Genomic DNA, 228,402 nt, shown 5'->3' with positions numbered 1-228,402 from the left:
AGACAGGCCCCTGATAATAGGGATTTCGCGCGGGCATCGGTTACGCCTCTCTTCAGCGGGTCAGCTTCTGATATGGTTGCCGAAGAGCTTCCGGCAAGGGAATTTCGCGCGCGCGCCGTGCGCAAGAAATGTCAAAACCCGTTGCAAGCCCGGCTAAAGCCAAAGCAGGGTACGATCCCTAGTTTTCTCCCGATGGAGGCTCGCAGAAGCCTTGGTATCGGGAGAAGGATGATGGCAGGCATGTCATTTGCACGCGCATTTCTTGCGGCACTGGCCGTTTCGACGTCGACGATGGCGCTGGCGCAGGAGGCGCCGCCCGCAGACGGGAGCAGCGCAAGCGACGGCGATATCGTCGTCACCGCGCAGCGCCGCGAACAATCCTTGCTCGACGTGCCGCTCGCGGTCACCGCGCTCGGCGGGGACACGCTGGCGGAACGCGGGATCACCAATTCGGCGCAGCTCGGCGATGCGGTGCCCAATCTTCAGATCAACAGCCCCTATGGCGATACGCAGCCGAACTTCTCGCTGCGCGGTATCGGGGTCGCGAACGAATATAACAGCAACCAGGCCTCGCCGGTCGGAGTCTATCTCGACGACGTCTATCTGGCGCCGCGTACCAGTCACGGCATGGGGCTCTTCGACCTCGACCGCATCGAGGTGCTGCGCGGTCCGCAGGGGACACTGTTCGGGCGCAACACCACTGGCGGTGCGATCAACTTCATCACCAAAAAGCCCGACCTGTCGGGAACGAACGGCTATCTGCAGCTCGGCTACGCCAATTTCGATACGGTCACCGCACAAGGCGCGGCCGAAGCGACCCTCGCCGAGGATGTCGCGGGGCTCCGTCTCGCGGTGAATTACGCCAAGGGCGACGGGCAGATAAGGAATGTCTTCCCCGGCGGCCGCGACGCCGCCTCGGTTGACACGCTGCAGGGTCGCGCCTCGCTGCGCGTCAAGCCGACCGAAACGCTCGATATCACCCTACGCGCCTATGGCGGGCGTGACCGCGGGACGCAGGCGGCGGTGCACGGCCTCGATGCCTTCCGCACCGGGCTCGGCTTTTTCGAGACCAACGAGAACCGGATCGGCGAGAACCGCACCGACGCGTGGGGCTTTTCGGGCAATATCGGCCTCGAACTGTCGGACACGCTCAGCCTGACCTCGATCACCAGCTACGACGGCGGCAAGCAGAACCTCCAGCAGGCAGCCGACGGCGCGCCGATCGACATCCTCGATATCAACTGGCGCTCGAAATATCGCCAGTTCAGCCAGGAGCTGCGCGCCAACTATGACGGCGACGGCATCACCTTTGTCGGTGGCCTCTTCTATGGCTGGGACCGCAATATCACCGACAATACCTTCAACCTTCCGCTTCCCCCGGCGGGCGGCTTCTTCCAGCATTACCGGCAGGTTCGCAAAAGCTACGCCGTCTTCGGGCAGGCCGACATCGACCTGACCGAGAAGCTCGTGCTGACGCTGGGCGCGCGCTATACCAAGGACAAGTCGCGCTACGACGACGCCTTCGCTTACCTGTTCGTCGGCGGGGTCGACGACCCGCAGACGCCGATCGCGACGACGGTTCCGTGCGCCGGTGTCGCGGGTACCTGTGCCTATGATCCGGATGCGCGCTTTGCGCTCGCCGATACCAACAATGCGCTGACCGGGCGCATCGCGCTCAGCTACGCCTTCGATGACGGTCCGCTGGTCTATGCGAGCTATAACCGCGGCTACCGCGCGGGCGCGGTCAACGGTGGCGGCTACACCTCATCGAGCGGCATCGGCTATATCGAGCCCGAGCGCGTCAATGCCTATGAGGTCGGAATCAAGGGCCGCGCGGGCGGGCGCCTGCTCACTTACGCGGCCTCGGCCTTCTATTACGATTATTCGAACCAGCAGCTTCAGGACACGCGCGCGGGACCGGTTTCCTTCCTCATCAATGCGCCGTCGTCGGAGGTTTACGGGCTGGAGGTCGAGACGACGTTGCGTCCGACCGACGGATTCCGCGTCAACGCCTCGCTCGGCTGGCTGCATTCGAAGTACAAGGAATTGACGCTGCAGGGGGCGGACCTGTCGGGGAACGAACTGCCCTTCGCGCCGAAACTGACGGCGCAGCTCGGCTTCGACTGGGATGTGGTCGAGGTCGCGGGCGGCACGATCACCTTCGCGCCGAACATGGCCTATTCGAGCCGCCAATATTTCTCGCCCTTCAACACGATCAACGCGCCGGGCTCGCCGCAGGTGAACAGCGAGTTGCAGCAGGGCGCGAACGCCAAGGTCAATGCCTCGCTCAGCTGGTCGAACGACGCGCTGACGATCCGCGCCTTCGCGAACAACCTCTTCGACCGCAAGACCTATGGCTATGGACTCGACCTTCGCGGTGCGGGATTCCCATACAACTTCCTCGTGCCGTCGGCGCCGCGCACCTACGGCGTCAGCCTCCGCTACAGCTTCTGACATGACCGATCTCAAGGACCCCGACCTCTATGTCGGCGGCATGCCCCATGCCGAGCTCGCGGCGCTGCGCGCTGCGGGTTCGGTCCACTGGAACCCCGAGAGTGATGGCGCGGGTTTCTGGGCGGTGCTGGGGTTCGACGATATCATCACGGTGTCGCGGCAGGCCGATCTCTTCTCCTCGGCGCACGAAAATGGCGGGCACCGCATTTTCAACGAGAATGAGGTCGGGCTGACCGGGGCGGGGGAATCGGCGATCGGCATCCCCTTCATCTCGCGCGACCCGCCGACGCACACCCAATATCGCAAGTTCGTGATGCCCGCGCTGTCGCCCGCGCGACTCGAAGGGATCGAGGCGCGTATCGCCGGGCGGGTCGAGCGGCTGTTCGCCGACGTGCCGCTGAACGAGACGGTCGACATTCTCCCGCTGCTCACCGTCCCGCTTCCCTTGCTCACGCTCGCCGAGTTGCTCGGCGTGCCGACCGAGATGTGGCACGATCTCCATCGCTGGACCGATGCCTTCGTCGGTGAGGACGACCCCGATTTCCGTCAGTCGCCCGAAGCGATGGCGGCGGTGATGGGCGAGTTTATCGGCTTCGCCTCGGCGCTGTTCGAGGAGCGGCGCGCGAACCCCGGTCCCGACATCGCCTCGCTGCTCGCCAACACCGAGATTCATGGACAGCCCGTCCCGCTCGGCGATTTCGTCGGCAACCTGATCCTCGCGCTCGTCGGCGGGAACGAGACGACGCGCAATTCGATCAACCACAGCCTGATCGCCTTTGCGGGCAATCCCGATCAATGGGATGCGATCCGTGCCGATCCGGGCCTCCTGCCGAACGCGGTCAAGGAAATGGTCCGCCATGCGAGCCCCGTCATCCACATGCGCCGCACCGCCACGCGCGATACCGAGCTGGGCGGTCGGCAGATCCGCAAGGGGGACAAGGTCGTCGTCTTCTATCCGGCCGGCAACCGCGACCCTTCGATCTTCGAAAATCCCGACGCTTTCGACATCGCGCGCCCGATCCGCCAGCATCTGGCCTTCGGCGCGGGTGTGCATGTCTGCGTCGGATCGCGACTCGCCGAGATGCAATTGCGACTCGCCTTTGCCGAAATGGCGCGCCATGTTCGGCGGATCGAGATCATCGGAGAGCCGAGGCGCGTGCGGTCGAACTTCATCAACGGCTTCAAGCGGCTCGAGGTCAGGCTGGTGGCCTGAGGGACCGGAAATGCAACAAGCGAGCGTCTGGGATAACAAGGAGATCATCTGCGACGTGCTCGGCCGCGCGCCCGATGTCGAGATGGGATCGATCGGCGACGGCTGGTCGCTCTGCCGCTGGCGCCAGTTCGTCGGCAGCTATACCTTGCCCGCGCTGCCGCAACCGATCTTCACCGTCCATGTCGCGGGCAAGCCGCAGGTCAAGACCTGGGATCGCGATGGCTGGACCGAGACCAGTTCGATCCCCGGCTGCGCGACGATCGTCCCCGCGGGGATGCCGACCGGCTGGCTCGTCGACGGCGAACTCGACGTCGTGACGCTGTCGATGTCGTCGGACGTTCTCGCGGGACAACCGCATGCCGACCAGTTCAGCAAGATGCGCTTCGCCTTCGCCGACCCGCTCGGCGTCGCGCTGACGCGCCAGATTCTCTCCGAACTCTATGCGCCGCAGGCGGAGGAACGGACGGCTTACGTCGCCGCGATGGTGGGTGCGCTGAAGGCGCATATCCTCTCGGGCCCGCCCGCCCACGGCAATCCGACCGAGATTCCGGTCTCGGACTTCTCGGCCTACCGGCTCCACAAGATCATGAACGCCGTGCTCGCCAACCCGGCCGAAGAGCACAGCCTTGAGGCGATGGCGGCGGTCGCGGGGGTCACGCCCTCGCACTTCTGCCGCCTGTTCAAGAAGGCGACGGGCATTTCGCCGCATCAATATGTGATGAAGGCGCGGCTCGACCGCGCGCAACAGATGCTCGTCCAGACCGACCTCAGCCTCGCCGCGCTGTCGGAGGCGGCGGGCTTCACCAGCCAGAGCCATTTCAGCCGCGCCTTCCGCGCCTGGTTCGGCATGGCGCCGAGCGACTATCGTCAGCAGGAACGGCGCGGACTTCACTGAACGGAGAAGAGTATGACCGAAGCAACGGCGGCCGTGGTGCGCCAGCCCGGGGGCGAGTTCACGATCGAGGCGATCGAGGTGGAGGCGCCGCGTGCCGGCGAGGTGCGCGTCCGGATCGCCGGCGTCGGCCTCTGTCACACCGACCTGATCTTCCGCGACCAGTTCGCGCCCTTCGCGCTGCCCGGTGTGCTCGGCCATGAAGGGTCGGGGGTGGTCGAGGCGATCGGCGAAGGCGTCGAGGGCCTCGGCATCGGCGACGAGGTCGTCGTCGGTTTCTCGAGCTGCGGCGCCTGCCCGCGCTGCGACGAACATTTGCCGAGCTATTGCCAGAGCTTCGTGCCGCTGAACTATGCCGGAATGCGCCTCGACGACGGCTCGACCGCCTATGCGAAGGACGGCGAGCGGGTCACGTCGCATTTCTTCGGCCAGTCCTCCTTTTCGGCGCTCACCGTCACCCGCGCGCGCAACGTGGTGAAGGTCGACACGTCGAAGGTCGCGCTCGAACTGCTCGGGCCGCTCGGTTGCGGCTTCCAGACCGGCGCCGGCGGGGTGATGAACTCGCTCGCCTGTCCCGCCGGATCGAGCATCGCGATCTTCGGTGGCGGCCCGGTCGGGCTCGCGGCGGTGATGGGCGCGGTCATTCAGGGCTGTGCAACGATCATTCTCGTCGAGCCGATCGCGGCGCGGCGCGAAATCGCGACGAAGCTTGGCGCAACGCATGTGATCGACCCTGCCGCCGAAGGCGACCTTGCCGAAGCGTTGCGCGCGATCGTGCCCACCGGTGTCGACTTCGCCTTTGACACGAGCGGCGTCGTCCCGGTGATCGAGGCGGGGCTCGCTGCGCTCGGCAGCCATGGCGCGATCGGCCTCGTCGGCGTGCCGGCCAAGGCCGATGCTGCGCTCAGCGTCCGGATCGCCGGGCTGATGACCCCAGGGCACCGCATCATCGGGATCATCGAGGGCGACAGCGACCCGCAAATCTTCATTCCCGAACTGATCGCGCATCACGCCGCGGGGCGCTTCCCCTTCGATCAGCTCATCAAGACCTTCCCGCTCAACCGCATCAACGAAGCCGTCGCGGCACAGGCGCGCGGCGAGTGCATCAAGGTCGTTCTGATACCCTGAAACGACTCCCCTCTTTTTGGGAGTTGTGAAAACATGGTGTGCGGACAATCGCACACCGACAGATCAAGAAGCTGACGCCGTCCCGGGGCGAACCGAAGGAGAGAGACGATGGATTTCGACCGTGACTATGCGATGCTGATCGGCGGCAAGCTCGACGGCGGCAGCGCCCGCTTCGACGTACTCAACCCCGCGACCGAACAGGTGATCGGCAGCGTCCCCGATGCGACCCCTGATGACCTTGACCGCGCGATTACCGCGGCACGCGCCGCCTTTCCGGGCTGGGCCGCGACCCCGATCGAAGAGCGAAAGGCGGCGCTGAACGCGATGGGGCAGGCGGTGTTCGCCAATGCCGACGCCTTCAAGCGCCTGCTGACCGCCGAACAGGGCAAACCGCACGCCGAGGCCGAGGGCGAGATCATGGGGGCGGGTTACTGGTTGATGGGCGCGTCGAGCCTCGACCTGCCGGTGACGGTCAACGAGGACAGCGACGAGCGGTACAGCGAGACGCGTCACGTCCCGATCGGCGTCGTCGGGGCGATCGCGCCGTGGAATTTCCCGATGATCCTGGCGATGTTCAAGGTCGGTCCCGCGCTGCTCGCGGGCAACACGATGGTGCTGAAACCCTCGCCTTTCACCCCGCTCGCGACGCTCAAATTCGGCGAGTTGGTGAAGGATATCCTCCCGCCCGGCGTGCTCAACATCATCACCGGCGGTGACGCGCTCGGCCCGTGGATGACGAGCCATAAAGGCTTCGACAAGATCAGCTTCACTGGCTCGACCGCAACCGGACGGCGCGTGATGGAATCGGCCGCGCCGACGCTGAAGCGCGTCACGCTCGAACTCGGCGGCAACGACGCCGCGATCGTCATGCCCGACATCGACGTCGAAAAGGTTGCCGAGGAACTGTTCTGGGCTGCGTTCCGCAACAATGGCCAGATCTGCATCGCGACCAAGCGCATGTATGTGCACAAGGACATTTACGAGCCGCTGAAGGACGCGCTCGTCGCCTATGCGAAAACGGTGAAGGTCGGCGACGGATCCGAACAGGGAACCCAGATCGGCCCGATCAACAACGAGGCGCAGTATCGCCGCGTCCTCGAGTTGATTCAGGATGCGAAGGACAAGGGCTACAAGTTCCTCGTCGGTGGCGAGGCGGCCGATGTGCCGGGCTATTTCATCCCGGTCACCATTCTCGACAACCCGCCCGAGGACAGCCGCATCGTGCAGGAGGAGCAGTTCGGCCCCGTACTGCCGCTGATCAGGTTTGACGATTATGACGATGTCATCACGCGCGCCAACGCCACCGACTACGGCCTCGGCGGATCGGTCTGGGGCCGCGACGAGAACAAGGCGTTCGAGATCGCGCAACGCATCGCGAGCGGCACCGTCTGGGTCAACGAGACCCAGCATCTCTCGCCCACCGCGGCGTTCGGCGGCATGAAACAATCGGGCGTCGGCGTCGAGGGCGGGCTCGACGGCCTGCTCGAATATACCAACGCCCAGACGATCGTCCGGAAGAAGCAGCCCGTCTAGCTCTTGGCCCACCGCCCGCCAAGCGCGCGGAATACGTCGACCTGCGCATCGGCGATGCGCGCGTCGGCCAGCGCAAGCGAGGCTTCGGCTTCGGCGAAGGTGCGTTCGGCGTCGAGCGCGACGAGCCCGTCGATCTGCCCCTCGCGCTGCTGCGCGCGGGTGATCTTCACGGCAATCTCGGCCTGATCGCGCGCCGATTGCAGCGCGGTGCGGCGATCGAGCATATGCGCATAGGAGGATAGTGCCGTCTCGGTTTCCTCGAGCGCGCGCAGCACGGTGCCGTCGAACGTGGCGAGCGACGCCTGCGTATCGGCCTCCGCCCCCGCGATGCGCGCGCGCGCACCTTCCTGATTGAGGAAGTTCCAGTTGATCAGCGGGCCGAGCAGCCAGCGCAGCGGCCCGCCACCGAACAGATCGCCGAGGCCGCCGCTCGTCTGGCCGACCGAGCCGCCGAGCGTGATCTTCGGATAGAGATCGGACGTCGCGACGCCGATGCGCGCGGTCGACGCGGCGAGGCGGCGTTCGGCCGCAGCCACATCGGGACGGCGTGCGAGCAGCGCGGCGCCGTCGCCGACCGGGATCGGCTGGTCGAGGCGCAGCGTCGTCGTCCGCGCCGCCGCGATCGGCGGCAGTTCGGCGGGGGCGCGGCCGGTCAGTGTCGCGAGGCGGAACAGCGCGGCATCGCGCTCGGCGGCGATCGCCGGGATGTCGGCGGCGCGCTGGTCGCGCAGCGCCGCGACGCGTGCGGTGTCGAGCTTCGTCGTCAGGCCCACCTCGGCACGGCGCGCGGTCAGCGCGACCGATTTGTCGAGCAGTGCGACGATCCGCTCGGCGACACCGAGCCGTTCGGCCGCCGATGCGGCGTCGGCATAGGCGCGCGCGGTTTCGGCGGCGACGGTGACGCGTACCGCGTCGGCATCCGCCTCGGCGGCGGCGACATCGCCGCGCGCCGCCTCGATCCCACGCGACACGCGGCCGAACAGGTCAACCTCATATCCGACGGTAAGCCCGGCATCGACCTGCCAGCCGGTCCGGTCGGCGCCGGGGGGCACCTGCCCCTCGCTGACGCGGCCATAGGTCGCGCCTGCACTGAGGTTGGTTGAGGGCAGGCGGTCGCCGCGGACTTCGCGCAGGCTCGCGCGCGCCTTGGCGATCCGCGCGACCGCGACGCGGACGTCGGTGTTCGCGGCGAGGGCGTCGGTGACGAGGCCGTCGAGCACCGGATCCTTGTAGAGCCGCCACCATTCGGCATCAGCCGGGGCGGTGTTCGTCACGCCGTCACGCGTCGAGAGGAACGGGCCGGACGACGCCACAGGGGGAGTAGGGCGGGCGTAGTCCGGCCCGACCGCGCACGCGGCAAGCGTGAACGCGGATACGGTTGCGATCAGAAAATTGCGCATTGCAATGCTCCTTATTCGGCCGGCTGCAGCGCGGGTTCGGCAGCGCCGCCGCGGCCACGCAGGGTCGCGATACGGTCGCCGAGCGCGCGGCAGACGACATAGAAGGTGGGGGTGAAGAGGAGGCCGAACGCCGTCACGCCGATCATGCCGAAGAAGACCGCGGTGCCGAGCGCCTGACGGAGCTCCGCGCCTGCACCGCTCGCGATCAGCAACGGCACCGCGCCGAGGATGAAGGCAAAGCTGGTCATCAGGATCGGGCGCAGGCGGTCGCGTGCGGCGCGAACGGCGGCTTCGACCGGCGACAGACCATCCTGTTCTTCGGCCTGCTTGGCGAATTCGACGATCAGGATCGCATTCTTTGCCGCGAGCGCGATGAGGACGACGAGCCCGATCTGCGTCAGGACATTATTGTCCATCCCGCGCAGATTGACGCCGACCATCGCCGCGAACAGACACATCGGCACGATCAGGATGATCGACAGCGGCAGCGTCAGGCTCTCATACTGTGCTGCCAGCACGAGGAAGACGAACACGACCGCCAGCGCGAAGACGAGCGCCGCCGTGCTGCCCGCCGCCTTCTGCTGATAGGCGATGCCGGTCCATTCGGTGCCATAGCCTGCGGGCAGATTGTCCGCCGCCAGCTTCTCCATCGTTGTCAGCGACGCGCCCGACGAATATCCCGGCGCGGTGTCGCCATCGACCTCGACCGCGGGGTAGAGGTTGTAACGGACGACGCGGTACGGACCGGTCTTGTCCTTGAAGGTCGCGACCGAACCGATCGGTACCATCTCGCCGGTGTTCGAACGCGTCTGGAGGTTCGCGATGTCGGCGACCGACTGGCGGAAGGGCGCGTCGGCCTGCGCGGTCACACGATAGGTGCGGCCGAGCAGGTTGAAGTCGTTGACGAACGCCGACCCCAGATAGACCTGCAGCGTCTCGAACACGCGTTCGGGGGGGACGCCGAGCAGATTGGCCTTGGCGCGGTCGATGTCGGCATAGACGCGCGGGCTTCCGGTGTCGAAGAAGGTGAAGACCTGCGCCAGACCCTGCGTTTCGTTCGCCTTGCCGATCAGCTTGCCCGATTCCTCGGCCAGCTTCTGGTATCCGTGGCCGCCGCGATCCTGCACCATCATCCGGTAGCCGCCGGCCGAGCCGATGCCCTGGATCAGCGGCGGCGGGATCACGATCACGCGCGCTTCGGTGATGTCGGCGACGTCGGCGCGCGCTTCGTTCATGATCTCGTCGAAGCTGACGCCGAGTTTCTGGCGCTCCTCGAAACTCTTGAGCGGGAAGTAAGCCGCGGCCGCGTTCGGGGCGAGCGTCTGCGACGGTCCGTCGAAGCCCGCGAGCATCACCGAACCGAGGATACCCTTGTTGGGCAGGATCCGCTCGGCGACCTTGCGGAGCGCCGCGTCGGTGCGTTCGACCGAGGCGCCGGGGGGCAGCTGGACGACGGCGAGGAAATAGCCCTGATCCTGCGCCGGGATGAAGCCCGTCGGCGTCGCCCAGAACAGGCCCGCCGTGGCGGCGATCAGGCCGCCATAGGTGATCATCATCCGCTTCGGCCGCCGGACGAGCCGGTCGGTGAGCGACGCATAGGCATTGCTCATCTTCTCGAACGCCTCGTTGAAGGCGTCGCCGGCGCGCTGGGCCAGTTCGCGGATGCGCGAGGGCCTGGCGGGCGCCGCGTGCGGCTTCAGCAGGATCGCGGCGAGCGCGGGCGACAGCGTCAGCGAGACGATCAGCGAGATGATCGTCGCGGTCGAGATCGTCACCGCGAACTGCTGGTAGAAGGCGCCCGACAGGCCGGTCAGGAACAGGGTCGGCACGAACACCGCGCAGAGCACGAGGACGATCGCGACGAGTGCGCCCGACACCTCGTCCATCGAGGTCTGCGCGGCCTTCAGCGACGACAGCCCGCGTTCGAGGTTGCGCTCGACATTCTCGACCACGACGATCGCGTCGTCGACGACGATGCCGATCGCGAGCACGAGTCCGAAGAGCGAGAGGTTGTTGAGGCTGTAGCCGAACGCCGCGAGCACGGTGAAGGTGCCGACGAGCGATATGGGAATGGCGACGATCGGGATCACCGCGGCGCGCCATTTCTGCAGGAACACCAGGATCACGATGACCACGAGGACCATCGCCTCGATCAGCGTGTCCTTCACCGCGTCGATCGACTGCTCGATGAACTTGGTGGGGTTATAGATGACGCGATACTCGAGGCCCTTGGGGAAGTTCTTCGACGCAGCCTCCATCTCGGTCTCGATCGCCTTCGCGGCTTCGAGCGCGTTCGATCCCGGGCGCTGGAACGCCGCGAGGATCACCGTCGGGTCGCCCGAGAGATAGGTGTTGCTGTTATAGTCCGACGCGCCGAGCTCGACGCGCGCCACGTCGGCGACGCGCACCTGCCGCCCGTCGGCGTCGGTGCGGATCACGACATCGGCGAATTGCTGCGGGTCGGCAAGGCGGCCCTGCGTCTCGACGTTGAGCTGATAGGCGTTGCCGCTGGCGTAGGGCGGCTGGCCGAGCGAGCCCGCCGCGACCTGCACATTCTGCGCGCGCAGCGCCGCCACGATCTCGCCCGCGGTCAGGTTCAGCGCAGCAGCGCGCGTGGGATCGATCCACACGCGCATCGCATAGTCGCGCGCGCCGAACAGGCGAACGTCGCCGACCCCGTCGATACGGCTGAGGCGGTCCTTGAGCTGGGTCAGCGCATAGTTGGAAAGGTACGAGCGATCGAGCGACTTGTCGGGCGAGACGAGGTTCACGACCATCAGGAAGTCGGGCGAGGTCTTGCGCGTCACGACGCCGAGCCGCTGCACCTCTTCGGGCAAGCGCGGCACCGCGATCGCGACGCGGTTCTGCACCAGCACCTGCGCGGCGTCGAGGTCGGTGCCGATCTTGAAGGTCACGGTGATCGTCACCGTGCCGTCGCCGGTCGACTGGCTCGACTGGTAGAGCATGTTGTCGACGCCGTTGATTTCCTGCTCGATCGGCGTCGCCACCGTCTCGGCGACGGTCTCGGCCGACGCGCCGGGATAGTTGGCGGTGACCGTGACCGTTGGCGGAACGATGTCGGGATATTGCGAGACAGGCAGCGACCAATAGGCGATCGCGCCGACGAGGGTGATGATCACCGCGATGACCGCGGCAAAGATCGGGCGCATGATGAAAAAGCGCGAAAGACGCATGACGGGCTCCCCGGATTGGAGGATCGTTGAAAAATCGGGTCGAAAATCAGCCCTTCCGTCGGGAAGGGATGCGGCGGACGGGAGCCGCCGGCGCAACGTGAAACCGCCGGCTCCCGCCCCCACCCCTCCCGCTTGCGGGAGGGGCTAACTCAAATCAGCGCGCGCCAGATCAGCGTGCGAAGGTCGCTTCGCCGACGAGCGCGGTGCTCGGGGGTGCGGCGGTCTCGGCAACCGGCGCGATCTTGCCGGCGCGTGTCTGGACCTTGCTGCCGGGCTGCGCGAGCTGGGTGCCGACGATCACGATGCGGTCGGTCGGCGTGACGCCGCCGCGCACGACGCGCAGGCCGTCGACGACGGGGCCGAGCTGGACCTCGCGCACCGCGACCTGGCCGTCCTTGCCGACCACCAGCAGCGTCTTGCGCGCCTGGTCGGTTTGGATTGCCGCATCGGGGACGAGCAGCGCGCGTTCCTTTGCGCCGCTCGACAGGCGCATGTTGCCGAACATGCCGGGCGACAGGAACAGGTCGGGGTTCGCAATCACCGCGCGGCCGCGGATCGTGCCCGAGCGCGGGTCGATGCCGTTGTCGGTGAAGTCGAGCTTGCCGGTGCGGCTGTAGTTCGCCTCGTCCTGCAGCTTGACCTGCACCTCGGATCCCTTGGCGCCTTCTTCCTGCGCGCGCTTGGCCTTCAGGAACAGGCCTTCGGAGCCGTTGAAGCTGAAATAGATGGGGTCGAGCGCGTTGATCGTCGTCAGCAGGCTGCCGGCGCTGCCTTCGCCCGCGGCGACGAGATTGCCAGCGTCGACACGGCGGTCGGAGATGCGCCCGCTGATCGGCGCGCGGACCTGCGTGAACTCCATGTCGAGCGAGCGCGACCGGACGCGCGCATCGGCGGCGGCGAGGCTCGCCGAGGCCGCGCGCACCCGGGCGTTGAGCTGGTCGAGATCGCTTTGCGACACCGCATCGTCGGCGACAAGGCGGTTGGCGCGGGCGAGGTTGGTCTGCGCGAGCGCAAGGTCGCTGCGTGCACTCGCCGCTTCGGCGCGCGCCTCGGCGAGCGCGGCGGCAAACGGACGCTGGTCGATCGTGAAGAGCAGCTGGCCCTTGCGGACGATCTGGCCGTCGGTGAAGTGGACGCCGGTGAGCTGGCCCGACACGCGCGGGCGCACCTCGACCGAATTCACGGCTTCGAAGCGGCCGACATAATCGTCCCATTCGTTGATGTCGCGCACCAGCGGCGCGGCGACGGTGACAACCGGAACCGGCGGAGCGGCATTCGCCGGCGCCTCGCGGTGGGTGATGCCCCAGCCGGCGGCGAACAGCAGCACGACGGGGAGGCCGTATTTCAGGCCGCGATTGCGCCAGCCGCGCTTGGCATTGTCATCGGTATTGGGAACGAGGGCGGCTTCGGCCGTCTCCTCGCCCCGGATCGGGGAGAGCATGTTCATTGTTCTTACTTTCGGAAGAGGCGGGTGATGTGCACTTCGGCGACGCGCTTGCCGAGCAGTTCGTAATGGTCGGCACTGAAGCCGGCTTCGAAGAAGGACTGCAGCTCGTGTTTCGGTACCGAATAGCTGTGGTGCCAGGTCAGCACCGCCATACGGCGCAGCGCCTCGAGCTTCGGGTCGGCAAGGCGGCGGTTGAAGCCGTGGCCGAGCAGGTTGCCGAGGAATTTCTGGAAGCGCCCCGGTTCGCGCAGGCTCGAAGGCCGGTCGTGACGCGCGAGCATCACGACCGACCACTCGAGCGCGGAAAAGCCGGCGGGAATATCGGCTTTCGGCGCCACGGGGGGAAGCGCGGGGGCGAAGTGCTTGGGGCTCGCGGCGGCGATGGCGCTGGCGAACCCGTCGTTCAGTGCAAGATAGGCCATGGTTCGATCCTCCTGGGGAAGGTTTTGTCGGGAGTGCCGGGCGCAAGGGGGCGCTAACCCCGGGGACACTTGCGCCCGGCGAGGGGAGATTCTGGATGAGGGAAACCGCCCGCCGCCCGGCGGGCGTCAGCGCGAAATTCCGGAAGATGTCAGGTTTGGGCTAGCGGACTAGTCCCGGGTGCAGTCGCAGTGGCACATCGGCGTTTCCCTTCGCTTCTGGCGGCGGGGCGGGAGCGCCCTGACCATCTGTACTAAGCGGTATATAAACCCGCCGTTCATCTTGTCAAGGAGTTTTGTACCGGCTGTTATAGAATATTTTAGACAGCGGAAAGCAGGGCTTGGCTCAGGCGCTCGGCCACAGCGCAAGGCTGGTGTCGACGAGCTTTTCCAGCTCGGCGCGCGTGGCGCCGGCACCGGCCTGGACGGTGATGCCCTGCAGGATCGCATAGAGAAAGCTGGTGAGCCCCGCGGCATCGATATGCGCGGGCAGATCGCCATCGCGCTTTGCCTGCTCGAAGCGCTCGACGAGCGCACGCTGCGACGAGGCACGGCGGCTGATCACATCGGCCTTGATCGACTCGGCTTCGGGGCTGCACGCAAGCGAGCTCATCAGGCCCATGCAGCCCTGCGGCTCGCCTTCGGCGGCATGGGTATCAACCCCGCCGCGCAGATAATATTCGGCGACCTTGCGTGCCGTCGGCTGCTGCAACGCGGCGCGGGTATATTCGAGTTTCTCGGACTCATAGAGGTCCAGTGCCTTGTGAAACAGGGCTTCCTTGTTGCCGAACGCCGCATAGAGGCTCGGCTTGGTGATCCCCATCGCCTCGGTCAGGTCGGCCATCGACGCGCCGTCATAGCCCTTCGCCCAAAAGACGTGCAGAGCTTCGGCAAGCGCCTTGTCGACACAGAATTCGCGCGGGCGCCCTTTGACAGGGGTGGCAGTCTCGATTTCCATAACGGACGGTATATAATGGGCCGTCCGCGAAAGTCCAGACCCTAGAACAGCCCCGGCAGCTCGCGTTGCGCGGCGCGCGGCGCTTCGGGGGTCAGCATTTCGGGTTCGGCGAGGACGCGGACGTTGCGGCTTTGCGGCGACAGCCCCGATCCGGCATCCGCGATCCGCGTCGTGCAGGCACGCCCGGCGAGGAAGTCGATCGCCGCGCGTACGGAGGCTTCGCGAACGTCGCCGAGCGGGAAGCTCAGGTCGTCACCCGCGGCGCAGCTGTTCGCGATCTTGGGCGCCAGACCGTTGAAATAATCGCCCGAACTGCTCGCATTCCCTGTCGAGAAGGCAATCACACGCATCCGGTCGTCGCATTCGGCCTTGTCGAGCGCGATCTGCCCGACCGGCTTGCCATAGGTATTGCCGCCCACCAGCGTCATGTTCGTGCCGAGATAGGGCAGCATCCCGTTGATCACGAGTTCGCTGGCCGACGCGGTCGATCCGGTGCCGATGAAGGCGATCCGCGTCGGCGCGATCGATTCGGGCTGCGTCGCGAAGAAGTGGCGTTCGTTCTCGGCCGATTTCGACGGCCGGAAATTGGTCTGCGAGAAAAGTTCGGACGAGGTCCGGTTGCGTCCCAGCAGATCGCCGAACAGTTCGGCGGTGGAGACGAGCCCGCCACCGTTATAGCGCAGGTCGATCACCACGTCGGTGATGCCCTGGTTGCGGAAATTCAGGAAGGCGGCGCGGAGCTGCGGGTTGGCCGAGGAAATGAAGGTCCGCAGGTTCAGATAGCCATAATTGCGGCCACCCTCGCTGATGATCTTCGCGCCGTAGCGGTCGGACACCGGGTCGAGATCGTAGTTCGCCTTGGTCACCGTCACGTCGCGTGTTCCGCCGGCGTCGGTGATGCGCAGCACGCGCGCCACGCCCGGGTCGCTGGGGCCGAGCGCGTTCGTGATCCCGTTCGTCCCTTCGGCCGCGACGATCGCCGAAATCGTTCGCAGATTGCCCGTACTCGTCCCGATCGCGGTGATCCGGGTCCCGCGGTCGATACCCGCGCCAAAGGCAGGGGCGTTCTCATAAGCTTCGGCGATGACGACGCTCTGGCTTCCGGCGTCATAGACCAGCCGTACGCCGAACCCTGCGCTCGATCCGCTGTTGAAGAAGGCATTCTCCTCGGCGATCGAGGTGATGTAGGTGAAATAGCGGTCCTTGCTGAGCGCGCGTGCGGGCGCGACCAGCGCGTCGATATAGGTCTGCACGTCGGCATAGCCGGCGGGATTGACCCCGTTCGCGACGTCGCCCGGGAACAGGTACCATTCGTCGATCACCGCCTTGGCAAAGGCCTGGCGCGCCGCGAGGCCGCAGGTTGCGGTCGGTGCGGGGGTCGGCGTCGGGGTCACCGTCACGGGGCCGCCGCCGCTTCCACCGCTACCCCCGCCGCCTCCGCCGCACGAGGCGAGCAACAGCGCGGCAAGCGTCACGACAGCTACCGATTGCTTCGGCTTACGCATCAAATCCAACCCCCCGGATATCGGCCGCCTGTGCCCCCGCACAGAAAAAAATAAAGAATCAATCGCCCGCCGTCATATCCGCGTCGCGGCGACCCTTGAAGCCCTGTGCGATCACATAAAGTTCCGGCGAGCCCTTGCGGCTGGCAGGGGGTTTCGCGTGCTTCACGGTCGTGAAATTCTGCTTGAGCACGGTCAGCAACTCGCGATCTGCACCGCCCGCGAACACCTTGGCGACAAAGGCGCCGCCCGGCAGCAGGTTCTGCACGGCGAAATCGGCGGCCGTCTCGGCCAGCCCGATGGTGCGGAGGTGATCGGTCTGCGGATGGCCGACGGTATTCGCCGCCATGTCGGAGATCACCAGATCGGGGGCGCTGCCCAGCGCCTCGATCAGCCTGTTGGGAGCGGCATCGTCCATAAAATCCATTTCGAGGATTTCGACCCCCTCGATCGGCTCGCAATGGAGCAGGTCGATCCCCGCGACACGCGCGCGGGGGTTTGCCTGACGCACGACCTGCGACCAGCCGCCGGGGGTAATTCCAAGATCGACGACGGCACGGGCCTTTTTCAGGAAACCGAATTTCTCGTCGAGCTCGATCAGCTTGTACGCTGCGCGCGAGCGATAGCCTTCGGCCTGCGCGCGCCGGACATAGGGATCGTTCAGCTGGCGCTGCAGCCAGCGCGTCGACGATGTGCTGCGCTTGCGCGCCGTCTTGACGCGGACGTGCAGGCCGCCCCTGCCGCCGCCGCCCGGCTTCTTTCCACCGCCGGTCACTTGCGATACTCGCGCCGGGTAACCGGAACGTCGCGGCCCTGCATGGCGAGTGTGCGAAGGATGCCCTCGCGGATACCGCGATCGGCAACGCCGACGCGGGCGGCGGGCCACAGGTCGATGATGCTCTCGAGGATTGCGCAGCCCGCGACGACCAGGTCGGCGCGCTCGCGGCCGATGCACGCGATCTCCGCGCGGTCTTCCAGGCTGGCCTCGGCAAGGCGGCGGCTGATATCGCGCATCGCGTCGCAGGGGACGACCAGCCCGTCGACCGCGCGCCGGTCGTAGCGCGGCAGGTCGAGGAAGACGCTGGCGAGCGTCGTCACCGTTCCGCTGGTGCCGAGCAGGCGCAGCGGCTGGCCGGCAAACCGTTCGGCACGGGCCGAGAAGGCGGCGAACGCCTCGCGCGTCACGTCGCGCATGCGCGCATAGCTCGCCTGACGCGCACCCAGGCTGTCGCCGTCGCACGGCGCATGTTCGGTCAGCGATACAACGCCCCAGGGGACGCTGATCCAGTCGTGGATCTTCACGTCATGGTCGGAGACATCGACGTGCATCAGTTCGGTCGATCCGCCGCCGATGTCGAAGATCAGCGCCGGGCCGTCGCCGGGCTCCATAAGGTTGTGACAGCCGAGCGCCGCGAGTCGCGCCTCTTCGGCCGCCGAGATGATGTCGAGGACGATGCCGGTTTCCTGTTTCACCCGCGCGGCGAGATCGCGGCCGTTCGAGGCGCGTCGGCACGCCTCGGTCGCGACGGCGCGCGACAGGGTGACGTGGCGGCGGCGCAGCTTGTCGGCGCAGATCGCAAGCGCGGCGACGGTGCGGTCCATCGCGGCCTCGCTGATCCTGCCCGTCGCGTGAAGCCCTTCACCAAGGCGGACAATCCGCGAAAAAGCGTCGATCACGACAAGTTCGCCGTCCTGCGGACGCGCGATCAGCAGCCGGCAATTGTTCGTACCGAGATCGATGGCGGCGTAGCTCCGCGGCCGGACGACCGGACCGGGTCGGGGCGGAGCATCCCCCTTGTTTCGTCGCTTCGCCGGCGGGCCCATATTCGAACCTGGCCGCGGCGATCGCCCTGATGGCGCTGCCATTTGCCGCATGGCTATCGTAACCTGTCTTTTGTCTCACGCGCCCGCGGATGCGCGGACGTGCACTTGGGGCCGAGACTAGGCCCCCCGGCCCGTGATGGCAACCCCGCCACCCGGACAGCAAAAGCCCCGCCCGGCAGGGCCGGACGGGGGCGAAGGAGGGAAGAGACTTTATTGGGGTTCGGGTCTGGCCTTAGCGGCAGCCGTCATTACCCTTGTCGATTGCGCGGCCCGCGATGGCGCCGACGGCGCCGCCGATGATCGTGCCGACCGTGCGGTCGCCGCGACCCGCGATTTCATGGCCCGCAAGGCCGCCCGCGATCGCGCCGATCACGGTGCCGCCGGTGCCGTTGTCGCACTGGCGATAGTTGCGACGGTCGTTGCGATAGTTGCGACGATCGTTCCGGTAATCGCGGCGGTCGTAGCGGTCGTAACGATTGTCATAGCGACGGTCGTTGCGGTCGTAGCGGACATAGCTCGTGTCGTATCCGCCGTTGTAATAGCCCGGCTGCGCCGCGGCGGGAGCTGCCACGCCCAGCGTCGCGGTGGACATCAGGGCGGCGAGCGAGAGAGTCACCATCTTTTTCATAATCTTTCTCCTTGTTCGTCGTTCTGCCCGTGGGGGCGTGGGTGGGTCGATGAAGCCCTTATGGATGATTCGCTTTGAGCCGAGCCTGAACATCGCTGTTGGCTGGCGTTCAGCTTCGGTGCGCTTCCTGCTTGCGGAGACACGCCCCGCCGCCCTATCGCCGCGCCGATGCGCCGCTATCTCCCCGCTGCCCTGATTTTCCTCGCGATCGGCCCCGCCCCCTGGACCGACCAGCGCCTGCCGAGGATCGACAAGAGCTCGCAGCTGATCGTCGCACGCGCGCTCGCCTATCCGGCCGGGCAGGAGGGCACGCTCCGCTTTGTCCGCGGCTGGCGGCTGACAAGCCCCAACCGCATCTTCGGCGGCTTTTCGGCGCTTGCGATCACCGGTCCCGATCGCTTCCGGCTCGTCGGCGACGGGGGCTATGGCGCGCAGCTGACCCTGCATCTGGACGGGCGGGTCGAGGATGCGCGCATCGCGCTGCTCCCGTCACCCAGCGGCAAGGCGCGCCGCAAGTCGCAGAGCGATTTCGAGGCGATGGCCTTCGATCCGGCGAGCGGAAAGATATGGGTCGCGCTTGAGGGGCTGAACGAGGTCTGGCGGATCGACGCGAAGCTCACGCATATCGAATCGCGCGCGAAGCTGCCGAAACCCTATTGGCCGGCGAATCGCGGGCCCGAGGCGATGGTGCGGCTCGCCGACGGACGGACGCTGATCCTTTCCGAGGACGCCGACGACGATCCGCGCGGCCGTGCGGCATGGCTGTTCGCGGGCGATCCGGCGGTGCCGGGCACAAAGGCGGTGCGCTTCTTTTATGATTCGCAAGGCAAGGGACTGGTCAGCGACGCGGCTGCGCTTCCCGACGGACGCATCCTGCTCGTCCACCGCAAGCTCGGCCTGAACCCCGTCTTCACCACCACGCTTGCGATCGCCGACCCCGCCGATATTCGTCCCGGCGCCGCGATCCGTTCGCGCCCGATCGGCCGCGTTCCCGTTCCGCTCGCCGAGAATTACGAAGGCGCGGCGGTCGAGGTGCGCGGCGGTCGCACCTTCCTCTGGCTCGCCTCGGACGATAATTTCAACAGCTGGCAGCGCAGCCTGCTTGTCGAATTCGAACTGGTCGATCTGCCGGACAGCAAAAAGGCCGCTCGGTAACCCGGCGGCCTCCTGCGATTCGAAAGGCTCGGGAAGCTCAGGCGGTCTTTTCGGCCAGCTTCTTCGCGACTTCCTTCTTCACCTTGCGCGCGCCAGCCGACAGCTGGTCGTCGCCGGCCTTCAGCAGCCAGTTGTCGAGGCCGCCATTATGCTCGACCGTGCGCAGGCCGTGGGTCGAAACGCGCAGCTTGACGCCCTTGCCGAGCGCGTCCGACAGCAGCGTCACATTCTGCAGGTTGGGCAGAAAGGTGCGCTTGGTCTTGTTGTTGGCGTGGCTGACATTGTGGCCAACCTGGCGGCCCTTACCGGTCAGTTCGCAAATGCGCGACATGGTCTTCTTCCTCGAATCAATGGGCGGCGTCCGGGGTGGGCCGTAAGGCACCGAAAGGACCGGATGGGCCGGGAAAGGCGCGCGCTTATCGGCTTGCCGGAGATTCGTCAAGCGATTAGCGGGGAGAAATGGCCAGTTTCCCTCTTCCCGAACCGATGCGCCGCGCGCTCGATCTGGCGCGTATCGCCGCCGAATGGGGCGAAGTGCCCGTCGGCGCGGTGATCGTCAAGGACGGTGCGATTATCGCCGAGGGCTACAACCGCCCGCGCGAATCGCACGATCCGACCGCGCATGCCGAAATCGTCGCGATTCGCGCCGCGGCGGCGAAGCTCGGCAACGAACGCCTCGACGCCTGCGACCTCTATGTGACGCTCGAACCCTGCGCGATGTGCGCCGGCGCGATCGCACACGCCCGGATCGCACGCCTCTATTATGGCGCCGACGACCCGAAGGGCGGGGCGGTCGTCCACGGCCCGCGTATCTTCGCGCAGCCGACGATCCACCACCGGCCGGAGATTTACGACGGGATCGGTTCGGGCGAGGCGGCGAAGCTGCTCCGCGATTTCTTCGCGGCGCGGCGCTAACCCAGCATCTCGTCGACCCACGCCGGCACCAATTCGGTCGCCGGCCCGTGGCGCGCCTCGTCGAACCAGTAGCTGCCCTGGCTCGGCTCCATATTGAGCTCGAGCGTCCGCGCTCCCGACGCGCGCGCCTCGCGAACGAAGCCTGCGGCGGGATAGACCGCGCCCGAGGTGCCGATCGACACGAACAGGTCGGCGCGGTTCAGCGCGTAATAGATATCCTCCATCCGGTACGGCATCTCGCCGAACCAGACGATGTCGGGGCGCAGCGACCCCGCCGCGCCGCAGCCCGGGCAAGCGGGGCGGTCGAGCAGGGGGCCGGTCCACGGCATCCGCGCGTCGCACACGGTGCACCACGCGTTCAGATGCTCGCCATGCATATGGATCAGCCGCGTCGCCCCCGCGCGTTCGTGGAGGTCGTCGACGTTCTGCGTCACGATCAGCAATTCGCCGCGCCATTCGGCATCGAGCCGTGCCAGCGCAACATGCGCCGCATTGGGCTCCCTGGTCTGGATCGCCTCGCGCCGCATGTCGTAGAAGCGGAGGACAAGGTCGGGATCGCGGGCAAAGGCTTCGGGCGTCGCGACATCCTCGACGCGGTGCTGTTCCCAGAGGCCGCCGCCATCGCGAAAGGTGTCGATGCCGCTCTCGGCCGAAACCCCGGCGCCGGTCAGGATCACGATATTCCGGATGTCGCTCATGCATCCTCTCTAACCGTTCGCATCGAGCGAAGTCGAGATGCCCATCGACGTTGCGCGACTGTGCGGGGTGTCTCGACTTCGCTCGACACGAACGGCTAAGGGGGAAACCGGATAAGGGGACGCGTCATGACCAGCATCGGCATTATCGGCAGCGAAGGGCGGATGGGCGTCGCGCTTGCCGCGGCGATTTCCGAGGCGGGCCAGCAGGGTTGCGGCGTCGACAAGGGCGGCAATGTCGTGCGCCTCGCGTCCGACGCCGACGTGCTGGTCGATTTCTCCTCGCCCGCCGCGCTCGAGGCGACGCTCGACGCCTGCGTCGCGGCCAAGACCCCCATCGTCATCGGCACCACCGGGCTCGAGGAACGCCACCATTATCTGATCGACGATGCCGCGCAGGACATCGCAGTACTCCAGACCGGCAACACCTCGCTCGGCGTCACCTTGTTGGCGCATCTGGTGCGTGAGGCCGCGTCGCGGCTCGACCCCGAATGGGATATCGAGATTCTGGAGATGCATCATAATCGCAAGGTCGACGCGCCGAGCGGTACGGCGCTGCTCCTCGGACAGGCCGCCGCCGCGGGGCGCGGCATCGATCTCGGGACCAGCTCCGAACGCGGCCGCGACGGCCTGACCGGCGCGCGCGGGCACGGCAAGATCGGGTTCGCCAGCCTGCGCGGCGGAACCGTCGCGGGCGATCACGACGTGATCTTCGCCGGACCCGAGGAGATGATCACGCTGTCGCACCGCGCCGAGAACCGCATGATCTTCGCACGCGGCGCCGTCCGCGCGGCGCTCTGGCTGATCGGGCAGAAGCCCGGCCGCTATACGATGCCGCAGGTGCTGGGGCTCTGATGCCCGCTTGCCTGCACGCTCTCCCTGTGTATTATAAATACAATACAGCTGGAGGACTGCCATGAGTTTCGACCCCGCCGCCGCGACCAAAGCCTATATCGACGGGCTCGGCCCCGAAGCGCTCGAAAAGGCCGCTTCCTACACCGTCGGCAGCGAATGGCTGAGCCTCTGGGGCGTCGTCGTCGCGGGGCTCGTGACCCTGATCTTCGTCCGCCTGCGTATCCTCGACCGGCTCGAGGCGAAGCTCGCGAAGCGCGGCTGGGCGGTTCGCACCTTCCTGCTCTGCGCCATATTCCTCCTGCTTTCGGCGATCGTCACGCTGCCATGGGATCTTTACACCGGCTGGTGGCGCGAGGCGGCGTACGGCCGCACCAGCCAGCCGCTTGGCGACTGGCTCGGACAATCGGCGATGTCGACAGTCATTGCCGCCATTTTCGGCGGGCTCTTCTTCCTCGGCATCTATGCGCTGATCCGGCGCGCCGGAAAGCGCTGGTGGATCTGGTCGGGCGGGCTTGCCGCTTTCGCGATTTCGGCCGTTCTTCTGCTCTCGCCGATCCTCGTCGAACCGCTGTTCAACGAGTATAAGCCCGTGCCTGCCGGACCGGTGCGCGATGCGCTCGTGGTCCAGGCGAAGGAAGCGGGGATCGAGCCCGATCGCATCTTCATGTATGACGGCTCGCGCCAGTCGAACAATTTCACCGCCAATGTCTCGGGCATCGGCCATTCGGCGCGTATCGCGATTTCGGACGTCGCGCTGAAGGGCGCCTCGCTCGACGAGGTGAAAGCGGTGACCGGGCACGAGATCGGCCACTATGTCCTCGGCCATGTCTGGATCATCGTCGTTACCTTTTCGCTGCTTGCGATCCTGCTCTTCTTCCTTGCCGACCGGCTCTTCGGGCCCATCGCCCGCGCATTCGGCAGCGATGCGGGGGTCGGCGATCCGCGTGGTTTCCCGGTGATGATGTTCCTGCTCTCGCTTTTCACCTTCCTTGCGCAGCCGGTTCTGAACACGCTGTCGCGCACCGACGAGAGCGCGGCCGACGCCTATTCGCTGAAGACGGTGAATCTGCCCGACGCGCTCTCCACCGCACTGGTCAAGACCGCCGAATACCGCAGCCCGCGCCCGAACGCGGTCGAGGAGTTCGTCTTCTATTCGCATCCCTCGGTCGAACGCCGCGTGCGCGCCGCGATGGAGTGGAAGGCGGCGCACCCGCCGGCTGAAACGCCCGCGCCCGAATGAAGAAAGCCGACATCTTCGAGTTCTACCGCCGTCTCGCCGAGCTCAATCCCAGCCCCGAGACCGAGCTTGAATTCGGCAACACTTACCAATTGCTCGTTGCCGTCGTGCTCTCGGCGCAGGCGACCGATGTCGGGGTGAACAAGGCGACGCGGCGGCTGTTTCAGGATGTGAAGACGCCTCAGCAAATGGTCGACCTCGGCGAGGACGGCCTCAAGCAGCACATCAAGACGATCGGGCTTTTCAACGCCAAGGCGAAGAATGTCATCGCGCTCAGCGAAATCCTCGTCCGCGATTTCGGCGGCGAGGTGCCCGCCGACCGCGACACGCTCGTCGAGTTGCCGGGGGTCGGGCGCAAGACCGCCAATGTCGTGATGAACTGCGCCTTCGGGGCGGAGACCTTCGCGGTCGACACGCACATCTTCCGCGTCGGCAACCGCACCGGCCTCGCGCCCGGCAAGACGGTGCTCGCGGTCGAGAAGAAACTCGACAAGGAAACGCCGGGCCCCTTCCGCGTCGGCGCGCATCACTGGCTGATCCTCCATGGCCGCTATATCTGCAAGGCGCGCACGCCCGAATGCTGGCGCTGCCCGGTCGACGACCTCTGCCGCTACAAGCCGAAGACCCCCGCGCCGAAGGCAAAACGGGCAGCGGCGTAAAATTCCCTTCATCCCGGGATTGTCGAAGGGCCATTCTTCGGCCAGCATGGCAACGCTGGACAGGGCGTGGACCAGATCGGCCCGAAAGCATTGAAACCAGAATATTCAAAGGGGTCGACGATATGCGTTTTGCTTCCGCCTTGCTTGTTTCCGCCGCCATGCTGGCCGCCGCGCCCGTCCACGCGAAGCCCGCCGACACCGACGCGGCGAAGAAGATCCTGAAGGACAGCATCGCGATCCCGACCGTGATGGGCCGTGGCAAGGTTCCCGAGCTCGCCGCCTATTATGCGAGCGTGCTGAAGGAGGCGGGCTATAGCGACGCCGATATCGAAATTACCCCGATGGGCGAGACCGCGACCTTTACCGCGACGCTGCAGGGCACGACCAAGCAAAAGCCGATCGTGCTGCTCGGTCATATGGATGTCGTCGAGGCCGATCCGAAGGACTGGACGCGCGATCCCTTCGTGCCGGTCGAGGAGAATGGCTATATCTTCGGCCGCGGGTCGGAGGACAACAAGTTCGACGTCTCGATGATGGTCGCCACCATGGCGCAGCTCAAGAAGGACGGTTTCAAGCCGAAGCGCTCGATCATCCTCCTGCTTTCGGGCGACGAGGAAACCTCGATGACCACGACGCGGGCGCTCGCGGCCAAATATAAGGGCGCCGAGTTCGCGCTGAACGGCGACGGCGGCGGCGGTCTGATCGGCGAGGACGGCAAGCCCAAATATTACGGGTTGCAGGCGGGTGAGAAGACCTATGCCGACTTCACGCTGGAGGTGACCAATCCCGGCGGCCACAGCTCGCGCCCCGGCGCGGTCAATGCGATCGCCGAGCTGTCCGAAGCGCTCGCGAAGATCGGCGCGTATCGCTTTACGCCGCAGCAGAACGAGCTGACCAAGGTCGGCATGCCGATCGTCGCCGATCAGGTCGGCGGCGACATCGGCGCGGCGCTGAAGGCTTTTGCCGCCGACCCGACCGACGCCAAGGCGATCGCCGCGATCCGCGCCGACCCCGAATATGTCGGCCAGATCGGCACCACCTGCGTCCCGACGCTGGTGAAGGGCGGTCATGCCGAAAATGCGCTGCCCCAGCGGGCGACCGCGAACATCAACTGCCGCATCTTCCCCGGTGTGCCGGTCGAGACCGTGCGCGCCGAGCTCGTGAAAGTCATCGGCGATCCGGGCGTGAAGGTGAACCCCGATCCCGACGCGAGCGCCAGCGACGCCTCGCCGCTGCGTCCCGACGTGATGGCGGCGGTGGCGAAGGCCGTCCACGCCCGCGCGCCGGGCCTGCCGATCATTCCGTCGATGAGCGCGGGCGCGACCGACAGCTATCATTTCCGCATTCAGGGCGTGCCGAGTTACGGCGTCGCGGGCCTCTTCTCGAAAGCCAGCGACAGCTATGCCCACGGCCTCAACGAACGCGTCCCCGTCGACGCGATCGCCCCGGCGCTCGCGCATTGGGACAGCCTGCTGCGCGATCTGTCGAAATAGGCGGCCTCTCCCGCATCCAGCCCCTTTTGAGAATCATTCTCATTTGATAGGCTGGGTGCGGGGAGAGTCGCTATGTCTGTTGTCCTGCGCCGCGCTGCGGTTCGCGTCGTCACCGCCGCGACAGGCTTGGGCCGCGCCTTGTTGCGCCGCAAGGGCCTGCCGGCGCAACCGCTGTTCCGCAGCTTTGGCCTCTATCGCGGCATCTATATCGGCGGGATCGCGATGCAAAAGAGCACGGGGTGGGAAATGCCCCCCGACGGCGACGAGGTGCTGACGCTCATTTCTGGCCAGTTCGACATCGTCCTCGACGAGGACGGCGCCGAACGGACGATCTCGCTGACGCCCGGACAGGGTGCGCTTGTTCCGCGCGGCGTCTGGCACCGCATGGTCATCAATGTTCCCGGCGAACTGCTTTTCCTGCCCCCGGGCGATACCACCGAGCATCGCCCGCTTTAGGCAGGAAGCAGCGCCGCAACCGCGCGTTCGACCATCTGGACTGCCGCGTCGGCGCCGAAGCTCGCGGCGTCGAGCGACAGTTCCAGCCATAGCCCGTCGACCATCGCGGTCAGCATGATCGCCAGCCGGTCGGCGCCGTATGCACCGCAGGCGGCGAGCAGTTCGCCCAGCCGCTCGCGATAGCCGGCGTAACTTTCCGCGTGGATCGCGGCCATCCGCGCGTCGCTCCGCGCGAGCGCCCAGAAGGCGGTCCACGCACCGAGCAGCTCGGGATCGGTGACCGGCGCGCGGAAGCTTGCGGTGAGATAGGCGGTCAGCCGAGCGCGCGGATCGTCGCCCGCGCCGTCGACGGCCGCCGCGAAAATTGCGTCCATCCGGTCGCTCGTCGCTTCGTACGTCGCGGCGACGAGATCGTCGATGCCGTCGAAATAATGGCGCAGCAATCCCGGCGACACCCCCGCCTTCGCGCAGATCGCGCGGACGTTCGTTCCCGCCAGCCCCGCTTCGGCGAGCACCGCCGCGGTCGCCTCGATCAGGCCCGTCCGGCGGGCATCGGCGCTTTCGCGCGTAAAGGCTTGGCGAGCGATGGTCATCTTGTTATACATATGTACAACAAGGATCGACTCATGGCAACGCTGCGCGACACTTTCGACAACATCGACCTGCTCGACGGCTGGTCGCTCCCCGCGTGGACGTATAGCGACCCCGACTTCTACGCCGCCGAAATGGAGCGCATCTTCCGTCCGAGCTGGCAGGTCGTCTGCCACGACAGCGACATCCCGAACGTCGGGGACTGGCACAGCATCGACTATTGCGGCGAGAGCGTGATTCTGGTGCGCGGCACCGACCGCCATGTGCGCGCCTTTACCAATGTCTGCCGTCATCGCGGCTCGCGCCTTGTCGATGGCGCCGTCGGCTGCGCGAAGAAGCTCGTCTGCCCCTATCACGCGTGGACCTATGAACTCGACGGCCGGCTGACCGGCGTGCCCGACAGCGCGAGCTATCCGACGCTAAACAAGGGCAGGGCGGGGCTGGTGCCCGTCGGCCTTGAGCAATGGCGCGGCTTCTGGTTCGTGCGGCTCGACGATGACGGCGGCCCGTCGGTCGCGTCGATGATGGCGCCCTATGAGGCGATGGTCGCGCCGTACCGCTTCGAGGAACTCGGCGCGCTCGGCCGCGTCACGCTGCGCCCGCGCGAGGTGAACTGGAAGAATGTCGGCGACAATTATTCGGACGGCCTCCACATCCCTGTCGCGCATCCCGGGCTGACGCGCCTGTTCGGCAAAAGCTATGGCGTCGAGGCCGAGGAACGCGTCGACCGCATGTGGGGCGACCTGATCGACCGGCCTTCGGTCAACTGGTCCGAACGCATGTACCAGCGGCTGCTGCCGCCGGTGCCGCACCTGCCCGAAGACCGTCAACGCCACTGGCTCTATTTCAAGCTGTGGCCGAATGTCGCCTTCGACATCTATCCCGATCAGGTCGACTTCATGCAATGGCTACCGACCGGCCCGACGACGTGCTTGATCCGCGAAATCAGCTATGTGCTTCCCGATGAGCGCCGGGAGATGAAGGCCGCGCGCTACCTCAACTGGCGCATCAATCGCCAAGTCAATGCCGAGGATACCGAGCTGATCACGCGCGTCCAGCAGGGGATGCAGTCGAAAAGCTTCACCATGGGGCCGCTCAGCGACAAGGAAGTCTGCCTCAAGCATTTCTGCTCGCGGATGCGCGACATCATTCCCGAAGCGCGGCTCGAGCAGGCGCCCGCCGCAGGCTGGAGCCGCCGTTGAGCGCCGATGCGCCCGTGGTGATCGTCGGCGGCGGGCCCGCCGGGATGGTCGCGGGGCTGCTCCTCGCGCGCGCCGGGGTGCGCGTGACGGTGCTCGAAAAGCACGCCGACTTCCTCCGCGATTTCCGCGGCGACACGGTGCATCCCTCGACGCTCGAACTGTTCAACGAAATCGGTCTGCTCGAAGAGCTGCTGAAAGAGCCGCACGCGGCGATCGACACGATGACGCTCAATCTGATGGGCGAACAGTTCACGATCGCGACGATGAAGCATCTGCCCGTCGCGGCGCGCTTCGTGGCGATGATGCCGCAATGGGATCTGCTCGATTTCATCGCGGGGCAGGGCAAGCGCTATCCGACCTTCGGCCTGCGCATGTCGACCGAGGCAACCGGGCTTACCTATGACGATGCCAGCCGTGTGAGCGGCGTGACGCTTGCGAGCGGAGAGGCCTTTCCAGCGCGGCTCGTCATCGCCGCCGACGGCCGCCGTTCGGTGCTGCGCGATGCCGCCGAGCTGCCGCTCGAAGAGCTCGGCGCGCCGATGGATGTGCTCTGGTTCCGCGTGCCCGTGCCCGCAGGCATGGACATGTCCGAAGTCGCGCTCGGCACGATCGACAAGGGCGGGATGGTCGTCGCGATCCCGCGCGGCGATTATTGGCAATGCGCGCAGATCATCGAAAAGGGCGGCTTTGCGCCGATCGAGGCGCAGGGGATCGCGGCCTTTCGGAACAAGATCGTCGAAATTGCGCCCGGCCTCGCCGCCGGGATCGACGCGATCAAAAGCTTTGACGATGTGAAGTTGCTTTCGGTCGCGCTCGACCGGCTCACCCGCTGGTCACGCCCCGGGCTGCTTGCGATCGGCGATGCGGCACATGCGATGTCGCCCGTCGGCGGTGTCGGCATCAACCTCGCGGTGCAGGATGCGGTCGCGGCCGCGAACATTCTCGCCGCCCCGCTCGCGGCGGGCGCCGATCCCGACCCGCTGCTCGAGAAGGTGCAGGAGCGCCGCTGGACCCCGACCACGCGGATGCAGGCGATCCAGCGTTTCGCGCACCGGCGTGTCATCGAACCGATGCTGCGCGGCGAGATCACGCGGGTTCCCTTCGCGGTGCGCCTGCTCGATGCCATCCCGCTGCTACGCCGCATTCCCGGCCGTGTTCTCGGCCTCGGCTTCGGCCGCCAACATGTCCAGTCCCCGCTTGCGAAAGAGTTTTCATGACCAAAGCCTATGACGCCCTGATTATCGGCGCCGGCCACAACGGCCTCGTCTGCGCCTTCTATCTCGCCAAGGCGGGGCTGAAGGTTCGCATCGTCGAGGCGCGCGACGTCGTCGGCGGTGCCGCGGTGACCGAAGAATTCGCGCCGGGGTTCCGCAATTCGGTCGCGAGCTATACCGTCAGCCTGCTCCAGCCCAAGGTGATCGCCGACATGAAGCTCGCCGATCATGGCTATCGCGTCATCGAGCGGCCGATCAGCAATTTCCTGCCGCAGGAAGATGGCGGCTATCTGAAGCTCGGCGGCGGGCTCGAACGCACGCAGGCCGAGTTCCGCAAATTCTCGAACCACGACGCCGACGTGCTGCCGCACTATTATGATGCGCTCGAAAATGTCGCCGAACTGCTCCGCGACCTCGCGCTCCGCGTCCCGCCGAACGTGGGCGAGGGGATGCGCACCTTGCTCGACGGCGCGCGGCAGGGGCGCCGTTTCGCCACCCTCAGCCTCGAACAGCAGCGCGACGTGCTCGACCTCTTCACCAAATCGGCGCGCACGATGCTCGACAGCTGGTTCGAGAGCGAGGCGGTCAAGGCGGCCTTCGGTTTCGACGCGGTCGTCGGCAATTATGCCAGCCCCGACACGCCGGGCAGCGCTTACGTCCTGCTCCACCACGTCTTCGGCGAGGTAAACGGCAAGAAGGGCGCGTGGGGCCACAGCGTTGGAGGCATGGGCAAGATCACCGAGATCATGGCGAAGGTCTGCCGCGACATGGGCGTCGAGATCAGCCTCGAAAGTCCGGTCGAGAAAGTTCTCGTCGACGGCGGCAAGGCGGTCGGCGTCAAACTCGCCGGCGGGGAAGAGATTGCGGCGGCGCGTGTGATCGCCAATGTCGGACCGAAGCTGCTCTATGAGCGGATGATGGATGCGAGCGACCTGCCTGAGGGCTTCGAGCGCCGGATCAAGGGCTTCAAGGCGGGCAGCGGAACCTTCCGCATGAACGTCGCGCTCAGCGAACTGCCGAAGTTTACCTGCCTGCCCGAACCCGGCGAGCATCACCAGTCGGGGATCATTCTTGCCCCGACGCTCGACTATATGGACCGCGCCTTCCTCGATGCGAAGCAGCACGGCTGGTCAAAGGCCCCGATCGTCGAGATGCTGATCCCCTCGACCGTCGACGACAGCCTCGCGCCCGAGGGTTGCCACGTCGCGAGTCTCTTCTGCCAGCAATTCGCGCCCGAACTGCCGAACGGTCGCGACTGGGACGATGAGGAAGAGGCAGCCGCCGATGCGATCCTCGACACGGTCGAAAGGCACGCCCCCGGCTTCCGCGCGAGCATCGTCGGCCAGACGCGCTTGTCGCCCAAGGGCCTCGAACGCAAGTTTGGCCTCGTCGGCGGTGACATCATGCACGGCAACATGAGCCTCGACCAGCTGTGGGCCGCGCGCCCCGTGCTCGGCAACGGGGGTTATCGCGGTGCGGTGAAAGGCCTCTATATCTGCGGCGCGGGCACGCATCCGGGCGGCGGCGTGACCGGCGCTCCGGGACACAATGCTGCGCAGGTGATCCTGCGCGATCGCGGCCTATTCGCACCGCGCTGGCGCTGACCCGAAACCGAGCGGCTGTGGCATGGCCGGACGCGCCGTCTGCTCGCGCCGTAGCCGTTCGACCAGCATCGCATCGTCCTGCGCTTCCAGAAATCGCATCTGGCGCGCGACGACCGCAAAGTCACCGAGCGTCAGCCCGCCGACCCGGTCGAGCAGGGCTGGGGCCTCGCGCGCGAAGAAATGCCCGAACGCTCGCCGCGCTCGCCCTGCGTCGAGCGGGCGCATCTCGACCTTGAAGACGAAACGCCGCGCCGATGCGGGGTCGAGCTTCGCCGCATGGTTTGTCGCCGCGGCAAAGGGCAGGGGGTGCTCCTCCATCCAGGTCAGCAGTTCGTTGACCTGACTGACCTCCCAGCTGGCCGACGCGCCCTGCCGGTCGGCGAGCAACGAATCGACCTCATCGAAGAACAGCATTGCCCCCTGCCGCTTTGCCTCGGCAAAGGCACCGGCGATCCGTTTCTCGGTCTCGCCGACCCATTTCGAAATCAGGTCCGACGCGCGCTTCACATGGAGCGGCCGCCCCAGCCGCCGCGCCAGCGCCTGCACTGCCTCGGTCTTGCCGGTCCCCGGCGGCCCGGTGAGCAGCAGCGAGAAATCGGCGGGGGCTCCCGCACGCGTGATCTGCGCGAACAGCGCCGGCAGATCGGCGTCGGCGGCGAGAAGGCTCTCGTCGAAGGGGCGGGGTGCGTGGGGTTCGATGTCGTGTCCGTGCATCGCGCCGAGCACCGATCCTGCAAAGCGGCTCGCGCTGGCCGGGTCGCTGGCCAGCCCCGCCGCGCGCGCGGCAACGCGGAACAGCGACGCCGCCTCGGGCGCCTGTGTCGCCAGCGCCTGCAACGCGGGGTCGACCGCGACCGCCTCTTCGGCGCTCACCCGCTCCAGCATCGCCGGACTATACGCGGCGCCGGGAAAATCCATGCGGATCGACAGGCTGAACCGGCGCAGGATGGCGGGATCGACATCGACGATCGAGTTGGACGTCCAGATGACCGGGACGACATTTTCCTCGAGCAGACGGTTGACGAACAGCTTCGACCCCGACCGGTTCCGGATGCGGCCGTCCTGTTCGGCTTGCGCATTGCCCAGCAGATCCTCCATCTCATCGAACAGCAACAGGGCCCGACCGCGCTTTTCCAGCGTGCGCAGCGCCAGCCGGAGTGCGGCGACGCGGTCGAAGCGGCTCGGCTCGTCGCCGTCACTGTCGGCTTCGCCGACCGCGTGCAGCGGTTCGCCTGCTGCTGCGGCGAGCGTCCGGGCGAGCTCCGTCTTCCCGGTTCCCGGCGGACCGTGGATCAGGATGTTGATCCCTCGCGCACCGCCGTCCAGCGCACCGCGCAGCAGTGCGATCGCCAGATCGGCCTCGCGCTGCTGCGCGGGGAAATCCTCGATCGCATGCCGTGCGGCCTGTCGGCGGCCGAGCAGGCCATCGATCAGACTTTCATGCTGGCCCGGGCGGGCGTCGAGCAGGCGCTCGAACGCCCAGCACAGGCCGAATTCGACCTTGCCTTCCTTGCTGGTCCAGCGCGCGACCAGGTCGAGCCGCACGACCTCGGCGGTCCGGATCGCGTGCGGCGCGAGTCCCGTGAGTGTTCCGGCCAGCGCTTCCATGTCGAGCGCTTCGGCTTCGACGAGCTTGGCGAGGCTGCGCGTCAGCGGCCCGCGCTCCATCGCGGTGGCTAGTAGAAGCAGCGCACGCTCTTCTGTGGCGAGGTCGAGCGCATCGGCCAGCCGGGCTGCCTTCACGAGGCTGTCGTCGTCGCTCATGCCTTCGCCTGCGGCCTGCGTACCCGCGAGCAGCATGGTGCGGTCGATCGCCTTCTCGGCCAGCCCGAACTTGCTCGCGCGCGTGCGGGCCCAGCCGAGCAGGGCGCGTCCGGCCTTGCTCCTGCCCGGGTGATCAAGGGCAATGGCGCGCGCGAGGGCGCGCGCCCAATGACTGTCGTTCAACATAAATCTACCTGCGGCCGACGCGCAGACGCACTGCGTCTGTCGGCTGAATTCTATGGGGTGGATTTTGAAATCGCGGCGCCGCCAGCGGGCGCACCGCGTCAGGAAAAACGCGCTACGACAGCGGGCGGAAGCCGCGGGATTTCAATCCCGGAATAATCTGGCGGTCCGACACTTTACGTCTCCAAGCTGCCCGGGTCCGGGCGGGTGGTTGAGGCCGATAGGCGATTTTGCGCAATTTCGCAAGGCGTCAGGCCGGGGCCGGATTTCGCTGGCGCATCACGAGATAGATGGGGAGTCCCGCCGCGGTCATCGCAAGGCTCCACAGGCTCGCCTCGACCCCCGCACCGTAGAAGGCCCAGCAGCTATAGGCGAAGCCGATGACGGTGGCGGCGGCGAAACCGGCCGAGACCTTGATCGTCCCCTGCCGTTCGAGCACCAGCGCGGACGCGGCGCCGACGATATAGAGGATGATCGCCGTCGAGGTGGTCACCTTGACCATGAAGGCGAACAGGTCGGCGAGGCCGCGCGAGTAGTTTGCGTAAACGATGACGCTTGCGAGTCCGCTCGACACGAGCTGGGTGATCCACGGCGAGGCGAACTTGTTGTCGCGGGCGAAGGCCGGCGGAAGCAGGCGACGGTGGGCAAGATCGCGAGGAATATCGCCTTGCAGCAGAACGAAGCCGTTGAGCGCGCCGAGCGCGGCGATGGCTGCAAAAAGCGCGACGATGTCGCCGGCCGCCGGGCTGACGAGACGCCCGAAGAAGGTTGCATAGGCGGCATTCGACTGATCCAGCACGTCGAGCGGCACCATCAGCGTCACCGTCGTGCATGACAGAAGGTAGAGGAGGCCGACCGCTGCCGCCGCTATGACCGTCGCGCGCGGGATCGTGCGTTCCGGATCCTTGACGCGGTCGCTGACGACACAGGCGCTTTCGAAGCCGAGCAAGGCGAACAGCGTCAGCGTTGCCGCCGTGCTCACGCCCGACAGGCTGACCGGTTCGGTACCCGCCATCGTCGGGGGCGGTGCGACGCCGGTACCGAGCGCCCAGATGCCGACGAGCACCGCGCCGATCACCGGGATCAGCTTGAGCCCGAGCGTCAGGAGCTGCGCTCCGCCCGCGCGCCGGACGCCGAACAGGTTGACGAGCGTGAAGAACCAGATGCAGCCGATCGCGATCCACGCGGGCAAGGCGCCGGCATCGGCGAGCCAGGGCATCAGGATCGACATGTTGCTGATCGCGGCAACCGCGAGCGTCGCGACCACGGTCCAGCAACTGATCCAGTAACTCCATGCGACGATGAAGCCCGTGCCCGGACCGAAAGCCGCGGCGCCATAGGTGAAGGCGGCGCATCCCTCGGGCAGGCGCTTGGCGAGGCGCGCGAAGACGACCGCGAGGCACAGGGTTCCGGCGATCGATACCAGCCAGCCGATGATGGCGTTCCAGCCGAGCGGTGCAAGGGTACGCGGGAGCAGGAACACCCCCGACCCGATCATATTGCCCATGCCGAGTGCGATGCACATCAAAAGGCCGAGCTTTTGGCCCGGCCTTTCGGTGTTGGTTGCGATGTCGGTCACCCGGTCAGAATTCCTTGCTGACCTTGAGCCCGATCAGGCGCGGCTTGATCGGCGTATCGTAAAAGACGCCGCCCGTGCTGCTGATCCCGTCCGGATCGCCGCACGTGGTTTCAAGGCACTGGACGCCCGTGTTGATGATGCCGCGGCTGTCGAACAGGTTGGTTGCGAACAGCTCGGCCTTCCAGCTCTCCGCCTTCACGCCGATGCTGAAATCGACGGTCGTGTATGATTTGAGCGTGCCCTTCAGTTCGTTTTCGAAGGTGCGCAGGTCGCTGCGGCGCTTGCCGATATGATTGACCGCGAACTGGACATGGCCGCCCAGATCGCCGACCGGGAATTCATACCGCGTCACGACATTGCCCTTGAACTTCGGCGTTACCGGCAGGCCCGTCCCGGCCGGCGCGAGCAGCGAGTTTCCGGCCGTCGTGCAATCGAAAGCCGCGTTGGCGATGCGACAGAAATCGCGGCGGATTTCGGCGTCGTTATAGCTCATGCCGGCGTTGATCGAGAAGCCGTTCTGGCGATAGCCGAGGTCGAGTTCGATGCCCCGGATGCGCGCGATGCCTGCGTTGCGGATCTCGCTCAGCCCGTTCAGGCCCAGGAAGGACAGCTGGATATTGTTCCAGTCCTCCTGATACACTGCGCCGTTGAAGCGTACCGGTCCCCAGCTCGTCTTCCAGCCGAACTCATAATTGTCGAGCGTGTCGGAGCCATAGGGCGGCAACGACCCGCGGCGATTGATGCCGCCGGGACGATAGCCGCGCGACCAGGTCGCATAGACGAGCGCATCCGGCGTGAACTTGTAGGTCAGGTTCAGCTTGTGGATGAAGTCGGTATCCTTGGTGCGCTTGTCGAGGTTGGTGCAGGGCGATCCGGCGACCACCGCGGGACCTTGGCAAGCGTAGACGGGGTTCGAACTGAAGCCCGGGTTGTTGTAGCCGAAGAAGCCGACGAGGCTGTTGTCGAACTTGTACACGCGGCCGCCACCTGTCAGCGTCAGCTTGTCGGTAATGTCGAAGCTGAGTTCGCCGAAGGCGGCGTAGTCGCGGTCGACACGCAGCTGCTTGGTCAGCCAGATATTGTCGACGGTGCCGGGGACCTGGATCGAATCGGCAATGTCGTCGACGACATAATGCTGTTCGATATTATGCGCCTGCCGCTGCCAGAAGACGCCACCGATGAAGCGGACGCGGGCGTCGGCGGGCGACGCGATACGCGCTTCGAAGAAGCTTTTCTTGTAGCGGTCGATGCCCAGAATATACTGGTTCGGGCTGACGAGGTCGCCGTTGTTGTCATAGAAGGATGCGCCCGAGCCGTAGAGCGCATCATAGAAATAGGCATAGTCCGAATAGTCGCTTTCGACGTCGGTCTTGCGGCGCAGATGGCCGCCGGTGACGGTTGCGTCCCAGCTGCCGATCTTGCCTTCGATCGTCAGTGCGGCCTGCAGCCATTTGTCGGTCGACGATTCAGGATTGTACTGGACGGTTTGCAGCGAGCGGGTGACCGCACCCGAACGCTCCTGCGCATAGCTGCCGTGCGTCTTCTGGATCTGGCTCATGATCGTCGGCCGGATCGTCCAGTCGTCGTCGAGTTCGATCCCGAGCGCAAGGCGCGCGCCATAGGTGTCGGCGTCGTTGTAATTCTTCTCGACCAGCGCCGCATTATCCTGGGTGATGCCGCTGGTGGGATAGGTGCGGCTGCCCGGAATATTGTCGATATAGCCGCCGTCATGGCGGTACCAGGCGACGAGGCGCAGCGCGGCGCGGTCGCTGAGAGCTGCGTTGACGAAGCCTTCGGCAACGCCGCCGAAATCGCCGTGTGCGACGCTGTTGATCTCGGCGCCGATCTCGCCATAGGTGCCGCTCGTATCGGGGCGGTTGGTGACCAGCTTGATCGTGCCCGCCATCGAGCTTGCGCCATAAAGCGTGCCCTGCGGACCTGCGAGCGCCTCGACGCGGGCGAGGTCATAGGCGTGGATGTCGAGCGCGCCCTGGATCGTCGTCACGGGCATTTCGTCGAGATAGGTGCCGACGGTCGGCAGCGAGGCCGAGTGGTTCGCATTCTCGCCGGAAGCCACGCCGCGGAAATAGACCTGGGCAAAGCCCGGAGCGGCAGTCTGGATGGTCACGGACGGCAGGAATTTGACGACGTCCTGGAATTCCTTGACCTGCAGTTCGTCGAGCCGTTCGGTTCCGATCGCGCTGATCGCCATCGGCACGTCCTGCAGATTTTCCTCACGCTTCGAGGCGGTCACCACGATATCGTCGTCGTTGCCGCTGTTGGCTTGCTGCGCGAGCGCCGTACCCGACGTGCACAGGATGGTGCTGCCGAGCAGCATCGCGCCGCTCCGTGCCAGCACTGCCGAAATTTTCCGCATCAGACCCCCCTTGTTGACATCTATGTGACAGGAGAATGCCGCGGGCGCGCGCAAGCGCAAGCATTGTTGTCGAAGCGCCGCGCCTGCTTGTCGAAAATGTCGCCTGCTGTTGCCGAAAGGCAACGAATTTGCCGGCGGCTAGCGCTAGAAATCCGCCGGAATCGCCGGATAACTGTCGAGGACGGGTCCGAGCGCGGCCTTGAGCGGCTGGAGCCAGCTTTCGTAGGGCCGCCACTGGTCGACCCCGTCGCGATTGAGCGGGCGCCGTACCTGCTCGCTCGATGCGGTACGCACCGCGCGCGTGTTCGTGTGGAAGGCCATGCACTCCTCCTCGAACGGCTGATCGATATAGGCCAGCATCGCGCGCACTTCGGCCTCGGGATCGTCGAGCAGCGCCTCATGGACGACGCGATGCACCTTGCCGGGCTGGACCGCATCGATATGCGCGATCAGCCGGACATAGTCGCGATAATAGGTGCCGATATCGGCGAGGCCGTAGCTGAACGCCTGGCCCTTCGCGAAATGCTGACGAAAGTTCGAGAAGCAGCAGTCCAGCGGATGGCGCCGCGCGTCGATGATTTTCGCGTTGGGGAGGATCAGGCGGATGAAGGGAATATAGAGCCAGTTGTTCGGCAGCTTGTCGATATAGAAGGGCTTGGCGCTCTTGCGCTGTACCGCGGTGCGGCGAAGAAATTCTGCACCGAGGTCGGTGAGCTGGTCGGGGGAGGCCTCGGCCAGCGCTTCGATCCAGCGCCGCGCATCGCCCTTCATGTCGCGGCCTAGCGCGAGCGCGAGTGCCGGGATGTCGGGCAACTCCATCGTCCCCTCGACCGCCGAATGGCTTGCGAGAATCTGCTCGATCAGGGTCGATCCCGCTCTCGGAAGACCCAGGATGAAGATCGGGTCGGCGGCCGGGTCACCGGACGTTGCCCGCTCCGCGAAGAAGCCGATCGTGAAGGTTTCGATCGCCGCATCGACCGTCGCGGTCGTTTCGGCAGCATCATAGCCGAGCTGCTCCGCCCGGATCGCATTGCCGGCTGCATAATGACGGAAAGCAGGTTCGGGCTCGCCCGCATCGTCATAGGCCTTGCCGAGCGCGAAATGGAGATGCAGCCGGTCGTCCGCGCGCGCGGCATCGTCTGCGGGAGCTGCCGTCAGCGCGGCCTCCATTGCCGCGCGATCGGTTGTGCCGAACCGGATCGTCTTCAGGTTGGCGAGGCTCCACCAGATTTCGCCCAGCCCCGGGTCGGCCTCGAGCCCGCGCCGATAGGCGGCGATGCTGTCGTCCTGCCGCCCGACGGTCTTGAGCATATGGCCGTAGCTCATCCAGAGCTTGGCGTGGCCGGGGAAGCGACCGGTCAGCTCCTGATAAAGCGCGATCGCTTCATCATAGCCGCCGACGCGGCCGAGCGCGGCGGCTTTCAGATTTGCGTAGGCGGGATTGTCGACATCGTCGCCGATAACCCGGTTCAGCGCTTCGACCGCCTCGGCGAAGCGGTTCTGCTTGTAGTAGACGGTGGCGAGGTTGGCCCGCGCTGCGCCGAATCCCGGTGCGAGATCGAGCGCGCGCGTGAGCAGTTTCTCGGCATCGCCATAACGGCCGAGCCGTCCCGCGAGCTCGGCGAGCATGCGGATCGCGGCCACGTCGGTTGCATCCTGCCGGAGCCGCCCGCGCAGCGCGGCTTCGGCATCCGGCAAACGATTCTCGGCCAGCGCAAGGGCGGCCGATACCATCTCGGGATCGTGGATCGTCGCGGCCACCGCCGCGAGCGAAGCATCCTGTGCCTCGGGCTCGCGCCCGAGTGCGCGCAAGGCATGCGCCGCAAGCCGGTGTGCTTCGGCCGACGTGGGAACGGCTTCGAGGATCGCCTGCACCTGCGCCAGCGCGGCGGCGGGCTGGCCGTTCAGGAGCTGGCGGGCGTTGGCGATTGCTGCGTCGTGCGTGACCGTCGTTGCCAAGCGTCAGCTCTTCTTCCGGGCCTTGGCGATCGCCTGCTTGAGCGCATCATAGCCGACCTGGCCCTGAAAGAGCTGATCGCCGACAACCCAGGTCGGCGTGGCATTGAGCTGAAGTTGCGTCGCGAGCGCGAGGTTCGATTCGAGTTCGCGCTGAAACAGCGCTTCGTTCGCGGTCGCATCGGCGCTGCCGTCGGTGACGACCCCCGCGCGTTCGGCCGCGGCCGCGATCGCCGACGGATCGAGCGACGAAGCCGCGAACATCGCGTGATGGAAGGCATCATATTTGCCCTGCCGTGCTGCGGCGAGCGCCATGATTGCGGCGTCGCGGCTTTGCGGCGAAATGATCGGCAATTCGCGGAACACGACTTTCAGCCGCTTGTCCTCGCGAATGAGGCGGTCGACGTCGGGAACGCTCGCGCGGCAGAAGCCGCAAGCGTAATCGGTGAAGACGACAAGTGTGACGTCGCCGTCGGCGTTGCCGGCCCACGCCCCGGCATAGGGCTTTTCGAGCGCCGGGCGTACCGCATCGACGGCCTTCGCCATCTCCTTGTTGCGCTGCGCCTCGAAGGCTTCGGGAATGATTTCGGGGTTGGCGCGGATATAATCGGCAACGATCGTCTCGACCTCGCCCTTGCTCATGCCGCCGCCGAAGCGGCCGCCGAGCCAGAAAGTCGCGCCGAGCAGCGCAATGACACCGAGGGCGGCCGCCCATAGCGGTACCGGAAGCGCGCTTGCCGTGGCGGCAGCGCGCGGGGCGGGCGCCGGACGCAGCGGCATGCGATCGTCATCGGCGGGTCCCGAAACCGACGGCGGTGGAGTAGCGCTTGCCGCTTTGGCCTTGGGCGGCCTGGCGGTGGGGGCAGCCGCGGGCTCGCTTGCAAACAGTGGCAGATCGGGCGTCGCCGCGGCCAGATCCGCCGTTTCCGCTGCCTTCTCCTCGCGGGCGAGGAGCTGTTCGAGGCCCGACGCGGGGGGCGTCAGTTCGGGGCGCGGGGAAGGGCGTAACCTGGTTGCCGCTTCGCCGATGCTGTCGCGCAGGCTCTCGGATCCCGCCTTGGCGGCGTTGCCGAGACCGTTCTTCGTCTTTCCCGCGATTTCGCCGAGTCCGCGTCCGGCGTCGCCCGACAGTTTCGAAACCTTCTCGCCCAGCGCCATCTTGTCCCATGCCTCGCCGCTCGCCTTCGCGGCCGCGCGGCTGGCCTTGGCGGAGCTGCGGCCGACCGAGCGCGCCGCGCGGGCTGTCAGCGCTCCGCCTTTCGCAACGGCTTCACGCGACCGTCGCGGAATTTCCATCGCCTCGACGCGTGCGGGAATGTCGGCGCGTTCGCCGACATCGATCGTCCAGTCGGCAAAGGCTGCCGCACCGTCGCGTATTCGGTCCCAAAGGCTGGCCGCGCCGGCCTTGATCGCCTCGGGCCTGACGAGCGGATCGCGCGATTTCTCGGCCGTCTTGTAGCGCGCCAGGTCGATTCCGACCGGCGGCTCCTCCTTCGGCTTCGCGAGGCCCTCATCATGCGCCGGCGCTGCGGCGCCCTGCGTCGGGGCCGGGTCGCGCAGCCACGGCTGGTAATAATCGTCTTTCCTGTCAGTCACTTGTTGCCCTTAAACGCCGCTCGTGGCGATGCGTCCCCATTATCATTCGCGCGAATCTAGCGCCGTTTGCGCTCGCGTTCCACCTCGGCGCGAGCCACCAGCGCAATATCCTGTGCACGAATCCAGTCGGGCGAGCCTTCCGGCAGGCCCTGCATCGCCGTTTCGGCATTACGCAGCGCGAGTCCGGACTGTCCACCCTCGAGCTGATAGCGTTCCGCCGAAGCGAGCGACGCGCGCGCCTGATCGCCCTTGTTCGCATAGACGATGCCGAGCTGATACCAGGCAAAGGGATTCTGGTTGTCCAGCGCCACCGCAGTCTTCAGGACCTTTTCGGCCTCGGCGAAATTGGCTTGGTCCTCGGTAGCGATCAGCGCATGGCCCAGCGTTGCGGCGATCAGGGGCTGCGAACGCGAATTGGTCACCGCTTCGCGCAACGGCGGGATCGCCTCCTTCGGCCGCCCCGATTCAAGCAGCACCTGGCCCTCCAGCTCAAGGAAATAAGGGTCGTGGGGATTGGTCTTGAGCAAGCCCTCGACTTCGCCGAGCGCCTTTTCCGGATAGGCGCTCTTGTGCCAGGCATAGGCGCGGGCGTAGCGCGCAGGGATGCTCGTATCGCTCTCGGGATATTTGCGCAGGGTGCGCGCGGGATCGGCGATATAACCCGACAGCTTGGCCTTGATGCGCTGGAATCGGGCTTCGATCGCAGGGTCGGCGGGCTTGCTCCATGCGGGATCGACCACATAGACTTCGCGTAATGCCTGGATCCGGTCCCCCGACATCGGGTGCGTGCGGCCATAGGCCTGATCGTCGTCCTGGCTGACGCCGTAGCGGAACTCGAGATTCTGCAATTTCTTGAAGAAGGCAAGGCTGCCGCGGCCGCTGATGCCAGCTTTCGAAAGATATTGTGCGCCGGCCGCGTCGGCGGTCGATTCCTGGACGCGGCTGAAGGCCAGATATTTGCCCAGCGCGGCCTGCTGGCCCGCCATCAATATCCCCATTCCCGCGTCGCCGCCGCCGGCCGCGATGGCCGCAGCGCCCAGCAACAGGCTGAGCAGCGAGATTCCGGTCGCGGCCTTGGCTCCCTCGCTGGCGCGGATCGCGTGGCCGCCCATGACGTGACCGAGTTCGTGCGCGAGCACGCCCTGCACCTCTTCGGCGCTGTCGGCGGCCTCGATCAGGCCACTGAAGACATAGATGTCCTGACTGCCGGCAACGAAGGCATTGATGCTGCGGTCGCCAAGCAGGTGGACGCGCACCTGTCCGGGCTGAAGGCCCGCTGCGACGAGCAGCGGATCCATCATGTCCTGGAACAAGGCCTCGGTCTCCGCATCGCGCAGGATCGACTGCGCCATGACGGGGCGCGTCGTCACCGTGATCATGACGAGGAAAGTCAGCAGGATACGGAAGAGCGCGCGCAAGCCTTGCGCACGGAACCGGGGGCGCGGCGGGAAAGCGGTCATCGCCGCCTGTCTTGCGCCGCGCGCCTGAACCTCGGGTGAAGCCATGGACGGCTTATTGGGGTTCGTTGCGCGCGGACGCAAGGTCGGCGTGTCGTTTCTGCGGTCAGTTGCCGAAGGTGCGCTGCCACCAGCCACGGCGCGGTTCGCCGTCGTCACCCTCGCTCCCGGCTTCCGCCGCGACCGGCTCCGCGTCACCCGCGGTCGCAGGCTCGGCTGCCGCTTCGGCGGCGACGGCCTTCTTCGCCCGGCTCGCGCGCTTCTTCGGCGCCGGCTTGGCGGCTTCGGGTTCGGCTTCGACCGGAGCCTCGACCGCCGGCGCTTCGACAGCGTCCTCCGTGGCGGCCTCGGCGGCCGCGGCGGCCTTGGTCTTGCGCGGAGCGCGCTTGCGCTTCGGCTTTTCTTCGGTGGCGGGCGCCTCGTCGGCTGCGGGCTCGGGCGTCGCTTCGGCTGGAGCAGCTTCTTCCGTCACGGCTTCCGCCTCGGCTTCGTCGACCTTCTTGCGACCGCGACCGCCACGGCGGCGCTTGGGCTTGGCCTCTGCCTCTTCGGCTTCCGCAGCTACGGCCTCTTCGACCGGCGCTTCGTCGGCAGCCTCGTCACTGTCATCCGAAGCCGGTGCATCGCCCTCGGACGCATCGCCACCTTCTTCATCGCGGCGACCACGACGACCACGGCGACGCCGGCGACGGCGCTTGCGGCCTTCGCCGTCCTCGCCTTCCTGACGCTCCTGCCGTTCACGGCGTGCGGGGCGCTCTTCGGCCTCCTCTTCTTCGCCTTCTTCTTCCTCGTCCTCTTCGACGAAGTCGTCTTCCTCTTCCTCGATCTCGACGATCGGGGCAAAGCTGCGGCGCGCGATCGGCGGCGGACCGCTGACTTCAACCGCCATGCGCGCGCCTTCGGTCTCGCCGTCGGGCAGGATCTCGACCGTAACGCCGTACAACTCCTCGATCTCGCGCAGTTCGCGGCGCTTTTCGTTAAGGAGGTAGAAGGTGGCTTCCTGGCTCGCGCGCAGCGTGATCCGGCTGCCCTTGCCGCGCGCGGCTTCCTCTTCGATCAGGCGCAGCGCGCTGAGGCCCGCCGAGCTGGCGGTGCGGACGAGACCGGTGCCTTCGCAATGCGGGCAGGGGCGCGTCGATGCTTCGAGCACGCCGGTCCGCAGGCGCTGGCGGCTCATCTCCATCAGGCCGAAGCCCGAGATACGGCCGACCTGGATGCGGGCACGGTCGTTCTTGAGCGCATCCTTCATCGCGCGCTCGACCTTGCGGACGTTCGAGCCATGATCCATGTCGATGAAGTCGATCACGACAAGGCCGGCCATGTCGCGCAGACGCAGCTGGCGCGCGATTTCGTGCGCGGCCTCGAGGTTGGTGTTGAGCGCGGTCTGCTCGATATTATGCTCGCGCGTCGAGCGGCCCGAGTTGATGTCGATCGACACCAGCGCCTCGGTCGGGTTGATTACGAGATAACCGCCCGATTTCAGCTGGACGACGGGATTCAGCATCCCCGCGAGCTGATCCTCGACGCCATAGCGCTGATAGAGCGAGACGGGGTCGGCATATTGCTTCACGCGTCGCGCGTGGCTGGGCATCAGCAGCTTCATGAACTGCTTGGCGGCCTTGTACCCCTCGTCGCCCTCGACGAGGACTTCCTCGATATCCTTGTGATAGATGTCGCGGATCGCGCGCTTCACAAGGTCGCTGTCCGAATGGACCAGCGCGGGTGCGCTCGATTCGAGCGTTTTTTGACGAATCTCGTCCCACAGGCGGGCGAGGTAATCGAAGTCGCGCTTGATCTCGACCTTGGTGCGGCTCATCCCAGCGGTGCGGACGATGCAGCCCATCGTCGGCGGCAGTGCGAGTTCGTCGATCATCGCCTTCAGCTTGCGGCGATCGGCGCCGTTCGAAATCTTGCGGCTGATCCCGCCGCCATGCATCGTGTTCGGCATCAGCACGCAATAGCGGCCGGCGAGCGACAGATAGGTGGTGAGCGCAGCGCCCTTGTTGCCGCGTTCTTCCTTGACGACCTGCACCAGCATCACCTGACGGCGACGGATGACGTCCTGGATCTTGTAGCGGCGACGCAGGGACATGCGGTTTTCGCCGCCGTCCTCTTCGTCGTTCCGGCGCCCGCGGCCGCCCTTGCGACCGTTGCGCCCGCCCTTGCCGCGGCCGCGGCGGCGATCACCGCGCCCTTCGCGCGATTCTTCAGAGCCCTCCTCGCCGCCTTCTTCGGCCTCGCCGTCGCCATTGTCTTCGGCGTCGTCATGCTCTTCGCCATCGTCTTCACCGACGGTTTCGGGCGCGGGCGGGGCGTCGCCATTGTCGTCGTCATGATATTCGACGTCGGCAACATCGCCCTCGAGCTCGTCGAGGTCATCCTCGGCGCGCTGCGCCGCGGCGGCGGCATGTTCGGCTTCCTCGCGGAGCAGGGCTTCGCGATCTTCTTTCGGGATCTGGTAATAGTCGGGATGGATTTCGCTGAAGGCCAGGAAGCCGTGGCGATTGCCGCCATATTCGACGAACGCCGCCTGCAGGGACGGTTCGACGCGGGTAACCTTGGCCAGATAGATATTGCCTTTGAGCTGCTTGTGCTCGGCAGACTCGAAATCAAACTCCTCGATGCGGTTTCCCTTGGTGACGGCGACCCGGGTCTCTTCCCGGTGCCGCGCGTCGATCAACATGCGCGTGGTCATTATTATTACTCCAGGCGCGCCGCAGCGCGCCAAACAAAAAGGCCGCGCCTGTCCCTTGGGAAAGGCTGCGGTCGATACGGTTCAAAGAAAAGATGACGTTATTGCCGCGCGTGGCCCGCGTCCGATTGTGGACGCGCATGCGGTCCTTCGCCGCGACATGCGCCGGGGCGAAAGCCCCTGCGTCGCGATCGAAAGAGGGCATGGCAAGCCTCATGCAGCATCAACCTGTTTCGGGATGCGCGGGGAGGGCAGGGAAGCATTTTTCTGAAAACGCCGCGCCGGCCGCCCGATCATCCGGGTGGACTGACGGCAATGCGCCCTTCCCTGCATGTCCGGCGCCGGGGCGGCCTTGATCCGCGATTCGCGCGGGCCAGGCCTTTCCCCTCAAAAGGCCGGACGGCGCCGGGTCGGACACCGTCAGTGGGGGGGTGCTAGCATCGGCATGGGCCGACGGCAACCTCCGCCGTCCCGCAAAGATGGGAAGCGTTGCCAGTGTTGCAATAATATCGTCGCAGGAAATTCATGTTGAATCACCTGTTAACCGTGCCGGTTGACCCCGATTTGACGGCCCTTGGCTAACGCATGGTTCATCTTGTTGTGCGGCCGGGGTGCTCATGATTTTGAATAAGCGCTGGACCATCGAACGGCTGCGGCGGCATAAAAGCGCCATGGGCTTCGTCCTCGTCCTTTTCGCGATGATCCTCAATCCGGCGACTGCGCTGGCGGGGACGATTCGCGCGGTCGAGATCGGCAAGGACGAGGTGACGCTACGTTTCGACGACCTTGTCGCCGGCGCGTCGACCTTCATTCTGGCGGGACCCGACCGGATCGCGCTCGACATTTCGGGCGCAGAGGCTGGCGCCGCCCGCGAGGGGGCAGGGGTGATCCGTTCGGTCCGGCAGGGCCAGCCGAACGCCGATACGGCGCGCGTCGTCCTGGACCTTGTCCAACCGGCCATTGTGTCGGACGCGCGCTTCGGCGCCGATGGACGCAGCCTCAGCTTTCGCCTTCGTCCCGTATCGGCCAGCGAGTTCGAACGGGCGTCGCGCGGGCCGCGCACCGAATTGCAGCCGCCTGCCGAATTTCGGGCGAAGCCGCCCGGAAAGCGCTACAGCGTCACCGTTCCGATCGGCAAGCCGAAGCCCGCGCTGCCGCTTCCGGCAATCCAGGGACCGAACAATCCGCGCCTGCCGCTCGTCGTGATCGACGCTGGGCATGGGGGGCACGACCCCGGTGCGCTCTCGCCGCACAGTGGAAAGCGCGAGAAGGATATCACGCTCGCGCTCGCCAAGGCCGTTCGCGACGATCTGGTCGCCTCGGGCCGGGTCCGCGTCGCGCTCACCCGTTCGGACGACCGCTTTCTCGTGCTCGAGGAGCGATACGGCATCGCACGGCGGCTGAAGGCCGATCTTTTCATCTCGATCCACGCCGACGCGGCGGAAAATGAAAGCGCCAGCGGCGCGTCGGTCTATACGCTGTCCGAGGTGGCTTCCGACCGCGAAGCGGCGCGACTCGCCGCGCGCGAGAACAAGGCGAATATCATCAACGGCATCGACCTCGGCGCGCACAGCAGCGACGTCTCGTCAATTCTGCTCGACCTGACGCAGCGCGAGACGATGAACGTCGCGTCGGATTTCGCCCGTCTGCTTCAGCGCGAGGCGGCGAACGACGTCAAATTCCGTACTACGGCGCATCGTTTCGCTTCGTTTGTGGTGCTCAAGGCGCCCGATACGCCCTCGGTCCTGTTCGAAACGGGCTTCATCTCGAACAAGAGCGATGCCGAGTTTCTCGCCTCGGCGGCGGGACAGAAGAAGGTCGCGCGCGGCGTGCGCGATGCGGTGCAGATCCACTTTGCCCGCCAGATCGCTGCGGTCGGACGCTAAATCGCCTTGACCATCCCCCGGCGCGCCGACAGCGTGTCGCGACGGGAGAGGTGCATGGCGTGGAGCAACTGGTCGGGCAGCGTCACCGCGTCGGCGGATGTCACAAGACCGCAAGGCGAGGATGAACTGGCGGCGCTGGTCCGCGGTGCATCGAAAGTCCGCGCGACGGGTGCGGGACACAGCTTCATGCCGCTCTGTCACTCGGACGAACTGATCCTCGGGCTCGACCGGCTCGCCGGCGAAATGGCAGTTGCGGCCGATCGCAAAACCGCGCGCATTCCCGCTGGCTGGAGTATCAGGCGATTGACCGCGGCGCTCTGGGAAGAGGGGCTGGCGCTTGCCAACCAGGGCGACGTCAATCCGCAGTCGCTGGCCGGCGCGATGGCGACGGGGACGCATGGCACCGGGGTCGATCTCGGCTCGCTGGCGACAATGGCGCGAGGATTCCGGCTGATCGGTGCCGATGGCGAGGCGCGCTGGTGCGATGCGGCGACCGAACCCGATCTCTATCAGGCGCAGCGGCTTTCGCTCGGGCTGTTCGGTATCGCGACCGAGATCGAGGTTGCGGTCGTTCCCGCCTTCCATCTCGCTGAACGGATCGAGAAACGCCGCTGGGACGAGGTACGCGAAAGCTATGACGACCTTGCCGGGGCGCATCGCCACATCGAATTCTGGTTCTTTCCGCACGCCGACGATGTGATCCTGAAAACGCTGGAGCCCTGCGATCCCTGCGTTCCGCCGCCGTCGACGACCGACATGGAGGAGACGGCATTCCGCCGCGTGCTCGATGTCGCCGCGAAACTGCCCTTTCTGACCCCTTGGCTTCAGAAGGCGATGATGCGAACGCGTTTCGATGGCCATCGCCGCGGACCCGCGCACGCGATTTTTCCTTCGGATCGCACGATCCGATTCGAGGAAATGGAATATGAAATGCCGCGCGCGGTCGGGCTCGATGCGTTGAGTGAGGTCGTCGGCTGGATTCGCAGGAAGCGCCTGCCGGTGACCTTTCCGTTCGAATATCGCACCGTCGCTGCCGACGATATCTGGATGAGCCCGATGAACGCCGGGCCGGTCGCCGCGATCTCGATGCACCAATATGCCAAAATGCCCTGGGCCGATCATTTCGCGGCCGCCGAGGCTATTTTCCGTGGCTTCGGCGGTCGTCCGCACTGGGCCAAGCGTCACAAGCTGACGCGCGACGACGTCGACGCGCTCTATCCGATGGCCGAACGCTATCGCACCGTGCGCCGCGCCGCGGATCCGCAAGGCAAATTCCTCAACCCGCATCTGGAGAATCTGTTTTCATGAGCGATGATCTGACCCTGCATGGGCATCTGGTCGGCCGGCAGGGCTCGCGCGTTGATCTCAACACACCGGTACTGGTGCTCGATCAGGGCACGCTGGACCGCAATATCGCGACAATGGCCGCACTGACCGCGCAGCGCGGTACGGGGCTCCGACCGCACGCGAAAACCCACAAGAGTGTCGATATTGCGAAACGCCAGCTCGCCGCAGGTGCACTGGGCGTCTGCTGTGCGAAGATCGGCGAGGCCGAGGCGCTCGCCGATGGCGGTATCAGGGGCATCCTGATCACCTCGCCGGTCGCCGCGCCTCGTGCGATCGAGCGGCTGGCGGCGCTGGCGAAGACCGCCTCCGGGCTGATGGCAACGGTCGACCATCCTGCGGTCGCCGAAAGGATCGATGCCGCGCTGGCCGAGGCGGGCGCGTCGCTCGACGTCATCATCGACATCGACCCGGGCATCGCCCGGACGGGTGTGAAGTCCCCCGATGCCGCGGTCGAACTGGCTCAAAGGATCGCCGCGCTGCCGCGGCTAACGCTGCGCGGGGTCCAATATTATTGCGGGTCGCAGCAGCATATCGAAAGCTATGCCGAGCGCCGCGCCGCTATTATCGAGCGTACCGACTATCTGAAGAGCGTGATTGCAGCGCTGACCGACGCGGGCTTCGCGCTTGAAATCGTTACCGGATCGGGGACAGGCACCCACCGCATCGACCTTGATCTTGGTGTCTTCACCGAATTGCAGGCGGGGAGCTATGTCTTCATGGACAAGCAATATCTCGATTGCGACCTGACCGGCGATGGCTCGATCCCTTTCGAGACCGCACTCGGGGTCGATGCACGCGTCGTCAGCGCCAATCATTCGGGACTCGTCACGATCGACGCCGGGTTCAAGTCGCTCTCGACCGACGGCGGCGTCGCGGTCGTCCGTCGCGGCGCACCCGAAACCGCCTTCTTCGCCTTCATGGGCGACGAACATTCGGCGCTGATCGCACCCGACATCGGCAAACAGCTCGCGCCGGGCGATCCAGTGACGCTGACGGTGCCGCACTGCGACCCGACGGTGAACCTCTACGACCATTATCATGTCGTCGACGGCGATACGCTGGTCGCCATATGGCCGGTGAGCGCGCGGGGCCGGGCACGCTGATCCGTTCCGCCGCAACCATGCTTCCCTTTCCGCTGCGCAGGCTTTAGAGGCTTCGCCATATGGCTTCCGACACTATGTCCCATTTCCGCCTGCGCCTGCGCCGCGACAGCAATGCCGTCATCGCCTGGTTCCGCGAGATGTGGGCGCGGCGCTGGTTTCGCTGGCTCGGCTATCTGGCGCTGGCCGGGCTGCTTGGCCTCATCCTGATTTGGGTGATTTTCGCGCGTAACCTGCCGTCGGTCGATCAGCTTCGCGACTATCAGCCGCCGCTGCCGACGATGGTCCGCGATGCCGAGGGCAAGCCGGTGCACAGCTATGCGCGCGAACGCCGCGTCCAGCTGGAATATGCGGAATATCCGCAGCTGCTCGTCCGCGCCTATCTGGCCGCCGAGGACCGCACCTTCTTCGAACATGGCGGGATCGACTATCCCGGCATTGCGACCGCTATCGTCACCAATATGACGAACAGTGGCCGCCCGGTCGGGGCCTCGACGATCACGCAGCAGGTCGCGAAGAACCTGCTGCTCACCAACGAGGTTAGCTACACGCGCAAGATACGCGAACTGATCCTTGCCAAGCGCATCGAGGGTGCGCTGACCAAGGAACAGATTCTCGAACTCTACCTCAACGAAATCCCGCTCGGCCGCCGCAGCTTCGGAGTGCAGGCTGCAGCACGCGCCTATTTCGACAAGGATGTCGATCAGCTCGCGCTCCACGAGATGGCGTTCCTCGCGATCCTCCCGAAGGCGCCCGAGACGTACGGACGCGCCCGCAACGCCGACAAGGCGATCACGCGCCGCAATTTCGTGCTGTCCGAAATGTTCCGCAACGGCTGGATCACGGCCGCGCAGCGCGATGCCGCGCAGGCGATGCCGCTCGGCCTCACCAACAGCGGCAACACCGCGATCGCGCAGGTCGGCGGCTATTATATGGAAGAGGTGCGGCGCCAGCTGATCGACCAGTTTGGCGAGACCCCCGACGATGGTCCGCTTTCGGTCTACGGTGGCGGTCTCTGGGTGCGGACCGCCTATGACGGCGTCAAGCAGGCGGCGACCACCAAGGCGCTTCGCAACGGCCTCATTCGCTACGACGCAGGCAAGGGCTGGTCAGGACCGATCGCGACGATCGAGGCCGACGACCAGTGGCAGAGCCGCCTTGCGTCGAGCTTCATCGGTATCGATTACGACAATTGGCGGATCGCCGCGGTGCTGTCGAAGTCGGCGGCCGCTGCACGGATCGGCTTCGCGAACGGCGACACCGGCAGCCTGCCCGCGAGTGCCGCGACGCAGGGCTATCGCAAGACCGGCGGCAGCGCCTTTTCGGCGATGCGCCCGGGCGACCTGATCGCGGTCAAGGCGACCGCGCCCGGCGTCTATCAGCTGCGGAACATTCCCGAGGTGTCTGGCGGCATGATTGTCGAAAGCCCGCATTCGGGCCGCATCTATGCGATGCAGGGCGGGTTCGATGTACGCCTGTCGCCGTTCAACCGCGCGACGCAGGCTGAGCGCCAGCCCGGCTCGACGATCAAGCCCTTCGTCTATGCCACCGCGCTCGACAACGGCATGACCCCGGCGACGATGATCGTCGACGGGCCCTTCTGCGTCTATCAGGGCGCGCGCTTCGGCAACAAATGCTTCCGCAACTTCGGCGGTGGCGGCGGGTCGGGCGAGCATACGATGCGCTGGGGCCTCGAGCAGTCGCGCAACCTGATGACCGTCCGTACAGCGAGCCAGATCGGTATGGAGCCGATCGTCGATACGATCGAGACGATGGGGATCGGCAAGCACGAACCCTATCTCTCGACCGCGCTCGGTGCGGGGACGACGACGGTCGAAAAGATCACCAACGCCTATGCGATGCTCGCGAACCACGGCCGCGAACTGAAGCCGCGCCTGATCGACTATGCGCAGGATCGCCGCGGCAAGGTGATCTTTCCGAAGAACTGGCGCCCGTGCGACGGCTGCAACATGAAGGATTGGGACGGCAAGCCGATGCCGCGCTTCGCCAGGACCGGCCGGCAGCTGATGGATCCGATGACCGCCTATCAGGTCGTCCACATGCTCGAAGGCGTTGTTCAGCGCGGTACCGCGGTTCGCCTGCGCGATCTTGGCGTGCCGCTGTTCGGCAAGACCGGCACGACGTCGGGTCCGAAGGATGTCTGGTTCGTCGGCGGCAGCCCCGACGTGATCGCGGGCGTCTATATCGGTTTTGACCAGCCGCGCGACATGGGCGGCTATGTCCAGGGCGGCAGCTTCGCAGCGCCGATCTTCAAGGATTTCTTCCAGGGCTCACTGATGGACGCGCCGCCGGTGCCGTTCACCGCGCCCAAGGGGATCCGCATGGTCCGGATCGACCGCCAGTCGGGGCGCCGCGTCTATGGCAGCTGGCCGGGGAGCGATCCGAAGGCGGCGATCATCTGGGAGGCCTTCAAGCCCGAAAGCGAACCGCGCCGCACGATCCGCGAAGAGGAAATCAAGCCGATCAAGACGCAGAAGCGAACGACCGGCCCCGCGCAAAAGGGTTCGACCGGACGCAGCGACAGCGACTTCCTCGACGACCGCGGCGGGATTATCTGACGCTTGTCTATGGCGGCCGAGCCTCTATGGCCGGTCGCACCGAATTTCAGGAGCTAAGAACATGCGCGCCGAAGCGCAGGATCATGTCGATACCATCAACGCCGCGCTGGCGCTTCTCCGCCGCTTCCTCGATTGGGACCGCGCGGTGCGCCGTCTCGACGAGCTGAACGCGAAGGTCGAGGACCCGACGCTGTGGGACAACCCGCGGGCAGCGCAGGAGGTCATGCGCGAACGCCGTCGTCTCGACGAAGCGATCACCGCGACGCGCGCGATCGAAAAGGAGCGTGATGATACGGTCGAGCTGATCGAACTTGCCGAAATGGAAGGCGACGAGGCGCTGATCGACGATGCGGTGGTGTCGCTTGCCGCGCTTGCGGCACGCTCCGACGAAGACAAGATCAAGGCGCTGCTTGCGGGCGAGGCCGATGCCAACGATGCCTATATCGAGGTTCACGCCGGTGCGGGCGGCACGGAAAGCCAGGACTGGGCCGAGATGCTCCAGCGCATGTACAGCCGCTGGGCCGAAAAGCGCGGCATGAAGGTCGAGCTGGTCGAATATCAGGCCGGCGAGCAGGCGGGCATCAAGTCGGCGACGATGCTGGTCAAGGGCGAGAATGCCTATGGCTATGCGAAGACCGAGAGCGGCGTCCACCGCCTCGTCCGCATTTCGCCATATGACAGCTCGGCGCGGCGTCACACCAGCTTCTCGTCGGTGTGGGTCTATCCGGTGATCGACGACAATATCGAGATCGAGATCAACGAGGGCGACCTCAAGATCGACACCTATCGCGCCTCGGGCGCGGGCGGGCAGCACGTCAACACGACCGACTCGGCGGTACGCATCACGCACATCCCAACCGGGATCGTCGTCGCCAGCCAGAACGACCGTTCGCAGCACAAGAACCGCGCGACCGCGATGGGGATGCTGAAGGCGCGCATGTACGAAGCCGAGCTCCAGAAGCGCGAGGCAGCGGCCTCGGGCGAATATCAGGCGAAGACCGAGATTGGCTGGGGTCACCAGATCCGCTCGTACGTCCTGCAACCGTATCAGCTGGTGAAGGATCTGCGCACCGGTGTGACCTCGACTGCACCCAGCGACGTGCTCGACGGCGCGCTCGACCCCTTCATGGCGGCGGCGCTGTCGCAGAAGGTGACGGGCGAAAAGGTCGACGTGGAAGATATCGACTGATGATGCGCGGCGTCCTCGCGGCGCTGGCCCTCGTGCCGCTGCTCGGCGGCTGCGACGGCCCGTGGAACGAGGACAGCGACCGCATCGAGACCGCACGCGAATTCCCGCCCGCCGACCGCCCCGTCGCGCCGATCACCTCGACCAAATGGTCGACCGAGGAAGCGCGCGACCGCGTCAACGAGGCCGACGATGTGATGGATTCGGCCGATGTCCGCCCGGGCATGACCGTCGCCGACATCGGTGCGGGCGACGGCTATTATACAGTACGCCTTGCACCGCGGGTCGGGGCAACGGGCCGCGTTCTCGCGCAGGACATCCAGCCCGAAGTGATCGAGCGTCTCGCCGACCGCGTCGCCCGCGAGCGGCTCGACAATGTCTCGCTGAAACTGGGCGCGGTCGACGACCCGCGGCTGCCCGCGAACAGCTTCGACCGCGTGTTCATGGTGCATATGTATCATGAGATCGGCGAGCCCTACGCCTTCCTCTGGCGGCTGCGCCCGGCGCTCCGCGCGGGCGGACAGGTGATCGTCGTCGACGGCGACCGGCCGATCGCACAGCACGGCACGCCGTTCCGCCTGCTCGTCTGCGAGTTCGAGGCGGTGGGCTACAAGCTTGTCTCCTATGACGACAAGGCGCACGCTGGCGGTTATCTCGCGCGCTTCGTGCCCGAGGGCAAGCGCCCCGCGCCCGATGCAATCACGGTCTGCAAGAACCCCTAAAAGGCGAGCAGCTGGTCGTCTGCACCGGCTTCGGAGAGGAAACTGACGAGGCCTCCGGTGCGGACCTGCGGAACGAGTTCGCTGGCGGTCATGCCGACCAGCGCCATTCCCGACTGGCAGACGATCAGCCGCACATCCATCGCCATCGCTTCGGCGATCAAGGACACGAGATCGGGCTGTCCCGCGGCGCGGCGGTCGGTGTCGCCGCCGAAGGCGACCGGGGTGCGGAGCAATGCTGCGGCTTCGCCCTGGAGGAAGATGCGGGCCGGCCGGCCGAGCGCCGCTGCGGCCGCTGCGGTTTCGAGCGCGGCGTAGAAGCGCTGGCCGTCGGCCGATGCGACGATGATGCTCAGCCCCGGCATATCGGACACTCCGGATCCTTGGCGACCGCGACTTCGCGCCAGCGCCGGTCGAGCATGTCGACGATCGCGAGCTTGCCGGTCAGCGGCTGGCCCCAGCCGGTGAGTGCGCGAACGGCTTCGAGAGCGGCCATCGCCCCGATCATTCCTGCGAGCGCGCCCATGACGCCCTGCTCGGCGCAGTTGGTACCGGGGCGATCGGGATCGTCGCCGACGAGGCAGGCATAGCAGGGACTGCCGGCGCGCCAGCCCTCGTAGAGCGCGACCTGTCCCTCGAACGCTCCGATCGCCGCCGAGAGCAGCGGAATCCGGAGCGCGACCGCAGTGCGGTTGACGGCAAGCCGGGTTTCGAAATTGTCGCAGCCGTCGAGGATCAGCGTCGCGCCCGCGAGCAGCGCTTCGGCATTGTCCGCATCAAGGCGCTGTGCGATGTTGACAGCCTCGACATGCGGATTGATCCGCCGCGCCGCATCGGCCGCGACCTTGGCCTTGGGCGATCCGACATCTGCATCGGTGAAGAGCGGCTGGCGTTGCAGGTTCGACAGTTCAACATGATCATGGTCGACGATCGTAAGCTTGCTGACGCCCGCGGCCGCCAGATAGGTGATCGCCGGGCAGCCGATCCCCCCAGCGCCGATGATCGCGACATGCGCGGCCTTCAGTCTCGCCTGTCCCGCGCCGCCAAAGGCTGGCAGGATGATCTGGCGCGCATAGCGGTCAAGTTCGGCGTCGCTGAGCATCATCGGGGAAGCCGCATGACGACACGAAACCGATACCACGTCGCTTGACGCACGGGTTTGAAAGTGGATTGCGGCGCCGCTTCGAGCCATTTCCTGACGTAGGCGATGCGCTCCCAAGCGCAATCGGGGGCCTCTATCCGGATATCGCGCGGAGGCCTCGCGGGGAGCAGTGTCATGCTGATCCGCATGTCATAATCGCCGCAGCGCTGGTCCTCATGCAGGCTCAATGGATCGGTCAGGCGGGCCGTGAATTTTTGCTCCGCCAATGGATTTCCGAATGGCCGCTCCGCCTTTATGGGAAGCGTCGCGGCAAGCAACAGAACGGCTATCGCAACCGGCATCATTCGCCCGGCTGGCGGATCTTCATCGCCGACAGCGAGCCGACGTTCTCGGGAATATTGTCGTCCTCGATGGCTTCATCGCTGCCGCCGCTCGCTACGCCGGTCGAGCCGAAGCCGCCGACGCCGCGCGCGGTTTCGTCGAGCGTTTCAACCTCGGCAAAGGCGGCGCGCTGGACAGGGGCGGGGACGAGCTGGGCGATGCGGTCGCCGCGTTTGATCTCGAAGGCCTCGTCACCGAGATTGGCGAGGATCACCTTCACTTCGCCGCGATAATCGCTGTCGATCGTGCCCGGCGTGTTGAGACAGGTGACACCATGCTTCAGCGCGAGGCCCGAGCGCGGGCGTACCTGCACTTCATAGCCAGCCGGAATCGCCATCGCGAAGCCGGTCGCGACCGCATGGCGCGTGCCGGGGCGCAAGGTCAGCGTCTCGGCCGCGACGACGTCCATCCCCGCAGCGCCGTCGCTCGCATAGGCGGGCAGGGGCAGGCCGCCGCCGTTCGGCAGGCGCTGGATCGCGATTTCAATCGCTTTGAACGGGTGCACGGACTTCGAGCTCATCGGCGATCTTTTCCATCAGTTTGCGGGCAACGGCGTTTTTGGGCAGCCGGTCCCAGCTGTCTACGCCCGCTTTGCTAACGATATGTACGCGGTTCGTCTCGCCTCCCATCGGGTCGGCCGAGACATCGTTGGCGACGATCCAGTCGCAGCCCTTGCGCGCGAGCTTCGCCTCGGCGTGGGCGATGACGTCGTTTGTCTCGGCGGCGAAGCCTATCAGTAGCGGCGGGCGTTGCGCGCTTTTCGCGACGCTGGCGAGGATGTCGGGGTTTTCGGCGAGAGCGAGCGGCGGGACCGCGCCGCTGCCGTCCTTCTTGATCTTCTGGGTTGCCGTGTCGGCGGCGCGCCAGTCCGCGACCGCGGCGACCATGATCGCGGCATCCACGGGCAGGCCAGCCTCAACCTCGGCGGCCATTTCGCGCGCGGTCTCGACATCGATACGGATCACGCCCGGCGGGGTAGGCAGCGGCACGGGGCCGGCGACCAGCAGCACCTCGGCGCCGGCCTCGGCGGCGGCGGCGGCGATCGCGAAGCCCTGCTTCCCGCTCGAGCGATTGGCAATATAGCGTACCGGATCGATCGGCTCGTGGGTCGGGCCCGCGGTGATCAGAATACGTCGGCCGAACAGCGGGCGGTGGTTCGCGGGGGCGAAATCGGGCTGACCGGTCAGCGGGATCGGGGGCGGAGCCTCCTTCAGCGCCTTGTCGATCGCGTCCTTGACCGCCGCCGGTTCGGGCAGGCGGCCGGGGCCATATTCGCCGCATGCCATTTCGCCCTCGTCGGGCTCCATCACGGTGACGCCGTCGCCGCGCAGCGTCACGACATTGCGGCGGGTTGCGGGGTGCAGCCACATGCGGACGTTCATCGCGGGCGCCGCGAGCACCGGCTTGTCGGTCGCGAGCAAAAGCGTCGTCGCCATATCGTCGGCGATGCCCGCCGCCATCTTCGCGAGCAGGTCGGCGGTCGCGGGCGCGACGACGACAAGGTCGGCCTCGCGGCTGAGCTGGATATGCCCCATTTCGACCTCGTCCTTCAGGTCGAAAAGATTTGTATATACTTTATTCTCGGACAGCGCGGCGAGAGTGAGCGGGGTCACGAACTGCTCGGCGGCGCGGGTCAGCACACAGCGGACGACATATCCCGATTTCCGGAGCAGGCGGACGAGTTCGATCGCCTTGTAGGCCGCGATCCCGCCCCCGATGATCAGCAATATGCGCGGAGCGGCCATGCGGGTCCATTCTGTTCGCGAAACCGGACGCCCGATTCCTTCGCCTGCTAGTTATGCCGAGCGGGGCGCCGGTTCAAGCCGAGGCGGTTTCAGCGCGCGGACGAGCGACGCCAGCGCGGCGGGCGCGAAGACGAGCCCGATGAACAAGGTCGGGACGACGAGCATGCCCCAATAATCATTGTCGGGCCGCGCGAAGAGCATGAAAGCGGCGGCATAGCCCGCCTGAACGATCAGGCCGAGCGTACCGAGGCGCGAGCGCCATGCGAGCCAGCCGAGCAGCGCGAGCGGCGTCAGGATGGCTGCGATCCATTGCGGCGCGCCAAAACGAAGCGCCGAGCTGTTCTGGACGAAGCCGATGTAGTTATTCCAGCCGTTGAGGCCCATCCAGCCGGCTCCGCCGATATCGCCGGGGCGCACAACCCCGGCAACCGCCGATGCATGGAGGGCGAGCCCGGCGGCAAAGGCGACGACGACCGCGACCCATGCCGCGGCAAGTTTCCAGTTGCGGTCGATCAGGGCGAGAAGGCCGAACAGCAGCGCGACCGGCAGGACCGTCTCGCGGATCGCGAGGGCGGCAGCGACCGCGACCAATGTGCCCCAAGGCCTTTCGGGGCGATAGAGAGCGAGCGCGATGGCGATCAGCACCCCCGCGATCACTTCGTGGATCAGGACCCACTGGCCCGACATGACCTGGCCGAGGTTTATCGCCATCAGCAAGACGCCGAAGCGGGCGTAGGAAGGGAGGCCCGGCTCGCCGGCCAGGCGCTTCCGCCAGAGAAACAGCGCGGCGAGGCCGAGGATGCTGGTGATGACGGTGCCGAGGGGAAGTCCGATCTTGCTCAGGGCGACCTCGAGGGCCGGCAGCCGCACCGCGATAAAGGGGCGGAGCGGATAGCCATAGATGCGATGCTCTTCGGCAACCGCGGAATAATAGGGCTGTCCGGCCTCCATCTTGCGCAGGACCTTGAGGTAGAGGGCGTGATCGCCGATCATCCCCTCTTCCTTCGCAAGCACGGGCGAACTCATGTTGATCTGGCGCGGCGCGTGGCGCTGGACCGTCCCGAGGATGATCAGCGCCGCGAGCAGCGCGAGGATCAGCGCCGCGACGGGGCGGGAAACACCCGCGAGGCGGTTCCAGCCGGTCATTTTCGCCCCGGTCATTTTCGCCCCGGTCATTTTCGCCAGGTGAGAGCCGACGACATCGCGAAGTTCCAGACGGCGCCGACGAGGACACCGGCAACGCCCGCGACCCACCAGCGCTCGTCATGCCCCGCCATCCAGGTGCCGATGCCGATATTCGCAACCGCGCCGAGCGCCGAGATCGCATAGAAGCTCGCGAGGCCGCCCAGCAGCTTCCACCCCTTGAGCTTGCGGTCGGCGTAGGTGAAGCTGTTGTTGAGGAAGAAGTTGAACGCGATCGCGACCATGACGGCGCCGGTCTGCGCGGTCAGGAAGCTGTCGCCGAAGCCGAGCAGCGCGCGCAGCACCGCAAGGTGCACAAAGACGCCCAGCCCGCCGACCATCAGGAATTTGAGCAGGCGGACGGGGACGAAGCGGCCGATCGTCTTGTCGGCGATCAGCTCGGCATATTCGGCGATCACGCGAACGCCGATCTTGCTTTCGCCTGCTTCGCGGGTGCGGAAGGTATAAGGAACTTCGGCGACCTTCAGGGCGGTGGGGCTCGACGCGAGAATGTCGAGCAGGATCTTGAAACCGATCGCCGACAGCCGCGGAAGCGCGCGTTCGAACGCGTCGCGGCGGACGGCGAAAAAGCCGCTCATCGGATCGCTGACGTCGGTGCCAAGCGCGATCTGGCCGGCGCGGGTGGCGAGGCGGCTCATCGCGACGCGGCTCTTGTCCCAGTCGCCGGTGCCGCCGCCATCGACATAGCGCGTGCCGACGGCGATTTCGGCGTCGCCCTTTTCGATCGCGTCGATCAGACGGGGCAGCGCGTCCTCGCTATGCTGGAGGTCGCCGTCCATCACCGCGATCACCGGGGCGGCGGTCGCAAGAATGCCCTCGATCACCGCCGACGAGAGGCCGCGGCGGCCGACGCGCTGGACGACACGGACATGACGCGAGGTGCGACCGATACGGCGCACCAGGTCGCTGGTGCCGTCGGGCGAATTATCGTCGACGAAGACGACTTCCCAGCCGCGTCCGGCGAGGACGACCGAGAGTTTTTCGATGAGCTTTTCGACATTGGCGGCTTCGTTAAGCGTCGGTACGACGACCGCGACGTCGAGCGGAAGCGTATCGACCGGAACGATAGGGTCGGCAAGAAGGCTGTCGTAGCGCATGAAACCTCGGTTTTTGCCGGACCGGGGTCCGGGGCTGGTCGAGGATCAGCTCTAGGGAATCAGGGTAAATATCTGGTAACCAGACGCCCCAAAGTGCGGTTTCAGCCGAACCATTGCAGCAGGCCGGCTCCGGCGGCCGCGCCGACGATCGCGGTCAGCGCATAGCGCCACCAGATGCGTCGTTCGCCCTTCTCCCACATCAGTGCGATATCGGGCAGCGGCGGGGCGGGCGGCGCGGCGCCCTTGCGCGGCAGTTGGGCATCGAGGCGGCGGATGATGTCGGGGATCAGCGCCAGCGTCTTGCCCTGTTCGCGAATTCCGTCGGCGAGCGCGGCTTCGGGGCCGAGTTCGTCGCGAATCCATTCGCGCACGAAGGGTCCCGATACGTCCCACATGTTGATCTTCGGATTGAGCATCGTCGCGACGCCCTCGACCATCACCATCGTCTTTTGCAGCAGCAACAGGTGCGGCTGCGTCTGCATGTCGAAATCGCGCGTGATCGCGAACAGCCCGTCGAGCATCTGCCCGACGCTGAGCTCGCTCACCGGCTTGCCGCGCATCGGTTCGCCTACCGCGCGGAGTGCGGTCGCGAATTCCTCGACGCTGTGATAGGCGGGCACGTACTGCGCCTCGAAATGGATTTCAGCGACGCGGCGGTAGTTGCCCGTTGTCAGTCCATAGAGAATCTCGGCGAGCCAGTAGCGCGCCTGCCGGTTGATCCGCCCCATGATCCCGAAATCGACCGCGGCGATCGTCCCGTCGGCCTTCACGAACAGATTGCCCTGATGCATGTCGGCGTGGAAAAAACCCTCGGCGATCGCCTGTCGCAGGAAGGCGTTGACGAGGTTCGCCGACAGTTTTTCCATGTCGTGCCCCGCGGCGATCAGCTGGTCGCGGCGCGAAATCTTGATGCCGTCGATCCAGTCGAGCGTCATCACGCGGCTCGCGGTGCGGTCCCAGTCGATTGCCGGGACCTCGTAAGTGGGCACCCCGACCATCGCGTCGCGCAGTTCGGAGGCTGAGGCGGCCTCGCGGCGGAGGTCGAGTTCACGCAGCGTCCAGCGGCGGAAGTTGGCGATCACCTCGCGCGGGCGCAGCCGCGTCGCTTCGCCGCCAAAAGCCTCCAGATGCGCAGCGGCCCATTCATAAGTATCGATGTCGCGCGCGAACTGCTTGTCGATGCCGGGACGGCGTACCTTCACCGCAACCTTGCGTCCGTCGATGGTGACCGCGCGATGGACCTGCGCGATCGAGGCCGATCCGACGGGTTCGGGGTCGAATTCGCTATAGAGGCTTTCGAGCGGGACTTCGAAGGTCGCCTCGATTTCCTGTTTGATGCGCTCGAAAGCGACGGGGGCGAGTGCGTCCTGCAGCGTCAGCAGATTATGCGCGGCCTCCTCGCCGACGAGATCGGGGCGCGTCGCGAGCGTCTGGCCGAGTTTGACCGCGGCAGGGCCGATTGCCTGGAAGGCCGCGGCATAGTCGGGAACCGCAGGCTGAATCGTCCCGAAGCGAGCGATGCGGCACAGCCGCTTGACCCCCGGCGGGGTCTGCGGCGCGGTTTCGATCCCGCGCAGCGCCCCGTGGCGCGCGAGGATGCGGCCCCACTTCAGCAGGCGGGCAATATGGGTGATCGGTCGGGTCAAGCTTTCCACCCGCTGTGGATCGCGACGAGTCCGCCCATGATCGGTTCGACCTTTACCGCGGTGAAGCCGGCTTCGCGGATCATGCGCGCGAATTCGGGCATCGGCGGGAAACGGCGGATCGATTCGATCAGATAGCGATAGCTGTCCTCGTCGTCGGCGATCAGCTTGCCGAGCTTCGGCACCAGATGATGCGAATAGGCGTCATAGGCCTGCGCGAAGCCGGGCCATTCGTTGGTCGAAAATTCGAGGCAGAAGAAACGTCCGCCATAGCGGAGCACCCGGTGCGCTTCCTTCAGCGCCGCGGGAATGTCGGTGACGTTCCGAATGCCGAAGGCGATCGTATAGGCGTCGAAAAACTGGTCGGGGAAGGTCAGCTTCTCGGCATTCTGTTCGGACCAGACGAGCGTATCGATGCCGCGCTCGGCCGCGCGCTCGACCCCGACGCCCAGCATGTCGGGGTTGATGTCGGCGACGGTGATGCGGGCGCCCGAGCGCTCCATGCGAAAGGCGATGTCGCCGGTGCCGCCCGCCATGTCGAGGATCGTCTCGCCCTCGCGCGGCTTCACGCGGCGCACGAAGCGGTCCTTCCACAGTCGGTGCATGCCGCCCGACATCGCATCGTTCATGATATCGTACTTGCGCGCGACGCGGCTGAACACCTCACCGACCATCGCGGTCTTCTCGCCCGCCGGGACTTGCTCATAACCGAAGCTGACGGTGTCGGGGGTGGGCATGGGACGTGCGCCTTTGCGGGGAGATGGGTCTGTTGCGTCGGCCTTTAGCGAGGCCTTGTCGCGCGCGCAAATGGCGCGTAGCCCGAACGCGACATGCCCGAGCTACCTGAAGTCGAAACCACCGTCCGCGGTCTTGCGCCTTTCCTTGAAGGGCAGCGGCTGACTACGGTCACCACCTTTCGTCCGGACCTGCGCCGCCCGTTTCCCGCCGATCTTGCCCAGCGGTTGACCGGCGCGACGGTCACCGGCCTGTCGCGCCGCGCCAAATATGGCATCGTGTCGACCGACCGCGACGATCATATGATCTTCCACCTCGGCATGTCGGGGCGCTGGCGGACCGAGGGCGGCGAGGCGGGGAAGCACGACCATCTGCTGCTTGAAACCGGGGCGGGTCACCGGCTGTTCCTGCATGATCCGCGGCGATTCGGATCGGTGGATCTGGTGAGCGGCGATCCGCTGGCGCTGTTCCCGGCTTTCGTGACGCTCGGTCCGGAGCCGCTGTCGGGCGAGTTTGATGCCGCCTATCTCGCGAAGGCGCTCGCCGGACGCCGCGCGCCGATCAAGGCGATGCTGCTGGACCAGACGGTCGTCGCGGGGCTCGGCAATATCTATGTCTGTGAGGCGCTCAACATGGCGAAGATTTCGCCGCTGAAGCCTGCGGCCGACGTTCCGAAGGCGAAGCTCGCCGCGCTGGTGCCCGCGATCAAGGATGTGCTGACCGCGGCGATCGCGGCCGGCGGATCGACCCTGCGCGATTTCCTCAGTCCCGAAGGCGACCTTGGCTATTTCGCGAAGGACTGGCGAGTCTACGGGCGCGAGGGAGAGGCCTGCGAATGCGGCGGGACGATCGTGCGCGCTGTGCAAAGCGGGCGATCGACCTTTTACTGCCCGAAATGCCAGCGTTAGGGGCGGTTTCCCGGTTGACCAGCGGGGGCAATCTGGCTATGGGCGCACCCTTCGAGCAGGGTCCGGGCGTCCGGAACCGGCCGCATCCGGACATTGATTCGCTGCATCTGCGCGATTCGGCTGCTCCGCTGAGGCTGTGCTCCGACCATGTAGACCGTTTGAAAGACTAGAGGAATTTATGGCCAATACGCCGCAGGCAAAGAAGCGCATCCGCCGCAACCAGGCGCGTGCCACCGTGAACAAGAATCGCGTCTCGCGCATCCGCACGCTGGTGAAGAAGGTCGAAGCCGCCGTCGCTTCGGGCGACAAGGACGCCGCGGCGACCGCGCTGAAGGCCGCTCAGCCCGAAATGGCGCGCGGCGTTGCCAAGGGCGTGCTGCACAAGAATACGGTTGCTCGCAAGTATGCACGCCTGACCAAGAGCGTGAACGCGATCGCCTAACGGCGATTGTCCCGAATGGGCACAAAAAAGGACCCGCGGCTCAAAGGCCTGCGGGTCTTTTTTTGTGCCCTCGTTTGTGACTCTGCGGTGGCAGTTGTGTTGCATCGCGGTAAGTGACGGATTTACTGCGATTCGCTGACGTCACAATTTGATCCGCGAGTAAAATATTGAAAAATATGGCGAAAAACTGCGCCTAACGCGTTTCCAGCCCCCCGTACGAGTCAAGATTTTTATTTCAGTATTTTTACACGTCGTGGTCTTGATCGACTCGGCGCGCCCTGCCTAGACAGAGGTGTCGTCGGCCTTCGCCTGCGGCCGCCACATCGACATGATTCGCGCTCTTTCGGATGCTTTGTCCGGGACAGGATGGCTGTGCCTTCGCACAGGCTCGACGGATCGGCGTGTGCAGCGGTCGCCGCGAAGGATCGGACGGGGGACGACAGGGGGCGACACGGCGTGATGCAAAGCGGGGATCGGCATGGTTTTGATGCAGGGAGCAGGGTTGTGAGCGGCGATGCCGCTGCGCTCTGGCCGCGCGTCGCCGAAGGGCTCCGCCGTGACCTTGGCGCACGCACCTTCGATCACTGGCTGAAACCCGTCCGCTTCGCCGACTATTGTTCGCTGTCGGGCGTCGTCACGCTCGAGACGGCAAGCCGCTTTTCGGCAAACTGGATCAACGAACGCTTCGGCGATCGGCTCGAACTCGCATGGCGCCAGCATCTGCCCGATGTGCGGGGGGTGACTGTACGCGGTGGCGCTGCATCAGCAGAGCGGGCCACGGCGCTGTCGGCGCAGCCGCTGCCTGCCTTCGAGGTTCCCCGGCCGGCGGCTAACCCGGCACTGCTCGGTTTCGATCCGCGGCTGTCGTTTGAGCGTTTCGTCGTCGCGCGCTCGAACATCCTCGCAGCCAACGCGGCACGCCGGATGGCGATGGTCGAGGCTCCGCAGTTCAATCCGCTCTATCTCTGCTCGGGCACCGGCCAGGGCAAGACGCACCTGCTCCAGGCGATCGCACAGGATTATGCCGCGGCGCATCCGACCGCCAACATCATCCTGATGTCGGCCGAGAAGTTCATGCTCGAATTCGTCGGCGCGATGCGCGGCGGCGACATGATGGCGTTCAAGGCGCGGCTGCGCGCCGCCGACCTGCTGCTGCTCGACGACCTGCAATTCGTGATCGGCAAGAATTCGACGCAGGAAGAACTGCTCCACACGATCGACGACCTGATGACTGCGGGCAAGCGCCTGGTCGTCACCGCCGACCGTCCGCCGGCGATGCTCGACGGGGTCGAGGCGCGGCTGCTGTCGCGACTGTCGGGCGGGCTCGTCGCCGATATCGAAGCGCCCGAGGATGATCTGCGCGAACGCATCATCCGCCAGCGGCTCGCCGCGATGCCGATGGTCGAGGTGCCCGACAATGTCGTCGCTTATCTGGTCAAGCATTTCACGCGCAATATCCGCGAGCTTGAGGGCGCGCTCAACAAGCTGCTCGCCTACGCCGCGCTCACCGGGACCACGGTCGATCTCGCGCTTGCCGAGGACCGGCTGGCCGAGAATGTCCGCAGCGCGCGCCCGCGGATCACGATCGACGAGATCCAGCGTGCGGTCTGTGCCCATTACCGGCTCGACAAGTCGGAAATGGCATCCAAGCGCCGTGTCCGCGCCGTTGCGCGTCCGCGCCAGGTCGCGATGTATCTGGCAAAGGAACTCACGCCGCGTTCCTACCCCGAAATCGGCCGTCGCTTCGGTGGACGCGATCATTCGACGGTGATTCACGCGGTGCGCACGGTCGAGGCGCTGCGCGTCGCCGACAGCGAACTCGATGCCGAGATCGCGGCGATCCGGCGCAGTCTCAACAGCTGATCCACAGATTTATCCCGGGCTTGTCCCCGGGGTTTTGCACAGACAAAAAGGCCCGCCGTCCGATGGGGATGGCGGGCCTTTTGCTTGGCTCTGGAGGGGCGCTCAGCCCTTTTCGGGCGGCGCCACCGTGATGCGCACCCGTTCGCCCGAATTGCCCGGGAAGCCCGTGAACATCGCCTCGACGAGGTTGGGAACGATGGTCTGCAGATTATTGTCGCGCGACTGCGCCTCGGCATGGCCCTCGAACAGGCGCGAGCCGTCTGCGGCACGGTTGATCTGCAGGTTCAGGCCGCTCGTATAGACGGTGTAGCTGCTGACGTCGTTATAGCCGCCCCAGCCCGGGCCGAAGCCGCCGCCCCACAGGAAGGGATCGCGATAGCCGTAGACATAGCGGCGGCCGCCGCGGCCGGTCACGACCACCGGGCGATAGAAGCCGCGGCCGTAATAACCGCCATACCACGGATCGAAACCGGGGGTCGAAACGACCCGCTCGCGGCCCTTGTCGACGCCATAGTCCATGCGGACGATCAGGTCGGCACGCTCTCCGCTCGCAGCGGGGCGATAGCCGTAGCGCGTGAGCTCGCCCGCGACGAGATTGGCGTACTGGCCGAACTCGATGCCGCCCTGCAGCGCGGGGTTGCCCGCCTCAATCGCAAAGCTCTGGCCCTGCGGCGCCGGAAGCTGCGTCTGGAAGCGCGCGACGTCGGCCTTGAACGGGGTCGCGCAGCCCGCCAGCGCCAGCGCAGCGCCCGCCAGGGCGCCGAGGCCGAGCTGCTTGAAGGTGATCTTGCTCATAGTCTTGCTCCGTGATTCGGATCGGCACGCACCGCCGTTTATATCATGACTAGGCCGAAGCGACTTAACCTTGGTTGAACCCGCTTCGTCGCACGACGGTTCCACTCCCCCGATATGGGAAAGACGGCACCGATAAACAAGATTTCTGACCCAGGGCGAAGGCTTAACGGCAAAGCCCCAGCGCTGCATAGGCCGCGTCGAGGGTCGGTTTCGCCAGCGCCGCGGCGCGGGCGGCGCCGGCTTCCAGCGCGGCGTCGATCGCCGCCGGATCGGCCTTGAGCTCGTTCAGCCGGTTTGCGATCGGGCGGAGCGTCTCGACAAGCAGTTCGCCGAGCGCCGGTTTGAATGCGCCGAAGCCCTGCCCCGCGAAGCGTGCGAGCACCTGATCGACGCTTTCGTCGGCCATCGCGGCATAGATCGAGACGAGATTCTTCGCTTCGGCGCGCCCTTCGAGGCCGGCTGCCTCGGACGGCAGCGGCTCGGCATCGGTCTTTGCCTTGCGGATCTTCGCCATGATCGTGTCGGCATCGTCGACCAGATTGATCCGGCTCATATCGCTCGGGTCCGACTTCGACATCTTGGCGCTGCCGTCGCGCAGGCTCATGAGCCGTGCGGCGGTCGGCGGGATCGTCGGTTCGGGCAGGGTGAAGGTCTCGGTCCCCGTGTCGAGGTTGAACTTCGTCGCGATGTCGCGCGCCAGCTCCAGATGCTGCTTCTGGTCGTCGCCGACGGGAACATGCGTCGTCTGGTACAGCAGCACGTCGGCAGCCTGCAGCACCGGATAGGCGTAAAGCCCGACGCTCGCGCCCTCGCGGTTCTTGCCCGACTTTTCCTTGAACTGCGTCATCCGGTTCAGCCAGCCGATGCGCGCTGTGCAGAACAGCAACCACGCAAGCTCGGCGTGCGCTGGGACCCGCGCCTGGTTGAACAGGATCGCCTTTTCGGGGTCGATCCCGGCTGCCATCAGCGCCGCCGCCATTTCGCGCGTGTTCGCGGTCAGCTCGGCGGGGTCGTTGTGGACCGTGATCGCGTGGAGGTCGGCAAGGAAATAGAGCTTCTCGCCGGGCATATCGTCCTGCATGCGCACCCAGTTGCGGATCGCGCCCAGATAATTGCCGAGGTGCAAATTTCCGGTGGGCTGGATGCCCGATAGCGTCCGCATGTCTTACTCCTGGGTTGGCGCCGGTTTGGCGCGCCGCCGCGTCAGCATGGCGACCAGATCCTTGTCAAGCGCGCCGACGATGAACGCGGTGGCGAAAAAGACTGCCCCGCCCGCGCCGCAGAGGATCAACAGCGACCAGATGCGCTCGAACGCGTTGCCGCCATAATAGGGTTCCATCAGCGGCATCATATACCAGAGCAGGGCCGCCATCGCCGCGACCGCGACCAGCTGGCGTGCGATCTTGCCCGCGAGCTTCGCGGTGAAATGGAACCAGCCGCGGCGGTGGAGCACGGTGTAGAGCAAAAGGCAGTTGATCGACGCCGATACCGCGGTCGCGCCCGCCAAGCCGACGATACCATAGCGCTCGACGACATAGAGGTTGATCGCGATGTTGACGAGCAGCGAGGCGAGCGCGGTCCACACCGGCGTGCGCGTGTCCTCGCGCGCGAAGAAGCCGGGGTTCAATATCTTGACGATCACATAGGCGGGCAGCCCGCAGATCAGCGCGACGACGATCTGTGCCATGATCAGTCCGTCGGCCTCGGTAAACTTGCCCCCGACGAAGAAAGCGGTGACGAAAGCAGGAGCACAGATCGCGAGCGCCGCGGCGGCTGGCAGGGTGAGCAGCGTTGCGATCTCGAACGCATTGGCCTGCAGTCGCTGGGCTTCGGCCGCCTCGCCGCTGTGGATATGGCGCGAAAGCATCGGCAGGATCGCCGTGCCGAGTGCGATGCCGACGATGCCGAGCGGGAGCTGGTTGAGCCGGTCGGCGAGCTTGAGCAAGGTCAGCGAGCCCTGCGGCAGCGAGGTCGCGAAGAAAGTGTCGACGAACTGGCTGACCTGATAGATGCCCGCGCCGAAGGTCGCCGGCAGGATCAGCATCCCCAGCCGTTTCACCTCGGGCGTGAATTTCGGAAGGCGCCAGTGGAGCTTCAGTCCGGCGCGACGGACCGCCCACCACATATAGGCGAGCTGGACAACGCCGGCGACGCTCACCGCTGCGGCGAGCGCCTCGGCAACGATCCGGTCGTCACCGCCGGGGCCGCGCAGCCACCAGCCGGTCAGGATGCCGCCGATCAGGGTGATGTTGAGCAGAACCGGTGCAAAGGCGCCCGGTGCGAAGCGCGAGCGCGCGTTGAGCAGTCCCGAGAGCATCGCGACGAGGCTGACGAGCGCCAGATAGGGAAAGGTGACGCGGCTGAGAAACACCGCAAAGTCGAACTTGCCCGGCACCTCCTGAAAGTCGCGCGCGAGGATCCAGACGATCCCCGGCATGACGATCATCATGATCGCGGAGAAGGCGAGCAGCACCCAGAGGAAGACCGACAGCACATCGTCGGCAAACTTCGCTGCGGCCTCCTCGCCCCCTTCTCCATGCAGCGCGCGGCTGTACATCGGCACGAACGCGACCGAGAAGGCGCCCTCGGCGAAGAGGCGGCGGAAGGTGTTGGGAAGCGTGAAGGCGAGCTGGAAGGCGTCGGCGGCGAGTCCCGCGCCGAGCACGCGGGCGAGCAGCATATCGCGCGCGAAGCCGAAAATGCGGCTGACCATTGTCAGGCCGCCGATTGTCCCCACGCTTTTGATGAGGCTGCTCAATCCCTCCGCCTGCCCCCGGAAGGAAGCTTACGCCTGGCCGACCGGTGCGACTTCGCCGGCCTGTTCGGCCTGGATCTGCTGCGCCTGCTGCAGGAACAGGCCGTGGAAATCGATCGGTTCCAGCAACAGCGGAGCGAAGCCGCCGTCGCGGACCACATCGGCGACGACGCGGCGCGCGAAGGGGAAGAGGATGCGCGGCGCTTCGGCGAGGAAGAAAGGCTGAAGCTGGTCGTCGGGCACATTGCGCACACCGAACAGGCCGGCATATTTGATGTCGACGATGAACTGGGTGCCCTCGTCCGACTTCGACGAAATGTCGATCTTCAACGTAACTTCATACAGGTTGTCGCCGACATTGTCGGCGCCGATGTTGAACTGCACGTCGACCTGGGGTGCCGTCGCCCACTGATAGACTGCCGGGGCGTTCGGGTTTTCGAACGACAGGTCCTTCACATATTGCGAGATCAGGCCGATGGCCGGGCCGGTGTCTTCGCCGTTCGGCAGCGCGGCGGTGTTGATGTCGGTGCTGGTCTCGTCGGCCATGATGTCTGCTTTCATTCAAATCGGATCGGGACGGTTCCGCCGTATGGCGGAGCTTTGCCGCGGCGCTTAGCAGCGGCGAACCGCCAGCACAATGGGCGGGCCGACGGAACGGTCGGGGGCAGGAATCGTTGACCTGCCGTGCTCGTGCGGTCATGGTGATTTGAATCGCGAGCGCCTATACCCTATGTTAGGGTTGACGCTTCATCATTGCCCGCAATGGATATTTGCCTGTGACTGCTTTTTCGATCGTCCTGCTCGCCATGATCGCCGCCTTTCTGGGCATGCGACTCTATTCGGTGCTCGGCAAACGGACAGGGCACGAACAGGAGCCCGTCCTGCCGCGCCGCGACGATCGCGCCGCTTCCCCGACAGCGCCGGTGCGTCTCGACGATAGCGAGACACCGTCCGGATCGCAGTCGGCCGCGCCGAGCAGCGCCGGGCTTGTGTACGAACCCGCTGCCGAGATCGGGCTGCGCCAGCTGCTCGCGACCGACCGGCAGTTCGACGCCGGGCGCTTCATGGAAGGCGCCGAAGCTGCCTATCGCATGATCCTCGAGGCTTTCTGGTCGGGCGACCGGGATACGCTCCGCGACCTGTGCGACGACGACAGCTACGAAGCCTTTGTCGAAGCGATCGAGGCGCGCGAGAAGCGCGGCGAAAAGCTCGATAACCGTCTGATCGGCATCGATTCGGCGAAAATCACCGCGGTCGAACTCAGCCGGACCGAGGCGCGGATCACGGTGCGCTATCAGGCGGACATCAGCGCCGTCACGCGCGATGCCGACGGCAAGCTGATCTCGGGCTCGATGAGCGATGCCGCGCAGACCGACGATCACTGGACGTTCCGTCGCCAGCTTGGCAGCAACGATCCCAACTGGCTGCTCGACGAAGCCGAAGCCGCCTGATCCGATGCAGGGGGGCGTCACGCACCGGGGGCACCGGTTGAACCGCGTGCGCGCCCTTGGCATCGCAGCCTTGATCGCCCTGCCGCTGCTGTCGGCCTGCTCGTCCGTGATTCCCGATGCCGGCGGCCCACGGACAGGCTCCGCGCCGCCCGCCACAAGACCTTCGCCCGCACCCGCTCAAACCGGGGCGCCGCGACCCTATACGCCGCGTCCGTCCGAAACAGGCAGCGTCGTTGCGGCGAAGCCGATCCCGGCAACGCCCAACCCGGTGCTCCCGGCACCGGCACCGCCGACGACGGCAACCACGGCCGCCGAAGCGGGTGTGATCGCCGGGCCCGAATATAACGAGCTTGGCGTATCGGCCGAACAGGCGACCGCCGCGCTCAAGGCCTTTCGTCTCAGCTGTCCGTCGCTGCTTCGTCGCGCCGACGCGAGCGGGCTGACGCAAAACGCCGAATGGACCGAAAGCTGCAATGCGGCGAAGGACTGGGCCGACCGCGACGCGACCAATTTTTTCAGCCGTTATTTCGGAACCGTGCAGGTCGGCACGGGGACCGCGTTCGTTACGGGCTATTACGAACCCGAAATCGCGGCCTCACGGACGCCGCGGCCGGGTTACGACGTGCCGATCTATCGCCGTCCGGCCGATCTGCTGGATGTCGACCTCGGCCTTTTCTCGAAGGATCTGCAGGGCAAGAAGGTCCGCGGCCGGGTCGATGGCAGCAACTTCGTGCCCTATTACGACCGCAAGACGATCGAGAGCGGCGCGCTCGCGAACCGCGGTCTCGAGATCGCGTGGGCTGCCGATGCCGCCGAGTTCTTCTTCCTGCAGGTGCAGGGCTCGGGACGGCTTCGCTTGCCCGACGGCTCGATCATGCGGATCGGCTATGAGACGCAAAACGGCCGCGACTATGTCGGCATCGGCAAGCTGCTGCTCGACCGCGGCGAGCTCAAATCGGGTCAGGCATCGATGCAGGGCATCCTCGATTATCTCCGCGCCGACCCGGTGCGTGGCGCAGCGGTGATGAACGAGAATCCGAGCTGGGTTTTCTTCCGCGAGCTGACCGGCCCCGGACCGCTCGGTGCACTGGGCGTTCCGGTCACCGGCCGCGCGAGCGTCGCCGCGGATCCCAAATATGTTCCGCTTGGTGCTCCGGTGTTTCTGTCGCTCGATCGCGCCGAACCCAACGGGCTCTGGATCGCACAGGATACCGGCGGTGCGATCAAGGGCGCCAACCGCTTCGACAGCTTCTGGGGGGCGGGCAATGATGCCCGCGCAATTGCTGGCGGCATGTCGGGGCGCGGATCGGCGCTGCTGCTGCTGCCGCGCGCGAGCGTCGTGCGGCTCGCGCCGCGTCGCTGACGTGGCCCGCCGGCTCGCCCCCGAAGAGAAGGCGCTCTGGAAGAAAGTCGCAGCGACGGTCGAGCCGATCGCGAAGCGCCCTCTGCCGCTCGAGCCGAAAGCCCCGCCGACGGTCAAACCGCCCAAGCCAACGCCGCGCAGCACCGCAACGGTTGCCGCGCCGCGCGCGCCCGCACCCTTGCCGCCGCCGCGCCGGACATGGGCCGGCTCGACCCTCGACGGTCATTGGGACCGGCGGCTGCGCAAGGGGCTCGTCCGCCCCGACATGAGCATCGACCTGCACGGCCACAGCCTCGCCTCGGCGCAGGCTCTGCTCGACGACGCGATCGGCCGTGCGCTGATCCGCGGGGCGCGTGTGCTGCTCGTCGTAGCGGGACGCCTCCGTCCCGGTGCCGACCGCTTGCCGCTGATGCACGGTGATCCACGCCCGCGCGGCGCGATCCGTGCCTCGCTTCCCGAATGGCTTTCGATATCGCCCTACGCCGACCGGATCGTCGCCTTGCGCCCCGCGCATATCAGCCATGGCGGCGGCGGGGCGGTCTATGTGATCCTGCGCCGACCCCGCGAGGATTAGAGGAAGGCGCGCATCAATATGCCGCGATAGATGGCGGCGAGTTTGTGCAGATCCTCGACTGCAACCGCTTCGTCGAGCTTGTGCATCGTCGCATTGGTCAGCCCGAATTCGACCACCGGACAAAGCGCGTGCAGGAAGCGTGCATCCGACGTCCCGCCGGTGGTCGACATTTCGGGCTGAATGTCGGTCTCGGCATGGATCGCCTCGGCGACCAACCCCGACAATTCGCCCGGCGGGGTCAGGAAGGCCTCGCCCGAAATCTTGCCCAGAACCTTGGCGCGCGGTTCGACGTCGTGCGCGAGACGTTCGACCATCGCGACCAGATCGGCGCCGCGGTGCCGGTCGTTGAAGCGGATCGACAGCCGCGCGCGCGCCGATGCGGGGATCACATTGGTCGCGCCGTTGCCGACCTCGATGTCGGTGAATTCGATGTTAGACGGCTGGAACCAGTCGGTGCCGCTGTCGAGGCTGACCGCCTCGATCGCCGCGAGGATCTTGACGAGCTTGGGGATCGGATTGTCTGCGAGGTGCGGATAAGCGACATGGCCCTGCGTTCCCGGCACGTCGATCCAGATATTGACCGAGCCGCGCCGCCCGATCTTCACCATATCGCCGAGCTGGTTCACCGACGTCGGCTCGCCGACGACGATCATGTCGGGACGGACGTCGCGCCCTTCCATATGTTCCATCAGCGCCCGGGTACCGAAGATCGCGGGACCTTCCTCGTCGCCGGTGATGATCAGGCTGATCGTTCCCGCTTCGGGAGGCGTTGCGGCGGCGGCGGCAACGAAGCTGGCGATCGCGCCCTTCATATCGACCGCGCCGCGGCCATAGAGCAGGTCGCCGCGAATCTCTGGCGCGAAGGCGTCGCTCGTCCACCCGACGCCCGGCGGTACGACGTCGACGTGGCCGGCGAAGCCGAAATGTCTCGGACCTTTGCCTTCGCGGACGGCGAGCAGATTTTCGACCGGCCCGTCGGGTTCGATCCCGTCGATGAAGCGCTCGACCGTAAAGCCGAGCGGCTTCAGCGCCGCCTCCAGCACGTCGAACACCGAACCGGTGGCGGGCGAGATGCTCGGCGCGGCCATCAAGCCTTTCGCGAGTTCGACGGGGTCGATGCTGTGCGTCATGCTGTTCCCTTACCCGCTCGCGCCCGCGCAAGTCGAGGCTTTGCAGCGCGCGCGCTTTGTGCGAAACAAAGGCAGAACAAAGAAAAGGGACCGTTCATGCCCAAACTCGATCTCGACGCCATCCCCCAGACCAACACCACCGGCTATCCCCCGCCCTATGACGCGCCCGTGCAGGGGCGCTGGTATCGTCGCCTCGCGCCGCCGACGGGGATCAGCGATTTCGCGGCGAGCCACGTCGTGCTGAAACCCGGCGCCTGGTCGTCGCAGCGGCACTGGCACGACGGCGAGGACGAGATGCTGATCATGATCTCGGGCGAAGCGGTGCTGATCGAGGATGACGGCCGCTGGCCGATGCGCGCCGGCGACATTGCCGTGTGGCCGAAAGGGAATACCAACGGCCATCATCTGGTGAATGAATCGGACGACGACTGCGTCTTTGTCGCCTTGGGCGGCGGGAAGAAATATGACACCGGCGGCGGCTATTCGGACATCGACATGTTGTTCGGTCCCGATGGCTATTTCCACAAGGACGGCACGCCTTATCCGACGAGGCGAATTCCCTGACGGTCAGAGAATCTGGAAGCTCAGCAGCGTGAAGCGCGCGGGTTGCGTTGCGAAGACGCCGTGGCCGCGGCCCTCCTCCGATCCGAAAACGAGCCCGACGCGGTCTGGATCGGCGAGCGCGGCGCGCATCTCCGCTCGCGCTTTTCCCGCATTGGGGCCCATGACCGACACCCAGTCGGGGTCGTCTAGCGCGATGCTGATCTCCTGCACGCCCGTAGACAACGGGCGCGCGGTCGCAAGGGGAGCATACCAGCGATAGAAATTGTAACGCCCTTTGGCACTCCAGCTATCGCCGCGGCGCTGGAAGTAGAGCGAAACGAGCGCAGGACTGTCCGGATTGGCCTGCGGCACGAAGCGTGTGCCGCGTTCGGCATCGATCCGGTATCGCACCACGATACGCGACTTGCCTGCCATGCTCGCCGGGCGAAAAGTAACATAATGGACGTGCCCCGCCCCGGCGCTGCCGACCGGAAAGTCGAACGACCAGCCCCCGGGTGAGGGGGCGGGATGGAGCGGCATGCCGACCGAATAGTTGCGGCCGCGGATGATCGGGCCGATTTCCCAGCTGTTCGCGTCGGGCGCCGACGCCGGATTGGCGCCGACAGGGCTGGCAACGGCGAGGGCGGTGATCAGGGAGAGGAGCAGGGGAGGCATCATGGTTCGATAGCAGAAGGGTGACGACCGGTCCTGAACGGAGCGTTCAGCGACGCGATAGCTTGTCAGTCGGTAACCGGCCCCTCGAACTTCTCGATCACCCAATCTTCGGCCTGCGCGCCGCCAATCCATTCCTGCATGCACGGATGGCTGATGACCGCCTGGCAATAGGGAATGGCGAAGCGCGGAAGCGGGATCGAATAGGTGACGAAGCGCGTGACCACCGGCGCGAACATGATGTCGACCGCCGACCAGTTGCCGAACAGATAATCGCCTTCGCCGCCGAAACGCGCGCGTGCCTCGGCCCAGATCTGCATGATGCGCACGACGTCCGCCTGCACGTCTGGCGCCAGTTCGGCGGCCGGGTAGATACGACGGATGTTCATGCTGTGGTTTCGGCGGAGCGCGGCGAAGCTTGAATGCATTTCGGCCGCCATCGACCGCGCCATCGCGCGTGCGGCCATATCCTCCGGCCAGTAGCCACGGGTGCCGCCGGTCTTTTCGTTGAGATAGTCGATGATCGCCAGACTGTCCCAGACGACGATGTCTTCGCCGTCCCACAATATCGGCACCTTGCCGCCCGACGGCGCGAACTCGTCGCCCTCGCGGCGGTTCGACCAGTCCTCGTCATAGAGCGGGACGGTGACTTCCTCAAAAGGGAGGCCGCTATGCTTGGTTGCAAGCCACCCGCGAAGGCTCCAGCTCGAATAAGCCTTGTTGCCGATGAACAGTTTCATGGATTCTCCCTGACCCCGACTTTCACGGGGAGCAGGCGAAAGGTCAACTCTCGACCGCTTCCAGCACCGCGGTGCGCAGTTCGGCGATCCCCATGCCCTTCTCGCTGCTCGTCGCGATCACCTCGGGGTGCGCGGCGGGGTGCTTGCGCGCCTCGGCCTCGACCGCGGCCTGGACCTCGGCGAGCGCGCTCGCCTTGATCTTGTCAGTCTTGGTCAGGACGAGGCGATAGCTGACTGCGGCGACGTCGAGCATCTCGAGCACCTCGCGATCGACGTCCTTGATGCCGTGGCGGCTGTCGATCAGCACCAGCGTGCGCTTCAGCACCTGCCGCCCGCGGAGGTAATCATTCACCAGGAAGCGCCATTTCTTGACGACATCCTTCGGGGCCTTGGCGAAACCATAGCCGGGCATGTCCACGAGCCGGAACACCAGCGGCGCTCCGACGTCGAAATAGTTGAGTTCCTGCGTGCGCCCCGGCGTGACCGAGGTGCGCGCAAGCCCGTTACGGTTCGTCAGCGCGTTGAGCAGCGACGATTTGCCGACGTTCGAACGGCCCGCGAAGGCGATTTCGGGGACGCTCGGTGCGGGAAGGTGTTGGAGGGCGGGCGCCGATTTCAGGAAGGCGATCGGGCCGGCAAACAACTTGCGTGCCCGTTCCTCCCTGTCCTCTGCGCCCGGATCGATCTCGCTCACTTCGCGGGGGCCGCCTTCAGCTGCGGGAACTTGCGATACATGAACTGCTGCTGCGCGATCGACAGGCAGTTGTTCGTGATCCAGTAAAGCAGCAGGCCCGCGGCAAACGGCGCCATGATGAACATGAACATCCACGGCATGATCTTGAACACCTGCTGCTGCACCGGATCGGTTGCCTGCGGGTTCAGACGGAACTGCAGGAACATCGTGATGCCGAGGATCAGCGCAAGCGGCCCGAGCGCCAGAAGCGACGGCGGCGTGAAGTCGAGATAGCCGAACAGGTTCAGGAAATGCGCCGGATCGGGCGCCGACAGATCCTTGATCCACAGCGCGAAGGGCTGGTGCCGCATTTCGATCGTCAGCATCAGAACCTTGTACAGCGCGTAGAAGATCGGGATCTGGATCAGGATCGGCAGACAGCCCGCGAGCGGATTGATCTTCTCGTCCTTGTAGAGTTTCATCAACTCCTGCTGCTGGCGCGGCTTGTCATCCTTATAGCGTTCCTGCAGCGCCTTCATCTTCGGCTGGACGAGGCGCATCTGCGCCATCGAATGGAACTGCCGCTGCGCGATCGGGAACATCAGCAGGCGGATGATCAGCGTCAGCAGCATGATCGCGACGCCGAAATTGCCGACCTGCTTGAACAGCCAGTCGAGCAGCTTGAAGATCGGGACCGCAAAAAATTCGAACCAGCCCCAGTCGATCGCGTTTGACAGGCGCGGAATGCCGTCCTTGTCCTGATAGGCCGACAGGATGCTGACTTCCTTCGCGCCCGCGAAAATGCGGCTCGTCCTGGTGACCTGCGTGTTCGGGGCGATCTGCTGATTGGCGCGGGCGAACATCGTGCGGAACACGTCGCCGTTCATCGCGCTCATTTCCGCCGACACCTTTTCGCCGGTCGCCGGGATTACGGCGGCGAGCCAGTATTTGTCGCTGAAACCCAGCCAGCCGGCCGAGGCGAACTTCGCGGTCTTGTCGTCCTTCTTTTCAAGGTCGTCATAGTCCCATTCGAAGTTGGACTTGCCATCGACGAAACCGGTCGGGCCGACGTGGATCGTGACCGAATCATGATCCTCCGGATGGGTCGGCTTGCCGAGGCGGTCGATCAGCGCGTAGCTTCCGACGGCAACGGGCGCCGCGCTCTGGTTGGCCACCGTCTGCTTGGCGGTGATCAGATATTTGTCGTCGATGCTGTATTCGATGCGAAAGGTCTGGCCGGTCGCGTTCGACCAGCTGAGCGTCACCGGCGTGGCGGGCGTAAGGCTGGTACCCGACGCCGTCCACAGCGTGTTGTCGCCGGGAACCGCAATACCCTGCTGCGCCGACCAGCCGACACTCGCCAGATAGGCGGATTTGGTGCCGGCGGGCGCGAACAGGCGGACCGGCGGCGAATCCTTCTTGATGGTCTGGCGATATTTGCTGAGCGTGATGTCGTCGATGCGCGCGCCGACGAGGTTGATCGAACCCTGGATGGTCGGGGTCTGGATCGGGATGCGAGCGCTTGCGGCAAGGGCAGTTTCGACCGGCTGTACGGTCGGCGCTGCAGGCGCGGCAGGTGCCGCCGCGGTGCCCTGCTGATTGGGCGCGGGCGGCATTGCCCCCGGTGCCGCGCTGCCGCTCGTCCCGGCGACGGTGGTCGTCACGTCGGGCTTTTTCGGCGTCGGGAAGAATTTCTGCGCGACGAAGTTCCAGCCGAGCAGGATGGCCGCCGACAGCAAGATTGCCGTGATCCAGTTACGCTTGTCGTCCACGCTCTTCGGTCTCTCTTCGTCTCAAAATGTCGGGATAGGCCGTGCTCAAGGCACGGGGTCGTAGCCGTGACCGCCCCAAGGATGGCAGCGCAATAGCCGCTTTGTCGCCAGCCAGCCACCCTTGATCGCACCATGGCGCCGCAGCGCGACAATCGCATATTCGCTGCACGACGGCGCATAGCGGCAGGTGGGCGGCAGGATGCGCGACGGGCCGAGTTGCCAGCCGCGCGCGATCAGGATGAGCAGGCGGGCGATCATGAAGCTTTCGCCGCCAGTTTCTTCGCTGCGCGCTTCAGCGCCGAATCGAGATGCTCGCCGAGCTCGGCAAAGGCGATGTCGTTTCCGCCGGGGCGGCCGATCAGCACATGGTCGGCGCCGGCGATGCCCGATTCGGGCAGGGCGGCGCGGGCCAATGCGCGCAAGCGCCGCTTCATGCGGTTGCGGGTGACGGCGTTGCCGACCTTCTTGCTGACCGTAAAGCCGATGCCCGGCTCACCGTCGTCATCGTCGCGTACGCGGACAAGGAGGACGAAGCCGGGCATGGGAAAGCGAAGGCCGCGGTTTGCGGCCAGAAATTCGCTGCGTTTTGAAAGCGTTCGCACCAGCGGGGCTGGCGACGAAGCGTCGTCGATCAGGCCGACAGCTTCGCGCGGCCGCGAGCGCGACGGGCAGCCAGAACCTTGCGGCCGCCGACGGTTGCCTTGCGGGCGCGGAAGCCGTGACGGCGCTTGCGCACGAGGCGGCTCGGTTGATAAGTGCGCTTCATCGCGGTTTTCCCTAGATCTCGTCAAATGCTGTAACAGAAAAGGGCCGCCAAGCGTGGGCGGCCACTGTTGGAGGCGCGGATAAGCAAGAGTCGGCGGAAAGTCAATCGCCATCTGGCGTTTCCAGCGCAGCGCGCGCGCGGCGGCGCGCGGCGCTCACCCGGCGCATGATCCGGTCGGCCCGCTCGCCATAGCCGGGGTGGCTGCGCTTGAAGCGGACGTAGCGGCGTTTGGCCCATGCGCTGTTCTGGAGGCAGAGCATGAGGCCGATCGGGAACAGGATGATGAAGCCGGGGCCGGGGAGGATCCCGACGATCGGCGACGCGACGATCAGCAGCACGCCAAGGATGAAGAGCGCAAGGCGGACCTGCGCATTTCGTCGCAATCGCTGGTAAAGGCTGCGCTTTGCCATGCGGCCCGATCTGGGGACGCGCGCGGCGTGTTACAAGGCTAAATCAGTTGCGGCCTCAGTTGAGGGTGACGAAGCGCGCCATGTCGTCGCGCGTCAGATAGCGGACGTCGTCGAACGGTGTGCTGTTGGTCAGCGCATAGAAGGCGCGCGCCCTCGCGTCGTCCATGCCCATCTCGCGATAATAGCCGAGATATTCGGCATGGACCGGATCGTTCGCGGGATAGTCGTTCGCCTCGCGGCCGGTCTCGTCGGCCCAGCTGTGGACACCGAACTCGGCATCGGGTGCGGCGCGGCGGGTGCTTCCGGCGAGCCAGAGCTCGACGGCACCCGACCGCACCGAACCGCCGCTCGGGACGACGGTTTCCAGACCCGCCCGGCGGATCGCGCGGGCGAGAATCAGGTTGGCTTCCTCGTCGAGGCTGCCGGGGCAGTCGACCATTTCGAGGCGCTTCAGATGCGGATAGGCCGCCATCATCGCGGCGAACTGGCGCGGCGTTGCCGAGGTGACGTCGCCCGCCATGCGTATCGTCGTATCGTCGACGACCGCGAAGGGGCCGAAATTTGCCCTGGCGCGGCCGAGCGTCGCGAGCGTGGCGGAAGGCGCGTAGCGCCGCGTCGCGCCGAGGTCGGCGCTTTCGGCGAGGCCTTCGTCGTCAAGCAGCGCGGCATTCTCGTCGATATATCCGGTGCCGTCGTCGGTGCCGAAGTCTTCGTCCCCGGCATCTTCATAGGTCCAGGTCACCGTCGTGGTGACGGTGACGACCTGCTGCGCGTGCGCCGGTGCGAACGCGAGGATCGCCGCGAAAGCGGCGACGATCAGCGTACGAATGAAGGCGGACGGCGAAACCATGCGTCCGCCTTCGCGCGGGCGCGATAACCAAATGGCAAAGCGGCAGGGTCAGCGACGCGTTAACCCCGTAATGGCACGCCGTCCCGCAGCGGGACGCGTCCCGACGGTGCGATTAATCCGCCGCCTCGCAAAGCGATTTCAATTGTTCGGCGACCGCGCCCCAGCCGGGGGTGAAGCCCATCTCTTCGTGCTGCTTCTGCGCCTCGTCGGTCCAGTGGCGCGCCCAGCCGGTGAAACGCGTGCCGCTGCCCTCGGGCTCGATTTCCCAGCCGCCGATCATGAAAGGGCCGGACGCGGCGAGGCGGCCGCCGGCGTCGCGTACGACCGCATCGGTCGTGACGAAGCGGCTGCCCGGCACAACCTCGAGGAAGATGCCGTCGGTGGGCATCGCCTCGCCCTCGGGACCGTGCATCGTCATTGCGCAGCGGCCGCCGCTGCGAAGGTCGATCTCGTCGAGTGTGACGGTCCACGGCTTCGGGCACCACCATTCGGCCATGCGTTCGGTCATCACCTGCCAGACCTTGTCGGGCGCCGCGTCGATGAGGGCGGTCACCGACAGTTCGCGGGGGGAATCGCTCATTTTTCTCTCCATTATGTTTTTGAGGGGTCAGTCGCGGTCGGGGGCACCGAGCGGGAAATAGGCGCGGTACGGCCGGGCCTCCTCGACGCAACGCGACACGCTCGGATACGCAAGCAGGCGGGCGCGATAGGCGCGGAGATTTTCATACGTCCCGGGGATCTGATAAACCCAGTCCGCATAGAAGAGCGATGGCGCCGCGGCGCAATCGGCCATGGAGAAGCCATAAGGCGTCGCCCAGCCGCCGCCCGCGAGCTCCCTATCGAGCCAGGCGTAGATCGTGTCGAGCCGGGCATGCGTCTGTTCGACGATGACCGGCAGATGGTTTTCGGGGCCGCGGAGGGCGTCGTTCACCACCTCCTGCATTCGGTTCATCACCTGATTGTCGAAGATGCGGTCGAACAGCCGGACCTTGAGCGCGGCGTCGAACTCCTGCGGGATCAGCCGCGGTTCGGGCATGAGATGGTCGAGATATTCGATGATGATCGACGATTCGAAATACGGCACGCCGTCATGGACGAGCAGCGGGAACTGCCCGACCGGCCAGTGTGCCTTCAGTTCGGGCATGTGATCGGGGAATGCCGGATCGACCGAACGATAGTCGAATTCGACGCCTTTCTCGTAAAGCGCGATCAGCGCCTTCCAGGTGTAGGAGGAGAAGGGGTGGCCATAGAAGGTCAGCATCAAACGGGATCCTTGCGCGTCAGCCATGCCAGCGGCAGGCCGATGAAGAAGATATGCGGGAAGAGGGCGACGAACCCCCTGACCAGATCGGCCGGCGGAAAGGGCGCGCCGAAGCGGAGTGGCAACACGACAGCATTCATCACCAGATACAGGCCGAAGCCATAGACGGTTCCGGTCAGCCACCACGGCTGGCGCAGCGCGGGCAAGCGGCGGACGGCGAAAAACCAGAAGGCGACCATCGCGAACATGATCGCGTAGTGTGTTGCAAGCCCGGCGAGCGCGCCGCCGAAACCCCAGTCGCCCGCGCCGTCGCCGAACGGCCCCTTGGCGACGCCGCGGAGCATCTTGCCGGGGTTGCTCCCCGCGAGCACGCTCCACACCGCCGCATAGCAGATGTCGAGCGTGCCGCAGAGCAGCCACGCGAAGGTGACGGGATTACGCCGCGCCAACGTCTTCGCCCCGGATCGCCGCCTCGATCGCCCTGACGTCGATCTTCTTCATCGTCATCATCGCCTCGAACGCGCGTTTGGCGGCGGCCTTGTCGCCGCTCGTCATCACGTCGGTCAGCGCGCGCGGGGTGATCTGCCACGAGATGCCCCATTTGTCCTTGCACCAGCCGCACATGCTTTCCTGCCCGCCATTGCCGACGATCGCGTTCCACAGGCGGTCGGTTTCCTCCTGCGTGTCGGTGTGGACCTGAAAGGAAAAGGCCTCGCTATGCTTGAAGGTCGAACCCCCGTTAAGGCCGATGCAGGGGTAGCCGAGCACGGTGAAGTCGACGGTGAGCACGTCGCCTTCCTTGCCGCTCGGATTGTCGCCGGGCGCGCGGTGGATGCCGCCGACATTGCTGTCGGGAAAGGTCGCGGCATAGAAGTTCGCCGCTTCCTCGGCATCCTTGTCGTACCAGAGGCACAGGGTGGCTTTGTTCGACATCATTTCTCTCCTTTGACGGGCCCGCCGATCGACCAGAGATGGCCGAACGGATCTTTCACCTGGGCGTAGCGGTCCCCCCAGAAAGCATCGTGCGGTTCGAGCGTCGACGACGCGCCTGCGTCCATCGCCCGCTTGTACCAGGCGTCGGTGTCGTCGACGTGGAGGTGCAGCGTCACCCCGGTCGGCGCCGCCATCGCGTGCCCCGTATATTCGGGGAAATCGTCGTGCATCATCAGCGACGTCCCGTTGACGGTCAGGTGCGCGTGCATCAGCCGCACGCCGTCTTCGGCGGGCATGCGCATATTCTCGGTCGCGCCGAATGCCTTAGTATAGAAGTCGATCGCCTCGCTGCCGCGCTTGTCGGGAATCGCGATATGCGGGGTCAGGCCGGTGGTCGGGCCCTGGTTCGGATTTGCCATCTTCGCTCTCCCTATTTCTTCGGGCCGACGAAGCCGACGGATGCGCCCTGCGGGTCGATCGCGTTCATCGCATATTCGCCGCCGGGGATTTCCATCGGTTCGTTGGTGATCGTGCCGCCGTTCGCGGAGACCGCGGCGCGCGCGCGGTCGATGTCGTCGACGCCGATATAGAAATTCCACACCGGGGCCGGATAGCCGGTCATCAGCGGCATCACCGCGCCCAGCCCGACGTCGCCGCGCTGGATGAAGCGGTAAGCGCCGATCGAACCCATATCCATCTCGCCCTCCTGCCCCCAGCCGAAATGCTTCCTGTAGAAGGCGATCGCGGCGACGGGGTCGCTGGTGGCGAGTTCGTTCCAGCGCACATGCTGCGCCTCGGTCACCGAAAAGACGTCGCTCTCCATGCCTTCCATGCCCGGCGGCGGGGTGGGGGTCATGACATAGAAGGGTGCCCCCTGCGGATCGGTGACCATCGCGATGCGGCCGACGGGAATGTCCATCGGGGGCATCTGCACCGTGCCGCCATCGGCCTTTATCGCCTCGACCGCGGCATCGACATCGGCGACGTGCAGATATCCGATCCAGATCGGGCGGGCGCCGCCGGCGATCATGTCGGCATTGAGCGCCAGTACACCGCCGGCGTTGCCGCCGTCGCTGCGCCCGATCATGCGGTAATCCATATCCCCGGCGGCGGGGTCACGCTCGGAGGCGATATTCCAGCCGACGACCGCGCCATAAAAGCGCGCCGCGCCCGCGGGGTCGGGGGTCATCAGTTCGTACCAGATGAAGTTCGATGCTTCGGTCATGGGTTGCTCCTTTCCGGAACGTCCGGATTCGATGTCGGGATGCGGCGGTCGGCCCGCGGCGGCGGGGCCGGGGGGGGGGGGGGCTCGCCGCCTTGGGGGCCGGGTTCAGGCCTGGACGATCGGCTCGAAACCGCCGTAGATCATGCGCTTGCCGTCGAAGGTCTGGTCGTTCGGATCATGCTGCATCCGTTCATCCTTCATCAGCTTTTCCCATCCCTGGGTGCGCGTTTCCTTGTCGGGCCATTCGACCCAGCTGAAGACGACGCTTTCGCCATCCTGCCTGTGCGCGGCACGGTTGAAGTCGGTGACCTTGCCGTCGGACACATCGTCGGCCCACGCCTCGACGACGCGCGTCGCGCCATAGTCGCGGAATACGGCCGATGCCTTGTCGGCCATCGCGCGATAGGCTTCCTTGTTGCCGTCGGGGACGGGGACGACATAGCCGTCAGTATAGCCGGTGTTGCCGTCGGCGCGGTCGTCGACGATCGATTCGAAGCCGCCGATGATCATGCGCTTGCCGTCGAACGGCATGTCGCCGCCCATCGCCGCCATGCGCGGGTCGTTCATCATCTTCTCGGTCGCGGCGTCGCGGGTTGCCTTGTCGGGGTATTCGAACCAGCTGAACACGACGGTCTCGTCAGGCTTGGCCTGCACGGCGCCCTTGAAGTCGTTGAGCTTGCCGTCGGGGACGTCGTCGCCCCAGCATTCGACCATGCGCGCGACGCCGAATTCCTTGAACAAAGGCGCGGCGTCGGCCGCATGCTTGCGATAGGCTTCCTTGTTGGCGGTCGGCACCGCAAGCACAAATCCTTCTACATAGGTCATCGTATCTCTCCTTGGGGGCTCAGAGGTGGGATCAGGCGGCGGGTGGACCCGCTTCTTCGCTGAAGGCGGTCAGCTGCGCGTCCATCGCGCGCTGGAAGGCAGGGCGGGCGAGGCAGCGGTCGAGATAGGCCTGCAGCCGCGGCTGTTCGGCGATCAGCCCGGCCTCGACGGCTTCGCGGAGCACGGTCGCCATCGCGATGTCGGCGACGGTGAATTCGCCGGCGAGATATTCTTTATCGCCGATCGCGTCGTTGAGGCGGCCGAGGCGGCCCTGGATGAACTCGATCAGGCTCGGGCGGCGGAGCTTCGCCCATTCCTCATCCTTCGCGAACAGGTCGACATTGCCGAGTTCGAACAGCATCGGTTCGACGCTGTTATAGGCGGCGAACAGCCAGGCGAGGGTGTTGGCGCGCGCCTGGGCGTCGCGAGGCATCAGCCGCGCATCCTTTTCGGCGAGGTGGAGCAGGATCGCGCCGCTTTCGAACAGGCGGATGCCGCCGTCGTTGAGCACCGGGACCTGTCCCCACGGCTGGAAGAGGAAATGGTCGGCGGGGCGATTGACCGCGCTGATCAGATGCTCGGCATAATCGAGCCCGATCTCCTCGCACGCCCAGCGCGGACGGAGGTCGCGGACGAAGCCGCGCGCGAAGTCGGGGACCCAGTCGAAGGCGGTGACTTCGAGCTTGCTGTCGGGGTTCACAGGCATGTCTAGTTCCTCTTCCCTTTGATGTAGGCGACGATCGACATCGCGTGTCCGTGGCCGAGGTCGAAATCCTGCTTGAGCCAGTCGACGATCGCGGTCGCCTTGACGCCGGGGGCGAGGCCGTTCGCATCGGCCAGCCCCTTTTCGGTGGCGATGGCTTTCAGATCTTCGGCCGATTTGCCGGTCTTCGCCTCGACATTGTCGAGATAGGCCTGAAAGCTCATGCGGCGGGTCCTTTCGAAAGCGGGATCAGCGCGCGGACGCGCGGATCGCGTAACCAAAGCCCGCCCCACAGCATGACGCCCAGATAGACCCCGAACAGGCTGTGGCTGAACAGCGGGCTGTTGATGCGGACATGCGTCGCGATCGCGCCGCCGAGATAGCCGGTGATCAGGATCGCGCCGAGGATCGCGGTGCGCGGCCAGATATACAGCAGCGTCGGGATCAGCAGCAGGAGGCCGAGCATCGTCATCGTCGGCACGTCGAGCGGCCAGCCGAGACCCGGCGGGCTATATTTGATCGCGGTTGCGGGCGATGCGAGTTTGAGCCCGGCGTCGAAGAGGAGGAAGAGGATCACGAGACCGCTCAATATGCGGCCGGCGATCAACTGACCCTTTGCGGGGACTGCGTCGGTCATGGCTCTTCCTCCTCCCGTGGCTCTTTTAGGCTGTGGCTTCGGCGGGTTCACCGGCGGGGATGGCGGTGGGATCCATCCACATCACTTCCCAGATATGGCCGTCGGGATCCTCGAAGCTGCGGCCGTACATGAAGCCAAAGTCCTGCGTCGGGGTCGGGTCGGCCTTGCCGCCCGCGGCGACCGCCCTGTCCACCTGTCCGTCGACCGCCGCACGGCTGTCGGCCGAGACGCAGAGCAGGACCTGCGCGCTCGAATGCGCGTCGGGGATCGTCTTCGAGGTGAAGGTCGCCCATTTCTCGTGCGTCAGCAGCATGACGTGGATCGACCCTTCCTCGACGACCATGCACGCGGCGGTGTCGTCGGTGAAGGCGGGGTTGTTCACCGCGCCGACGGCTTCGTAGAAGGCCTTCGACTTCGCAAGGTCGGTGACGGGCAGGTTGATGAAGATCATCTGCGGCATTTTATCTCTCCTTGGGGGGTATTATTGTTGGTCAGGCGGCGACTTCGGGGACCGGCGCCTCGCCGTTCGCGACCGCGGGGTCCATCCAGAAGGGGCCCCAGACATGGCCGTCGGGGTCGAGAATGTCGCGGCCGTACATGAAGCCATGATCCTGCACCGGATTGACGTCGGCGGTGCCGCCGGCGGCGGCGGCGGCCTCGACCATCGCATCGACCGCCTCGCGGCTGGCAAGTGCGAGGGCAAGCGAGACCTCGCTCGATCCCGGCGCGGCGATCGGGCGGTCGGTGAAGCCCTTCCACTTGTCGTGGGTCAGGATCATCACGAAGATCGTTTCCGACCAGACCATCGCGGCGGCGGTGTCGTCGCTGAAGCGCGGCTCGTTGGTGAAGCCGATCGCTTCGTAGAAGGCTTTCGACCGGGCGAGGTCCGCGACGGGCAGGTTCACGAAGATCATCCTGGGGGTATCAGGCGTGTTGGACATGGGGGGGACTCCTCTCGTTGAAATCTATATCAAATCTGTCCGAACAGCATCCGGACATAACGCTTCAGATGCATGACCGTGCCGCGCGCAATCGCCGGATCGTTGGTCGTTTTCGCCAGGACGAAGGCGCCCTGCAGCACCGACTGGACATGCTGGGCGAGGCCGATCGCGGTGACGTCTCCGGGCACGCCATAAGCGTCCATCGCGGCCTGGATGTCGGGAGCCAGCGCCTGGCAATAGGCGTTGATACTCGCCTCGCACGCGGCGCGGATGCGGTCGCTCGTCGCATAGGCCTCCTGCACCATCGTGCCGACGAAGCAGGTGTAATCCTCGGTCGGGCCGTCGAGCATCGACAGGCGGAAATCGATATGGCCGAGCAGCCGGTCGAGCGGATCGTCGAGCCTGTTGTGCGGCGCGAGTTCGAACATCGGCCGTGCGCGCTCGGTCCATCCCTCGGCGGCGGCGACGCCCAGCGCCTCTTTCGATTCGAAATGATGGAAGAAGGCGCCTTTCGTGACGCCCGCGACCGCGCAGATCTCGTCGACGCTGGTCGCGGCATAGCCCTGCTTCCGCACGGTGGCGTGCGCCGCGGCGATCAGCGCGGCGCGCGCGCTGCCCCGTGGGGCGCGGGCCTTGCTGGCAGAAGAGGTCTGGGTCGTGTCCATGCGACTCAACATACCGACCAGTTGGTATGTTGTCAAATCACTCGCGACAGATTGCGCCAAGGCGGCGCTAAATTGACTCGACCGTCCCGATACTTGGCCTAAGAAGGCGTGGGAACAAAGGGGGATCATGGTCGCGATCGTTTCAACCGTCGCCTATCTCGGCATCGATGCGCGCGGGGTCGAGGTGCAGTGCCAGATCACGCCGGGCGTCCCGCGCTTCGTCGTCGTCGGGCTACCCGACAAGGCGGTCGGCGAAAGCCGCGAGCGTGTCCGCGCCGCGATTGCCGCGATCGGGCTATCGCTGCCGCCGAAGGTGATCACGGTGAACCTGTCGCCGGCCGACCTGCCCAAGGAAGGATCGCATTACGACCTGCCTATCGCGCTCGCTTTGCTCGGCGCGATGGGGGTGATCGATGCCGAGACGCTCGCCTCTTATGTCGTCGTCGGCGAGCTGGGTCTCGACGGACGTGTCGCGGCGTCGCCGGGGGTGCTGCTCGCGGCGATCCATGCGGGGAGCGTCGAGCGCGGGCTGATCTGTCCGGCGGCGCAGGGGCCCGAAGCGGCGTGGGCGGGAAATGTCGAGGTACTCGGCGCCCCCGATCTTCTGTCGCTGCTCGGCCATTTCAAGGGGCAGGCGGTCCTGTCGCCGCCCGTGCCGGGGGAGGTCGAGGCGCCGGTGCGCGCGGCCGACCTGTCGCAGGTCAAGGGACAGGAAACCGCGAAACGCGCGCTCGAGATCGCGGCGGCAGGCGCGCACAATCTGATGATGTCCGGCCCTCCGGGCGCGGGCAAGTCGCTGATGGCGGCGTGCATGCCGGGGATATTGCCCGACCTGACCCCGGCCGAAGCGCTCGAAGTCTCGATGATCGCCTCGGTCGCGGGGACGCTCGAAGGCGGACGCCTCGTCCGCGCGCGGCCGTTTCGTAGCCCGCATCATTCGGCGTCGATGCCCGCGCTCGTCGGCGGTGGCCTCCGCGTCCGTCCGGGCGAGGTCAGCCTTGCGCATCTTGGCGTGCTGTTCCTCGACGAACTGCCCGAATTCCAGCGCGGTGTGCTCGACAGCCTGCGCCAGCCGCTCGAAACCGGCGAGGTCAGCGTTGCGCGCGCCAATGCGCATGTGACTTTCCCGGCGCGGGTGCAGCTGGTGGCGGCGATGAACCCGTGCCGCTGCGGTCACCTCGGCGACCCCGCGCTCGCGTGCAGCCGCGCCCCGCGCTGCGCCGCCGACTATCAGGCGAAGCTCTCCGGCCCCTTGCTCGACCGCATCGACCTGCATGTCGAGGTCGAGGCGGTGAGCGCCGCCGACCTCGTCCTGCCGCCGCCCGCCGAGGGCAGCGCCGAGGTCGCCGCCCGCGTCGCGGCGGCGCGCGACATCCAGACCGCGCGCTACGCGGAGCACAAGGCGCGCACCAACGCCGAGATCGACGGCGACCTGCTCGAAGCCGTCGCGACGCCCGACGAACCCGGCCGGCAATTGCTCGCGCAGGCGGCCGAGGCGATGCGCCTCTCGGCACGCGGCTACACGCGCATCCTTCGCGTCGCGCGGACGATCGCCGATCTGGCGGGGGTCGAGAGCGTCGGCCGCATCCATATCGCCGAGGCGCTGAGCTATCGTCGGCAGGCGCCGCGGAGCTGAGCATGGACCCGATCGAATTCGAAGCCGAGATCATCGAGTGGCGCGGGCCGCCGCCTTATCTCTTCGCGGTCGTTCCCGACGCGCACATCGCAGACATCCGCTACGCTGCGCTGACCGAAAGCTATGGCTGGGGCGTTGTGCCGGTGATCGTGCGGGTCGGGGCGAGCGACTTCACCACCTCGCTCTTCCCGCGCGACGGCGGTTACCTCCTGCCGATCAAGGTCGCGGTGCAGCGCGCCGAGGGGATCGGCCGTGGTGACCGGACCAAGGTGCGCATGCGCGTCGGACGACTCCGCAGTTAAGTTAAGTGCGGTAAAGATTTTCGAAGATTTTTGGTGCAACAGGGGCCGCATGACGGGGGAAAGGGCATATCTGACGAAGTTGTGCGGCCGGCTTGCGCTCGGCCTCGCGACGCTCGTCCTCATGCTTTTTGCGGCCCCGGCCAGCGCCGAGTCGCTCAAGGTCGGCCATGCGCTCTGCCACGCCGAAACCGGCCTTGGCGTGCCCGATGCGAGCCTTTCTTCGCTCCGCTTTTCCTGCACCGGATCGCCCGCCGGCTATCATAATGCCAGCCTGTGGCTGAAGGCCGAGCCCGTGCGCGTGGCATCGTGGCGGAGCGACGTCGCGTTGATGGTGCACCAGTCGCGGTTCGACCGGCTGGCGGTCGCTTTCACCTACGCCGACGGGCAGGTGCGCTGGCAACAGGTGCGGCAAGGCGACTATGGATCGCACTGGCGCGCGGGCGGGCAGATCATGTTCGAGGCGCCCGAGCGCACGGTGCCGCTGACCGCGGTGACGCTGCGCTTCGACCGCCTCGCGAGCGTCGACCTGCTGCGGGCACGACTGGTTCCAAAAACCGATGCGGTGGTCCAGTCGACCGGCATGGCGGTCGCGATCGGTGCCGCGCTGACGCTGTTGCTCGTCAGCGGCATCTACAGCCTCTCGCTCGCGTTCGCGGTGCGCCGGCAGTATCTCGCGTGGCAGGCGGCTTGGTCGGCGACGATGCTGCTGTGGGGCGCAGTCTGGTCGCAGGCGCATCTCGGCCTTGTCTCGGGAATGGCCGGCACCGCGTCGGCGCAGCTCGCGACCTTCCTCTCCTGCCTTGCGATCGCGATCGCGACGGCGAGCGCCGTGCTGGCAATCGATTCGCGGATCGTGACGCACCGCTTGCGGATTGCCGCACTGATTCTCGGCGGCATCGTCGGTGTGGTCGGCGTACCGCTGGCGCTGATCCGCAGCGAAAGCCTTGCGCAATGGGGCGATGCGCTGGGGCTGGTCGTCCTCGCCGATCTGGTCGCGGTTGCGGCCTATCTCGGGCTCGCCTGGCGGCGTGGCTCGGTCGAGGCGCGCGATTTTCTGGCTGCCTGGTGCCTGCCGATGGCGGTGCTCGCCTTCATCCACATCGTCGACGTCGACGACAGCCTGTGGGGCGGCGGGTCGAAGATCATGGTGCTGCTCGCAGCGACCTGGCAGGCGCTGTGGCTCTCGGCCTCGGCGACGCGGCGGCTCGCGCAGCTCCGCATCGAGCGCGACAGCGCCCGCGCGGCGGAAGCCTTTGCGCAGCAACTCGCGCGGCGCGATCCGCTCACCGGGCTATTGAACCGGCGCGGCTTCGTCGAGAGCGTGACGCCGTTGCTCGACCGCGCACGCGCCGATGACCTCAGCGCCGCGCTGCTGCTCGTCGACATCGACCGCTTCAAGTCGATCAACGACGTCCACGGCCATGACGCGGGCGATGCGGTGCTATGCGAGGTTGCGCGGCGCATCGAGCGCTGGGAAGGGCCGATGTGCACCGTCGCGCGACTCGGCGGCGAGGAATTCGGCCTGCTGACCGTCGGGATGGAGGGGATCGTCCTCGGCCGCTTCGCCGAAAGCGTCCGGCGCGGCATCGCCGCGTGCGATCACAGCGTCGTGATCGGCGAGGGCAGCGTCACCGCGAGCGTCGGCGTTGCCGAAGTGCGGCCTGCGGCCGATTTCCAGCAGCTCTACCGGCTGGCGGACGAAGCTTTGTACGACGCCAAGCGCGCGGGGCGCGACTGCGTCGTCGTCCAGCGCTGCCTGAACGGTCCGTCGGACGATCCGCCGGGCCGCGAGGCAGCGCTCTCAAGCTAGCGGATCAGAGACCGAGCGACTTGTTCTCGACGACTTCGAGCGGCGGCGGCGACTTCACCGCGCCGGCGCGGCGGTGCGACAGCTTGCCTTCGACCTTGCCGCCATTTTCGATCGTGATCGTTTCGTAGATCACGTCGCCGGTGATGCGCGCGGTCGCGTGGACGATCAGCGTCTTCGCCTCGATCGACCCGTCGAGCAGGCCGGCGATCTTGGCGGTGTCGGCGGTCACCGCACCCTTGATCTCGCTCGCCTCGCCCTGGACGAGGTTGGCGCATTTGAGGTCGCCGTCGATCTTGCCATCGATGTGCAGATCGACGCTCGCCGCGACGTTGCCGGTGATGACGACATCCGACCCGAGGACCGAGAAGGTCGTGTGACGCGCGCCGCTCGCCATCTTAGCGGGCACCTGCGGCATTGCGGGGGGCAGCGAGTGACCCGACTCGCTGTCGAGCGTCGTCTTTGACTTCGAGAACATCGGCTTTGGCCTCCAGGAAACGGCGCGGATTGACCGCGACACCGTTCAAACGAACTTCGAAATGAAGATGGCTGCCGGTCGAGCGGCCGGTCGAACCCATCTTGGCGATCTGTTGGCCGGCGGCGACCTGCGCGCCGACATTGGTCGTGAACGCCGACAAGTGGGCGTAGCGGGTCAGGATGCCCTGGCCATGGTCGACCTCGACGACATTGCCGTATCCCGACTTCTGCCCGACGAACACCACGCGGCCGGGGGCGGCTGCGACGATCGGGGTGCCGATCGGGCCGCGGAAATCGAGCCCCGCGTGCATCGCGCCGGCGCCGGTGAACGGATCGCTGCGATAGCCGAAGCTCGACGTCATCATCAGCACGTCGGCGGGCTTGCCCGAGGGGACGGCGACGAGGGTGCGTTCGAGCACTTCCATGCGGAACAGCGCGCCCTCGAGCGCGGCGAACGAGGCGCCGAGCGTCTTCGCCTTGCCCATCTTGCCGCGGTACGGAATGAAGGGACCACCGCGGCCTGCTGCGGCGCTCTGGACAATGCCCTTGGGATCCATTCCGAGCTGCGCGACGGCGACTTCGGCCTTTGCGGCGCGTTCGTTGACCGCGGCGAGCAGACGCGCGGCATAGCCTTCCTGGCGCTTTTCGATCCGTGCGAGAGTCTGCGCCTCGGGCGGCAGGGCCGGATCGATCGCGCTGGTTTCGAGCGCGGCGGGCTCGGCCGTCGCTTCGGCTCCCGCCTCGACCTTCACCGACGCCGGGTCGACGCCGAAATGATCCTTCGAGATTTCCTCGAGCCGTTCCTGCCGTTCCTCAAGATCGGCGGCGGTTTCGGCAACGCGGTCGCGATATTTGGCGATGCGGGCTTCGGCTGCGGCTGCGGCGGCCTGCTTCTGCGCGACTTCGGCGCGTTCGCCCGAGGTCAGCAGCTGGTTCGCGAGGATTGCGAGCGTGATGCCCGCCCACAGCAACAGAACCCCGCCGGCGATCAGCGCGACGCGTTTTTGCCAGACAGCGGAGATACGCAGGAAACGGACGTGTCCGTGCGTGCGAATGAAGATTTCATGGTCCTGAAACAGCGCAGAAACGCGCTGCCGCAAATCGCGCAGGCCCGTTGTTTTCGAAGACAAGTGGCGACCCCATCTTGTTGTTCTGTGGAGCCCTCCGCCCCGACTTGCTGGGCGCCTTATCAGCGCAAGGGGGTACTTGCGAATCTTTGGGGGACGACTCGCGCCGAGTCGAAAAGGACTCGCGGTGAACGGTGTCATGGGGTGCAACTAGTGCCATTTTGGGAGGATTTCCGCCCGCGAATCGCCCGTTAACATTGACGGCTTGCTTACCATTTCGCGCTAGGGGAGAGTGGTGACCTATATGCCCGAAATCACCCCCGCCAAAGGCGCAAATGCCGTGGAAGAACAAGTGCCTGTCAGCCGCCAGCGGCCGCGCTCGGCGGTCAGTGCCGGGGTCGGCATCGTCGGCCTGATCGGGCTGATGTCCTATCTGCTCATTGCGCGCTACGCGCCCGAGATCGCGGCATGGCTCGGCGTCGACTGGGGGCAGCGCGGGCGGATGGACGGGCCGAATTCGGCGATCGCCAGCGTGCTCGCATGCGGCATTCCGATGGTGCTGTGGTCGGTGTTTGTCGACAAGGTGCATCGCAATCCGTCGACCGGTATCGACTGGGCGCAACGCCGGCCGTGGCGCGAGACGCTCGACATCAGCCTGACCAAGCTTGCGGGCCTGTGGGCGACCTGGGCGCTGATCGCGGGCTTCTATGCAACGATGCGCTATTATTGGGAGGGCAATTACGCTTTCTCGATGGACCTGCTCGAGCGCGTCGCGCCGTGGCTGCTGCTGGTTTCGGTGCCCTATATGCTGTGGCTCGACCGGCGGATGATCGAGCCGCGCGACGGCTGCTATCAGTTCGGGCGCTGGATGATTGCGCCGGGGCAGCCGGTCGATGGCCGCGCGATCGCGCATCATTTTCGCGCATGGGGGGTGAAGGGCTTTTTTACCGCCTTCATGCTGTCGATCGTTCCGGGCAATTTCGCGAGGCTGGTCGGGGTCGAGACAAGCGAAGTGCTAGCCAATCCCTACATGACCGGTCTCTGGACGCTCAACCTGCTCTATCTCGTCGACGTTCACGTAGCGACGGTCGGCTATATCCTGACGATGAAGCCGCTCGATTCGCATATCCGGACGGCGAACCCCTATTTCATGAGCTGGATCGCAGCGCTCGCCTGCTATCCGCCCTTCGTCCTGATGAGCGGCGGACCGCTCGATTATGAAGTGAACAGCGCCGACTGGGGCTATTGGCTGGAGGGGCATACGACGCTGCTGACGATCTGGGCGGTCGTGCTCTTCCTGCTCGTCGCGGTCTATGCGTGGGCCACGATGGCGTTCGGCATCCGCTTCTCGAACCTGACGCACCGCGGCGTCATCACCCACGGGCCGTACAAGTTCACGCGGCACCCCGCCTATGTGTCGAAGAATCTGAGTTGGTGGGTCGCCGGGCTGCCCTTCCTCGTTACGGCCGGCGGCGCGATCGAGGCAGTACGCAACACGCTGCTGCTCGCGGCGGTCAGCGGTATCTATTACTGGCGCGCAAAGACCGAGGAGAAGCATCTCCTCGCCGATCCGGCGTATCAGGCGTACTGGAACTGGGCGCAGCAGAATGCGCTGGTGCCGCGGCTGTTCGCGAAGCTGTCGGGCCGCAAGCGCCCGCTCATCCGCCTCGAACCCGACCCGCGGGTCGGGCCGGTCGCCTGATCCGCGCGGGGCGAACCCCGCGCGGATGGCTTTTCGTCAGAATTTGAAGCTTGCCTCGGCGCCCCAGATGCGGGGCTCGTTGACGTAGCTGGTGATATTGTTGAAATCGATGCCGCCGGTCGGCGAGGCGTCGTTGGTGATGTTGCGCACGAACGCCGCGAAATCGTAGCGGTCGGTCTTGTACCCGACGCGCAGGCCACCCTCGATCATCTTGTCGTCCGAGAATTCGACCGACTGATAGAGGAAGAACTGGATCTTCGAGCGATAGTACCAGTCGGTGAACGCGTAGATCGCGCCGTCGCCGACAGGGACTTCATAGCCCGCGGTCCAGTTCAGCGTCCATTTCGGCGACTGCGGCAGCTGGTTGCCGTCGATCGAATAGATGCCGGGGCTGCCCGGACGGACCGGGTCGAGCACGGTGCACGGCGTCGCCGAGCCGCAGCCAGCAACGAAGGCGTTGCTGTCGTCGATCTTGGCGATGTTCCATGCGCCGCCGACCGAGAAGGTCAGCCCGCGAGCGGGTGCCGCCTGCAGTTCGGCCTCGATGCCGTGGCCCTTGGCGTCGACGTTGAGCAGGCTTGCGACGTTCGAGGTGCCGCCGACCGCGGTCAGCTGCAGGTCCTTGGTGTCGAAATAATAGCCGGTCAGGTTGAAGCGGACGCGGTTGTCGAGAAAGGCGGTCTTGATGCCGGCCTCGTACGACATCGTCTCTTCCTGATCGGCGGTCGAGATGCTGCGCGAGAAGGTCAGGCGGCCCTGCACCGACGGCGCGCGATAGCCGCGGGCGACGCGGGCATAGACGGTGAAATCGTCCGACGCCTCATAGGTCGCGCTCGCGTCCCACGTCAGCAGCTTGCCCTTGACCTTGGCGGCCTGCGGCGGAACCGGCGTGTTCGGGTTGACGACGAAGATCGGACGCGTTTCGACCGGACGCGACGCGACGAAATCGCGCGTGTCGTGGTTGTAGCGCGCGCCGGCCTGCAGCTTGAAGCCGTTGTCGAAGGCATAGTTCAGCGAGCCGAAGATGCCGTAGGCTTCGCTGTCCTGGCGCTGCACCGCGATCGCCGACGGGGTCGCGTCGGTCGGGCCGCCGAACTCGAAGCTCGAGATGTCGAGCTTTTCGTCGAAGTAGAAGGCACCGAACTGATAGCCGAGCCCGCCGCTGTTGTTCGACGCGACGCGGACTTCCTGCGTGAACTGGTCGAGGCTCGGGACATTGTCCTGGCTCTGCGCCTGGAACGGGATCAGGCCCGGGCCCGAGACGGGCAGGAACACCGCGCCGAAGCCGCCGTCGATGTCGCCGCGGCTGCGGAAATTGCCGTTCCAGTAGGAGCTGATCGAATAGAGCGTAACAGCACCCAGATCATATTCGAGGTTGAGCCCGACGTTGTAGGTGTTGAGCTTCTGGAAGTTCAGCCCGTCCTGATAGACCTTGTCGCGCTCGAATTCGGTGCCCGCGCCGCCGAGGCCGACGAGGTGATTGCTGCCCGGAACCTGCGTGTTGGCGCGGAAGATGATCGCCGAGCCGTCATAGACGCGGACCTGACCGATCAGGCGGCCGGTGAACGGGCCGCTCTCATATTGCAGCTGAAGGCGCGCGGCGATGTCGTCATAACCGCCGAGATCCTTCTTCTGCGTGGTCGCGATATTGTCGACCCAGTCGTCGCGGTGCTGGAACAGGGTCGAGAGGCGGACCGAGAAGCCGTTGTCGTCGGCGGCGCCCGCCGCGACTTCGACCTGTGACGTGCCGTAGCGGCCATAGCTGGCGCGCGCATAGCCGCCGGTCTTGCCCGGCTTGACGGTGTCGAACTTGACGATGCCCGCCGGGGTGTTGCGGCCGAACAGCGTACCTTGCGGTCCGCGCAGCACTTCGACGCGGTCGAGGTCGAAGATCGGGAAGCCCTTCAGGATCGGGTTTTCGAGCACGACGTCGTCATAGACGAGGCTGACCGGCTGCGAGGCGTTGAGGTCGAAGTCGGTGTTGCCGAGACCGCGGATATAGAAGCGCGGGAAGGTGCGGCCGAACGAGCTTTCGATGTTCAGGCTGGGGACGCGGCCGGCGAGGGCGCGGACGTCCGAACCGGTCGAGGTGATCGCATCGAGCGTGTTGCCCGACAGCACGCTGACCGCGACGGGCACGTCCTGCAGGCTTTCCTCGCGGCGCTGCGCGGTGACGACGATGTCGCCGAGGCCGGTTTCTTCGGCGGCGGGCGCCGTGTCCTGCGCGGCGGCGGGGGCGGCCCAGCCGGCAGCGGCGAGCGAAATGGTTATAGCAATGGCGGAAGGAAAGTGGCGCATGGCAAGCTTCCTGAAACAGAGTTGACGATGGGAGAGGTACGAAAAGCAACCGCTCTTTGGCGCTGAGCGCGTGCGCGATCAATCGCGGAAGCGCGCGCCGTTGACGTTCGTGTCAGCAGTGTTGCCGAATTGCTGCACTTCGGGGACGTTGTTGTCCCTTAGAAGCTCAGTTCGTCATAGATTTTCGAGAGGTCGTGGTTCCACGGACCTTCGTAGCGGTCGAGCAGGTCGTGCGCTGGCGATTTGCCCGACGCGGCGATGCGGCGCAGCGGTTCGAGGAAGCCGACCTCGTTGTCGCCCATCGAATTGACCTCGCCGCGCGAGGCGAGGCCCGCAGCCGCTATGTCGAGCACGCGGTGCGCAAGCTGACCGACGGTGCCGCCGCCGGGCGCCGGGGCGTCGAGGCCTTCGCTCGGGACCGCATCGCGCAGCGTCTGCTGCTCCTCGATGCTCCAGTCCTTGACGAGATCCCACGCCGCGTCGAGCGCGCCCTGATCGTAGAGCAGCCCGACCCAGAGCGCCGGGAGCGCACAGATGCGGTTCCACGGGCCGCCGTCGGCGCCGCGCATTTCGAGGAAGCTCTTCAAACGCACTTCGGGGAAGGCGGTCGAAAGATGGTCGTTCCAGTCGGAAAGCCGCGGTAGTTCGCCCGGCAGCACCGAGAGTTCGCCCTTCATGAAATCGCGGAAACTGAGGCCGGCGGCATCGATATATTGCCCGTCGCGGAAGACGAAATACATCGGCACGTCGAGCATATAGTCGACGTAGCGTTCGTATCCGAAGCCTTCCTCGAACACGAAAGGCAGCATGCCGGTGCGCGCGGGATCGGTGTCGGTCCAGATATGGCTGCGGTACGACATGAAGCCGTTGGGCTTGCCTTCGGTGAACGGCGAGCTGGCGAAGAGCGCTGTCGCGAGCGGCTGGAGCGCAAGGCTGACACGGAACTTCTGCACCATGTCGGCCTCGGACGAATAGTCGAGGTTGGTCTGGATCGTGCAGGTGCGCAGCATCATGTCGAGCCCCATGGTGCCGACGCGCGGCATATGCTCCAGCATGATCTTGTAGCGGCCCTTGGGCATGATCGGCAGCTCGGCGCGCGTCTTGTCGGGCCACATGCCCAGCCCGAGAAAACCGAGCCCCAGTTCGGCGCCGACTTCCTTCACCTGCTTCAGATGCCGGCCGGTCTCGGCGCAGGTCTGATGCAGATTTTCGAGCGGCGCGCCCGAGAGTTCGAGCTGCCCCGCGGGTTCGAGGCTGACGGTGCCGTCGCTGCCCGCGAGCGCGATGACATTGCCGCCCTCGATCACCGGCTCCCAGCCGAAGCGGGTGAGCGCCATCAGAAGGTCGCGGATGCCACCGGGCTCGTCGTAGGACGGCGCACGATGATCGGCGGTGCGATAGACGAATTTCTCGTGCTCGGTGCCGATCCGCCAGCGGTCCTTGGGCTTCTCGCCCTTGATCATGGGGGCCGCGAGCTGGTCGCGGTTTTCAACGATGGGGTCGTTGCTGTCGGAGGCGGTGCGCGTGCTCATGTCGCGCCACTAGACTATTCGGTACAGAATGCAATCGGGGCCGTTGCAGCCCTATTTCACCCGCGCGCGCAGGTTGATCGTAAAGCTCGATCCCGGCGCCATGCTGCCCTTCGGATTGATGCGGATATGCGTGATATTGGCGTCGACACCGTTCGCGTCGGCGACCGGAACATAAGTCCAGCTGACCCCGCCATTGTTCGAGAAGGAGACGTCGTCGGTGGTACTGCCGAGGCTGGCGAAGCTGTAGGTCAGCCCGCTCGATCCCGCGCCGAAGGCGATCGGCCCGGGACCCGGCGCATAGGTGCCGACGAACAGGCTGAGGTTCGCGGGGATGATGTCGGTGACGATCACGCTGCCTGCCGTCGGCGCGGTGCCGGCGGGGGCGGTAATGGTGAGCGTATAGTCGGCGATGCCGCCGGGGATCAGCTTGGGGTTGAGGGCACCGTTGAACGGGTCGCTGTACGCGGTCGAGGTTTTGGCGATCGACAGCGGCAGGACATAGGCGTTGGTGTAGGTACAGGTCGTTGCCGTCGCGCTGCCGGCGATCGTCAGCGTGCGCCCCGTCGCGCCGCTCGCGAGCGGGCTGCCGCCGGTGCATTCGACCGTCGCATTATAGAGCGCGGCGACGGCGCCGCCGCCATATGTCTCGGCCGGCAGGGTCAGCACGTCGCCGGCGCGGACGGAGACATAGGTTCCGGTCGTCGCGGTCGGTGCGGTCGAACTGAACGAGGGATTGGCGGTGCCGCCGGTCGTCGTCGCGCTCGCGATGTGGCCGGTCGTCGCGCCGGTCCAGAGCTTCGCCAGCCGGATTTGCTGCGCGATGCGGCTGTTGGTGAAGGTGCACACGATCGCGGTGTCGGCGGCGTTCACCGTCAGCACGTTGCCCGCGAGCGCGGTCGCATTGCCGGTGCAGGCGAGCGTCTGCGTGTAATTCGCGCCGTTGCCGACGGAGAAGGCCTCGCCGAGCGTCGCGGCCTCGGCCGCATAGACGGTGACGGCGGCATTGGTGTCGGTCTCGGTCGCGCTGTTGGCGACCGAGGCGAGGCTGGCGTTGTTGATGAGTCCGGTCGTCGCGACGGTGACCGCATCGGCAACGAGCGCATTCACCCAGCTTTTGCGCACGACGAGCGTGGCCGACTTGCGGCTGTTCGTCCAGGTACAGGTGAGCGCGCTTCCGGATGGCATGACGACCGTGCGGCTAAGCCCGGTCCCCGACGTTGCGACGACGGCATTGTCACTGTTGCGACGGCATTCGATGCTGCTGTTGTAATTGGCGGCGCTGCCGGCGGTGAAAACCTCGGTCAGCGTCAGCGTCGACCCGGCGATCGCAACCGAAGTGGCGTTGGTCGCGCTTCCGCCGACTGTCGACGAGCCGGCGACCGGGATCAGGCCGCCTGCAATCGACAGGCTGACGGCGTCGTTCGCGATGCCGTTGGTCCACGCCTTCGCGAGCACGACGGGCGAATCATTGTCGGTGATGGTATAGGTGCTGGTGGTGATCGGCGTCCCGCCGCAACTCGCGGTGCTTGCGACCGTATAGCCCGTCCCGCCGTTCAGCGCGATCTGGATCGTCTCGCTGCCTTCGGTTGCGGTGTCGTCGATGACGGTGATGCCGAGCGGGACGGTCGTATTGTTGTAGGTCCCGGCGGGAATCGTGACGGTGAAATTCGCGCCGCCGCCGGGCGTCGTATAATCGGTGCCGAGCGTCGCCGTGCCGCCGGTGATGCTGACATTGACCGTGCGCGCCGTGAACAGCGTGCCGCTGACGCGCAGCGCCGGGACGTTCGCCGACGCGATCGATTCGACGCCGGAGGCGCTCGCCGTCGACATTTCGACGAACGGGTTGAGCGTGATGCGAATGTCGTCGAGGAAATTGCCGTAGCTGCCGGGGTCGGTGGTGATGAACTGGACGCGCTGCACCCCCGACGCGCCGCTATAGGTCGCGCTGCCGGTGTTGATGTTCCAGACATTGTTGACGGTCGAGGCCTGCGTCGCGAGGCTCTGGATCAGCGTCCCCGAACTGTTCGCGATCTGGAAACGTGCTGTCTGCGTCGCCGGACCGCCCGAGCGTGCGCGGTGCGCGAAGGTCCAGCCGATCGTCTCGCCGTTCACCATGCAGATATTCTGGTAGAAGGCGCCGGGGACGTTGGCGTTCATCTCGGCGAATACCGATCCGTCATAGGCGGGGACGCCCTGGAACCCCGTGTCCCACAGCTCGATCTCGCCCGACGCCGAGTCCCAGCCGGCGACCGATCCGTTCGAATAGATTTCGTAGCTCGCGGCGCCCGGCCCTTGCGGATCGTTCGATTCGAACGACGGATTCACGATCACGCGCTGCGCGTGTGCGGGAACCGCTCCGGAAAAGAGCGCCAGAACGGCAAGGGCAGCCCGGATCCGCATCAGTTCACCGTCACGTCGAACAGGATGGCCATCGCGCTTGCAGGGGTCAGCGTCGGAGCGCCGGCCGATACGATCGATCCTGCCCGCGATGCGCCGAAGGGGTCGCTCTCGTCGGCGCCGGCCGCGTCGTCATCCTCGACGGTCGTTGCCCCGGCACAACTCGTGCCGCTGCGCAGCGATCCGGCGACAAAGCTCGTCGTGGCGGGCAGCGGGTCGGAAACGACGACGCTTGTCGCGGTCGCGCTGCCGTTGTTGGTGACGAGCAGGCAATAGCGCATCGTCGCGCCCGGGATTGCCTTGGGGTCGGTCGTGCCGTTGACCGGATCGCTGACGACGCTGCTGGTCTTGGCGATCAGCAGGTTCGCGATCGGGCGGCAGAAGCTGATGTCGTGGATCGCCACGCCCTGCTGTCCCGGATTGGCGGGCGACAGGCTGTAGCTTCCATATTCGATGACGATGCTGTCGACCGGCGAAGTGAAGGTAACGACGACGGTGCCTTCGGCACTGTTGTCCGCCGACAGCGCGTCGCCATAGGCATTGTTGCCGACGACATAATTGGCAACCCCATTGGTCAGGACCGGATAGACTGTCGTGCCGTTATAGGTACCGGTAACCGTGACCCGATCGGCGAATTGCCCGGCGCCGTAGTCGACATCGAACAGGCGGAACTGCGCCCCCGGCACGGCGGTCGGCAAGGTGATCGTCGAGGTCACGGTGCCCGACGGACTGGTGAAATCGACGAGCTCGAAAATCGAATATTGTCCGGTCATTCCGCCGTTGACGACATTCTGCCGCGTCGGCGACTGGCCGCCGTAGGTGGCGTTGCTGAGGAAGCTGCCGCCGCTGATGGCGATGTTGAAGCTGGTCGGCCCGATCGCGGCAAGCGATGCGCTGCCGCTGGTGTTGCCGGCCGGCCACGATACCGTGTCCCAGTCGTGTACCGTCATCCCGACAGGGCAGACGAGCGTCGGCGGGGTTCCCGCAACACGCGTGCCCGAGACGGTGAAGCTTGCCGATGCATAATCATCCTCGCCGCTTGCCCCGTTGCCGGGGGTCGAATCGAAGTCATAGGCCGAGGAAGCGCTGATTTCGGCGCTGTTGGTGACGGTTGCGCCCGAGGTCGCGGCGACGGTGCCGTTGATCGTCAGCGTGCGCGTGGTTCCCGGAGGAATGCTGCCCACGCTCCACACACCGGTGCCGCTGTTGTAGCTGCCGAAGCCCGATGCCGAGGTGAAACTGAAACCGGCCGGCAGCGTATCCTGGACCGTCACGCCGTTCGCCGTCAGCGCCGATGCGCCCGCGTTGGTGACGCTCAGTGTATAGCTGATGCTCGCGCCGAACGCGGGAGATGCGCTGCTCACCGATTTCGACAGCGACAGGTCGGCATAGGGCGAAAGCGGCACGGTCGTCAGATACAGATGCGCGCGCGCGAAGCTGCCGCTGTCGCCGCTCAGCGAATCGCAGATGGAGAGCTGCCACGTTCCTGCCGAACCCTGGCCGTTGAAATCGGCAAGCGAGCCTTCCGGACGGAAGGTCCGCTGATAGGGCGGCGCGGCGGTGGTGTTGTCGTTCGACGTGTGCGTCGAGACGCTGGCCGCCGCACTGTCGTCGAACAGGACGTTCAGATTGTCGGCCGAGGTACCGACATTGGTGATCAGGTTGACGACCGTGCCCGACGGCGAGGTCAGGGTCGCGCGAATGTCGCCGCGATAGGTATGCGTCAGCTGGACGCCGATATTGACGTCGCTGACCTGTGCATTCGGGGCGACGGTGAAGGTGCGTACGAGCGGGTTCGTGCACGGTGTCGCAGTGTCGCTGATCGTCCCCGCGGTCGTGTTCGCATAGGTCGTGCTGGTCTGCGCGGAGGCAGGGGTTGCAACGGCGAGCGCCAGCGCCAGCCAGCCGAGCATGGTCAGTGCCCGTCCTGTCAGCGCTCGCTGGCCCCCACGCCAGCGATCTCGGCTCTGGTCCCGCCGTTGCATGGCCAAGCCTTTGAAGCGATATGACTAATATGGAGTTAAAAGCTGCCAGTTTGGCAGTAATTTTGTCCCGTAATGGAACAGGTCTGTATCAGGCGCGCCAGTCGCCGTGCTGCGCCATCCACAGGCTGACGGCCGCGATCGCCGCCGTCTCGGCGCGCAATATGCGCGGACCGAGCGCAATGCGGCGTACCGCAGGCGTCGCCAATAGCATTTCGCGCTCGCGCACGGTGAAACCGCCTTCGGGGCCGGTCAGGATCGCCGCCGGCGCGGGCGCCGCGACCGATGCCATGGCCGGTCCGCCTTCCTCGTCGGCGAAGAGAAGCGTGCGGGTTTCGTCCCAGTCCTGCACCAGCCGGGGCAGCTTAACCGGCTCCGCGAGTTCGGGCAGCGCGGTGCGTCCGCATTGTTCGCAGGCTTCTATGATCTGGGCCTCGATGCGTTCCTGCTTCACGCGTTCGACGATCGTCCGTTCGGTGATGACGGGCTGCAGCCGGGCGACGCCCAGTTCGGTTGCCTTCTCGATGATCCAGTCGAGCCTCGCCTTTTTCACCGGCGCAAAGCAGAGCCAGAGGTCGGGCACGGCTTCGAGCGGCCGCATCCGGCGTTCGATGCGAATCGTCGCCGCGCGCTTGCCTGCGTCGGCAACGGTACCGAGCCATTCGCCGCTGCGATTGTCGAAGAGCAGCAGCGGATCGCCGACCTTCAGCCGCATCACATTGATCAGATAATGGGCAGCCGACCCCTCGATGACGGGCACGGCATCGGGTCCGAGCGGCTGGTCGACAAAAATGCGGGGCGTGCTGGCGGGTGGCCATGCGGGTGTCGCGGGCATGGCAAGCCGATAGCATAAGGCGATTTCTTGCGCACCCATCGCCGTACACCCGGCGCATCTGTCCCGATACGGGTCAGAATCGGCAGAAAACCGCGCCCGCTGCAAGTGGCGATTAGCAATTTGGTAAGCACTCCTCCCCTAGGTGCAAGGGTACCGGAAGCGCATCTGGGTGGGTGGCGCCTCTGGACCAAGAGGGGTTTTTGACCATGCGAGGGACCTTTATCAGCCGCCTGCGGGCCGGCACCTCGAAGCTGATCCGCGACCAGGGCGGCAATGCCATGATGCTGACCGCAGCCATGATCCTGCCGATCGTGGGCTTCGCGGGGTCGGGCATCGACATCGGCCGCGCCTATATGGCGAAGCTTCGCCTGCAGCAGGCATGCGACGCGGGCGCGCTCGCGGGTCGCCGTTACATGGCGGGCGGCGTCTACACGCAGGCCGCCAAGGACGAAGCGACCAAGATGTTCACCGCGAACTTCTCCGATCATGCCTATGGCAGCAGCAGCGTGACGTTCAATACGGTCGCGGCGGGGACGGCGGACGTCAACGGCACCGCTACCGCGCACATGCCGACGACGGTGATGAAGGTTTTTGCCTTCAAGGGCTTCGACCTGACGGTGAACTGCACCGCAAAGCTCGAAATCTCGAACGCCGACATCATGATGGTGCTCGACGTCACCGGGTCGATGGACACGATCAATTCGGGCGACTCGGTTTCGCGCATCGAGGCACTGAAGGCAGCGTCCGTGTCCTTCTTCGACACGCTGACCACTGCCGACCTCGGCGACGGACGCCTGCGCTTCGGCGTCGTGCCGTACAGCGGCACGGTCAACGTCGGTTCGATCCTCTATTCCGCGAATCCGGCATGGATCGCCGACAAGGCGTCGACTCCTTCGCGCGAAGGCAAGTTCAAGGACGACTGGGGGACGGGCACGTCCAGCGATGGCGCAGTGACCGGCACGACCTATCCAGGCAACGCCGACTCGGGCAGCAGCTGGTCGGCCTGGGGCAATGTGTCGCTGACACAGGCGAACTGTGCGACCCCGCCGTCGGCAGCGGGCGGCGCGGCGACGAAATCGGGCTCGGCTTCGTCGACCCAGACGAGCCAGGTCGTCGATGGCAGCGGAAACAAGGTGACGAAGTACAGCACCACGCAGGACTATACCTACAAGAAATACGAATATCAGTGGGTCAAGGTCAGCGGCACCAACCGCTGCCAGCGGCGCGACCGCACCTATCGCTATACAGAAACCTATCCGACGACGCTGACGCAGCCGCCGATCAAGGTGTTCGACTATTTCGTCTGGACGCAGCGCGACTTCGATGTCGTCGCCGGCAAGAACGGCACGACGTCGATGAGTTTCACCAAGACGGGCGCCAAGGGCGTCGACGAGAGTTTTGCGTGGAACGGATGCATCATCGAGCGCGGCACGAAGCCGTTCACCTCGACGCAGACCGCGCCCGCCGACGCTTATGACATGAACATCGACCTGGTTCCGACAGCGGACCGGAAGACCCAGTGGGAAATGTTCCTTTCGGATGTTGCGTACAGCCGCAGCGGAACCGGGGACCAGACGACCGGCGGTTCGACCAGCTTTGGCAAGAGCGCTGCCGGCGGTTCGGACGTGGCCGCATGCCCTCCCGCTGCAATGAAGCTGACGACGATGACGAAGAATGACCGTGCGGGCTTCGTCAGCTATATCGGCAAGCTGAAGGCGCAGGGTTACACCTATCACGACGCCGGCATGGTGTGGGGCGCGCGCCTGCTGTCGCCCGACGGCCTCTTCAAGAGCGAAAATCTGGAGGCACCCAACAAGCGTCCGATCGCCCGTCACATCGTTTTCATGACCGACGGCGAACCGACCGCGCCGATCTCGAACTTCTCGTTCCAGAGCCAGGAGCAGTCGACCGGCCGTATCGGGGCATCGAGCGATGCCGAGGCGGTCAAGCGGCACACGAACCGCTTCCTCCAGCTTTGCGAAGCGGCGAAGGCGAAGAATATCACGATCTGGATCGTCGGCTTCGGCACGTCGATCACGACGGCGCTGAAGACCTGCGCGACGCCGGGCAAGACCTATTCGGCCGCGAATGCTGCGCAGCTTAACGAGAATTTCCAGGCGATCGCCCGGCAGATCTCGAAACTGAGGCTCTCGCAATGATCCGCCGGTTCGTCTTCGCCCGTCGCCTTGCCCGCAACCAGCGCGGTACGGCCTTCATGGAGTTCGCGCTGGCAGCGCCGCTCTTCCTTCTGCTCACCATGGGCGGGATCGACTATTGCTGGCAGCTCTATGGCCAGCAGGTGCTGCAGGGCGCCGTCAACATTGCCGGACGCTCGGGGACGACCGAGGCCTATGTCAACAATACCGCCGCGCTCGACATCGTAGTGCGCAACAAGGTGCACACGGTGTTCAAGGACGCGCAGGTGAACTTTTCGCGCAGGGCCTATGAAACCTTCAGCGAAGTAGGAAAACCCGAGGCCTTCACCGACAAGAACAACAATGGTCGCTATGACAGCGGCGAATGTTTCGAGGATGTGAACGGCAACGGTGCCTGGGACGCCGACCGCGGCTCAAGCAGCAGCGGCAGCTCCGACGATGTCGTCGTCTATGTCGCGACGATGAAGTACAACCGCATCCTGCCGGTCTGGCGCATGCTTGGCCAGCCGCAGGAAAAGACGCTCGTTGCGACGACCGTTCTTCGCAACCAGCCCTACGCCACCAATACTGCGACGAGTAAGGTGATATGCAGCTGAACCCCCTTCTCCGCCGTGCGAGCGTCGCCGGGCGGCGCGCGATGCGCCGGGCGCGGCTGCTGCGCGACAACCGCGCGACCGTGATGGTCGAAATGGCCTTCTGCGTGCCGCTGCTCGTGCTGATCGCCTTTGGCGGTATCGAGATGTCGAACCTGACGCTCGTCAACACGCGGATCAGCCAGATCGCGTTTAACACGGCCGATAACGCGTCGCGTATCGCCTTCGGCAGCAACCTGTCGCTGCCGCAGGTCCGCGAGGTCGATATCAACGACATCTTCGCAGGCGTTGCGGCCCAGGCGGTCGGACTCGACTTCAAGAAGCACGGCCGGATCATCCTGTCGAGCCTCGAGATGAACCCCGACGGCGGGCAGACGATCAAATGGCAGCGCTGCTATGGCGATATGCCGATCAACTCCAGCTACGGCAAGCAGGGTACCGGCAAGACCGGCACCGCGTTCAAGGGCATGGGACCGGCGAACAAGGTCGTGGCGGCAACCTCCGGCACGGCGATCATGTACGTCGAGATCGCCTATCAATACCAGCCGGTTGCCTATGGCAACTGGCTCGGCCCGCGCACGATCCGCACCGAAGCCGCGTACAACATCCGCGAAGGTCGCGATCTCGATACCAACAATGGCACGGGCGTCATCAATCCCTCGCCGTCGGTGACGCCGTCGACCTGCCCCTGACCCGGACGTAAATATCGCTCCGGGTCAATCGGGCATTTATCGGCGGCGCCTCGGCTGCTATCGCGCGCGGAACGATGACCGCGACGCACCCGCCCGATAGCCAGCTTCAGGGTTTTCTTGCTTTGCTGCCCGCGGGCATGCGGCCCTACGCGCTGCTCGCGCGTTTTGACCGGCCAATCGGCTGGTGGCTGCTCTATTGGCCTTGCGCCTGGGCGCTGGCGCTTGGCGGCGGCGCGCTTTCCCGCTGGCCGCTCCTGCTCTGGTTCCTGCTGGGCGCGATCGCGATGCGCGGGGCCGGCTGCGTCTATAACGACATTATCGATCGCGACCTCGACGCACAGGTGGCGCGCACGGCGTCTCGCCCCGTCGCCAGCGGTGCCGTTTCGGTGCGCAATGCGCTGATGTGGACCGTGCTGCTTTCGCTGGTCGGGTTGCTCGTGCTGATCCAGCTGCCGTGGCCCGCGCAGATCGTCGCGCTTGCCAGCCTGTTTCTCGTTGCCGCCTATCCTTTCATGAAACGGATCACCTGGTGGCCGCAGGCGTGGCTGGGGCTTGTCTTCAGCTGGGGCGCGCTTGTCGGCTGGATTGCCGTGGACGGACCGGAGGGCTCGGCGCTGCCGCTCCTTTACGCCGGCTGTATCGCGTGGGTGATCGGCTATGACACCATCTATGCGCTGCAGGATATCGAGGATGATGCGCTGGTCGGCGTGAAGTCGAGCGCGCGCGCGATGGGGCGGCATGTGAAGTTCGGGGTCGGCGCCTGCTATGCGGTGGCGCTCGCCTGTTGGTCTGGAGCGCTGTGGAACGTGCGGCCCGACCCGCTCGTGCTCGTTGCACTGATACCCGCGGCGCTGCATCTGACCGGACAGGTTGTGACGCTGAATCCTTCCGACGATGCAGACGCGCTGGCCAAGTTCCGCAGCAACCGCTTCGCGGGATTGCTGGTTTTCGCAGCGATGCTGGTGGTCGGCGCGGCGCCCTAGCTATTCGGCCGCGAGGAGTTCCTCGGCACCGCCAAGGTCGACCGATACGAGGCGGCTGACGCCTTTTTCGATCATCGTCACCCCGAACAGGCGGTGCATGCGTGCCATCGTCACCGCATTGTGGGTGACAATCAGGTAGCGGGTGTTCGTCTCGCGCGTCATGCGGTCGAGCAAGTCGCAGAAGCGCTCGATATTGGCGTCATCGAGCGGCGCGTCGACTTCGTCGAGGACGCAGATCGGCGCGGGGTTGGTCAGGAACAGGCCGAAGATCAGCGCGACCGCGGTCAGCGCCTGCTCGCCGCCCGAGAGCAAGGTCAGCGTGCCGAGGCGCTTGCCCGGTGGCTGCGCCATGATTTCGAGACCGGCCTCGAGCGGATCGTCCGAATCGACAAGCTCGAGATGCGCCTGACCGCCGTTGAACAAGGTCGTGAACAGGCGCTGGAAATGCTCGTTCACCGTCTCGAACGCCGCGAGCAGGCGGACGCGGCCTTCGCGGTTGAGGTTGCCGATCGAGCCGCGGAGACGGTTCACCGCCTGCGTCAGTTCCTCGATCTCGGCGGCGTTGCGCTCACGTTCGGTGTCGAGTTCGGCGAGTTCGTCGGCAGCGACGAGATTGACCGGACCGAGCCGCTCGCGGTCCGCTATCAGCCGGTCGTGCTGGGCCGACTCCTGTGCGGCGTCGCCGACGCTCTCTTCCTCGAACCCGGCCTTTTTCGGGAGGAGCGGCGGCGGGCATTCGAAACGCTCGCCCGACAGACGGCCCATCTCGACGCGGCGCAGCTCGGCGTTCTCGGAGCGCGCGACCGCGCCGGCACGGGTTTCGCGGGCGGTAGCGACGTGCTCGCGGATCGCGGTGAGCGCAGTCTCCGCTTCGCGGAGCGCGGTTTCGGCCTCGCGCTCGTGCGCCTCTGCGGCGGCGACCTGTTCGCGGATCGCCAGCTGCTGCGCCTCGGCTGTGCTGCGCTCGCCCGCGAGTTTTTCGGGCAGGTCGGCGAGCTTGGCGGCTTCCGCGGCAAGGCCTTCGGCGCGCTTGTCCATTTCGGTAACGCGCCGCGCCGCTTCGCCTGCGCGGGCTTTCCAGCTCCTGATCTCGGCCGTCACCACCGCCTGCCGCTCGCTCAAGGCCGCAAGCGTGCGATCATGTGCCGCGAGTGCGTCGCGCGCCTCGCCGGCGTCGTTCCTCGCGCGGTCGGTTGCGGCTTCCTCAGCATTGAGCGCGGCGCGCGCGATGCTGTCGTCGGGAAGCGCGGCGAGCGCCGATTCCTGCGCCGCAAGCGCATCGGCGGCTTCCTTCGCTGCCTCGGCGATCTCGGCGAGGCGGCGGTCGAACATCGCCGCGGCATCGCGATGGCGATCGAGCGCGGCCTGTGCCTGATCGGCGGCGCGGAGCGCGGCGCGGCGCGCCTCGTCGGCCTGCGCCAGTCCCTTGCGGGCCGCTGCGGCCGCTTCCGCCAGTTCGGCGGCTTTGCTGGCGGCCGCGTCGCGGCGATCCCTGAGTTCCTGGACGCCCAGCTCGACCTGCGGACGCTGCGCGGCGAGGGCGTCGAGCCGGTTCTGGCGCTGCAAGCGTTCGGTCGCGGTCGCGCCGTCGCCGCGCGTCACGAAACCGTCCCAGCGGCGCATGACGCCATCGGTAGTCACGATCCGCTGGCCGACGGCGAGCGGTTGGTCGGCGTCGGTTTCCGCGACCGCGACCTGCGAAAGCCGGCGGGCGAGCGCGGCGGGCGCCTTCACAAAGTCGGCGAGCGCCTTGGTTCCCGTCGGCAACGCGGGGTCGTCCCTGCCCTTGTCGGCGCCGCCCCAGCTACGCGCGGCGTCTTTTTCCGTGCCAGCGTCGAGGTCGTCGCCGAGCGCGGCGGCGAGCGCCGCTTCATAGCCCGGCGTTACACGGAGCTGATCGAGAATACGATCATCGCCGCTCTTCGCGGCTGCCAGCGCGCGTTGGAGCGTCGCAGCCTCGCCATCGAGCGCCGCGAGCGCCGCGCGCGCTTCGGCAAGCCCGGCTTCGATCGTCGCAAGGTCGGCGGCAGTCGCTTCGCGGTCGGCCTCGGCCTCCTGCAATGCGGCCTCTGCCGCCGCGATGGCCGCTTCGGCTTCCTTGGCGGCTTCTGCACTTTCTGTCTGTGTCGCGGCGAGCGCAGCGCTGTCGCCGAGCGCGGCGATTTCGGCGTCGACGCGGGCCTTGTCGTTCGCGATGCGGCGCACCGCAGCTTCGGCGGTGTCGCGCGCCGAGACTGCGATGCGGCGGTCGGCGGCTTCGCTCGCGGCCCTTGCTCGCGCCTGCGCCAGCGACACTTCGGCGTCGCGAAGGCGCGCCTGCGCCGCCTGATTGGCCTCGACGAGCGCCGCCTTGTTCGCATCGTGCGATGCAATGTCGTGCGCCAGCGTCTTGCTCTCGGCATCGAGTCCGGTGAGCGCACCATGCGCCTCGCGGGCAAATTCGCCCTCGCGTGCCCGATCATCTGCGAGGCGCGCCTGCTGCGCCGCCAGATCCTCGAGCCGCTGGCGCGCCGCGCGTTCCTCGCCCTGCAGGCGGACGAGCGTCGCGGTTGCGTCGGCGAGCGCGTCGCGCTGCGCCTGCGCCTCGGCGCGTGCGGTGCCGACCCGCGTCGCGACCTCGACCTGAGCGGCCGAGACGGTTTCGAGTTCGGTCTGCGCGGTCCGGACGGCCGTCTCTGCGGCATCGGCATCGCGCCGGGCCTGATCGGCCGCCGCCGCTGCATCCCGCCAGCGCGCATAGATCAGCCGTCCTTCGGCGATGCGGATATCGTCGCTGAGCTTCTTGTAACGCTCGGCCGCGCGCGCCTGCCGGCGCAGCGCATTGGCGCGCACCTCCATGTCGGTCACGATCTCGGACAAGCGGGTCAGATTGGTCTCGGTCGCGCGCAGTTTCTGCTCGGCGTCCTTGCGGCGCACATGCAGCCCGGCGATGCCCGCCGCCTCTTCGAGCATCGCGCGGCGGTCGGTCGGCTTGGCGGCGATGACGTTGGCGATCTTGCCCTGGCTGACGAGCGCGGGGCTGTGCGCGCCGGTTGCCGCGTCGGCGAAGATCAGCGCGACGTCTTTCGCGCGCACGTCGCGGCCGTTGGCGCGATAGGCGCTGCCGGCGCCGCGCTCGATGCGGCGGATGATTTCGAGTTCGCGGCCCTCGCTCGCGTCCGACAGGCCCGCGACGACGCCGCCCTCGGTATCGCAGTGGATTGCGACCTCGGCGAAATCGCGCGGCGGGCGCTGTGTTGTGCCCGCGAAGATGACATCTTCCATCCCGCCGCCGCGCATCGACTTGGGGCTGGATTCGCCCATCACCCAGCGGATCGCCTCGAGCAGGTTCGACTTGCCGCAGCCATTGGGGCCGACGACCCCGGTCAGCCCGGGCTCGATGCGCAACTCTGTGGGTTCGACGAAGGATTTGAAACCGGTGAGGCGCAGCCGCTTTATCTGCACGAAGTCACCTCGTGCAGTCTGGCGAATCGGAGCTGGTGCAACCTTGGTGTCACATATCCCCCTGACACCGTCATGACGCGCGCCAGAAGGAGTCGCAAGGGGAGTCTGGGGGCAGGCTCCGCCCGCCCCCGAAGCCCTGTATCGTTACCGGGCACCCATCGTGCGCAGGCGATCGCGCAGCGGACCCCAGGCGGCGATACCTTCGGCAACCTGGCCGTTGATCACGAAGGTCGGTGTACCCTGGATCGTGTATTTCTCGGCCGCGGCGTTGGTGTTCTTTTCCAGCGTCGTGATATTGTCGAGGTTGCCGAGGCAGGTGTTGATCTGGTCGGCGGTGAGACCGCGCGACTGGAAGAAGGTGTCGAGCTTCCACGCCTTGGCGAGCGCGGGGAAGCGCTGTGCGGGAGAGAGCTTCATCGCGGCTTCGCCGCCCGAGGGGTTGCCCTGCGCGCCCGCGAACAGCTCTTCCTGCGACGCGAAAACATTCTCGGCGAGCGGGAAATAGCGGTCGACCGGTGCGCAATGGATGATCGCCGCCGCCGAGGCGTCGAGCGGGTCGCGGATGAAATTGCGGAGCTCGAGGCTGACGCGGCCGGTGTCGATGAAGTCGCGCTTGATCTCTTCGTGGCTTTCCTTCGAGAAATCGGCGCAATGCGAACAGGTCAGCGACGCGAACTCGATGATCTTGATCGGGGCGTCGGGGTTGCCCATCACATAGCCGCCGTCGGCGGTCTTGCTGACCGTTGCCGACCAGCTCTTGCCCGCGGGCGCCCCGACCTTGGCGATGACGTCCTGTTCCTTGCTGGGGTCGGTCTTGCTTTCGCCGCAGCCCGCGAGCGCGAGGGCGCCGAGCGAGGAGAGGAAGAGGATGCGCAGGGGGGATTTGGTCATGGTCGGCTTGTCTCCAGAAGATCCTGTTGGGCGGGCTTTTACGAGCCCTTCAGCGCTGCGTCGAGTTTCGTTTTCACCGCCGGCCAGGCGGTGACACCGGCCTCGCGGCCATTGATGAAGAAGGCAGGGGTGCCGCGGACCCGGTCGGCGTTTAGCGCGATGTTGGTCATGCCGGTGATTTCGGCCTGCGCGACCTCGCTGTCGAGGCAGGCATTGAGGGCGGCGGCCGTATAGCCGCGCTTCTGCATCACCGCGAAAAGCCCGGTATCAGCAGCGATCTTGCGGGCGCGCTGGCCGGTCGTGCCCTGGTACCAGCTCGTCTTTTGCGCGTCGGACGCTTTCACCACCTTGTCGAGCCACACCGGCTGCGCGGCAAAGATTGCGCGGTGATTGCCGGCAAAGGCTCCGACCGTGCCGCAGCGCGCGAGCAGTGCGGCGGTCATGTCCACCGGATCGCGGACGAGGTTGCGATATTCGAAGAGAACGAGGCCCTTGTCGATATATTGCGCCTTGAGCGGCAGGTCGCCGAGCTTCGAAAAGTCGGCGCAATGGCTGCATGTGTAGCTGAAATATTCGACCATCCTGACCTTGGCATTCGGATTGCCGACCAGATGGGCGCCGATCGGGGTGATCGAAATGTTTGCCGACCAGAGCGCGGGCTTGGCAGGGGCAGCCGCGGCGCCGATCGCAAGGGCGCTGCCAGCCAGCGCGGCGATGGAAAGAATGGCGACACGGATTGCGGACATGATTGACCGTCTTTCTAGCTTATTCTGGGAATTTTGGGCGCCGACGCCAGCCCTGCCGCCATGCGTTCGAGCACGGTACGCAGTTCCGGATCGCCGATATCGCGCAGGCTATCCCCCAGTTCGGCGGGTACAGGTTTCAGCATTGCCGGGGGCTGAACGGCGGGTGCCGGGGTAACCTGGCCGTGCGTCATGCGTACCGTGGCGATCGCAGCATAGCCGAAGAAGCGGTTGACCGCGGCGATGATGTCCGGCGCGACATGCTGGAGCATCGGGGCATGCGCGCCGCTGATCGTCAGGTGCAGCGTGCCGCCCGCTTTTTGTCCCGCGGGAAAGCGGATCATCGCGGGCTGGGTGACGTCGGCGAGGCGGTCGCCGACGATCTCGCGCCAGCGGCTGACCACCGACGACTGGATGAAGCCGAATTTGCGAAAGGCGGTGCGGCCGATTTCGGGGACGAGGTCGGCGATCGAGCGCGCCTCGCCGCCGCGTGGCCGCTCGTACGGCTTCGCGTCGGGCTTTTTCCTTGCCTTCTTCTTCGGGCTTTCGCCTTCGGGAGTGTCCGCTTTCGCCATCGCCGCCGCCATGCCATAGGCGGGGGGTGAGCGTCCAGCCGTCCGACTCTTTCCCCGACCGTCTGCTCGGCTGGTACGACCGCTCGGCGCGCGTCCTGCCATGGCGCATTCCGCCTGGCAGCGATGCGGTGCCCGACCCCTATCGCGTCTGGATGGCGGAAATCATGCTCCAGCAGACGACTGTCGCGGCGGTCGCGGGCTATTTCGAGCGCTTCACGGCACGCTGGCCGACCGTCGCCGATCTGGCGGCAGCGGACGATGCCGACGTCATGGCGGCATGGGCGGGGCTTGGCTATTACGCCCGGGCGCGCAATCTACTCGCCTGCGCGCGGGCGGTCGTGGATGAGCATGACGGGCGGTTTCCCGAGACCGAAGCGGGGCTGCGCGCGCTTCCCGGTGTCGGTGACTATACCGCCGCATCGGTCGCGGCGATCGCCTTCGGCCGCTCTTCGGTGGTGATCGACGCCAATATCGAGCGCGTCATGGCGCGCCACCTGTTGATCGAAACCCCGCTTCCCGTGGCGAAACGTGAAATTCGCGCCGAACTCGCGCCGCTTGTCCCCCCGGACCGCCCGGGCGATTTCGCGCAGGCACTGATGGATCTCGGTGCGACTGTCTGTACGCCACGCAGCCCCGCGTGCGGCATCTGTCCGGTCATGGCCGACTGCCGCGCGCGCGGACGCGCAGACATCGAAAGGCTGCCGGTGAAGCCCCCCAGGAAGGCGAGGCCGCAGCGCCATGGTCTGGCGTACTGGATCGAGAAGGATGATGCGATCTGGCTTGTCCGTCGCCCCGACAAGGGCATGCTTGGCGGGATGCGTGCGCTGCCCGGCGGCGACTGGGGCGATACGCCGCCCGCCGAGTCCGGGATCGTTCAGGTCGACCATGGTTTCACCCATTTCGACCTTCGCCTGACTTTGGTCGCACGCGAAAGCGAGCATGCCGCAGGGGAAGGCGAATGGTGGCCGCTTTCGGCGCTTGACGCGGCCGGATTGCCGACGCTCTATCGAAAATTGACCGACAGGATGCGGGAGAGAATAGCATGAACATGATGGTTTCGCGCCGGGGACTGCTGGGCGGCATCGCGCTCGGCGGCGCGGGAGCGCTGCTGCCGGGCGCGGCTTTCGCGTTCAAGGCCGACGGTGCGGCGCTCTATCCCTCGACCTATGGCTTTATCAAAGGCTTCGTCGACCGGCGGGAGCTTGCCGGAACGCTTGCTGCGATCGGCAAGGGACAGGATGCTCCCGACATCTTCGGCGCCGGCACGCAGGCGATGGATTCGGCAAAGGCGGTCGATGGCGACACGCTGTGGCGGCTCTATTCGATGACCAAGCCGGTGACCGGTATCGCCGCGATGATCCTGATCGAGGAAGGCAAGCTGAGGCTTGACCAGCCGATCGCCGACATCCTGCCCGCCTTCGCGAAGATGAAGGTGCAGAACACCCCCGACGGTTCGCTGACCGATGTGCGCGATGCGAAGACCGCGATCACGGTCCGCCATCTGCTGACGCACACCGCGGGTCTCGGCTATGGAATCGTCCAGAAGGGGCCGCTCCGCGACGCCTATAACGAGCAGGGCATTCTCGGCGGGCAGGTAAGCCGCTTGCCGATCCCGGGCTTCCCGCCGGCAACCCCCGCGCCGAATCTTGCCGCCTTCGCCGATCGACTGGCCAAGCTGCCGCTGGTCTATGAACCGGGTACGCGCTGGAGCTATTCGGTGGGGCTCGACCTGATGGGGCGCGTGATCGAGGTCGTTTCGGGGCAACCGTTCGACGCGTTCCTGAAGGCACGCATCTTCGATCCGCTCGGCATGAAGAGCACGGGCTTTCAGGTTGCCGCCGCCGATGCGGGACGGCTCACCACCAACTATGCCCCCTTCAACGGGGCGCTGCTGCCGATCGATCCCGCGACCAGCTCGATCTATCTCGACAAGCCGCCGATTCCCTATGGCGGCGGCGGCCTCGTCTCGAGCGCGCGCGATTACGACCGCTTCCTTGCGATGCTGCTCGGCGAAGGTGAGACCGGCGGCGTTCGCATCCTCAAGCCCGAAACGGCGCGGCTTGCGATGTCGAATCTGCTTCCGGCGGGTGCCGACACCAAGGGTACGTTCGTCGAGGGCGAAGGCTTCGGCGCCGGCGGGCGCGTATCGCTGCCGACCTCGATCACCGGCGAGGGCATTTTCGGCTGGGGCGGCGCGGCGGGGACGATCGCGTTCGTCGACCGCAAGCGCGGCTACCGCGTCGGCGGCTACGCGCAATATATGCCCTCCGAAGCGCTCCCGTTCCAGAGCGGTTTCGGCAAGGCCTTCTTCGCCGACATGCTGGCGCGCTGATGCCGTTGCCGCTCGGTTTCACCGGCGCGCGGCTCGACCGCGCCGACCAGCTTCGCACCGATCCCGAGGCGTTCGCTGCGGCAACGGCCGATCCGCGCGCGACCTGTCTCGCGATGGACGGGATCGATCCGGTGCCGGGCGAGCGGGGTGGTCTGGTCTGGGAGCCGCTCGATCCGTCGGATGAGCGGGCGCTGATGCTGCTCGGTCTCGATGATACGGGGGCGCCGCGATTCGTTCGCGCCCCGGCACCCGGGGCACGCATTGACGCGCGCTCGCGCACGGTCATGCAGCTCCTCCCGATGCTGTCGCCCGAGGAGGCGGCGCTCTATGGCGGCGCGCGCAGCCTTGTCGACTGGCACGCACGGCATGGCTTCTGTGCGGTCTGCTCGGCACCGACGGAGATTTTCCGCGGCGGCTGGGGGCGGAAGTGCGGCCAGTGCAACGCCGAACATTTCCCGCGCGTCGATCCGGTCGTGATCATGCTCGCCGAACATGACGGCCGCGTCCTCGTCGGACGCCAGCCGGGCTTTCCGCCGGGCTTCTTCTCGGCGCTCGCGGGCTTTGTCGAGCCCGGCGAATCGCTCGAGGAGGCGGTCGCGCGCGAATTGTTCGAGGAGGCGGGAATCGAGGTGACCGACGTCACCTACGTGGCGAGCCAGCCCTGGCCCTTTCCCTCGTCGCTGATGATCGGTTGCCGAGCGGTCGCGCGCGATCCCGCGCTCACGATCGACACGACCGAACTCGAAGCCGCGATGTGGGTCGACCGCGTCGAGGTCCGCGCGGCGCTCGGCGGTGAAATGGGCGCCAGCTTCATGGCGCCGCCGCCGCTGGCGATCGCGCGCTATCTATTGGAGGATTGGGCGAAATAATCGCCCGAAGGGCTTCAGAATTTCTTGCCGGTGATCCGGCTGATTTCCTTGGCCACCATCGCCTCGACCATCGACGGCAGGTTGGTGTCGAGCCAGTCCCTGAGCATCGGGCGCAGCGCTTCGAGCACGACCTCTTCCATCGTACGCCCGCCGGCGGCGGGAGCCGGGGCGGTTGCCGTCACAGCCGGTGCGACCGCAGCGGTCAACGCTTCGAGCGACTGGCGCGCGGCATCGGCGCTCGCGGCCGAAACCAGCTCTTCTTCGGTCGGGATCACGGGTGCGGGCTCGTCGTGCGATTCGTCTTCCTCGTCGAGGTCGAGAACATCCTCGCTGGCCGGAGCCGGGCGCTGCTCGCGCGAGCCGGGCGCTTCGTCACGCGCGATAACGCGCCGGATCGACGATAAAATGTCTTCCATCGATGGCTCTCGCGACATGTCGCCCATTGTTGCCCCCTCAGCCCCACGAAACCCGGGCGGTTAACCATCTTCTACCGGTCGGGGGCGGCCTTTGCCAAGCCTTATTGTTTGGGGCCCGCTTCGACATAGGCGGGGACATCGGCCGTCGCGGGTGCAATCGCCTTGGTATCGGTCGCGACCTGCTGGGGTTTCGGATCGTCCGCCCAGTCGAAGATCTGGCCCTTCACGCGGCGATAATTGACCTCGGGATCATAGAGCGCGCCGCCCTCGATGCCGAGATCGCGGGCTTCGGCCTTGCCCATGGCGGCGAGTACCGAAAAGGCGGCGACATAGGAGTTGCGCCGCGCCGAGACGAGCTGAACCTGCGTGTTCAGATATTCCTGCTCGGCATTCAGGATGTCGAGGATCGAGCGGGTGCCGACGCTGTTTTCCGCCCGCACGCCCTCAAGCGAGAGGCCGTTGGCGCTCACTGCCTGTTCGGTGGCGGTGATGATTCGCTCGTTCGCCTGCCAGGCGGCATAGGCGCCGCGGGTCTGTGCGATCACGTCGCGTTCGATCGCGACATAATTCTCGATCGCCTGGCTGGTCTGCGCCTGCGCCTGGCGGACGCGCGCCGACGGACCGCCGCCTTGGAAAATCGGAACTGTCAGCGTCATGCCCGCCGCAGCGCTCGTCTGCGTCTGTGCCACCGCAACGCCCGGGACGCCGCTCGACAGCGAGTTCAGGAAGTTCGTGTAGCTGCCGCTCACCGTGCCATCGAGCTTGGGCATGCGCGTCGCCCGTGCGACGCCGATGTCCGCCCGCGAGGCGTTCAGGCGCTGGTTCGCCGCCTCGATGTCGGGGTTGCTGTTGAGCGCGATCGCGACGGCGTCTTCCGCCGTGGCGGGAAGGTTCGGCAGCACCGGCGGGGGCTGCAGGTCGACCGGCTCCGCGCCGACGAGCTTGATGTAATTTTCGCGGCTCGCGATCAGATTCGCTTCGGCCGTGCGCAGGTCGCCCTCGGCCAGCGCCAGACGGGCCTGCGATTGCGCCACGTCGGTACGCGTCAGGTCGCCGATCTCGAACCGATCGCTCGTCGCCTGCAAATTGGTCTTCAGGACCGAGACATTCTTCTGGTTGAGCTGAACGATCGCGATATCGCGAATGACGTCCATATAGGCGCCGACGGTCTGCGAGAACACGCTCGCTTCGGTCGCGCGGAGGTCGGCCTGGCCGGCCTCGACCCGGAATTTGGCGGCCTTGACCGAGTTGCGCACCGCACCGCCCTGATAGATCGGGACCGTCAGCTGGCCGCCGCCGGTGATGAGACGGGTCGGCGAGGAGAAGCTGTTGCCGGGCTTCACCAGATTCTCGGTATAGTCGCCCTGGACGCCGATCGACGGAATTCCGCGCGCCTTCTGGATCGGAACATTCTCGTCGTTCGCGCGCTGGCCGGCGCGTGCGCCAGTCAGCGTCGGGTTGTTCTCATACGCCTTGGCGAGCGCCCCCTGCAGCGTCTCTGCGTGCGCGGGCGATGCGGCGACCAGCGCACCGAGTGCCATGCCGGCCAGCCAACGGGTACGACGACCGGTCATCTTGTTCTTCTTGTCGTGCATTATGATGTTCAGCCTGAAACGGGGAAGAGGGGAGCTGGTGTCAGAATTGGAAGCCCTTGGCCGCGGCAAAGCCGGGCAGCAGCGCAACGTCCATGTCGGCGAAGGAGCGGATCGCGATCGTGCCGCCGGCCTTCACGCCCTGGACGAGGCGCGTGACGCTGCCCTCGCGCCATGCTGCAACAAGCTTTCCGCCCTCGGCAAGCTGCTTCGCCAGTGCGTCGGGCAGCACGTCGATCGCACCTTCGATGACGATGCGGTCGAACGGCGCCGCTTTCTGTGCGCCGGCAGTCAGCGGGCCTTCGATCCATTTGATATCGGTATCGGTTACCGTGGCGCGCGCGGTCGCAAGCAGGCCAGCGTCCTCTTCCACCGCGTGAACCTCGGCGCCAAGTTTCGCGAGCAGCGCGGCGGTGTAGCCCGTGGCGGCGCCGACCAGCAGCACGCGCATGCCGGGGCGAACCTCCGCTGCCACCAGCAATCGGCCCGTGACCAACGGGGGATTGAGCACACGGCCTTCGCCGAGCGCGATCGCGCGGTCCATATAGGCGACGCCGGACAGCGTGGCCGGCACATGCGCCTCGCGCGCAACGGCGCCCATCGCCGCGACGACCGCGGGGTCGATGACGTCGTTCGTCCGGAGCTGGCTGTCGATCATCGCCGCGCGCATGTCGGCCGCACCAATATCGCTCAATTTCGTTGCCATCGTTCCGTATCCGATTCCCTGGGATCCAAAGCTTTGCGGGCAGCCCTAGCCGATGCTACGCTGTATTGCAATACTAATACAGCCCTGCGCCCGCATCGCGCCGCGCATAGCTGGCAAAGGGGAGGCCGCCAAGCCTGCATTGCGGCGCCCGGGCGGCCGGAAGAGCCAAAAAATGCGTAACTATCGCATTGCAGTGGCGAACCATAGTCGCTAGGGGCGCTCTCTCCACGCAAATCTGCGATCGAGGCCCGATGGCGGAGTGGTGACGCAGAGGACTGCAAATCCTTGCACGCCGGTTCGATTCCGGCTCGGGCCTCCAACTAGTTTATCCAAAACGGCCGTGAACGGAGACGGCGCTAAAAACGGCGCTATTCTGCGCCCTTTCCCCGACGCCTCCGCTCGAATCGGGTCTCTATAGTTCCGGAAATCGCGATAATTCCCGGCGGATTTGGGCAGAGTCTCTGGACGCAAAAGTGCAGTGACGGTTTCGGAAGTTGCGGCATTTCCCTGTTTCGGGCGATTAAGAGGGAATTTCAACAAATCCGGTATATAAACTGGCAGATCGGCCGGCCGTGTAGCCGCAGAAAACAGGGCGTTTCGAGGCAATACCTTCGCAATCGGTCTCAAATTAACAGGGAATTTCCCGCGGGCAGAACAGGGAACTGTGGGCACCAGAACAGGGAAGCCGTGCTGCGTAACAGGGAAAATAGTGGGCCGCGAGAAACGTTGGTAGTCGGGCGATCCGGCGATGTGCGAGGTGCATCTTCGTGAAGGAGAAAACCCATGCATGAGTCGCTTTTTGATATCGATGATCCCGCCAGTCTTCATGGCCTCCAGTTACGCCGCCGTTTCGGCAAAGGTGTCACTGCGTCCGATCTCATTACGGTGATCGAAGCCAATACTGGACTGGCGCCCGATGCCGAGTTTCGCAAGCTTTTGCTGGACGTTCTGTCGGGGAAGACAGGCCCCAAGCGTGGCCGGCGGCCGAAGCCTCCGGGGCACATCGCGCAATTGATGCTCGCTGAAATGCAGATCGAGGATCTGGCCGAACAGATTCGCGAAGAACGGAAGGCGAGGCCCGCGGGCGAGCGCCGCGTCCGGGGCGAAAGAGCGCCCGTCGAGCAGGCTGCTCACGAGGTGGCGCAGAGGCGCAACATGACCGGCAAGTCGCTGCTGAACGAGATATCGTCCATGAAAATGCGCTTGGATTTTTCCTGAGCGAATTCACTCGCGCGTGAGTTCAGACGGACTGCTCCTCAAACAAGGAGTAGTCATGAAAAAGCTTTCCCCGATCGAAAACGCCGCCGTCGAACGGCGACTGCTCGCTGATCTCATACCGTTCGACCGCAACGCGCGGACCCATTCGAAACGCCAGATTGACCAGATTGCGAAGAGTATCGAGCGCTTCGGTTTCGTAAATCCGGTGCTCGTCGATGACGAGGGCCGGGTTGTTGCCGGACATGGTCGTATCGAGGCTGCGCGCCGGCTTGGCTTGACCGACGTGCCCGTATTGTCGCTCGGCGCCATGAGCGATGCCGATCGTCGTGCCTATATCATTGCCGATAACCGCCTTGCCGAACTTGCCGGGTGGGATCGCGATTTGCTCACGAGCGAGCTTGGCGAGCTGCAGTCGCTGCTTGATGATATCGACTTCGAATGTCTCGGCTTCGATCAGGGCGAGCTTGATGCAATGCTGGCGCTCGGTGATGATGATGGTGATGCGGCGGATGCTGTGCCCGAAGTCGATGAGGCCATGCCCGTCGTCTCGCGGTCGGGCGACATCTGGATGATGGGGCGCCACAGGCTGATCTGCGGCGATAGCCGTGATCCTGCTGTGTTCGATCATCTGATGGCGGGGAAGAAGGCGGCGATGGTGTTTACGGATCCGCCCTACAATGTGCCGGTGAACGGTCATATCTGCGGTCTCGGCAGCGTGAAGCATGACGAGTTCGCGATGGCGGCAGGGGAGATGTCGGCGGCGGAGTTCACCGCCTTCCTCGAAACCGTGCTCGGCAATGTCGCGCGGGCGAGCTGTGACGGCTCGATCCATTATGTCTGCATGGACTGGCGGCATATGCGCGAGCTGCTCGATTCGGGTGATGCCGTGTATTCCGAGTTCAAGAACCTCATTGTCTGGAATAAGGATAATGGTGGCATGGGAAGCTTCTATCGCTCCAAGCACGAACTCGTGTTCGCCTTCAAGAATGGCACGGCTACCCATATCAACAACTTCGGCCTCGGCGAAAAGGGGCGTTACCGCACCAATGTGTGGGACTATGCCGGCGTGAACAGTCTCAAGAAGGATCGCGCCGAGGAACTGGCGATGCATCCGACGGTAAAGCCTGTCGCAATGGTGGCTGATGCAATCCGTGACTGTTCGAACCGCGGAGACGTCATTCTCGATGCTTTCTCGGGATCAGGAACGACTATCGTTGCCGCCGAGCAGACTGGGCGCTGCGGATATGCCGTCGAGTTCGATCCCAAATATGTCGATGTTGCCGTGCGGCGCTGGCAGGCGCTGACGGGAGGCAAGGCCGTGCTCGATGGCACGAGTGATACCTTCGACGACAGTGCGGCGCTCGCCGATCTCTGACCGGAGGCATGTGTGGGGAGAAATCCCCGCACATAAATTCCTGCGCCGTTATCGTGATCGCGCTCGGATCGCGTGCCATGACAGGACGATCACTCCTCAGCGAAGGGGTTCAATATGAATGATGACGAAAAGGTCGGATATCGCCGGCCGCCCAGGAAGAACCGGTTCCGTCCGGGTCGGTCGGGCAATCCGACGGGCCGCCCGCGCAAGGCGAAGGCGAAGGATGAGCGTAGCGATGCCGACATTGTCATCGAGATCGGCGAGCAGATTGTCGAGATCAATGGACGGAAAATGACACGGAAGGAGCTCCTCTACGAGGCGGCTTTCGCGCGCGCCATCAAGGGCGATACGGCGACATTGCGTATTTTGGTCGGCATGATGGAGAAGAAGGACGCGAAGCAGTGCCAGCGTGGCGGCGGCGTGCTTGTCGTGCCGGGGACGATGCCGATCAATGAATGGAGCGCTGCGGCGGCGCTGCAGCAGGCTCGCTATCGCGAAGCGAGCTATGGAAAAGACAAATTCTAGGCGCCCGCAACCTGCAATGGACCGAAGAGCGCATCGGCTACGTCGCCAATTCCGTCATAGCGGTGGAAATGGCGTTTCGACACATTACGCAGTGCCTGCCGCTCTGCCTTGACCCCGCTCGCGTTGGCTTTGCTATGCCTCGTGATCTTGCCATCCGGTACTATGAGGGGAGCACCGGGTTCGCCTCCCAGCCAGTAAAATGGGCCGATCCCTAAGGTCTCGGGGTTGGCCATCATCCAGATGACGCAACCGCCTGGTCGATCCGAAAGTTCGGTGTGGATATCGACATGGCGCCGTTTGCCGCCAACCCGTGTAACCTTCAGCTGGATATGTCGCATAATGGGGCCTGCGGTGACGACCACATCATAGCCGCTTGCATCGAACTCCGAACGAAGCACTTCGAATGCGATCCGTCGTTCCAGCAGAAGCGTCTTTGATAGCTCAGCAAGGAAGAGCCGTTCGAACGTTTTCTCGCGCAGCTGCGAATGCTTCGGTGCCCACAAATCAAACATGCATGAGACAATGCTTGGTGGCCGCTCACCGTCAAGCAAATATTGACTATAGTCCCTAGTGCTTCGCTGCCGTCACCGCTCCAACCTCGGCGATGGACTGGAGGAAAATCGTTGGCGCTAACCTGAGACGGCTTCGGCTTGAGCGGAAGCTTACGCAGGAACAGCTGGCGCACGATTCCGAGCTCGATCTGACGTATGTCGGAGGAATTGAGCGAGCGGTGAAAAACCCTTCGGTGATGGTGCTCGGACGACTGGCGAAGTCGTTGGAAGTTCACCCGCGCGAGTTTTTCGAAGATATCTGATCGTCGCTGCAGCCGGCCCGTGGCCGGTTTCGGCAGGCTTCAAGCAGGAAACTTCTGAAGCGGACAGGCGTCCGCTTCCCACCCCGTTGTTGCCTTCCGGGCGGAGATTCCGCGCTATGGCTGAAAACGACCGATTGCGGACATTGTCGCCCGCGATGATTAGGCGCTTTCGGTGTAAGGCTCCGCGAACAGGCCGTGACATTCTTCAAAAAACGCCATGACAATTCGTGCTGTTGCGTCAGTTTCTGCGACAATGTCCTCTAGCGAGAGAAGGGCCTCATCGTCGGCGTTTGCCGCGAGTATCCGGTCGGTGACGCGCAAAAGATAGGGTATTTCGCCAATCTCGGCAGGCAACTCGCCGTGTTTTGGGCTGAGAAACGACAATTGATCGCCAATTTGTGGAATGGTCCCGACATCTATGGCGCCCGACACCCGGCCATATGCCGTGCCGATACCCACGACGGATATATCAACATGAATGCGGTGCATATTGTTCCGCTCCTCTTGGAGAAGAAAATCGGTCTAAGTTCGAAAACTTAACGTCCGCTTCCACCCCGTATCTGCCATTCACGGCCAATCTGGCTGGAATGTCGGAAATGGCCGGTTTCGGTCAGGCGGCTTTTAGTCGAGAATTAAGAGAAGCCGACATTCGCTAGGATCTCGAATGAGCGCCGTAAATCGATCAATCGCAGACATCGGCAGTTGTATTGCCGAACATGATATCGCGGGGGCGGGTGCGGCGCCTGTTCCGCACGCTCGTCATCAATTGCGAGCATCGGCCGGCGCGGTTGTCGCACACTTTCATGTCGTTCTGGCTTTTTTCCGCAGCGCCGCGCCATAGGCAAATGTGACCGCCATCCCGGCAAGCACGGCGCCGCATCCGACAAATACCGCCAAGTCGATCGGAGCGAAGATCCAAAGACCTGCATAGACGATCCCGCTCAACACGAAGGACCAGCCGCCGACCCGTTGAATGCGCCGCGCGACGCTGTTCGGGGCAAGCGCCTTGGGCATGCGATTGCCGTACCAAGCGACCATAAGGCCGTTGATTCCGATGACGCGCGTCGCGGTATCGTCGCCGATATAGCCGAGGGTCAACAGTGCCGTTGCGCCCAGCGACAGTCCGATGATGGCTCCGGCCCATGCAAGGCTCACCTTGATTTCACTGTTCATCCCAAAGTCTCCTTGGTGGCCAGGGGGGACGGCGCCGGAGCATCCGCGCCAAGACCGAATGAATGGACGAAGCCGAGCAGTGCTTCCTCAAGCACGGAGAGCTTCAGATGATAGATGATCGACTTGCCAGCCTTCTCGGCGTGGATAAGATCGGCTTCCTTCAGCACAAGGAAATGCGCAGACATCGTGGGCTTGGAGACGTCGAACTGATCACTTAGCTCGCCCGCGCTCATCGGCCCGGCACGCAAAAGCTGCAGGACGCGGCGACGTGTTGGATCGGAAAGAGCTTTGAAGACTGAAGACATGATTCGTTATTTAGCTAATTATCAAAACTAAGTCAAGTTCGTCGGATCGGGTGTCTAAAGGGGATTTGACGCCGGCAACGCAAATCCAAACGAAACGACTGCGAATGGCCGGTTACGGTCAGACGGCTTTCGGGCGCAGATCTCGAGAAGCGGACAATCGCGGAAAAATGCTTGCGCACGACCGGGTGTGAGAGATTGCGTCGCCGTGATCGACCCGCAGGCCATGAGGCGCCTCAACCATGCTCAGACACGCCGCCATGGCGGCCAAGAGTCTGCGCGCCGACTGCGCGGCTTTTGGCTATGATCCGTCCCGCAAAGCAAGACCGAACGCATTCAAGCCGGATGCGGGAATCACCGTCCTCGACGGCAAATCAGGCGAGGAAAGCTAGGACGCTTTGCAGATTCGCTGTTGAAATCAGCGAGACGCAGTTCGAAATCGTCTATTCCAGCCCGGCATCTTTTTGGGAATTTTAGTCCTTAGACGATGCTGGCTTGGCCTTTCGGGGACCGGGCTTCTTCGTCGGCCGCATGACCTTTGTCGCCTCGGACGCCTTGCGAGCGGGAGCATCCACGGCTTCTGGTTGCCCGGCCCGCCGCCGATACGCATGTTTGAGAGCAGCCAGGCCATCGAGAAAGTCCTGATAGGGTTCCACGGGATCGGCTGGCTCGCGATCTAGCTCGAACCGGCCCCGCAACGTCAATATGTCATTGCGGATCGCATCGGCTTCAACTGACAAATTGAGATTGGCTTCAATTTCGTCGAGCAGAATTCGGCATTCCTCGCGCCGGGCATGAGTTGGATGATCCATTTTGAAAAGGCGGGCGCGCTGTTCGACAAGCGTATCGAGCCGCCGCGTCCCCGCTTCGCGCTCAGCTTGATGCCGTGCCTTGTTGACCGCTCGAAACAGGATACGCATGCGGTCGAGGAAGAGCGTTAAGTCGCCGGCGAGCGATGCCGGCGCCTCGTGCTCGAGAATGCGCGCAATGGCTTGAGCAAATCCGACCTTCTCGATTTTCCCGCCGCTCTTCGCAACCACGCCATTGATGGCGTCGATCAGCGGGCCGCCTTTACCGATCGCTGCTTGGATAGCCGCGAGCGAAAATTCAGGTCGCACCCCTTCCCTGAACTTCATAACCTCCTCGACATAGGACGCTACCGCGGCGTGAGCGAGACCCGCGGGTACGACATCCTCGATCTCCAACACCGCCGGCCACCCGTCGATGCCGCCGCCCACTGAAGCCAGATCGAGTACGAGCTCGCTGGAAATATTGTTCTTCAGCATCGCGTCGGTGAGAAGCAATTTCTTGACTTCCAAGCCCTTTGCGTCTGCGTCGAGCAATATGACCGTGGGCGGCTTATCCGCGCCCTGCCCTCGGATACGAAAGAGTGTGTGCGGAACTTCTCCTGCGGAACCCGACGGCACGATCACGATCCGGTTGAGGTCGAGCGAGTCCTCTTCAATGAGCGGAGACAATTTGCGTATGGCAGTCGCCGCGGCGGCCAGAATGATCTGATCCGACGGACCCTCGACGAGGACATTGACTGCCCCGACGAAGGCCGTTTCGCCGACGAAAGCACCAAACGCCGATCGCAGTGGTTCATAGTGATTTTGCGTGGCGGTCGGCACCACGCGAGTGCCGTCGCTAATCGTACCTTTTTCCAGCACGCGGATGCGCTCGCCATGGTTCTTGTCGAGTAGAAAGGGAGAGTGCGTAACGTAGATGACCTGGATCGGCTCTCGATCCTTAACGGGATCGGCGAGATCACGGAACACCCTCATCAGGTCCTGCTGCGCCTCCGCTGAAAGGAAGGTATCGGGCTCGTCCATCAGGAGGATCGTTTCCCGCGAAGCGACGGGGCGGTCTACCTGAGCCTGAATGAGGTACGACAGGAAGTACCGAAGGCCGCTGCTTCGCTCCGAGAACATATATTCGCTACCGGTCCGGTCTGTGATCGTGAATGCAAGCTCGCGGTGCCGAATAACCACGCGTAGGCCGAAGTCGCGATCCTGTACCCAATAGCGTTGAAGGTTGAGCTGACGATCGAGTTGCTCGTTTGCTTTGCGCAGCAGCCCGCTGGCATAGCCGTCGTCGCTTTCGTCGACCGCTCTTGCGAGATCTTTCAGCCGATCAGGATCGATCTTGCCCAGCTCGATGAGCAGCCTGCGACCAAGGTCCAAGGAAGCGAGTTCATTTTCGGTCAGGGCATCCACTGATTTTTGAAGTGCGGGCTGCAAAAGCTCGTTGAGCGATTGCGCATTGGCCGTGATTTGGGAGGGGTCGGCCGCCAATCGGCGGAGGACCGGTACCGAATCCAGGAGTTGGCGCGCGGCATTGCGACTGACGTCCGCGAGTGAAGCCGCGCTGCCGTCGAGGATATACGCAAAGGGAATTGCATTCGGGATTGCGACGTCGGGCTTGATTTCAAATGGCTGTGGCAAGATCGCAGCGAGCCTGTCTTGCGCAGAGGCGCCGAGGTCGAAAGATTCCCATTCTTTCCCATGCGGAAGCCAGAGTTTCAGAATGTCCGGCTCTTCTCGGAACATCAGAAAGCGGTCGAAGCGGTCGAAGGAAGCACCCACGATGGCAGCTATCTCCTTGGCTTCGTCATCTGACAGCTTGTCCCAGCCGACCCCGACGTGCGGTGGACAACGCTGACCTTGGGCGACCCCGAAGAACGGCGAATAACGACAATGATCGCGATCCTTGATGTCCTTCCCCGTAATTGCCTTCTTGATCGCATCCAGCAGGTGACTTTTTCCGGACTCATTGGCGCCGACGATCGTGGTGATTTTGGGATCAAGGGGTACGCGGATATAGGGAAAATTTTGCCCGCGAAATTCATCCCAAGGCAGCTTCTCCTTGGCATTGAGTTTCCTGACCTGGTCGAAGTTAAAGGATTTGTAGAAGCGCGCGTAAGCCGTACTCAGTTTCATATTCCCCCCTCAGCGCGCTCATTTTGCGGATTCCGCGCTTCGATAGCTTAGCCAAACTCCGCAGGCAGAATATTCTTTATTGCGAAATAATTTGATCCATTCTGAACCTACCACAGGTTCAATGACTGCTTAATATTGACAAGCCGAGACGCTGTCTGGATTTCTGGCAGGGGCGGGAAAGGTCAGACAGCGACCCAGACTATTACTCGCAAGCCGTCGAGGTAGGTGGACCGTTTGCGCACGCGGGGGCAGTCAAGTCAGCTGTTGGCTAAGGCTCTGATCGAGAATTCATTCTGATCAATTGAGCCGCCACGCAGTGACCGAAGGAGGGAAACTCATGGCTTATCGGAACAAGACTTACATCGCCTTCGATGGCGACGAGGATATGCATTATTACCGCCTCATGACGGCATGGGCGGCAAATGAGAAGTTTGATTTCGAGTTTCACAATGCGCACGACGTTAATTCCGCTCGAGACAGTAGCAAGGAGGAGAGCATCAAGCGTCAGCTGCGTGAGCGCTTTGCCAATTCAAAGGCATTCGTGCTTCTGATCGGTGAGAAGACACACGCGCTGAAAAAGTTCGTCGAATGGGAGATCGAAACCGCGATCCGGCTCGAACTCCCGATCGTCGCTGTAAACCTCAACGGCAGCCGGTCACGTGACGCATTCTGCCCGCCCGCGCTTTACGACGCTCTCGCCATCTATGTGCCGTTCAACGAGAAGATAATCTCTTATGCGTTAGAACACTGGCCGACGAGCGCGGCCACGCATAGAAAGAACGGAGACGCCGGTCCATACTATTACAAAGACCATGTTTATCAGGGCCTCGGCATCAAATAATGACCTATTTCTTCAAATCGATCCTGACCTTGTCCTTTTGGCGTTTTGCCCTGTTTTCGCAGGATGCCGCGATCAAGGTTCTCGCCGCGATGGGCGGCCTGTACGGCTTTGTGGAAATGCTCGATTTTTTCGGTATCTATACCAAGGACCGATATAGTGGGCTGGCGATCATACCGATGCTCCTGGCGGCAATCATACTCGTCGTCGTTACGCGACGCCCCGTGTCGCGTATCTCCTATAAGCCGTTAGGAAAGGACTATCGCATCGACGTCCGCATCGGCGACCTATTTTCCGGAACAGGCGATGTCGTCGTCAGCACTAATACGACGTTCGACACCGACATGGCATCCGGACTGATCGACGCGGGAAGTCTGCAAGGCCAGGTTGCGACCCAGTTTTTTCAGACCAACACGAAAGACATAGATCAGCAACTAGAAAACGAATTGCAGAATGTCCCGTCGACCGAGCGCGCCGATGCGCTTGGCAAGAAGCGCGAATATCCGATCGGCACCGTAGCTCGGGTCCGCAGCCATAGTCGCACCTTCTATTTCATCGCGATGTCCCGGCTTAATGATGCGGGGACCGCCGGATCGACAAAAAGAGACGTCGAGGATGCACTCGACAAGCTCTGGGCATTCATTGCTGAGCGAGGCAACCATCAGCCGATAGCGATACCCTTGATGGGAACGGGTCGCGGCCGTATTCCGGTTCCACGCAAGAAGGTCGCCGAGATGATCGCCCAATCCTTTGCAGAGGCGTCAGCCGAGAGGATTTTCTCCGCAGAGCTTTCCATTGTGATCCGCCCGCAAGATGCGGAGAGATTTGAAGTAAACCTGTATCAAATTCGGGATTATCTGGTGCAGAGCCTTCATAGCTGAGACGTCACAAAAAGCTCGGCGGCCGGGCCGGCAGTTCGGAATTACCGACATTCGATCGCCGACCCTCAGGGTGCAAACGAGATTCTTTACACCCTTTGACGAGCTGGCCGGGAGTAGACTGTCGTCTTCTAGAGAAATCAGAAGTGTGGACATGCGTGGCGACGCTGAATTAGCGCTGACGATCAGCCTCGTGAACGGGACACCTGCGCTTGCTCGGGACGCCTGACAGGCACGATGAACTCTGGAAGATCGGAGAGGCGTTGGTTATGTGAGGCCTGCGTAGCCCAATTTAACGCTTCAAGATTGTGACTAACTTCGGCAAAAAACCGCTCCTGGTCCTGTAGCATTCCTAAGTTAATTAGATTTAGAGGCGCATGCCCGACGTTAACCGAATCATTTGTGCCGGCGACGTCTTCGATGTTTATAAAAGCGAGAATGCGCCCAGCCACCACGCTCCATTGCGTGTGGGCATATTGATTGCGCAATTTAAGACACAATCGGAGGTCGGAAATGGTGGCCTCATAAACGGACCGCACTTTTCCAGCTGGAATGCGCTGTCGGGCGAGGGCGTCAGCCAAACTGAGACGCTGAGACTCGCCGCGCGACCTAAACATCGCTTTGACGGCGGTGTCCCAATCGTTCAACGCGGCGCCAACCAGTAAGCACAGGTCCCACTCTAGTTGGCCATACCCGACGATCAAACGACCGATTATTGCTCCTTCCTCTGGAAATTGCGCGAATGCCCCCGGCATATTTAGTCGTAAGCTCATGAACGGCCCTCCTGTCTGCACTGAAAATCCTCCTGGATTTAACGCAGTATCGGCTTGACGTTTGTAGATTAAATCGGAACATGATGCGAACATGGAGGTGCGGGTATAGATGTGGTCAGATAACGAGACTATTCGTGACTTGGTCAACTTTTCACATGTCGCAGATATTGCAGCAGAAAGAATAGTCGGCGCAAAGGGAGAGCCCCTATCGGTTGGCATCTCTGGCGACTGGGGCGTCGGCAAGTCGTCGATGATGAAGCTTCTGCGCACTTCGCTCAGCAAGCACGAGGATGTCGAGTTCCGTTTCGTCGAGTTCAACGCTTGGCTCTATCAAAACTACGACGATGCTCGTGCCGCTCTCATGGAGGCGATTGCTGCTGCTGTGGTCGAACAGGCAGTCGCGAAGAAGGACTCGCTTTCGGAGACCGCTCTAAAGCACGCCCGCAACCTGCTCGGCCGCGTAAAGAAGCTCAGGCTGTTGGGCCTTATCGGCTCTACCGCGATTGACATCTATGCCGGCGGTCATCTTACGCCGTTCCTCGCGGCTGGCGTGGGGACCGTAGGTGGATTGCTCGACGGTGACGTCACAAGCGACGACGTGGAGAAAGCCCGGAAGCTCGCGACCGATACCTACGAAGGCGGGAAAAAGCTGGTCGGTGACAAGGCGCCGGAAAAGGCGTCTGAACCGGCAGAGGCTGACACGCCCCGCAAGGCGATTCAAGCCTTTCGCGATGATCTGGAGGCAACGCTAGCTGAGCTAGGCGTTACTCTAGTGGTGTTAATCGACGATCTCGATCGCTGCCTGCCCAAGACCGCGATCGCGACGCTCGAATCGATGCGTCTGTTCCTCTTTCTAAAGCATACCGCGTTCGTCATCGCCGCTGACGAGGGCATGATCCGGCAGGCCGTGCGATCGCATTTCGAGAACGCAACACTCGATGACGATCTGGTAACCAACTATTTCGACAAGCTGATTCAACTCCCCATCCGCGTGCCCGCGCTCGGTACGCAAGAGGTTCGGGCATATCTGATGATGTTGTTTGTCGACGCCGACCCGGATCTCGACGGCTCAGTGAAGGACACCATCCGTGAGGCGGTATGCAAACGCCTCGCTCAATCTTGGACAGGAGCCAGGGTCGACAAGGCTTTCGTATCTGAAGAGATCAAGAATTGCCCACCGCAAGCCGAATGCCCGCCCAGCCTGCTGAACCGCCTCGCGCTTGCCGAGCGCATCGCTCCGATCTTAACGACCTCGCCCAAAATTCGCGGTAACCCACGCCTCATCAAGCGTTTCCTCAATACCTTGTCGATGCGCAGTTCCATGGCGCGAATCCAGTCGGTGACCGTGGACGAGGAAGTGCTGGTCAAGCTGCTCCTGTTCGAACGCTGCGGCGACAAGGATGCCTATGCCGAGCTGCTTCGCGCAGTGAACGAGTCCGAAGACGGTTACGCGGCATTCTTGGGAGACATGGAGCGTCGGGCCCGCGGCGACGACACCGCGCCTGAACTGGAGAAACCATGGAACGAAGCCTTCCACATGAACTGGCTCAGGCTGGATCCGCCGCTCGCGGATAAAGATTTACGCGGCGCCCTTTATGTCGGACGAGAAAGCCACCCGATCATCTCTCGCGCTGACGAATTGTCGTCGGAGGCGATGGAGGTTCTCGACATGCTCCTGAAACTTAATTCGGCGAGCCCAATTGTCGTCGATGAGATAGCAAAACTGTCGAATCCAGAAATCGGCCGGATCACAGACAAGATCATCGTGCGGGCGAGGAATGAGACTGCTTGGGGTACGCCTCCGATTCTCAATGCGCTGCAGGCGCTCGCCGCCGTTTCGTCGGCTTCCGCCCGTGTAGTCGTCGCCTTCTTCAGCGAGGTACCGTCGAGTCAGATCAAGGCATCCATCGTGCCGCGTCTCGCAGCGATAGCTTGGGGACAGGAGGTGCTCACGGCTTTCCACAAGCGAGGTGACTTGGCCGGTCCGGCCAAGAATGCGGTCACGAAATCGTTGAAAGGGCATAAATAGTGGGAACGTCCGCTTCCAGCCGCGGCCCAGGGTCTGGGCCCGACATTCCAATCGTGCCGCCCTGGGTAGATAATCCGCCGCCCGCACCGCCTGCGCCTCAGCCGCCCCAGCTAATGCCTGCGCCAGCACAACCGGCTACGTCACCTTCTCCACAGGCGCCCCCAGCACCAAGTCCTCAGGCTCCTCAGCAGCCTCAACCACTGCTCCAACCCGAGCCAGAAACGGCAGCGCCTGGCCGGTGGCGCGGGGTAAGGACATCGCTCGGCAAGTTCGGGGGTGGTGGTGACGATCGCGGAAGACATCTACGTCGTGGTCTCGGTCACTACTCGAGAAGCGGTATGGGGGGCAGCCGCAATGCTGCGCGCCGGATGGGCGGCTCGGCCAGAACAGCCGGCATCCTGCACAACGCTCTCACCTCGCTGGCGAACGGAGAGCAGCTCCCACAAGAGCTTGGGATTGATCCACTCGCCCTTGCCGGGTTGTCACCTTCAGAGATTGCTGACGCGCTCGTTGATGCCATCCGCCCAATCGATGGGACACAGGATGCAGAAGCCACGCGAGATTCGGTCGCGCGAGCACTATCAGACATTCTGGATCAGAATGCCGATATTACCAGCCTAACACCGCAACAGATCGATCAAGTCACGGCCTCGACTCTTGGATACGACGTTGCTCTGCGCATTGAGCTCGATGTCGGTAAGGCGATTATCGCCAAGGCCCCTACGAAAAGTGAGGGGCTAGAGCGGCTCCAAGAGATGAAGGATTATGTGCGCGAAGTTGTGGCGGCCGAGTACGCAGCGGAACGCACCAGCGTTGGTTCTGTCGGTCGTGCAGCAATTGAGCGGATTTCGCGCAATGCGATTCAGCAGGCATTCGAAGTGTTTGAGGAGGATGGCGAGCTGTGATCAGAGTCTCATGCCTTCCCGAAGATCTCCCGGATGAAGCAGGGAGCGATCTGCGGTTCGATATATATTCTCAATCACGTCTCGCGGGACGCGGGCGGGTCGGAAGCCTCGTGCCTGGACGTGTTCGTCGCCTTGGCCTGCGGCCATCGGTCGATGCTTGGGATTTCACCTCATTTGCGATTGCAGTGGTCGCTGCCGACGAGGCTGTATCTCGCGAGCGTAGTCCAGATGGATGGACGCGTGAGATCGGGCTGACGGTTGCCGTCTCCTCTCCGGATTTCTGGAACTCGCAGCGCGGTCGGCTGACCCAAGCGCTCCGCTTCCTCTCAGGAGACATCTGGGAATTGAATTTTATCGGGGACGGCGCTGCTCCGACGACCAGTGATCCGATGCGACTGCGCAACGAGGACATGATCTGTTTGTTGTCGGGCGGCATGGACAGCCTGATCGGCGCAATCGACGTCGTTGAGGAAGGACGCAATCCGCTTTTTGTAAGTCAGATGGCGAAGGGAGACACCGCGGACCAAAAGATGTTCGCGCAGACTATCTCACCTCATAGCCTGCACCTTCTGCTCAACCATCATGCCCGACCGCCTGGGCCATCCGAACGATCCCAGCGCGCCCGCTCCATTGCCTTCTTGGGCTTCGGCGTGCTGGCGGCGACATGCCTGCGGCGACATCACGATGGCGATGAGGTCGAATTACGCATTCCGGAGAATGGTTTCATCAGCCAGAATGTCCCACTGACTCCACTGCGCACCGGGAGCCTCAGCACTCGCACGACACATCCATATTTCCTGCGCCTTATCCAAGATACGCTAGACGCGGCTGGCTTACGGGTTCGCGTGAACAACCCCTATGAGCATAGCACGAAAGGCGAAATGCTTTTGGGTTGCACGAACCAGCCTCTTCTGAAGCAACTGGTTGGCGATTCAACCAGTTGTGGTCGCTATTCCCGCACGGGCTTCCAGCATTGTGGTCGCTGCGTCCCATGCCAAGTGCGACGCGGCGCCTATCTGGCTTGGGGGCAGGACGATGACACCGTTGGCCGTTACAAATACGAACAGTTAGACCAAGATGATGTTCGCCACGCCCGGTTTGATGACGTCAGATCCGTCGCCATCGCTGTTGAAACGGTGAGCCGACATGGCATCGAAGAGTTGATCGGCGGTGCGATGAATGCCCGGTTACTCGGTGACATTACCCCCTATCGGGAGGTCGTCCGGCGTGGCATCGCGGAACTCTCCGCTCTCCACGCCCACCTAGGTGTCCCTTGATTGACTTCCATTGCCATCTTGATCTGTTTCCTGATCCTCAGAACGTCCTTGAGGGAATCGATGCGAGAGGGACCTATGTATTGGCGGTCACGACCACGCCTAAGGCTTGGCGCGGGACAAAGAAGCTGGTTGGCGATCGCAAGCGAGTTCGGGTGGCACTAGGTCTGCATCCTGAACTTGTTGCACACCGCCATCAAGAATTGCCCCTCCTATGCGGCCTCCTTCCCGAAGCTCGATATGTGGGCGAAATTGGAATTGATGGTAGCCCGCCACATAGAGATTCACTCGACTTGCAGAAAGCGGTCTTCGATCGCATCCTCACTGAATGCGCTGCGCTCGGCGGACGCGTGATGACGATCCATTCCCGCGGTGCGGCCTCAGCAGTTTTGGATGCGCTAGAACGTCGACCGAACGCCGGCGTTCCTATCCTTCATTGGTTCAGCGGAAGTACGAAGGAATTGACCCGAGCGGTTCAAATCGGATGCTGGTTCTCCGTAGGCCCCGCAATGCTGAAATCTCGAAAAGGCCGCGAATTGGCCAGCGCAATGCCGATCGATCGGATGCTTACCGAGACGGATGCACCTTTCGCACGAGATGGAGAGCACCCTTTGATGCCGTGGCAGGCGTATGACTCTCTGCTCGTGTTGGAAATGCTGCATGGAGTAGATCGGAAGGCGCTCGCCCTACAGATGAAAAGAAATCTGAAACGGCTTGCACAATATGCAACGGCTTAGGTTGTACGTGTCTCCCTTCAGCATCACTCGGCGGTCGGGTAATAAGGCGAATGTCGGCTGGCGGCTGTCGGCTTTTGGGTGCGGGTGACGAAGTGTTTGAACGACCGAAATGAGGCGCAAGGTCGACGCGCGCCGTCGCAGGGTAAGAGAGTGATTGGACGTTAAAGACGAATTCCAGCAATCACCCCTCCGGCTCGGCCGCCGCCATCGCCAGCGCAACCCGCAGCGTGACCAGCGCATCCTTCCCCGCGACGTGCATTCCCTTGCGCTCGATCCCGTACTCATCCGCGAGGTGAGCCAAGCGGCGCGGGTTGCCATTCACCGGGTTCGTGAGCCGCGACCACGCTCCCGTATCTACGGTGGGCAACTTTTGCGTTTTCGGTAGCGGACACCCCCACTGTCTCATTTTCAACCGGTCATTCTGAAGCGCGTGGCCGACGAGAATTTCGGCGGATCGCATGGTGGCTTGCAGCCACGCCTTGGCCGCGTCTTCGGCCAGGTACATGGTCTTGCCATTGTCGAAGGACCGGGCGCGGCCTCTGACGCGGACGTTATGTACCTTGATCTCGCCATCGCGCAGCACCGCGACCCCGAGTTCGGCGACGCGGTTGGGAGGCTGGTACTCCCACTCGGCGTCGAAGCTGACGATCGTGTATCCCTTGTCCAACGCTTGCCGCATGAGGCGCCATTGCGGGGTTTCCCATATCGGGATGGGAACACGGCCGCGGCGTTTCGGCGTAACAGGCTCTACAGATATTTCTTCATTCATGACTGTTCCGAGGTCTAATCATCAAGTAGAGGAATGCAATCAGCGCCATAATGGCGAAAATGCAGAGGATTTACATGCAGAACGAAGACTTGGTCACGCTGACTGCGGACATTGCCGCTGCTTACGTGTCGAACAACAGTGTCGCCGTCAGCGACCTTGCCGTTCTGATCAACAAGATTCATGGTAGCCTTACGGGCCTTAGCTTAGCCGCCGAACCCGAGGTTACCGAAGCCGTCCCCATCGTGTCCATCCGCGCATCGGTGAAGCCCGACTATCTCGTCTGCCTTGAATGCGGGCAAAAGGCGAAGACCCTGCGCCGCCATCTGAACACCGCGCACGAGCTGGATGAAGCGGCTTATCGTGACAAGTACAATCTCCCGGCCTCCTATCCGATGACTGCACCGAGCTATTCGGAAAAGCGCCGGGAAATGGCGAAGAGCATCGGCCTTGGCAGGCAGGGCACCGGCGGCCGTAAGCCGGCGGGTCGAACTAAGAAGTAAGAGAGAACTCTCGTGGGCCGCCTTGGGTCGCGACCACCCGGGCGGCCGCGATCAGAGCGGTCATTTCGCCGATCGCTCTGTCCAGCTGGTCCAGACGCTCTCGAAGCTCGGTATCCCGGCCACCGATCATCAACGCGACGGGGCTCATATCTTCCATGATAATGCCGACCTCGGTGCAGAGGCGGGCCACGAGGTCTCGATGGTCGTCGTCCATGCCCGTACGAAGCGGGATGGCGGGGTCCAAGTCCATAACCAGCTTCACGCCGCCGCTCCAAATATCGCCCGCTGCGCTCCCCAGTCGACCGGCCATTTCTGCGCGAGTATCCATTCCGGCGTCACGTGGTTGGGCGCGGCGCCGGTGAGCAGTGCACGCTGAATGTCGGGCGCCAGTAGTCCTATTATGATCCGCTGCCGAACCCACTGCGCCGCCGGAGCCGTCATCTGCCCATGCTCGGCCGGCGCCATCGGCGAGGCGTGAACTTCGTCGAGCCGCTGGTGTGCCGTGCGGACGAGCGCGGCGAGATCAGCCTTGGTATCGAAGCCGGCCACGGCCTTGTCTGGAGACTGTTTCGTCCTCCCCCGCCGATCGGGCGGCAGCGCGACGGAGAGGTGCAGGATGCCGCCCTCAATCTTCGCGTCGGCGTCGATCAACTCAGCTTTGCGAAGCAGCCGGGTAGCGCCGAGCGCACTGTCGTCGGTGATCTGTGCGACGTCGATCTCGGCAAACAGCCGCTCGCCAAGCGCCGTGACCTTGGTGATGGCGCCGAACAGATCGGTGTCATGCTGATCAATGACCAGGTCCTTGAGCCCGACGTTGATCGCCCGCTCGATCCGTGCCGCCGAGAACCGCTGCCCCTCGCGATTGGTCGGCATGTTCGCGGTGCGGGGAAGCAGGCAGTCGCTGACATAATAGCGGTACATCTTCTTGCCCCGCCCGTACGAGAAACTCACGCTCATCGGCTGGCCGTCGGCATCATGGATCTTACCGGTGAGCGGCGAGGACGCCGCGCGGGTCCTGCGGGCGCTGCGCTTGACCCGGTTGTCGTCGAGCTGCGCCTGCACGGCGTCGAACAACTCCTTGTCGACGATCGCCTCATGCTCGCCGGCATGCGCCTTGCCCTTGTGGACGGCATAACCTCGATAGACCTTGTTCCGCAGGATATGGGCGAGCGCCCCGACATGGAACGGCAGCCCGCCGTGGGTCTTGCCCGCGCGCGACGTCCAGCGCTTTGACCGGATGCCCTCGGCTGCCAGCTCCTTCGCAAGCGCGGGCACCGACTTCAGCGCAAGGTAGCGGGAGAAAATATGCCGGACCGTCTCGGCCTCAGCCTCGTTCACCTCGAGCTTCCGGTCGCCGAGGTCGTAGCCCAGCGGGACATTGCCGCCCATGAACATGCCCTTGGCTCTTGACGCCGCGATCTTGTCGCGGATGCGCTCGCCGGTGACCTCGCGCTCGAACTGCGCGAACGACAGCAGGACATTGAGGGTCAGCCGTCCCATGCTGTTGGTGGTGTTGAACGCCTGCGTCACGCTCACGAACGAGGTGTCATTGCCGTCGAAGGTTTCGACAATGCGGGCGAAGTCCATGAGGCTGCGAGTGAGCCGGTCGACCTTGTAGACGACGACGATATCGATGCGTCCACGTGCGATATCGGCGAGCAGGGCTTTGAGGGCAGGGCGATCCATATTGCCACCCGACCAGCCGCCGTCGTCATAGCGGTCGGGAAGACATTCCCAGCCTTCGCCTGCCTGGCTCAATATGTAGGCCTCGCACGCCTCGCGCTGGGCATCGAGCGTGTTGAACGCTTGCTCAAGCCCTTCCTCGGTCGACTTCCTCGTATAGATGGCGCAGCGCCGCCGCGGCGGACTGCTCATCGGACGTTCGCCTGCCGGAGGCCGAAGAAGCGCGGACCGTTCCAGCGCATCCCCGTGATATGGCGCGCGACCTCGGAAAGGCTGCCCCAGGTCTTCCCCTCATAGACGACCCCGCTCTCGATCACGACGACCTCGTGGGTGCGGCCGGCCCATTCGCGGGCGAGACGCATGCCGGGCGGCGGAACCACACGCAGCGGCAGATCCTCGCGCGCGAGCAGCTTCTTCGTTGTCGCGTCGAGCCCGCCATAGACGTCGGCCTGCACGCGCCATGCGAGGACACGGCGAAGCAGGTCGGCGCTGCGGTGACGGGGAGCAGCGCCGTAGCGCCGCTCCCACTCTACCCGAAGCTCTGCGAGCGGCATCGCGGCGATTGCCGCGACCGCGTTCGTGACCCCGGCCTTCCGGCTCATGCCGCGGCTCCGATGAACCAGGCGGTCGTATTGCCGGTCGCGCGCTTCTCGATGACATGGTCCTTCTTACGAAGCCCCGTCATCGCGGCGCGCACGCTGTGCGATTGCCAGCCGGTGCGCGTCGTCATTTCTTCGAGGGTGGCGCCGTCGTCGCGCTGGAGCATCTCGAGCAGGGTCGCGGCCTTGCTGCCTTCGCGCAGTGTCTTCGTGTCGGTGTTCTTGGTCATGGGTGGTCTCCTGATGAGACCCGGCGGCATGCCGGGCCCACCACCCAGAGCCCCGCCGATCACTCGGCTGGGGCAGGCGCTGCGATTCAGTGCGTTGCGGCTCCTGCAGCAATGCTCCGTTCCAAAGCGAAGTCGAGCGATAAAGTTTCCTACCGCCGCTTTGCACACAAAATCGGCCATCGGCCATTCAGCTCCGCCGCCGACCTCGCGCTAGAATTTAGCCTAGTTCATGCTCTCAGCACGAGCCGTGTTCAGGAACGCTGTCCGCTGGGCTTGATTTGGTTGTGCAGAAAAAATTGTTCCAATATGGTGGTTTACACACACTCTCAATTGACGCTTAGCGCTTTGCCTGAAACTCTGAAGGCGATTTTATCTGCGGCCGATTCTTGGCCGACTTCGGGGGGCGCATGGCAAAGCTTGGCATATTGAGGCGCTTTTTTGCAGTAGCGACGTTGTTGATTGGAGCAATCTCGGGAAGCGCCCTCGGTCAGACCCCGCTCCCGGGAACGACACCAACGGCGGTGACACCGCTATGGTACACAATCACTGGAACTGGCAAACCGCAGGAAGGATATTCGACGCCCGACGGAGCGTGCCGACGGCAGCACCAAGTCTATAACCCGAATGCGACCTATCAAGCCCCCAAGTACGACGATTACAACACCTATATTTGCAGGTGGGATACGAGTGCGCCCGGCGCCAGCACGATCTTGCCTGCGTGGGTGACATTGCAATGCCCCAATACGCACAGCCTGACGCCAAACGGTGAATGCCGGACGGCAGCCGATGATGAGCCGGAATGCGACTGCACTGAAGAGAGCCGGCCGGAGGCGACTGGCCCGAGCCCGATAGCCGGAAACCCGATCTCGATCGCGACTGGCTCCAAGATCGACTATCAAAGTGACTTTGAAACGGCCGATGGCCTGTTCAAGGTGGGGCGCAGTTACCGCAGCCTTCAGCACCAGAGCCGCCGGCAATCGAACACGCCGATACCCGGCTTCGGGCCGAACTGGCATGGCGTATTGCCCGGACGACTGGCCGCGTTCGGTACCTATACCGAGATCGTGGAATATCTTCCGGCTTCGGGCGGATACGATTATTTTAGCACCACCAGCACGAGCACCGATTGGGTCTATGCTCCCGGGAGACAGACGAGCTTGTCATCCCACGCGATTGGCCGGCGCAAGTTCGAGATTATCACCCCGCCGTCGGTGACTCGGAATGTCTATTTCCGAACCGAAGCTGCTGTCCCCAATGGAGCCGCCGAATTCAAGCTCACGGAATCCGACGGGACGCAGACATTCTACCGCCGCGCAAATAGTTGGAGCACAGCAGATCAGCTGCGCTATCTCATCCCGATCCAGCGGATCATGCCGGGGGGCTACACCCTATACTATGATTATCCCGATGTAGGGGAGTTTCCGGACAAGGTACGTGACAGCTTCGGCCGCGAAATGTTGCTTACATGGGCGGTGACCAAGCCGAGTAGCATCTATCAAACTACCAGCGGCGGCGGCGGCGGGAGCGGGGGCGGCACGACGAGTTCGAGCACCATATATTATGAAGCCCCGAACCTGACCAAGGTGATCACCCAGATCCAGCTGCCAGATACAACCAAGCTCGTATATACGTATGGCGAAACCTCTACGGTCGATCGCGTCGGGCGCGACGACCGGCTGACCCGCGTCAGCAGGCAGGATGTGCTCGGTAACGAGCTGTGGGCCCGCGAATATCTCTATGAAGACGGCAACTGGCCCTACGCGCTTACCGGTATCGTCGACCAGGATGGCCAGCGCCTATCGACCTATACCTATCATCCCAACGGGCTGGCAAAGACCTCGGAGCGCGCTGGCGGCGTAGGCAAGGTCGAGGTGGACTACACGACGGATCGAGACAACACCTACGAGTACACGTACCGCTCCGTGAAAAACCCGTTGGGCCGGCAGGAAAATTACCATTTTTTCCGCCGCCAGATTTCGACGCTCAGCAATATCCCCTCTTCGCTGACCCGCATAGAAGGCCTGGCGACAGCAGACGTGCCGGCCGACCTTCGTACATTCAACCAGGCGGCCTCGGGCAGCTTCAGCTATATTCGTCAGCTTACCTCGACGACCGATCCTCGTGGCGTTGTGACCAACTTCACGAATGACACCGCGAATTCGCGTCCGACAGCGATTACCGAAGGCGTCGGGACAAGTGCGGCGCGCACGCGGAACATCCAATGGCATGCGACGCTCGACCTTCCAACGCGCATCGACGTTCCCGGTCTTCGCACGGAGATGACCTACGGGACGGACGGCGAGTTGCTGACGCGCACGCTGACTGACACGACGACGCATACTCTTCCTTATTCGACGGCGGGACAGACGCGGACTGAGACCTACACGTGGGGTACTGGCGGCCGCCTCGCGTCGATCAACGGCCCGCGTGCCGCAGTTGGCGCGATCGACGATATCACTAGCTTTTCCTATGATGCCACCGGCAACCTGCTGACGATGACGAATGGCCTCGGCCAGGTCACCGCCTTCGCTGGTCATGATGTGGTCGGCCGACCCGGCTCGATGACCGATCCGAACGGCATCCAGACGCTCTTTGCCTATGATCCGCTAGGCCGCCTGCTGACCAGTACGGTCAAGCATCCGGTGAGCTCGGCGCTCGATGCCGTCACTACCTACGACTATGATGTGGAAGGCCGGGTCACCGGGATCACCCTTCCCGCGACCGAGAAGCTCAGCTTCGTATACGACCTTGCAGGCCAACTTCTCGAGATTGCTTCGGCTGACGGCGAGAAACAGACCTTCGCGCACGACGCGATGGGCAATGTCACCGAGCAGAAGATCAAGCGCGCCGACGGTGTAGCCCGCAGCACGATCACTCGGACGTTCGACAGCATCGGCCGCATGCTCACCGAGACGCTCGGCTCCGGCCGGACGACCGCCTGGGAATATGACAAGAACGGCAACCCGGTCCGCACGACCTCGCCGCGCAGCTATGCGACCGACTTGGCGTTCGATCCTCTGAACCGGCTGACCCAAGCGGTCGCCCCTGACACTGGGACGACGGCGACCGCCTATAATGCGAAGGACGAGCCAACCAGCTTCACCGACGCCGTGTCGGTGCAAACGACGTTCGTTCGCAACGGGTTCGGCGAGGTCATCCGCGAGGTCAGCCCCGATCGTGGCACCAGCACCTACTATTATGATGCTGCGGGCGACATGACCGCCGCGATCGACGGTCGTGGCCAGCGGATCGATTATACGCGCGACATCCTCGGCCGAGTGACAAGCAAAACGCCGGTCGGCCGTCCTTCCTCGGAGATCGTTACCTACACCTACGACAGCGGCGGCGTATCGGGCTGTTATTGCGTCGGCCGCCTTGCGAGCATGACCGATGGCAGCGGCACGACCAGCTTCGGCTATGACCATCGCGGTAACCTGACCTCGAAGGCCGAGCCGGTGGGGACGCTGGCGTGGACTTACGACCTCGCCGACCGCGTCGTCCAGGTCGGTTATCCGAGCGGCCGCGACGTCGGCTACACGCGCGATGCCAAGGGACGCGTGATCGAAGTGAAGACGCGCGCGACGAGCGGCTCGAGCTGGTCGACGCTGGCGACGAACATCACCTACGAGCCGTTCGGCCCGATGAAATCGGCCGACCTTGGCAATGGGCTGAAGCTGTCGCTCGATTGGGGCAGCGACCGGCGGCTGGCGTCGAAGCGGCTGTACACCGCGGGCGGCGCGGACGTCTGGCACCTGACCTACGCCTATGACGGCGACGACAATATCACCGCGATCACCGACCTAGTGACCTCGGCGAACAGCCGCAGCTTCGGCTATGACAGTGTTGACCGGCTGACGCGGGTGGACAGCGGCGGCGCTCCGTTCGCGCGCGAGGATTATGTCCATGACAAGAATGGCAACCGCGCCGCGGTCCAGCGCCGCACCAATGTCGCCGACACGGCTCCTGCCGAGACCGACACCTACACGCGTACGAGCGGCACGAACCGCATCGCGTCGGTCGCGCCCGCAGGAGGCGGCACGCGCGGGTTTACGCACGATGCGCGCGGCAACCTGATCGGCGAGACGCGTCCGGGCGGGCCGAGCCTTACGCTCGGCTATGATGGGCATGCGCGGCTGGCGAGCTACGCGGTCGCGGGCGCCGAGACGCAGGCGATGCTCTACAATGGGCTCGACGAGCGGGTAGGCCTTACTACGACGCTGGGCGGCAGCCCTGTGGCGGAGCGGCGCTATATCTACGACGCCGACCACCGCATCATCGGCGAATATGGCACGACGACCGCAGACCTCCGCGCCGAATATATCTGGATCCTGCCCGAGGTTGGCGATGCCTCGCCGTTCGGCGGTGACGACGGGCTCGGTGGCTATATGCCGCTCGCGGTCGCCATCCCCGACGGCGCGACGAGCAAGATCCAGTGGGTGCAGGGCAATCACCTCGGCACACCCGTGGTCACGACCGACGCGACCGGCGCTGTGATCTCGCCCTCCGGGTACGACCGCATCGGGTTCCCGGGACAGGTCGAGCAGCATGCCGACCTCTATTATAATTACTACCGCGACTATGACCAAACGCTCGGGCGGTACGTTCAAGCCGATCCTATCGGGCTCGAGGGAGGCAGTAATCCATATCTGTATGCTGAAGGTAATCCTTTAGTCAAATTTGATCCGTTCGGGACGTATCCTGAGAACATATTTCCGTTGAATTCTTCGAATCCAGCTGATGTGAGGTTGAGGGCGAGTGCTGAAAGGTCAAAGAAAATCTATGATCGTCCAAATGAATTGGTATTTTTTGGGCACGGAGCCAATAAGGAAATTCAATATTATGATGAGTTGTACGATGCGCGGAATTTTTATGATAGAGTATTGAAATATCACCCAGCTTGGAGGCCTGGGATGCCGGTCACTCTATATGCGTGTGATACGGGCAATGGTTTCGCGCAGGCACTGGCTAACATTATTCGAGCTCCGGTAAGAGCGCCGACTGCATGGGCATATTATGACAGGCAGACGGGCCGCATAGAAATTTGGGAGCAAGGATTTGGCGGCAAAGGAAAGTCCAAGGTTCTCCAAGGCAAGCGCCATGGTCGCGCGGGTGAGATGAAAACTTTCTATCCCAAGTGAGGGAATTATTTATGAAAAACGTCCTCTTTCTGCCTCTAATATCTCTTGTTCTGTCGTCTTGCGTCGACAGGCAAGTCCCGTCCGGAAATGCGAAGGAAGAGCGATCTACTCCTGCTGATGAGATAGAGAATATTCCCGATATTGAAAAGAAGGCACAAAGCGGAGATCGAAAAGCTATAAGCTATTTGATCACATATTATCGGCGCATTGGCAATGAAGATAAACTGGGCACATATGTTAAATTAGGTAAGGATAATTGGATAAGTTCGGCCTTCTATAAGGAAATTGCAGATTTTAATCATATAATATCTAATTCGAAGTCAATAAAAGAAAGAGAATTATATAGTTTGGCTAAGTCTTGTATCTATCTTTCTTCCATTAAAGCCGAATATGTTTATCAGATGTCAAAGAATGGAGAATCTTCATTTAGGAACGAAGGCATTGATTTTATGCAATCAATTTTTGATTTAAACTATCAAGAATACAAGGGTGTTCTTGATAAGGAAAAATGTACTATTTTTACTAAAAATTAGAGCAGTTCCACTTCGTGCGAGGCGTGTATTCGCCAAGCGTGGTGGGTTTGCGATGACTGGTGCTGCAGTCTCACCACTTCCCTAATGAAGGTTATGTCGCGTTGCCCGGTGAATGCAAGGTGTTGGCTAATTACGCGCGATGGGAACAGATGCGCCAGCGTAGGGATCATAAGCGCTCGGAGGCAGATGAGATTGCAGATGGCTTGGCAATTGTCCGAGATCGGTGTTGGTCCGTCGGTCGCCATCCGAGCCTGCCCCCGCAAGACCGTTCAGCGCCGTTGCGATGCTTGACGCCCCGAAAAGGATGAAGCAGCCGACTACAACGGTGATGCCTCGTCGCAGTTCCAGCCTTCCCGAAAGCATAAGCAGGCCGATCGCCGCGACCGCGATCACGGCGAACATGGTCGCAGTCGATCCCAAGGCGGCACCTTGCGCCCACATCATGCCTTCCGCGATAGGGCTGTGTGTCGGCGGCTCGGTGAGAGGCATCGTCGGGGAATCCATCCATTATCAGTAAGCAAATTTTTCGTCGAAATCAAAACGTGATAGGCTACCAGCGCCAAGCAACCAAAGTGGCGGCAATGGATCAAAATCGACTTGGCAGCCTCGCGCGCAGCGGGCTATCCCTGCTCGGCGGTTAAACGCAAGAATCGATTGGGACGCGGGGTAACAGGTGGGTCTGAGAACAAGAATTGCCGGGCTGGCAGGTTTCATGGCCGGCCTTTTCCATGCAGCAACGGCGCAGGCGCAAGAGCTTGCCGATCCCGCGGGTTCGGGCGTTTTGGTTTCCGCGGTTCGTTGGCTTGAAGGTACGCTTCTCGGGACAGTCGCGACGGTCGTGGCGGTCATTGCAGTCGCGACGGTCGGCTTCCTGATGCTGACCGGACGGATCAACTGGCGCTACGGGGCGACGGTGATCGTGGGCTGCTTCATCCTGTTCGGCGCCGCGAGCATTGTCGCAGGCATCCAGTCCACCGCCAACCTCGGTCGTTAGGGGCATGAACGGGGTCGAACGGGACGCCGTATTCGTCGCGTTGACGCGGCCGCAGATGTTTGCGGGCGTAACCTACAGCTATTTCGTCGCCAACGCGGTAATCGCGACCGAGCTCTTCCTGGTCTTTAAATCGATCTGGGCGCTGGTGATCGCGCTGATCATCCATTTCGCGGGCGTGCTGCTTTGCCTACGCGAACCCCGTTTCTTCGATCTATGGCTTGCCAAGGTCGGTCGCTGTCCACGCGTGCGCAATCACTCGATCTGGCAATGCAACTCCTACCGGCCCTGACATCCTCTCCGAAAGTGGTGGCAAGGGAGGCGCCGGCGGGCAAGCATCTGCCGTACAGCCACCATGTCGACGGACATACGGTCGCCACGCGCGATGGCCTGCTGATGCAGTTCATTGCCATGCGCGGCCTCCTCTTTGAGACCGCGGACACCGAAGAGATCAATTATCGCAAGCGCCTGCGCGACGCCATGTTGCAGGCGATCGGCTCCTCGCGCTTCGCACTCTACCATCATATCGTGCGCCGCCGGGTCGAGGTCGGTCTGGACGGCAAGTTCGACGATGCCTTTTCGGCGAAGCTTGACGCCGCCTGGCAGAAACGGCTCGACCGGCGCGAGCTGTTCGTCAATGATCTTTATCTCACGCTAATCCGCCGCCCACTGCAAGGTCGCGTCGGGCTTCTCGACAGTCTGCGCGACAAGCTTAGCCGCACGAGTTCGCCGGTCGAAGTGGCTGCGCAGGATCTTCGTCAACTCGATGCAGCGCGCGAGGCCTTGATGGCTGCGCTCGGCAGCTACGAGCCGACGCTCCTCAAAGTCTACGATAGCGAAGCTGGACCTTGCTCCGAACCGCTCGAGTTTCTGTCGACGCTCTACAATGGCGAAGATCGCCCCATTCTGCTGCCGACGCAGGATGCCGGTGCCTATCTACCCGATCGCCGTATCAGCTTCGGGCAGGAAGCAATCGAGCTTGCGCCCGCGGGCCGCGCTGACCGTGGCTATGTCGGTATAGTCTCGATCAAGGATTATCCCGGGCAGACCAGCCCGGGCATGTTCGATGAACTCTATCGTCTGCCTTTCGAGCTTACCGTCTCGCAATCCTTCGGCTTCATCGAACGCCAGGCCGCGCTCGGCCGGATGAACCTCACCCTTCGCCGGATGCGATCGGCGGAAGACGAAGCGCTCAGCCTGCGGTCCGAACTCTCGAACGCCAAGGACGAAGTGGCGGCTGGCCGTTCGGGGTTCGGCGAGCATCATATGACGATCACTATCCGCGGTTCCTCGCTGGAAGAAGTCGATGCGGGCGTTGCCGAGGTACAGGCAGCACTTGCTGATCTAGGTATCATCGCGGTGCGGGAGGAGATTGCCCTAGAGCCGGCCTTCTGGGCGCAGTTCCCTGGCAACTTCAAATATATCGCGCGCCGCGGCCTGGTCTCGACGGGCAATTTCGCGGGACTGGCGAGCGGACATAATTTCGCGCTCGGCCAAGCGCGAGGCAATCATTGGGGCGAGGCGGTGACGCTGCTCGAGACGACCGCTGCAGGGCCCTATTTCTTCAACTTCCACCAAGGTGATCTTGGCAATTTCACGGTCATCGGGCCCTCGGGATCTGGCAAGACCGTCGCGCTCAACTTCCTGCTTGCGCAGGCACGCAAGTTCGACCCCCGGATCGTCTTCTTCGACAAGGACCGCGGCGGCGAGTTATTCATCCGCGCAATCGGTGGACGCTACGACGTTCTGCGCCCCGGCACGCCGTCCGGCCTCAACCCGCTGCAACTCGAGGACAATGCCGCCAATCGCCAGTTCCTGATCGACTGGCTCGCGCTCCTTGCAGGCGGCGCCGACGTCGAGGAGCTTGGGCAGATCAAGGATGCGATCGACGCCAACTATGCGCAGCCGCCGCATCATAGACGGCTGCGCCACATCGTCGAGCTGTTCCGTGGCGGGCATCGACCCCATGCCGAAGATCTCTGGTCGCGCCTCCGGCCCTGGTGGGGCGAGGGCGAACGAGGCTGGCTCTTCGACAACGAGGTGGATGAGACAGACCTGTCGGCCCGGTCGGTCGGGTTCGACATGACCCAGATCCTCGACGATCCGGCGGTGCGGACGCCGGCGATGATGTATCTCTTCCACCGAGTCGAGGAACGCCTCGACGGGAGCCCGGCGATTATCGTGGTGGACGAGGGCTGGAAGGCGCTCGACGACGATGTGTTCGTGCGCCGGATCAAGGATTGGGAAAAGACGATCCGCAAGCGCAACGGCATCGTCGGCTTTGCCACGCAAAGTGCGCAGGATGCGCTTGAGAGCCGGATTGCCAGCGCGATCATCGAGCAGGCCGCAACGCAAATCTTCATGGCGAACCCCAAGGCGCGTGCCGACGACTATGTCGACGGGTTCGGTCTGACGCCGCACGAATATGAGTTGGTGCGTTCGCTTCCGGACAGCGCGCACTGCTTCCTCGTCAAGCATGGAAACGAGAGCGTGGTCGTTCGTCTCGACATGACCGGCGAGCGCGAGCTGCTAACGATCCTCTCGGGACGCGAGCGGACCGTCCGCATCCTCGACGAGCTGCGGGCGGAGCATGGCGACGCGCCCGAGGGTTGGTATGCGCCGCTGATGGAGCGCGCGTGATGGCGTCGATCTGCGATAGCATCCCGAGCCCCGAGAGTTTCGCGCCGAGCGCGATCCGCTTCCTTGATTGCCAGGCACAGCTGCTTGGCGCCGAGGGCTACAAGGCGCTGGCTGCACCGGGCTCGACCGCATCGATCCTGCTGACCGGCATGACGACGCTGCTGATAGCTTTCATCGGCTACCGGATGCTGTTCGGGCAGACACCGACGATCCGCGAAGGGGTGCTGACCTTCGTCAAGATCGGCGTCGTATTGGTCCTTGCGACGAGCTGGCCGGCATACCAGGCCATCGTATACAATATTATTCTGCATTCGCCGGCTGAACTGGTTTCGGCGATCGGCGCCCCGACCAACTTGCCGGGGAGTGGGGGTGGGCTGGTCGCGCGCGTTGACGCCGTCGACCAGGCGCTCAAGATTCTGGCGATCGATGGCGTGGGCGCGCCGCCAATGGGCCCGGATGGCCGCCCACTGATCCCTTCAGTAGCTCCGTCGCCCTTCCTTGGCTTCGACAATTTTGCGCTCGGATTTTCGCGGGTCATTTTCCTGGTCTCGACTGTCGGAGCGTTTGCGATCGTACGGATCGCCGCTGCTTTGCTCCTCGCGCTCGCGCCGCTGTTCGCTGCTTTCCTGCTGTTCGATGGCACGCGCGGATTGTTCGAGGGCTGGCTTAAGGCGATCCTGGGCACGGCCCTTGGAAGCTTGGCCATCGCGGTCACGCTCGGTCTCGAACTCGCCTTTATGGAGCCTTGGCTCGCGGAGCTTCTCGCAAGGCGCGCCGGTGAACTCGACGTCATGGGAGCGCCGGCGCAGTTGCTTGCTGCCACCACGATCTTCGCCATTGCGCTGGCCGGCGTGACCTGGCTGACCGCGCGGATTGCCATGAGCCTGCGGATCCCGGCTTGGCTGAAGGCTTTTCCCGCTAGCTGGCAGGAAGATCAGCGTGGGAGAAGCGAGGCTTCGCGGCCCGCAACGGCCGCGCATCCACCGATCGAAAGTCGCTCGCGCGCGGCGGCGATTGCCGATGCGGTCGCCATCAACGAGCGCCGTGAGGCTGCGGCTGCCGACGCGGGCGGAGGCTCGCGGGCTCTTCATATCGCGCGCAGTGCGGGCCGAAGCGATGCCGGAGAACGGTACGATCGGCGAGAGGCTCTCTCCTCTGCAGGCCGCCGAACCCGCCAAAGAATATCCAGCCGCGCGATTGCCAGGGATAAGCGTCTATGAAGAAGTCTGCCGAGGAGGCGCTCGATGCCTATTATGCCGAAGCGGATAGCTGGGCAAAGGATCGCACTGACGCACTGCGGAGCTCGCGACGCACGGCTTGGTGGGTTGCAGGTGCTGCGGCGACGGTTGCGGTATTCGAGGCGCTCGCGCTGCTATTCTTGACCCCGCTCAAGACGGTCGAGCCATACACCCTGCTCGTTGATCGGCAAACCGGCTTCGTGCAGCAACTGAAGCCGCTCGAGCCGCAGACGATCTCGCGTGATCGTGCACTCACCCAGTCGTTCCTGGTCCAATATGTGATCGCGCGCGAAGGGTTCGATATCGACCTGTTGCAGAATGACTATCGAAAGGTCGCGCTCTGGTCTGACGGCGCGGCGCGCGAGGATTATCTCTCCGAAATCCAGGTCTCCAATCCGGAAAGCCCGCTCGTGCGCTTGCCCCGCTCATCGCTCATCGATGTCGAAGTAAAAAGCGTCACGCCGCTCAGCGAGGGCACAGCGATGATCCGCTACGACACGCGGCGGCGCGATGCGAACGGCCATGTCTATCCCGCCGAGCCGTGGGTGACGGTGGCGCGGTTCAGCTACAGCGGCGAGCCGATGAGTGCTGCCGACCGGATGATAAACCCGCTCGGGTTCAAGGTAACGAGCTACCGGAAGAGCGCCGAAGCCTTGGCTGTGCCCGAACCCGCTGCCGTGACCGCGCCGGCTGCCGCAACGGTTGTCGCCGACCCGCGGACGACAAGCGCAGCAGCTTCGGGACTCGCCCGCCCATGATAGCTCGGTCGCTCGGCCTCCTGTTGATGCTGTTTGCGACCGGGGCGCAGGCGCAGGTGCGTCCGCAGCCGAGCGGGGGCGATCAGCGGATGCAAGTGGTCGATTATCGCCGTGACCAGGTCGTCCAGATCGAAGGTGCGCCGGGCTACCAGGTCCTGATCGCGCTTGCCCCCGACGAACGCATCCAGAATGTCGCGCTCGGCGATAGCGGTGCCTGGCAGGTCGTGACGAGCCAAGGCGGCAACATGCTGTTCGTGCGGCCGACGCAGGATGGCATCAGCACCAACATGACCGTGATCACCAGTGCCCGCTTCTACGCGTTTGATCTGGTTCCGGTCGCTTATGGCTCGCCGCCATACGAGGTGAGGTTCAATTATCCCGCCGATACGGCTGATGCGGTACTAGGCGGGCTCAGCGCGATGGGCGAGCCGGTTGGGAGCTATCGGCTGAGCGGAACCAGGGCGCTTTGGCCGGTCGCGATTCATGACGATGGCACCAAGACTTACATCGATTGGCCGGCCGACACTCCGCTCCCTGCCGCTTTCATCATCGACGAATATGGCCGCGAAAGGCTCGCCAACGGCAACATGCGCGGCGGCCTCTATGTCATCGACAGCGTTCACCAGCAGCTCCTGTTTCGTATCGATCAGAAGACGGCGCGTGCGAAACGCTATATCCCGAAGGACAAGGCCCGATGACCGAGCCCGTCAACGACCCCGCGGAATCGACGGGCGCGATTGAGCGTGGGGCGCTGCCGCGCGTGGCAAAGCCATCTGCCGGGCTGTCTACGACTGCGATCGTGATCGGGGCTGTCGTCGCGGCGATCATCCTGTTTTCGATCCTCGATGCGCGGCGACGGTCGCTGGCCGCGCCGGCGGTGCGTCCCGCGCGCGCTGACCTCGCTGCCGTCTCCGACGCGCCGCCGCCGCTCTACATCCCGCCGTCGTTGCCGCCGGCGATGGCCGTGCCGATTTTGCCGGTTCCCGGCATCGCTCCCACGCCTCGGGTCCCCGAGGTTCGACCGATCCCCGCATCGCCGCCGTCGTCGCCCGTGCCGCTCGGCCCGCCTCCGATTTCCTATGCGCCGCCGCCGCCGGTCGCTCCGCCGCGAACGGTTAGCGGCGCGATCCTGGTGATGGATAATTCCCAGCCGGCATCGGGCGACCGCGCCTCGGCTGCATCGGGCGGCGAGCTGTCTTCAGCTGGCAGCGACATTGCCGGGCGGAGCAGGGCAGGGGCTATGTCCGACCGGGCGACTACCGTTCCGCAGGGCACGCTCATTCCTGCCGTGCTGGAGACGGCATTCAATTCGACGGGTTCGGGGTTTGCGAGAGCGTTGGTGCAGCGCGATGTTTACGGCTTCGACGGCACCCGCGTCCTTATCCCACGGGGCAGCCGCTTGATCGGTGAATATAAGTCGGAGACTGCGCAAGGGCAGAAACGCGCGTTTGTCACCTGGACCCGGCTTATTCGTCCCGACGGCGTGACGATCGCGATCGGTTCTCCGACCACCGACCCTGTCGGCGTCGGCGGCATTCGTGCCAAGGTCGACAGCCACTTCTTCGAACGTTTCGCCGGATCGATCCTCCAGACAGCGATGCTGATTGGCGGCAATCTCGCTGCGCGGTCGGTAGGGGACTCGGTGGTGGTTGCGCTTCCCGGATCATTCCCAGGAGCAGCAACGTCGACGCCGGCGACGCAAATTCCGCCCACGCTCAGCGTACGTCAGGGAACGAGCATCAGCGTGTTCGTCGCCCGCGATCTTGATTTCACGACGGTTGAGGTTCGGCGATGACGGCGCTCGCAGATCGTGTCTACCTGCAGAGCTATCTCGCTCCGCTCGGCTTTGCGCTGGACCGCGAGGATGTGACCGACATTTATATCAATCGACCCGGCGAGGTCTGGCTGGAATCTCTCGGAGGCCAGATCGAGCGACATGAGGCCCCGGAACTCGATGCCGCCCTGCTTCCCCGGCTCGCGCGGCAGGTCGCTGCGCTAAGTCATCAGGGCATCAGCCGCGAGCATCCACTGCTGTCGGCAAGCCTTCCGGACGGTTCACGCATTCAGATCGTAGCGCCGCCGGCGACGCGCGGTGAATTCGCAGTCGCGATCCGCAAGCATGTATCGGCCGATCTCACACTTGATGATTATGTGTCCGCCGATGCCTTTCGCAATGTCCTGAAGGGAGAGGGAGTATCGTTGGCGGCGCTTGAAAGAGTTCGGGGGCTGGTTGACGAAGGGGATATCGGAGCCGCGCTGCGTGAGGCTGTAAGGGGTCGGCTCAATATATTGATCTCGGGCGGGACCTCTTCGGGGAAGACGACCTTCCTCAATGCGCTGATCCGGGAGATTCCGGCCGACGAGCGGTTGATCCTTATCGAAGATACGCCCGAGATCCGATTGAAGCATGAGAATGCGGTTGAGCTGATCGCGGCGCGGAGCGCGCTCGGCGAAGCGGATGTGACAGCCAACGATTTGGTATCGGCGTCTCTTCGCATGCGGCCCGATCGGATCATTCTTGGTGAGCTGCGGGGGCCAGAGGCTTTTGCTTTCCTCCGCGCGGTCAACACGGGGCATCCGGGATCTATGACGACAATACATGCTGATAGCGTTGAGCGCGCATTCGAGCAGCTTGCATTGCTCGTGCTTGAGGGCGGCTCGACGCTTAAGCGCGACGATATTCTTGCATACGTTCGCACGACGTTGGATGTTGTTCTGCAGGTTAGCCGTGGTCCAAGGGGGCGCAACGTCTCTGGCGTTTCGATACGAAGCTCTGACGTTGAGATCGGATAACCTAGGAGCTTCCCAGTTAACTCGCCCCTAATTGAGGGGCGCGTCACTTGGATTTTACTGGTGAATTGAGATCAATAGCATCTATATATCACATGTGATTAAATGTTAACAAAATAACTTCTGGGCCGCGAGCCGGTAAATTGGCCTGAACGGTCAATTTAAAGCATCGGGGAGTTGAGTAGAGCTCAGACCGCATCCGATTTCGCCGGGTCATCAATCCTTTCGAGGATACTTGCTGCCCCATAAAGACGCACCGCATACTCCAAGACATCTGTACCTTCGCATTCAGGGTAAGAAGAGATGCCAATCATCCAGTCTATCCCGAGAAAAACAAGCTCTTGCGGGGTAAATTGGGCTATAAACATCATTGTATATTCTTCGCTTCTATCTGCAATGAAGAACTTAAAGTCTCCTCGATATTTCTGGATCGCGAATTCCGGTGCGCACCCCTGCGAGCTGATGAAGTCAGAAATCTTTTTTATCCAAAAACAATATTCAGTCGCTTCTGGATAAATTTCGATCCTCTCCATCGGAATCGACAGGCGCTCCCGAAGGCCCTTGGCTTTTTGTTCTGAAAGTGGATAGATCATCAGTCGTGATAACGGATTGAACCGTCCCTCCTTCTTACCGGCTGCCCGCCTTCAACACGGGGCGTTGCGGCATGGCTGTGCGGTTTTGAATCATGCGGCTGCTTCCCTCCAGAATGAGGCTGATGCCGAGAAACAACTACAGGATTTCCGCGGCTGTCGCGCGTCATTTGTTGACGCTCTGCTTTCGGAACGGGTTTGCCGCCAAGTCCTTTTACATCCGACCTGGGGCGCGAAGTAGGCACACCTGCGTTGCGCAAGGCGGCACGGTCTGCGGCACGACCGGTGCCAGTGGCTACGCCACTGACTCGATCACCGGCTTTGACCACTCGTAAAACTCGTTCGCCGCCCCGCGCAGCCTTGATCGCGGTACCTGCACCGCCTGGAACAAAAGGAACAATCGTAGCTGCGCCGTCAACGACCACACCGATCGTGTCGACAACCCCCGCTCCTATGTTTCCTTCCGAGAAATTATCTACCGCGCTTGCGACGCCGATGGCAACATTCGCAGCGTCCCAGATGGTTTCCAGTGCTTCGCCACCGGGATCAACGTTATTAACCGGATCATCTGCGGCATACGCATAAAGGTTAATCTGATCGTTATAGCCGATGGGGTCGGTTTGCATGAAGCGTCCGAGCGTCGGCGAATATATCCGTGCTTTGTAGTGATACATCCCGATTTCCGGTATCCAAATCTGTCCTGTATATTGGAACCGCCCGGTATTTGTCGCGTCGGGAACGCCCCAATCGTCATAACGATCAGCTGCAACAAGCGCGCCAGCCGCATCAGCTATCGAGACTATGCTGCCCTGATGATCCGCGAACAGCATACGGCGACCCGTTGTTATCGTAGTGCCTTCGTACCATGCTATCGGGTCATCAGCTTCAATCCCATGCACGTAACGACGCAGGACTGTGCCGGCAGAATTATACTCGCCGATCAACTCATCGCCATCATAGTGGAACCGGGTGATCCCGCTGCTTCCATTTGTCTCGTACAGCCGACCGAGCGGATCATAGCGCAGGCTGGCCCTAAGCGTCCCGCCATAACCGCTCGTCGCAGTCGGGCAACTACCACTCTGCTGTGCCCGCGCCTCGACCAACCGGTTCTCGACGTCATAGAGGAACACCGTCGTGCCATCGGCCGTCAGGTTGCCGTTGGCATCGTAGCAGAAGCTCGATCCGCTCGATGTCGAGGTATATTGGTTGAGCCCGTTCACTTGGTAGGTGCGCGCAACATTGACATCGCCGCCATAGATATAGGCGTCGTTGTTCCGCGAGCGGCTGATCATCTGGCTCGCGACATTATAGCCGAAGCCGAAGCCGATATCGCCGTTCGTGCCCGCCATATCATGCGCCAGGCTCGTTGGGCGCGACAGCGCATCATAGCCGAGGCTGGTGGTCACACCGCTGGCGAGCGTTCGCCCGGTGACTTCGCCCTTTGCATTATAGCTTTGCGACAGGAGCCCTGTCCCGACGGCTGTAACGCTGAGCAGCCGGTTCAGGCCGTCGTAGCCATATACGACCGCACTGCCGTCGCCATGGGTCATGGTAGTCCGCAAGCCGTGATTATCCCAGCTGTAGGTCAAAGGCCGCGATGCGCCGTCCATGGCCTGCGTACTGCTCGTTGGCCGGCTTTGATTGTCATAGGCGAATGAAATGCCTTCGCCGCTTGCACTGTCGAACCGCGCGTAGAGCTGGAGCCCGCGAAGGTCATAGCCGTAGTAGACGTCGCGGGTGTGCGTCGTCCCCAAACCCGTGCGCTCGGGAACCGTCTTCGCCGTGACACGGCCAAGCGCATCATATGCGAAGCTAATTGTCGATCCGTCGCGCTTGCGGAGGCTCGTTCTCCGGCCGCCGACGTCGTAGCCATATTCCTCATAATCGGTCGTCGAGGATTGGCCCGACGTGGTCAGCGACGGGAAACGCCAGCGCTTGAGCCGGTCATGGCCGTCATATTCGTAAGTCGCGGTCGTGCCATTGGCGTCGGTGACCGTCTTCTGCTGCCCGTTAGCCGTATAGCTATATTCGACATAATCTTGCTGAAGCGCGGTGCCATAGGCTCGCTGAACCTTCTGCAGCCGGCCGGGAATGATGTAGGTGTTTCGGGTGATGCGATCATTGCCCTGCGTGCCGGCGGTCCCCAGCGTGCAAGCTGAAGATGGCAGGCTCCCAAACGCAGCGGAGTTCATGCGGACAGCGGTGCATTCCAGGTCGCCAGCTGCGGTGTAGCTATATTGGGTGACAGCCTGGACAGAACCGTCCGCACTCACCGCGTCCTTGGTCTTGCGGCCCATGATGTCGTAAGTGGTGTCGACGGTCTTGAAGATCGTGAAGCCTGTCCAACTCGCCGGGGCAACGGCTTCCGACTGCCAACTCGATAGCTCGCCGCTCTCGACCTTGATCAGCAATCCGCGACTGTCATAAGTATTGCGCGTGGCCGCGAACTTGATCGGCCCCGCGCCATCGGGATCGGGAGCGATCGTGCCCGTGACACGGCGGGCAACGTCATAGCGCATCGCCGTCATGTCGCTTGCCGGCGCGCTTTGTGCTTGTGCCCCTGCGGTCGGCACCGCCGCCGCAACAGCGGCGATTGTCAACAGGATGCGCTTCGCATTGGCGACTTTAAGCAAGTGAGCCATCATGGGCAGCTCGTCCCGACCGGCGCCGGGCTTGTTTCGCTGATCCGGTTACCCACCGTGTCGTAGCCATAGCATGTGCGGATAGGCGTCGAGCCGTTCGCGTCGTCGACAGTGCCACGGAGCAGCAGATTATTGGCGCCCGTTGTCGGGCCATATTCATAAGTCTTCACGACCTCGTCCCCCGCGATCGCACAGCCGCTGCCGGACGCAGCGCCTGTCTTGCAGTAGCTTTCCGAAGCGAGCAGCCACACCGGCGGCTGCATCGCGACAAAATTGCCGCCGCTATCCTTGGCCATCGCGTTGCGCTGGACATAGGTATAGCGCTTCTGCGGTCGCACGCCGTTCACGGCTGGGCCCGTTTCGGTCAGGGTGCCGCCGTGGGCGGGATCATAAGTGAAATCGGTCTGGTTGTTGAAGGGATCCTTCTGCCAGATCGGCTTGGTGCAGAGAGTGATACTGGCTGCATCGCAGATGTAAGGCGATGCGTAAGCGGGGGCATAAGGAAAGCTCTGCTGCGTAACGCGGTCGGGCTCGCTCGATCCGGGCTTCGGCTTTTCGGTGATTGTCAGCGCGTTCCCGATCGTGTCCCGCAGGATCGAGATGCTGTTCCCCTCAGGGTATGTGATCTTGTTGATAGCCGTGCCACTATATTCCAGATTTACCGTCTGACTCGTCATCTGGACGTTGCGAGCCAAACCGCGTTCAAATGTGACGTTGAACCCGAATGAGGGGCCGCTTCCCCACGCGTAGCTATAGTGCGTGCGCGGATCTCCGGGGAAAAAGGGCGGATCATCATCTCCCTTGATCGGGAACTGATAGTGGTAGGTCCACTGCTGCCCGTCCGGCTGCGTCTGGATCCGAACCTGATCCGGCTTCGTTTCCTGCGGAATCTCGCCCGGCTGCGGGCCGTAGACGTTCGTGAACTCGCAGGTCGAGGTGTCGGGGAAGGTCACGCACTCGAGAAAGGAACTCGAGGTCCAGTTCACCGTTGTCGTCCGTCCCTCGATGTCGACGAAAGACTGGAGCCGCTTATAATCTGGCGACACGACGGTGTAGGTCGCCGTGATCGTCTGAAGGGCGCCGGTGCACGGCGTCGAGGTCGTGACGTAGGTAGCCGTCAAGTTGAACCCGCATATCTTGACCTGCGAACCGCCGCCCGTGCGCTCGTACCTGATCGCATAGCCGCGATTGCTTTGAAGAAGGATCGGCTCGGCGTTCGCATCATAGCTGATATCGATGCGGTGGCCGTCGGCGTAGACGACGCTGGTGGGCCGAGCCTTGGGGAGCGCATAAGCGCCGCCATTATATCCGGGGATCGGGGTCAAGGTGTAGGTTGCGCCGGTTTTGTCGGTAAGCGTGTAGACGCTGCCGTTCCAGGCGAGTTTCCATCCCTGTGCGGTGGAATTCCATGACAGGAAGCTGGTGGCCCCCCCGGATGTCGAGTTCGGATAGAACTGGAGGTCGGCTTCGCCAAGCGACACGAACGCCGTGGTTTGGCTGCCGCCACCGGCGGTCGGCAACCCGGCGACATAAAGGCCACCAAGAAATGGAAAGTCTGCCTGGTTCACGCCGCGCTGAAGAACGAAAGGACCGACGGACAGGTTGAAGGGCTGGTACCGGAATTTCCCGGTCTGGATATTCACGCCCATCGGCGTTTCCATCATGACCGACGGGAATTCATAACGATAATCGCTCCCGGCCTGCGCCCAGGCGGAGCTGGGGGTTAGGGGCAGCGCGGCAAGAGCAAGGCCAATTCCGATTGATGACCATTTCATTGTGTTTGCGCCCATTCTCTTAGCTGCACCCGGTTCCGCTGGTAACCGTGACCGTAAGCGATCCTGTGGTCGTCAGGCCTTGTGCGTCGCGGACCACGTAGTTCACTGTTTGCGATCCCGTCGCACCATAGGCGGTCACACCGATGTTGGAGGCGGACTCGACTGACAGGCTGGCCTTCGTCGAGCTGCCGACCGATACGAGCGTCAGGGCGCCGCCCTCGGGATCATAGTCGTTCGCCGTCACATTCTTGCTGACATACTGGCAAACCTTGACGCTGACAGAATCCGCCGCGGTGACGGGCGGAAGATTGGGGCCGGCACTGGCATTGATTTGCGCGGATGCCGACGCTGTTCCGAGCGATGCTCCCGTTGATGGTGCGCTCAGTGAAACCGAGAAGGTTTCGAGCGCCTCCGCCGAGGTATCGTCGATGATGGGAATCGAGATCGTCTGGACGGTTTCCCAATTGCGGAAGGTCAGCGTTCCCGATGTGGCCGCGAAATCCCCCGGCGCTGCGGCGGTGCCGTTGGCCGTCGAATAATTCACGGAAAGGGAGGTTTGCGCCGGCCCCGTCTTCGTGATCGTAAAGACGGCATTCGAGCCCTCGTTCACCGCTCCAGATGGCCCGGAAATCGAAAATACCGCGGCGTTATTCGGTGGAGGGGCGGGAACGCCGACGGCCTGGGACGCGCGATTCCCAGCCGGGTCGTAAGCGGTTAGCGCTGACTTGCCGCTCCTGGAGCCGCCGCTGTTACTCGAGGATATGAGACGCCCGAGCTCGTCGTAGGTATAGGTGGTAGTTTCAGAGGCCGCCGCGCCTTGCACCAGCACCATTACAAGCGCGAGAGCGCCCGCACTCCATCTTTTCCGCATCCGACCCCCCTGTTGCGCCGGACCAATCTTTCAGTTGAACAGCCCGACGTCAACAAGCCGTGAGTGTAAGTCACCAATTCGGTTGTATTTTTTGACAGCTGCCACTCTGCGCCAGGTGAAGCCGAGAAAGCTGCCGAGAAGAAGGGTTGCAAGCAACCATCTCGGCTTCATCTGGTGCAGAGGGATGGAAAAGAGAAATTGCGTGATAACGATTGCGCGCCGCAGAGGAGTCTTCCTAGAATGGGCGCGGGTCAACCAGTGATGGATGCAAGCCGCCAATTTGGAAGTTTCTGCGCGAGCTGATCCGCCGCGCCTAAATTTTGACCAGCTCTTCGTGGCTGACATTAAGCGCGATGGCGATTTCATACAGCGTGACCACTGTCGGGTTCCGACGGCCGTTTTCGAGCCCGCTAATGTACTGCTGGCTGAATCCTGATTTCTCCGCGAGCTGCTCCTGCGTCAGGCCTTGGTCGCGGCGTATCCGCTCCACATTCCTGCCGACCAGTTTGCGCATATCCATACACAAACAACTGGCCTTGCCTCGCACGCGAGTTTATCAACTATAGTATGTATTCGTGAGCGCGGGGTTGGAGAATGGATGTGCGTAAATGGGTGACTGGGTGTGCAATGGCGGTAGCGTTGACGGGCTGTTGGGATCCCGCTCCGATTGCCGGGGCGGGGCACGACGACGAGCCGCTCACATGGACGAAACTGAAAGATGGCAGCTTCCTTGCGCGAACCAGCCTTGAGAGTCCGGAGCAAAAGTACTGGGAGAGCGTTACCCGGTGTTGGCCCGTCAGCAAGGGATTCGATTGCATCAAAGCTATGCGGATATTTATGGATATCGGCGACGAGACTCGGATCACGCTCGACTTTGACAAGGAGCTTCCGGAGGACGGCATTCCGAGTTCACAGATAGCAAATAATTATCAATGCCGAAGCCTGATGGGCGTCCACGAAGAGATCGGGACTGGTCCGCTCGCCTCGCGCAACGTCTTGCTTCAAGGCCCTTGGTCTAAATCCTATGTGAGCCGCTTTCTGGCCGATAACGGCATCCAGGGCCGATGGTTCGGTTGCGTCGACGTTATGCGTGCCATCAATGCCGGAAGTCTGGAAACGCTGGGAACGACTATTGTCACTCGCCGGATGGCACTGGGCAAATAAGCGGTGCTCAGTCCCCCTTAATCTTCTCGTCGCAGCCGCCGTTCAGCAGATTCGTCCGCCGGGGGTCGTCCAAATCCATCGCTGGCACGAACCTGACATTGATCGTGTGCTCGGGGATGACCTCCTCATTCTCGTTGCCGATCGACAGCAGGAGGCGGAGAGCCCGGCTGGCGCCGGGCTTACCCGACACCGCATCGCGAACCGCAGTGCGAGCGATGAGTTCGCGGTTGGTAATCTTGACCTTCTTCCCGCCGAGCGTCACCTCCGTCTTCTCGTCGAGGACTTTCAGGATATCCGACGTCAGGGTCCGAGGCTTCTTTTTGCGGCCTGCGGCGGCGCGGTTCCCGGCTTTGAACCGGGTGGCCTTCGGCGGCCTTTTGTAGCCGACTTCATAGCCGAAGGGGTCCTCATCGTCGACATCGAAGCTCGAAGCCGGGAGGGCATCATCGTTTTCGCCGCGCTTGGCCATCGCTCTACTCCTCGCTGAAATTGGTGGCCGGGAAGAGCTCGCCGGTCCAGAGATTCACCGGGCGGATGCCCGTCTTTCGATAGAAGCGCGCGAGCGAGACATCGACATAGCCGGGGTCGATTTCGATCGCGCGCGCCACACGCCCGGTCCGCTCGCAGCTCAGAAGAATGGTGCCCGAGCCGCCAAAGCAGTCGAGGACAACGTCGCCGGGCTTGGTGCAGTCGAGGATCGCATCGGCAATCAGCCCCACCGGCTTGACCGTACTGTGCATCTTGAGTGCTTCATCCCGGCCGGCACCGAAGCTGCTCATGCCGGGGCAGTCCCAAACGTTCGTGCGGGTGCGGCCGTGCTTGCCGAGTTCGACATTGTTGCGGTGAGGCGCGGAGCCCTTCTTGAACACTGCAATCAGTTCATGCTGAGAGCGATAAAGGCTCCCCATCGAACCCTTCATCTTGTTCCAGACGCACAGCGCCTTGAACGCATTGAACACGCACGAACCCACCGTGATAAGCGTCGCGATCGAGCGCCAGTCCATGAACAGATAGATAAGTGCGCCGTCGCAGCTGTAGTCGCGGATCTGGACGCAGACCGCTTCGAGGAATCGCTCGAACTCGCTCGCGGACATTTCGCCGCTGGCCATTTCAAATTCGCGGTGGCGGTTCTTGCCAAGCCCGGACACATGGCCGTCGATCGGCACGTTGAACGGCGGGTCGGCAATGGTCATGGCCGCCCGTTCGGCGCCCATGAGGATGCGATAGCTATCGGCATCGCGCGCATCGCCGCAGAACAGCCGGTGCTGGCCGCACTGCCAGAGATCTCCGCGCTGCGAGACCTTCGGAACATTGGAAATCGCGAGCTGTTCTTCCGGCTCGGGCTCGGGTTCCCTCGCCTGGCTGATGATGTGGTCGATCTTGCCAATCTCGAAGCCGGTGTCGACGATCTCGAAATCGAGGCCGGCGCCGAGGTTGATCAGCTTCTCGAACTCGGACGCGAGCATGGTGTCGTCCCACGTCGACAGTTCGGCGATGCGGTTGTCAGCGATAGCGAAGGCGCCAAGCTGCGCCTCATTGAGGCCCTCGATTGCAATCGTCGGCACGCTGAGCAGGCCGAGCTGTTTCGCCGCTTCAACGCGACCGTGACCGGCGATCAGCTGGCTGTTCTCATCGGTGAGCACCGGGACGTTGAAGCCAAAGCTTTTGATGCTTGCGGCGATCTTAGCGATCTGCGCCCTGCTGTGCTTCCGGGCGTTATAGGGATTGATCTGAAGGTCGGCGAGGGGGCGGTAGATTACTTCGAGCTTGGACATGGCAGGTCTCCTTTCCCGCCAGAGTCGTCCGGTCATGCTTGTCCCGTAAGGCTGAACTAATCATATTCTCCGCGCCAACAGCCGGCATGCGATCTCAACGGGCTCGGCGAGGATCCAACAGCTCCTTCCGCTGCCGTCGCGTGGCTAGTCGACGAACGCTTTGACGGACGCGCCTGAAATAAGCGAGGTTGCGGACGTTCGCAGAGATTAGCGCCCGGCCCAGTCCCGAAAGGGAAGGGAGCGCAGAACCGGGCGCCTATCGCTCGCCAGCTCGCTTCGCTGGCGGCGAGTTCGATATCGCAGACTCATTTTCCATGATCGCACGGGCGGATCATTGGTTGCATAAAATCACGACCAGCTTCTCGCGGAAGTTCTGCGGGTGACGAAATCCACTCCCAATTTCAAAAGCGGTGGTTTAGAATCTCCTCCATAAGATCATCTGCATATGGGGAGTCGCAGGATGCTTATTGCTTCAATTCTTCTGGCCGCTGCTGCACCGGCCCCTGCGGGCAATGTCGATACGACGCGCGCAGCTTTTACTAAGTGCCTTCGTGGCCATCTCAAGAAGTCGCTAGAAGCCAAAATGGGCGACGCTGAATTCGAGATGTCGCTGAAGGCTGCTTGCGACACCGAACGCGAAGCCTTTCGCGCTGCCGTTACCGCAGCCAATCGTGCGGGCGGGGATTCTGCCGCCGACGCCGCCGATAACGCAGAAATGCAGATCGAGGACTACGGCGCCAATTTCACCGACAAGTTCAAAGACTATTCGTCGACGAACACCATGCCGGGCGATGATGGCTAAGCCCAACAAGGGCTGACCAAAGGATCAAATGCCAGCCATCCGGCAGGGCAGAGATTTCTCTGTTCTGCCGAATGGTTTCGCTTTCCTACATTTTCCGAGTGTGTCAGGCCGGTCCTTATGAAGGATCGGGATAGCAAAATGCGAGATCGAGCCCTCGCAATCGAATTCTGGCTCGCCGCTCTCCTTGTCGGCGGTGCATTTGTGGCAGGGCTGGTGTCTGCCGTGAAGGAACTCTTGGCGCCCTAGCGGCGAGCTTCGACTAAGTGCCTGCGCCGGCCTGCATCGCCAGTTCATCATCCATCATCTGCATTAGCGCTCGGATCCTGGTTCTCAGGATCCCGAACTCTAATGCGATCACCGCGTCTTGCCGACCGGCGGCGAGCAGGATTCCGCGAAGTACCTCGTCGGAATGCCGCATCAGTTCGACAAGATGGACGCCGCGCGGCGCATGCGTTCCAGTAAGCCACAGTTTGACGCAGCTCTCGCTCGCACCGGTCCAACGCATCGCAGTCTTCACAGCCCGGTGCGTGTGACCAAGCTCCTCCAAAAGCGCATCGGATAACATCCTCGCGAATAGAAGATTGGGATCGCTGCTCGGGGTCAACTTCCTAGCTGTTTTCGGCAACATCTTGGCTCTCCTGCCGGTCTATAGTCGCCCCGAGGTTCGCCATAGACTCGCGGAAACTACCGGCTGGTTGCCGCCGCATAGACCGCACGAGCTCCAAAGGGTGATGCAGATGGTCAGCTGGAATGGTCGATCAAAGGGCCCGGCGCAGGAAGACGGCGTCGTACGCGCAGCGGAATATGTCCGGATGTCTACGGACCATCAGCGCTATTCGACCGAAAATCAGGCGGATGCCATCCGGCATTACGCCGCGAGCCGGAACATCGAGATAGTTCGGACCTACGCGGATTCAGGAAAGAGCGGCCTCAGCATCGATGGTCGCGATGCGCTTAAACAACTGATCGAAGATGTCGAGGCGGGAGCCACAGACTTCACGACGGTTCTCGTCTATGACGTCAGCCGTTGGGGCCGTTTTCAGGATGCCGATGAGAGCGCCTACTATGAGTATATCTGCAAGCGCGCAGGCATCACCGTCGAGTATTGTGCCGAGCAATTCGATAACGATGGCAGCCCGGTGTCAACGATCGTCAAAGGCGTGAAGCGTGCCATGGCCGGCGAATATAGCCGCGAGTTGTCAGCGAAGGTTTTTGCAGGGCAAGGCCGTCTGATCGAGAAAGGCTTTCGGCAAGGCGGGGCTGCTGGTTTCGGATTGCGCCGCCTTCTTGTCGACGAGCAAGGTAACCGTAAGTCGATTCTGGACCGCGGCGAGCACAAGAGCATTCAGACGGACCGTGTCATCCTGACGCCGGGACCAAAGGATGAAGTCGACATCGTTCGAGACGTCTATCGCGCCTTTGTTCATGAAGGCCGATCAGAAGCCGAAATTGCCGCCGAGCTCAATCGACGAGGAATTCGTACCGACCTTGGCCGGGACTGGACCCGCGGCACCGTCCATCAAATGCTGATCAACGAGAAATACGTCGGCGACAATGTCTGGAACCGGCAATCCTTCAAACTGAAGCAGAAGCGCGTTCGCAACGAGCCGGGCATGTGGATCCGGGCGGAACGAGTCTTCGCAGCGATCGTCGAGCGCGATCTGTTCGAGGCTGCAAAGACGCTTATCGATGCCAGGTCCTTTCGCCTATCTGACGAAGATATGCTGACAGCGCTCCAAGGGTTATTTGAACGCCGTGGTCTATTGTCGGGCCTCATTATCGATGAGTGCGACGGAATGCCTTCCAGCAGCGCTTACGGTGCGCGCTTTGGCAGCTTGCTCAGGGCCTACAGCCTTGTCGGCTACACGCCGAATCGAGATTATCGCTACGTCGAGATCAATCGCGCGCTGCGTCGTCTCCATCCGGACCTTCTCGAAGCGACCCTGGAAGGCTTTCGTGCACAAGGAAGCCGTGTGGTTGAGGAGGGCCACGACCGTATCGTCATCAACGGCGAATATAGTTTGTCGATCGTAATCGCTCGATGTTGTTCAACGCCCACTGGTCTGCTCCGTTGGAAGTTACGCTTCGATACGTCGCTCCTTCCGGACATCACGCTTGTCGTGCGGATGGACCAAAACAATGACGCGCCGACCGACTACTATCTCTTTCCGCATATCGACATTGCTTCCGAGCGGCTGAGATTGGCCGAGGAGAACGGCCTCGGGATTGATGCCTATCGGTTCGAAAGTCTCGATTATCTGTACGAGATCTCGGCACCAGCTTCACTGGCAGCGGTGGCATGACTGCATCTCGCCGTCCGCCGGTCGAGATGATACCGATATCGCAGATTGCCGTATTGAACCCTCGTTCACGCAGCTCCCGGCAGCATCGCGAAATCGTCAAAAATATTGAGGCTGTGGGCCTCAAGCGGCCGATTACGGTTAGCCGCCGCGCCGGCACTGGCGGGCCGGTCTACGACCTGGTTTGCGGCGAAGGGCGACTATCTGCATTTCAGATGCTTCAGCAAACAGAGATTCCGGCGGTTGTGATCGAGGCTTCCGAAAGCGAATGTCTGATCATGAGCCTCGTCGAGAATATCGCTCGGCGTGTGCACCGGCCGATCGACCTTATCAAAGAGGTTGGTACCCTCCGTCAACGCGGTCATAGCGAGACTGAGATCGCTAAAAAGATCGGGGTCAGTTCTTCTTGGGTCAATTTGGTTTTGACCCTCATCGAGCGCGGCGAGGAGCGGCTTCTCTCTGCCGTCGAGACTGGTCTCATCCCGATCACTCTCGCCATGGAGATCTCGCGAGCAGAGTCCGATGAAGCCCAAAATCTCCTGCTGGACGCTTATGAAAAGGGAGATCTGCGTGGGAAGAAGTTAGCCGCCGTCCGCAGACTTCTCGACGCCCGCATGGCTGGGCAAGCGAAAGGCTTGCCGGCAGGTCGCTTCGGCCGAAAGCGATCGGGCCGCCGACTGACACCAAACGAACTTATGGAGATATACCAGCGCGAGGCAGACAAGCAGCGGTTGCTCGTTAAGAAATCGGACTTCGTCCAGCACCAGCTGATGTTCGTTGTCGAGGCCATGCGGGATTTACTGGCAGACGATGGCTTCAGGACATTGCTGAGAGCGGAAGGCCTTTATCAAGTGCCGCGCTGGCTCGAAACGAGGTTGAGCGGCCATGGCACCGATTGAACATATGGGCCACTTGTCAAAGCGAAGAGTTCATGCCGCGTTCGACCGGGACTTCGTAACGCTTCCGGTGGATGCGATCATTGCCCTAAAAACGCTGCGGCCTGAATTTCGCGAAAGCCGAAAATATGTGCAAATTGTCACGTCGATAAAGGCGGTTGGTCTCGTGGAATCGCCTGTGGTCGTTTCGGCGAGCGACGGAAGCGGTCAATATTACCTGCTCGATGGTCACATGCGGATCGAGGCTCTCAAGGACCTCGGTATTCCGACTGTGGATTGCCTGATCGCGACCGACGAAGACACATACACATACAATAAGCGGATCAGTCGCCTGCCTCCCGTTCAGGAACACCGCATGATCGTGCGGACAGTCGAACGCGGTGTAGATCCAACCGAAATCGCAGAAGCGCTCGGCTTGGAGGTGCAGACAATCGTGAAACGATTCCGTCTTCTCGACGGCATCAGCGCCGAAGTTGCGGGACTGCTCAAAGATACCACCTGTTCGATGAAAGTGTTTGATATTCTGCGTCGCATGTCGCCGATGCGTCAGGTCGAGGCCGCCAGTTTGATGATCGGACAGAATGTATTCACCCCGGTTTTTGCAAAGGCGTTGCTTGCCGCAACGCCCGATGAACAACTGGCTAGGCCGCGTCGATCTGGACGCATCCCGAGCCCAAATGGTCAGCAACTCGCACGGATGGAGCGAGAACTTGCAGTTCTGCAAACACGTATCAAATCGGTCGAAGACAGCTTCGGAGTCGATGTTTTGCACCTAACCTTGGCGCGAGGGTTCATGGTCAAACTCTTGGCTAACAATGGAGTCGTCCGGTGGCTCGCTAATAATCGGCAAGACTATCTTGCTGAGTTTCAGCGTGTTGCGGAGATCGAGGCGCTCCAGCCGGGATTGGACGCACAACCTCCCTAACGAGGCGCCTCAGGGTTTGGGTATTTCTCCCCATCTCCCAATCGTCTTGTACAGACCCCTGTTGCCCCGATGAGGCCAAGGCTCTGGTATGGGGGTAAGTCCTCTTGTGAAAGTCTGCTTGTCTGTTATCCCGTGCGCCGTTGGGCGCAGCTCTAGTGGGAGCAGCAATGGCGGACGATACCGAAATCTTGCGCGGCATCTTGGAAAGGCTCGTACAGGAACAGCACATCCTCGATAGCCTCGGCGAAGCGAACCTTGCGCGTGATCTAAGTCTGCCGATCGAGCGGCTCCGAGCACGGATCGGCACTGACTGCGGCGTCGACCGTGAGGATCGTATCAGCCACTAGGTTTTAAGCCATCGAAGTACTGATCCATGCGTTCCTTCGCGTCTGCTGTCAGGCGGATAAAAATTCGCCGGCCGTCCTTATCGTCAGCCTCGCGTTCAAGCTGACCATCGTCCGTCATTGTTTTGATCCAGCGTAACGCTGTCGTGGCCGGCACCGCTGCAGCGATACAAAGGCTCGAGATCGAGACAGGAATCTCTTCGTAATGAGCTGCGTAGAGATCCAGCAGAATATCCCATGCCGGGTCGGCGAAGAGATCGGGCTGAAAACAACTTTCGCGCGCCCGGCGTTCCCGGATCATATTACGTATGAGCTTAGCCCTGCCTCTCGCAAAAGACATCGGTTGTTGCTGCTCTGCGATATATGACGGCCTGAATGTCGGAGCTGGCCTGAAACCGAAGCCATAATTTGGATATGGCTCCATACCCAAGCTACTTTCGATCTGCCTCAATCGTGTGACAATCTCATCCATCGAGATATGATCGCGTGGTAACTGTTGGCCCATGTCGCACCCCCATGCTTTCCCACGCGCAGTAATGACGCGGATTCCGCGTCGATTCTCGCGGAGTTAATTCCGAAATGGACCGAGGAAGAGGAAAGTTACTGTCGGATTAGCGATATTAACATTAGTTGGGTGAGATTAAGCGCCAATATCCGTCAGTGCGACTAACTGACGCTCGCTGTCACAATGCAGCCGTGTTGGCACTATTTTCCGCCATATCGGCGCCTAACTCTGTCTCTGTCGAACGTACCTTAGAGCATCGCGGACCAGCCTGGCTGCCGAAACCGGCGCTGTGGGCCATCCGGGAAAGCGGGATGGTCAAATGCCGCAATCTAGGTTGCAGTCGGACCTTGCTTGTTCGAGAGCCACTTCACAGCGCCACGGGTCAGCTCCAACCTGCTCCGCCTTTTTCTTGCATTCGACATATACGGCCTTCGCTGGGGCCATGCAGCTTGTTCGACAACCTGGGATGGGCTTCGGAAGTGGCGGATCGTCTTCCTTCTTTTTTGCGATCGTCGCCACAGGATCCCGATCCGCCCTTTGGCTTTGAGGCTGCTCTGAGCACCCCCACAACAAAGCAAGCGCAGAAGCGGCGGCAATCAGTTTCATGGCAACTACCCTCCATGTTGCAACTCCAACCTACGCTCGTCGCCGCATCTCCTCAATGTGTCTTCGCGGGTCCCGAATGGCACACTGGCGTCCCGTTTCCTGCAGTATAAATTCCCGTTCGGCTAAAACGGGAACTCTATCGCTTGGGCCGTGGAATTCGGCGCCTCGGCGGCGCGGTCCACCTGTCCTATCAGCTGCGGTGGCGATTATTCCCGATAGTTTCCCGTTTAAACGGGAAATGCGCGCAGAGACGGTTGGTACGAGCACTGCCCACACCTCCAATATTTTCCGACATTACGGGTAGATGCGGTGCCGGGCTTCCGGCGCCCTGATGCTGCGGTGTTTGCGCCGATATGGAATGAAAAGCCGGCGCGCGAACGCGCGGGCTAGCCGGCGGCCGTCTGCCGGATGTCGGCCCACTCGAGTCCGAAGCGGGCCAGATATTTGCGAAGCCGGTCGGCGTCGTTGGTGCTCTTGCGCAGGTCGCGCGAGACCGTGAAGAGGGTGCGCCCGGCTTCCGACAGGGACCGGCAACTCCGGCATGTCCCGACCACGAAGGCAAGCTGGGCCCGATCGAACGGGTCGATGGCCGCCAGCCGGCCCGCATCGAGAATCTGTTCGAGCCCGTCGGCGGACCGGTCGTCGGCCTGCCAGAGGAAGCCAAGCCGGCCGATCTCCAGCTTCACGGCGTCGCTGTCGATCCGCCCGGTGGTGTTGAGGGTCGCCATGCGTGTGATGCTGGCGGCAAGATCGCGGAAATTTCCCCGCCATTTCGCTTCCGGACTCTCCGCAAAGGCGAGGTAGCGTTCGCGCGCCTCCCTGTTGAACGTCACCCGCGATCCCTCGCGCTCCGCGAAGCGTTCCAGTTCGTAATCGAGATTCGGTTCGATATCCTCGCGGCGTTCGGCCAGGCCCGGCAACGAGAAGGTCCAGAGGTTGAGCCGGGCGAACAGGTCGTCGCGAAAGCTGCCGGCGCGCACCTGCTCGACAAGGTTGCGGTTCGTTCCCGCGATCAGCTGGAAGTCGCTCTTCGCCTCGCTGTCGGCGCCGACCGGAAGGAAGCGTCCTTCCTCGATCGCGCGCAGGATCATTGCCTGTTCGTCGAGGCCGAGTTCGCCGATCTCGTCGAGGAAAAGCAATCCCTTGTCGGCGCTCCTGAGCAGGCCCGGGCGGTCCTGCGCGGCGCCGGTAAAGGCGCCCTTGCGGTGGCCGAACAGCGCCGAGGTTGCGCTGTCGCCTTTCAGGGTCGCGCAATTGACCTCGACGAACGGCCCGGCAAGCTGATGGCGGAGCTTCTTCAGCTCATAGACCTTGCGCGCGAGCTGGCTCTTGCCTGCCCCGGTCGGCCCCATCAGCAGGATGGGCGCGCGGCTGCGCATCGCGACCTGCTCGATCTCCCCGATCATCCGGTTGAATGCCGGGTTGCGGGTTTCGATACCGCTTTTCAGAAAGCTGGCGCTGTCCGCACTCGCCTCGGCGAACCGCGTCGCGATGCTGTCGTAGCGCGACAGGTCGAGGTCGATGGCATTCCAGGTGCCGACCGGCTGCGGCGCGCCGCGCTGTGGCTGCGTCTGCAGCAACCGGCCCGGCAGATAGCGCGCCTCGGTCAGCAGGAAGAGGCAGATCTGCGCGACGTGTGTGCCCGTCGTGATGTGGACCAGATAATCATGCGTGTCGGGATCGAACGGAAAGTCGCGCGCGAAATCGAGCAGCTTTCCATAGACCTCTTCGAAATCCCACGCGTCGTCGAAGTCGAGGATGTGGGGCACGACCTCGGTCTCGGGCGAGACGTCGGCGATGTCCCGCGCGACGGTCTCGGCGAGACGGCGGTGATAGCTGCCGTGGAGCAGGATGAAGCGATCGACGCGCAGATCCTCCTGCATGCAGATGCTCACGCTCGGCCGCCATTTGTTCCAGCGGCCGGCGTCGAACTTGCCCGCATCGAGGGTCGAGCCGAGAAATCCGAGAACGGTCAGTGGCTTCATGAGACATGTATATGATTTTATAAATTACGATACAATCATATCTGAAAATCTCATCTTCCGGGAGGAGCCGCTTTTTCGTCATTCCATAAATTATCGTTCTTTAACAACGTAATGTATCGAATTTTTGGTTCGGTCAGCGATCTGGCACGGCTTCTGCATTGTCTGAACATGCCGGGGTTCACGTCCTCCGGCACGACGCGGGAAGAGGGGCGGCCGGAATGGGCCGGTCGCCCCCAAGCGTCTGGACGATGTGAGATATTTGAAGGGCTCGCCATTGTTGCGGCGTTGCCCCAAGGAAGCCAAGGGGAGGTCAGCCATGACCCAGACGACCTATGAAGTGATGAACGTCGAGGGCGGACGCCCGGTCAAGATGTGGACGCGCGGCGTTCCCGTCGAGGATATGGCGCGCGAACAGCTGACCAAGGCGGCGAAAATGCCGTTCGTGTTCAGGCATGTCGCGGCGATGCCCGACGTCCATGTCGGCATCGGTGCGACCGTCGGATCGGTGATCCCGACGAAGGGCGCGGTGATCCCGGCTGCCGTCGGCGTCGATATCGGCTGCGGCATGATGGCCGCGCGCACCACGCTGATGGCGCACGACCTGCCCGACAATCTGGAGGGCATTCGCAGCGCGATCGAGGCGGCGGTTCCGCACGGCCGGTCAGTCGGACGCGGCCAGCGCGATCATGGCTCGTGGGGTGCCCCCCCGCAAGCCATCGTCGACGCCTGGGCGACGCTTGCCGAGCGTTTCGGACGCATCGTTGCCAAGCATCCGCGGCTGAAGAACACCAACAACCTCACGCATCTGGGGACGCTCGGAACGGGAAACCATTTCATCGAGCTGTGCCTTGATACCGAGGGGCGGGTGTGGGTGATGCTGCATTCGGGATCGCGTGGTGTCGGCAATGCGATCGGCACCTACTTCATCGAACTGGCGAAGAAGGACATGCGAAAGTGGTTTATCAACCTGCCCGATGAAGACCTCGCCTATTTCCCGGAAGGGACCGATCATTTCGACGATTATGTCGAGGCGGTCGGCTGGGCGCAGGACTTTGCGGCGCTGAACCGACGCATGATGATGGCGAATGTCATCTCCGCGCTCCGGCTCCAGATCGCCAAGCCTTTCGAGGCCGAGGCCGAAGCGGTGAACTGCCATCACAATTATGTGACGCGCGAGAATCACTTCGGCGAGAATGTGCTCGTCACCCGCAAGGGGGCCGTGCGCGCGGCGAAGGGCACGATGGGGATCATCCCGGGTTCGATGGGCGCGAAATCGTTCATCGTGCGCGGGCTGGGCAACGCGGAGTCCTTCGATAGCTGCAGCCATGGCGCGGGCCGCGTCATGAGCCGCACCGCGGCGAAGAAGCTCGTCACCCTCGACGAGCATATCGCCGACACCGCGGGCGTCGAATGCCGCAAGGACGAAGGCGTCATCGACGAGACGCCCAAGGCGTACAAGCCGATCGAGGCGGTGATGGCGGCGCAAGCCGACCTCGTCGAGATCGTCCATACGCTGAAGCAGGTGGTGTGTGTGAAGGGGTGATCCCCTTCACGCCGCCATCGGGGGAGATGTCGTGTGAAGAAGGTTTTGTGCTGCTCCGCTTGCGGCGCGCGATTGACGCATGCGCTGACGATCGTGTCGAGCAAGACACCCGGCGTGGTGCCGCCCGAGCACGAAGATCGGGCACCTCTCACGCCGCGCGGGGCCGCCTTCAAGAGTTGGGAGCCGATCGAGCGATCCTTTGCTGATAAGCCGGCGTCGCTCGAATATGCTCCACAATACTGGCTGAACCCGGACGATCTGGACGGGCAAGTCCGCGATACGCCCGATGCGCGTCGCCTGAACGGCTGTTGCGGCCTTGATGGTTGCGATGGCCCCAACCAGGTTTGCCGGTGCGGCGCGGAGGTCGGTACGCTGCGAACCGATTGCTGGACGCCGCATGTGTTTGTTCCGGACCCGGCGAATACCAACTGGATAGAAGAAGAATCATGATCACAATCGACGGATCCGAAGGCGAAGGCGGGGGGCAGGTGCTGCGCTATGCGTGCGCGCTGTCGCTGCTGACCGGCGAGGCCTTCACGATCGAGAATATCCGCGGGGGACGCGAGAAGCCGGGGCTCATGCGCCAGCATGTGACGGCGATCGAGGCCGCGTGCGTGATCGGCGGCGGCGAATGCACCGGGCTGGCGGTCGGGTCGAACAGCATCGGCTTCCGGCCCGGGCGCGTGACGCCGGGCGACTATCATTTCGCGGTCGGCACTGCGGGCAGCACCGGGCTCGTCCTCCAGACGATCCTCGTGCCGCTGATGATGGCCGACGCGCCGTCGCGCCTCGTGATCGAGGGCGGGACGCACGCGATGGCGGCGCCACCGTTCGAATTCATCGCGCGCACGCTGCTGCCCGTCATCAACCGGATGGGGCCGACGATATCCGCCCGGCTCGTCCGCCATGGCTTCTACCCGCGCGGCGGAGGGCGGATCGAGGTCGATATCGATCCTGCTCCGCTGCGTCCGATCGAATGCATCGAGCGCGGCGCCGCCGGCGCCGTGCAGACGACCGCGATCGTTGCGGGCATTCCGTTCGATATCGCCGACCGCGAACTGAAAGCCGCACAAAAGATGCTTGCCGACTGGCCGGTCGACGCGTTTTCGACGCGCCAGCTTTCCGCCGAGCACGGCCCGGGCAATGCGGTGCTTATCGAGGCGGCTTTCGAGCATGTGACCGAGATCATGTCGGGCTTCGGCAAGCTCGGCACCCCCGCCGAGCGTGTTGCGCAGACTGCGGCCAAGCGCATGGCGGGCTATATCGCGTCGGGCGCTTTTGCCGGGCCCTATTTGCAGGACCAGCTGCTGCTGCCCTTTGCGGCGGCGCGCGGCGGCGCCTTCACGTCGGTGCGGCTCAGCGAGCACAGCCGGACCGCGATGGCGCTCATCGAGCGCTTCACCGGCCAGCGGTTCGGGGTGTCCGAGACGGGCGCCGGCAATCTTGTCGAGGCGATCGCCTGACGCGCGCCGGCGCCGTCAGCGGCGCTCGACCATCCCGCCACCGAGCGCGACATAGAGCGTGACCAGATTGTCGACCTGCGCGCGGCGGGCCTCGATCAGGGCCTGTTCGGACGCGAACAGGTTGCGTTCGGCGTCGAGCACTTCGAGATAGGTCGACACGCCCTCGCGGTATCGCTTGCGCGCGAGGTCGGCGATACGGCGCGTCGCGAGCGTGCCGCGCTCCTGCGCCTCGACCTGCTCGGCCAGATAACGGCGACCGGCGAGCGCGTCGGCGACTTCGCGAAACGCCGTCTGGACCGTCTTCTCATAGGACGCGACCGCGATATTCTCGCGCGCCTCGGCGACGGTCAGATTGCCCTTGTTGCGCCCGAAATCGAAGATCGGCAGCGTGATCGACGGTCCGAAGCTCCATGTCAGCCCGTTGTTCGTGAACAGGCCGTCGAGCGAGTTCGACGCGAAGCCGATGTTGCCGGTCAGCGAGATCGACGGGAAGAAGGCGGCGCGAGCCGCGCCGACATTGGCGCGCGCGGCGCGGAGTTGTTCTTCAGCCCCGATGATGTCGGGCCGCGCGACGAGCAGCTCCGACGGCAGCCCGGCGGTGAGCGCCGGCGGCTTCGACTGGTCGACGAGCGCCAGCGGCGCGGGCAGGTCCGCGGGCAGCGGTCCCCCGACGAGAACGGCGAGGAAATTGTCGGCCTGCGCCTTGGCAAGGTTCAGGCTCGCAAGCTGGGTCTCGGCCTGCGTCAGCAGCGTTTCCGACTGGCGGTAGTCGAGCGCCGAGGTCACCCCCGCGTCGAGCCGCAGTTTCGCGATACGCAGCCCCTCGCGCCGGCTCGTTACAGTCGCTTCGGCCAGTTTGATCTGCTCCTCGGCGCCGCGCGAGGCGAAATAGGTCGACGCCACATCGCGGACGAGCGTCAGGCGGAACGCGCGCTCGGCCTGCTGGGTCGCGAGATACTGGCTGCGCGCGGCTTCCGAGAGATTCTTGACCCGCCCCCAGAAATCGAGCTCGAACGAGGTCACGCCGACGCCCACCGAATAGCGGTTCGACGTGTCGGTGCCGGGGCCGGTCAGCGAAGCACTGCGGCTGCGCATCGCCTCCGCGCTCGCACCGACGGTCGGCAGCCGGTCGGCGTCCTGGATGCGATACTGGCCGCGCGCCTCCTCGATCTGCGCAACCGCGATCGCAAGGTCGCGGTTGCGTTCGATCGCGCGCGCGATCAGCGCCTCGAGCTGCGGATCGGCGAAGAAATCGCGCCACGCGATTTCGGTCGCGCGCTGCCCGAGCGTCACGTCGTTCGCGAATCCTTCCGGATAATGCGCGTCGGTCGGCAGCGCAGGCTGCGTGTGCTTGGGGGCAAGGTTGACGCAGCCGGTGAGCATCGTCGCGGCGAGCAGGGCGAGGGCGGCGTTACGCATGATCGGGCTCCGGCTCGTGATGGCCCTTTTCGGCTGGTGACGGCGGCCGCTTGCGGCTGATCCACTTGCGCACCGAGAGGTAGAAGAGCGGGATGAAGAAGATGCCGAGCAACGTCGCGGCGATCATCCCGCCCATCACGCCCGACCCGACCGCGATGCGGCTCGCCGCGCCAGCGCCGCTGGCGATGACGAGCGGTACCATGCCGAGGATGAAGGCGAGGCTGGTCATGATGATCGGGCGGAGGCGCAGCTTTACCGCTTCCATGACCGCGTCGAGCGTCGACTTGCCTTCGGCCTCCTGCTCGATCGCGAACTCGACGATCAGGATCGCATTCTTTGCCGAAAGGCCGATGATCGTGATCAGTCCGACGTTGAAATAGATGTCGGCGCTGAGTCCGCGCAACATCGAAAAGAGCACCGCGCCGAGCACGCCCAGCGGCACGACGAGCAGCACCGCGACGGGAACCGACCAGCTTTCATAGAGTGCCGCGAGCAGCAGGAAGACGACGACGAGCGACAGGCCGAGCAGCATCCCGATCTGACCCGACGACTGTTTCTCCTCGTACGAGATGCCGGTCCATTCATAGGCGAAGCCCGCGGGCAGGGAGGCGGCAAGCCGCTCCATCTCGGCCATCGCCTCGCCGGTCGACTGGCCGGGAGCGGGCTCGCCCGAGATCGTCATCGCGGGATAGCCGTTGTAGCGCTGGAGCTGCGGCGCGTCGGCCGACCATTTGGCGGTACTGAACGACCCGAAGGGGACCATCTGCCCGTCGGCGCTGCGCACCTTCAGGTCGACGACGTCCTGCGGGGTCATGCGGCTCGCGGCGTCGGCCTGGATCAGCACGCGCAGCACGCGGCCCTCACGCGTGAAGTCGTTGGCATAGGCACTGCCGAAGGCGATCGCGAGCGTCGCATTGACGTCGCCGATCGACAGGCCGAGCGCGCGCGCCTTTATGCGGTCGATGTCGACGCGCAGCACGGGGGCGTCCTCCTGACCCTCGGGGCGGACGTTGGCGAGCGTCTTGCTCTGCATCGCGCCGCCGAGCATCTGGTTGCGCGCCTGCATCAGCGCGGCGCGGCCGTTGCCGCCGCGGTCCTGCAGCTTGAAGGTAAAGCCGCTCGCGGTGCCGAGTTCGGGGATCGACGGCGGGCTCAGCGAGAAGACGAAGGCCTGCTTGATCCCCATGAAGGCGCCCATCGCCTTGCCGGCGATCGCGTCGGCGCTGTTTTCCTTGCCCTTGCGGTCTTCCCACGGCTTCAGCGGCGTGAACATGATCGCGTTCGCCTGTCCCTGCCCAAAGAAGCTGAAGCCGTTGACCGATACGACATTGGCGACCTGCGGCTGTGCGGCAAAGAAGGCCTTCACCTGCTTGGTCGCTTCATTGGTGCGCTGGGTCGTCGCGCCCGGGGGCGCCTGGATGACGGTGATCAGATAGCCCTGATCCTCCTGCGGCAGGAACGAGCCGGGCAGGCGGGTGAACAGCAGCGCGGTCACCGCGACCATCGCGACGAAGATGCCGAGCCAGCGCAGCGGCGCCGACAATATGCGCCCGACGCGGCCCTGATAGCGGTCGGTCGTGCGGCCGAACCAGCCGTTGAAGCCCGCAAAGAAGCGGTCGGCGCGTTCGCCGATTGGGCCCTTTCGGACCGTGTTGTCGTGCGGTTTCAGCAAGGTCGCGCACAGGGCCGGGGTCAGCGTCAGCGCGAGCAGCGCCGAGAAGGCGATCGAGATCGCCAGCGTCAGCGAGAACTGGCGATAGATGCCGCCCGTCGATCCGGGGAAGAAGGCCATCGGGATGAACACCGCGATCAGCACCAGCGTGATGCCGATGATCGCCGAGGTGATCTGCCCCATCGCCTTCACGGTCGCTTCATAGGGCGAGACATGTTCCTCGCTCATGATGCGTTCGACATTCTCGATCACGACGATCGCATCGTCGACGAGGATGCCGATCGCCAGCACCATCCCGAACAAGGTCAGCACGTTGATCGAGAAGCCGGCGGCCCAGAGCCCGAGACAGGCGCCCGCAAGCGCGATCGGGACGACGACGGTCGGGATCACCGTCGCGCGCCAGTTCTGGAGAAACAGGAACATGACCAGGAAGACGAGCAGCATCGCCTCGCCCAGCGTCTTGACCACTTCCTCGATCGACAGGCTGATGAAGGGCGTGGTGTCGTACGGGATCGACCATGTGATGTCGGGCGGAAATCCCTTCGACAGCTCGTCCATCCGCGTCCGGATGCCTTCGGCGGTCGACAGCGCGTTGGCGCCGGGCGTGAGCTGGACCGCGAGCCCCGCCATCGGTTTGCCGTTGAGTTCGGACGAGAAGAGATAGCTTGCCGCGCCGAGTTCGACCCGACCGACATCGCCCAGCGTCACCGCCGACCCGTCGGGGTTGGCGCGCAGGATGATGCTTTCGAACTGCTCGGGCTTGGTGAAGCGGCCCTGCGTCGTGATCACGGCGTTGAGCTGCGCCCCCTTCGCGATCGGCTGGTCGCCGAGCTGGCCGCCGGGGGTCTGGCTGTTCTGTTCCTGCACCGCGCCGAGCGCTTCGGCGGGCGACAGACCATGCGAGGCGAGCTTTTGCGGATCGAGCCAGATGCGCATCGCATATTCGGGCGCAAAGGCCTGGACGTTGCCGACGCCGTTCACGCGGCGAAGCTCGTCGAGCACGCGCGTGTTGGCGAAATTATTGACCTCCATCGGGTCGGTGTTGCCGCTCTTCGACGTGATCGCGACGATCAGCAGGAAGCCCGAGTTCGCCTCGGTCACCGTGATCCCCTGACGACGCACGTCCTCCGGCAGCCGTTGCTCGACACGGTTGAGGCGGTTCTGGACGTCCATCTGCGCCTTGTCGATGTCGGTCCCCGCCTCGAAGGTCAGCGTGATCGACGCCGTCCCGTTCGATTCGCTGGTCGACGCCATATAGAGGAAGCCCTCGACGCCGTTGAGCTCCTGCTCGATGACCTGGGTGACATTCTGTTCGAGCGTGCCGGCGTCGGCGCCGGGATAGGTGACGCTGATCGTCAGCGATGGCGGGGCGACCGACGGATATTGTTCGACGGGAAGGCTGCGCAGCGCGATGATCCCGGCGAGCAGGATGCCGATCGCGATGACCCATGAAAAGATGGGCCGGTCGATGAAGAAGCGGGGGGTCATGGGATCGGGCTCAGCGTTTGGTCGTCGCGGTCTTGGCGGGGGTCGGGCGCGTCGCGGCCTTGCCCGCAACCTTTGCGGGCTGGCCCGGCTGGACCTTTTGCAGCCCGTCGACGATCACGCGATCGCCGGGCCGCAGGCCGTCGAGGATCGCCCATTGTCCCTGCTGCATCATCCCGAGCTTCACGGGGCGGACCGTCACGACATTCTTCGAATCGAGGATCATCACCGTCGCGGCGTCCGCCGACAGCTTCACCGCGCGCTGCGGAATCAGGATGCCGTTGGGCCGGATGCCCGCCTTGATCCGGGCGCGCACGAACTGGCCCGGCAGCAGTCCGTTGACGGGGTTCGGGAATTCGGCGCGCAGTGCCGCGGTGCCGGTCGCCTCGTCGATCGACAGGTCGAAGAAATCGAGATGGCCGACCACCGGATAGGGGGTGCCGTCTTCGAGGATCAGGTCGACCGCGACGCGGCCGACCGGCGGAACTTCGAGCTTCCCGCTCTCCATGTCGCGACGGATCGCCATCAGGTCCGAACTCGACTGGCCGAAGTTCACATAGACGCGGTCGATCTGTTCGATCGTCGTCAGCAGGGTGCCCTGTCCGGCGCTGACGAGAGCCCCTTCGGTCACCTCCGCGCGGCGGGCGCGACCGCTGATCGGTGCGGTGACGGTCGCATAGCCGAGGCTGAGGCGCGCCGAATCCAGATTGGCCTGCGCCGACTGGACGTCGGCCTCGGCGGTGCGCTGCGCCGCGACCGCGGCGTCATATTCCTGTTTGCCGATCGCCTGTTCGGACAACAAGGGCTGATAGCGATTCACGACTTGCCGGGCATTCGCGGCGGTTGCCTGCGCGCGGGCGAGCTGGGCGCGGGCGGCGTTGACGTTGGCGGTCAGCTGGCGCGGATCGATGCGGAACAATGCCTTTCCGGCGGAGACATAGCTGCCCTCTTCGAACAGCCGGCTTTCGACGATGCCGTCGACGCGCGCGCGTACTTCGGCGGTACGATAGGCCTGTACGCGGCCGGGTAGTTCGATGACGTTGGGGATCGCCTGGGTGCCGACGGTGACAATATTGACCTCGGGCGGCGGCGGCGCGGGGGGCGCCTCCGACGAACAGGCGGCCAGCACCAACGAGAAGGCCAGCGCCGCACTGGCGGCGCTTGCAAAGGAACGGACGCGACTCATATGGACCCCTGAAAAATTCGCTGTTTTCGGTGAACGTCGACGGATGGAAACCGTTGCGCTTTGACGCGGTGTAATTTAAATTACAGAAAAGGGCAAGGGAGAGGGATGGCCATTGGATACGAATGAAGTGGCATTGTGTCGGACAGGTAGGCCGAGCGAGCCGTCAAGCCCGCGCGAACGGCGGCATGAGGCGATTCTCGACGCCGCCGAAGCGCTGTTCATGGAACAGGGATATGACAGGACGAGTCTTGCCGAGATCGTGCGGCGCTCGGGCGGTTCGCTCGCAACGCTCTATGAGCTGTTCGGCAACAAGCAGGGGCTGCTCCATGCGATCGCCATCCGCTGGCGCGACGAGACGATGCAGGGCCGGGTCAATCAGGTCAGCGCACCGGACACGTCGGTCGTCGAGATATTGATGGGCTTCGTTCGCCGCGAGATCGAGCTCTGGCAATCGCCAAGCACCGTGGCGCTGTTGCGGATGCTGGTTTCCGAAGGGCTTCGCGACCGCGATTTCGCGTTGCAGACCTATCGCGATCTGCATCTGCCCTTCATTGCCGAGCTGACCGAATTGTTCGCGGGCTGGGGGAAGGCGGGCGTGGCCGCGATCGACGATCCGGAGGCCACGGCGCATCTGTTCCTGTCGATCGTTTCGGGCGATACGATGCTCAGCCGGCTCCTGGGCGTCGAGGATGGCATCCCCGACGAGACGCAGATCCGCTGGCGGCTGCAGCCTTTCTTCCACCACTTCCAGATCGCGTAACGGAGATACCGGTATGGCCTATGGCACCGCCCGCATCGGCGAGGACAAATATCGCACCGAAATTCACGTCGGCGGCCGCGACCTCGTCGCCGACGAGCCGCCGGCGCTCGGCGGGCAGGGAGCCGGTTTCGCGCCCTATGATCTGCTGCTCGCCAGTCTCGGTGCCTGCACCGCGATCACGCTGCGCATGTATGCCGACCGCAAGGGCTGGCCGCTTGAATCGCTCGACGTCGGCCTGCGCCTTCACGGCACCGACGAGCGCCGCATCGACCGCACGCTGACGATTGCCGGCCTCGACGACGAACAGAAGGCGCGCATGGCCGACATCGCCGAGCGGACGCCCGTGACGCTGACGTTGAAGAACGGCCTGCCGATCGACACGCGGCTGGCATAGGCGCCCGCCGCGCGCGCGAAACTGTCGCATAAGGTGGCTCGCGGCGGCATCGTTTACGCGGCCTTTACCACTACCGGTGCATGACATTCGCCGATGTTTGCGACTGGGGACATATGATGGACAGCTTGCGCGGCCTGCTTTCGGGTAGCCACGATCAGGATGACGGCGCGATCGACGCGCCTCCCTCCGTCGGCGTCGACGAGCGCCGGATGCAGGTGCGGGCCTATAATTACTGGGCTTCGCTGCTTTCGGACCGCGCCTATCCGTCGGTCGAGGACCTCGATCTCGACGGGGCCGATTTCGGGCCGCACTCGGTACTGCTCGACTTTACCCAGGGAATCGACAATCCGGGCCTCTCCTTCGTCGGCGAGACGTTGCGCGCGGAATCGCAGATCGACGACGATGTTCACTATATCAGCCAGATTCCGGGCCGTTCGCTGCTCTCGCGGCTGACCGACCATTATCTCCAGATCATCGCCAATCGCGCGCCGATCGGTTTCGAGGCCGAGTTCGTCAACGATCGCGGCGTGAACATCATGTACCGCGGCATCCTGTTGCCCTTCTCGTCGGACGATGACACGATCGACTTCATCATGGGGGTGATCAACTGGAAGGAAGGCGTTCCCGCCGATCAGGAAGAGGAACTCCAGCTTTCGGTCGAACAGGCGTTGCGCAGCGCGGCGCCGCTCACTGCGCCCGTACCGGTCTGGGCCGACGGCCCCGATTCCGAACATATCGACGACGACGTGGCGATCGATGCGACGCCGGGCTTCGCCGCGCTTGCCGAGGCGGCGGATGAAACCGGGCTTTCAGCCGACACCTTCGCCGGAGAGGATGACGCCGCGACAGCCGAGGATCCGGGTACCGAGGCCGAACTTGCAGACTGGCTGGCGCTCGCGCGCGAAACCGCCGAGCGGGCGATTGCCGCCGACAGCCGCAGCCGCACCGCGCTCTATCAGGCGGTGAGCAAGGCTTGGGATTTTGCGCTCGCCGCCGATACGCAGCCCGAGGCGTTCGCCGAACTGCTTGCCGATGCCGGACTGCAGGCACAGGATCGCGCGCCGATGACGCCGGTCGTGAAGCTTGTTTTCGGGGCGACCTACGACAAGACGCGTCTCGCCGAATACGCGTGCGTGCTTGGCCACGCGAAGGAAGAGGGCGTCGCTCGCGGCGAACTTGCCGCCTATCTCGACCGTTATCCGGGCGGGCTGAAGGGCCTCGTCAAGGACGCGCGCGCGCGCCGCAAGCCTGAAGCCGTAGCCGAGGGGGCCGAGGATGCCATCGAGGCGCTTCGCCGTGCGCATCCCGCAATCATCCTCGAACATGACGCGGGGGATGCCGAATTCGTGATGTTGATCGCGCGCGCGATGCCCGGCGGCCATATCGGCATCGTCGCGAAGGCCGCCGACGATCCGGCGCTGATCGCGAAGCTCGCCAAAAAGGCAATCGCCATCGCGCCGTAAGAATTTGGCGCCAAGGTGCGGCCATCCTTGCGGGTTGAAGCGGTCGGTTCCCGGCCGCTTCGTCGTGTGCGCAATAGACAAACCAAAAATTGAAATAATTTTACGCGACCTGTTCGCGGGGTGTTGAACCTCGCGTCGCAGAGGCGCATAGGGATATTCAGCGAACGGGCCGGCCGGTCCCCCCGGTAGAGGCCTGCCAACCTTGGTTCGGGATGTACTACCCTTATGCCCTCTGATCTGACCGATACGCCGGAAGCCGACATCGCACCGGCGGCCCAAGTCCCCACGAAAATCGCCAAAGCCTATCAAGCTGCCCTGCACGGAAGTGCGCTGCCCGGCGAAGGCGACGATCTGGATGCCAAGGCGCTTGCCGCCGCGGGCGAATTCGCCGCGCGCGCGTCGCTTGAGCGCAAGGAGGACAAGCCGTCGCTGGCGCTCGAGCCGATGGCCGCGGACAGCACCGACCGCCGGATGCGGCTGGTGGTCGTCAACGACGACATGCCCTTCCTTGTCGATTCCGTGTCGCAGATCGTCGGCGCACAGGGCCTCGCGATCCACCGTATCCTGCACCCGGTCGTTTCGGTCGAGCGCGACGCGAAGGGCAAGCTGACGAGCGCCGACGCCGGAAAGACCGGCGGCGACCGCGAGTCGGTTATCTATATGGAGCTCGAGCGCGGCGATGCGCGTGCGCGCCGCCGCCTGCTGGACGGGCTTGAGGCGGCGTTGGCCGACGTTCGCGCCGCGGTTGCCGACTGGCGCGCGATGCGCGCGGCGATGCTCGCCGATGCCGCCATGCGCGCCGAGGGCGAAGCCGCCGAACTGCTCCGCTGGTTCGAAGGCGGCGCAATGACGCAACTCGGCCATGAATGGCGCACGCGCGACGGTGCGGTACACGACGCGCTCGGCATTTCGTCGAGCAGCGAAAGCCAGCTCCTGTCGCCCAATGCGCTGGAAGCGGCGTTCGGTTATTTCGACAAGGGCGGGCAGTCGCCGCTGCTCATCAAGTCCAACCGCCTGTCCGCAGTGCACCGCCGCGTCCTCCTCGATCTCGTCGTCGTGCCCGAACTAAAGGGCAAGAAGGTCGAACGGCTGTCGATCCATGCCGGTCTGTGGACCAGCGCGGCCCTGTCGACTCCGCCTGCGAAGGTACCGATGCTGCGCGCGCAGCTCGAGGCGCTGATGGCGAAATTCGGGTTCGACCCGACGGGCCACGCGGGCAAGGCGTTGGCGCATGCGCTGACCGCATTGCCGCACGATTTGCTGATCGCTTTCGATACCGCCTCGCTCGAGGATCTGGTGTTGACCTCGATGTCGATCACCGATCGTCCGCGCCCGAAGATCGTGATGGTGCAGAGCGCGCTCGGTCGCCATCTGTTCGCGTTCGTCTGGTTGCCGCGCGACGAAGTGTCGACCGGCCGCCGGCTTGCCGTCGAATCGCTGCTGGTGCGTGAAGCCCGGGCCGGCGTCATCGGCTGGACGATGGTGCTCGAGGACGGCGGTGCCGCCCTGCTTCGTTATACGCTCGACCTGCGCAGCGGCGGGGTGGTTCCGGATACGGCGACGCTCAATGCCCAGCTCGAACAGATGGTGCGCGGCTGGCAGCCCGAGGTCGAGGCTGCGCTCGCCAAGCGCGGCGACGCGGGCCGCGCGGCCGCACTGGCATCGCGCTTCGCGCCGCTGTTCCCGGCCAATTACCGCAATCTCTACAATCCCGAGGAAGCGGCGCGCGACATCCTGCGCCTGCGCGATCTCGATGCGGACAATCCGCGCAGCGTCCGCCTCGCCAAAAAGAGCCTCGACGGGGACGATCGCCTGCGTCTCAAGGTGTATAGCGCCGCCGGCCCGCTCGCGCTGTCGGACGTGGTTCCGGCGCTCGAACATTTCGGCTTCGAGGTGCTCGAGGAAATCCCGACCGAACTCAATGTTCGCGCGAGCGAAGGCGAGGCAGAGGCGCCGACCTTCATTCACGATTTCTCGCTGCGCCTGCCCGGCTCGGTCGATGAAACCGCGTTGCTTCCTCACGTCGAGGTCATCGAGGGCGCGATCGCCGCGGTGCTCGACGGCAAGGCAGAGAATGACGCGTTCAACGAGCTGGTGCTCGTGACGCAGACCGACCCGCAGGCGATCGTCTGGCTGCGCGCCTGGTTCCGCTACATGCGCCAGGGCGGATCGAGCTATGGCATGGACACGGTGGTCTCGGCGCTCCGCCACGCGCCGAAGCTGACCGCCGCGCTCGTCGAGCGTTTCCGCGCGCTTCACGATCCCAAGACAAAGGATGCCGCGCGCGCCGAGGCGCTCGACGCCGAAATTCTTGCCGGTTTCGCCGACATCCAGTCGATCGACGACGACCGCATCCTGCGCCAGTTTCACGCCGTCATCGGCGCGACGCTGCGCACCAATGCGTTCGCCCCCGCCGCCGCCGAAGCGCTGGCATTCAAGATCGACAGTACGCTCGTTCCGGGCCTGCCGAAGCCGCTGCCGTGGCGCGAGGTCTGGGTCTATTCGCCGCGGGTCGAGGGCATTCACCTGCGTGCCGGTCCGGTCGCGCGTGGCGGCCTTCGCTGGTCCGATCGCCGCGACGATTTCCGCACCGAGATCCTTGGCCTGATGAAGGCGCAGCGCGTGAAGAATGCCGTCATCGTGCCGACCGGCGCGAAGGGCGGCTTCTATCCGAAGGCCTTGCCGAGCCCGGCCGAAGACCGCGACGCCTGGTTTGCCGAAGGCACCGAATGCTATCGCATCTTCATCCGGTCGCTGCTGTCGATCACCGACAATATCGTCGCCGGCAAGGTCGTCCACCCGAAGAGCGTCGTGATCCGCGACGGCGAGGATCCCTATTTCGTCGTCGCCGCCGACAAGGGCACCGCGACCTTCTCCGACGTCGCCAACGGCCTCGCGATGGAGCGCGATTTCTGGCTGGGCGACGCGTTCGCCAGCGGCGGATCGAAGGGCTATGACCACAAGGCGATGGGCATCACCGCCAAGGGTGCGTGGGTCTCGGTCCAGCGCCACTTCGCCGAAATGGGCGTCGATGTGCAGACCGATCCCATCCGCGTCGTCGGTTGTGGGGACATGTCGGGTGACGTGTTCGGCAACGGCATGCTGCTGTCGAAGGCGATCCAGCTCGTCGCGGCGTTCGACCATCGTCATATCTTCCTCGACCCGAGCCCCGATCCGGCGAAGAGCTGGAAGGAGCGCGAGCGGATGTTCAACCTGCCGCGGTCGAGTTGGGAAGATTATGACAAGAAGCTGATCTCGAAGGGCGGCGGCGTTTTCCCGCGCAGCCAGAAGAGCATTCCGCTCACCCCCGAAGTGCAGGCGATGCTTGGCCTGTCGCAGGCGGAGATCGAGCCGGGTGCGCTGATCTCGGCGATCCTGAAGGCGCCCGCCGACCTGCTCTGGTTCGGCGGCATCGGCACCTATGTGAAGGCCGCGAGCCAGAACAATGCCGAGGTTGGCGATCCCGCGAACGATGCGCTGCGCGTCGATGCCGAGGATCTGCGCGTCCGGGCGGTGGGCGAAGGCGCAAACCTTGGCACGACCCAGGCTGCGCGCATCGCTTTCTCGGCGAAGGGCGGGCGGATCAACACCGACTTCATCGACAACAGCGCGGGCGTCGACTGCTCGGATAACGAGGTCAACATCAAGATCGCGCTCAACCGCGAAATGATCGAAGGCCGCCTGTCGCAGGAGGATCGCGACGCGCTGCTCGTGCGGATGACCGACGATGTGTCGGCCCTGGTGCTCGAGGACAATCGCCTGCAGGCACTGGCGCTGTCGATCGCCGAAAAGGGCGGCGCGGCCGCCGTGCCCTCGCTCGTCCGGATCATGGAGAATTTCGAAGCGACGGGCCGGCTCGACCGCAAGGTCGAGGGGCTGGCCGCGAACGACGAGCTGCTCCGGCGCGCGCAGGAAGGCCGCGGCTTCACGCGGCCCGAACTCGCGGTGCTGCTTTCGACCGCCAAGCTGGCGCTGCAGGATGCGATCGAGGACAGCGATCTGCCCAACGATCCGGCCCTCGCGAGCGACCTTGCGGCCGCTTTCCCGGCTGAAATGCAGCGCGACTTCGCGGCAGCGATCGCCGATCACCAGCTCCGCCGCGAGATCATCGCGACCAAGCTGGCAAACCGCATCATCAACCGCATGGGCGTCGTCCATCCCTTCGAACTCGTCGAAGAGGAAGGCTGTTCGCTCGGCGAGATTGCGGCGGCGTTTGTCGCCGTCGAACGGCTGCTCGACATGAAGGCCCTGTGGGGCGCGCTCGACACCGCCAAGATCGACGAGACCATTCGCCTCTCGCTCTTCAGCCAGGCCGCTTCGGCAATGACCTCGCAGATGGCGGACCTGCTCCGCATCGCTTCGTCGCTGTCGCAGCCGGGGCCGGTGGTCGCGCGGCTCGAGCCCGGGGTCGATCGTCTGACGACGGGCGTTGACGCGCTGCTCAGCGATTCGGTGCGCCGTCAGTGGGATATGCTTGCGCAGCAGCTGCTTGACGCGGGCGCGCCCGAAACGCTGACCTCGGCCGTCGTGCGGCTGTTCAAGACCGACGGCGCGATCGGCATCGTCGATCTGGCGGCGCGGCGCGGCGACGACGAGATCGCGGTGACGCACGCCTTCACGCACCTCGGCGAAGCGCTCGGGCTGGACTGGGCGCAGACGCTCGCCGCGCATATGAGCCCCGCCGATCCGTGGGAGCGCCTGCTGGTCAACAGCCTTGCGCGCGATTTCCAGCAGATGCGCCTGACCTTCCTCGCCGGGCTGCCGAAGGGCGACCTCGATGCGGCGGTGACGAAATGGCTCGCCGACAATGCCCCGCGTGTAGCGCAGTTCCGGGCTACGGTCGACCGCGCGCGGACGATCCCGAACCCGAACGGCGCGATGCTGTCGCACATTGCGGGTCAGGCGCGCGGGCTGCTGGGGAGGTAATGCCGTTCCAGCCCCGCGTCGCGATCCTCGTCCCGACGCCCGACTATTACGAAAAGTGGCAGCCCGCCTTCGCCCGCAAGGCGGCGGCGCTGTCGGCGGCGGGGCTGATCGTCGAGCAGCGGGTGTGGACCGATCCGGGCGACCTTTCGGGCCATGACCTGATCCTGCCGCTCTTCGCCTGGGGATATCAGCGCGATGTCGCGGCCTGGTATGCGCTGCTGGACCGTCTGGAAACCGAAGCGCTGCCGGTGGTCAATCCGGTGCCGGTGCTGCGCTGGAACAGCGACAAGGCCTATCTCGCCGAACTCGCCGCAAAGGGCGTCGCGGTCGTTCCGACGGTCGAGGTCGCGGCGCTCGACGATGCCGGTCTCGCCGATGCGCGCATGGCACTCGGAGCCGACGAGGTCGTGATCAAACCCGCCATATCGGGCGGCGCAGACGGCACGCACCGCGTCGCCGCAGGTGATTCGGTCCCCGCCGACGCGATCGGCCAGCGCCGTCTCGTACAGCCGATGATGCCGGGCATCCTGACCGACGGCGAATATTCGCTCTTCTTCTTCGGCGGCCATTTCAGCCATGCCATCGTCAAGCGCCCCGCGTCGGGCGACTTTCGGGTACAGGAACAGTTCGGTGGCCGCGAAGAGCCCTGGGAGGCGACCCCCGCCGCGCGGAATCTTGCCGCCGCGGCGCTCGCGGCCGCACCTGCGCCGCCGGTCTATGCCCGGGTCGATATGGTCGGCGATGCAGCCGGGGAACTCCGGATCATGGAGCTCGAACTGATCGAGCCGTCGCTATTCCTGCATCATGCCGCCGACAGGGGTGCGGCGTTCGGCCACGCGGTCTACGCGGCGATCTAGCCCGCCCGAATCCCCAGCCACAACCATTGCCGTATCGCCGAGGTCAGATTCGGCGGATATGTCGCCTCCATCCGTTCGACGTCGATACGCGCGACGAGCGCGTTGAGCGGCAGGGCCTGTCGTGCAGCTTCGGCCTCCAGCGCGTCCCAGAACATCGGTTCGAGACTGATCGAGGTGGGGTGGCCGGCGATGGTCACCGATCGCTTGACCGGGGGATGATAGGCGGAAGGCATGCCGGAGTGTACAATGTAGGCGTGCGAGGAAGGTACGATTTATTTGGGGTAGATCGAATTTCGCCCGCTTCCTAGACCGGGCGGCCGATAGCCGGGAAAGCAGGTTAGGCCATGACAGCAGGTTTCCAGTCGCTCACCGAAAAGGAAAAGGAGACGCTGCGCCTGCTGGTCAGCGGTTATGACGCAAAGTCTATGGCGCGCCATCTGGGGCTTTCGGTTCACACCATCAACGAACGGCTCCGCGATGCGCGGCGCAAGATGGCGGTTTCCAGCAGCCGCGAGGCCGCGCGGCAGCTCCGCGAGTTCGAACACCGGACCCGCCAAATCCCTGGGGACAGACCTTTCGGGGCATTCTCCGCCGCACAGGATGTGGAAGACCCTCCGTCACCAGCCGGCGCTCCCCGCATGTCGCGCCGCTCCGGCTGGGTCATCGGAGGAATTCTTATGTCGATCAGTCTCGCCTTGCTTGCTTTTTCATCGCTGTCAGGAACCGGCGCTCGCGCTACGCCGCAGACCGTCTCTCCATCCGCGCCTGCAGCGGAAACCGCCGCCGCCGGGTCGGCGCGTCGGTGGCTTGCGCTCGTCGACGCCGGCGACTGGAGCGGGAGCTGGGACGCCACAGGACAGGCGTTCAAGGCGCTGAACACCAGCGAGCGCTGGACCGCGGTATCGCAATCGGTTCGCGCCCCGCTCGGCGCGGTGATCTCGCGCAAGCTGGTTCGCGAGGATTTCGTGCCGGCGCCGCCATACGGCTATCAGGTCGTAAAGTTCAGGACGCGCTATGCCAACAAGCCCGATGCGACCGAAACCGTGTCGCTGGCGCTGGAGGACGGCAACTGGCGCGTGGTCGGTTGCACGATCGATTGACCATGACGAAGCGGGGGCGGTCTTGCCACAGCGGCAAGGCCGCCCCTGCCATCGTCAATACATATGCTGTCCGCCGTTGATCGACATCGTCGATCCGGTGACGAAGCCCGCATCCTCGCTGCACAGGAATGCGACGCCGCGTGCGATCTCGTCGGCCTGGCCGAGGCGTCCGACCGGAATCTTCGCGACGATCTTTTCCAGCACCGGCGCGGGGACCGCCGCCACCATGTCGGTGTCGATATAGCCGGGCGCGATCGCGTTGACGGTGACGCCCTTCTTGGCGCCTTCCTGCGCAAGCGCTTTCGTGAACCCGTGGATTCCCGATTTCGCCGCGGCGTAGTTGACCTGCCCGTACTGGCCTGCCTGACCGTTGATCGACCCGATGTTGACGATGCGGCCCCATCCGCGTTCGACCATGCCGGGGAAGGTCGCCTTCGCCATGTTGAAGCAGCCGCCCAGGTTGACGCGCATCACATCGTCCCAGTCGCAATATTGCATGCGGGCGAGGGTCCCGTCGCGGGTGATCCCGGCATTATTGACGACGATGTCGATCGGGCCGAATTCGGCGGCGATCGCGGCGCAATTTTCGAGGCACGCCTCATGGTCGCCGACGTCCCATTTGCGCGCCGCTATTCCCGTGCGATCGGTGAATTCGCGCGCCTTGTCGTCATTGCCGGCATAGTTGGCGACGACGGTGACGCCCTGTTCCTTCAGTTTCAGCGAAATTGCTTCCCCGATGCCGCGGCTGCCACCCGTGACGATTGCGATACGTGCCATGTTGCCGGTCTCCCAAATGACTTTCAGGGCTTTGCTTAGGACGCGTCCCGGCGCCCCGCAAGTTGACCGGAACGTCAATCAGCGGCAATTCGGGAAGGCGGTACAGTCAGTTACCGGCCAGCACCCGCATCTTCGAAAAATCGCCCGCGGCAAGGTCGGCCTTGCGGATGGCGAGGACCAGATTTCCGCCGTCGCGGCGACCGCGACTCATCAGGCCGCCTGCCGGAAATTCGAGCATCACGACGTCGCGCTCGTCGTCGAAGCCGACGGCATGCCGCGAGGGGAAATTGCCCATCGACGGCATTTCGGGCGCCGCCATGGCTTCCCACAGCGGCTCGAAGAAGGCGCGCGCCGGTGCGGACAGCATATCGGGCTTCCGGCACCAGGCGTGCTTCGCATGGTCGAACAGGACCGTGCGATAGGCATCGACCCAAAGGTCGCCGTCGGGCCGGTGGCGGGTGAGCGGGAGGGTTACCGTTTCGACCTGGTCCTCACCGCTTTCCTCGTCGGCGACGGTCCAGACGCGTGTCCAGCGAATCGCGTGGAGCCCGGCCATTACTGCGGTCGCGTCGGGCGGCGAGAAGGATCCTCCATGTTCGGCGCCTTCGCGAATGATCGAGACGATCTCGGCTGCGCGTTGTACCGATTCGCGGTTGCGTTCGTCCGCGTCGGCGATCGCCTGTGCCAGTTCGTCGCTCGCATCGTCGGGTGCCGTGCCGCCCGGAGGCTGCTGGAGGAGGCGGGCCTCGAGGATATCGGCAAGCGCGAGCATGCTGGCCCAGTCGAACGGGTGGAAGGCGGGATCGGCGATGTCATAGTCGGCCGCGAGCAGGGCGGTCGCATCGGCGGTCGGCGCCTCGCGCGGATCGGCTTCGCCCGGCTCGACCGTCACCGGATCGACAGGCCATTCGGGAAAAGCGCGGATCGCGAGCGGCATGAGATCGGCCGAATCGATGCCATAGGGATGGAAATAGACGCTGCCGGGCGCGCGCGGCGGATCGCGCGGCACACCTTCTTCGGTCAGGTGCAATGCGGTTACCGCCCCCGAATCGGGATTCGCGAAGAATGCGAGCCAGCCCTTGCGCGGACCGAGTCCGTCCCACAAGGCGCCGGGCAAGTCGGTGCAGGCGATCTGCGCGAGGAAGTCGCCATCGGCTCCGTCGACGCGCGGCCAGTCGATCGCCGCAGGCAGATGCGGGCGGCCGCCCAGCCAGCTCTTGCGAAAGAGTGCATCGCGCGGGGGGGTCTGCGGCACAAGCCGGACGATTATCTTGTCGGCAACGGGCTGTTCTGCGGTGGCGTCGTCGCCGTCCGGACGATCGGCCGCCGGCTGTCCGGTCAGCCATGCCTGCCGTTCGACCTCGGACGCGAGCGATTCGAGCGTCGCCTCATCGGGAACCGGCGCTTCGTCCGCCGGTTCCGGCATGGATTCCGGCCGGTATCCGGTCGTCGGCGTCACAGGCTCGTCCGCCGGTTCGCGGGAAAGCGTCGGGGCCTCCGCTGCGAGGCTGTCGTCGGGGACCGGTACGATCCCGGGTTCCACCGCCATCTCGGGTTCGAGGGTCGACGGAATATCCTCCCATCGCGTCGATTTCCCGCTGATCCGCGCGAGGCGCGAAGCGGAAATCTCCACCGGCTCCGGTTCCGGAGCGGCCTTGCGCGAGAGTTTGGGGAGGGCGGGCATGCGGCTTTCGCGAGGTACCGGCAGTCCCTCATAGGCCGGTGTTTCGGAACGCGGCCGGCGCATCCACCATATCGCGAACATGACCAGCGCCCATGCGAGCATCAGGCCGCCAAGTGTCAGCGCCGCGCTGTTGAGGTCGCTCATCGTCCGTCCTTCCGGTTGCAGCGTCCGGCCAGACCCGGCGCCGCGTCGAACGACCCTAAACCAAGGACCTAAACAGGAAGTAAGCGCGCGCTAGATCAACGCCATCCGGCCAGTTCGCGGCGGATCAGCGCGACCAGCATGCCGACGCCGGGCGCGGTGTCGTTGAGGCACGGCAGATAGGCGAAATTGCTGCCGCCCGCCGCGCGATATTGCTCCTTGCCGCGGATCGCCAGTTCCTCGAGCGTTTCGAGGCAGTCAGCGGCAAAACCGGGAGCGAAAACCGCCACGCTTCTGCCGTCTCGGCCAAGCCGTTCGAGCGTTGCGTCGGTTGCGGGTTCGAGCCATCGGGCGCGGCCGAAACGCGACTGGAACGCGACCTCGACCGGTCGCCCGAGCGCGTCTGCGAGCAGCCTGGCGGTCGCCTGGCACTCGTCATGATAGGGGTCGCCGAGCGTCCGCGTGCGTTCGGGCATGCCGTGAAAGCTTGCGAGCAGGACGTCGGGCGTGAAACTCAGCGAGGACAGGCCCGCCTCGATCGACGCCTTCAGCGCGTCGAGATAGGCGGGGTCGGCGCCGTAAGGGGGCAGGAAGCGCAGGGTCGGCTGCGACCGCAGGCCGGCAAGATGGCCGTTCACCGCATCGACGACGGTCGCAGTCGTGGCTCCGCAATATTGCGGGTAGAGCGGGGCGACGAGAATACGCCGGCATCCCGAGGCCAGGAGTGCGTCGATCGCCGGGCCGATCGCGGGCTGCCCGTAACGCATCGCATGGGCGACGGTGACGTCTTCGCCGAGAGCGGATTGCAGCGCGGCGGTCTGGCGCCGCGTGATGGCGGCGAGGGGCGAGCCCTCTTCGGTCCAGACCTGTGCGTAGGCGTGCGCCGATTTGCGCGGTCGCGTCGGCAGGATGACGCCGCGCAGGATCGGTTGCCACAGCAGGGCCGGGATCTCGACGACGCGGCGGTCGCTCAGAAATTCGGCAAGATATTTGCGCACCGCGGCAGCGGTCGGCGCGTCCGGCGTGCCCAGATTGACGATGAGGACGCCGATATCCGGCGTGGCATCGCTCACGCCGGCCGGGCCGAAAGCGGCAGGCGGCGGGTCCGGCGTCCGGTGGCCGCGGCCATCGCGTTCGCAATTGCCGGCGCAACGACGGGGACACCGATTTCGCCGAGCCCGCCGGGATCGCGGTCGCTTTCGACGAATTCGATCAGGATCTGGGGGCTTTGCGACAGGCGCGGCAGCCCGAGCTGCGCCAGCTTGCGGGCGGTCGCGATTCCCCCCTTATAGTCGGTGGTCGCGCCGACGGCAGCGGCAAGGCCGAAGATCAGCCCGCCCTCGACCTGCTGTCTGGCGATCGCCGGGTTCACGAGCCGCCCGGCGTCGACGACCGCAACAAGCTGTTCGACCTGCAGCCCGCTCTCGCTGGGTCGCGCGGTCGCCATCAGCGCGATGTGGCTGCCGCGCATGCTGTGGCAGGCCAGGCCTTGCGCCGTCCCCGTTACGCCGCCCTCCCAGCCGCCGAGGCTGGTCGCGGTGAGCAGGCAGCGTGCAAGCAGCGGTGATTGTCCGAGCATCGCCATCCGGTAGGAGAGCGGGTCGCTGTTCGCGCGCGCCGCCAGCTCGTCGACGAAGCATTCGGTGAAGAAGGCGGTGTAGCTGTCGGCGTTGCCGCGCCAGCGACCGGTAGGCAGGCCGATATCCGCCGGGCAATGATCGACCGCAAAATGGGGGATGTCATAGGCGCCGATCGCACCCTCGACTGCGACTGCGTCGGGCGATCCGGCGGCGGCGCGCTGTGCGACATCGGGCGGGGTATTGCCGAACAGGCGGTCGCGAAACTCATGCGTGCTCGGCGGGACGGCAATTCGCGCGACAAGGGCATCGATTCCGCCCGCAGCGTTGAGCGTCGCGGTCATCTTCGCGCGCGCCGGGGCGCGGGGGATATCGCGCATGATCTCTTCGGCGCGCGACCAGGCAAGCTGGACCGGGCGGTTGATCCGGAGCGCGATGATTGCGGCCTGCACGGCGGCGCTGTGGTCGAGGCAGGCGTCGAACGATCCGCCGGCCATCATCGGGAACAGGGTGACGCTCGATTCCGAAAGCCCCGTCGCCCGCGCGATCGCATCGCGGCACTGGGCGGGCGCCTGGGTGGCAACCCAGACGCGCAGCCTTGTGCCGTCGGGTGCGGCGGTTGCGGTGCGCGTTTCGATCGGGGCGTGCAGCGCCGGCGCGACGGCGTAGTGCGCCGCAATCTTGGTCCGGCCCTCCATTGCCCCCGCGACATCGCCATTCTGGCGCATGCGATAGCCATCGGCCTTGAGCGCAGCCTTCAGCGACTTGTCGATACGCGATGAGGAAATCGGTGCCCCTGCCGTTTCGAATACCGGCGCAAAACGGTCGAGTGCCTGGTTCGCGGCCCACCAGTTGCGCGCAACGGTGGCGAGCCAGCGTTCGTGCTCGACGATATGGAGCAGGCCGGGCGATTTCATTCCCGCCTTGCGGTCGATGCTCTTGAGGCGCGTCGCGCCGAGCGGACCCTGCCGGATGGCGGCGAACACCATGTCGGGCAGGCGGATGTCGCCGGCATAGTTGGCCGATCCGTCGATCTTGGCGGGGAGATCTAGCCGGGTCAGTTCCTTGCCGTACAGCGGATCGGCGCTCGACGCGCGATAGACCGGTTCGGCCGGCGGCTCGAGAAGGGCTGCGGCGGCGGCAAGCTCGGCGAAGCGCAGCTTTTTCTTTCCATGGATGACGAAGCCGTCCTGCGTGTCGCAGCTTTCCCAGTCGGCGTCCCAGCGCCGGGCGGCCGCCATCATCAGCAGCGCGCGCGCCTGCGCCGCCGCCTCGCGGCACGGTGCCTCGAACATCCGCACCGACGACGAGTTGGCGGTGAGCATCACGGCATGGCGCACCGCCCATTCGCGCCGCGCCCAGCCGCGGACGTCGGCGACGAAATCGGGAACGAGGCTGCGCGGCATGAAGGTCGCGCTATCCTCGTCGACGAGCAAGGTGTTGGTATAGAGCGGGCTGATCGGGGCGGTCTCGACCGCGATGGTCCGCCAGTCGGCGCCAAGTTCGTCGGCCATGATCTGCGGCAGCAGCGTCGTGACGCCTTGGCCCATCTCGCACTGCGGGACCACCATCGCGATATGGCCGTCGTCGCCGATCTTCAGGAAGGCGTTGAAAACATGCTCGCCTTTCGCGGCGGTCAGGTTCGGCTGATAGTCGCGCGGCCAGAGCGTCCATGCGATCGCGAGGCCGCCTGCAGCGGTCGCGCCGACGAGGATCGACCGGCGGCTGACGTGCGGCAGGCGCCTTTTGTCTGTCCCCACTTTGTCCCGGATACCCGCCATGCCCGCTGCTGATAGTCAGCGGCGGGAATCGGCGCAAAGAAAATCAGCGTAGCAGGCCGAGGCGCGGAATCTCGATCTTGGGGCAGCGGTCCATGACTACCGTCAGCCCTGCCGCTTCGGCGCGCTTCGCGGCGTCATGGTCGATCACCCCGATCTGCAGCCAGACCGCCTTCGCGCCATGGACGATCGCTTCGTCGACCGCGGCGCCGGCCTCGGCGCTGTTGCGGAAGATGTCGACGATTTCGGCGGGCGGTTCGACATTGGCGAGCGTCGCGACCACGGGCGCGCCGTGGATCGTGCTGCCGGCGTGGCCGGGGTTCACCGCGATCACGTCATGGCCCTGACGGACGAGAAAGCCGAGTACCTCGTTCGATGCCCGGGCGGGGTTCGGCGAGGCGCCGACGACGGCGATGCGGCGGGGCTGGCCCAGCAACTCGCGGATTTCCTTGTCGTCGTTGATCGCCATCATTTCCCCTTTCGCGCGTCGAGCCAGTCGGCAACCTTCGCCGCTATCGCGTGGAACGGCTCGCCCTGCGGGTCGGTTCCGGCCGCCGGCGGCACGCCGCCGTCGCTGGCGAGGCGGATACCCATCGACAGGGGAATGCGGCCGAGGAAGTCGAGCCCCATCACACCCGCGGCGGCTTCGGCGCCGCCACTGCCGAAGGGATCGCTGACCTCGCCGCAATGCGGACAGGCATAGCCGGCCATATTCTCGACCAGCCCGATCAGCGGCACGTCGGCCTGCTCGAAAAAGGTGATCGCGCGCGTCGCATCCATCAGCGCGAGGTCCTGCGGGGTCGAGACGATCACCGCTCCCGCGGGCTTGTGCTTCTGGATCATCGTCAGCTGGACGTCGCCGGTGCCCGGAGGCAGGTCGACCACGAGGGTGTCTATATCGCCCCAGCTCGCGTCGACAAGCTGTTCGAGCGCCCGGCCCGCCATCGGCCCGCGCCAGGCGATGGCCTGTCCGGGCGCGGCGATCTGCCCGGTCGAAAGCATCGGAACGCCGTAGGCGTTGGGAACCGGGGCGAGTTTCGATCCGCGCGCTTCGGGTTTGACGCCCTCGCTGTCCATCAGGCGCGGCTGCGACGGGCCGTAGATATCGGCATCGACCAGCCCGACCTTCACCCCGCGGCGGTGGAGCGCGACTGCAAGGTTGGCGGCGAGCGTCGATTTGCCGACACCTCCCTTGCCGCTGCCGACCGCGATGATCGTCAGGCCCCGGCGCTCGGCGGTCATCGCGACGCGGACCGAGGTCACGCCCGGCCGCGCGAGCAGGCCGGCGCGGATTTTCTCCTCGAGCGGTTTTCGCTCTTCCTCCGCGAGTCCGGTGACATCGAGGACGATCGCGAGTGTGCCGTCGTCACCCAGAAAGCGGAGGCCCGAGGTGCGGCCGCCGCTGAGATCGGTGGCGATGCTGGCGAGGGGAGCAGTGTCGGTCATATCCGGGGCAGATAGGCATGGGGCGCGCGAATGCCAGCCATTTTCGCCAGTCATTTTTTTGCGCCCCCTGTTAATCGCGCGCGCCCTCCCTATAAAAGCAGGCATGATGAGCGAAAATGACGGCAGTATGGGACGCCGCGCCCCCGGGGGATTGCGGCAATTTTTCCACCAGATCAGCCTGATGGCGAACAACCCCTGGGGCCCGAAGGGCGGCAAGGGGGACAAGGATGGCGGCGAGGACAAGGGGGGCGAACGTCCCGGTCCGCGCAATCCCTGGGTGACTCCCGATCCGGCCGATCCCGCCCGTCCGCGCAAGCCCCGCGGTCCTTCGGCGTTCGACGAGCTGCTGCGCAAGGGGCGCGGCTTTGGCGGTGGCGGTCCCGGGGGCGGCGGCAGTGGCGGCTTCGGCTTCGGTGATTCCGCGAGGGTCTGGAAGTGGGCGCCGCTCGCTGTGCTCGCAGCATGGATCGGCCTGACGTCGTGGGATATCATCCGCGAGGGAGAGGCCGGTGTCGTTACGAGGCTTGGCAGTTACTCGCGCACGATGGCGCCGGGCTTCAATCTGAAATTTCCCACGCCTTTCGAAACCGTGCAGGTCGAGAATGTGCAGTCGATCCGCGAGCTCAAGATCGGCGCGACCAGCAATGATTCGCAGAATTTTGTGCTGACGCAGGATCAGAATATCATCAACCTCGGCTATGAGGTTCGCTGGCGCATTCGCGACCCGCATCAATATCTGTTCCAGATCGCCGATCAGGAAAACACGATCCGCGAAGTGGCGGAAAGCGCGATGCGCGCGACGGTCGCCAATTATACGCTCACCGACGCGATCGGTCCGCGCCGTGCGGGCATCGAAAGCGAAGTGCGCGCGCGGATGCAGCAGTTGCTCGACAAGTATCGCGCCGGCGTGACGATCGAGGCGATCCAGCTCCAGCGGGCGGTTCAGCCCGAGCAGGTCACCGATGCCTTCAACAAGGTGACCGCCGCGCAGCAGGAACGCGAATCGAACATCAACGAAGCCGAGGCCTATGCCAGCGCGCAGCTCGAGCGCGCCCGCGGCGCCGCGGCCGAGTTCGACAAGCTGTACGAGCAATACAAGCTGGCGCCCGAGGTTACCAAGCGCCGCCTTTATTATGAAACGATGGAGCAGGTGTTGGCACCGGTGAACAAGGTGATCGTCGAATCGGGCGGCGTTACGCCCTATCTGCCGCTCCCCGAGCTGCGCCGCCGCGCGGCCGCGGCCGAAGCGCCGATCACGGTGGAGAGCAGCCGATGAGCTTCCTCGATTCCATTGTCGCGCGGCCATTGAAATGGCTGCTGATCCTGGTCGCGCTGCTTGTGGCTGCGGCGATGACGCTGGTCGTCGTGCCCGAGGACAAGCAGGCGATCATCATCCGCTATGGCCAGATCAATTCGGTGGTGAACCAGTACAAGCCGAACGAGCGTTTCGGCAGCTCGGGCGCCGGCCTGATCGCGCGTATCCCGATCATCGACACCGTCACCTTCTTCGACAAGCGCATCCTCGGCGCGAACATGCAGAACGAGCGCGTGCTGACGACCGACCAGTATCTGCTCGAAGTCGACGCCTTTGCGCGGTTCCGCATCGTCAATCCGGCGCGGACCTATACCTCGATTCGCAGTGAGGAGAATTTGAAGGGGCAGCTGACCTCGATCCTCGGCTCGTCGCTGCGCAACGAGCTCGGCAAGCGCAGCTTTGCATCGCTGCTGTCGGCCGAGCGCGGCAATGTGATGACCAACATCCAGAATGCCCTCAACCGCGAGGCACGGCGCTATGGCGCCGAGGTCATCGATGTGCGCATCAAGCGTGCGGACCTGCCGACGGGAACGCCGCTCGACGCCGCGTTCAACCGCATGCGGTCGGCGCGCGAGCAGGAGGCGGTTGCGATCCGCGCGCTCGGGCAGAAGGAAGCGCAGATCATCCGCGGCAACGCCGATGCCGAGGCGGCGCGCATTTATGCCGAAGCCTATGGCAAGGATCCGGCGTTTTACGACTTCTACCGGGCGATGCAGAGCTATCGGACGACGTTCCTGAGCGATGCCGCGAAGAGCGCGGACAATTCGATCATCCTGTCGCCGAACAGCGAATATCTGCGCCAGTTCAGGGGCAATTGAGAAACATGAACGGCGTATGCAACCGCCGTTCATGTTCAAACGTCGTTCAGCCTGCGGTGAGCAGATAGCCGCTGCCGGGGTCAGAGTTTTTCGCAAGAGAAAAGGAATTGCGATCGTGCGTTATGTTTATGGCATCACTTCGGCCTTGCTGGTGGGTGGCACCGCACTGGCGCTCGTCACCCAGTCGCCCGTCATCGCGCAGGTCGCGCAGAACGAGAAGAGCGAGATCGCCAAGGCGGTCCCGCGCGCCGGCGCTCCCGAAAGCTTCGCCGACCTTGTCGAGCAATTGCAGCCCGCGGTGGTCAACATCTCGACCAAGCAGGAAGTCACGCTGGGCGTCCGGCTCGATCCCTTTGCGGGGACCCGCGAGCCGGTCACGCAGGAGCAGCAGGGCGGCGGGTCGGGCTTCCTGATTTCCGACGACGGCTATATCGTCACCAACAACCATGTCGTCACCGGCGGCCCGCGCGCCGAGGCGGTGAACCAGGTCACGGTCACGCTGACGAACGGCAAGGAATTCAAGGCGCGCATCGTCGGCCGCGACGCGGCGTCCGACCTTGCGCTGCTCAAGATCGATGCGACCGGGCTTCCCTTTGTTAAGTTCGCCGACAGCAGCCAGGCGCGCGTCGGCGACTGGGTCGTCGCGATCGGCAACCCGCTCGGACTCGGCTCGACGGTGACCGCCGGCATCATCTCGGCAGTGCAGCGCAACCTCGGCGGCGGCGGTGCCTATGACCGCTATATCCAGACCGATACCGCGATCAACCGCGGTAACTCGGGTGGGCCGCTGTTCGACCTGCACGGCAATGTCGTCGGCATCAACAACATGCTGATCTCGCCCGTCGGCGCGAATATCGGCGTCAATTTCGCGATCCCCGCCGACGCGGCGATCCCCGTGATCAACTCGCTGAAGTCGGGGCAGAAGATCGAGCGGGGTTACCTCGGCATCAGCATCGCGCCGGTCGACGAAGACCTCGCGGCGGCGCTCGGCCTGCCCAAGGACCGCGGCGAATTCGTCCAGCGGGTGGAAGACGATGGTCCGGCAGCGAAGGCCGGCCTGAAGCGCGGCGACGTCGTGACCAAGGTCAACGGCAAGGACGTGACCCCGTCGCAGACCCTCTCCTACATCGTCGCCAACGTCAAACCGGGCACGCGCATTCCTCTCGAGGTTGTCCGCGATGGAAAGACGGTCACCCTCAATGCCGTCGTTGCGACCCGGCCGCCCGAAGAGCAGCTCGCCGGATCGAATTTCGATCCCGAGGACGAACAGGCGGTGCCGGATGATCCGAAGGGGACGGCGGATACGACGATCCAGAACGAACTTGGCCTCGCGGTGCAGGCGCTGACCCCCGACATCGCACGCGCGATCGGCGTCGACGTCGGGACGAAGGGCCTCGTCATCGGCGCGGCGTCGGGAAGCAGCGACGCCGGGCGCAAGGGGCTTCGTCGTGGCGACGTGATCGTCAGCGCGAACCGGGCGCCGGTGACGTCCAGCGAAGCGCTGGCGAAGGTTGTCGCCGATGCCAAGGCGGCAGGCCGCGATGCGGTGCTGCTCGACATCGTGCGGCGCGGACAGCCGGTCATCTCCTACGCGATCCGTATCAACAGCCGGAAATAGGCCGATCGGTCAACAATGGATTGAGTTGATGGAGACTCAATCCATTGAAAGGATTATCTTTTGATCAGCCCGAAGCATTGGGTTCCGGGCTGATCGGGAGATGCCGGATGACCAGGAAGATCAAGCTCGCGCTCTGCGCCGCCGTTCTCACGCTGAGCGCTGCACCCAGCCAGGCACAGGTGAATTACTGCCCGCGGCATATGGGCTGTTTCCCCGATGCGTTCGGCCAGTGCATTTGCTGGACCTGATAACGATGGGCCATGCCTCAAGGGGCGCCGCGACCGTGTGTCCGGCGCCCTTTTTGTTGCCTGCCGCCGACAATGTTCCTATTATGTTCGCTCAACGACGAGTCGGGAGAGAGAAGATGATCGGATATGTAACGCTGGGTACCGGGGATCTCGCCAAAGCCGCGGTCTTTTACGACGCGATCGCAGGCGAACTCGACACGCCGCGGATGATGGAGTTCGACGGCTTCATTGCGTGGGGCAAGCCCGACGGCGGTGCGGGAATCGGCCTCACCAAGCCTTTCGACGGAAACCCGGCAAGCGTCGGCAACGGCGTGATGGTCGCGCTGCAGGCAAAGGACGAGGCGCAGGTGCAGCGTCTCTATGACATCGCACTCGCCAACGGCGGCACCTGCGAGGGCCCTCCGGGGCCGCGCGGCGAAGGCTTTTATGCGGGCTATTTCCGCGACCCCGACGGCAATAAACTCAACGCCTTCGTCATGGGGTGAGACCCCGCGCTGTCCGCTTGATTTCCTGCCCCTCCGCTCTAGACCTTTGGACAGGTGCCTGAGTGGAGGAAAAGCACAGTGAGCGACGGTAGCGAAGCGACCGAAATCTATATCGGCCTCGGCGGCGGTGGAGCCCCCGACGGTCCGCGGCAATCGCTGGTCCTGAAGCGTGCGAACCGCCACGGACTGATCGCGGGCGCCACCGGCACCGGCAAGACGGTGACCTTGCAGGGGCTCGCCGAGGGCTTCTCGGAAGTTGGCGTGCCGGTGTTCGTCGCCGACGTTAAGGGCGATCTGGCGGGCATGGCGATGGCGGGCAGCCCGACGTCGAAGATGCACGAGATTTTTGCCAAGCGCGCTGCCGAGATCGGCGACACCGGCTGGGCCTATCACGACAATCCGGTGATCTTCTGGGACCTGTTCGGCGAACAGGGGCACCCCATCCGTACGACGATCTCGGAGATGGGTCCGCTGCTCCTCGCGCGGCTGATGGGGCTTAACGAGGTGCAGGAGGGTGTCCTCGCGATCGCCTTCCGCGTCGCCGACGAGCAGAATCTGCTGCTCCTCGATCTGGGTGACCTGCAGGCGATGCTCGCGTGGTGCGCCGAGAATGCCGACGAGCTGACGACCAAATATGGCAATGTCACCAAGGCGACCGTCGGAACAATCCAGCGCCAGTTGCTGACGCTCGAGACGCAGGGCGGCGACCATTTCTTCGGCGAGCCCGCGCTCGACATCCAGGACATGATCCGCCTCGACGACAATGGCCGCGGCTATGTCAACATCCTCGCCGCCGACAAGCTGATGGCGAGCCCGAAGCTCTATGCGACCTTCCTGCTCTGGCTCCTCAGCGAGATGTTCGAGCAGCTTCCCGAGGTCGGCGATCCCGACAAGCCGAAGCTCGTCTTCTTCTTCGACGAGGCGCATCTGCTGTTCGACGATGCGCCGCCGGCGCTGACCGAGAAGATCGAACAGGTCGTGCGTCTGATCCGGTCGAAAGGCGTCGGCGTCTATTTCGTCACGCAGAACCCGATCGACGTCCCCGAAACGATCGCGGGGCAGCTCGGCAACCGCGTCCAGCACGCGCTGCGCGCCTTCACCCCGCGCGACCAGAAGGCGGTGAAGGCCGCCGCGGACACGTTCCGGCCGAACCCCAAGGTCGATGTCGAGCGCGAGATCACCGAGCTCAAGGTCGGCGAGGCGCTCGTCTCGCTGCTGATGGCCGACGGCGCGCCGTCGCCGGTCGAGCGGACGTTGATCAAGGCACCCTGCTCGCGCGCCGGTCCGCTCGACGCCAAGGAGCGCGCGATCATCCAGTCGATTTCACCGGTCGCAGGCAAATATGACACGGCGGTCGACCGCGAGAGCGCCGAGGAATTGCTCGCCGCCAAGGCCGAGCAGGCGCAGGCGGCCGCGGTCGAGGCGAAGGCGCAGGCCGAAGCCGACAAGCAGGCCGCGATCGCCGCTAAGGAAGAGGCGAAGCGCAAGGTGGCCGAAGAGAAGGTGCGCCTCCAACAGGAAAAGGCCGCGGCGCGCGAGGCCGCGAAGCCGAGTTTCACCGAGAAGATGGTGCAATCGGCGGCGCGTTCGGCCGCGACGAGTCTCGGCCGGCAGGTCGCGGGCAAGTTCGGCGGTCAGCTGATGCGCGGCATCCTCGGCAGCCTTTTCAAATGAGTGATGCGGCGTCGATGGAGGCGAGTCTGATCGCCGCTGCCGACGCCGACATTCGTTTGCCGTTGTTCGAGCGCTTCTTCGCGGCCTTTCCCGAGCGCCGCGCGAGCTTCATCTCGATCGATGCCGCCTCGCGGCGGATGACCGACGAAACGCTCGAGATGATGCTCGGCCTCGCGAAGGGCGAGGGCTGGGTGTGGCCGCTCGTCGCCGAACTGGTCTTCACCCACCGCAGCTATGGTGCGTTGCCGATCGCCGAATATGACGCCTTCATCGACATGACGGTCGATGAACTCGGCAAGGCCGCCGGTGCAGACTGGACGGCGGAAGCGGCATCGGCATGGCAGCGCCACGCCGATGCGCTCAAAGCGATGATCCGCAAGGCGCGTGCCGAGTGGAAGAGTGCGATGCCCGCCGGAGCGCCGCAGCTCGCCGAATGAGCGGCGCGCTGCGGCGGCGCCTTATCTCGCTTTCAGCCAGGCCGCGATTTCGCTCTTGATGCGCGGGCGGCTGACGCTGCGCTCCTTCAGCGTCGCGATCGTCTTGTCATAGGGTTTGCGCACATCGGCGGGCAGCGGTGCCGCAATGGCTTCGAGCTTGGCGATCATCGCCGGATCGTTCGACGAGGCCGCGAGTCCGGCGAGGAAACGCGCCCGCGCCGAAGCGTCGATCAGCCGGTCGACCGCGGTCTGGTTCTTCTGCGCGAAATCGACCGCGAGCGCAGCATGGTTGCGGGCGACCGCGCCGATGATCGCGGCGCTGACGGTCTTGCCCGGCTCGTCGGTGAGCGCGAGGTCGAGCGCGCGTTGCGCGAGTTTCGGATCCTTCGCATTGCCGAGCAGCGTGTAGAAGGCGCTGCGTTCGACCGCCGATTTCGACCCCTTCGCCATTGCGCGCAGCTTGTCCCATTCGGCGGCGCTCGCGTTCGAGGCGACGATGCCGAGCCAGCGCGACTTCAGCGGGCCGTCGAGCGCGGCGGGATTGGCGTCGAGCAGCGCGAAACGGCGCCGCGCCTCGGCGAGCACCTTCGCATCGCCGAGCGTCCCGAGTGCGCCGAGCAGGTCCGAGCGCAGGATCGCATCGAGTGCGGGCTCGCCCTTGCGCGCGTCGAAACCGAGCCGCTGCATCGAGACGCCGAGCGCCGCGCTGCCGCGTGCCGCAATCACCTTCTGCACCGCCGGCTGGTCGTCGAAATAGCCGTGGAGAATCTCGTAGCGCCCGGCGGCGTCGCCGATGACTTTCTGGTTGGCGTCCTTCGGCGTCGCGGCGAGCAGATCGAGCGCGGCACCCATCGGCTGATAGCCCGCATTGGCGAGCGCAAAATTGTCGCCGAGCAGGCCGAGCTGGTCGATCGGCGCGAGGCTGGCGAAACTCCCGCGCAATGCGCCGAGCGCCGCGGGCGAATAGAGGGTGCGGTAATAGCCTGCCTGACCCGCGTTGACCAGCACCGGTCCGCAGCCGGGAAGCGTCAGCGTCCCCGTCCCGCCCGAAACCACCTGCCGTGCCACGGCGCCATTCCCCGCGCGCGCAAGCACCGGAACCTTCCAGCGGCGGCCGTCGGCGTCGACGCTGTCCTTGCGGTCGCGCGAGAATTCGCTCTGCGTGAGCTGGACGCTCGTGTTGCCGCCTGCGCAGGTGATGCCGCCAACGCGGAGCAGCGGGATTCCGGGCTGGTTGGTGAAATCATGCGCGATTCCTGTCAGCCCTTTCGCACCCGCCGCCTCGACCGCATTCCACAGGTCGTCGGTGCGCGTATTGCCGTACTTATGCTGCGCCATGTAGGTGCGCAGCCCGTCGCGCCAGACATCCTCGCCCGCGTAGGATTCGAGCATCGTGATGACCGCTTCGCCCTTCTGGTAGGTGATCGCGTCGAACGCCTGATTGGTGTCCTCGACGGTGCGGATCGTCTGGACGATCGGGTGCGTAGTCGCGAAGGCGTCGAGCCCCATCGCGCGTTCGCGGCCGTCGACGCGGCCGAGCAGCGGCTGCCAGTCGGGGTGGAAATGGTCGCTCGCCTTGGTCTCCATCCAGCTCGCGAAACCCTCGTTGAGCCAGAGGTCGTCCCACCATGCCATCGTCACCAGATCGCCGAACCACTGGTGCGCGACCTCATGCGCCTGCGTGGTATAGATTTCCTGCCGCGTCGCCTCGCTGGTGATCGTGGGATCGTCGAGCAGGATGCGCTCGAAGGTGAAGATCGCGCCCCAATTCTCCATCGCGCCGAAGAATTGCGACTGGCCGGGTCCGGCGATGTTGTCGAGCTTGGGCAGCGGGTAGGGCTGGCCGAAATAGTCGCGGTAGTAGCTCAGCAGCGGGCCGAGGCTGTCGAGCGCGAAGCGTGCCTGTTCGCCCGATCCCTTCGGCGAGACGATGCCGACCTCGGCGCCGCTTTCGCTCTTCGCCGCGAGCCGCTCGAAATTGCCCGTCGCGAAGAAGAGCAGGTACGACGACATCTTGGGCGAGGTCTGGAACACGACGGTCTTCTTGCCGCCCGCAACCGGCGTTTCGCTCGTCACCGGCATGTTGCTGACCGCGAGGTCGCCTGCGGGGACGGTCGCCGACAGGCTGAAGGTCGCCTTGTAGCTCGGCTCGTCGAAGCTCGGCACGAAGCGTCGCGCGTCGGGCGCCTCGAACTGGGTGAACAGCCCGCGCACCTCGTTTCCGGTGACCTTGTCGGGATAGTCGAGTGCGAAAAGCCCGTTCGCCTGCGTGTTGATCACGCCGGTATAGGCGGTCGTCAGGCGGTATTGGCCCGGCGCGAGTTCGGCGGGCGCGGTGAAGGTCGCGGTTTGCGCCTCGGCATCGGTCGCGACGGTCAGCGGGATAGCCTTGCCGTCGGCGCCGGTCAGGCTGGCGCTGGCAAAGCTCAGGTCGAGCGCGTTGAGCGTCAGCGTCGCCGATGGGGCGTAAAGCTCGATGTCGATGCCCGCTTCGCCCGTAAAGGTGAGCGCCTTGGCGTCGGGCGTGACGCTGACGTCATAGTGCAGCGGCGCGGCGATGCGGGGCAGCTGGCTGGGGACGCTCGCGTCGAGCGGCGCGCCGGTCAGCGCGGGCGGCGCAGCGGCGACGGGTGCAGCAGGCTGCACTCCCGGCTGCGCGGCGCACGCGGCGAGGCTCAGCGACGAGACGGCGGCGAAAAGGAAATGACGTGCAGTTGTTTTCATGATGCGATTCCCGGTAATTTTCGGTGCTCGCTACGCGCGTGCGCGCGTCGTGCGGGCGCCGCTTCGACGGGCGGTCTTACCCTATCGACAGACGACGCGAATCGCGGCACTTTGGTTGCATGACAAAACCTATATTGCCTGGAGAGGTATCCGCCGCCGTCGTGAGTCCGGTCGCTTATGGTGACTGGGACGGGCTTCATCAGCAGCTGGCATGGGCACGTGCCAACGCGCCGCTCGCGGTTGCAGAGAACCCCGACCATGATCCTTTCTGGCTTGTCACCCGGCACGCCGACATCATGGCGATCAGCCGCGATCCGCAGCGTTTCGCGAACGGTATTCGCCCGACGGTGCTGACGAACCGTGACGGCGAGGCGCTGGCGCGCGCCGCGACCCCGAACAATGACGGCCACCTCATCCGCTCGCTCGTTCAGATGGATGCGCCCGACCATATGAAATACCGCCTGCTGACGCAGAGCTGGTTCATGCCCAAGAATCTGAAGATCGTCGAAGACCGCATCCGCCTGCTCGCGCGCCAGACCGTCGATCAGATGCTGGAGAGCGGCGAGTGCGATTTCGCGCGCGACGTCGCGGCGCATTATCCGCTGCGCGTGATCATGGACATCCTCGGCGTGCCGCCCGAGGACGAGCCGCGGATGCTGATGCTGACGCAGCAATTGTTCGGCTCGACCGACCCCGAGCTCAATCGCAACAAGGTCGAGATCACCAGCGCCGAACAGGCGATCGCGATGCTCCATTATGTGATCGCCGATTTCGAGAATTATTTCCGCGAACTGACCGCCGACCGGCGGACCAATCCGCGCGAGGATATTGCGACGGTGATCGCCAATGCGATGGTCGGCGGCGAGCAGATCCCCGACCGCGAGCTTGCCGGCTATTATATGATCATCGCGACCGCGGGGCACGACACGACGAGCGCCTCGACCGCGGGCGCGATCATGGAACTGGCGAAGAATCCCGCGCTGTTCGAGCGCTTCCGCGACGCCGAGAGCGACAAGGCGGGACTGATCGACGAAGCGATCCGCTGGACCACCCCGGTCCAGCACTTCATGCGCAGCGCGAGGGAAGACGTCGAAATCGGCGGGCAGACGATCCGCGAGGGCGATTGGCTGATGCTGAACTATGTTTCGGGCAACCGCGATGAGGACGTCTTCGCCGATCCCTTCGCTTTCGATCCCGACCGGCCGAAGAACCAGCAGATCGCGTTCGGCTTCGGCGCGCATGTCTGCCTTGGCCAGCATCTCGCGCGGATGGAGATGCGGATCATGATGGAGGAGTTGCTTCCCCGGCTGAAGAGCCTCGAGTTGACCGGCGAGCCCGCGCGCGTCGAATCGGTGTTCGTCGGCGGTTTGAAACGTCTGCCGATCCGGTTCGAGGCCGCCTGACCGATTTTCCTTTGTGATCGACCCGCGCCATGCCAAGGCAGGGCGTGGGTCGATTTCTAGTGAGGAAATCGATGAAATATTCGACCTTTGCCGCGGCTTTCATGCTTGCTGCGGCGGCGCCCGCATCGGCGATGACGATCGACGCCGACGAACGCGAACTTTACGACGACAGCGTCCAGTGCATGGCCTTTTACGGCATCATGGCGGGGCTTGGCGGCGACAAGGAGCCCGAGGATCCGAAGGCAGCAGCGTCGGGCACCAAGTTCCTTGCGGTTGCAACTGTGCTTGCGGACGAGGACAAGGCGCAGATCCAGACCGATCTCAACGCCCAGATCGCCATGTTCGGCAAGCTCGCCGAGCGGCCCGACGATCCCGCGAACATCGAAAAGCTGCGGTCGATCAAGGACAGCTGCGAATTTATGGAAACGCTCGTCGATGCGATGATCGACGGGTCGAGCTAGGCTCTTTCGCCCGGAAAGAAGCGCGCGATGACATCGCTCGCGAGCCGCGCGGGGCGGAGCGTTTCGGCGTCGATGCAGCACCAGCTCGATTTGACCTCGGCCAGCACTTCCTCGCCGCGCTTGATGATCGTCTCGTAAAAGGCGCGCGCGCCCTGGACTTTCTCGAGGATCACGGTCGCGATGACCTGATCGTCGAGGAAGGCGGGGCGGCGATAGGTGATCTCGTGCTTCAGCGCGACCCACAGGTGCGCCGCGACCGCGTCGGGCGGTGCGATATGGCGCCAGTGCGACAGCACCGCTTCCTGCACCCAGCTCAGATAATGGGCGTTGTTGACGTGCCCCATGAAATCGATCTGGTCGGCGCCGACAGTGATGTCGTGATCGTGCGGAAGCGAGGCTGCGGTCATAACGCTGACACTAGTGTCAACAATATGTGACGGAAAGATGAAAAATCATCCTCTTCCGCGATAGGATGCGACGCCCTGATCGGGCAGCCACAGCCCCTCGGGCGGCGCGCCCGATTGCCAGAAGACGTCGATCGGGATGCCGCCGCGCGGATACCAGTAGCCGCCGATACGCAGCCACCGGGGCTGCATCTCGTCAAACAGGCGGCGGCCGATGCCGACGGTGCAATCCTCATGGAAGCCGGCATGGTTGCGGAACGAGCCGAGGAAGAGCTTCAGGCTCTTCGATTCGACGATCGTCTCTCCGGGCGCATAGTCGATGACCAGATGCGCGAAATCGGGCTGGCCGGTCACCGGGCAGAGTGATGTGAACTCGGGCGCGGCGAAGCGGACGAGATAAAGTTCGCCGGCGCGCGGATTGGGGACATAGTCGAGCACTGCGGCCTCGGGCGAGGCAGGCAGTTCGCTGGATTGGCCAAGATGTTTGGGCGCAAGGCCCGCAGGGGTAGAATCGGACATGGAAACCATCTAGGGACGCGCGCGGCCGATGTCATCAGCGGCCCATGGTAAAGACGGGTTCAGCGCCAATTCAGAGGCGCGGCGCGATGGCGGCTTTCGGGATTGCGAATATCAGAATGACGGTGCGGACGATCGGGCGGAACGAAAAGACGGCGCGGCTGTCGCTGGGCGCGCTGGCGATGTCGCTTGCGCTTGGCGTGCCGGCGATGGCGCAGCAGACCGATACGCCGACCCCCGCGCCTTCGTCGACTTTCCGCCTTCCGCCGGCGAGCGATGGCCGCACACCCGGCGTGCAGGGGCCTTCGGACAATAATATTCCGCCGTTGAGTCCCGGCGACCGGTCGCCGTCGCCGACCCCGACGCCTGCGCCGACCCCGCTCTCCCCGCCGGTCGTTGCGACCCAGCCGGCGCGAACGACCCCGACGCCTGCGCCGGCCGCCGCGACGCCGACGGCGCGGCGCGATACGCCGGCAGCGACCCAGCCGTCGCCGCGTCCGGCGGATGCCGGACCGTCCGCCGCGGTGCCTGCGGCTCCTGCCGCCGCGACCGGGATATCCCCGACAGATAACGCGGCAAGCGCGGCTCCGGGCTTTTCGAACGATCCGACCGCGCCCGTAACCGCCGCTCCCGCGGACGACGGCGCCGCCCCCGAAGCGCCCGCAAGCGGTGGCGGTACGCCGATCTGGGCCTGGCTGCTCGCAGGGCTTGCGGCGGCCGGCGCCGGTTTCTGGTACTGGCGGCGTCGTCCCTCGGTCGCAGGCGACGCGCCGGCGGAGTATGCCGAGCCCGTTCCCGCGCCGAAGCCGCTGCCGCGCACCACCGGATCCACGCCCCGGCCTGCGCCTGCTCCCCCGGCGCCGCGCCCGGCCCCGACCCCGGTTACGGCAGCACCCGCGGCGTCACCCCTCGTCACCCGCCCGGCCGACGAGCGACGGGCGATCGTGTCGATGGCGCTCGATATCCGTGCGATTCGCATGACGCGCGATCAGCTTGTCGTCGCCTTCTCGCTCAACCTGCTGAATCAGGGTCCGGTGGAGGCCACCGGCCTGATGGTGCGTATCGCGCTCAACCAGGGCTCGGCGATGACAGAACCGGTGCTCGCGCGGTTCTTCGACGGTGCGGGCGGCAGCGTCCTGCGCGACGATATGGTGCTCGCCCCGGGAGCGGGCGAGCAGCTCAGCACCGAAGTCATGCTGCCGCGCGCGGCTGTCGAGCCGCTGATCATCGGCGGCAAGCCGATGCTGGTGCCGGTGATGGCGTTCGACGTCACCTATCATTGGGACGGCGAGGGCGAAGCGTTCGGCCAGAATGCCGGCACCTTCGTGCTCGGCCGTGAACAGGGAACCAGCGGCAGCACCAAGCTGGCGCCGCTCCCGCTCGATCATCCGAGCTTCGTCGTCAACCGGCCGGCGGCCCGCGCGACCGCGATCCGGCGCACGCAATAAGTTGCTCGACTGCCGCTTTTTTGTTGCGGCGCACCATAAGCTGAGGCAGACCGCCAGCGTGCTTGAAAAAGGGCACGCCGGGGCATAGGCTTGCCGTCCCCGGGAAAGAACAGAGCCACAGCAGGATTGGCCTCGGAGGGACAGGAAAAGCAGGTCCCGCGCGGTCGCAACAGGAGCATGACATGGACGCCTTGGTCTCAACCGACTGGCTGGAACGCGAACTGGGGGCATCGGATCTTCGGATCGTCGATGCGACGAAATTCATGGCCGGGACCGATCGCGATCCGCGCGCCGAATATGAAGCAGGCCACATCCCGGGCGCGGTGTTCATGGATCTTGCCGAACTGACCGATTCGACCGCCGGTGTCGACAATATGGCGCCTCCCGCCGAAAAATTCGCGAGCCGCATGCAGTCGCTCGGCCTCGGCGACGGCAGCCGCATCGTGATCTATGACGACAGCCCGCTGAAGAGCGCGGCGCGCGCCTGGTGGCTGCTCAAGCTGTTCGGTGCGCACGACGTCGCGCTGCTCGACGGCGGGCTCGCCAAGTGGAAATCCGAAGGCCGCGCGCTCGAAATGGGCAAGCAGACGCTGCGCCACCGTCACTTCACCGTGTGGCGCGATGCGAAGGCGGTGCGCACCAAGGACCAGATGCTGGCGAATGTCGACAGCGGCGCCGAGCAGGTTCTCGACGCGCGCGACGCCAAGCGCTTCACCGGCGAAGAGCGCGATGCGCGTCCGGGCCTTGCGCCCGGCCATATCCCGGGTTCGCGCAACCTGCCCTTCGGTGAGCTTTTCAATGCCGACGGCACGTGGAAGCGCGGCGATGACCTGAAGGCCGCCTTTGACGCGGCAGGCGTCGACCTCGACAAGCCCCTCGTCACCACCTGCGGCAGCGGCATGACCGCGACCGTCGTCGCGTTCGGCGCGCACCTGCTCGGAAAGGACGATGTCGCGGTGTACGACGGCAGCTGGCTCGAATGGGGCGCCGACGCGGCGACCCCCAAGGCGACCGGCGCAGCCTGACGGCAGGTGGCTGGTTCCGGCAAGAAAGACGACAGCCTCCGCCCTGCGACGAAGCTCGTGCAGGGCGGCCGGCGGCCCGAATGGACCGGCGACCCGCGCCTCGGCGGCGGGGTCGTCAACCCGCCGGTGTGGCGCGCCTCGACGATCCTCTACGACACTATTGCCGACCTGAAGGCGCGCGGGCACGCGACGCACGACAAGCTCTATTACGGCCGGCGCGGGACGCCGACGGTGTGGGCGCTCGCCGATGCCCTGACCGATCTCGAGCCTGGCGCCGAAGGCACCTTGCTCTACCCGTCCGGGGTCGCGGCGAATTCGGCGGGGCTGCTCGCGCTGCTCTCGCCCGGCGATCATCTGCTGATGGTCGACAGCGCCTATGAACCGACGCGCGCCTTCTGCAACGGCATGCTCGCGCGCATGGGGGTGCGGACGACCTATTATGATCCGCTGGTCGGGGCTGCGATCGCCGATCTGATCGAGCCCGAGACGAAGCTGATCTTCCTCGAATCGCCCGGCAGTCTGACCTTCGAAGTGCAGGATATACCCGCAATCGCCGCGGTTGCGCGCGAACGCGGCGTGCTGACGATGCTCGACAACACCTGGGCGACGCCTTTGCTGTTCCCGGCGCTCGCGCATGGCGTCGACGTGACGATGATGAGCCTCACCAAATATGCCGGCGGGCACAGCGACGTGATGATGGGCTCGCTCACCGCGACGCGCGTCGTCTGGCCGAAGCTGCGCAGCGCGGCGTACCAACTCGGCCAGGCGGTTTCGCCCGACGATTGCGCGATGGTGCTGCGCGGGCTGCGCACGCTCGACGTCCGCATGGCGCGGCATGGCGAGAATGGCCTCGCGGTCGCGAACTGGCTCGCGGGGCGGCCCGAGGTCGGGCGCGTGCTGCATCCGGCGCTGCCCGGCGATCCCGGCCACGCCATCTGGGCGCGCGATTTCGGCGGTACCAGCGGCTTGTTCGGCTTCACGCTGAAAGGCGTCGACGAGGCCGCGCGGACGCGCTTCATCGACGCGCTTTCGCATTTCGGCATCGGCTTCAGCTGGGGCGGCTATGAAAGCCTTGTCGTGCCGAGCGATCCGCAGACGATCCGCAGCGCCGTCGACTGGACCGATCCCGATCCGCTCGTCCGCCTGTCGATCGGACTCGAGGATCCAGCCGACCTGATCGCCGATCTGGCACGCGGATTCGCCGCGCTGTGAGCGCGGGGGAGAGCCTGCGAAGCGGGTTCGACCGCACCGTCGAGGTGATGAAGGCGATCGACATCGACGTCGGCGCCTATCGGCTGTCGCTCTATGGCGTCGTGTCCGCGATCGTCGTCGCGATCCTGCTCTACATCGCCGTCAAGCTGGCGATGCGCGCGATCAAATGGCTGCTGCGCCGCAACCACCAGATCGACGACGCGCAGCGCGTCCTGACCGAAAAGCTGATCGCGATCGCGCTGTTCATTTTCGCGAGCCTGTTCGCGATCGACCTGCTCGGCATCGACCTGACGGCGCTAGCGGTCTTTTCGGGCGCCGCGGGTCTGGCGATCGGGTTCGGGCTGCAGAAGACGGTCGGCAATCTGATCGCGGGGATCATCCTGCTGATGGACCGCTCGATCAAGCCCGGCGACATCATCGTCGTCGGCGATGGCAGCAGCATGGGCGGGTCGACCGCGCCGGGCAGCATTCCCAACGTCGGTCGCGTCGCGAAGATCGGCGTGCGCGCGGTCAACGTGGTCACGCGCGACGGCAAGAAGCATCTGATCCCGAACGAGCTGCTGATGACGCAGCCGGTCGAGAACTGGAGCTATTCCAGCCGCGATGTGCGCGTACGGATGCGCGTGCCGGTCAGCTATGATTGCGATCTGCGCAAAGCCCAGCGGCTGATGGTCGAGACGGCCAAGGCCAACCCGCGCATTTTGAACGACCCCGAGCCGGTTGTCTGGATCATCGCGTTCGGCGAGCGCGCGGTCGAGCATGAGCTGCGCTACTGGATTTCGGATCCCGAGGCCGGGCTCGGCAATATCCAGGGCGACGTGTTTCTGGGGATCTGGGACCGCTTCAGGGAAGCGGGGATCCGCATCCCCTATCCGCGGCAGGATGTGCGGATTGTCGAGGCGCCGGACGGTGATCCGGCGCCCCGCAGCAAGGTTTAGAAGCCCACTTTCTTCGCGCGCTCGATGCATTCGACGATGATGCGCTTCGCCTCGTCGACATCGCCCCAGCCGTTGAGCTTTGCCCATTTGCCGGGTTCGAGATCCTTGTAGTGAGTAAAGAAATGCTCGATCTGCTGCAGCACGATCTCGGGCATGTCCTTGTAGGTCGCGACCTTGTCGTAATAGGGGAAGGTCTTGTTGACGGGGACGCAGAGCAGCTTCTCGTCGCCGCCGGCATCGTCTTCCATGAGCAGTACGCCGATCGGACGGCACTTCACCACCGCGCCCGCGACGATCGGCGAACGCGCGACGACGAGCGCGTCGAGCGGATCGCCGTCCTCGCCCAGCGTATGCGGGACGAAACCGTAATTGGCGGGATAGCGCATCGGGGTGTGCAGGAAGCGGTCGACGAAGAGCGCGCCCGACGCCTTGTCGAACTCATACTTCACCGGCTCGCCGCCGATCGGCACTTCGATCAGCACGTTCAGGCTGTCGGGCGGGCTGTCGCCGGCCGGGATCAGGTCGATGCGCATGGGAGATGTCCTTGTGTGTTTTTGAATTGCGCGCGCCTTTAGCGCCGGAAGCGGCGCAAAGTCGAGGCCATTAAGCCGTGCCGGCGATTCAGAGCTGGCGTTTCGCCGCGAGCAGCTGGTCGAACCAGTCGGGGCCGGTACCGGTCTTCTCGATATAGGGCCAGCGCAGCCCGCCATGATAGTCGAGGTCGATATTGCGGTAGCGTCCCCCGCGCTCGACGAGCAGCTTGACGGGCGTCTTGCCGTCGGTCGCCGCCTTGATCGCGGCTTCGAGCCGGTCCTTGCTGTAGCTCATCCCGTCGACCGCGACGATCTTCGTCCCGTTGACGATGTCCGCCCGGAAGGCGGGGCCGTCCCACAGGATGCCGCCGGCCACGCCGTCCTTGTCGATCGTCATGCCAAGCGAATGGGTGAGGTCGTAGTTCTTCGCGCGCTGCATGCGGTCGCGGTCATAGACGTTGGGCGCGTCGCGCCAGACGAGACGATAGCCCGCTTTCTCGATCCCCGCGACCGGCGCGGGCTGGCCGGGCAGCTGCATATGATCGTGCAGGAATTTCGCCCAGTCGTAAGGATGAACCGCGTTCAGCGTCGCGACGACATCGTCGAAATTATAGGTGACCTCGCCCCAGTCGCCGCCCTTGCCGCCGAAAAAGGCCTTGGCGAAATCGTCGAGGCTCTTCGCATTGTTTGTCGCCTGACGGATGATCATGTCCGCCTCCAGCCACATCAGCGAGCCTTCGTTGTAATAATCCTCGGTCCGTGTTGCGCTCGGGAAGGCGCGCGCCTTGCGCGCCGCGATCACCGGATCGAGGGTCGTATCCTCGACCGATCGCCACTCTCGCCCCGCCTGCACGCTGTAGTTGGCGGCGTTGGTCGCCCATTCGGCGAGCACCATTTCCTTCGACTGCATTCCCGAACGCCCGGCAAGGACGAGATCCCAGAAGCTCGTCTGGCCTTCATAGACCCAGAGCAGATTGCCCTGCATCGGGGTGCGGAAATCGGGGGTCCACAGCTTGTCGGGGCGACGATATTTGCCGTTCCAGCTATGGGTGAATTCGTGCGGGAGAAGTCCCCGCTCCGAATCATTGTCGTCCCAGCTAGTGAAATAGTCGGGGTTGCGGCTGTTCTCGCTCGACCGGTGATGCTCCAGCCCGATCCCGCCGAGCTCGTCGCTGAGTGCGAGCAGAAATTCATACCGGTCGAAATGCTTCGTTCCGAACAGCGCGACCGTCTCGGCGACCATTGCCGCGTGGCGCGCGATATGGTCGGGCTTGGCGCCCAGATATTTCTCCTCGTCGGCGACGACGTTCAGCGTGACATTCTGCCCCAGATCCCATTTGCGGAAATATTTGCCCGCAAACATCGGGCTGTCGACCAAGGTCTCATAGCTCGTCGGCGCATAGCTGTAGCGATTGCCCGACACCTTCAGGCCGTCGAGCGCCGCTGCGCCGGTCCAGCCGTCGGGCAGGGTGACATCGAGCTGCACCGGGATGCCGCGGGTGAAATAGCCCGCGGGATAGAGGCTGACCTGTTCCCACTGCAGGTTCATCATCACCGGCGTGACGACGACCCGGCCCTCGGTGGTGCGCGTCGGCGACAGGAAGTCGAACGCGACATCGATGCTCTTCGTGCCCGCCGGCACGTCGATATCGAAGGCATAGACGTCGGTCGGCTGGCGCGTCCAGCTGAGCGTCTTGCCACCGGCGGTTGCCTTGAACCCCGCGATCTCGGCGATCGCGCCGCGCGGCGCATGCTTGCCGGGAAGCCACTGGGGATAGAGCAGGGTGAATTTGCCCGACTTCGCGACGGGGATCGTCTGGCGAACGCGGAAGATCCCGCGCGCATAGTCGGTCGCATCGACCTTCAGCTGCATCGTGCCCGGATAGGGGCGGTCGGCGGGTAGCGGGATGCTGTGCGGCTGAACCACGGGTTCGGGCCGGCTGTTCCCCTCCTGCGCGTGGACGGGGCCGGTGAAGGCGATCAGGGCGGACGCGACGAACAGTGCTTTTTTCATGGCCATTCTCTGCCGCCAAACGGCCGCAAGGTCCAGCGAAGGCTCTGCCAGCGCGCCGTCCGGTTCGACGAACGCGCGGTTCAGCCGCCGGCGATCATATTGATCGAAAAGGCCAGGATGCCGAGGTTGTAGATGAAGGCGGCGAGGCAATGTCCGGTCGACGCGCGGCGGATTTCGCGGCTGGTGATGTCGATGTCGGCGGTCTGGAACGTCATGCCGAGGATCAGCGCGAAATGCAGGAAATCGAAATAGTCGGGCGTGTCGGTGCTGGGGATCGACAGCCCGCCAGCGTGGCCGCCATGCGCGGTATCGCGCCGGTAATAGAGATGCGCGTAATGGATCGCATAGACGATGTTCGCGAACAGCCAGACTAGCGCGAGCGTGACGATGACGAGCGGCTTCGAATAGGCGCCGGTTCCCGCCACCAGCTGGGCCAGCGCGCCGAGCACGACGATGCTGACGGCGACCGACAGGATCAGCAGCGCGGTGCGGTTGGCGTCATTCTCGATCGCGTGCCGCGCCATCACGCGCGGATCGGTGGTGCGGAACAGCGGGATCGTCGACAGCAGGAAGAGCGCGGTCACGATATCGAAGCCGATCAGGAAACCATGCAGCGGCGATGACGATTGCCAGCCCGACCAGATCGCGACGAGGATCAGCCCCGCAGCATAGGCGACGAAGCGCGGCGGGGCGATGCGGTTGCCGATGGTGCGAGCCATGCGCGGAGCCTAGCCGCCGCGAAGGCCCATGCAAGCCCGCTTTGCCTTTCGGCGAAAAAGCATTAGACGCGCGGCGCATGAGCAAGGACAAATCCGGCAAGATTCCGACCCCGCAGGCGGTCCGCGGCACCCAGGACATGCTCGGCGATTTCGCCGACCGCTTCGCGCACGTCGTCGAGACCTTCGAACGGGTGCGCCGCCTCTATGGCTACAAGCGCGTCGAGGTGCCGGTGATCGAGCCGACCGCGGTGTTCGCGCGCTCGCTGGGCGAGACGACCGACGTTGTGTCGAAGGAAATGTATTCGTTCGAGGATCGCGGCGGCGAGTCGATCACGCTGCGCCCCGAATTTACCGCGGGAATCGCGCGTGCCTATGTGACGAACGGCTGGCAGCAATTCGCGCCGCTCAAAGTGGCGACGCACGGCCCGCTGTTCCGCTACGAACGGCCGCAGAAGGGCCGTTATCGCCAATTCCACCAGCTCGACGCCGAGGTTCTCGGCAGCGACAGCCCGCTGGCGGACGCCGAGCTGCTGGTGTTCGCCGACCAGCTTTTGAAGGAACTGGGGATCGCCGAGGGCGTGACGCTGACGCTCAACACGCTCGGCGATGCCGAAAGCCGCGATGCCTGGCGCGCCGCGCTGGTCGAGCATTTCGGGGCGCATCGCGGCGACCTGTCGGAGGACAGCCTTGCGCGGCTCGACAAGAATCCGCTGCGCATCCTCGACAGCAAGGATCCGAAGGACCGCCCGATCGCCGACAGCGCGCCCGACATCGACGCGTTTCTGACGGCGGAAGCGCAGGATTTCTTCGGCGCGGTGACCGCGGGGCTCGATGCCGCGGGGGTCGTGTGGGAGCGCAACGCGCGGCTCGTGCGCGGGCTCGACTATTATCGCCACACCGCGTTCGAATTCGTCACCGATCGGCTGGGCGCGCAGGGCACGGTGCTCGGTGGCGGGCGCTATGACGGGCTGATCGAGAATCTCGGCGGTCCGCCGACGCCTGCGGTCGGCTGGGCCGCGGGGATCGAGCGGTTGGCGATGTTGATTGCGGACGATGTGATCGACAATCGGCTCGACGCCGTGATCGCGGTCGAGGACGATAGCCTGCTCAACTACGCGATGAAAACACTCGCGGCGATGCGGAGCAAGGGGCTGGCAGCCGAGATCGTCGCTACTGGTTCGCCGCGCAAGCGCTTCGACAAGGCCGGGAAGATTCCGGCACGCTCGCTGATTGCGATCGGCTCGCGCGGCGGCCAATCGTACACAAATATTCGTGGCGACAGCGAACTGACAATAGCAATCGACACGATCATTCGCGCACTCTGATGGTCAGCATTCCCGAAAAGCAGATCGACGCCATCATCGAACGCCACGCTGCGCTGCAGGCGCGGATGGCGACGGGCGACATGGCGCCCGCCGATTTCGTCGCGGCGTCCAAAGAGTTCGCCGAACTCGAACCCGTCGCCAGGGCCGCGAGCCAAGTGACGCGGCTCCGCGCTGAACTGGTGTCGCTCAACGAAATGCTGGCCGACCCCGAGATGAAGGCGATGGCGGCCGAGGAAATCGCCGCGGTCGAGGAGGCGCTGCCCGCCGCCGAGCATGACCTCGCGATCAAACTGCTGCCGAAGGACGTCGCCGACGAACGCGCCGCGATGCTCGAAATCCGCGCCGGCACCGGCGGCGACGAGGCGGCGCTGTTCGCGGGCGATCTGCTGCGCATGTACAGCCGCTATGCCGACGGACAGGGCTGGAAGGTCGAGATCATCTCGGCGAACGAGGCCGAGGTCGGCGGCTACAAGGAAGTCGTTGCGTCGGTGACGGGGCAGGGCGTGTTCGCCAAGCTCAAGTTCGAAAGCGGCGTGCACCGCGTCCAGCGCGTCCCCGCGACCGAAAGTCAGGGCCGCATCCACACCAGCGCCGCGACCGTCGCGGTGCTGCCCGAGGCCGAGGAAGTCGACGTCGCAATCAACGACAGCGACCTCAAGATCGATATCTACCGTGCGAGCGGAGCCGGCGGCCAGCACGTCAACACGACCGACAGCGCGATCCGCATCACGCATATCCCGTCGGGTCTCGTCGTGATCCAGCAGGATCAGCGCAGCCAGCACAAGAACCGCGCCAAGGCGATGCAGGTGCTCCGCGCCCGGCTCTACGACCTCGAGCGCGAGAAGATCCACAGCGCCGAGGCCTCGGCGCGCAAATCGATGGTCGGATCGGGCGACCGATCCGAACGCATCCGCACCTATAATTTCCCGCAGGGGCGCGTGACCGACCATCGGATAAACCTGACGCTCCACCGCCTGCCGGAGATCATCGAGGGGCAGATGGACGAGCTGATCGACGCGCTGATCGCCGAGGATCAGGCGCAGCGGCTGGCGGGGCTGGGTGAGTGACGTTCGCGCCGCGCTGCGCGACGCGGCGGCGCGGCTCGAAAGCGTGTCGGACACGCCGCGGCTCGACGCCGAACTGCTGATGGCGCATGCGCTGGGCGTCGAACGGCAGGCGCTGCTGCTCGATCCGGCGCGTTATGTAGTGCCGGCCGGTTTTGCCGGGCTCGTCGAACGGCGCATGGCGCACGAACCCGTGGCCTATATTCTCGGCTATCGCGATTTCTGGACGGTCCGCATCGGCGTAGGCCCCGGCGTTCTGATCCCGCGCCCGGACAGCGAGGCGCTGATCGAAGTTGCGGTCGCGCATTTCGGCGCAGAGGGGCCAAGGCGCGTTCTCGATCTCGGTACCGGCCCCGGAACCCTGTTGCTGGCAGCGTTGGCTGAATGGCCGGAAGCTCACGGCCTTGGAATCGACGAGTCCGAAAAGGCCGTCGACCGGGCCGAAATGAACGCCGACGATCTGGGCATGGAAGAACGCGTGCGATTTCACGTCGGCAACTGGGCTGCCGGTCTCGAAGGCCAGTTCGACCTCATTCTCTGCAATCCGCCCTATATTGCCGATTCCGAAGCCTTGATGCCCGACGTTGCCCACTATGAGCCGGCCGGCGCGCTGTTCGCGGGCGCCGACGGGCTCGAAGATTATCGCCGGATTATCCCCGATTTGTCGCGGCTTCTTGCGCCCGGCGGGGCCGCGATCCTTGAAATCGGCCACACGCAACGCATATCAGTATCCGAGCTCGCCGAAGCAGCGGGATTTGCCGTCACCTGCAGGCAGGATCTGGGCGGCCGCGACAGGGCGCTTTTGCTGACCCGCGCCTGACGCCCCGCACAAGAATTTGCTTGGTTTCCGCCGCAAAGCGCTGTAGGGGCGGCTCACAGACCCGACCGGGGTCCCTCGATGGTCCGGCTGGTCTGCTTCCCACTTACGATGCTGGTGCGGGCCGTGGGGCCCGATGCTGGCGGTAAAGGGAACCGCGCAGGAAGCGCGGGCGCGACGCGCATATGGCGCAGTCGGCCAAAATGGGGTTGGCGTAGCTTATTAGCTTATCGACAGGATGTCTCAGTTGAACATGAACAACCGGCAGAGCGGTCGCCGTCGCGGCCGCAACAATAACAGCAACAACAATAATGGTCGCTCGCAGTCCGGTGGCGGACGCGGCGGTGTCGACCAGGCCAACCGCATCGACAGCCGCGCGCGCGGCAACGCGGCCCAGATGATCGAGAAATACCGCAACCTCGCGCGCGACGCGCAGCTTGCGGGCGACCGGGTCCAGACCGAATATTATCTCCAGTTCGCCGACCATTATTTCCGCGTCGTGAGCGATTTCCGCATCCGCCAGGAAGAAAAGGCCGCGGCGAACGGACAGGAACGCAGCCACGATCGCAGCCGCGAGATTCGCGGCGTCGAGGATTTCGACGGCCATGACGACAGCGGCTTCGAAAGCGAACTCGAGGCCGAGCGCAGCGATGATCGCGACGGCAACCGTGACAATGGCGGCCGCGAGAACGGCAATCGTGAGGGCAATCGCGAAAACCGCGAACGCGGCGGTCGCGACCGCGACGAGGATCGCGGTAATCGCCAGTCGCGCGATCGTGGTCATCGCCAGGACCGTGGCAATGCCGCGGAAGCGGACGCCGGTGAGGGCGGCGAAGCCGAAACGGATGTTGCCGAGGAAGCCGCCGCCGCGCCGCGCGCTGCGCGCCGTCCGCGCCGGGCAGCCCGTCCCGACGTCGAGGATAATGGCGATGCCGGGATCGACAGCGCCGTGCTGCCGCCCGCAATCGGCCGGCCCGAGCGCGCCGGGGAATCCGAAGGTGAGACCGAAGAGGCGCCCGCGCCCAAGGCACGCCGCACCCGCCGCACGCTCGCGCCGCGCGGTTCGGATGTCGAAGCTGCGGAATAGACGGCCGATTTCGGCTGGCCTTTGAAATCGACATGCCATAGCCTCCCCGTCAGACATCTGGCGGGGAGGTTTTTCATGCGCGCTTTGGCCCTGATTTTGCTGGCATCGGGAGGCGCGGTGATCGCACCCGCCGCGGCGCAGGAAACCGCCTTCGGCAATGCGCAGGGCGACGTTGCCGTCACCATCTATAACAATGGCCAGTCGCTCGTTCAGGACGACCGGCAGCTCAGCGTCACGCGCGGGCGCAACCGGATCGAATTTCCCGACGTCTCGGCCCGCATCCGCCCCGAGACCGTGACGCTCTCGGGTCCCGGCATCGGGATCGTCGAGCAGAATTTCGATTTCGACCTCCTCACCCCCGACAAGCTGATGGACAAGGCGGTCGGCCAGCAGATCACGCTGGTCCGGACCAACCCGGCGACCGGCGCCGAACGCAGCGAGCGCGCCAAGGTGCTCGCCGCGAACGGCGGCATCGTGCTGCAGGTCGGCGAACGGATCGAGGTGCTGCGCGACGACGGCTTGCCGGTGCGCGCGGTGTTCGACCGTCTGCCGCCGAACCTGCGCGCGCGCCCGACGCTGTCGGTAACGGTCGACGCGGCCGACGCCGGAACCGTCCCTGCGCGGTTGTCCTACCTGACCCCGAACCTCGGCTGGACCGCAGACTATGTCGCGCTGTTCGATGCTGCGAAGGGCGCAATGGACATTCAGGGCTGGGTGACGCTGACCAACAGCACGGGCACGACCTTCAACAATGCGCGTACGCTTCTGGTCGCGGGCAATCCGGGCGGCGGGGGCGGCTTCCGCCAGCTCAGCGGTGCGATGGATTCGGCGGGGACCGAGAGCAGCAATCGCGAACGGCTCGGCGACTATTATCTCTATCCGCTAGCCGAACGCACGACGATCGCCAACGCGCAGCAGAAGCAGGTGAGCTTCCTCGACGTGAAGGGAGCGCCCGCACGATCGACCTATGAATTCGTCAACAACTGGCTCGGCAGCAGCACCGATCCGGTGAGCACGTCGAGCGTGCTGCGCTTCTCGACCTCGCGGCAAGGCGGCCTCGGCGACCAGCTCCCCGCGGGCACGATCCGCGTCTATATGCGCGACGCGCGCGGCGATCCGCAGTTCATCGGCGAGAATCGCATCGACCACACCCCGATGGGCTCGGCGATGTCGCTGCGCACCGGCGATGCGTTCGACGTCAAGGTGCAGACCACGGTCGTCTCGCGCACGCGCAAGGGCGATTCGCGCTGGGTGACGAAGATGAAATATGTCGTCACCAACGCACGGCCCGAAGCCGCGACGGTGCTCGTCGCGCAGAGCGGGCTCTATGGCGACGTCCGCATCACCGACGAAAGCCTGAAGAGCGAGCGCGTCTCGGCCGATCGCGCCGACTGGCAGGTGCCCGTGCCTGCGAACGGCAAGGTCGAGCTGACCGCCACCTTCGACTCGCGCTACTGAGGTCGAACCGGTGGCGCGGGCCTGGCCCCTGCTGATTTTCGCCGCGGCGCTGCTGGCGCCGCTGCCCGCGCTTGCGCAGAATGCCAGACCCGAACCGGCGGTCGTCGTCTCGTCATCGATCGCCAATAGCGCAGTCACTGTCTATCGCGCGCCCGATCGCGGCGGCGGCGGGATCAATCCGAACTGGCCGCAAGGTTTTGCCTTCATCACCGAGACCCGCAAGGTGACGCTGCCGGCGGGCGTGTCGGTGCTGCGCTTCGAGGGGGTCGCCGAGGGACTGCTCCCCGAAACCGCGGTCGTCAGCGGGCTTCCCGACGGCGTAATCGAAAAGAATCGCGACGCACGGCTGCTTTCGCCCGCGGGTCTCGTCGACGCGTACCTCAAACGCAGCGTCACGGTCCGCCGCACCGATCGCGCGACCGGAAAGGTCGTTGAAGAAGAGGCCCTGATCCAGGCCGGCCCGACCGGCGGTGTGATCCTGCAGACCGCGGCCGGCTATCAGGCGCTCGGCTGTTCGGGACTGCCCGAGCGGATGCTCTACCAGCGGGTACCCAGGGACCTGTCGGCGAAGCCGACCCTGTCGGTGCTCGTGGAAAGCAAAACCGCACGTACCGTGACGGTTCAGCTTCTCTATCTGGCGGAAGGCTTCGACTGGGCGGCCAATTATGTCGCCGATCGCGGGGCTGACGGAAAGACGCTGGGGCTCACCGGCTGGATCACTGTCGCGAACGGGGGCGTGACCAGCTTCCCGAACGCGCAGCTCAACGTGATCGCGGGGCGGCTGAACAAGATGTACAGCCCGCCGCTGCCGCGCAGCACGCCGGGGCCGCTGATCCTCCGCTGCTGGCCGATGGACATCACGAGCACGCATCCGCTCTGGGAATTGCCGCCGGTCATCGAATATGAGCGCTTCGAGGAGAAGGCGACCGAGGATGTCGTCGTGACCGCGAGCCGCCGCGGCTATGCCATGGCGCCGCCTCCCGCGCCCGCACCGCCGCCACCGCCTGCGCCGCCGCCCCCACCGCCGCCCGAAGATCTGGGCGATCTCAAATTCTATCGCGTGCCCTTTCGCGTCGATGTGTCGGCCAAGGGACAGAAGCAGGTCGCGCTGCTTGCCAGCGACAGGGTCGCGGTCGAACAGCTATATGCGGGCACAGTCTATCAGAATTACGGCGACACGCCGGTTCCGCTGATGATGCGGCTTCGCGTGCAGAATCGCGAATCGGACGGGCTCGGTTTCGCGCTTCCCGCCGGCATGGCCACGGTGTTCGAGATGATAGGCGATCGCCGCCTGCTCGTCGGCGAGGCGAAAATCGGCGACAAGGCCAAGGGCGAGCGCGTCGATTACGATATCGGTACCAGCCCGGCGGTGCAGGCGCGGACGATCGTCCGGATGGATCCCGAGAACAAGGATGGCCGTTTGTGGGAGGTCACGCTGACCAACGCCCGCCCCTTTGACGCCGAGGTCGAGATGCTCGTCCCGCTGAAGCTCGACCCCGAACCCGAAGGATGGGAACGGCGCGGCGACGCCTGGGTCTGGCGTGTCCGCGTTCCGGCGAACGACCAGGTCATTCAGACATTCCGGCACAAGCCGCGCTGAGCGTGGCATCGGGGAGGGGGGCGTCATGACAAAGGCATCGAAGAGGGGCGTGATGCTGCTCGCGGGGTTCGCGCTTGCGGCACCGGTAGCCGCGCAGCAGACCGTCAGCACCGGCGGGCAGGGCGATGTCGCCGTGACAGTCTACTCGGGCGAACTCGCGCTGGTCACCGACACGCGGTCGACGACCTTGCCTGCGGGCGAGAGCCGGGTCGAATTTCCCGACGTGTCGAGCCGTATCCGGCCCGAGACGGTCAGCCTGACGGGCACGGGTCTGGAGATCGTAGAGCAGAATTTCGACTTCGACCTGCTTTCGCCGACCGCGATGATGCAAAAGGCGGTGGGGCAGGAGATCACGCTGATCCGCACCAATCCCGCGACGGGGGCCGAGACGCGCGAGCGCGCGAAAGTCCTCGCCGTGAATGGCGGAGTCGTCCTCGACGTTGGCGGGCGGATCGAGATATTGCGCGACGACAGCCTTCCCGTTCGCGTCATCTTTGACGGTATCCCGACCAATTTGCGCGCGCGGCCGACCCTGTCGGTCACCGTCGATTCGAAGGTTGCCGGCCCGCGTCCGCTGACCCTGCGCTATCTTTCCGAAGGCCTCAGCTGGCGCGCCGATTATGTCGCATTATACGACGAGGCGGCGAAGGCGATCGACCTGCAGGGCTGGGTAACGCTCAAGAACGGCAGCGGCACCGGCTTCGCCAACGCGAAGCTGCTGCTTGTCGCCGCGAACGACATCGGCGTGCGGCGCAACCGCGGCGGCAACGACAGCGAGCCGCCGGCGATGACGAGCGCGGGGACCGAGAAGGCGAAGGCCGAGGCGCTCGCCGACATGTATGCCTATCCGGTCGCCGACCGCACGACGATCGCCAGCGCGCAGCAGAAACAGATCGCCTTCCTCGACGTGATGGGGGTTCCCGCGACGCGCGGCTATGCGGCCTCGCTCGACCGGCTGCGTTCGTTCGAGGAGGCGGAAAGCGCGCTTTCGACTTATCGCTTCTCGACCGGCAAGGGCGGGGTGGGCGATGCGATGCCGGCCGGAGCGGTGCGCCTCTATGTCAAGGATGCGCGCGGTCAGGCCCAGTTCGTCGGCGAATCGCATATCAGCCACACGCCTGCGGGTTCCAGCCTGTCGCTCGCGACCGGGCGCGCCTTTGACGTCAAATATCAGCCGATCCTCGAAAAGCGCGAGAAGCTGACCGAGGAGCAATGGACCGAGACCACGCAATATCGAATCCGCAAGGACGGGGTGACCTCGACCGTCGCGGTCGACGTGAAGCGCAATTTCTGGCGCACGCAGATGCGCTATATCTTCACCAACGCGCGGCCGCAGGCGGTGACGGTCGAATTCACGCAGAACGGGCTCGATTCGTACAGCAACGATACCCGCGTTTCGGCCGAGAGCATCAAGGCCGAGCCCGATCCGGGGTGGAACGAGCGGAAGTGGATGGTGACGATCCCCGCGAACGGGCGCACCGAACTTACCGTCCAGTACGACACGCTGAACTGAGCGATGCGGCGCGCCGCGCTCGCCTTGTTGATGTTCCTTGCGGCGCTGCCGGCGCGTGCGGCCGACCCGCCCGTCGTCGCCTCGCCGAAACCCGACCATGTCGCGATCAGCCTCTATCGCGATCCCGCGCGCGACACCGATACCGCGCTGCCGGCGCTCGACGATTCGGAGGGGCTGGGCGGCTTTGCGCTGATTCGCGAGACGCGCACGGTCGATCTGCCGCCCGGGCCGGTGACCGTGCGCTTCGAAGGGGTGTCGAGCAGCATTCTTCCTGAAAGCGCCTTGCTCCGCGGACCGAAGGGGCGGCCGCGCGAAAAGAACTTCGATCGCCGTCTCCTGTCGCAGCGCGGCCTGATCGACGCCTTTACGGGTCAGCGCGTGCTGCTCCGCACCACCGACCGGGCGACGGGCAAGGCGACCTATGAGCCGGTGCGCATCCGTTCGGGTCCGGAGGCGCTGATCGTGGAGCACAAGGGCGGGGTCGAGGCGGTCCAGTGCAGCGGCCTGCCGCAGACGATGCTTTACGATTCGGTGCCGGCAGGCCTGAATCCCGTGCCGACGCTGTCGATGATGCTCGGCGATCAGCCGGGCGGACGCACGACGCTGGAACTCACTTATCTGGCGACGAATTTCGACTGGCAGTCGAATTATGTCGGACAGGTCGACGCCAAGGCCGAATCGGTCGACCTCTTCGCGTGGCTGACCGTGGCGAGTGGCGATTCGACCAGCTTCGAAAAGGCCGACATGGCGGTGATCGCGGGGCGGATCGCCTTTTTCCGGCAGGCGCCGGCTGCCGACGACGAGGACAGCTGGCGCGAAGAGGAGGAGCTTCAGCGCGAGAAGGACGAGGATCCCTGGAGCCCCGACAATATAGAGGTGTGGTTCGATTGCTGGGGGATGGGCAACACCGGCAACGCGCCCTTCCGCGACCGGCTGTTCACGCCCGACAGGCTGCCGATCGACACTCCGGACTACGCCGACGGAATGAGCATCGGCTTCTTCTACGGTGGCGGCGGTTGCGGCGGCGAGGACGATGATTGCGGCGCCGACATCGTCGTTACCGGCAGCCGCATCGCGCCGCGCGAGGATATCGGCGACTACAAGCTGTACCGCGTCCCGCAACCGACGACGCTCGGCGCGCAGAGCCGCAAGCAGATCGCCTTTCTGGAAAAGCCGGGCGTCGCGGCGCAGATGCTGAACATCGTCGAGGTCCGCGGGGACGATTATTACCCGGACAAGGTCGTCCTGCGGATCGACAACAAAAAGGGAGGCGTTCTCGGCGAACCGCTTCCCGGCGGGCAGGTGACCTTCTTCCAAAGCCCCGCCGGCGAGCCGATGCTGGCGGCCGAGAGCAAGGTGAAGGACAAGGCGGTCGGCGAACTCGTCGATTTCGATCTGCCGGAACCCGACAATCTTCCGCTCAACACCGACCAGGACGAACTCGATTCGGGCGAGGGCTGGACGCGCTATCGCCTTACGATCGAGAATGACGGCGAGACCGCCGAACCGGTCGAGGTCAGCTTCGCGAACGATCAATATTATGCGATCGACCGGATCGGCAAGCCGGTGAAGGAGCGCGACGGCAAGCGGATATGGTCAGTCGTCGTTCCCGCCGAAGGCAAGAAGACGATCGACTATCGTGTCCGCGAAGTGGCGCGCATCGGTGCCGACAATCAGGACGATTGGGAGGGGCCCGAGGACTAGGTCGCGGGGAGCGGGCGGGGGCGATGATTCTCGTCGAGCGCGACGAAGGTAAAGACGCCTTCGGTCACTTTCACCTCATTCTCGCCCCGGTCGCGCGTCGCGATCACCTCGAGCCGGATCGCGAGCGAGGTGCGCCCGCGCCGTTCGATGTGCGCATAGATCGAGATGATGTCGCGCAACAGGATCGGCGCGATGAATTCCATCGTCTCGATCGCCACGGTCGCGACCGCGCCCTGTGCTTCGCGCCCGGCGACGATGCCGCCGGCGATGTCCATCTGGCTGAGCACCCAGCCGCCGAAGATATGACCGTTGGCGTTGATGTCCGCGGGCCTCGGAACGACCCGCAGGATCGGATCGCGCGGGCAGTCCGGCTTATCGGTCATGGTTCATGTCCGGATCGTTTTCGAACGGGTCTTCGATCGCCTCGTCATGGCCGCTACCGCTCGACAGGAAGACGAGCCCCATCAATGCGGCGCCCAGCATGACCGACAGGCCGACGCCCGCCGCGGTCGCGATCACCATGTGGATGCTGAACTGGTCGCCGATCGAATAGCGCAGCCAGGCGAGCGCCAGCACGACCGCGCCGAACGACACGATCGCCATGCCCTTCATGAGCCGGCGATAGCGCGCCCATGCAACGCTTGACGTCGTGCGATCGTCGAGAGGCGAGGGTTTGACCATGCGGACTTCCATGAACCAAGCCGGGCGTCAGGCCAAGCGGCAAAGGCGTCCCTTTTGGCTTCGCGGCGAATCATGATAGGCTCGCGTCGCAACGGAAAAGAACGGGAGCGGCACCTATGACCATCGGAGCGATTCTTCACGGGCGTACGGGCGCGGTGATCGCGGCGCGGCCGGCGGATACGGTACGCGCGGTCATCGATCTGCTTGCCCAGCACCGCATCGGCGCGGTGCCGGTGGTCGAGAGCGACGTTATCGTGGGCATTTTTTCCGAGCGCGACCTTGTCCGGCTGATGTCGTCCTATGGTCCCGAGGCGCTCGACCGCAGCCTCGACGAAGTGATGACCAAATCACCCGTTACCTGCGATTCGCGGATGGCGGTGATCGCGGCGCTGTCGCTGATGACGCAAAAGCGTATCCGCCACCTGCCCGTCGTCGACGACGGGCGCCTCACCGGGTTCGTGTCGATCGGCGACCTCGTCAAGCATCGCATCGACCATATCGAGGCCGAGGCCGCGGCGATGCGCGACTATATCGCGTCCTGATCCCGGCCGAGGCTGAAGCGCAACGAGCGAATCAGGCTTTTAGGGTCGACGAGCAGATGATGCAGCCGCCCGCCGGTGGCGCGCGCCTCGGCCGAACCGATCGTTTTCCACCAGCTTCCGAATCCCTTTCGCGAGGCGTGGTAACGGAGGTGGCCCGCCTTTTCGGCGATCGCTGCATCGAGCCGGCGCCGGTTTGTATCGGTCAACGCGACACCGAAGTCGCCCGCGCGCAGTTTCAGGAAGGCATCGAGGGTCATTTGCGCGTTGCGTAAATCGTGCTCGCTGCCGGTCAGATTGTCGCCCTGTCGGTGGACCGTCGCGACATCGATGAACTGACACAGGAAATCCCCGCGATCGGTCAGCTTCAGCCAGAATATCCAGTCCTCGCCGTGGCGATAGTCGGGCATCCAGCCGGCGGCCTCGGCGGCGGCGCGGCGGAATAGCGCGGCGCAGGTCGGGATCATGCTGGTCAGCAGCAGTACCGATTGCGGATCCTTCAGACGGAAAAGGTCGCCCTCGATGGAATCGGCATCGACCCCGGGGGTCAGGCACCGGCGCATCATCGGAATGCTCGGCGTGTCGTCGGCCCAATGCTGCATCGCATCGGCGAAACTGACGACCGCGTCCGGATGATTCGCCAGCGGCGCAGCGAGACGCTCGAGGGCGTCGGGCGCAAATTCATCGTCCGAATCGAGAAAGGCGATCAACGGGGCTGTCGCCGCCGCCATGCCAAGATTGCGCGCTACGCCTGCACCGCCGTTCACTTCGGCCGTGATGAACTTGACGACAATGCCGTTCTGCCGCGACCAGGACGCCACGACCTCTCCGGTATCGTCGCCTGACGCATCGTCGACGACGATAATCTCGCGCGGGGGCATCGTCTGGCGCGCGATGCTGTCGAGCGCCCTGCCGATCAGGTGCGGGCGGCGATAGGTTGCGATAATAACGCTGACGTCCGCCATCGTTCAGCTCTCGCTTGCGCGCCGGCGAGCGAAGCGACCGATCGTCACGCTTGCGAGATGCCTGATGTCGGGGACGATCGGGTGCCGAATCGCGACCAGCGTTCCCAGCCAGAGGAGAACCCCCGCTATGACCGGCGGGATCAGCTCGCCGAAGCTCATCGCGGTCGGCGGCGTCAGCCAGCGATAGCAGGCGAGGAGCGGGGCGACCGCCGCGGCCGCGCCAAGCAGGCTGCGGGCATAGTCGGCGAACAGCCCGCTCCAGCTGAAGCCGGTGAGGCTGCGCAGGAAGACGACATAGAGCACGAACCATATTGCGGCGTAGAGGACATAGGCGGAAGCCGCTGCCTGCCCGCCATATCGCGCGCCGACGAAAAGCAGGGCAACGGCGACCGCGGTCGCGGTACCGGTGCGCTTCAGCACGCCGTCGAGCCGCCCGAGCAATATCGGCACCTGCACGCTCATCGGCAGCGCGACGAAGATCATCTCGGCGATCGCGAGCAGGCTGAGAATCGGTGCGACCTCGGTCCAGCGCGGACCATAGAGCGCGTGGACCAGCGGATAGGAAGCGACCGCAAGTCCCGCGAGCGCGGGCCAGACGATCCCGGTGTAGCCGGCAACGAGTCGCAGATACGGCTCGCCGAGCGACTTGCCCTCGTTCCGCATCTGCGCCAGCGCGGGATAGAAGACGCTGTTCACCGCGCCCGTCATCAGGTTGACGAGCTGCACCGCCAGCCCGCTCGCGCGCGAATAGAGACCGACTGCGGTATTCCCCGCGATGCCGCCGACGATCAGGTCGGGCGAGCGGGTGCCGACCGAATCGAAGATTTGCAGGAGGGTCGACCCGCCGCCGAAGCGAAGCACGTGCGAAGCGCCCGCGAATCGCAGCGGCCAGGGAAAGATCCAGCCGTTTCGCCACTGGCTGACGAGCGCGCGCGCGACCTGCTGCGCGAGCGCCCCCCATGCGAGCGCCATCGGGCCCTTGCCCGCCGCGGCGAGGCTGATCGCGACGGCTGCGTTGGTGATCGAGGCGCCGACCTCGATCATGAAGTCCGACCGGAAGTCCATCGCACGCTGGCGAAGGGCGGTCGGCACGATCGCCAGCGGGACGAACAGATAGGAAGAGCCGATGACCAGCATCAGCGGGAACAGTTTCGGATCGCCATAGAGCCACGAAAGCGGCTTTGCGGCGGCGAGAATCACCAGCGCGATTCCCCACGCGACGGCGAGCGAAACCGAGA

The 228,402-nt window shown here is 64.6% G+C and carries 209 protein-coding genes, 1 tRNA gene and 2 pseudogenes (2 of these 212 running past the window's edge); 99 read left to right on the top strand and 113 right to left on the bottom strand.

Annotated features, from left to right (window positions below; translation table 11 throughout):
- A protein-coding gene (locus L7H23_RS09455; protein WP_237835639.1) for an MBL fold metallo-hydrolase crosses the window boundary here: on the bottom strand, positions 1–37 show its start. It extends 950 nt beyond the left edge of the window; only the first 37 of its 987 coding nucleotides appear in the window; it begins with the start codon at positions 35–37; the stop codon falls past the left edge of the window.
- 203 nt (positions 38–240) lie between these two features.
- Here L7H23_RS09455 and L7H23_RS09450 point away from each other — a divergent pair, with 203 nt between their 5' ends.
- The 5 genes from L7H23_RS09450 to L7H23_RS09430 all read left to right on the top strand — a co-directional run bounded on the left by L7H23_RS09450 (position 241) and on the right by L7H23_RS09430 (position 7,220).
- Positions 241–2,454 carry a TonB-dependent receptor gene (locus L7H23_RS09450; RefSeq protein ID WP_237835638.1) on the top strand — a complete coding sequence of 738 codons (2,214 nt, stop codon included), beginning with the start codon at positions 241–243 and terminating at the stop codon, positions 2,452–2,454.
- 1 nt (position 2,455) lies between these two features.
- Positions 2,456–3,667: a cytochrome P450 gene (locus L7H23_RS09445; protein ID WP_237835637.1), complete on the top strand. Its 1,212-nt coding sequence runs from the start codon at positions 2,456–2,458 to the stop codon at positions 3,665–3,667.
- Positions 3,668–3,677: 10 nt separating this feature from the next.
- Positions 3,678–4,562: an AraC family transcriptional regulator gene (locus L7H23_RS09440; protein WP_237835636.1), complete on the top strand. Its 885-nt coding sequence runs from the start codon at positions 3,678–3,680 to the stop codon at positions 4,560–4,562.
- A 12-nt stretch (positions 4,563–4,574) separates the two neighbouring features.
- Complete coding sequence (locus L7H23_RS09435) at positions 4,575–5,687, top strand: NAD(P)-dependent alcohol dehydrogenase (protein ID WP_237835635.1); 1,113 nt, start codon at positions 4,575–4,577, stop codon at positions 5,685–5,687.
- 108 nt (positions 5,688–5,795) lie between these two features.
- Positions 5,796–7,220 carry an aldehyde dehydrogenase family protein gene (locus L7H23_RS09430; RefSeq protein WP_237835634.1) on the top strand — a complete coding sequence of 475 codons (1,425 nt, stop codon included), beginning with the start codon at positions 5,796–5,798 and terminating at the stop codon, positions 7,218–7,220.
- Here the strand turns inward: L7H23_RS09430 and L7H23_RS09425 are convergent.
- From L7H23_RS09425 to L7H23_RS09385, 9 genes are all read right to left on the bottom strand, one after another.
- The gene (locus L7H23_RS09425) at positions 7,217–8,620 is read right to left on the bottom strand and encodes a TolC family protein (RefSeq protein ID WP_237835633.1); all 1,404 of its coding nucleotides are present in this window, start codon (positions 8,618–8,620) and stop codon (positions 7,217–7,219) included. The two genes, L7H23_RS09430 and L7H23_RS09425, sit on opposite strands and share 4 nt — an antisense overlap.
- Before the next feature lie 11 nt (positions 8,621–8,631).
- Positions 8,632–11,814 (bottom strand): multidrug efflux RND transporter permease subunit, encoded by a 3,183-nt coding sequence (locus L7H23_RS09420; RefSeq protein ID WP_237835632.1) that lies wholly within the window; start codon positions 11,812–11,814, stop codon positions 8,632–8,634.
- Positions 11,815–11,983: 169 nt separating this feature from the next.
- On the bottom strand, positions 11,984–13,261 hold the full coding sequence (locus tag L7H23_RS09415) for an efflux RND transporter periplasmic adaptor subunit (RefSeq protein WP_237835631.1): 1,278 nt from the start codon (positions 13,259–13,261) through the stop codon (positions 11,984–11,986).
- Between the two features lie 5 nt (positions 13,262–13,266).
- Positions 13,267–13,683 (bottom strand): hypothetical protein, encoded by a 417-nt coding sequence (locus L7H23_RS09410; protein ID WP_237835630.1) that lies wholly within the window; start codon positions 13,681–13,683, stop codon positions 13,267–13,269.
- Between the two features lie 343 nt (positions 13,684–14,026).
- Positions 14,027–14,638, bottom strand: a complete 612-nt coding sequence (locus tag L7H23_RS09405) for a TetR/AcrR family transcriptional regulator (RefSeq protein WP_237835629.1) — start codon at positions 14,636–14,638, stop codon at positions 14,027–14,029.
- A 41-nt stretch (positions 14,639–14,679) separates the two neighbouring features.
- Positions 14,680–16,143 (bottom strand): S41 family peptidase, encoded by a 1,464-nt coding sequence (locus L7H23_RS09400; RefSeq protein ID WP_237835628.1) that lies wholly within the window; start codon positions 16,141–16,143, stop codon positions 14,680–14,682.
- A 58-nt stretch (positions 16,144–16,201) separates the two neighbouring features.
- Complete coding sequence (locus L7H23_RS09395; RefSeq protein WP_237835627.1) at positions 16,202–16,915, bottom strand: RlmE family RNA methyltransferase; 714 nt, start codon at positions 16,913–16,915, stop codon at positions 16,202–16,204.
- Entirely contained in the window at positions 16,912–17,964 is a 1,053-nt protein-coding gene (locus tag L7H23_RS09390) for a Ppx/GppA phosphatase family protein (protein WP_237835626.1), read from the bottom strand. Before L7H23_RS09390 ends, L7H23_RS09395 begins: the two co-directional genes overlap by 4 nt.
- A 232-nt stretch (positions 17,965–18,196) precedes the next feature.
- Entirely contained in the window at positions 18,197–18,592 is a 396-nt protein-coding gene (locus L7H23_RS09385; RefSeq protein WP_237835625.1) for a glycine zipper 2TM domain-containing protein, read from the bottom strand.
- Between the two features lie 168 nt (positions 18,593–18,760).
- Here L7H23_RS09385 and L7H23_RS09380 point away from each other — a divergent pair, with 168 nt between their 5' ends.
- Positions 18,761–19,747: an esterase-like activity of phytase family protein gene (locus L7H23_RS09380; RefSeq protein WP_237835624.1), complete on the top strand. Its 987-nt coding sequence runs from the start codon at positions 18,761–18,763 to the stop codon at positions 19,745–19,747.
- Positions 19,748–19,784: 37 nt separating this feature from the next.
- Here the strand turns inward: L7H23_RS09380 and rpmB are convergent, their stop codons facing one another.
- Positions 19,785–20,078 (bottom strand): 50S ribosomal protein L28, encoded by a 294-nt coding sequence (rpmB, locus tag L7H23_RS09375; RefSeq protein WP_237835623.1) that lies wholly within the window; start codon positions 20,076–20,078, stop codon positions 19,785–19,787.
- Between the two features lie 128 nt (positions 20,079–20,206).
- Here rpmB and tadA point away from each other — a divergent pair, with 128 nt between their 5' ends.
- On the top strand, positions 20,207–20,662 hold the full coding sequence (gene tadA / locus L7H23_RS09370) for a tRNA adenosine(34) deaminase TadA (protein ID WP_237835622.1): 456 nt from the start codon (positions 20,207–20,209) through the stop codon (positions 20,660–20,662).
- On the opposite strand, the gene L7H23_RS09365 is transcribed toward tadA, so the two are convergent.
- A complete protein-coding gene (locus L7H23_RS09365; RefSeq protein WP_237835621.1) occupies positions 20,659–21,360 on the bottom strand; it encodes an NAD-dependent deacylase in 702 nt (233 codons plus the stop codon). The genes tadA and L7H23_RS09365 overlap by 4 nt on opposite strands.
- 126 nt (positions 21,361–21,486) lie before the next feature.
- Here L7H23_RS09365 and dapB point away from each other — a divergent pair, with 126 nt between their 5' ends.
- The 5 genes from dapB to L7H23_RS09340 all read left to right on the top strand — a co-directional run bounded on the left by dapB (position 21,487) and on the right by L7H23_RS09340 (position 26,057).
- Entirely contained in the window at positions 21,487–22,212 is a 726-nt protein-coding gene (gene dapB, locus L7H23_RS09360) for a 4-hydroxy-tetrahydrodipicolinate reductase (RefSeq protein WP_237835620.1), read from the top strand.
- 61 nt (positions 22,213–22,273) lie between these two features.
- Positions 22,274–23,452 (top strand): M48 family metallopeptidase, encoded by a 1,179-nt coding sequence (locus L7H23_RS09355; protein ID WP_237835619.1) that lies wholly within the window; start codon positions 22,274–22,276, stop codon positions 23,450–23,452.
- Positions 23,449–24,108, top strand: coding sequence for an endonuclease III (gene nth, locus L7H23_RS09350; protein ID WP_237835618.1), 660 nt, complete (start codon positions 23,449–23,451; stop codon positions 24,106–24,108). The genes L7H23_RS09355 and nth overlap by 4 nt, the downstream gene beginning before the upstream one ends.
- A gap of 122 nt (positions 24,109–24,230) precedes the next feature.
- Positions 24,231–25,601, top strand: a complete 1,371-nt coding sequence (locus L7H23_RS09345; RefSeq protein ID WP_237835617.1) for a M20/M25/M40 family metallo-hydrolase — start codon at positions 24,231–24,233, stop codon at positions 25,599–25,601.
- A 72-nt stretch (positions 25,602–25,673) separates the two neighbouring features.
- The gene (locus tag L7H23_RS09340; protein WP_237835616.1) at positions 25,674–26,057 is read left to right on the top strand and encodes a hypothetical protein; all 384 of its coding nucleotides are present in this window, start codon (positions 25,674–25,676) and stop codon (positions 26,055–26,057) included.
- On the opposite strand, the gene L7H23_RS09335 is transcribed toward L7H23_RS09340, so the two are convergent.
- Entirely contained in the window at positions 26,054–26,650 is a 597-nt protein-coding gene (locus L7H23_RS09335) for a TetR family transcriptional regulator C-terminal domain-containing protein (RefSeq protein ID WP_237835615.1), read from the bottom strand. The two genes, L7H23_RS09340 and L7H23_RS09335, sit on opposite strands and share 4 nt — an antisense overlap.
- A gap of 33 nt (positions 26,651–26,683) precedes the next feature.
- On the opposite strand from L7H23_RS09335, the gene L7H23_RS09330 reads away from it, so the two are divergent.
- The 3 genes from L7H23_RS09330 to L7H23_RS09320 are packed head-to-tail and all read left to right on the top strand — an operon-like array spanning position 26,684 to position 30,668.
- Positions 26,684–27,850 carry an aromatic ring-hydroxylating dioxygenase subunit alpha gene (locus tag L7H23_RS09330; protein WP_237835614.1) on the top strand — a complete coding sequence of 389 codons (1,167 nt, stop codon included), beginning with the start codon at positions 26,684–26,686 and terminating at the stop codon, positions 27,848–27,850.
- On the top strand, positions 27,847–29,067 hold the full coding sequence (locus tag L7H23_RS09325) for an FAD-dependent oxidoreductase (RefSeq protein ID WP_237835613.1): 1,221 nt from the start codon (positions 27,847–27,849) through the stop codon (positions 29,065–29,067). Before L7H23_RS09330 ends, L7H23_RS09325 begins: the two co-directional genes overlap by 4 nt.
- Positions 29,064–30,668 (top strand): NAD(P)/FAD-dependent oxidoreductase, encoded by a 1,605-nt coding sequence (locus L7H23_RS09320; RefSeq protein WP_237835612.1) that lies wholly within the window; start codon positions 29,064–29,066, stop codon positions 30,666–30,668. The genes L7H23_RS09325 and L7H23_RS09320 overlap by 4 nt, the downstream gene beginning before the upstream one ends.
- Here L7H23_RS09320 and L7H23_RS09315 read toward each other — a convergent pair.
- The 7 genes from L7H23_RS09315 to L7H23_RS09285 all read right to left on the bottom strand — a co-directional run bounded on the left by L7H23_RS09315 (position 30,645) and on the right by L7H23_RS09285 (position 44,275).
- Entirely contained in the window at positions 30,645–32,618 is a 1,974-nt protein-coding gene (locus L7H23_RS09315; RefSeq protein ID WP_237835611.1) for an ATP-binding protein, read from the bottom strand. The genes L7H23_RS09320 and L7H23_RS09315 overlap by 24 nt on opposite strands.
- 247 nt (positions 32,619–32,865) lie before the next feature.
- The gene (locus tag L7H23_RS09310) at positions 32,866–34,194 is read right to left on the bottom strand and encodes an amino acid permease (protein ID WP_237835610.1); all 1,329 of its coding nucleotides are present in this window, start codon (positions 34,192–34,194) and stop codon (positions 32,866–32,868) included.
- Between the two features lie 4 nt (positions 34,195–34,198).
- Positions 34,199–36,571 (bottom strand): TonB-dependent receptor, encoded by a 2,373-nt coding sequence (locus L7H23_RS09305; RefSeq protein WP_237835609.1) that lies wholly within the window; start codon positions 36,569–36,571, stop codon positions 34,199–34,201.
- A 144-nt stretch (positions 36,572–36,715) separates the two neighbouring features.
- Positions 36,716–38,305 (bottom strand): sulfotransferase, encoded by a 1,590-nt coding sequence (locus L7H23_RS09300; RefSeq protein WP_237839204.1) that lies wholly within the window; start codon positions 38,303–38,305, stop codon positions 36,716–36,718.
- A gap of 228 nt (positions 38,306–38,533) precedes the next feature.
- Positions 38,534–40,123 carry a thioredoxin domain-containing protein gene (locus L7H23_RS09295; RefSeq protein WP_237835608.1) on the bottom strand — a complete coding sequence of 530 codons (1,590 nt, stop codon included), beginning with the start codon at positions 40,121–40,123 and terminating at the stop codon, positions 38,534–38,536.
- A gap of 56 nt (positions 40,124–40,179) precedes the next feature.
- Entirely contained in the window at positions 40,180–41,502 is a 1,323-nt protein-coding gene (locus L7H23_RS09290; RefSeq protein ID WP_237839202.1) for a M48 family metalloprotease, read from the bottom strand.
- 184 nt (positions 41,503–41,686) lie between these two features.
- Positions 41,687–44,275, bottom strand: coding sequence for a ribonuclease E/G (locus tag L7H23_RS09285; RefSeq protein ID WP_237835607.1), 2,589 nt, complete (start codon positions 44,273–44,275; stop codon positions 41,687–41,689).
- 668 nt (positions 44,276–44,943) lie between these two features.
- Between L7H23_RS09285 and L7H23_RS09280 the strand changes: the two genes are divergently transcribed.
- The 6 genes from L7H23_RS09280 to L7H23_RS09255 all read left to right on the top strand — a co-directional run bounded on the left by L7H23_RS09280 (position 44,944) and on the right by L7H23_RS09255 (position 53,092).
- On the top strand, positions 44,944–46,158 hold the full coding sequence (locus tag L7H23_RS09280) for an N-acetylmuramoyl-L-alanine amidase (RefSeq protein WP_237839200.1): 1,215 nt from the start codon (positions 44,944–44,946) through the stop codon (positions 46,156–46,158).
- Between the two features lie 54 nt (positions 46,159–46,212).
- The gene (locus tag L7H23_RS09275) at positions 46,213–47,466 is read left to right on the top strand and encodes a D-arabinono-1,4-lactone oxidase (RefSeq protein WP_237835606.1); all 1,254 of its coding nucleotides are present in this window, start codon (positions 46,213–46,215) and stop codon (positions 47,464–47,466) included.
- On the top strand, positions 47,463–48,608 hold the full coding sequence (locus L7H23_RS09270) for a DSD1 family PLP-dependent enzyme (RefSeq protein ID WP_237835605.1): 1,146 nt from the start codon (positions 47,463–47,465) through the stop codon (positions 48,606–48,608). The genes L7H23_RS09275 and L7H23_RS09270 overlap by 4 nt, the downstream gene beginning before the upstream one ends.
- A 74-nt stretch (positions 48,609–48,682) precedes the next feature.
- A complete protein-coding gene (locus L7H23_RS09265; protein ID WP_237835604.1) occupies positions 48,683–51,184 on the top strand; it encodes a transglycosylase domain-containing protein in 2,502 nt (833 codons plus the stop codon).
- Positions 51,185–51,245: 61 nt separating this feature from the next.
- Positions 51,246–52,373 carry a peptide chain release factor 2 gene (gene prfB, locus L7H23_RS09260; protein ID WP_237835603.1) on the top strand — a complete coding sequence of 376 codons (1,128 nt, stop codon included), beginning with the start codon at positions 51,246–51,248 and terminating at the stop codon, positions 52,371–52,373.
- A gap of 2 nt (positions 52,374–52,375) precedes the next feature.
- Entirely contained in the window at positions 52,376–53,092 is a 717-nt protein-coding gene (locus L7H23_RS09255) for a class I SAM-dependent methyltransferase (protein ID WP_237839198.1), read from the top strand.
- On the opposite strand, the gene L7H23_RS09250 is transcribed toward L7H23_RS09255, so the two are convergent.
- The 9 genes and pseudogenes from L7H23_RS09250 to L7H23_RS09210 all read right to left on the bottom strand — a co-directional run bounded on the left by L7H23_RS09250 (position 53,089) and on the right by L7H23_RS09210 (position 60,997).
- Positions 53,089–53,454, bottom strand: a complete 366-nt coding sequence (locus L7H23_RS09250) for a DsrE family protein (RefSeq protein WP_237839196.1) — start codon at positions 53,452–53,454, stop codon at positions 53,089–53,091. The genes L7H23_RS09255 and L7H23_RS09250 overlap by 4 nt on opposite strands.
- Entirely contained in the window at positions 53,442–54,194 is a 753-nt protein-coding gene (locus L7H23_RS09245) for a HesA/MoeB/ThiF family protein (protein WP_237835602.1), read from the bottom strand. Before L7H23_RS09245 ends, L7H23_RS09250 begins: the two co-directional genes overlap by 13 nt.
- Positions 54,191–54,535 carry a hypothetical protein gene (locus L7H23_RS09240; protein ID WP_237835601.1) on the bottom strand — a complete coding sequence of 115 codons (345 nt, stop codon included), beginning with the start codon at positions 54,533–54,535 and terminating at the stop codon, positions 54,191–54,193. The genes L7H23_RS09245 and L7H23_RS09240 overlap by 4 nt, the downstream gene beginning before the upstream one ends.
- Positions 54,536–54,630: 95 nt before the next feature.
- Positions 54,631–55,092: pseudogene (dut, locus tag L7H23_RS09235) on the bottom strand (dUTP diphosphatase); the annotation flags it as partial.
- Positions 55,055–56,317: a bifunctional phosphopantothenoylcysteine decarboxylase/phosphopantothenate--cysteine ligase CoaBC gene (gene coaBC / locus L7H23_RS09230; protein WP_237839095.1), complete on the bottom strand. Its 1,263-nt coding sequence runs from the start codon at positions 56,315–56,317 to the stop codon at positions 55,055–55,057. The pseudogene dut and the gene coaBC, both read right to left, overlap by 38 nt.
- Before the next feature lie 51 nt (positions 56,318–56,368).
- Positions 56,369–57,478 carry a hypothetical protein gene (locus L7H23_RS09225; RefSeq protein ID WP_237839093.1) on the bottom strand — a complete coding sequence of 370 codons (1,110 nt, stop codon included), beginning with the start codon at positions 57,476–57,478 and terminating at the stop codon, positions 56,369–56,371.
- An 11-nt stretch (positions 57,479–57,489) separates the two neighbouring features.
- The gene (locus L7H23_RS09220) at positions 57,490–58,617 is read right to left on the bottom strand and encodes a glycosyltransferase family 2 protein (protein ID WP_237839091.1); all 1,128 of its coding nucleotides are present in this window, start codon (positions 58,615–58,617) and stop codon (positions 57,490–57,492) included.
- Positions 58,618–58,718: 101 nt separating this feature from the next.
- The gene (gene ubiB, locus L7H23_RS09215; protein ID WP_237839194.1) at positions 58,719–60,263 is read right to left on the bottom strand and encodes a 2-polyprenylphenol 6-hydroxylase; all 1,545 of its coding nucleotides are present in this window, start codon (positions 60,261–60,263) and stop codon (positions 58,719–58,721) included.
- Positions 60,260–60,997 (bottom strand): class I SAM-dependent methyltransferase, encoded by a 738-nt coding sequence (locus L7H23_RS09210; protein ID WP_237839089.1) that lies wholly within the window; start codon positions 60,995–60,997, stop codon positions 60,260–60,262. Before L7H23_RS09210 ends, ubiB begins: the two co-directional genes overlap by 4 nt.
- A 93-nt stretch (positions 60,998–61,090) precedes the next feature.
- Between L7H23_RS09210 and mutM the strand changes: the two genes are divergently transcribed.
- From mutM to dnaA, 3 genes are all read left to right on the top strand, one after another.
- The gene (gene mutM, locus L7H23_RS09205; RefSeq protein ID WP_237839086.1) at positions 61,091–61,903 is read left to right on the top strand and encodes a bifunctional DNA-formamidopyrimidine glycosylase/DNA-(apurinic or apyrimidinic site) lyase; all 813 of its coding nucleotides are present in this window, start codon (positions 61,091–61,093) and stop codon (positions 61,901–61,903) included.
- Between the two features lie 178 nt (positions 61,904–62,081).
- Positions 62,082–62,345: a 30S ribosomal protein S20 gene (gene rpsT, locus L7H23_RS09200; RefSeq protein WP_237839084.1), complete on the top strand. Its 264-nt coding sequence runs from the start codon at positions 62,082–62,084 to the stop codon at positions 62,343–62,345.
- Between the two features lie 504 nt (positions 62,346–62,849).
- Positions 62,850–64,208 carry a chromosomal replication initiator protein DnaA gene (gene dnaA / locus L7H23_RS09195; protein ID WP_237839082.1) on the top strand — a complete coding sequence of 453 codons (1,359 nt, stop codon included), beginning with the start codon at positions 62,850–62,852 and terminating at the stop codon, positions 64,206–64,208.
- A 102-nt stretch (positions 64,209–64,310) separates the two neighbouring features.
- On the opposite strand, the gene L7H23_RS09190 is transcribed toward dnaA, so the two are convergent.
- From L7H23_RS09190 to secB, 4 genes are all read right to left on the bottom strand, one after another.
- Positions 64,311–65,003 (bottom strand): DUF4136 domain-containing protein, encoded by a 693-nt coding sequence (locus L7H23_RS09190; protein ID WP_237839080.1) that lies wholly within the window; start codon positions 65,001–65,003, stop codon positions 64,311–64,313.
- A gap of 163 nt (positions 65,004–65,166) precedes the next feature.
- The gene (gene trpS, locus L7H23_RS09185; protein WP_237839078.1) at positions 65,167–66,165 is read right to left on the bottom strand and encodes a tryptophan--tRNA ligase; all 999 of its coding nucleotides are present in this window, start codon (positions 66,163–66,165) and stop codon (positions 65,167–65,169) included.
- A 3-nt stretch (positions 66,166–66,168) separates the two neighbouring features.
- Complete coding sequence (murJ, locus tag L7H23_RS09180; protein ID WP_275671239.1) at positions 66,169–67,761, bottom strand: murein biosynthesis integral membrane protein MurJ; 1,593 nt, start codon at positions 67,759–67,761, stop codon at positions 66,169–66,171.
- Between the two features lie 27 nt (positions 67,762–67,788).
- A complete protein-coding gene (secB, locus tag L7H23_RS09175) occupies positions 67,789–68,304 on the bottom strand; it encodes a protein-export chaperone SecB (protein WP_237839191.1) in 516 nt (171 codons plus the stop codon).
- Between the two features lie 230 nt (positions 68,305–68,534).
- Between secB and L7H23_RS09170 the strand changes: the two genes are divergently transcribed.
- The 3 genes from L7H23_RS09170 to L7H23_RS09160 are packed head-to-tail and all read left to right on the top strand — an operon-like array spanning position 68,535 to position 71,146.
- The gene (locus L7H23_RS09170) at positions 68,535–69,209 is read left to right on the top strand and encodes a Tim44/TimA family putative adaptor protein (protein WP_237839076.1); all 675 of its coding nucleotides are present in this window, start codon (positions 68,535–68,537) and stop codon (positions 69,207–69,209) included.
- A gap of 46 nt (positions 69,210–69,255) precedes the next feature.
- On the top strand, positions 69,256–70,572 hold the full coding sequence (locus L7H23_RS09165; protein ID WP_237839189.1) for a murein transglycosylase A: 1,317 nt from the start codon (positions 69,256–69,258) through the stop codon (positions 70,570–70,572).
- Between the two features lies 1 nt (position 70,573).
- Complete coding sequence (locus tag L7H23_RS09160; protein WP_237839074.1) at positions 70,574–71,146, top strand: Smr/MutS family protein; 573 nt, start codon at positions 70,574–70,576, stop codon at positions 71,144–71,146.
- Here the strand turns inward: L7H23_RS09160 and dapE are convergent.
- Positions 71,143–72,276 (bottom strand): succinyl-diaminopimelate desuccinylase, encoded by a 1,134-nt coding sequence (dapE, locus tag L7H23_RS09155; protein WP_237839072.1) that lies wholly within the window; start codon positions 72,274–72,276, stop codon positions 71,143–71,145. The two genes, L7H23_RS09160 and dapE, sit on opposite strands and share 4 nt — an antisense overlap.
- 96 nt (positions 72,277–72,372) lie before the next feature.
- On the opposite strand from dapE, the gene L7H23_RS09150 reads away from it, so the two are divergent.
- Positions 72,373–72,840 (top strand): cupin domain-containing protein, encoded by a 468-nt coding sequence (locus tag L7H23_RS09150; protein WP_237839069.1) that lies wholly within the window; start codon positions 72,373–72,375, stop codon positions 72,838–72,840.
- Positions 72,841–72,843: 3 nt separating this feature from the next.
- Here the strand turns inward: L7H23_RS09150 and L7H23_RS09145 are convergent, their stop codons facing one another.
- The 23 genes and pseudogenes from L7H23_RS09145 to L7H23_RS09035 form a co-directional block, all read right to left on the bottom strand.
- The gene (locus L7H23_RS09145) at positions 72,844–73,497 is read right to left on the bottom strand and encodes a hypothetical protein (RefSeq protein WP_237839067.1); all 654 of its coding nucleotides are present in this window, start codon (positions 73,495–73,497) and stop codon (positions 72,844–72,846) included.
- A gap of 62 nt (positions 73,498–73,559) precedes the next feature.
- A complete protein-coding gene (locus L7H23_RS09140) occupies positions 73,560–74,231 on the bottom strand; it encodes a glutathione S-transferase family protein (protein WP_237839065.1) in 672 nt (223 codons plus the stop codon).
- A 43-nt stretch (positions 74,232–74,274) separates the two neighbouring features.
- Entirely contained in the window at positions 74,275–74,925 is a 651-nt protein-coding gene (gene yihA / locus L7H23_RS09135) for a ribosome biogenesis GTP-binding protein YihA/YsxC (RefSeq protein ID WP_237839063.1), read from the bottom strand.
- A complete protein-coding gene (yidC, locus tag L7H23_RS09130) occupies positions 74,922–76,676 on the bottom strand; it encodes a membrane protein insertase YidC (RefSeq protein ID WP_237839061.1) in 1,755 nt (584 codons plus the stop codon). The genes yihA and yidC overlap by 4 nt, the downstream gene beginning before the upstream one ends.
- 45 nt (positions 76,677–76,721) lie before the next feature.
- Entirely contained in the window at positions 76,722–76,934 is a 213-nt protein-coding gene (gene yidD, locus L7H23_RS09125) for a membrane protein insertion efficiency factor YidD (protein WP_237839059.1), read from the bottom strand.
- Positions 76,931–77,278, bottom strand: a complete 348-nt coding sequence (rnpA, locus tag L7H23_RS09120) for a ribonuclease P protein component (protein WP_275671238.1) — start codon at positions 77,276–77,278, stop codon at positions 76,931–76,933. The genes yidD and rnpA overlap by 4 nt, the downstream gene beginning before the upstream one ends.
- 29 nt (positions 77,279–77,307) lie before the next feature.
- A complete protein-coding gene (rpmH, locus tag L7H23_RS09115; protein ID WP_037554958.1) occupies positions 77,308–77,442 on the bottom strand; it encodes a 50S ribosomal protein L34 in 135 nt (44 codons plus the stop codon).
- Positions 77,443–77,543: 101 nt separating this feature from the next.
- On the bottom strand, positions 77,544–77,852 hold the full coding sequence (locus tag L7H23_RS09110) for a PGPGW domain-containing protein (RefSeq protein ID WP_237839055.1): 309 nt from the start codon (positions 77,850–77,852) through the stop codon (positions 77,544–77,546).
- A gap of 55 nt (positions 77,853–77,907) precedes the next feature.
- Complete coding sequence (locus tag L7H23_RS09105) at positions 77,908–78,702, bottom strand: alpha/beta hydrolase (RefSeq protein WP_237839053.1); 795 nt, start codon at positions 78,700–78,702, stop codon at positions 77,908–77,910.
- 112 nt (positions 78,703–78,814) lie between these two features.
- Entirely contained in the window at positions 78,815–79,282 is a 468-nt protein-coding gene (locus L7H23_RS09100) for an SRPBCC domain-containing protein (RefSeq protein WP_237839051.1), read from the bottom strand.
- Between the two features lie 27 nt (positions 79,283–79,309).
- On the bottom strand, positions 79,310–79,963 hold the full coding sequence (locus tag L7H23_RS09095) for a glutathione S-transferase family protein (protein ID WP_237839050.1): 654 nt from the start codon (positions 79,961–79,963) through the stop codon (positions 79,310–79,312).
- Complete coding sequence (locus L7H23_RS09090; protein ID WP_237839048.1) at positions 79,963–80,412, bottom strand: hypothetical protein; 450 nt, start codon at positions 80,410–80,412, stop codon at positions 79,963–79,965. Before L7H23_RS09090 ends, L7H23_RS09095 begins: the two co-directional genes overlap by 1 nt.
- The gene (locus L7H23_RS09085; RefSeq protein WP_237839187.1) at positions 80,399–80,896 is read right to left on the bottom strand and encodes a VOC family protein; all 498 of its coding nucleotides are present in this window, start codon (positions 80,894–80,896) and stop codon (positions 80,399–80,401) included. Before L7H23_RS09085 ends, L7H23_RS09090 begins: the two co-directional genes overlap by 14 nt.
- Complete coding sequence (locus L7H23_RS09080) at positions 80,896–81,315, bottom strand: VOC family protein (RefSeq protein ID WP_237839046.1); 420 nt, start codon at positions 81,313–81,315, stop codon at positions 80,896–80,898. Before L7H23_RS09080 ends, L7H23_RS09085 begins: the two co-directional genes overlap by 1 nt.
- 11 nt (positions 81,316–81,326) lie before the next feature.
- Positions 81,327–82,121 carry a VOC family protein gene (locus L7H23_RS09075; protein WP_237839045.1) on the bottom strand — a complete coding sequence of 265 codons (795 nt, stop codon included), beginning with the start codon at positions 82,119–82,121 and terminating at the stop codon, positions 81,327–81,329.
- A gap of 105 nt (positions 82,122–82,226) precedes the next feature.
- Positions 82,227–82,631 carry a DUF1428 domain-containing protein gene (locus L7H23_RS09070; RefSeq protein ID WP_345790427.1) on the bottom strand — a complete coding sequence of 135 codons (405 nt, stop codon included), beginning with the start codon at positions 82,629–82,631 and terminating at the stop codon, positions 82,227–82,229.
- Positions 82,614–82,946, bottom strand: a pseudogene (locus L7H23_RS09065) (DUF1428 domain-containing protein); the annotation flags it as partial. The pseudogene L7H23_RS09065 and the gene L7H23_RS09070, both read right to left, overlap by 18 nt.
- A gap of 31 nt (positions 82,947–82,977) precedes the next feature.
- Complete coding sequence (locus tag L7H23_RS09060) at positions 82,978–83,652, bottom strand: glutathione S-transferase family protein (RefSeq protein ID WP_237839043.1); 675 nt, start codon at positions 83,650–83,652, stop codon at positions 82,978–82,980.
- Positions 83,653–83,654: 2 nt separating this feature from the next.
- Positions 83,655–83,873, bottom strand: a complete 219-nt coding sequence (locus tag L7H23_RS09055) for a DUF4287 domain-containing protein (protein WP_237839041.1) — start codon at positions 83,871–83,873, stop codon at positions 83,655–83,657.
- Positions 83,870–84,286: a DoxX family protein gene (locus tag L7H23_RS09050; RefSeq protein WP_237839039.1), complete on the bottom strand. Its 417-nt coding sequence runs from the start codon at positions 84,284–84,286 to the stop codon at positions 83,870–83,872. Before L7H23_RS09050 ends, L7H23_RS09055 begins: the two co-directional genes overlap by 4 nt.
- Before the next feature lie 25 nt (positions 84,287–84,311).
- Positions 84,312–84,746 (bottom strand): VOC family protein, encoded by a 435-nt coding sequence (locus L7H23_RS09045; RefSeq protein WP_237839037.1) that lies wholly within the window; start codon positions 84,744–84,746, stop codon positions 84,312–84,314.
- 31 nt (positions 84,747–84,777) lie between these two features.
- Complete coding sequence (locus tag L7H23_RS09040) at positions 84,778–85,227, bottom strand: VOC family protein (protein WP_237839035.1); 450 nt, start codon at positions 85,225–85,227, stop codon at positions 84,778–84,780.
- Between the two features lie 29 nt (positions 85,228–85,256).
- Complete coding sequence (locus L7H23_RS09035) at positions 85,257–85,892, bottom strand: TetR/AcrR family transcriptional regulator (RefSeq protein ID WP_237839033.1); 636 nt, start codon at positions 85,890–85,892, stop codon at positions 85,257–85,259.
- Positions 85,893–86,019: 127 nt separating this feature from the next.
- Between L7H23_RS09035 and L7H23_RS09030 the strand changes: the two genes are divergently transcribed.
- Genes L7H23_RS09030 through L7H23_RS09020 form a run of 3 tightly spaced genes read left to right on the top strand, consistent with a single transcriptional unit; the run spans position 86,020 to position 89,640 of the window.
- A complete protein-coding gene (locus L7H23_RS09030; protein ID WP_237839032.1) occupies positions 86,020–87,528 on the top strand; it encodes a YifB family Mg chelatase-like AAA ATPase in 1,509 nt (502 codons plus the stop codon).
- Between the two features lie 2 nt (positions 87,529–87,530).
- The gene (locus tag L7H23_RS09025; protein ID WP_237839030.1) at positions 87,531–87,830 is read left to right on the top strand and encodes a DUF1905 domain-containing protein; all 300 of its coding nucleotides are present in this window, start codon (positions 87,531–87,533) and stop codon (positions 87,828–87,830) included.
- Between the two features lie 49 nt (positions 87,831–87,879).
- Positions 87,880–89,640, top strand: a complete 1,761-nt coding sequence (locus tag L7H23_RS09020; protein ID WP_237839028.1) for a GGDEF domain-containing protein — start codon at positions 87,880–87,882, stop codon at positions 89,638–89,640.
- A 4-nt stretch (positions 89,641–89,644) separates the two neighbouring features.
- Here L7H23_RS09020 and L7H23_RS09015 read toward each other — a convergent pair whose 3' ends face one another.
- Together L7H23_RS09015 and L7H23_RS09010 are read right to left on the bottom strand one after the other, a co-directional pair.
- Positions 89,645–90,055: a polymer-forming cytoskeletal protein gene (locus L7H23_RS09015; RefSeq protein ID WP_237839183.1), complete on the bottom strand. Its 411-nt coding sequence runs from the start codon at positions 90,053–90,055 to the stop codon at positions 89,645–89,647.
- Complete coding sequence (locus L7H23_RS09010; protein ID WP_237839027.1) at positions 90,036–91,244, bottom strand: M23 family metallopeptidase; 1,209 nt, start codon at positions 91,242–91,244, stop codon at positions 90,036–90,038. Before L7H23_RS09010 ends, L7H23_RS09015 begins: the two co-directional genes overlap by 20 nt.
- A 232-nt stretch (positions 91,245–91,476) precedes the next feature.
- Here L7H23_RS09010 and L7H23_RS09005 point away from each other — a divergent pair, with 232 nt between their 5' ends.
- A complete protein-coding gene (locus L7H23_RS09005) occupies positions 91,477–92,883 on the top strand; it encodes an isoprenylcysteine carboxylmethyltransferase family protein (RefSeq protein ID WP_237839025.1) in 1,407 nt (468 codons plus the stop codon).
- A 36-nt stretch (positions 92,884–92,919) separates the two neighbouring features.
- Here the strand turns inward: L7H23_RS09005 and L7H23_RS09000 are convergent, their stop codons facing one another.
- From L7H23_RS09000 to L7H23_RS08980, 5 genes are all read right to left on the bottom strand, one after another.
- Positions 92,920–95,181, bottom strand: a complete 2,262-nt coding sequence (locus tag L7H23_RS09000) for a TonB-dependent receptor (protein ID WP_237839023.1) — start codon at positions 95,179–95,181, stop codon at positions 92,920–92,922.
- Between the two features lie 158 nt (positions 95,182–95,339).
- Positions 95,340–96,713 (bottom strand): glutamate--cysteine ligase, encoded by a 1,374-nt coding sequence (locus tag L7H23_RS08995; protein WP_237839021.1) that lies wholly within the window; start codon positions 96,711–96,713, stop codon positions 95,340–95,342.
- A 51-nt stretch (positions 96,714–96,764) separates the two neighbouring features.
- A complete protein-coding gene (locus tag L7H23_RS08990) occupies positions 96,765–99,113 on the bottom strand; it encodes a Calx-beta domain-containing protein (protein WP_237839020.1) in 2,349 nt (782 codons plus the stop codon).
- Positions 99,113–101,023: a proprotein convertase P-domain-containing protein gene (locus L7H23_RS08985; RefSeq protein ID WP_237839018.1), complete on the bottom strand. Its 1,911-nt coding sequence runs from the start codon at positions 101,021–101,023 to the stop codon at positions 99,113–99,115. The genes L7H23_RS08990 and L7H23_RS08985 overlap by 1 nt, the downstream gene beginning before the upstream one ends.
- A 160-nt stretch (positions 101,024–101,183) precedes the next feature.
- On the bottom strand, positions 101,184–101,927 hold the full coding sequence (locus L7H23_RS08980) for a 16S rRNA (uracil(1498)-N(3))-methyltransferase (RefSeq protein ID WP_237839016.1): 744 nt from the start codon (positions 101,925–101,927) through the stop codon (positions 101,184–101,186).
- Between the two features lie 206 nt (positions 101,928–102,133).
- Here L7H23_RS08980 and L7H23_RS08975 point away from each other — a divergent pair, with 206 nt between their 5' ends.
- From L7H23_RS08975 to ubiA, 4 genes are all read left to right on the top strand, one after another.
- Positions 102,134–104,086, top strand: coding sequence for a TadE/TadG family type IV pilus assembly protein (locus L7H23_RS08975; protein WP_237839015.1), 1,953 nt, complete (start codon positions 102,134–102,136; stop codon positions 104,084–104,086).
- Positions 104,083–104,679: a TadE/TadG family type IV pilus assembly protein gene (locus tag L7H23_RS08970; protein WP_237839013.1), complete on the top strand. Its 597-nt coding sequence runs from the start codon at positions 104,083–104,085 to the stop codon at positions 104,677–104,679. Before L7H23_RS08975 ends, L7H23_RS08970 begins: the two co-directional genes overlap by 4 nt.
- Positions 104,670–105,368 carry a TadE family protein gene (locus L7H23_RS08965; RefSeq protein ID WP_237839012.1) on the top strand — a complete coding sequence of 233 codons (699 nt, stop codon included), beginning with the start codon at positions 104,670–104,672 and terminating at the stop codon, positions 105,366–105,368. The genes L7H23_RS08970 and L7H23_RS08965 overlap by 10 nt, the downstream gene beginning before the upstream one ends.
- A gap of 74 nt (positions 105,369–105,442) precedes the next feature.
- The gene (gene ubiA / locus L7H23_RS08960; protein WP_237839010.1) at positions 105,443–106,351 is read left to right on the top strand and encodes a 4-hydroxybenzoate octaprenyltransferase; all 909 of its coding nucleotides are present in this window, start codon (positions 105,443–105,445) and stop codon (positions 106,349–106,351) included.
- Here ubiA and smc read toward each other — a convergent pair whose 3' ends face one another.
- The 4 genes from smc to L7H23_RS08940 all read right to left on the bottom strand — a co-directional run bounded on the left by smc (position 106,352) and on the right by L7H23_RS08940 (position 112,004).
- Positions 106,352–109,795: a chromosome segregation protein SMC gene (smc, locus tag L7H23_RS08955; protein ID WP_237839009.1), complete on the bottom strand. Its 3,444-nt coding sequence runs from the start codon at positions 109,793–109,795 to the stop codon at positions 106,352–106,354.
- A gap of 144 nt (positions 109,796–109,939) precedes the next feature.
- Entirely contained in the window at positions 109,940–110,686 is a 747-nt protein-coding gene (locus L7H23_RS08950; protein ID WP_237839007.1) for a thioredoxin domain-containing protein, read from the bottom strand.
- Positions 110,687–110,724: 38 nt separating this feature from the next.
- Positions 110,725–111,432: a thioredoxin domain-containing protein gene (locus L7H23_RS08945; protein WP_237839006.1), complete on the bottom strand. Its 708-nt coding sequence runs from the start codon at positions 111,430–111,432 to the stop codon at positions 110,725–110,727.
- 14 nt (positions 111,433–111,446) lie between these two features.
- Positions 111,447–112,004 carry a DciA family protein gene (locus L7H23_RS08940; RefSeq protein ID WP_237839005.1) on the bottom strand — a complete coding sequence of 186 codons (558 nt, stop codon included), beginning with the start codon at positions 112,002–112,004 and terminating at the stop codon, positions 111,447–111,449.
- 26 nt (positions 112,005–112,030) lie between these two features.
- Here L7H23_RS08940 and L7H23_RS08935 point away from each other — a divergent pair, with 26 nt between their 5' ends.
- The 3 genes from L7H23_RS08935 to nudC are packed head-to-tail and all read left to right on the top strand — an operon-like array spanning position 112,031 to position 115,205.
- Entirely contained in the window at positions 112,031–113,050 is a 1,020-nt protein-coding gene (locus L7H23_RS08935; protein WP_237839004.1) for an A/G-specific adenine glycosylase, read from the top strand.
- The gene (locus tag L7H23_RS08930) at positions 113,047–114,336 is read left to right on the top strand and encodes a serine hydrolase domain-containing protein (RefSeq protein WP_237839003.1); all 1,290 of its coding nucleotides are present in this window, start codon (positions 113,047–113,049) and stop codon (positions 114,334–114,336) included. The genes L7H23_RS08935 and L7H23_RS08930 overlap by 4 nt, the downstream gene beginning before the upstream one ends.
- Positions 114,336–115,205 carry an NAD(+) diphosphatase gene (nudC, locus tag L7H23_RS08925; RefSeq protein WP_237839001.1) on the top strand — a complete coding sequence of 290 codons (870 nt, stop codon included), beginning with the start codon at positions 114,336–114,338 and terminating at the stop codon, positions 115,203–115,205. Before L7H23_RS08930 ends, nudC begins: the two co-directional genes overlap by 1 nt.
- 14 nt (positions 115,206–115,219) lie before the next feature.
- Here the strand turns inward: nudC and L7H23_RS08920 are convergent, their stop codons facing one another.
- From L7H23_RS08920 to L7H23_RS08910, 3 genes are all read right to left on the bottom strand, one after another.
- Positions 115,220–115,621 (bottom strand): DUF2497 domain-containing protein, encoded by a 402-nt coding sequence (locus tag L7H23_RS08920; protein ID WP_237839000.1) that lies wholly within the window; start codon positions 115,619–115,621, stop codon positions 115,220–115,222.
- Between the two features lie 101 nt (positions 115,622–115,722).
- Positions 115,723–117,216 (bottom strand): TolC family outer membrane protein, encoded by a 1,494-nt coding sequence (locus L7H23_RS08915; protein ID WP_237838998.1) that lies wholly within the window; start codon positions 117,214–117,216, stop codon positions 115,723–115,725.
- A 40-nt stretch (positions 117,217–117,256) separates the two neighbouring features.
- The gene (locus L7H23_RS08910) at positions 117,257–117,919 is read right to left on the bottom strand and encodes a protein-L-isoaspartate O-methyltransferase (protein ID WP_237838996.1); all 663 of its coding nucleotides are present in this window, start codon (positions 117,917–117,919) and stop codon (positions 117,257–117,259) included.
- Between the two features lie 245 nt (positions 117,920–118,164).
- Here L7H23_RS08910 and L7H23_RS08905 point away from each other — a divergent pair.
- The 4 genes from L7H23_RS08905 to L7H23_RS08890 all read left to right on the top strand — a co-directional run bounded on the left by L7H23_RS08905 (position 118,165) and on the right by L7H23_RS08890 (position 121,037).
- Positions 118,165–118,238: transfer RNA gene (locus L7H23_RS08905), tRNA-Cys, on the top strand.
- Positions 118,239–118,702: 464 nt separating this feature from the next.
- A complete protein-coding gene (locus L7H23_RS08900) occupies positions 118,703–119,137 on the top strand; it encodes a hypothetical protein (protein WP_237838994.1) in 435 nt (144 codons plus the stop codon).
- Positions 119,138–119,153: 16 nt separating this feature from the next.
- On the top strand, positions 119,154–120,512 hold the full coding sequence (locus L7H23_RS08895; protein ID WP_237838993.1) for a DNA methyltransferase: 1,359 nt from the start codon (positions 119,154–119,156) through the stop codon (positions 120,510–120,512).
- Between the two features lie 114 nt (positions 120,513–120,626).
- Entirely contained in the window at positions 120,627–121,037 is a 411-nt protein-coding gene (locus L7H23_RS08890; protein ID WP_237838992.1) for a DUF5681 domain-containing protein, read from the top strand.
- Here the strand turns inward: L7H23_RS08890 and L7H23_RS08885 are convergent.
- Positions 121,034–121,549: a hypothetical protein gene (locus L7H23_RS08885; protein WP_237838990.1), complete on the bottom strand. Its 516-nt coding sequence runs from the start codon at positions 121,547–121,549 to the stop codon at positions 121,034–121,036. The genes L7H23_RS08890 and L7H23_RS08885 overlap by 4 nt on opposite strands.
- Positions 121,550–121,641: 92 nt before the next feature.
- On the opposite strand from L7H23_RS08885, the gene L7H23_RS08880 reads away from it, so the two are divergent.
- A complete protein-coding gene (locus tag L7H23_RS08880; RefSeq protein WP_237838988.1) occupies positions 121,642–121,851 on the top strand; it encodes a helix-turn-helix transcriptional regulator in 210 nt (69 codons plus the stop codon).
- 159 nt (positions 121,852–122,010) lie between these two features.
- Here L7H23_RS08880 and L7H23_RS08875 read toward each other — a convergent pair whose 3' ends face one another.
- From L7H23_RS08875 to L7H23_RS08865, 3 genes are all read right to left on the bottom strand, one after another.
- Entirely contained in the window at positions 122,011–122,340 is a 330-nt protein-coding gene (locus L7H23_RS08875; RefSeq protein WP_237838987.1) for a hypothetical protein, read from the bottom strand.
- A gap of 312 nt (positions 122,341–122,652) precedes the next feature.
- Positions 122,653–123,024, bottom strand: a complete 372-nt coding sequence (locus L7H23_RS08870; protein ID WP_237838986.1) for an SdpI family protein — start codon at positions 123,022–123,024, stop codon at positions 122,653–122,655.
- A complete protein-coding gene (locus L7H23_RS08865) occupies positions 123,021–123,329 on the bottom strand; it encodes an autorepressor SdpR family transcription factor (RefSeq protein ID WP_237838985.1) in 309 nt (102 codons plus the stop codon). Before L7H23_RS08865 ends, L7H23_RS08870 begins: the two co-directional genes overlap by 4 nt.
- Positions 123,330–123,568: 239 nt before the next feature.
- Here L7H23_RS08865 and L7H23_RS08860 point away from each other — a divergent pair, with 239 nt between their 5' ends.
- Positions 123,569–123,718, top strand: a complete 150-nt coding sequence (locus tag L7H23_RS08860; protein WP_237838983.1) for a hypothetical protein — start codon at positions 123,569–123,571, stop codon at positions 123,716–123,718.
- A gap of 81 nt (positions 123,719–123,799) precedes the next feature.
- On the opposite strand, the gene L7H23_RS08855 is transcribed toward L7H23_RS08860, so the two are convergent.
- Positions 123,800–126,265, bottom strand: a complete 2,466-nt coding sequence (locus tag L7H23_RS08855) for an AAA family ATPase (RefSeq protein ID WP_237838982.1) — start codon at positions 126,263–126,265, stop codon at positions 123,800–123,802.
- A gap of 337 nt (positions 126,266–126,602) precedes the next feature.
- On the opposite strand from L7H23_RS08855, the gene L7H23_RS08850 reads away from it, so the two are divergent.
- Entirely contained in the window at positions 126,603–127,106 is a 504-nt protein-coding gene (locus L7H23_RS08850; RefSeq protein ID WP_237838980.1) for a TIR domain-containing protein, read from the top strand.
- Positions 127,106–127,984, top strand: coding sequence for a macro domain-containing protein (locus L7H23_RS08845; protein WP_237838978.1), 879 nt, complete (start codon positions 127,106–127,108; stop codon positions 127,982–127,984). The genes L7H23_RS08850 and L7H23_RS08845 overlap by 1 nt, the downstream gene beginning before the upstream one ends.
- A 182-nt stretch (positions 127,985–128,166) precedes the next feature.
- Here L7H23_RS08845 and L7H23_RS08840 read toward each other — a convergent pair whose 3' ends face one another.
- Positions 128,167–129,036, bottom strand: a complete 870-nt coding sequence (locus L7H23_RS08840; protein WP_237839318.1) for a hypothetical protein — start codon at positions 129,034–129,036, stop codon at positions 128,167–128,169.
- On the opposite strand from L7H23_RS08840, the gene L7H23_RS08835 reads away from it, so the two are divergent.
- From L7H23_RS08835 to qatD, 4 genes are all read left to right on the top strand, one after another.
- On the top strand, positions 128,921–130,783 hold the full coding sequence (locus L7H23_RS08835; protein ID WP_237839181.1) for a P-loop NTPase fold protein: 1,863 nt from the start codon (positions 128,921–128,923) through the stop codon (positions 130,781–130,783). The two genes, L7H23_RS08840 and L7H23_RS08835, sit on opposite strands and share 116 nt — an antisense overlap.
- Positions 130,784–130,896: 113 nt before the next feature.
- Entirely contained in the window at positions 130,897–131,688 is a 792-nt protein-coding gene (qatB, locus tag L7H23_RS08830; protein WP_345790425.1) for a Qat anti-phage system associated protein QatB, read from the top strand.
- Positions 131,685–132,965 carry a Qat anti-phage system QueC-like protein QatC gene (gene qatC, locus L7H23_RS08825; RefSeq protein WP_345790424.1) on the top strand — a complete coding sequence of 427 codons (1,281 nt, stop codon included), beginning with the start codon at positions 131,685–131,687 and terminating at the stop codon, positions 132,963–132,965. The genes qatB and qatC overlap by 4 nt, the downstream gene beginning before the upstream one ends.
- Positions 132,962–133,699 (top strand): Qat anti-phage system TatD family nuclease QatD, encoded by a 738-nt coding sequence (qatD, locus tag L7H23_RS08820; RefSeq protein WP_237838972.1) that lies wholly within the window; start codon positions 132,962–132,964, stop codon positions 133,697–133,699. Before qatC ends, qatD begins: the two co-directional genes overlap by 4 nt.
- A 181-nt stretch (positions 133,700–133,880) precedes the next feature.
- Here qatD and L7H23_RS08815 read toward each other — a convergent pair whose 3' ends face one another.
- Complete coding sequence (locus tag L7H23_RS08815) at positions 133,881–134,468, bottom strand: hypothetical protein (protein WP_237838971.1); 588 nt, start codon at positions 134,466–134,468, stop codon at positions 133,881–133,883.
- A gap of 50 nt (positions 134,469–134,518) precedes the next feature.
- On the opposite strand from L7H23_RS08815, the gene L7H23_RS08810 reads away from it, so the two are divergent.
- Positions 134,519–134,968, top strand: coding sequence for a MucR family transcriptional regulator (locus L7H23_RS08810; RefSeq protein ID WP_345790423.1), 450 nt, complete (start codon positions 134,519–134,521; stop codon positions 134,966–134,968).
- Here the strand turns inward: L7H23_RS08810 and L7H23_RS08805 are convergent.
- The 4 genes from L7H23_RS08805 to L7H23_RS08790 are packed head-to-tail and all read right to left on the bottom strand — an operon-like array spanning position 134,958 to position 137,480.
- Entirely contained in the window at positions 134,958–135,230 is a 273-nt protein-coding gene (locus tag L7H23_RS08805; RefSeq protein ID WP_237838970.1) for a hypothetical protein, read from the bottom strand. The two genes, L7H23_RS08810 and L7H23_RS08805, sit on opposite strands and share 11 nt — an antisense overlap.
- The gene (locus tag L7H23_RS08800) at positions 135,227–136,843 is read right to left on the bottom strand and encodes a recombinase family protein (RefSeq protein WP_237838968.1); all 1,617 of its coding nucleotides are present in this window, start codon (positions 136,841–136,843) and stop codon (positions 135,227–135,229) included. Before L7H23_RS08800 ends, L7H23_RS08805 begins: the two co-directional genes overlap by 4 nt.
- The gene (locus tag L7H23_RS08795) at positions 136,840–137,253 is read right to left on the bottom strand and encodes a DUF2924 domain-containing protein (RefSeq protein WP_237838967.1); all 414 of its coding nucleotides are present in this window, start codon (positions 137,251–137,253) and stop codon (positions 136,840–136,842) included. Before L7H23_RS08795 ends, L7H23_RS08800 begins: the two co-directional genes overlap by 4 nt.
- Complete coding sequence (locus L7H23_RS08790; RefSeq protein ID WP_237838966.1) at positions 137,250–137,480, bottom strand: DUF3489 domain-containing protein; 231 nt, start codon at positions 137,478–137,480, stop codon at positions 137,250–137,252. The genes L7H23_RS08795 and L7H23_RS08790 overlap by 4 nt, the downstream gene beginning before the upstream one ends.
- A 407-nt stretch (positions 137,481–137,887) precedes the next feature.
- On the opposite strand from L7H23_RS08790, the gene L7H23_RS08785 reads away from it, so the two are divergent.
- Both L7H23_RS08785 and L7H23_RS08780 read left to right on the top strand, forming a co-directional pair.
- Positions 137,888–142,618 carry an RHS repeat-associated core domain-containing protein gene (locus L7H23_RS08785; protein ID WP_237838965.1) on the top strand — a complete coding sequence of 1,577 codons (4,731 nt, stop codon included), beginning with the start codon at positions 137,888–137,890 and terminating at the stop codon, positions 142,616–142,618.
- Between the two features lie 11 nt (positions 142,619–142,629).
- Complete coding sequence (locus tag L7H23_RS08780) at positions 142,630–143,151, top strand: hypothetical protein (protein WP_237838964.1); 522 nt, start codon at positions 142,630–142,632, stop codon at positions 143,149–143,151.
- A gap of 126 nt (positions 143,152–143,277) precedes the next feature.
- On the opposite strand, the gene L7H23_RS08775 is transcribed toward L7H23_RS08780, so the two are convergent.
- Entirely contained in the window at positions 143,278–143,640 is a 363-nt protein-coding gene (locus tag L7H23_RS08775; RefSeq protein ID WP_237838963.1) for a TrbC/VirB2 family protein, read from the bottom strand.
- Positions 143,641–143,830: 190 nt separating this feature from the next.
- Here L7H23_RS08775 and L7H23_RS08770 point away from each other — a divergent pair, with 190 nt between their 5' ends.
- The 8 genes from L7H23_RS08770 to virB11 are packed head-to-tail and all read left to right on the top strand — an operon-like array spanning position 143,831 to position 151,571.
- A complete protein-coding gene (locus tag L7H23_RS08770) occupies positions 143,831–144,145 on the top strand; it encodes a TrbC/VirB2 family protein (protein WP_345790426.1) in 315 nt (104 codons plus the stop codon).
- A 4-nt stretch (positions 144,146–144,149) separates the two neighbouring features.
- On the top strand, positions 144,150–144,434 hold the full coding sequence (locus tag L7H23_RS08765; RefSeq protein WP_237838961.1) for a type IV secretion system protein VirB3: 285 nt from the start codon (positions 144,150–144,152) through the stop codon (positions 144,432–144,434).
- Positions 144,413–146,782, top strand: coding sequence for a VirB4 family type IV secretion/conjugal transfer ATPase (locus L7H23_RS08760; RefSeq protein ID WP_237838959.1), 2,370 nt, complete (start codon positions 144,413–144,415; stop codon positions 146,780–146,782). Before L7H23_RS08765 ends, L7H23_RS08760 begins: the two co-directional genes overlap by 22 nt.
- Entirely contained in the window at positions 146,782–148,002 is a 1,221-nt protein-coding gene (locus L7H23_RS08755) for a type IV secretion system protein (protein WP_237838958.1), read from the top strand. The genes L7H23_RS08760 and L7H23_RS08755 overlap by 1 nt, the downstream gene beginning before the upstream one ends.
- A complete protein-coding gene (locus L7H23_RS08750) occupies positions 147,999–148,778 on the top strand; it encodes a type IV secretion system protein (RefSeq protein ID WP_237838957.1) in 780 nt (259 codons plus the stop codon). Before L7H23_RS08755 ends, L7H23_RS08750 begins: the two co-directional genes overlap by 4 nt.
- Positions 148,775–149,476 (top strand): TrbG/VirB9 family P-type conjugative transfer protein, encoded by a 702-nt coding sequence (locus L7H23_RS08745; RefSeq protein ID WP_237838956.1) that lies wholly within the window; start codon positions 148,775–148,777, stop codon positions 149,474–149,476. Before L7H23_RS08750 ends, L7H23_RS08745 begins: the two co-directional genes overlap by 4 nt.
- On the top strand, positions 149,473–150,573 hold the full coding sequence (locus L7H23_RS08740) for a TrbI/VirB10 family protein (protein WP_237838955.1): 1,101 nt from the start codon (positions 149,473–149,475) through the stop codon (positions 150,571–150,573). The genes L7H23_RS08745 and L7H23_RS08740 overlap by 4 nt, the downstream gene beginning before the upstream one ends.
- Entirely contained in the window at positions 150,570–151,571 is a 1,002-nt protein-coding gene (gene virB11, locus L7H23_RS08735; protein ID WP_237838954.1) for a P-type DNA transfer ATPase VirB11, read from the top strand. The genes L7H23_RS08740 and virB11 overlap by 4 nt, the downstream gene beginning before the upstream one ends.
- A gap of 185 nt (positions 151,572–151,756) precedes the next feature.
- Here the strand turns inward: virB11 and L7H23_RS08730 are convergent, their stop codons facing one another.
- The 5 genes from L7H23_RS08730 to L7H23_RS08710 all read right to left on the bottom strand — a co-directional run bounded on the left by L7H23_RS08730 (position 151,757) and on the right by L7H23_RS08710 (position 157,966).
- Positions 151,757–152,161: a hypothetical protein gene (locus tag L7H23_RS08730; RefSeq protein WP_237838953.1), complete on the bottom strand. Its 405-nt coding sequence runs from the start codon at positions 152,159–152,161 to the stop codon at positions 151,757–151,759.
- Positions 152,161–154,803, bottom strand: coding sequence for an RHS repeat-associated core domain-containing protein (locus L7H23_RS08725; protein WP_237838952.1), 2,643 nt, complete (start codon positions 154,801–154,803; stop codon positions 152,161–152,163). The genes L7H23_RS08730 and L7H23_RS08725 overlap by 1 nt, the downstream gene beginning before the upstream one ends.
- A complete protein-coding gene (locus L7H23_RS08720) occupies positions 154,800–156,575 on the bottom strand; it encodes a hypothetical protein (protein ID WP_237838951.1) in 1,776 nt (591 codons plus the stop codon). Before L7H23_RS08720 ends, L7H23_RS08725 begins: the two co-directional genes overlap by 4 nt.
- A 19-nt stretch (positions 156,576–156,594) precedes the next feature.
- Positions 156,595–157,407, bottom strand: a complete 813-nt coding sequence (locus tag L7H23_RS08715; protein WP_237838950.1) for a Calx-beta domain-containing protein — start codon at positions 157,405–157,407, stop codon at positions 156,595–156,597.
- A gap of 352 nt (positions 157,408–157,759) precedes the next feature.
- A complete protein-coding gene (locus tag L7H23_RS08710; RefSeq protein WP_237838948.1) occupies positions 157,760–157,966 on the bottom strand; it encodes a helix-turn-helix transcriptional regulator in 207 nt (68 codons plus the stop codon).
- 74 nt (positions 157,967–158,040) lie between these two features.
- On the opposite strand from L7H23_RS08710, the gene L7H23_RS08705 reads away from it, so the two are divergent.
- Positions 158,041–158,610, top strand: coding sequence for a hypothetical protein (locus L7H23_RS08705; RefSeq protein ID WP_237838946.1), 570 nt, complete (start codon positions 158,041–158,043; stop codon positions 158,608–158,610).
- A gap of 7 nt (positions 158,611–158,617) precedes the next feature.
- Here L7H23_RS08705 and L7H23_RS08700 read toward each other — a convergent pair whose 3' ends face one another.
- Entirely contained in the window at positions 158,618–159,079 is a 462-nt protein-coding gene (locus L7H23_RS08700; RefSeq protein WP_237838945.1) for a DUF5681 domain-containing protein, read from the bottom strand.
- Between the two features lie 4 nt (positions 159,080–159,083).
- Positions 159,084–160,421, bottom strand: coding sequence for a DNA methyltransferase (locus L7H23_RS08695; RefSeq protein WP_237838944.1), 1,338 nt, complete (start codon positions 160,419–160,421; stop codon positions 159,084–159,086).
- 424 nt (positions 160,422–160,845) lie between these two features.
- Between L7H23_RS08695 and L7H23_RS08690 the strand changes: the two genes are divergently transcribed.
- Complete coding sequence (locus L7H23_RS08690) at positions 160,846–161,187, top strand: hypothetical protein (protein ID WP_237838943.1); 342 nt, start codon at positions 160,846–160,848, stop codon at positions 161,185–161,187.
- Positions 161,188–161,446: 259 nt separating this feature from the next.
- On the opposite strand, the gene L7H23_RS08685 is transcribed toward L7H23_RS08690, so the two are convergent.
- A complete protein-coding gene (locus L7H23_RS08685) occupies positions 161,447–161,815 on the bottom strand; it encodes a hypothetical protein (protein WP_237838942.1) in 369 nt (122 codons plus the stop codon).
- 109 nt (positions 161,816–161,924) lie between these two features.
- Here L7H23_RS08685 and L7H23_RS08680 point away from each other — a divergent pair, with 109 nt between their 5' ends.
- The 4 genes from L7H23_RS08680 (at position 161,925) to L7H23_RS08665 (ending at position 165,655) form a co-directional block, all read left to right on the top strand.
- Complete coding sequence (locus L7H23_RS08680; protein WP_275671237.1) at positions 161,925–163,490, top strand: recombinase family protein; 1,566 nt, start codon at positions 161,925–161,927, stop codon at positions 163,488–163,490.
- A complete protein-coding gene (locus tag L7H23_RS08675) occupies positions 163,487–164,386 on the top strand; it encodes a plasmid partitioning protein RepB C-terminal domain-containing protein (protein ID WP_237838941.1) in 900 nt (299 codons plus the stop codon). Before L7H23_RS08680 ends, L7H23_RS08675 begins: the two co-directional genes overlap by 4 nt.
- Positions 164,373–165,308 (top strand): plasmid partitioning protein RepB C-terminal domain-containing protein, encoded by a 936-nt coding sequence (locus tag L7H23_RS08670; protein ID WP_237838940.1) that lies wholly within the window; start codon positions 164,373–164,375, stop codon positions 165,306–165,308. Before L7H23_RS08675 ends, L7H23_RS08670 begins: the two co-directional genes overlap by 14 nt.
- A gap of 167 nt (positions 165,309–165,475) precedes the next feature.
- Positions 165,476–165,655 (top strand): hypothetical protein, encoded by a 180-nt coding sequence (locus L7H23_RS08665; RefSeq protein WP_237838939.1) that lies wholly within the window; start codon positions 165,476–165,478, stop codon positions 165,653–165,655.
- On the opposite strand, the gene L7H23_RS08660 is transcribed toward L7H23_RS08665, so the two are convergent.
- Both L7H23_RS08660 and rtcR read right to left on the bottom strand, forming a co-directional pair.
- Positions 165,645–166,124, bottom strand: a complete 480-nt coding sequence (locus L7H23_RS08660; RefSeq protein WP_237838938.1) for a winged helix DNA-binding protein — start codon at positions 166,122–166,124, stop codon at positions 165,645–165,647. The two genes, L7H23_RS08665 and L7H23_RS08660, sit on opposite strands and share 11 nt — an antisense overlap.
- 1,025 nt (positions 166,125–167,149) lie before the next feature.
- A complete protein-coding gene (rtcR, locus tag L7H23_RS08655; protein WP_237838937.1) occupies positions 167,150–168,748 on the bottom strand; it encodes an RNA repair transcriptional activator RtcR in 1,599 nt (532 codons plus the stop codon).
- A 316-nt stretch (positions 168,749–169,064) separates the two neighbouring features.
- Between rtcR and L7H23_RS08650 the strand changes: the two genes are divergently transcribed.
- Genes L7H23_RS08650 through rtcA form a run of 3 tightly spaced genes read left to right on the top strand, consistent with a single transcriptional unit; the run spans position 169,065 to position 171,754 of the window.
- Positions 169,065–170,291: an RtcB family protein gene (locus L7H23_RS08650; RefSeq protein WP_237838936.1), complete on the top strand. Its 1,227-nt coding sequence runs from the start codon at positions 169,065–169,067 to the stop codon at positions 170,289–170,291.
- A gap of 33 nt (positions 170,292–170,324) precedes the next feature.
- Entirely contained in the window at positions 170,325–170,741 is a 417-nt protein-coding gene (locus L7H23_RS08645; RefSeq protein WP_237838935.1) for a hypothetical protein, read from the top strand.
- A complete protein-coding gene (gene rtcA / locus L7H23_RS08640) occupies positions 170,738–171,754 on the top strand; it encodes an RNA 3'-terminal phosphate cyclase (protein ID WP_237838934.1) in 1,017 nt (338 codons plus the stop codon). Before L7H23_RS08645 ends, rtcA begins: the two co-directional genes overlap by 4 nt.
- Before the next feature lie 15 nt (positions 171,755–171,769).
- Here the strand turns inward: rtcA and L7H23_RS08635 are convergent, their stop codons facing one another.
- From L7H23_RS08635 to L7H23_RS08625, 3 genes are read right to left on the bottom strand one after another with little or no spacing between them, the layout of a single operon-like run.
- Positions 171,770–173,173, bottom strand: a complete 1,404-nt coding sequence (locus L7H23_RS08635; RefSeq protein ID WP_237838933.1) for an efflux transporter outer membrane subunit — start codon at positions 173,171–173,173, stop codon at positions 171,770–171,772.
- Positions 173,166–176,333, bottom strand: coding sequence for an efflux RND transporter permease subunit (locus L7H23_RS08630; protein WP_237838932.1), 3,168 nt, complete (start codon positions 176,331–176,333; stop codon positions 173,166–173,168). The genes L7H23_RS08635 and L7H23_RS08630 overlap by 8 nt, the downstream gene beginning before the upstream one ends.
- 10 nt (positions 176,334–176,343) lie before the next feature.
- Entirely contained in the window at positions 176,344–177,516 is a 1,173-nt protein-coding gene (locus tag L7H23_RS08625; protein WP_237838930.1) for an efflux RND transporter periplasmic adaptor subunit, read from the bottom strand.
- A 127-nt stretch (positions 177,517–177,643) separates the two neighbouring features.
- Between L7H23_RS08625 and L7H23_RS08620 the strand changes: the two genes are divergently transcribed.
- From L7H23_RS08620 to L7H23_RS08600, 5 genes are all read left to right on the top strand, one after another.
- Positions 177,644–178,276, top strand: a complete 633-nt coding sequence (locus tag L7H23_RS08620) for a TetR/AcrR family transcriptional regulator (RefSeq protein WP_275671240.1) — start codon at positions 177,644–177,646, stop codon at positions 178,274–178,276.
- Between the two features lie 13 nt (positions 178,277–178,289).
- A complete protein-coding gene (locus tag L7H23_RS08615) occupies positions 178,290–178,670 on the top strand; it encodes an OsmC family protein (protein ID WP_237838928.1) in 381 nt (126 codons plus the stop codon).
- Between the two features lie 80 nt (positions 178,671–178,750).
- On the top strand, positions 178,751–180,133 hold the full coding sequence (locus L7H23_RS08610) for a hypothetical protein (protein ID WP_237838927.1): 1,383 nt from the start codon (positions 178,751–178,753) through the stop codon (positions 180,131–180,133).
- Between the two features lie 225 nt (positions 180,134–180,358).
- On the top strand, positions 180,359–185,059 hold the full coding sequence (locus tag L7H23_RS08605) for an NAD-glutamate dehydrogenase domain-containing protein (RefSeq protein WP_237838926.1): 4,701 nt from the start codon (positions 180,359–180,361) through the stop codon (positions 185,057–185,059).
- Positions 185,059–185,916, top strand: a complete 858-nt coding sequence (locus L7H23_RS08600) for a hypothetical protein (protein ID WP_237838925.1) — start codon at positions 185,059–185,061, stop codon at positions 185,914–185,916. Before L7H23_RS08605 ends, L7H23_RS08600 begins: the two co-directional genes overlap by 1 nt.
- On the opposite strand, the gene L7H23_RS08595 is transcribed toward L7H23_RS08600, so the two are convergent.
- Positions 185,913–186,149, bottom strand: a complete 237-nt coding sequence (locus L7H23_RS08595; protein ID WP_237838924.1) for a ribbon-helix-helix domain-containing protein — start codon at positions 186,147–186,149, stop codon at positions 185,913–185,915. The two genes, L7H23_RS08600 and L7H23_RS08595, sit on opposite strands and share 4 nt — an antisense overlap.
- 111 nt (positions 186,150–186,260) lie before the next feature.
- Between L7H23_RS08595 and L7H23_RS08590 the strand changes: the two genes are divergently transcribed.
- A complete protein-coding gene (locus tag L7H23_RS08590; protein ID WP_237838923.1) occupies positions 186,261–187,016 on the top strand; it encodes a DUF4019 domain-containing protein in 756 nt (251 codons plus the stop codon).
- A 54-nt stretch (positions 187,017–187,070) separates the two neighbouring features.
- Here the strand turns inward: L7H23_RS08590 and phbB are convergent, their stop codons facing one another.
- The 6 genes from phbB to L7H23_RS08560 form a co-directional block, all read right to left on the bottom strand.
- Positions 187,071–187,793, bottom strand: a complete 723-nt coding sequence (phbB, locus tag L7H23_RS08585) for an acetoacetyl-CoA reductase (protein ID WP_237838921.1) — start codon at positions 187,791–187,793, stop codon at positions 187,071–187,073.
- A gap of 106 nt (positions 187,794–187,899) precedes the next feature.
- Complete coding sequence (locus L7H23_RS08580; RefSeq protein ID WP_237838920.1) at positions 187,900–189,621, bottom strand: DUF1963 domain-containing protein; 1,722 nt, start codon at positions 189,619–189,621, stop codon at positions 187,900–187,902.
- 95 nt (positions 189,622–189,716) lie between these two features.
- The gene (gene hemH / locus L7H23_RS08575; RefSeq protein WP_237838919.1) at positions 189,717–190,691 is read right to left on the bottom strand and encodes a ferrochelatase; all 975 of its coding nucleotides are present in this window, start codon (positions 190,689–190,691) and stop codon (positions 189,717–189,719) included.
- Complete coding sequence (locus L7H23_RS08570) at positions 190,688–192,976, bottom strand: molybdopterin cofactor-binding domain-containing protein (protein WP_237838918.1); 2,289 nt, start codon at positions 192,974–192,976, stop codon at positions 190,688–190,690. Before L7H23_RS08570 ends, hemH begins: the two co-directional genes overlap by 4 nt.
- Before the next feature lie 43 nt (positions 192,977–193,019).
- Positions 193,020–193,442, bottom strand: a complete 423-nt coding sequence (locus tag L7H23_RS08565; protein ID WP_237839175.1) for a CoA-binding protein — start codon at positions 193,440–193,442, stop codon at positions 193,020–193,022.
- Complete coding sequence (locus L7H23_RS08560) at positions 193,442–194,419, bottom strand: Mrp/NBP35 family ATP-binding protein (protein WP_275671236.1); 978 nt, start codon at positions 194,417–194,419, stop codon at positions 193,442–193,444. Before L7H23_RS08560 ends, L7H23_RS08565 begins: the two co-directional genes overlap by 1 nt.
- Before the next feature lie 103 nt (positions 194,420–194,522).
- Between L7H23_RS08560 and hflK the strand changes: the two genes are divergently transcribed.
- The 7 genes from hflK (at position 194,523) to L7H23_RS08525 (ending at position 201,014) form a co-directional block, all read left to right on the top strand.
- Positions 194,523–195,695 carry an FtsH protease activity modulator HflK gene (hflK, locus tag L7H23_RS08555; protein WP_237838916.1) on the top strand — a complete coding sequence of 391 codons (1,173 nt, stop codon included), beginning with the start codon at positions 194,523–194,525 and terminating at the stop codon, positions 195,693–195,695.
- Positions 195,692–196,552, top strand: a complete 861-nt coding sequence (locus L7H23_RS08550) for a protease modulator HflC (RefSeq protein ID WP_237838915.1) — start codon at positions 195,692–195,694, stop codon at positions 196,550–196,552. Before hflK ends, L7H23_RS08550 begins: the two co-directional genes overlap by 4 nt.
- Positions 196,553–196,667: 115 nt before the next feature.
- A complete protein-coding gene (locus L7H23_RS08545) occupies positions 196,668–198,170 on the top strand; it encodes a Do family serine endopeptidase (protein WP_237838914.1) in 1,503 nt (500 codons plus the stop codon).
- 107 nt (positions 198,171–198,277) lie between these two features.
- The gene (locus L7H23_RS08540) at positions 198,278–198,418 is read left to right on the top strand and encodes a hypothetical protein (protein WP_237838913.1); all 141 of its coding nucleotides are present in this window, start codon (positions 198,278–198,280) and stop codon (positions 198,416–198,418) included.
- Between the two features lie 116 nt (positions 198,419–198,534).
- Positions 198,535–198,903 carry a VOC family protein gene (locus tag L7H23_RS08535; RefSeq protein WP_237838912.1) on the top strand — a complete coding sequence of 123 codons (369 nt, stop codon included), beginning with the start codon at positions 198,535–198,537 and terminating at the stop codon, positions 198,901–198,903.
- Positions 198,904–199,008: 105 nt separating this feature from the next.
- Positions 199,009–200,577, top strand: coding sequence for a helicase HerA-like domain-containing protein (locus L7H23_RS08530; RefSeq protein WP_237839172.1), 1,569 nt, complete (start codon positions 199,009–199,011; stop codon positions 200,575–200,577).
- Positions 200,574–201,014 carry a hypothetical protein gene (locus L7H23_RS08525; protein WP_237838910.1) on the top strand — a complete coding sequence of 147 codons (441 nt, stop codon included), beginning with the start codon at positions 200,574–200,576 and terminating at the stop codon, positions 201,012–201,014. The genes L7H23_RS08530 and L7H23_RS08525 overlap by 4 nt, the downstream gene beginning before the upstream one ends.
- A 21-nt stretch (positions 201,015–201,035) precedes the next feature.
- On the opposite strand, the gene L7H23_RS08520 is transcribed toward L7H23_RS08525, so the two are convergent.
- Positions 201,036–203,738 (bottom strand): M1 family metallopeptidase, encoded by a 2,703-nt coding sequence (locus L7H23_RS08520; protein ID WP_237838909.1) that lies wholly within the window; start codon positions 203,736–203,738, stop codon positions 201,036–201,038.
- A gap of 119 nt (positions 203,739–203,857) precedes the next feature.
- Between L7H23_RS08520 and L7H23_RS08515 the strand changes: the two genes are divergently transcribed.
- Together L7H23_RS08515 and L7H23_RS08510 are read left to right on the top strand one after the other, a co-directional pair.
- Positions 203,858–205,141 carry a cytochrome P450 gene (locus tag L7H23_RS08515; RefSeq protein WP_237838908.1) on the top strand — a complete coding sequence of 428 codons (1,284 nt, stop codon included), beginning with the start codon at positions 203,858–203,860 and terminating at the stop codon, positions 205,139–205,141.
- Positions 205,142–205,212: 71 nt separating this feature from the next.
- On the top strand, positions 205,213–205,602 hold the full coding sequence (locus L7H23_RS08510) for a hypothetical protein (protein WP_237838907.1): 390 nt from the start codon (positions 205,213–205,215) through the stop codon (positions 205,600–205,602).
- Here the strand turns inward: L7H23_RS08510 and L7H23_RS08505 are convergent.
- A complete protein-coding gene (locus L7H23_RS08505; RefSeq protein WP_237838906.1) occupies positions 205,599–206,009 on the bottom strand; it encodes a thioesterase family protein in 411 nt (136 codons plus the stop codon). The two genes, L7H23_RS08510 and L7H23_RS08505, sit on opposite strands and share 4 nt — an antisense overlap.
- 45 nt (positions 206,010–206,054) lie before the next feature.
- Positions 206,055–206,525 carry a preQ(1) synthase gene (queF, locus tag L7H23_RS08500; RefSeq protein WP_237838905.1) on the bottom strand — a complete coding sequence of 157 codons (471 nt, stop codon included), beginning with the start codon at positions 206,523–206,525 and terminating at the stop codon, positions 206,055–206,057.
- 86 nt (positions 206,526–206,611) lie between these two features.
- Between queF and L7H23_RS08495 the strand changes: the two genes are divergently transcribed.
- From L7H23_RS08495 to L7H23_RS08480, 4 genes are all read left to right on the top strand, one after another.
- The gene (locus L7H23_RS08495) at positions 206,612–207,970 is read left to right on the top strand and encodes a hypothetical protein (protein ID WP_237838904.1); all 1,359 of its coding nucleotides are present in this window, start codon (positions 206,612–206,614) and stop codon (positions 207,968–207,970) included.
- Between the two features lie 182 nt (positions 207,971–208,152).
- Positions 208,153–208,995 carry a 3-mercaptopyruvate sulfurtransferase gene (gene sseA, locus L7H23_RS08490; protein ID WP_237838903.1) on the top strand — a complete coding sequence of 281 codons (843 nt, stop codon included), beginning with the start codon at positions 208,153–208,155 and terminating at the stop codon, positions 208,993–208,995.
- Between the two features lie 6 nt (positions 208,996–209,001).
- Positions 209,002–210,207, top strand: coding sequence for a cystathionine beta-lyase (gene metC / locus L7H23_RS08485; RefSeq protein WP_237838902.1), 1,206 nt, complete (start codon positions 209,002–209,004; stop codon positions 210,205–210,207).
- A complete protein-coding gene (locus L7H23_RS08480; protein WP_237838901.1) occupies positions 210,204–211,145 on the top strand; it encodes a mechanosensitive ion channel domain-containing protein in 942 nt (313 codons plus the stop codon). Before metC ends, L7H23_RS08480 begins: the two co-directional genes overlap by 4 nt.
- On the opposite strand, the gene ppa is transcribed toward L7H23_RS08480, so the two are convergent.
- The 3 genes from ppa to L7H23_RS08465 form a co-directional block, all read right to left on the bottom strand.
- Positions 211,142–211,678, bottom strand: coding sequence for an inorganic diphosphatase (ppa, locus tag L7H23_RS08475; RefSeq protein WP_237838900.1), 537 nt, complete (start codon positions 211,676–211,678; stop codon positions 211,142–211,144). The genes L7H23_RS08480 and ppa overlap by 4 nt on opposite strands.
- Positions 211,679–211,766: 88 nt before the next feature.
- On the bottom strand, positions 211,767–213,692 hold the full coding sequence (locus L7H23_RS08470) for a peptidase M61 (protein WP_237838899.1): 1,926 nt from the start codon (positions 213,690–213,692) through the stop codon (positions 211,767–211,769).
- 80 nt (positions 213,693–213,772) lie between these two features.
- A complete protein-coding gene (locus L7H23_RS08465) occupies positions 213,773–214,411 on the bottom strand; it encodes a DUF1345 domain-containing protein (RefSeq protein WP_237838898.1) in 639 nt (212 codons plus the stop codon).
- Positions 214,412–214,488: 77 nt separating this feature from the next.
- Here L7H23_RS08465 and hisS point away from each other — a divergent pair, with 77 nt between their 5' ends.
- The 8 genes from hisS to L7H23_RS08425 all read left to right on the top strand — a co-directional run bounded on the left by hisS (position 214,489) and on the right by L7H23_RS08425 (position 224,979).
- Positions 214,489–215,736, top strand: coding sequence for a histidine--tRNA ligase (gene hisS / locus L7H23_RS08460; protein WP_237838897.1), 1,248 nt, complete (start codon positions 214,489–214,491; stop codon positions 215,734–215,736).
- Positions 215,736–216,803, top strand: a complete 1,068-nt coding sequence (prfA, locus tag L7H23_RS08455) for a peptide chain release factor 1 (protein ID WP_237838896.1) — start codon at positions 215,736–215,738, stop codon at positions 216,801–216,803. Before hisS ends, prfA begins: the two co-directional genes overlap by 1 nt.
- Positions 216,796–217,620: a peptide chain release factor N(5)-glutamine methyltransferase gene (gene prmC / locus L7H23_RS08450; protein ID WP_237838895.1), complete on the top strand. Its 825-nt coding sequence runs from the start codon at positions 216,796–216,798 to the stop codon at positions 217,618–217,620. The genes prfA and prmC overlap by 8 nt, the downstream gene beginning before the upstream one ends.
- Positions 217,621–217,855: 235 nt before the next feature.
- The gene (locus L7H23_RS08445; RefSeq protein ID WP_237838894.1) at positions 217,856–218,704 is read left to right on the top strand and encodes a DUF4167 domain-containing protein; all 849 of its coding nucleotides are present in this window, start codon (positions 217,856–217,858) and stop codon (positions 218,702–218,704) included.
- 84 nt (positions 218,705–218,788) lie between these two features.
- A complete protein-coding gene (locus L7H23_RS08440) occupies positions 218,789–220,162 on the top strand; it encodes a DUF4139 domain-containing protein (RefSeq protein WP_237839169.1) in 1,374 nt (457 codons plus the stop codon).
- Positions 220,163–220,172: 10 nt separating this feature from the next.
- Positions 220,173–221,762 carry a hypothetical protein gene (locus L7H23_RS08435; protein ID WP_237838893.1) on the top strand — a complete coding sequence of 530 codons (1,590 nt, stop codon included), beginning with the start codon at positions 220,173–220,175 and terminating at the stop codon, positions 221,760–221,762.
- A gap of 25 nt (positions 221,763–221,787) precedes the next feature.
- Positions 221,788–223,275 (top strand): DUF4139 domain-containing protein, encoded by a 1,488-nt coding sequence (locus tag L7H23_RS08430; protein WP_237838892.1) that lies wholly within the window; start codon positions 221,788–221,790, stop codon positions 223,273–223,275.
- A gap of 3 nt (positions 223,276–223,278) precedes the next feature.
- A complete protein-coding gene (locus L7H23_RS08425; protein ID WP_237838890.1) occupies positions 223,279–224,979 on the top strand; it encodes a hypothetical protein in 1,701 nt (566 codons plus the stop codon).
- Here the strand turns inward: L7H23_RS08425 and L7H23_RS08420 are convergent.
- Together L7H23_RS08420 and L7H23_RS08415 are read right to left on the bottom strand one after the other, a co-directional pair.
- On the bottom strand, positions 224,976–225,362 hold the full coding sequence (locus L7H23_RS08420; RefSeq protein WP_237838889.1) for an acyl-CoA thioesterase: 387 nt from the start codon (positions 225,360–225,362) through the stop codon (positions 224,976–224,978). The two genes, L7H23_RS08425 and L7H23_RS08420, sit on opposite strands and share 4 nt — an antisense overlap.
- Entirely contained in the window at positions 225,352–225,660 is a 309-nt protein-coding gene (locus L7H23_RS08415) for a hypothetical protein (RefSeq protein ID WP_237838888.1), read from the bottom strand. The genes L7H23_RS08420 and L7H23_RS08415 overlap by 11 nt, the downstream gene beginning before the upstream one ends.
- Before the next feature lie 116 nt (positions 225,661–225,776).
- Here L7H23_RS08415 and L7H23_RS08410 point away from each other — a divergent pair, with 116 nt between their 5' ends.
- Entirely contained in the window at positions 225,777–226,202 is a 426-nt protein-coding gene (locus L7H23_RS08410) for a CBS domain-containing protein (protein WP_237838886.1), read from the top strand.
- On the opposite strand, the gene L7H23_RS08405 is transcribed toward L7H23_RS08410, so the two are convergent.
- Both L7H23_RS08405 and L7H23_RS08400 read right to left on the bottom strand, forming a co-directional pair.
- Complete coding sequence (locus L7H23_RS08405; RefSeq protein ID WP_237838885.1) at positions 226,187–227,164, bottom strand: glycosyltransferase family 2 protein; 978 nt, start codon at positions 227,162–227,164, stop codon at positions 226,187–226,189. The two genes, L7H23_RS08410 and L7H23_RS08405, sit on opposite strands and share 16 nt — an antisense overlap.
- Positions 227,165–227,167: 3 nt before the next feature.
- Positions 227,168–228,402, bottom strand: the 3' portion of a protein-coding gene (locus L7H23_RS08400; protein ID WP_237838884.1) for a lipopolysaccharide biosynthesis protein. 232 nt of this gene lie beyond the right edge of the window; 1,235 of the gene's 1,467 nt are visible here — the last part of the coding sequence; its start codon lies beyond the right edge, outside the window — the gene reads right to left on this strand; the stop codon is at positions 227,168–227,170.

This window comes from Sphingopyxis sp. BSN-002 (assembly GCF_022024275.1).
Taxonomy (GTDB): Bacteria; Pseudomonadota; Alphaproteobacteria; order Sphingomonadales; family Sphingomonadaceae; genus Sphingopyxis.
The sequence above is the reverse complement of the archived record's forward strand: the minus strand, read 5'-3'. Positions and strand labels throughout refer to the sequence as shown.

Bases quoted from the DNA above. Each gene is read 5' to 3' on its own strand.
- L7H23_RS08535 (WP_237838912.1), top strand. From the start codon at position 198,535: ATGATCGGATATGTAACGCTGGGTACCGGGGATCTCGCCAAAGCCGCG.
- L7H23_RS09245 (WP_237835602.1), bottom strand. From the start codon at position 54,194: ATGATGCTCAGCGACGCCGAACTTGACCGCTATGCGCGCCAGATCATC.
- L7H23_RS08965 (WP_237839012.1), top strand. From the start codon at position 104,670: ATGCAGCTGAACCCCCTTCTCCGCCGTGCGAGCGTCGCCGGGCGGCGC.
- L7H23_RS09095 (WP_237839050.1), bottom strand. From the start codon at position 79,963: ATGCTGACCTTCTATGGCCACCCCTTCTCCTCCTACACCTGGAAGGCG.
- L7H23_RS08465 (WP_237838898.1), bottom strand. From the start codon at position 214,411: ATGGCTCGCACCATCGGCAACCGCATCGCCCCGCCGCGCTTCGTCGCC.
- L7H23_RS09220 (WP_237839091.1), bottom strand. From the start codon at position 58,617: ATGCGCTACGACAGCCTTCTTGCCGACCCTATCGTTCCGGTCGATACG.
- L7H23_RS09250 (WP_237839196.1), bottom strand. From the start codon at position 53,454: ATGCCGGGGCTGAGCATCATCGTCGCATCGGCCGACGGCCAGCGCTTC.
- L7H23_RS08875 (WP_237838987.1), bottom strand. From the start codon at position 122,340: ATGCACCGCATTCATGTTGATATATCCGTCGTGGGTATCGGCACGGCA.
- L7H23_RS08605 (WP_237838926.1), top strand. From the start codon at position 180,359: ATGCCCTCTGATCTGACCGATACGCCGGAAGCCGACATCGCACCGGCG.
- L7H23_RS08580 (WP_237838920.1), bottom strand. From the start codon at position 189,621: ATGAGCGACCTCAACAGCGCGGCGCTGACACTTGGCGGCCTGATGCTC.
- L7H23_RS08885 (WP_237838990.1), bottom strand. From the start codon at position 121,549: ATGTTTGATTTGTGGGCACCGAAGCATTCGCAGCTGCGCGAGAAAACG.
- L7H23_RS09075 (WP_237839045.1), bottom strand. From the start codon at position 82,121: ATGACCGAAGCATCGAACTTCATCTGGTACGAACTGATGACCCCCGAC.
- L7H23_RS08445 (WP_237838894.1), top strand. From the start codon at position 217,856: ATGTCTCAGTTGAACATGAACAACCGGCAGAGCGGTCGCCGTCGCGGC.
- L7H23_RS08625 (WP_237838930.1), bottom strand. From the start codon at position 177,516: ATGAGTCGCGTCCGTTCCTTTGCAAGCGCCGCCAGTGCGGCGCTGGCC.
- coaBC (WP_237839095.1), bottom strand. From the start codon at position 56,317: ATGGCCGCTCCGCGCATATTGCTGATCATCGGGGGCGGGATCGCGGCC.
- L7H23_RS09145 (WP_237839067.1), bottom strand. From the start codon at position 73,497: ATGATGCCTCCCCTGCTCCTCTCCCTGATCACCGCCCTCGCCGTTGCC.
- L7H23_RS09345 (WP_237835617.1), top strand. From the start codon at position 24,231: ATGCGTTTTGCTTCCGCCTTGCTTGTTTCCGCCGCCATGCTGGCCGCC.
- L7H23_RS08705 (WP_237838946.1), top strand. From the start codon at position 158,041: ATGGATGTGCGTAAATGGGTGACTGGGTGTGCAATGGCGGTAGCGTTG.
- L7H23_RS09105 (WP_237839053.1), bottom strand. From the start codon at position 78,702: ATGGTTTCGCCGTCCGCCTTCATTCGTACGCTGATCGTCGCCGCTTTC.
- mutM (WP_237839086.1), top strand. From the start codon at position 61,091: ATGCCCGAGCTACCTGAAGTCGAAACCACCGTCCGCGGTCTTGCGCCT.
- L7H23_RS09285 (WP_237835607.1), bottom strand. From the start codon at position 44,275: ATGACCACGCGCATGTTGATCGACGCGCGGCACCGGGAAGAGACCCGG.
- L7H23_RS08630 (WP_237838932.1), bottom strand. From the start codon at position 176,333: ATGACCCCCCGCTTCTTCATCGACCGGCCCATCTTTTCATGGGTCATC.
- L7H23_RS09425 (WP_237835633.1), bottom strand. From the start codon at position 8,620: ATGCGCAATTTTCTGATCGCAACCGTATCCGCGTTCACGCTTGCCGCG.
- prfB (WP_237835603.1), top strand. From the start codon at position 51,246: ATGCGCGCCGAAGCGCAGGATCATGTCGATACCATCAACGCCGCGCTG.
- L7H23_RS08685 (WP_237838942.1), bottom strand. From the start codon at position 161,815: ATGTTGCCGAAAACAGCTAGGAAGTTGACCCCGAGCAGCGATCCCAAT.
- L7H23_RS09450 (WP_237835638.1), top strand. From the start codon at position 241: ATGTCATTTGCACGCGCATTTCTTGCGGCACTGGCCGTTTCGACGTCG.
- L7H23_RS08405 (WP_237838885.1), bottom strand. From the start codon at position 227,164: ATGGCGGACGTCAGCGTTATTATCGCAACCTATCGCCGCCCGCACCTG.
- L7H23_RS09190 (WP_237839080.1), bottom strand. From the start codon at position 65,003: ATGAGCAAGATCACCTTCAAGCAGCTCGGCCTCGGCGCCCTGGCGGGC.
- L7H23_RS08470 (WP_237838899.1), bottom strand. From the start codon at position 213,692: ATGAAAAAAGCACTGTTCGTCGCGTCCGCCCTGATCGCCTTCACCGGC.
- L7H23_RS08720 (WP_237838951.1), bottom strand. From the start codon at position 156,575: ATGAAATGGTCATCAATCGGAATTGGCCTTGCTCTTGCCGCGCTGCCC.
- L7H23_RS08945 (WP_237839006.1), bottom strand. From the start codon at position 111,432: ATGTCCGCAATCCGTGTCGCCATTCTTTCCATCGCCGCGCTGGCTGGC.
- L7H23_RS08610 (WP_237838927.1), top strand. From the start codon at position 178,751: ATGACATTCGCCGATGTTTGCGACTGGGGACATATGATGGACAGCTTG.
- L7H23_RS09210 (WP_237839089.1), bottom strand. From the start codon at position 60,997: ATGCCCACCCCCGACACCGTCAGCTTCGGTTATGAGCAAGTCCCGGCG.
- L7H23_RS08590 (WP_237838923.1), top strand. From the start codon at position 186,261: ATGACAGCAGGTTTCCAGTCGCTCACCGAAAAGGAAAAGGAGACGCTG.
- L7H23_RS09040 (WP_237839035.1), bottom strand. From the start codon at position 85,227: ATGTCCAACACGCCTGATACCCCCAGGATGATCTTCGTGAACCTGCCC.
- L7H23_RS09270 (WP_237835605.1), top strand. From the start codon at position 47,463: ATGAGCGATGATCTGACCCTGCATGGGCATCTGGTCGGCCGGCAGGGC.
- L7H23_RS08795 (WP_237838967.1), bottom strand. From the start codon at position 137,253: ATGAGCCGGAAGGCCGGGGTCACGAACGCGGTCGCGGCAATCGCCGCG.
- L7H23_RS08570 (WP_237838918.1), bottom strand. From the start codon at position 192,976: ATGGCGGGTATCCGGGACAAAGTGGGGACAGACAAAAGGCGCCTGCCG.
- secB (WP_237839191.1), bottom strand. From the start codon at position 68,304: ATGGCCGACGAGACCAGCACCGACATCAACACCGCCGCGCTGCCGAAC.
- L7H23_RS08920 (WP_237839000.1), bottom strand. From the start codon at position 115,621: ATGGAAGACATTTTATCGTCGATCCGGCGCGTTATCGCGCGTGACGAA.
- L7H23_RS09030 (WP_237839032.1), top strand. From the start codon at position 86,020: ATGGTCGCGATCGTTTCAACCGTCGCCTATCTCGGCATCGATGCGCGC.
- L7H23_RS08540 (WP_237838913.1), top strand. From the start codon at position 198,278: ATGACCAGGAAGATCAAGCTCGCGCTCTGCGCCGCCGTTCTCACGCTG.
- L7H23_RS08815 (WP_237838971.1), bottom strand. From the start codon at position 134,468: ATGAATGAAGAAATATCTGTAGAGCCTGTTACGCCGAAACGCCGCGGC.
- L7H23_RS08745 (WP_237838956.1), top strand. From the start codon at position 148,775: ATGATAGCTCGGTCGCTCGGCCTCCTGTTGATGCTGTTTGCGACCGGG.
- L7H23_RS08510 (WP_237838907.1), top strand. From the start codon at position 205,213: ATGAAATATTCGACCTTTGCCGCGGCTTTCATGCTTGCTGCGGCGGCG.
- L7H23_RS08525 (WP_237838910.1), top strand. From the start codon at position 200,574: ATGAGTGATGCGGCGTCGATGGAGGCGAGTCTGATCGCCGCTGCCGAC.
- hisS (WP_237838897.1), top strand. From the start codon at position 214,489: ATGAGCAAGGACAAATCCGGCAAGATTCCGACCCCGCAGGCGGTCCGC.
- nudC (WP_237839001.1), top strand. From the start codon at position 114,336: ATGCCGTTGCCGCTCGGTTTCACCGGCGCGCGGCTCGACCGCGCCGAC.
- L7H23_RS08520 (WP_237838909.1), bottom strand. From the start codon at position 203,738: ATGAAAACAACTGCACGTCATTTCCTTTTCGCCGCCGTCTCGTCGCTG.
- L7H23_RS08915 (WP_237838998.1), bottom strand. From the start codon at position 117,216: ATGCACGACAAGAAGAACAAGATGACCGGTCGTCGTACCCGTTGGCTG.
- L7H23_RS09025 (WP_237839030.1), top strand. From the start codon at position 87,531: ATGGACCCGATCGAATTCGAAGCCGAGATCATCGAGTGGCGCGGGCCG.
- L7H23_RS09315 (WP_237835611.1), bottom strand. From the start codon at position 32,618: ATGTTGAACGACAGTCATTGGGCGCGCGCCCTCGCGCGCGCCATTGCC.
- L7H23_RS08550 (WP_237838915.1), top strand. From the start codon at position 195,692: ATGAGCTTCCTCGATTCCATTGTCGCGCGGCCATTGAAATGGCTGCTG.
- L7H23_RS08600 (WP_237838925.1), top strand. From the start codon at position 185,059: ATGCCGTTCCAGCCCCGCGTCGCGATCCTCGTCCCGACGCCCGACTAT.
- L7H23_RS08975 (WP_237839015.1), top strand. From the start codon at position 102,134: ATGCGAGGGACCTTTATCAGCCGCCTGCGGGCCGGCACCTCGAAGCTG.
- L7H23_RS09300 (WP_237839204.1), bottom strand. From the start codon at position 38,305: ATGGTATCGGCCGCCCTTGCGCTGGCCGAGAATCGTTTGCCGGATGCC.
- L7H23_RS08690 (WP_237838943.1), top strand. From the start codon at position 160,846: ATGCTTATTGCTTCAATTCTTCTGGCCGCTGCTGCACCGGCCCCTGCG.
- L7H23_RS08565 (WP_237839175.1), bottom strand. From the start codon at position 193,442: ATGGCGATCAACGACGACAAGGAAATCCGCGAGTTGCTGGGCCAGCCC.
- L7H23_RS09100 (WP_237839051.1), bottom strand. From the start codon at position 79,282: ATGAGCGATTCCCCCCGCGAACTGTCGGTGACCGCCCTCATCGACGCG.
- L7H23_RS08785 (WP_237838965.1), top strand. From the start codon at position 137,888: ATGGCAAAGCTTGGCATATTGAGGCGCTTTTTTGCAGTAGCGACGTTG.
- L7H23_RS09445 (WP_237835637.1), top strand. From the start codon at position 2,456: ATGACCGATCTCAAGGACCCCGACCTCTATGTCGGCGGCATGCCCCAT.
- ubiA (WP_237839010.1), top strand. From the start codon at position 105,443: ATGACCGCGACGCACCCGCCCGATAGCCAGCTTCAGGGTTTTCTTGCT.
- rpmH (WP_037554958.1), bottom strand. From the start codon at position 77,442: ATGAAGCGCACTTATCAACCGAGCCGCCTCGTGCGCAAGCGCCGTCAC.
- L7H23_RS09255 (WP_237839198.1), top strand. From the start codon at position 52,376: ATGCGCGGCGTCCTCGCGGCGCTGGCCCTCGTGCCGCTGCTCGGCGGC.
- phbB (WP_237838921.1), bottom strand. From the start codon at position 187,793: ATGGCACGTATCGCAATCGTCACGGGTGGCAGCCGCGGCATCGGGGAA.
- L7H23_RS08670 (WP_237838940.1), top strand. From the start codon at position 164,373: ATGGCACCGATTGAACATATGGGCCACTTGTCAAAGCGAAGAGTTCAT.
- L7H23_RS09330 (WP_237835614.1), top strand. From the start codon at position 26,684: ATGGCAACGCTGCGCGACACTTTCGACAACATCGACCTGCTCGACGGC.
- L7H23_RS08740 (WP_237838955.1), top strand. From the start codon at position 149,473: ATGACCGAGCCCGTCAACGACCCCGCGGAATCGACGGGCGCGATTGAG.
- L7H23_RS09150 (WP_237839069.1), top strand. From the start codon at position 72,373: ATGCCCAAACTCGATCTCGACGCCATCCCCCAGACCAACACCACCGGC.
- yidD (WP_237839059.1), bottom strand. From the start codon at position 76,934: ATGATCGCCCGCCTGCTCATCCTGATCGCGCGCGGCTGGCAACTCGGC.
- L7H23_RS08810 (WP_345790423.1), top strand. From the start codon at position 134,519: ATGGCGAAAATGCAGAGGATTTACATGCAGAACGAAGACTTGGTCACG.
- L7H23_RS09050 (WP_237839039.1), bottom strand. From the start codon at position 84,286: ATGACCGACGCAGTCCCCGCAAAGGGTCAGTTGATCGCCGGCCGCATA.
- L7H23_RS08660 (WP_237838938.1), bottom strand. From the start codon at position 166,124: ATGGATGAGATTGTCACACGATTGAGGCAGATCGAAAGTAGCTTGGGT.
- L7H23_RS09080 (WP_237839046.1), bottom strand. From the start codon at position 81,315: ATGGCAAATCCGAACCAGGGCCCGACCACCGGCCTGACCCCGCATATC.
- L7H23_RS08700 (WP_237838945.1), bottom strand. From the start codon at position 159,079: ATGGCCAAGCGCGGCGAAAACGATGATGCCCTCCCGGCTTCGAGCTTC.
- L7H23_RS09265 (WP_237835604.1), top strand. From the start codon at position 48,683: ATGTCCCATTTCCGCCTGCGCCTGCGCCGCGACAGCAATGCCGTCATC.
- L7H23_RS08615 (WP_237838928.1), top strand. From the start codon at position 178,290: ATGGCCTATGGCACCGCCCGCATCGGCGAGGACAAATATCGCACCGAA.
- L7H23_RS08855 (WP_237838982.1), bottom strand. From the start codon at position 126,265: ATGAAACTGAGTACGGCTTACGCGCGCTTCTACAAATCCTTTAACTTC.
- L7H23_RS09290 (WP_237839202.1), bottom strand. From the start codon at position 41,502: ATGATCACGGTGACGACGCGCCCCGTCATGGCGCAGTCGATCCTGCGC.
- L7H23_RS08650 (WP_237838936.1), top strand. From the start codon at position 169,065: ATGACCCAGACGACCTATGAAGTGATGAACGTCGAGGGCGGACGCCCG.
- L7H23_RS09070 (WP_345790427.1), bottom strand. From the start codon at position 82,631: ATGATCATCGGCGGCTTCGAATCGATCGTCGACGACCGCGCCGACGGC.
- L7H23_RS09060 (WP_237839043.1), bottom strand. From the start codon at position 83,652: ATGCCTGTGAACCCCGACAGCAAGCTCGAAGTCACCGCCTTCGACTGG.
- queF (WP_237838905.1), bottom strand. From the start codon at position 206,525: ATGTCCGATTCTACCCCTGCGGGCCTTGCGCCCAAACATCTTGGCCAA.
- L7H23_RS08760 (WP_237838959.1), top strand. From the start codon at position 144,413: ATGCAACTCCTACCGGCCCTGACATCCTCTCCGAAAGTGGTGGCAAGG.
- L7H23_RS09055 (WP_237839041.1), bottom strand. From the start codon at position 83,873: ATGAGCTTTCAGGCCTATCTCGACAATGTCGAGGCGAAGACCGGCAAA.
- L7H23_RS08930 (WP_237839003.1), top strand. From the start codon at position 113,047: ATGAACATGATGGTTTCGCGCCGGGGACTGCTGGGCGGCATCGCGCTC.
- trpS (WP_237839078.1), bottom strand. From the start codon at position 66,165: ATGCGGACGCTATCGGGCATCCAGCCCACCGGAAATTTGCACCTCGGC.
- L7H23_RS09380 (WP_237835624.1), top strand. From the start codon at position 18,761: ATGCGCCGCTATCTCCCCGCTGCCCTGATTTTCCTCGCGATCGGCCCC.
- L7H23_RS08430 (WP_237838892.1), top strand. From the start codon at position 221,788: ATGACAAAGGCATCGAAGAGGGGCGTGATGCTGCTCGCGGGGTTCGCG.
- L7H23_RS08950 (WP_237839007.1), bottom strand. From the start codon at position 110,686: ATGACCAAATCCCCCCTGCGCATCCTCTTCCTCTCCTCGCTCGGCGCC.
- L7H23_RS09020 (WP_237839028.1), top strand. From the start codon at position 87,880: ATGACGGGGGAAAGGGCATATCTGACGAAGTTGTGCGGCCGGCTTGCG.
- L7H23_RS08420 (WP_237838889.1), bottom strand. From the start codon at position 225,362: ATGACCGATAAGCCGGACTGCCCGCGCGATCCGATCCTGCGGGTCGTT.
- qatB (WP_345790425.1), top strand. From the start codon at position 130,897: ATGCCTGCGCCAGCACAACCGGCTACGTCACCTTCTCCACAGGCGCCC.
- L7H23_RS09390 (WP_237835626.1), bottom strand. From the start codon at position 17,964: ATGGGCCCGCCGGCGAAGCGACGAAACAAGGGGGATGCTCCGCCCCGA.
- L7H23_RS08415 (WP_237838888.1), bottom strand. From the start codon at position 225,660: ATGGTCAAACCCTCGCCTCTCGACGATCGCACGACGTCAAGCGTTGCA.
- rtcR (WP_237838937.1), bottom strand. From the start codon at position 168,748: ATGAAGCCACTGACCGTTCTCGGATTTCTCGGCTCGACCCTCGATGCG.
- L7H23_RS08765 (WP_237838961.1), top strand. From the start codon at position 144,150: ATGAACGGGGTCGAACGGGACGCCGTATTCGTCGCGTTGACGCGGCCG.
- rtcA (WP_237838934.1), top strand. From the start codon at position 170,738: ATGATCACAATCGACGGATCCGAAGGCGAAGGCGGGGGGCAGGTGCTG.
- L7H23_RS09435 (WP_237835635.1), top strand. From the start codon at position 4,575: ATGACCGAAGCAACGGCGGCCGTGGTGCGCCAGCCCGGGGGCGAGTTC.
- L7H23_RS09035 (WP_237839033.1), bottom strand. From the start codon at position 85,892: ATGGACACGACCCAGACCTCTTCTGCCAGCAAGGCCCGCGCCCCACGG.
- L7H23_RS09240 (WP_237835601.1), bottom strand. From the start codon at position 54,535: ATGATGCCGGTTGCGATAGCCGTTCTGTTGCTTGCCGCGACGCTTCCC.
- L7H23_RS09410 (WP_237835630.1), bottom strand. From the start codon at position 13,683: ATGGCCTATCTTGCACTGAACGACGGGTTCGCCAGCGCCATCGCCGCC.
- L7H23_RS09225 (WP_237839093.1), bottom strand. From the start codon at position 57,478: ATGACCGGGGCGAAAATGACCGGCTGGAACCGCCTCGCGGGTGTTTCC.
- L7H23_RS09305 (WP_237835609.1), bottom strand. From the start codon at position 36,571: ATGCGGAAAATTTCGGCAGTGCTGGCACGGAGCGGCGCGATGCTGCTC.
- L7H23_RS09420 (WP_237835632.1), bottom strand. From the start codon at position 11,814: ATGCGTCTTTCGCGCTTTTTCATCATGCGCCCGATCTTTGCCGCGGTC.
- L7H23_RS08425 (WP_237838890.1), top strand. From the start codon at position 223,279: ATGCGGCGCGCCGCGCTCGCCTTGTTGATGTTCCTTGCGGCGCTGCCG.
- L7H23_RS08635 (WP_237838933.1), bottom strand. From the start codon at position 173,173: ATGCGTAACGCCGCCCTCGCCCTGCTCGCCGCGACGATGCTCACCGGC.
- L7H23_RS09085 (WP_237839187.1), bottom strand. From the start codon at position 80,896: ATGTCGAACAAAGCCACCCTGTGCCTCTGGTACGACAAGGATGCCGAG.
- L7H23_RS08560 (WP_275671236.1), bottom strand. From the start codon at position 194,419: ATGACCGACACTGCTCCCCTCGCCAGCATCGCCACCGATCTCAGCGGC.
- L7H23_RS08970 (WP_237839013.1), top strand. From the start codon at position 104,083: ATGATCCGCCGGTTCGTCTTCGCCCGTCGCCTTGCCCGCAACCAGCGC.
- L7H23_RS08900 (WP_237838994.1), top strand. From the start codon at position 118,703: ATGCATGAGTCGCTTTTTGATATCGATGATCCCGCCAGTCTTCATGGC.
- dapB (WP_237835620.1), top strand. From the start codon at position 21,487: ATGACCAGCATCGGCATTATCGGCAGCGAAGGGCGGATGGGCGTCGCG.
- L7H23_RS08750 (WP_237838957.1), top strand. From the start codon at position 147,999: ATGAAGAAGTCTGCCGAGGAGGCGCTCGATGCCTATTATGCCGAAGCG.
- L7H23_RS08595 (WP_237838924.1), bottom strand. From the start codon at position 186,149: ATGCCTTCCGCCTATCATCCCCCGGTCAAGCGATCGGTGACCATCGCC.
- L7H23_RS08780 (WP_237838964.1), top strand. From the start codon at position 142,630: ATGAAAAACGTCCTCTTTCTGCCTCTAATATCTCTTGTTCTGTCGTCT.
- L7H23_RS08730 (WP_237838953.1), bottom strand. From the start codon at position 152,161: ATGATCTATCCACTTTCAGAACAAAAAGCCAAGGGCCTTCGGGAGCGC.
- L7H23_RS08755 (WP_237838958.1), top strand. From the start codon at position 146,782: ATGGCGTCGATCTGCGATAGCATCCCGAGCCCCGAGAGTTTCGCGCCG.
- L7H23_RS09440 (WP_237835636.1), top strand. From the start codon at position 3,678: ATGCAACAAGCGAGCGTCTGGGATAACAAGGAGATCATCTGCGACGTG.
- L7H23_RS08890 (WP_237838992.1), top strand. From the start codon at position 120,627: ATGAATGATGACGAAAAGGTCGGATATCGCCGGCCGCCCAGGAAGAAC.
- L7H23_RS09275 (WP_237835606.1), top strand. From the start codon at position 46,213: ATGGCGTGGAGCAACTGGTCGGGCAGCGTCACCGCGTCGGCGGATGTC.
- L7H23_RS09430 (WP_237835634.1), top strand. From the start codon at position 5,796: ATGGATTTCGACCGTGACTATGCGATGCTGATCGGCGGCAAGCTCGAC.
- L7H23_RS09355 (WP_237835619.1), top strand. From the start codon at position 22,274: ATGAGTTTCGACCCCGCCGCCGCGACCAAAGCCTATATCGACGGGCTC.
- L7H23_RS09015 (WP_237839183.1), bottom strand. From the start codon at position 90,055: ATGCCGCAGGTGCCCGCTAAGATGGCGAGCGGCGCGCGTCACACGACC.
- dapE (WP_237839072.1), bottom strand. From the start codon at position 72,276: ATGACGCACAGCATCGACCCCGTCGAACTCGCGAAAGGCTTGATGGCC.
- L7H23_RS08870 (WP_237838986.1), bottom strand. From the start codon at position 123,024: ATGAACAGTGAAATCAAGGTGAGCCTTGCATGGGCCGGAGCCATCATC.
- tadA (WP_237835622.1), top strand. From the start codon at position 20,207: ATGGCCAGTTTCCCTCTTCCCGAACCGATGCGCCGCGCGCTCGATCTG.
- L7H23_RS09415 (WP_237835631.1), bottom strand. From the start codon at position 13,261: ATGAACATGCTCTCCCCGATCCGGGGCGAGGAGACGGCCGAAGCCGCC.
- sseA (WP_237838903.1), top strand. From the start codon at position 208,153: ATGGACGCCTTGGTCTCAACCGACTGGCTGGAACGCGAACTGGGGGCA.
- L7H23_RS09320 (WP_237835612.1), top strand. From the start codon at position 29,064: ATGACCAAAGCCTATGACGCCCTGATTATCGGCGCCGGCCACAACGGC.
- L7H23_RS09385 (WP_237835625.1), bottom strand. From the start codon at position 18,592: ATGAAAAAGATGGTGACTCTCTCGCTCGCCGCCCTGATGTCCACCGCG.
- L7H23_RS08990 (WP_237839020.1), bottom strand. From the start codon at position 99,113: ATGCGGATCCGGGCTGCCCTTGCCGTTCTGGCGCTCTTTTCCGGAGCG.
- L7H23_RS08725 (WP_237838952.1), bottom strand. From the start codon at position 154,803: ATGATGGCTCACTTGCTTAAAGTCGCCAATGCGAAGCGCATCCTGTTG.
- L7H23_RS08940 (WP_237839005.1), bottom strand. From the start codon at position 112,004: ATGGCGAAAGCGGACACTCCCGAAGGCGAAAGCCCGAAGAAGAAGGCA.
- L7H23_RS09405 (WP_237835629.1), bottom strand. From the start codon at position 14,638: ATGGAAATCGAGACTGCCACCCCTGTCAAAGGGCGCCCGCGCGAATTC.
- L7H23_RS08850 (WP_237838980.1), top strand. From the start codon at position 126,603: ATGGCTTATCGGAACAAGACTTACATCGCCTTCGATGGCGACGAGGAT.
- nth (WP_237835618.1), top strand. From the start codon at position 23,449: ATGAAGAAAGCCGACATCTTCGAGTTCTACCGCCGTCTCGCCGAGCTC.
- L7H23_RS08880 (WP_237838988.1), top strand. From the start codon at position 121,642: ATGGACTGGAGGAAAATCGTTGGCGCTAACCTGAGACGGCTTCGGCTT.
- L7H23_RS08680 (WP_275671237.1), top strand. From the start codon at position 161,925: ATGGTCAGCTGGAATGGTCGATCAAAGGGCCCGGCGCAGGAAGACGGC.
- L7H23_RS08710 (WP_237838948.1), bottom strand. From the start codon at position 157,966: ATGGATATGCGCAAACTGGTCGGCAGGAATGTGGAGCGGATACGCCGC.
- hflK (WP_237838916.1), top strand. From the start codon at position 194,523: ATGATGAGCGAAAATGACGGCAGTATGGGACGCCGCGCCCCCGGGGGA.
- L7H23_RS08995 (WP_237839021.1), bottom strand. From the start codon at position 96,713: ATGAGCACGCGCACCGCCTCCGACAGCAACGACCCCATCGTTGAAAAC.
- L7H23_RS09365 (WP_237835621.1), bottom strand. From the start codon at position 21,360: ATGAGCGACATCCGGAATATCGTGATCCTGACCGGCGCCGGGGTTTCG.
- L7H23_RS08410 (WP_237838886.1), top strand. From the start codon at position 225,777: ATGACCATCGGAGCGATTCTTCACGGGCGTACGGGCGCGGTGATCGCG.
- L7H23_RS09110 (WP_237839055.1), bottom strand. From the start codon at position 77,852: ATGGCAAAGCGCAGCCTTTACCAGCGATTGCGACGAAATGCGCAGGTC.
- L7H23_RS08980 (WP_237839016.1), bottom strand. From the start codon at position 101,927: ATGCCCGCGACACCCGCATGGCCACCCGCCAGCACGCCCCGCATTTTT.
- L7H23_RS09335 (WP_237835615.1), bottom strand. From the start codon at position 26,650: ATGACCATCGCTCGCCAAGCCTTTACGCGCGAAAGCGCCGATGCCCGC.
- L7H23_RS08985 (WP_237839018.1), bottom strand. From the start codon at position 101,023: ATGCTCGGCTGGCTGGCGCTGGCGCTCGCCGTTGCAACCCCTGCCTCC.
- L7H23_RS09140 (WP_237839065.1), bottom strand. From the start codon at position 74,231: ATGAAACTGTTCATCGGCAACAAGGCTTATTCGAGCTGGAGCCTTCGC.
- L7H23_RS08860 (WP_237838983.1), top strand. From the start codon at position 123,569: ATGCTCAGACACGCCGCCATGGCGGCCAAGAGTCTGCGCGCCGACTGC.
- L7H23_RS08865 (WP_237838985.1), bottom strand. From the start codon at position 123,329: ATGTCTTCAGTCTTCAAAGCTCTTTCCGATCCAACACGTCGCCGCGTC.
- L7H23_RS08715 (WP_237838950.1), bottom strand. From the start codon at position 157,407: ATGGTGCTGGTGCAAGGCGCGGCGGCCTCTGAAACTACCACCTATACC.
- rpsT (WP_237839084.1), top strand. From the start codon at position 62,082: ATGGCCAATACGCCGCAGGCAAAGAAGCGCATCCGCCGCAACCAGGCG.
- prfA (WP_237838896.1), top strand. From the start codon at position 215,736: ATGGTCAGCATTCCCGAAAAGCAGATCGACGCCATCATCGAACGCCAC.
- L7H23_RS09000 (WP_237839023.1), bottom strand. From the start codon at position 95,181: ATGCGCCACTTTCCTTCCGCCATTGCTATAACCATTTCGCTCGCCGCT.
- L7H23_RS08910 (WP_237838996.1), bottom strand. From the start codon at position 117,919: ATGGCAACGAAATTGAGCGATATTGGTGCGGCCGACATGCGCGCGGCG.
- L7H23_RS08505 (WP_237838906.1), bottom strand. From the start codon at position 206,009: ATGACCGCAGCCTCGCTTCCGCACGATCACGACATCACTGTCGGCGCC.
- L7H23_RS09280 (WP_237839200.1), top strand. From the start codon at position 44,944: ATGGGCTTCGTCCTCGTCCTTTTCGCGATGATCCTCAATCCGGCGACT.
- L7H23_RS08775 (WP_237838963.1), bottom strand. From the start codon at position 143,640: ATGCCTCTCACCGAGCCGCCGACACACAGCCCTATCGCGGAAGGCATG.
- L7H23_RS09340 (WP_237835616.1), top strand. From the start codon at position 25,674: ATGTCTGTTGTCCTGCGCCGCGCTGCGGTTCGCGTCGTCACCGCCGCG.
- L7H23_RS08515 (WP_237838908.1), top strand. From the start codon at position 203,858: ATGACAAAACCTATATTGCCTGGAGAGGTATCCGCCGCCGTCGTGAGT.
- L7H23_RS08665 (WP_237838939.1), top strand. From the start codon at position 165,476: ATGGCGGACGATACCGAAATCTTGCGCGGCATCTTGGAAAGGCTCGTA.
- L7H23_RS08495 (WP_237838904.1), top strand. From the start codon at position 206,612: ATGGCGGCTTTCGGGATTGCGAATATCAGAATGACGGTGCGGACGATC.
- L7H23_RS08790 (WP_237838966.1), bottom strand. From the start codon at position 137,480: ATGACCAAGAACACCGACACGAAGACACTGCGCGAAGGCAGCAAGGCC.
- L7H23_RS08695 (WP_237838944.1), bottom strand. From the start codon at position 160,421: ATGACCGGACGACTCTGGCGGGAAAGGAGACCTGCCATGTCCAAGCTC.
- L7H23_RS09400 (WP_237835628.1), bottom strand. From the start codon at position 16,143: ATGCGTAAGCCGAAGCAATCGGTAGCTGTCGTGACGCTTGCCGCGCTG.
- L7H23_RS08675 (WP_237838941.1), top strand. From the start codon at position 163,487: ATGACTGCATCTCGCCGTCCGCCGGTCGAGATGATACCGATATCGCAG.
- virB11 (WP_237838954.1), top strand. From the start codon at position 150,570: ATGACGGCGCTCGCAGATCGTGTCTACCTGCAGAGCTATCTCGCTCCG.
- rpmB (WP_237835623.1), bottom strand. From the start codon at position 20,078: ATGTCGCGCATTTGCGAACTGACCGGTAAGGGCCGCCAGGTTGGCCAC.
- L7H23_RS08800 (WP_237838968.1), bottom strand. From the start codon at position 136,843: ATGAGCAGTCCGCCGCGGCGGCGCTGCGCCATCTATACGAGGAAGTCG.
- ppa (WP_237838900.1), bottom strand. From the start codon at position 211,678: ATGCGCATCGACCTGATCCCGGCCGGCGACAGCCCGCCCGACAGCCTG.
- L7H23_RS09045 (WP_237839037.1), bottom strand. From the start codon at position 84,746: ATGCCGCAGATGATCTTCATCAACCTGCCCGTCACCGACCTTGCGAAG.
- L7H23_RS08845 (WP_237838978.1), top strand. From the start codon at position 127,106: ATGACCTATTTCTTCAAATCGATCCTGACCTTGTCCTTTTGGCGTTTT.